The organism is Allofranklinella schreckenbergeri (assembly GCF_003703475.1).
Lineage (GTDB): Bacteria > Pseudomonadota > Gammaproteobacteria > Burkholderiales > Burkholderiaceae_C > Lampropedia > Lampropedia schreckenbergeri.
In genome coordinates, this window is the sequence record NZ_RDQM01000004.1 from 56867 (window position 1) to 220785 (window position 163919).

Below are 163919 nucleotides of genomic sequence, written 5' to 3' on the forward strand. Positions count from 1 at the left end.
GCAAATTCGTACACACAGCAAGTTTGTATTTACCCACTGGGTGCTGGTTGTACATGTTGTAAAAGGTTGTGACCTCATGCACAGCGATTTCGGGCATTTCCAGGTAAGCAGCAATTTGCGCTTCGCTCTCTTGAGAGATATATCCCTGCTCTTGCTGCACGATGGACAGGCAGGCCATGACGGCCGACTGTTTGCGATCAGCCGGATATTTGGCTACCTCACGCGCAAAACGCGCTTTGGTGGCTTCGGTAATCATCGATCAACCTCCCCAAACACAATATCCAGCGAGCCCAACACCATCACGGCATCCGAGAGCATATAGCCACGGGTAACGGCATCCATGGCGGAAAGATGGGCAAAACCTGGCGCGCGGATCTTCATGCGATAAGGCTTGTTTGCGCCATCACTGACCATGTAAATACCAAACTCCCCTTTGGGGTGTTCCACCGCAGCGTAAGTCTCACCTTCAGGCACGCGCATGCCTTCAGAAAAAAGCTTGAAGTGGTGAATCAAATCCTCCATGCCCGCTTTCATGCGCGCACGAGGCGGCGGCGCTACTTTACGGTTCTCCGTAATCACTGGCCCTGGGTTGGCTCGCAGCCAATCGACACACTGCTTCATGATGCGGTTGGCCTCACGCATTTCATGCATGCGCACCAAATAGCGGTCATAACAATCACCAGCCACACCAACGGCCACATCAAAATCCACGCGGTCGTACACATCGTAAGGCTGAGTTTTACGAAGATCCCAAGGCACACCCGAGCCACGCAACATAGGCCCTGTCATACCCAGATTCATCGCATCTTGCGCAGACACTACGCCAATGCCAACGGTACGCTGCTTCCAGATGCGGTTATCCGTCAGCAAAGTTTCGTATTCATCCACACACTTGGGGAAGCGGCGCGTAAAGTCCTCAATAAAGTCGAGCAAGCTCCCCTGCCGCGCCTCATTAATCTTGTCCAAACTACGCTGGCTGCGCACCTTGGACGGCTTTTGTTTAGGCATGGAGTCGGGCAGGTCACGGTACACCCCCCCTGGACGGAAATAGGCCGCATGCATGCGCGCACCCGAAACCGCCTCGTACATATCGAACAAATCTTCCCGCTCACGGAATGCATAAATCAGCACTGTAGAGCTGCCCGCATCGTTGGCATTCCCCCCCAGCCACATCAGGTGGTTGAGAATGCGGGTAATTTCCGAAAAAAGCACGCGGATGTACTGCGCCCGCAGAGGAACCTCAATGCCCAGCAACTTCTCGACCGCCAGGCAGTAAGCGTGCTCATTGCACATCATGGAGACGTAATCCAGCCTATCCATATAGGGCAAGGCCTGGAGAAAAGTCTTGTGCTCAGCCAGCTTTTCCGTGCCACGATGCAGCAAACCGATGTGCGGATCGGCGCGCTGCACCACTTCCCCATCAAGCTCGAGTACCAGGCGCAACACCCCGTGCGCCGCCGGATGCTGCGGCCCGAAGTTGAGCGAATAGTTCTTGATTTCAGCCATAGTCGATTACCAAACGGATCAAGACCCGATCAGCGCACACCTCCATAGTGATCTTCGCGGATGATGCGTGGCGTGATCTCGCGCGGCTCAATGGTCACAGGCTGGTAGACAACACGCCTTTGCACCTCGTCGTAACGCATCTCCACATGCCCCGACAGCGGGAAATCTTTGCGGAAGGGATGGCCGATAAAACCGTAGTCGGTCAAGATGCGACGCAAATCGTCGTGCCCTTCAAAAACAATCCCAAACAAGTCGAAGGCCTCTCGCTCAAACCAGTTGGCAGAGCGCCAAATGCCAATCAGCGATGGCAGTACGGGATAGTTGTCATCTTCCGCAAAAACACGCACGCGCACGCGCTGATTCAAGCTGACGGAAAGCAGTTGGACCACCACAGCAAAGCGAGGCCCCTCCCAAACATGGTTTCCATACTCGGAAAAATCCATGCCGCATAAATCGATCAAAACTTCAAACTGACAAGACTTCGCATCGCGCAGGCGCCGCATGGCTTCCACGTAATGGGCGGCAGCCAAGTCCACCACCACTTGATCGATGGATACCTCAACACGCTTAGCCAACTCGCCCAATTCCGCCCGCACGTTATCGCACAGCGTTTGAGGGCGAATCGCCTCGGCAGCAAAAGACATATTCATAGCATCACCTCTCAAACACGCGCAATCGTGTTGGTGCGACGCACCTTCTGCTGCAATTGAATGATGCCGTACAGCAATGCCTCCGCCGTAGGAGGACAACCGGGCACATAAACATCCACGGGCACAACCCGGTCGCAACCGCGCACCACCGAATAGCTGTAGTGGTAGTACCCACCACCATTCGCGCAAGAGCCCATGGAAATCACCCACCGTGGCTCGGCCATTTGATCGTAAACCTTGCGCAAGGCGGGCGCCATTTTGTTGCACAAAGTTCCTGCCACAATCATCAAATCAGCCTGACGCGGGCTGGCACGAAACACCTCCGCACCAAAACGCGACACGTCGTAACGGGAGGCCGCCATGTGCATCATCTCTACCGCACAGCACGCCAATCCGAACGTCATAGGCCATAAAGAGCCTGTCTTCGCCCAATTCGCTGCAGCGTCATAGGTGGTCGTCACCACCCCTTGCTTCAGGACACCTTCAATCATTGTTTGTACTCCTCAGGCGGACACGTCAAGCCCGACCGAATGCAGTCGCAACAGCACCGGGATCACTCCCAGGTCAGCGCACCTTTGGCCCACTCATAGGCAAAGCCGATCACCAGAATCGTCAGGAACACCAGCACCGCCACAAAGCCCGTCAATCCGACGTCGCGCAAAGCCACCGCCCAGGGAAACAGAAAGGCGATTTCCAAGTCGAACAGGATAAAAAGAATGGCCACCAGGTAATAGCGCACATCGAACTTCATGCGCGCATCCCCAAAGGCTTCAAAGCCGCATTCGTAAGGGGAGTTTTTGGCTGCATCAGGCCGGGTAGGCCCCAGAATCCAACCGAGCACCATCGGGACAACCCCAATAGCGGCGCCAACCAGGATGAACAGTAGAACCGGTAGATACTGATCGAGATTCATGGGTAGATGCCATCGTGCGACCCTCGCCGCTGCGTCATCGCAACCACGGGGCTTTTTATTGATGTTGCTGGTGTGCCAACAACGCTTATATCGAATATTGGCGCTGCACGGCAGCGTTCTTGCACCGAAGATTTCGCTGCGCGATGCACCAATCCAGTTGGCGGCTCAATTCTTTGACCGGCCCCAACTGCGGCGGCGATTCTAGCCCATGGTTGACACACTTTGAAAGAATTGCGCCGCCCCCACTTAGCGCTTGTTTTTCGTCGGGCGTTGCCAATGAGCCACTGTCAAGGTTTTCGCCCGTGTAACCGTCAAACTCCCGGCAGGCGTATCCCGCGTGATGGTTGAACCGGCCCCGATGGTGCCGCCCTCGCCCAGCATCACTGGCGCAACCAGCACGCTGTTGCTGCCTACATGCACATCGGCGCCGATGGTGGTGCGGTGTTTGTTGGCGCCATCGTAGTTGGCCGTGATGGCACCTGCGCCGTAATTGACGCGCTCGCCCACGCTGGCGTCGCCCAGATAGGCCAGATGGTTGGCTTTGGCCCCACGCGCCAGCGTGCTGTTTTTCACCTCAACGAAGTTGCCGATATGCACCTCATCGGCCAAATCGGCCCCGGGGCGCAAGCGGGCGAACGGGCCGATGCGCGCCTCATCGCCCACGCGCACGCCTTGGGCCTCGCCATCCACATGAGAGTACGGGTGGATTACCCCCCTCTGCCCTATCTGGGCCTGGGCGATGTGGCAGTAAGCGCCCACCTGCGTTTGCGCTCCCAAATGGACCTCACCGGCAAACACACACCCCACGTCGATATGCACATCCGGCCCGCAATGCAGCACCCCTGGCAAAGCGCTGCCTGGGCGGGCGCGCAAATCAAAACGCGCCGGATCCGCCAAGCGAACGCCCTGGGCCATCAATTGCTCCGCTTGCATGCGCTGATAGCGCCGCTCCAGCGCCGCCAATTGCGCCGGGCTGTTGACGCCCTCCACCTGCCAGGCCTGGGCCTGCGGCAAACAATGCGCCTGCACTTCCACGCCTTCGCTAACCGCCATGGCGATGACGTCCGTCAAGTAATACTCCCCTTGGGCATTGTCGTTGCGCAGCCTCTCCAGCCACGGCTTCAACAGGCGGGCGGGGAAGGCCATGATGCCGCTGTTGATCTCGCGGATGCGACGCTGCGCTTCACTGGCGTCTTTTTGTTCAACAATGCTCTGCACCTGGCCAGCGGCATCGCGCACGATACGGCCATACCCACTCGGGTCGTCCAGCTCTACGCTCAGCAAGGCCACACGCTGGTTGGCGCACAAATCCAAAACCGCCTGCAACGTCGGCGCGGTCACCAGCGGCACATCCCCTAGCAGCACCAGCACCATGTGTTCATCGGCGAGCGCGGGCGCGGCCTGCTGCATGGCATGGCCTGTGCCGCACTGGGGCGACTGGAGTACGCACGTCAGCGCCGTTTTCGGCAGCAGCGCAGCGGCGTGCTGGCTGGCGTAATCCTCCACCTGCTGCGCTTCGTGGCCCGTCACCAGCACCAATTGCGCGGGCTGCAACTGCCCGGCGGTCTGCAGCACATGCGCCAGCAGGGCGCGCCCGCCCAGGGTTTGCAGCACTTTGGGATAACGGCTTTGCATGCGCGTGCCCTTGCCGGCGGCCAGCACAACGACGCTCAAAGCGCCTGAATGGAATGGGGATGCACTCATGGATGCGCTCATCACAACTAGAAGAAAAGCATGAAGGGAGAAAAATCGGCTGCGCATTATCCCTGCCCTGCCCGCCGCCCTTTCGCCCCAAACGGCTGCTGAATCAGCGCCCAAGCCACGGGCCAGCGCCTCGGCCGCCCCAATGCCGCATGGATAATGCGCCCTTTGTTTTTCGATACCGGAGTCAACCGCCATGCAAGGGATGGATTGGGCCGCGCTCGCTGCGGCGTGTCTGGGCGCATACCTCTTGGGCTCTGTGCCCTTTGCCGTCGTCGTCAGCCGCCTCATGGGCCTGGCCGATCCGCGCTCGTTTGGCAGCGGCAACCCAGGCGCGACCAACGTGCTGCGCTCGGGCAGCAAATCCGCCGCCGCCCTGACCTTGCTGCTCGATGCCGCCAAAGGCTGGCTGCCCGTGGCCCTGGTGGGCTGGTGGGGCCCGCGCTACGGTCTGGGCGCAGGCGCGCAAGCGCTGGTGGGGCTGTGCGCCTTTGCCGGGCACGTCTGGCCCGTCTTTTTGCGCTTCAAAGGCGGCAAAGGCGTGGCCACCGCTCTGGGCGTGCTGCTGGGCATCAGCCCCTGGCTGGGGCTGCTGGTGGCTGGCGTTTGGCTGCTGGCGCTGGCAGGCTCGCGCATGTCCTCGCTCTCGTCGCTGCTGGCGGCGGCTGCGGCACCCATCATTTACTGGCTCGGCTCCGGCCTGGCCTGGGGCAGCACGCCGCAAGTGCCCTTCATGCTGGGCGTGATGGCGGTGATCTTGTTTTACCGCCACAGCGGCAACATCGCCCGCTTGCTTGCTGGCACCGAGCCGAAAGTGGGTCAAAAAAGCGCCGCACCCCACACCACCGCAGCCCCCCACGCCCCCGCGCCCCGACTGACCAAAGCGCAGCGCAAAAAGCGCAACCACTAAGCCTTCAAAAATTCCATTCAAAAGAAACAACAATAACCATTCATATTGCCAAAACAGGAAATTTTTATTTCTTTTGAATTGAAATAATCATGATTTACGGCATTGGCACCGACATCTGCGACATCCGCCGCATCGCCCAGGCGCTGGAGCGCCACGGCGAGCGCTTTGCGCAAAAAATCCTCAGCGACGCCGAACTGGCCACCTGGCAGAGCCGCGCGGCGCGCAACGCTGCGCGCGGGCACAGCTTCATCGCCACCCGCTTTGCCGCCAAGGAAGCCTTTAGCAAAGCCATCGGCCTAGGCCTGCATGCCCCCATGAACTGGCGCGACTGCGAAGTGGCCCACCACCCCAGCGGCCAGCCGCGCATCCACACCCACGGCGCCCTGCACGATTGGTGCCAGGCGCGTCGGCTGCGCTTTCACCTCACCCTCACCGATGAAAACGACTACGCCGTGGCCTTTTGCATCGCGGAAACCGACGCCGCCCCAGATCACCAAAATAATCAATCATAGGAAAATCAAATCCAATACCAAATTGCCAAAACAAGGCAATTTTGTTTCCTATTGATCGATAAAATAAATCGACAAAAAACCCACTTCATGCCACACATGCCCTTGCCCACCCTGGCCGAGATCGAGGCCGCCGCCCACATCATTTACCGCGAATTTCCACCCACACCCCAATACCGCTGGGCCTTGCTGTGCGAGCGCCTGGGCGCCGAATGCTGGCTCAAGCACGAAAACCACACCCCCGTGGGCGCGTTCAAGATTCGCGGCGGGCTGACCTACTTTGCCGCCCTGCATGCGCGCGGCGCGCTGCCGCGCGAAGTCATCAGCGCCACGCGCGGCAACCACGGCCAAAGCATTGGCTGGGCCGCCCGCGCCCACGGCGTGCCCTGCACCATCGTCGTGCCCCACGGCAACTCGGCCGAGAAAAACGCCGCCATGCGCGCCCTGGGCGTCCACCTCGTTGAATACGGCGAGGACTTCATCGCCAGCGTCGATCACGCCCAGCGCCTGGCCGCCGAGCGCGGCGCGCACATGGTGCCCAGCTTCGCGCCTGAGCTGCTCACCGGCGTAGCCACCTACTGGTGGGAATTTTTCAAAGCCGCGCCCGCGTTGGACGTGGTTTACGTCCCCATCGGCCTGGGCAGCGGCGCGTGCGCAGCCATCGCCGCCAAGCAGGCGCTGGGCCTGCCCACGCGCATCGTCGGCGTCGTCAGCCGCCACGCCACCACCTATGCCGATTCGCTGGCCGCAGGCCGCGTCGTCGAAGCGCCCGCCAGCACCCGCCTGGCCGATGGCATGGCCGTGCGCCGCGCCCACCCCGAAGGGCTGGCCATCATGCAAGCGGGGCTTGATCGCATCGTGCAAGTGAGCGACGAAGAAATCGCCGCCGCCATGCGTGCCATTTACAGCGACACCCACAACCTGGCCGAAGGCTCGGGCGCGGCCTCCTTCGCCGCCGCCATGCAAGAGCGCGACAGCCTGCGCGGCCAGCGCGTGGGCATCACCCTCACCGGCGCCAATATCGACGCAGGCGCTTTCGCCCAAGTCCTGCACGGCAGCGCTGCATGATGCATTTTTATAGCAAATAAAAATTACTTGATACCCTTCAAGCCAAAAACAGGCAATTTTATTTCCCTTGATCGATAAAACCATGCCCACCACGCACGCCCCGCTATTCATCGACATCGCCGGCACAGAGCTGCAAGCGATCGACCGCGAGCGCCTCGCGCACCCGCTGGTCGGCGGCCTCACTCTGTTCGCGCGCAACTGGCACGACCGCCGCCAGCTCACCAGGCTGTGCGCCGACATCAAAGCCGTGCGCCGCGACTTGCTCATCTGCGTCGATCAGGAAGGCGGGCGCGTGCAGCGCTTTCGCGGCGACGGCTTCACCACCCTGCCTCCCATGCGCGCGCTCGGCCAGCTCTGGCTGGAAGACAGCCCCAGCGCGCCACGGCCTGACCCAAGCAAGCGCCCCAGCGTCCCTGCCGATGAAGCCCTCCCCCCCGGCGCGCAACGCGCCATCGCCGCCGCCACCGCCTGCGGCTACGTCCTCGCCAGCGAATTGCGCGCCTGCGGTGTGGATTTGAGCTTTACCCCCGTCGTCGATCTCGACTGGGGCGGCAGCACCGTCATCGGCGACCGCGCCTTCGCCCCCGATGCCGCCACCACCGCCCGCCTGGCCCAGGCCCTCATCCACGGCCTGCGGCAAGCGGGCATGCAGCACTGCGCCAAGCACTTCCCCGGCCACGGCTACGTGCAAGCCGATTCGCACACCGACATCCCCTACGACCAGCGCCCCCTGCAAGCCATCTTGCAAGACGACGCCGCCCCCTACGCCTGGCTACAACCGGGGCTGGCCGCCGTCATGGCCGCGCACGTCGTCTATCCCCAAGTCGATGAGCGCCCCGCCGGTTTTTCCGCCCGCTGGCTCACCGACATCCTGCGCGGCCAGCTCGGCTTTGACGGCGCCATCTTCAGCGACGACCTCAGCATGGCTGGCGCTGCGGCGATGGCCGGACGCAGCCTCAGCGCCACCGAAGCCGCCATCGCTGCCCTGCACGCAGGCTGCGACTTGCTGCTGCTGTGCAACCAAAGCCTGCACGGCGGTGCCGCGCTGGACGCCTGGCTCGGCGGCATGCACACCGCCCTGCAAACCGGCCAATGGCAACCCAACCCCCAATCCGAACGCCGCCGCCAAGCCCTGCTGCCCACCACCCCCGCCCCAGGCTGGGACGCCCTCATGCAAGCGCCCGCCTACCAGCAAGCGCTGGCGCAGTTGCCATAGCCCATCCCGCGCGGCGAACGCCGTGCGCCTCAAAACCTCGCAGGCGACTCAAACGCCAGTTCTTTGCCGCTGACAGGGTGTGTAAACGCCAACTCGCGCGCGTGCAGCAGCAGGCGTGGCGCGGCGCTGAGCGCTTCGCCCTGGGCGTAGAGCGGATCGCCCAGGATGACGTGGCCCTCGCTTTGCAAATGCACGCGCAATTGGTGGGTGCGGCCTGTTACCGGCTCCAAATCCAGCCGCGTGTGGGCGATGGGGTAGGCCGTATCGTCCGGGCGGGCGGGCAGGATGCGCCAGCGCGTCTGGCTGGGCTTGCCGTTGACGGGATCGACCACATGCAGCGGGCGGCGCTCCCAATCGAGCGCCAGGGGCTTGTCGATCACGCCCCAACCCTGGGCATCGGGCTGCGCAGGCTCGGCCATCACACCCGCCACCACCGCCGTGTAGCGCTTGTGCACGCGCCGCTGGGCGAAGGCGATCGAGAGCTGGCGATGCACGTCGGGATTGCGCGCCAGCACCAACAGGCCAGAGGTGGACATATCCAGCCGGTGCACGATCAGCGCATTGCGCCAGTACTGCTGCGCCCGCCAGGCCAGCGAATCGCGCTTGTGCTCGCCGCGCCCGGGCACGCTGAGCATTTCATGCGGCTTGAAAAGCACCAGCAGGTGCTTGTCCTCATACAGCGCCTGGGGGCGGGGCAAGGCGGCGGGGAAATCGGCCAGATTCGGTTCTTCCATCGTGCGGCAAAAGCGGAGACAAGGGCGTGCAATCAAGCCAAATTATATTTCAATAGGAAAATAAATAGCCTTATTTCGGCAATTCTACATTGAAATTCAATATTCTTTGATTTGTAATTTAAAAAACACGCATCAAACAGCCCGCTATTGTGCCGCCGCTGGGCGCACGTGCAACGCAACCGACTTCGGGCGGCAGCAGGCCGCGCCCTGCACAACGCGCGCCGATAATGGCGGGCCTTTGTCTGGCCCCGCATGCGGCCGCTTTTTTGCCCCCCCTTTTTTGTCCCCTTTTTGCCCGATCGCACCGTGCCCCCAGCACCCTTATCGCCTTCCGACAACGCCTTGCACATCCTCCAGCAAGTCTTTGGCTACGACAGCTTTCGCGGCCTGCAAGCCGACATCATCACCGGGGCCATCCAGGGCGGCAGCGCGCTGGTGCTGATGCCCACCGGCGGGGGCAAATCGCTGTGCTACCAAATCCCCGCCATCGCGCGGCACCGCCAGGGGTTGGGGCTGACCGTGGTCGTCTCGCCGCTGATTGCCCTCATGCACGACCAGGTCGGCGCGCTGCATGAAGCGGGCGTGGCCGCCGATTGCCTGCACTCAGGGCTGGATTTCGAGCAAAGCCTCGCCGCCCTGGCGCGCGCGCGGCGCGGCCAAACCACGCTGCTGTACGCCGCGCCCGAGCGCATCCACACCCCGCACTTTCTGGACTTTCTCGACGATCTGGCCCAACGCGGCCAACTGGCGCTGTTCGCCATCGACGAGGCCCACTGCGTCAGCCAATGGGGGCACGACTTCCGCCCCGAATACCGCCAGCTCAGCCTGCTGCACGAGCGCTACCCGCACGTGCCGCGCATGGCACTAACCGCCACGGCCGATGCCCTCACCCGCGCCGACATCATCGAGCGCCTGCACCTGCAAAATGCGCGCCACTACGTCAGCAGCTTCGACCGCCCCAACATCTGCTACCAGGTGGTGGAGAAAACCGACGCGCGCAAGCAACTGCTGCGCTTCATCCTCGATCAGCACGAGGGCGATGCGGGCATCGTCTATTGCCAAAGCCGCAAAAAAGTCGAAGACACCGCCCAATGGCTGCTGGAGCAAGGCATCGACGCCCTGCCCTACCACGCCGGCATGACGCCCGCGCAACGCCAGCGCCACCAGGACCGCTTCCTGCGCGAGGACGGCCTGGTCATGGTCGCCACCATCGCCTTCGGCATGGGCATCGACAAGCCCGATGTGCGCTTCGTCGCCCATCTGGACATGCCCAAGAACATCGAAGGCTATTACCAGGAAACCGGCCGCGCCGGCCGCGACGGCGAGCCAGCCGACGCCTGGATGGCCTACGGCCTGGCCGACGTCGTCAACCAGCGCCGCATGATCGACGACCCCGCCAGCCCCGCCAGCGAGGCCTATCGCCAGGTCATGCGCCGCAAGCTCGATGCCCTGCTGGCCATGGCCGAAAGCACCGAATGCCGCCGCGTGCACCTGCTGGCCTACTTCGACGAAGCCTCCCAGCCCTGCGGCAACTGCGACAACTGCCTGCACCCGCCCGCCACCTGGGACGCCACCGAGGCCGCGCGCAAACTGCTCAGCTGCATCTACCGCGTGCAGCAAATGAGCGGCATCCACTTCGGCGCCGGGCACCTCATCGACATCCTGCGCGGCAAAACCACGCCCAAAGTGGAGCAATACGAGCACCAGCGCCTGAGCACCTTCGGCATCGGGCAGGAGCTCAGCGAGCGGCAATGGGGCGCCGTCATCCGCCAGCTCATCGCACGCGACGCCATCATTGCCGACGCCCAAGCCTTCAACACCCTGCGCCTGGGGCCGGGGGCCAAAGCCCTGCTCACCGGCGGCCAACGCATGCACCTGCGCCAATCGCTGCCACCCGCCGCCAGCCGCGGCCGCCTGCGCCGCGCAGCCTCTGGCGCTGCGGGCGCACCGGGCGCCACCGCCAGCCGCGACAGCCGCCTCAACGCCTTGAGCGAGCTGGCCCGGGCACGCTTTGACGCCCTCAAAGCCTGGCGGCGCGAAGTAGCCGAACAGCACGAACTACCCGCCTACATCGTCTTCAGCGACGCCACCCTCATCGCCATCGCCGCCGCTGGCCCGCGCAATGAGGACGAACTGGCCGCCATCTCTGGCGTGGGCGAGAAAAAACTCGCCGCCTACGGCGAGGAAATCCTGCGCATTTGCCGCGCCTGAAACACGCTGGCCCGGTAGAAACGCCTTGGCTTTTGAAAGCCACGCAAAGAAAAACGGCTTACCGATTTTCATCGGTAAGCCGTTTTTTGATTGGTCGGCGTGGCGGGATTCGAACTCGCGACCCCTTGCACCCCATGCAAGTGCGCTACCTGGCTGCGCTACACGCCGGAAAGCTGCGCATTGTAGCCTACAAAATGGCCTCTCCAACCAAAATGGCGCGAATTTTGAACAATTCGCTGCGCAAGGCGGCAAAGTCGATGGACGGCGGCTCGGTGCGGCCTTGCGGCGAAGCCTCATCGGCCAGCTCTGCGACGGGTTGCGCTGCAACCTCCTCGGGCTGCGCAAGGGGCGTGGCTTCGGCGCTGGCGGGCTGCGGCTCGGCGTGCCAGTCTTGCAGGCGCGAGCGCGCGCCGCTGATGGTGAAGCCCTGGCCGTAGAGCAGCTCGCGGATGCGGCGGATCATCAGCACCTCGTGGTGCTGGTAGTAGCGGCGGTTGCCACGGCGCTTCATGGGGCGTAGCTGGGTGAATTCTTGTTCCCAATAGCGCAGGACGTGGGGCTTGACGTCGCACAGCTCGGCGACTTCGCCAATGGTGAAGTAGCGTTTGGCGGGGATGGGGGGCAGGACGTTGTTCATGAACCGCAATGACGAGGGGGTCAATGGAGGAAGAAAAACCGGCGGGCCTGCGCGCCATCGTCAGCGCCGCATGCGTGTTTGAGGGCGGCGCTTGGGGAGTCGGCGCAAAGGCGCTCCCGGGCAGGCTGGGCGCAAGGCGCGGGCATGATAGCGTCAGTCGCGGCACTGGCCGGGCGGCCTCTGGTGTTTATGCGTGCCAATGCCACCCCTGCACGCGCTTTCTGTTGCAAGGCTGCCGTTTGAAAGCAACGGCTTGCTGGCCCGCCTGGGCCTGAGTTTTTTTGTTTCCCCTTTTCTTCTCTCGCATGAAAACCCGTTTCATCCTGATTCAAACCAGCCACGCCGGCAATGTGGGCGCAGTGGCGCGCGCGATGCGCACGATGGGCTTTGACGATTTGGTGCTGGTGGCGCCGCGCTGGCCCGATGTGTTGCGCATGCCGGAGGCGATCGAGCGCGCCAGCGGCGCCACGGAGGTGCTGGCGGCGGCGCGCGTGGTGCCGCGCCTGGAGGATGCGCTCGATGGCGTGCAGCACCTGTGTGCCACGGCGATGGTGGCGCGCGATTTTGGCCCGCCCACTTGCACGCCGCGCACGCATTTCACGCAGTTGATGGCGCAGGCCAGGGCGGGCGAGGCGGGCCTGCCTTCGGTGGCGTTTTTGTTTGGCAGCGAGCGCTACGGCATGCGCAATGAGGATGTGTACCGCTGCCATGTGGCGCTGCAAATCCCCAGCGATCCGGCGTTTGGCTCGCTGAACCTGGCCGCTGCGGTGCAAGTCATTGCCTACGAATGGCGGCTGTGCCTGGATGCGCTGGGCCTGGCGCCGTATGCGCCCCAGGGCGATGCGGGCGGGGTTGCAAACGCACAGTCCGACGCGGACACCCCCGCCGATGCGGCCACGGTGGCGGCGATGCTGGAGCATTGGCGCCAGGGCCTGGAGGCCATTGGCTATCTGGACCCGCAAGCGCCCAAAAAGCTGATGCCGCGTTTGCAGCAGTTGTTCAACCGCGCCCGGCCCACGCCGCAGGAGATTCACATCCTGCGCGGCATTGCCAAGTCCATGCTGTACACGGCGCAGCAGGCGCGCAAGGGGGATGGGGCGTAGGCTGGCGCTTCCTCTTCATGATTTTTACAGATCAAAAAGATAAAAAATCACCCTGTTTTGGCATGATGGGCAATGCATTGGATTTTCATTGAACTGGAATTTTGCAAGCTCATCTTTTGCCATTCAAAGGATAAAAAACACCCTTGTTTCGGCAAGCCCAGCCATCGGTCGCATTGCCTTTGAACTGCAATACGTCACAACTCCAGCCACTGCACACTGCCTTGCGTGGCGTCGTTGATGGCTTGCTGCAAAGCAGCGGCTTCGCTTTCGCGCACGCTGGCCTGCATGCGCACCCGCGCGCCGTGGGCGGTTTCGAGCAGGCTGGCCTGGCGCTGCTCCAGCAGGCGGCGCACCAGCCCTTCTTGCGCGTAATCGACGGCAAAAGCCAGCGTCACCACTGCTTGCAGCTCGATTTTTTCGGCATGCAACAGGGCCTGGGCCACGGTGTCGGTGTAGGCGCGCACCAGCCCGCCCGCGCCCAGCTTCACACCGCCGAAATAGCGCACCACGGTGGCCAGCACGCCTTCCAGATGCTGATGGCGCAACACCTCCAGCATGGGGCGACCGGCCGTACCCGCTGGCTCGCCATCGTCCACCGCCGCCGACTCGCCCCCGGCCATCAAAGCCCAGCACACATGGCGCGCCTGCGGGTGCTGCTGCCACAGCTCGGCCACGATGCTTTGCGCCTGGCTGCGACCGCTGACGGGCTGCACACAGCCAATGAAGCGGCTTTTCTTGATGACGATTTCGCTGTGAACGGGGCTTTTGAGAGTCTGGCGCATGGCGGTGGCAAGAGTTGAGAGGGCATTCCAATACAAGCAGCATGGAGGAGTCGCTCAATGCCCACGCCGCGCCGCCAACGCCCGCGTGAGGTAGCGCGCGCCCGCGCCATAGCCGCTGAGCTTGTGCGCCATGCCGGGCAAGCTGCGCGCAGGTTCGGCGTAGCCTTGTTTGCGCCAATACCCCACGGCGCTCTCTAGCGCCACCAAGGCGGCCTGGCGCAAGCCCACGGCCTGCGCGTGGGCGGCAGCGGTGCGGTACAGCGCCTGGCCCACGCCCAAACCTTGGCAGTGGGCGGCCACGGCGCAATCGTGCAAAAACCAGGTGGTCGCGGGGCTGGGCAAGGTGTGCAAAGGGGCGTTGAGCGCGGGCGGCAAGCCATCTGCCCAGGGGTAGGCAATGAGGTAGCCCAACAGGGGCGCGCTGGCGGGTGCAAAGGCGGGCGCGTTGGCGGGCCGCGCCACCCAGCAAGTGCTGGGCGAGAGGGCCAAACGGTTGCGGAAAAACGCCGCATCTTCCAGCAAATGGGCGGGGTAGGCGCTGGCTTGCACGGCCAGCACCTGGGCGATGTCGCTCAGGTGCATGGGGGTGATGGTGTAAGCGGGCTGGGGCTTCATCGGCGCGGCTCCTCTGTGCGATTGGCGGCGGCGCGCTGGCGCAGGCTGGGTGCCATGCGGCCGAAGTGCATGACCAGCATGCCCGCCACGGCCAGCGCCGCGCCGGCGGCCAGGGAGATGTGCAGGGCCTCGTCCAGCCATAGCGCGGAAAAGCCCATGCCGAAGATGGGCACCAGCGAGATATACGCCGCCGCGTTACCCGCCCCCAGCGCTTTGACGCCAGCAAAAAACCAGGCGTAAGCCAGCACGGTGGCCAGCGCCACAATCGCCAGCAGGCTGGCCCAGCCCCGCGCCGGGGCGGCCCACATGGCCGACCACGCGCCCGGGCCTTCAATCAGCCAGGCGCACAGAAGCAGCAATACCGCCCCGATCAGCGATGTGACGGTGACGGTGGCCAGGGCCTCCATGCCTTGCAGCTTGCGGCCGATCAAGGTGTAAATGGCCCAACTGGCCACACAGCCCAAGATCAGCCCCTCACCCAACCCCAGCCCGCCCGCCAGCGCCTGCATGGGATGGCCCTGGGTGATGGCCCAAATGGCGCCCACCACCGTCATGCCCATGCCCAGGGCGATCCAGAGGTTGAGCCGCTCCTTGAACAGCCAGGCCGCCAGCAGCAGCGTGGCCACGGGGTTGAGGGTGATGAGCACGACCGCCTTGCTGGCGGGGATGCGTTGCAGCCCCAGCATGAAGAACACGGCGTACATGCACACGCCCGTGGCCCCTGCGGCCAGCAGCCATAGCCACTGGCGCGCGGGCAAGCCGCGCAAACTGTGCGTGCGCCCGCTGTGGCGCAGCCAGAGAAACAGCAGCGCACTGGCGAGCAAAAACCGCAGCGCCGAGGACGTCAGCGGCGGCATGGTCTGCGTCACGATCTTGGCCCAGGGCCAGGACGCGCCCCAGACGGCGGCCATCGCCAGCAGCCGCGCATGAATGCCCCAGGGGGCGGGGGTGGTTTGCATGGGTGGGGGGTGATTCGCGCAAAGGCAAGGAATTACCGAAATTCCAATCAAAAGAAAAATAACTTCAACCCTATCATACCGAAACAAGGTGATTTTTTATCTTATTGATTTGAAATAAAAAGGCGGCAAGCCTTGGAGCTGCCGCCTTGCTGCACCGACGCGCTTACGACTGGTTATCCAGGAAGCTGCGCAACTTGTCCGAACGGCTGGGGTGCTTGAGCTTGCGCAGCGCCTTGGCCTCGATCTGGCGGATGCGCTCGCGCGTGACGTCGAACTGCTTGCCCACTTCCTCCAGCGTGTGGTCGCTGGTCATCTCGATGCCAAAGCGCATGCGCAGCACCTTGGCCTCGCGCGGGGTGAGCGAGTCGAGGATGTCTTTGACCACATCGCGCAAGCCCGCCTGCATGGCCGCATCCACGGGCGCGGTGTTGTTGGTGTCCTCGATGAAATCGCCCAGGTGGCTGTCGTCGTCGTCGCCGATGGGGGTTTCCATCGAGATCGGCTCCTTGGCGATCTTCATGATCTTGCGGATCTTGTCCTCGGGGATCTCCATCTTCTCGGCCAGCACGGAGGCATCGGGCTCATAACCATGCTCCTGCAAGTGCTGGCGCGAGATGCGGTTCATCTTGTTGATCGTCTCGATCATGTGCACCGGGATGCGGATGGTGCGCGCCTGGTCGGCGATCGAGCGCGTGATGGCCTGGCGGATCCACCAGGTGGCGTAGGTCGAGAATTTGAAGCCACGGCGGAACTCGAACTTGTCCACCGCCTTCATCAGGCCGATGTTGCCCTCCTGGATCAGGTCCAGGAACTGCAAGCCGCGGTTGGTGTATTTCTTGGCGATGGAAATCACCAGGCGCAGGTTGGCCTCGGTCATCTCCTTTTTCGCATCGCGCGAGGCTTTCTCGCCCGCCAGCATGCGCTTGTTGATGTTTTTCAGCTCCTCCAGCGGCACCACCACGCGGCTTTGCAGCTCGATCAGGCCCTGCTGGATTTCCTGCACGTTGGGGATGTTGCGGCCCAGGATGTCGCTCCAGGCATGGCCGCCCGCCGCTTCCTGCTCCACCCATTGCAGGTTGAGCAGGTTGGGCGGGAACTCGTCGATGAAGCGTTGTTGGGGCATGCCGCATTTGTCGACCACGATGGATTTGATCTTGCGCTCGGCATCGCGGATGGATTTGACCTGCTCGCGCACCATGTCGCTGAGCGTGTCGATGGTCTTGGCCGTGAAGCGGATGCACATCAGCTCGCGCGTGAGCGTGCGCTGCTGCTCGTTGTACTGCTTGGAGCCCCAGCCGTGCTTGTTGTAGATCTTATGCAGACCCTCGAACAGCTCGCGCAGGTGATCGAAGTGCTCCATGGCCTTGTTTTTCAGCTCCTCCAGGCGCTTGGTCATGGCCTTGGAGCCGCCGCTGCCGTCATCGTCGTCGTCCTCGTCGAACTCGTCGAAGTCCTCCTCGGCCACGAAGTCGTCAGCCTCGTCGGGATCGACGAAGCCATCGACGATGGTGGTAATGACGACCTTGCCCTCACGGATGTCCTCACCCATGTCGAGCACCGCCGCGATGATGGCAGGCGAGGTGCTGATGGCTTCCATCATGTCCTGCATGCCGCCTTCGATGCGCTTGGCGATCTCGATTTCGCCCTCGCGCGTGAGCAGCTCCACCGTGCCCATTTCGCGCATGTACATGCGCACGGGGTCGGTGGTGCGGCCGAATTCGCTGTCCACGTTGGAGAGGGCGGCCTCGGCTTCTTCCTCGGCTTCCTCCTCCGTCGTCACGTTCTGACCGCTGTTGGTCAGCAGCAGCGTTTCGGCATCGGGCGTTTGCTCGTACACCTCCACACCCATGTCGCTGAGCAGCTTGACAACGACTTCCAGCGTCTCGGCCTCCACCAGCTTGTCGGGCAGGTGGTCGTTGATTTCGCCGTGGGTGAGGTAGCCGCGCGTGCGGCCCATCTTGATCAGCAGCTTCAGCCGTTCGCGCCGCTCGCGGTCTTCCTCCTCAGTCAGCACGCTGTCGTCCAGGCCAAACTCCTTCATCAAGGCACGCTCTTTGGCCTTGCTGATCTTCATGCGCAAAGGCTTGGCTTTTTCGGCGCCATCCTCGCCGCTGTCCTCACTGGCGTCGGTGGCTTCGGCGTCTTCCAGCTCGTCGCCCAGGTCTTCGTCCAGATCCAGATCGCTATCCACGTCCAGATCGTCCTCATCGTCAAAGCTGGCGCTCTTGCCTTTGCCCGCCTTGGTTTTCTTGGCCGATTTTTTCGCAGCAGGCGCCTTGGCGGCTTTGGCCTTGGGCGCTTTTTCCGCTTTGGCCTTCTCTGCTTTGGCCTCTGGTGCGGGGGCCTCGTCGGCGGGGGCCGACTTGGCGGATTTAACGGATTTGGCGGCCGCCTTGCTGGCCTTGGCGGTTTTGGCCACTTGGGCGGTCGGCGCGACGACGGCCTCGTCCTCGACCTTCACAGCCGTTTTGGCCGCGGCTTTGGTTGCCGTTTTTGTCGCCGTTTTTGTCGCCGTTTTAGCGGCCGTCTTGGTGGCCTTGGCCGCTGCTTTGGCTGGCGCAGGCGCTGGCGCGGCCTCTGTCGCCAAGTCGGCTTTGGCGGCCGTCTTGCGCGCGGTGGTTTTGGTGGTGGTTTTTTTCTCTGTCACAGTTTTAGACGTAGAGGGTTTGGAGGGCGCTTTCCCCGCAGCCTTGCTCACTGGCTCGTTGGCAGTCTCTGTGGCACTGGCTTTGGCGGTGCTGGCAGCCTGGGTTTTGGAGCTGGATGCAGTGGTTTTCTTACTGGTAGCCATGGCGCAATCTCGTCAACGATCCGAACAAAAACACGCTGCACCCAACACCCATCGGGCACAGCCTATGCAGAGAAAGAAAGCAGAAGGGCCTGCGCGGACTGCATGCGGCACGCGTAAAGGCCGCTTCAAGGCGAGCCTCCCCTTGAAATCTGTGCAAGCAGGGAAGGCCAGGCGGGCAGAGGAAGGGCCTAAAAGCAAAGGCGGTGCATCGAATCTGCGCCGCCCGGATTTTCAGGTTCTACCTCTCTTGCTGAAGGCATAGGATTATACCGGCCACCCCGTTTTTCAAGGGGGGATGCCATGCCCCGGGAGGATAATTGCCGTTTTAAATCACAACCAGAAAACAGGAGGTTCCCCCCTATGGCCACACCCCGCAAATCCCGCCCTACCCCCCCAGCGGGCGAACCCACGCGCCGCGCCCGCCAAGGCGATGTGGCGCCCACCAGCAGCGTGCGCGCCACGGCAGCGCACGTTGGCAAGGTCGCCGCCCAGGCGCGGCAATCGGAGCTGACGCAAACGGTGCAAGGCATTTTGACCAGCGCCGAGCCAGCCAAGGAGCGGGCTTCGGCGCTGCGTGCGCTCATCGATGGCGCGGCGCCCGACGACCGTGAAATGCTGCGCAAAGCCCTTTTGCTCGAGCCGGCCGCATCCTGCGGGCGCGCCAACCCGGACGAGGAGCTGGCCGAAGGCTGGCGCGATGGCACCTACCCCTACAAAAACCTGCTGCGCCGCAGTGTTTACGAGAAAGAAAAGTTCAAGCTGCAAGTGGAGCTGCTCAAGCTGCAAGCCTGGGTGAAGGAGACCGGCCAACGCCTGGTCATCCTCTTTGAAGGCCGCGACGCGGCGGGCAAAGGCGGCACCATCAAGCGCTTCATGGAGCACCTCAACCCCCGTGGCGCGCGCGTGGTGGCGCTGGAAAAGCCCACGGAAACCGAGCGCGGCCAGTGGTACTTCCAGCGCTATGTACAGCACTTGCCCACGCGCGGCGAAATCGTGCTGTTTGACCGCAGTTGGTACAACCGCGCCGGGGTCGAGCGCGTGATGGGCTTTTGCTCGCCCGAGGAGTACGCCGAATTCATGCGCCAGACGCCCGAGTTCGAGCGCCACCTGGCCCACAGCGGCGTGCACCTGATCAAGTTCTGGTTCTCCGTCAGCCGCGAGGAGCAGCGCCGCCGCTTCAACGAGCGCCAGGCCCACCCGCTCAAGCAGTGGAAGCTCAGCCCCATCGACATGGCCTCGCTGGACAAGTGGGATGACTACACCCGCGCCAAGGAGGCCATGTTCTTTGAAACCGACACCGCCGATAACCCCTGGACGGTCATCAAAAGCGATTGCAAAAAGCGCGCCCGCCTGAACGCCATGCGCTACGTGCTGCACAAGCTGCCCTACGCCAACAAGGATCTGGAGCAAATCGGCAAGCTCGATCCGCTCATCGTCGGCCGCGCCCACGTGGTGTACGAGCGCGGCGAAATGCCGGGCATGGTGTTCTAAACAGAGAGAGTCTCACTGCCCTTTTCCCCATAAACAAACCAGCCCGCTTTGGCGGGCTGGTTTGTTTATGGGGAAAAGGCTTTAGCGCATCGGCCCGGCCATCTTGCGCAGCGTGTCGTCCTTGAGCCAGAAGTGGTGCACCAGCGCCATCGCCGCATGCCCCACAATCAGCGCCAGCATGGCCCAGCCCAGCAAGCCGTGCAGGCTCATATCCAGCGCATCGCGGGTGCTGTTCACCCATTGCACCCACTCGGGCTGCTTGTGCCCGGCGGGCAGCACGCTCCAGCCCAGCCAATCGAAACCGCGCCCGCTGCCATAAGCGCGCATCAGCGCCAGCGCGGGCACGGCCAGCATCAGGGCGTAGAGCAGAGCATGCCCAGCCTTGGCCGCCCAGGCGATCAGCCCTCGCCCGTGCGACGGACGGCGACGCCACTGGCTGGCCGCCCAGAGCAAGCGCAGCAGCGCCACCAGCAGCAGCGCAAACCCCATTGGCGCGTGGCTGCCCACCAGCCACGAATCGCGCGGCCCCCAGTCCAGGACGACTTTGGCGCCCATGCCTAAAAACTGCCAAAAAAAGAGCAGCACCATGCTCCAGTGCAGCAGGCGGCTGATGCGGCCGTAGCGCGCGGGGGAATCAAGCCAGGGATTGAGGGTGTTAGGGGACATCATGGATTCGGCATTCAAACATGCAAAGGCGCATCGGATTGCTTGGCGCACCAAAGGTTCCGCACGCAACAAATTTTAATTTCTCAATCAAATGTAAAAATTATTTTATTACCATCATGCCGAAATAAGGCAATTTTTTATCCCTTTGAAATAAAAAATAACCCCAACCCGCATCAGCCCCACGCATAGCCTGCCACGATGCCTGCAAACAGCGTAAAGCCCAGCCAATGGTTTTGCGTAAAGGCGCGAAAGCACCCTTGGCGCTGGCGCGGGCCAATCAAACGCCAATGCCACAACACCTGCGCCGCCGCCACGGCCAGCGCCAGCGGCCAGGGCCAGCCCAGCCCCTGGCCGCGCAAAGCCCAAGCCCAGCACAGCAAAAACAGCCCATAGGACAGCACGATGGCCGCCACATCCCAGCGGCCCAGGGTAATGGCCGAGGTGCGGATGCCCAGGTGCAAATCGTCGTCGCGGTCCACCATCGCGTACTCGGTGTCGTAGGCAATCACCCAGAACAAATTGCCCGCCAGCAGCCACCAGGCCAGCGCGGGCACGCTGCCTTGCACGGCGGCAAAAGCCATCGGGATGCCCCAGGAAAACGCCACGCCCAGCACCGCCTGCGGCATGGAGAAAAACCGCTTGGTGTAGGGATAGGCGATGGTGATGAGCAATGCAGGCACGGCCAGCGCCACGGCGGCCGCCTGCGTGGTGAGCACCAGCGCAAAGGCCAGCAACGTCAACACCAGGCCGACGGCCAGCGCCTCCTTCACCGACACGCGCCCGCAGGTAACGGGGCGCTGGGCCGTGCGTTTGACGTGGCGATCGAAACGCCGGTCGGCCACGTCGTTGATGCAGCAGCCTGCGCTGCGCATCAAAATCGTGCCCAGCGTGAAAACGGCCAGCAAATGCCAGCCGGGAAAGCCCCCTTGCGCCACCCACAGGGCGCTGAGCGTCGGCCACAGCAGCAGCAGCCAGCCCGCAGGGCGGTTCCAGCGAATCAAATCAAGATACAGCCGCAAGCGCTGGCCGTGCGAAGAAGCAGGGATGGTGGACATGGGGCGCGAGAATAGCAGGCGCAGCACGCACGCCGCACGGCGCGGCGGCCAGGCTTGGCGGTCTGCCCGGCGCGGCGGCATTGCCACTATTTCAATCAAAGGAAAAATCATTTCATAATTATCATGCCGAAACAAGGCATTTTTTGTTCCTTTGATCGATAAAAATAAGCACCCTGACTGCGTACAGGATTTCCCCCAAGGTGCAAAACATGCGGCGGGCGATATGATGCGCGCCGCACTCCGGGGTGCGCGCCTGCAAGAGCCTGTTGCCAAAACCTGCTCCCTAGGCGCGCTGAGATGGCCCAGGCCGAACCCGTCAACTTGATCCGGTTAGTACCGGCGTAAGGATGAGCTGGCAGCCGCCAACGCGGCCCATGCAGGCTTGGCCCTTGGGCCTTGCGCCGGCACTGGGCCAGGGCCTCCGGGGTGAACAACGGCTTTCCCCCAGTTTCTCCCATCTGTTTATCCCAACAGCGAGGCCCCATGAACGCACCCGAAAAACACTCATCCCTCACGCAGTTGCTGGCGCTCACGCGCGAGCCGCTGCCCGCCTCCAGCAAAGCCTATCTGCAAGGCTCGCGCGCGGACATCCGCGTGCCCGTGCGCGACATTCAACTCACCAACGGCGCGCAGGCCAGCGTGTACGACACCAGCGGCCCCTACACCGACCCGCAGGCGCAAATCGACGTGCGCCGTGGCCTGCCCGCGCTGCGCCAGGCGTGGATCGAGGAGCGCGGCGACACCGAAACCTACGCCGGCCGCCTGGCCCACATCCTGGACGACGGCGGCAAGCACGAGGGGCGCGATGCCGAGCGCATCGCCCAACTGCGGCAGGAAGCGGCCGGGCTGCAACGCCAGCCGCGCCGTGCCAAGGCTGGAGCCAACGTCACGCAAATGCACTACGCACGCCAAGGCATCATCACGCCGGAGATGGAGTACATCGCCCTGCGCGAGAACGGCCGCATGGAGTGGCTGCGCGAGCACCTGGGCGATGCCGCGCGCGAGGCGCGCCGCCGGGGCAACCCGATGGGCGCGGTGATCCCCGACGTCATCACGCCCGAGTTCGTGCGCGACGAAGTGGCGCGCGGGCGCGCCATCATCCCGGCCAACATCAACCACCCGGAGATCGAGCCGATGATCATCGGCCGCAACTTCCGCGTGAAGATCAACGCCAACATCGGCAACTCGGCCGTGACCAGCAGCATCGAGGAGGAGGTGGAAAAGCTCGTCTGGTCCATCCGCTGGGGCGGCGACACGGTGATGGATCTGTCCACCGGCAAGAACATCCACACCACGCGCGACTGGATCATCCGCAACAGCCCCGTGCCCATCGGCACCGTGCCCATTTACCAGGCGCTGGAAAAAGTGGGCGGCATCGCCGAAGACCTGACCTGGGAGATCTTCCGAGACACGCTGATCGAGCAGGCCGAGCAGGGCGTGGACTACTTCACCATCCACGCCGGCGTGCGCCTGCCCTTCATCCACCTCACGGCCAATCGGGTGACGGGCATCGTCAGCCGCGGCGGCTCCATCATGGCCAAGTGGTGCATCGCGCACCACAAGGAGAGCTTCCTCTACACCCACTTCGAGGAAATCTGCGAAATCATGAAGGCGTATGACGTCAGCTTCAGCCTGGGCGACGGCCTGCGCCCCGGCTGCGCCTCGGACGCCAACGACGAAGCCCAGTTCGCCGAGCTGCGCACCCTGGGCGAGCTGACGCAAATCGCCTGGAAGCACGACGTGCAAACCATGATCGAAGGCCCCGGCCACGTGCCCATGCACATGATCCAGGAGAACATGACCGAGCAGCTCAAGCACTGCCACGAAGCGCCGTTCTACACCCTGGGCCCGCTGACCATCGACATCGCCCCCGGCTACGACCACATCGCCTCGGCAATAGGCGCGGCCATGATCGGCTGGATGGGCACAGCCATGCTCTGCTACGTCACGCCCAAGGAGCACCTGGGCCTACCCGACCGCGATGATGTGAAGCAAGGCATCATCGCCTACAAGATCGCCGCCCACGCCGCCGACGTGGCCAAGGGCCACCCGGCCGCCCGCGCGCGCGACGACGCCATCAGCAAGGCGCGCTTCGAATTCCGCTGGGAAGACCAGTTCAACCTCGGCCTGGACCCGGACACCGCGCGCGACTTCCACGACGAAACCCTGCCCAAGGACTCAAGCAAAACCGCGCACTTTTGCAGCATGTGCGGCCCCAAGTTCTGCTCCATGAAGATCACGCAGGAAGTGCGCGACTTCGCCGCCGCCAAGGGCTTGAGCGAAGCCGAAGCCTTGAAAGCTGGCATGGATGAAAAATCCAAGGAATTCGCCGCCGGCGGCGGGGAGGTCTATATCCCGATCCAGAAGGCTTGAGCGGTCTTGGTCGGGCCTTGATCGGGCTTTGATCGAGCCTACTGACAAAGCCGCGCCCGCATGGTCATCCTCGCCACCACCCGCCAGGGCTTTGAATCGTTGCGCGCCCTGATCGACACCGGAGCGCATCCGGTGTGGGGCGGCGCCAGCGTGCTCACGGTGGGAGAAATCCAGTCCTGGCGCGCGCGGGGGCTGGATTTGACCGTATTCGACCACGACATCGACCCGCGCCACCCCGGCCAACTGGCCGCCGCGCTGGACACCGTGGCCGAGCACCACCCTGGCGAAGTGCTCTGGGTCGATGCCCGGTGAGCTGGGCCAGGAAGATAGACTTTTTCATCAATGCCGGACGGACAAACGTCCGACCTCAACCCAATTTATAAATCAAAGGAAATAAAATACCCATGTTTCGGCAACATGGTATTTAACTTCAATTTACCTTGATTGAATAAATCCAGATTGGCGCAGCCACTCACTCCACCGTCACGCTCTTGGCCAGATTGCGCGGTTTATCCACATCCGTGCCGCGCCCCAAGGCGGTGTGGTAGGCCAGCAATTGCAGCGGCACCACGTGCAGGATGGGGCTGAGCATGCCGTAGTACTCGGGCATGCGGATGGCGTGTACGCCCTCGCTGCTTTCGATCTGGGTGTGGGCGTCGGCCAGCACATACAGCACGCCGCCGCGCGCGCGCACTTCCTGCATGTTGCTTTTGAGCTTTTCCAGCAAGGCATCGCCCGGCGCGACCACGACCACGGGCATGGCGCTGGTCACCAAAGCCAACGGGCCGTGCTTGAGTTCGCCAGCGGGGTAGGCCTCGGCGTGGATGTAGCTGATCTCCTTGAGCTTGAGCGCGCCTTCCAGCGCAATGGGGTAATGCGCGCCGCGCCCGAGGAACAAGGCGTTGTCCATGCGCGTGAAGGCTTGCGCCCAGCCCATGATTTGCGGCTCCAGCGCCAGCACGGCCTGCACGGCGGCGGGGATGTGGCGCAGTTGCTGCAAATGCTCGGCCAGTTGGGCCTCGTCCAGCACTTCTTTGACTTGCGCCAGCGCCAGCGCCAGCAGATACAGCCCGGCAAGCTGGGTGGTGAAGGCTTTGGTGGAGGCCACGCCAATTTCCACCCCCGCGCGCGTGATGTAGGCCAGCTTGCATTCGCGCGCCATGGTGCTGGTGGCGACGTTGCAAATGGTCAGCGTGTGCGCGTGGCCCAGCGCCTGGGCGTGGCGCAAGGCGGCCAGGGTGTCGGCCGTCTCGCCCGATTGGCTGATAACCAGCACCAGCGCTTTGGGGTTGGGCACGGATTCGCGGTAGCGGTACTCGCTGGCGATCTCCACCTGCACGGGGATTTTCGCCAGCGCCTCAATCCAGTATTTAGCTACCAGACCACTGTAGTAACTGGTGCCGCAGGCGAGGATAAGCACGGAATCGACCTCGCGGAAGACGCGCCAAGCGCCATCGCCGAACAGCTCCGGGCTGATGGAGAGCACGTCGGTAAGGGTGTCGGCCAGCGCGCGCGGCTGCTCGAAAATCTCCTTTTGCATGTAGTGCTGGTAAGGCTCCAGCTCGGCCGCTGCGGCGAATGCCTGCACGGTTTGCACGGGCCGCTGGGCGCCATCAAGCGGTCGGCCTCGGGCATCGGCAATCCAATAACCGCCAGGCTGCAAATCCACCAGATCGCCCTCCTCCAGATAGACGATCTGGTCCGTAACCCCCGACAGCGCCATGGCATCGCTGGCCAGAAAATGCCCAGGCGCCCCGCCCTGCCCACCTGCCACCAGCCCCAACACCAGCGGCGAACCCGCACGCGCGCCCACCAGCCGTTGCGGCTCGTTGCGGTGAACCACCGCCAACGCATACGCGCCGCGCAAGCGCGCCACCGCCGCGCGCAGGGCCTCGAACAAGTCGCCTTCGTACAGGCTGTCGATCAAGTGGGCGACGACTTCGGAATCCGTCTCGCTGCTGAACACATAGCCCTTACCCGCCAGCTCCGCGCGCAAACTTTCGTAGTTTTCGATGATGCCGTTGTGCACCAGCGCCACGCGGGCATCGCTCTCTTGCAGCGGCGCGCCAGGCGCATGCGGGCCAAAGCTGAAATGCGGGTGCGCGTTATCCACCGAAGGCGCGCCGTGCGTGGCCCAGCGGGTGTGGGCGATGCCGGTACCGGCCTGCAGCCCCTCCTGCTGCGCCTGCGCTTGCAACTGCGCCACCCGCGCCGTACTGCGCGCGCGATGCAAACCCTGCCGCTGCTGCGCGCGCCCTGCCGCGCCCCCGTCCGTCTGGCCATGCACTGCCAGACCACACGAGTCGTAACCGCGGTACTCCAATCGCTGCAAGCCTTGCAGCAGCACCGGCACCACATCGGCATGCGAAACGCCACCCACAATCCCACACATAAAGAACTCCTTATCACACAGCCACATTGCCCACGCCAAAGCCACGTAGAGGCAATCGTGAAGGGATAGTAAGAAGATTGACGTGAAATTTGTATTCAAAAATCAATTGAAATTGGAATGAAAAATCACCAATTGATTCTCATGAATTTTTTATTCATAAAATCATTTTTTATGAAATTTTCCATTGACTCAACCGATCTAGCCATCCTCGCCATCGTGCAGGACGACGCCAGCCTCAGTAACCAAGCGCTGGCCGAGCGAGTAGGCGTTTCGCCCGCCACATGCTTGCGTCGCGTGCAGCGTCTGCGTGACGCTGGTGTACTGGAAAAGGAAGTGGCCATCGTCAACCCCTGGGCGCTGGCCAAAGCCACAGGGCGGCCCCCCGCCATCACCTGCATCGTCGAAGTCAGCCTGGATCGACAGGACAGCGCCGCCCAACAAGCCTTTGAAACAGCCGCACTGCAACACCCTCAAGTGCAGCAATGCTGGCGCGTAGCGGCTGGGCCCGATTTCGTGCTCATCATCAGCTGCCTGGACATGCCCGCGTGGCACACCTTCAGCCAGGCTTTATTCACCCGCGAAAACAATGTGCGCAACATCAAAGCCTATTTCGCCACCCACCGCGCCCGCTGGAACAGCGCAATACCGTTACCACATCTGAAAAGGCCGTGATGTTCGGCACCGCCATCCACGTAACTCGTGCCATCGCGACTCATCCCCGCGTGTGCGGGGAACGCTGATTTCCACGCACCGCGGCAGCGCCAATTTCTGGTTCATCCCCGCGTGTGCGGGGAACGCGCGGGAGCACCTGCTGCACGGCGGGCGAGCAACCGGTTCATCCCCGCGTGTGCGGGGAACGCTGAGGTGTTATGGGTTTATTTGTGATTCTTGCCGGTTCATCCCCGCGTGTGCGGGGAACGCGCCTGTTTTGATGGCGCGCGCGAGTTCTTCGGCGGTTCATCCCCGCGTGTGCGGGGAACGCGGTTCCTCGCCCTCAATTTCACTGTTTTTATCCGGTTCATCCCCGCGTGTGCGGGGAACGCTTGCTGCTGTCGAAGCGGCTGCCGCTGCTGCTCGGTTCATCCCCGCGTGTGCGGGGAACGCCTCGATGTTGTCAAGAACGGGTTTTTCGAAGACGGTTCATCCCCGCGTGTGCGGGGAACGCCGGCTGTCCGGATCCTCCCCCCCTGACGACTACGGTTCATCCCCGCGTGTGCGGGGAACGCAGAATCAATCCCAGCGCGGACAGCCCATCGGTCGGTTCATCCCCGCGTGTGCGGGGAACGCCGCGGTGGATACGCTGTTTTTTGTGGATCCGCCGGTTCATCCCCGCGTGTGCGGGGAACGCGTTGACGGGGACGTATTTGCCGCTGGCGGTGACGGTTCATCCCCGCGTGTGCGGGGAACGCCCCAGTGAGGCATGGAAATCCTGTGGACGACCCGGTTCATCCCCGCGTGTGCGGGGAACGCGATGCGTTGCGCCGTTCTGGTTGTACGCATATCGGTTCATCCCCGCGTGTGCGGGGAACGCTTGTTCATCGCTGCTGCGCTGTTGTAGCGCGCCGGTTCATCCCCGCGTGTGCGGGGAACGCCGTTGTGAGTGAGCGGGCCCATCAGTAAATGCCGGTTCATCCCCGCGTGTGCGGGGAACGCCACACAGGTTGGCGGGCATTCCGAATTTGTCGCGGTTCATCCCCGCGTGTGCGGGGAACGCTGCCTAACCGCATTTATGCGCGCATTGTTTTTCGGTTCATCCCCGCGTGTGCGGGGAACGCGATCACGTCTAACCCCGGTTGGTGTTGATGAACGGTTCATCCCCGCGTGTGCGGGGAACGCGGCTTTTGAGGTGTTCGAGGTCGTCGATTTCGCGGTTCATCCCCGCGTGTGCGGGGAACGCTCTTGGCGTAACTGGTTGATCTTAAAAATGAAAATCAACCCGAAAAATTCTACCGATTTTCAGCTTGTCAAAGAACAGGTGATTCGGGGTGGAAGGCGACCAGCTGCAGGCCGTCAAATTCCACTGGCAAGCGACGGTTGGGACCGAGGGTTTGGAATTCGTAACCGGACTCGTTCGGGCTGGCCCAAGCCATGACGACATTGCCATCTTCGTGACCGGCTTCGAGTTGTTGCCAGATCATTTCCCGGGTGCGGCGTGAGACATTACCGATATAGACCCCGGCACGCACTTCCAACAGCCAGATGGCCAGGCGGCCGCGCAAGCGGGGTGGGATGTTTTCGGTAACGACGGTCAAAAAGGCCATGGCGCTTATCCATCGCTACTGGCTGCGATGACCGGCATCACCCAGCGATTCGGGGTTGGGGATGGCGGGCGGCACAGCTTCGGGCGGGGCTTGTGGCGGACTGATTTCGCCAGCAGCCAGCACTTCCTCAATGGTGGGGATGATGCGCCCCAGCAGCTTGCTGCTGCGAAACAGGTCACGGCAGGCCAGCCGTACTTCGCGCTCGGGCTGCGCGGGGGACTTGGCGGCGATGCGAAAGGCCAGTGGCACGACAGTTTCAAATTTGAACAGGTCGGCAATGTCGTACACGAAAGACAGCGGCTTGCCGGTGTGGATAAAGCCCACGGCCGGGGCGTAGCCGGCTGCCAGTACGGCGGCTTCGGTGATGCCGTAGAGGCAGGCCGTAGCCGCAGACAAGCAGCGGTTGGGGATGTCGGCGGCGTCCCAGTCCTTCTGGTCGTAGTTGCGTGCGCGCCAGTTGACGCCGTATTGCCGAGACAGCAGTTTGTAGGTTTCGCGCACACGGGCGCCTTCGATGCCGCGCAATTGCTCCACACTGCGACGTTGCGGTGCGGGCTCGCCAAAGCGCAGCTCGTACATTTTGCGCACCACTTTCAGGCGCAGCTCATCATCCAATGCCAGCTTGGCCTGATACAGTAGGCGGTCGGCGCGGGCGCCGCCGGGCTGGCCACTGGCATACAGGCGTACGCCGGATTCGCCCACCCAGACCAGCAGCGTGCCAACGACGGCGGCCAGATGCGCGGCGGCGTGCGACACCCGCGTGCCCGGCTCCAGCATGATGCAGGCCACCGAGCCAACCGGGATGTGGGTGCGCACGCCGTTTTTGTCGATGACGACAAAGGCGCCATCCAGCACGTCAATCTGGCCGTACTGGATGAAAATCATCGAGATGCGGTCTTTCATCGGCAGGGGCTTGAGGGGTGGCAGCAGCGGGCTGGGCATGGTGCGTCAGGGATTTGGAACGTGTCTAGACCCGCTTGAGCAGCAGCAGGCCGCAGCCAAAGCCTTTGCCGTGACCGACGCCGCTGAGCAAGGCGGTTTTCAGTTGATCGGCATCACTGACTTCGGCCACGCCCTGGTAGTCGAGGCTGGAGAACTCGATCGCCTGGCCTTTGCGTCGCAGACGGTGCTGGGCATAGGCTTTTTGCAGCACGCTGGCCGGGTCGATGCGCAGGCCCCAGTGCGGGGCGCGTTTGAGCAGCCAGTCCAGACCGGCTTGGTACAGATGCTGCGTCAAGGCGGCCTGCTGTTCGGGCGTGGCGCTGCGTTTGGCATCCATCAGCACGTCGTGGCGCTGGGCGCGGCCATCGGGGCGACGGCGGCTGACGACCGGGTTGGCGCGCAGGTCAAAGTGCAGCGCCTCGCCAGTTTGCAGTGCGGGGGCGTAGGGTTTGGTCTGAATCTGGAACAGGCCATCGGTGTCCAGCGGCGGACGGGCGGAGACGATGTAATAGCTGCGCGCATCGTCCAAGCGGCGGAAGAGAAAGTCTCTGGGCAAGCCGTCGCCGGGGAACAGCCGCCAGATCAAGGCATGGTCGCGATAGGCCTCGCCCTGGCGAGCCAGCTCGCGCAGCCACGGGCTTTGATGCAGGCCGGGGAGCAGGCGCACCCGGGAAAAGTAATGGCTCATGCGGCGGCGCCTCCTTCTGCCAGTGCCACCCATTCCCGGCGCGGGGCGAATTGCCAGCGGCTGCGGGAAAGGGGCTGGTCCTGCCGCAGGTGGTCAAAGTCTGCGGGCATGCCTGGCGACATGCCTTCTTCCCAGTAATAGCGCAGCTGTCCCAGCCCAAAGGCATGACGATCCCGCGCCGTGGGCCAGTCTTGCCGGGGCGTTTTGTAGTCCAGCAGCGCCATCGGTGAAGGGAACTGCGCTGCGGCAAATGCCGCGTGCAAATGCTCGGCTTGCACCAATTGCGGCAGCATTGGCAAGGCCAAGGGGCAGGATTTGCGCCCCAGATACAGGACAAAACGCGGCTGACGCAGCGCTTGTGCCAGCTCGGCCAGGCTGTGCGGCGCTTGCGGCAGGGCTTCGATGGCGATGGTGGCGATGCTGTCGCAGCGGTATTCGCGCTGCGACAAAAGGGTGCCGACCTTGTCCGCTGCCAGCGATTGCCGGCGCGAGCGGAAACGCTCCTTGCGCCGCGGCTCGCCCATCTGGATGGTGTGGTAGTCGCGCAATGGCGAGCCACTGGCGAGCAGCTGGATGCCGAAACGATAGCCCTGCGCCAGTGCCGTCTGTGTCGCATCGTCACGGCGCTCGATGCCCAGCGCAGCGCCTAGCAGCCCCAGCAGCGCCGAGCGCGAGGGCTGCACCGCCGAGTGCCGCAGCTCGCCAACCGCGATCTCGCCCCAACTGGCCAGAGCACCATACAGGCGTATCAGCAAGTAGTCGGTCATGGTTTTGCCTCGTCGCCATCATCCGTTGCGATGAAGTCCAGCAAGTCCTGCATTGAGCCTGTACCAGCAAGCACGTCGAACTCGCAGCGGGCATCGGCACAGGCGCCATACACCGCATCCATGTTGTCGCGCACGCGCTGCAGGGCGGCAGTCGCTGCACTGGGGTAGTCGTCGTCCGTCACGGGTTTGACGAAGGCCAGCGACAGCGAGCGCGGCTGCTGCGCCCCTTTTTCTGCCAATGCGTAATGGGCGTAGGCACGGCTGGCATAGCTGTTTTGCTTACCGGTAGGGCCAACGGTCAGCACCGCCTGCGCCAGTGCGCGCAAGGCTTTTTGCGTCAGCGCCTCGTCACCGCCCAGGTTGCTTTTCAGCAGGTCGCGGTCGATGCAGACATACTGGTAGAACACGGCGGCGGCAAAGCCGCTTTCACCAATATGCGCAGCGCCGGGGTCGCTTTGATTGAGATCGTCCACGGCGGTGAAGTAATCGTCCTCGATCGGCGAAGCATGCACACCGATGGCGTGGGCCACTTGCACCGCCGCCTCGCCATTCATTTCTGGCTTGGCGGCCAGCATGCGGCCAAACATGGCCACGTCCACTGCCGTATGGGCGTGCAACAGCCCGTCCAGTTCATCGTCGGTAGGCGCGCGTTTTTCCTGCGCCAGTGTGGCGACCAAGGCATCCAGACTGCCGCGCTCTTCGGGCGCGATGTGCACCAGTTGTTCAATTTCCAGCGGCTTGTCCTTCTTGGCGGCGCCATAGACCTTGGCAATTTGCTCAGCCCAGGCGCGTGCCTGCTTCTCTGCAATACCTGCCTTGATCAAAGCATCAAACACTTCAACACCCAAGCGCTTGGTACGGATGCCAATGCTGCCCGCCAGCGCCTGCTGGAATAGCTCTGACGTGCGCCAGGCGCGCTTGAGGCTTTGCGAGGAAATGCGCAGCCGCTCCACCCCGCCGAGCTTGGCAGTTTTGGGGTTGCCGAGGTCGTCGCGGTTGAGGTTGGCCGGCGGATAGGAAATCAGCGTGTGCAGTTGAATGAAACGGGTCATGGATGGTTCTCCTCGGTGGATGCGGTGTCTGCGGGCAGCGCCGGAGCGGCTTCGCCTTGCTCCTTGGCGTTCAGGTAATAGTCAAAGGCCCAGTGAAAGCGAATGCGGTCGCTGGCGCGCGGCCTGCCATGTTCAAGATCGAACTGCCAGGCCAAGAGGTCATCGGCCAAGCGCGCCACGTCGGCCGCGCCATCAGCCAGCTTCACGGCACGCCGCCAATGCGTGCACAGTTCGGGCAAGGCCGTACAACGCAGCATGGCCTTGAAGCGAAGCTCGGACATGGCTTCGTGCTCGCCTCCGGCAGCCTTGCCCAAATGCCAGGCCAGACTGCGACCATCTTGCGTATCGTTCTTGATACAGGCCAGCACGGCGGCCACCCAGGCCAGGCGCTCGTACGTCAGCGGGGCATCGGCCAGACGCTCGTGGCTTCGCTCGATCAGGCCATGCGCCAGCGCGAACACGGCGGGCTGCACCAATAGCGCACCGGCCTGCCGGCAACGCCGCAACTGCGCCCGCGCCCCGCGCCCCAGCCGCGCCAATTCACCCTGCGGCGGGGCTTCGCCTTCTGCCAATGGCTGCAAGGCGCGCCACCAATCGCGCACCCAGGCGCGCTGAGATTCATTCAATCGAGGTTTGGGAGGCTTCATGCGGCAATCTCCTTGCGGCGGCTCTTGGCTTGAGCCTTTTTCTGTTGATGGTTGACGAGCGCCCAAAGCGGCTTGAGCGCCCGGCTGTTGTTCAGACTTTTTGTCAACTGGGCGCGTGCTTCCACGACACGGCGCATGTCTAGGTCTTCCTCCGGCGCGGCCAGCGCCCATTGGTCGAACAGCTCCAGCACCTGCGCATACGCCTGTTGCAACCACTGCCGGTAAATCCCGGCCAGGGCGGCGCGGCTTTCGAAGTCATGCTGCGCCAGCCGCGCCAAGCTGCGGTAGAACAGCGGCTCGCTGGCCTGCCAGAAGCTCTGCAAAACCGCCGGCTCGGCGCCGGCATCGCCCGGCCGCTTGAACCAGGCGGCCTTGACCTGTTTGTGCAAGGTCTTGGCCATTTCATCAGCGGCATCCAGCAACTGTTTGACGCTGCGGGTAAAGGGCTGGAGCAGCTCCGGCGCCAACGCATGCACCGGCAGGGTGCTGTCGTACCAGCACAGCGCCTTCATGTTGGAGGTGGCATAGCCAAAGCACCACAGCAGCACGTCGGGCTGGCGCACTTCGGTGTTGAAGTGGCTGACCACGCGTGCTGCGGCGGGCCGCTGGTCTTCCGTGCCCAGCACCAGCCCCAACCAGTCGCGGTAGCCACGACCGGCCTGGTGACCCTTGCTGGAAATCGGCGGCTTTTCGCCCTTCTTGTCCAGGTAATAGGGCGTGAGCGGGTGCTGCCATGTGCCGGTGTAATTGGTGCCGCCGTGGCGATGGCGGTAGTGCCGGATCAAGGGCACATCCTGCGCACCGCACAGCGAACAAACACCATGCGCCTGCGCCGTGCCGGGGCCGATGCGGATGCGGATGCGGCGCGGCATGCTCCACCAGGCTTGCAGCGGGTGTACGGTTTCCGGGGTCGTGTCGCATGCCGCTACGCCTTCACTGATGCGCGTGGCCTTCATCCATGGCAGCACATCGCCCAGATCGGTGACTGCGGGATAGCCCAGCGCATCCTGCGGCAGCACATTCAGCCAGAGCTTTTGCCACAGCGTGGCTGACTTGTCGGCCGGCAACAGCAACGTGGTCAGCGGCCCGCCGCCGCGCAGTGAAGTGCGGATACCGCGCCCACCCGAAGGCGCATTGATTTGCAGCGTAAACAGCGCCTGCGCAAAGCAACTTTGGCAAAAGCCGGGCGCATCCACCGGCTTGTTGAAGTACAGATTGCTGTCCGAGCCGGCATCGATCAGCAGTTCGGCTACCGAAAGCGTGTTTGCCTCTTCCACCAGGGCGAAATCCTGCATGAAGGCCGGGCCATCGCCGTGCAGCGCGAAGGCATGGGTATAAGGCGCGAAAGCCTCGGCCAGCGCCTCGCGGCTGGGCGAGTTGGCATAGCGCTCGCGCCATTGCCCGACATCACGCGGGGCATAGGCCAGTTGCAGCAGGCCGATCAGCAACTGGTAACTCGCCCCCCGGAAATCCGGGCGCAGCGCCACGATGTCCAGCAGCTCCGCATCGCCCACCTCCAAAGGCGATATCCGCCGCGCATTGCCCGTGCGGCTGCGGCACGTCAACCATGGGTCGTTCAACAGGTGCATACATGTCTCCAGAATGCGTGGCGAAAATTTATCATATCCCTATAACCCTAGAACACTTTATATAATTCAACCTGCCCTGCATAAGCGGGGATGAACCGTGTTCCAGGGTCTTTTTGCCTGACACGTTGATGATGTTCCCCGCGCCAGCGGGGATGCATTTTCCACCCCCTGCGATCTTCAAATATGATGAATATTCGCATCAATATTGATGAGGAAGAACCATGCGAACCACCGTAACCATTGATGACGCGCTGTACCAGCGCGCACTGGAAGTGGCCGACCCGGCCATGGACAAGGCCGATTTGTTCCGTGAGGCCATCCAGATGTTCGTGCGCGTGCAGGCGGCCAAGCGTCTGGCGGCGCTGGGCGGCAGCGCGGTGGACATGCCCGACATCCCGCGCCGCCAGGCACCTGGCGACCAGCCCCAATGAGTGGCGTACTGGTCGATACCTCGGTCTGGGTGGCGCATTTCCGGACAAGCCAGCCGGTGCTGGGGCAACTGCTCGCCATGGATCTGGCACTGAGCCATCCATTGGTGATCGGGGAGCTGGCCTGCGGCACCCCGCCACGCAGGCGCCAGACCTTGCAGGATCTGGCCAGCTTGCGCCAGACGCAGCAAGCCAGCATCGAGGAGGCCATGGCCTTCGTGGAACGCCATGGGCTGTATGGCAAGGGCTGCGGCCTGGTGGATATGCTGCTGCTGGCCTCGACCTTGCTAACCGATGGCGCCCGGCTGTGGACGCTGGACAAGCGGCTGGCCAGCCTGGCACGTGAGCAGGGCGTGCTGTTTGACGACAGGGCGCGCTGAGCGCCACACGCCATGCAGGCAGCCATCAGCCCCGCCCAGCCCCTCACCACTGCAAGCCCGCCTGCCGGTCGTAACGCATCAGCCGTGCATGGCCATCGTTGTCGATCACGCGGGCATGCAGCCCTTGGCCTTCGTCCAGCAAGGGCAGGATGAAGGCCGGCGATTCCAACAGACGGCATTGCTGGCGCAGCGCTTCGATGGCGCGGCCAAAGCGTTGTTGCCAGTCGGGCGCCAGCGCCTTGGCGCGATGGGCGTGGATGCGCACAGCGGATTGCTCCCAGGCATGGGGGTCGCCCGCCCGCAAGGGCTGCAAGGCGCCTGCGTGCCAGCGCGCCAGATACACGGTCAAGGTTTCGTCGCCCAGCCGGGTCGGCACTTGGTCATCCTCATACCAGCGCGCGCTGCTGTCCATGCAGTAGCCCTTGGCCAGATCCAGGGCATTGAAGCGGGCCTGGCTGTGCATGGCCAGATCCTTGCCGATTTGATCGCTGAAGGCTTTGCGCAGCGCCTCGGGGATGGCTTCGTCGGCGGCGCCATAGACGGCCTCCACCAGACTGCGCACGGCACTGGCCTGCCCCAACTCGCCCGGCGTGGTGATGCCGCCAGCCGCCTGCAGGGCGCGTGCGCCCAGCCACAGCTTGCCGCTGTCGGGATACACATGCCGAGCCTTGGGAAACAGTGCGGCATACCAGTCGGCGCTTGGCGCGTCCACCGGCTCGGGGCTGAGCAGATGCAACACCGGCGGCGGGCGTTGCTCAATGCCATCGGCGGCAAGGTCGCCGTTGGCCTGCCGAGCGTGGCGCTGCAAGCGCCCGGCGCGCTGGATGAGCAAATCGATCGGTGCCAGATCGCTGACCATCACATCCACGTCGAAATCCAGGCTTTGCTCGAGGACTTGCGTGCCGATCAGCACCCGTCCGCAGCGCTGGGCATCGCCCGATGCCTTACCGAAGCGCGCCAGCACATCGACCTCGATATCGAGCCGGTCGCCCATGGCATAGCGGCTATGGAACAGATGCAGTTTTTCCGCAGGCAGTTGCGCGCCCAGTTGCTGAAAGGCGCGGCGGGCATCGTCCACGGTGTTGCGAATCCAGGCCACACAGTACCCGGCGCGCGCCTGCTCGACGATCAAGGCCAGCACGGCTTCTTCGCTGTGGTGCAGCCGCACCTGCACATGGCGGCGCAGTTGCGGCCGGGTGGCGCAGGCCTGCACATGCAGCGCGCGTCCGGCCTGGATGGTCAGCGGATAGCGCATATCGGATACGGGCAACGGAGTCGGCAGCTTCAGCCCCCGATGCCATGCCGCCAGCAAGGCATCACGCGTACCCAGCGGCAAGGTAGCCGACAGCAAAATGGCGCTGCCACCCTGGCTGGCATGGGCGCTCAGCAGGGTTTGCAGCAGCGCCATCATGTAGGGGTCGTAGGCGTGTACTTCGTCGATCAGCAGTACCTTGCCACACAACCCCAGAAGGCGCAGCGACTGGTGCCTTGCCGGCAGCACCGCCAACAAGGCTTGATCCAGCGTGCCCACACCCACTTCGGCCAGCAGCGCCTTTTTGCGGTGGTCGGCCAGCCAAGCATTGCATTGCAGGCTAGCGCTGCGCTCATCCGGCGCATAACGGCCATCCTCGGCTTGCTCGCGCGGCTGCAGCACGCTGTGGCGAAAATCCGCCAGCAACTGCCGCGCGCCATGCGCCAGCACCAGCGAGGGCATGGCCTCTTGCGCATACAGGCGCCGATATACCTGCCCGACGCGCTGGTACATCTGGTTGGCCGTCGCCATGCTGGGCAGGGCGAAGTACAGGCCATCGGCCTGACCGGCCTGCATCAGGCGCTGCGCCAGCATCAGCGCGGCCTCGGTCTTGCCCGCGCCGGTTACATCTTCCAGCACGAACAACTGCGGCCCGTGCTGCAACGGTACGCAGGCGGCATAGTCTTGCAGCGGCGTGGGCGTGTGCAGGTAGTCAAACAGCCGCTGCGGCAGCGACCAGTGGCGCACGGCTGCTCCGGCCAATCCCGCTTCTGTCACGGCACGGGCTGCCTGCGCTTGTGCCATGTCCCAGTAATCAGCCAAGGCCAGCGGCGCGCTGCGATACGGGAAGTGATCCTGGTTGGAGCCCAGCCAGTCGGCCAGCACCGCCAGCCCGGCCAAGTGCCAGGCGTGCCGTCGCAAGATGGACAGCGCGCCCGTGGCAGGCCTGGGCAGCGCCTTGTCGGCGCCGAGAAAAAGCGGCGTGATCGCGTCGATGAACGCCAGTGCAGCGCGCCGGTCGCTGGGAAAAAAGTCATCGCCGGTATCGGCCTGCAAGAGGCCGCCGCCTGCGGTTTCCAGCGGCGGCTGGCCGTGATGACCACTGACACAGCGCATCCACACCGCCCAGAAATCCTGGTCGACCGGCGCCAGCCCGATAGGTAGACGCGAAGCTTCAGCCAACTCACGCCACAACCACCAGCCCAGCGTGTCATGCCGCCGCCGGTATGGCGGGGCATCCTCACAGTCCACCAGATCCGGTGAAAGATCGGGCCTCAGTCCCTGGAAGGAGCGCGCGAACTTGCCCAGATCATGCAGCGCCAGAAACCAGAGAAACACCGATTCGGCCTGCTGCCGCGGCCAGCCCAATTCATCAGCCAAAGATTGCAGTGAAAAATGCGGCAAGGCCAGCAAGCGCTGACCGCAAGCGGCCACATCCAGCGCATGGAAGGGCAGCAAGTGATACGCCGCATCGCCACCCGGCCTGGGCATGGCCTTGCCCCAGTAGGCAAAGTATTGCTCTTTCAGCATGTGCATCCATTCAAAAAACAAGGCAGGCATTGCCACTGTGCAATGCCTGCCTTTGCCTTTCAAGAATCTCTGAAATCCCTCAGCGCCTGTTCACGATCTCGGCGCCAGCGCGAGTAGTCAAGAGATCGTGAACCTAAGAGCCTGTTCAAAATCTTTTTGCCAATTTGTTTATGCTCTTTGCATGAGAGCGAAATACCCAAGCGACATCAGCCCAGAGCAATTTGAGCATGTGCGCCCTTTGCTGGAGAGCGCACGCAAAAGCACCCGCCCGCGCACGGTGGATCTGTATGAGGTGTTCTGCGCCGTGCTGTACCTGCTGCGCACAGGTTGCCAATGGAGAGCTCTGCCGAGTGACTTTCCCAAATGGCGCACCGTACACGCCTACTTCCAGATCTGGAGCCAGCCCAATGAACAGGGCGCCAGCTTGCTGCAGCAGGCTTTAAAAAAATCAAGTTGGCGCGGCCCGCGAGAAACAGGCGCGCAACGCATGCAGCGCCTTCTTGATCGTGGACGCACAGAGCGTCAAGGGCAGTGACACTGCCGGCCACAAAGGCTATGACGCTGGCAAGAAGGTTTCAGGCATCAAACGTCACATCGCCGTCGATACTCAAGGTCTGCCCCACGCCATTGCCGTGACGACTGCAAACATCACAGACCGCCAAGGCGCACTACAGGCACTCCAGCGCTGCCAACCTGCATGCAAGCGCGTACAAGGCCTGCTGTGTGACAGCGGCTATGTGGGCAAACCTTTTGCACAGGGTGTGCAAGCCATTTTGGGCGGGCACGTCAACGTGCAGATCGCCAAGCGCAGTCAGTTGCACACCTTCAAGGTGATGCCCAAGCGCTGGGTTGTGGAGCGCAGCTTTGCCTGGCTGGAAAAGAACAGACGCTTGTGGAAGAACTGCGAGCGCCTGCTCAATACCAGCTTGCAGTTCATCCACTTGGCTTTCCTGGCGCTCATCCTCAAAAGATTTTGAACAGGTTCTAAGGCCCGGGCATGCGAAATCCTCACGCCAGCGCCGCATTCTTGGCGCGCTTGCGCTCGTGCTCCTTGAGGAAGCGCTTGCGCAGGCGGATGGAGGTGGGGGTGATTTCCACCAGTTCGTCGTCGTCGATGAATTCCACCGCGTATTCCAGCGTCAGCTCGATGGGCGGGGTGATCTTGATGGCGTCCTCCTTGCCGCTGACGCGGAAGTTGGTCAGCTGCTTGGTGCGCGTGGCGTTGACCACCAGATCGTTGTCGCGGCTGTGGATGCCCACGATCATGCCCTCGTACACCGGGTCGCCTGCCTTGACGAACATGCGGCCGCGGTCGTCGAGCTTGCCCAGCGCGTAGGTGATGATTTCGCCGTCGTCCATGCTGATGAGCACGCCGTTCTTGCGCCCGCCGATCTCTCCGGCGTAGGGCTCGTAGCCGTCGAAGATGTTGGAGATCAGACCGCTGCCGCGCGTGAGGTTGAGGAATTCGTTGGCAAAGCCGATCAGCCCGCGTGCGGGGATGCGGTATTCCAGGCGCACGCGGCCGCGCCCGTCGGGCTCCATGTTCACCAGCTCGCCCTTGCGCTCGCCCAGTGCCTGCATGACGCCGCCCTGGTGGCCTTCCTCAATGTCGGCGGTGACCAGCTCGTAAGGCTCGCATTGCTGCCCGTCGATGTCGCGGAACACCACGCGCGGCTTGGAGACGGCCAGCTCATAGCCTTCGCGGCGCATTTCTTCGAGCAGGATGGTCAGGTGCAGTTCGCCGCGGCCGGAGACTTCGAACACGCCGTCCTCGTCCGTTTCCTTCACGCGCAGCGCGACGTTGGAGCGCAGCTCCTTTTGCAACCGATCCCAGATCTGGCGGCTGGTGACGTACTTGCCCTCGCGCCCGGCCAGCGGGCTGGTGTTGACGCAGAAATTCATGGTCAGCGTGGGCTCGTCGATCTTGAGCATGGGCAGCGGCTGGGGCTTGGCGATGTCGGTAATTGTCTCGCCGATGCCGATGTTCTCGATGCCGTTGACCAGCACGATCTCGCTGGGGCCAGCCTCAGTGGCCTGCACGCGGTCCAGCCCCTGGAAGGTCAGCACCTGATTGACGCGGCCTTTGTAGGTTTCGCCATCGGGGCCGCGCGCCACCAGAACGTCCTGGCCGGGCTTGAGCGTGCCCTGGGTGATGCGGCCTACGCCGATGCGGCCCACGAAGGTGGAGTAGTCCAGCGCGGAGATTTGCAGTTGCAGCGGCGCGCTGGCATCGCCCTGCACGGAGGGCACGTGCTTGAGGATGGTGTCGAACAGCGGCGCCATGTTCTCGCCCCATTTTTCACCCGGCTCGCCCTCCTCCAGGCTGGCCCAGCCGTTGATGCCGCTGGCGTACACCACGGGGAAGTCCAGCTGCTCGTCGGTGGCGCCCAGCTTGTCGAACAAATCAAACGCCGCGTTGATCACCTTGTCCGGGTTGGCGCCGGGCTTGTCCACCTTGTTGACCACGACGATGGGCTTGAGGCCCAGGGCCAGCGCCTTTTTCGTCACGAAGCGCGTTTGCGGCATGGGGCCTTCCTGCGCGTCGATCAGCAGCACCACGCCATCGACCATGCTCAGGGCGCGCTCGACCTCGCCGCCAAAGTCCGCGTGGCCGGGCGTGTCCAGGATGTTGATGTGCGTGCCCTGCCAGTTCACGGCGCAGTTCTTGGCCAGGATGGTGATGCCACGCTCGCGCTCGATGGCGTGGCTGTCCATCACCGTGTCCACGACTTTTTCGTGCTCGGCGAAGGTGCCCGACTGGCGCAGCAGTTGATCGACCATGGTGGTCTTGCCGTGGTCCACGTGGGCGATGATGGCGATGTTGCGGATTTCTTTGGTCATACAGGGTTTGTCAAAAGACGGATTTGAAAATGGATCTGCAGGCGCGGCTTTTGAAAAGCTTTTCAGGGCGCGCCCAGCAAGGATTGGTACAGGGCCAGATCGGCCGGGCCGAAGCAGCAAAACAGCACTTGCTCCAGCCGCGCCAGATCGGGATGGCTTTGCACAGCCACCACGGCCACGGGCGCGGCCAGCTCGGGCGGGTAGCCGTACACGCCAGTGCTGATGCAGGGAAATGCCAGGGTCTTGAGGCCGTGCTGCACGGCCAGATCCAGGCTGTTCACATAGCAGGCGCGCAGCAAATCCGCCTCGCCCTGCGCGCCGCCCTGCCAAACGGGGCCGACGGTGTGGATGACGTAGCGGCTAGGCAGGCAATAAGCCGCCGTGATCTTGGCCTGGCCCGTGGCACAGCCGCCCAGCAGGCGGCATTGGGCCAACAGCTCAGGCCCAGCAGCGCGGTGAATGGCCCCGTCCACCCCGCCGCCGCCCAGCAGGCTGTGGTTGGCCGCGTTGACGATGGCATCCACGGCCAGGGTGGTGATGTCGGCCTGGAGGGCGATGAGTCGGGTCATGGGCTCAACCTTTAACAAGACACATCCAAAGCGTTACCAGCCACCACTGCACCATTGCGACTCGCAGGGGACGCCGTCGTTGTCACTGTCCATCTTTGTGCCCGGGCAGTTGCTGATAAAAAATTTGGCCTCTTCACACGAGGTCATCTGCGAGCAATGTGTGCGGCCATCGCACCGATAGACGGACGAAGTGGCTTGCACAGGGGTGACGGGTGTACTGCTCAACATCTGGCTCAGTTCTTGCCGACGCCGCCTTTCCTGCCATTCGTTCTGCAAATGCAGGTAGGCCACAGCAACGCCAATCACCAGCAGCGCAACCCGAAACACGAGTCCAAGCCAAGACGCCGATTCTCTGGCTTTTGAATACCCTCTTCGTGCATGAAGCCGTTTTTCCGCTCTGGCATATCCAGCCTTGGGTCTATCCGGACAAAACAGGTTTTTGGCCTTCTTTTTGCCTTTTTCGTCAGTCACCACCTCAAACGACACACGCTCGCCCACCGTCGGCCGCCGCCCGTCCTTCGGGAACTCGGAGATGTGCACAAAGACTTCCTCATCATCGTTGCCAGAAGCCTTGAGAAAGCCAAAGCCTCGACCGTCGTTCCAGCGAGAAACAGCACCTTCAAATCGCATCGTGACCTCCTCGTTGTGCCAGCGTCTGCCCCACCTCCACCGGGCTGAGCAAACGCATCGGGATCAACTCCCCTGCCTTGACTTGCGCTGCGCCCAGCAGGGCGCGGGGCTGGTCGCCGAACACGGCCACTTGCGGCGCGTCGGGCCAGGGGCCGCGGCGGCGCATGCCGCTCAAGAATCGGCCTGCTTCGTCATGGCCCAGGGTGATCTGCGGCCAGCCGTGCAGCAGCGTCTCAACGGGGTGCAGAGCTTGCAGGCGCTGGCCTTCGGGCAGGGCTTCGAGCTGATCCAGCGTGATGGCATCCTGCACATGCAGACCGCCGGTGGCCACGCGGCGCAGCATGGTGAGGTGGCCGCCGCAGCCCAGGGCGTTGCCGATGTCTTCGCCCAGGGTGCGGATGTAGGTGCCCTTGCTGCATTGCACGCGCAAATGCAGGTAGGGGTAGGGATGAGCGCTCTCGCCCGTCAAGGCGAAATCCAGCAGCTCCAGGTCGTGAATGGTGACTGCGCGGGCTTCGCGCTCCACGCTTTGGCCCTCGCGGGCGTATTCGTACAGCGCCTTGCCGTCTTTTTTCAGCGCGCTGTGCATGGGCGGTACCTGGCGAATGGGGCCGGTGAAGTCGTCCAGTGTTTGCACCACCTGCCCTGCCGTGCAGCTCACGGGGCGTTGCTGCAGCACTTCGCCTTCGGCATCAGCAGTGCTGGTGTTCACGCCCAGGCGCACGATGGTTTCGTAGGTTTTGTCGGCGTCGAGTTGCAGCTGGCTGAACTTGGTGGCCGCGCCAAAGCACAGCGGCAGCACGCCGCTGGCCAGCGGATCGAGCGTGCCGGTGTGGCCGGCTTTTTCGGCGCGCAGCAACCATTTGGCTTTTTGCAAAGCCTGGTTGCTGGACAGGCCCAGCGGCTTATCGAGCAGCAGCACCCCGTGTACAGGGCGGCGCTGCACCCTGGCACGGGATGGCGGCGCGGTCATTCGGCGGGGTCTTCCTTGCCGCGCGATTCGACCGCCTTGGCGATCAAGGCGTTCATGTCGGCCGCGCGCTCGGGCGTGCGGTCGAAGATGAAGTGCAACGTGGGCACGGTGTGGATGTGCAGGCGCTTGAACAGGCCATTGCGCAAAAAGCCCGCCGCCTGGTTGAGGGCGGCCACGGATTCCTCCGGGTCGCCCACCAGCAGGCTGACATAGACCTTGGCATGGGCATAGTCGGGCGTGACTTCCACGCTTTGGATGGTGACCATGCCCACGCGCGGGTCCTTGAGCTCGCGCGCGATCAGCTCGGCCAGATCGCGCTGGATCTGGTCGGCCACGCGGTAGCCGCGGTTGGGTCGGGATGCTTGTTTTCGCATGGCATCTGGCGCGGGCATCACAGCGTGCGCGCAATCTCCTTGATGTCAAAGAATTCGAGCTGGTCGCCTTCCTTGATGTCGTTGTAGTTGCGCAGCTTGATACCGCACTCGAAGCCTTCGCGCACTTCCTTGACGTCTTCCTTGATGCGGCGCAGCGATTCGATCTCGCCGGTGTAGACCACCACGTTGTCGCGCAGCAGGCGGAAGTGCGAGCTGCGGGTGACGAAACCGCTGGTGATGTAGGAGCCAGCCACGGTGCCGATCTTGGAGGCCACGAACACGGTGCGGATCTCGGCCGTGCCGGTGACTTCCTCACGCTGCTCGGGCGCCAGCATGCCGCTCATGGCCGCCTTCAACTCGTCCACGGCGTCGTAGATGATGTTGTAGTAGCGGATGTCCACATCGTTGGTCTCGGCCAGCTTGCGCGCGCCAGCATCGGCGCGCACGTTGAAGCCGATGACGATGCCGCCCGAGGCGATGGCCAGGTTCACATCGCTTTCGCTGATGCCGCCCACGCCGGAGTACACCACCTGCACCTTGACCTCGTCGGTGCTGAGCTTGAGCAGCGACTGCGACAACGCCTCCTGCGAGCCTTGCACGTCGGCCTTGATGAGGATGGGCAGGGTCTTGACCTCGCCGGCGGTCATGTCGGCAAACATGTTCTCCAGCTTGGCCGCTTGCTGCTTGGCCAGCTTGGTGTTGCGGAACTTGCCGGCGCGGTAGGTGGCGATTTCACGCGCACGGCGCTCGTCGCTCATGACCATGAAGTCGTCGCCTGCCAGCGGCACTTCGGTCAGGCCCTGGATTTCCACCGGGATCGAGGGGCCGGCGCTTTGCACGCGCGCACCGCCTTCGTCCAGCATGGCGCGCACGCGGCCATAGGTCTGGCCGGCCAGCACCACGTCGCCCACCTTGAGCGTGCCCGACTGCACCAGCACCGTGGCCACGGGGCCGCGGCCCTTGTCGAGCTGAGCCTCAATCACCAAGCCCTTGGCCATGGCTTCAACCGGGGCCTTGAGTTCGAGCATATCCGCTTGCAGTAACACGTTTTCCAGCAAGTCATCGATGCCCATGCCGGTCTTGGAAGAGACAGCAATAAAGGGGGAGTCGCCGCCATACTCCTCGGGCACAACCTCCTCGGCCACGAGTTCGTTCTTGACCTTCTCGGGGTTGGCCTCGGGCTTGTCGGCCTTGGTGATGGCCACAACGATAGGCACTTTGGCCGCTTTGGCGTGCTTGATGGCCTCCTTGGTCTGGGGCATCACACCGTCGTCAGCGGCCACGACCAGAATGACGATGTCGGTGGCCTGCGCGCCACGGGCGCGCATGGCGGTAAAGGCTTCGTGGCCCGGCGTATCCAGGAAGGAAACAATGCCGCGCGGCGTCTCGACGTGGTAGGCGCCGATGTGCTGCGTGATGCCGCCCGCCTCGCCAGAGGCAACCTTGGTGCGGCGGATGTAGTCCAGCAGCGAGGTCTTGCCGTGGTCCACGTGGCCCATGACGGTGACCACGGGGGCGCGCGGGTGCAACTCGGCCTGGTATTGGCTGGCCTCGTCTTCGGTGAAGGCCTCGGGGTCATCGAGCTGGGCTTGCACGGCGCGGTGGCCCATTTCCTCGACCACGATCATGGCCGTATCCTGATCCAGCGGCTGGTTGATGGTGACCATCTGGCCCATCTTCATCAGCGCCTTGATGACCTCGGAGGCCTTGATGGCCATCTTGTGCGCCAGCTCGGCCACGGTGATGGTCTCGGGCACGTGCACGTCCAGCACACGGAATTCCTGCTGCACCGGCTCGGCGCGGCGATCGCGCGCATCGCGGTTGTCGCGTTTGCCTTTGGCGGACTTACCGCCAGCCTTCCAGCCGCTGGCGCCGCCGCGGCCCACGCCCCCGGTGGCATCACCTCGGGTCTTGATTTCCTTGCGGCGACCGTCTTCTGCAGACCAGCTCGAGGACAAGTCGGAAGATTTGATCTCCTTGACTTTACGCCCCGCACTGGCGCTGGATTTCTCGGTTTTTTTCTTGGCATCGCCTGTATTGGCGGGCTTGGTCAGCGTACCTTTCTTCGCATCTGCCGCGGCGCTTGGCGCTGGCTCTTCGGCCTTTTTCGCCACCAACACCTTGCGCGGTGCAGACATCATGGCGCGAATGGCCTCCGCCTCGGCCAGGGCTTTGCGCCGGCGCTCTTCCAGATCGGTGGCGCGGCGCGCCTCCTCCTGCGCACGCAGGCGCGATTCTTCTTCTGCCTTGCGGCGCTGTTCCTGCTGCTCCTTCGCGCGTTGCTGGGCTTCAAGGCGTTGCTCTTGCAGGGCCTGCTCTTTCTCAGCAGCAGCGCGGGCTTTTTTCTCCGACTCTTGCCGGGCATAAGCCGCTGCGCGCTCTTCAGCCTCACGCTCTTTGCGCTCACGCTCCTCACGGGCAGCGCGCTCGCGCTCCAACTCTGCCTCCTGCTGCTGCAAGCGCTCCGCTTCTTGGCGGGCTTCTTGCTCACGGCGGGCCAACTCGGCAGCGCTTTCTGTAGCTGCAGGGGGTTGCGCCACATCCTGCGCAGAGGCATGGACGGGGGCAGGCGACGCCTCCACCGGCGCTGCCGTTGCTTCTGTCACATCCTCCCGCTTCACAAAGGTGCGTTTTTTTCTCGTCACTACGTTAATGGTGCGTGCCTTGCCGGTGGCATCGGACTGCTTGATAGCGCTGGTTGAGCGTTTGGTCAACGTGATCTTGCGACGCTCATCGGCGTGACCTGTAACGCTTTGCAGATGCGCCAAATACTGCTGCTTATCCGCCTCGCTGAGTGTGTCATTCACCGAAGTTTTGGCAACACCGGCTTCTTTAAGTTGCTGCAGCACGGCCTGGGGCGTTTGCCGAAGTTCGGCGGCAAATTCCGTAATGGTGTTTGTCGACATAAATCTGCTCCGCCCTCCTTATACCTGTTGGGCCTGGTCGTTATCGAACCAGTGCGCACGCGCTTTGACAATCAAATCGGTCGCTTCTTTTTCGTCCAAACCACCGATCTCCATCAGTTCATCGGTAGCCAAGTCGGCCAAATCATCGCGACTGAGCACTTGGCGCTCGGCCAGTTTGACCAACAAATCGGCGCTGACGCCTTCCAGCTCGCGCAAATCCTGCGCCACTTGGGAGACGCTTTGCTCACGCGCAATTTCCAGCGTCAACAGCGCATCTTTGGCGCGTGCGCGCAGCTCGCTGACGGTTTCCTCGTCAAAGCCTTCAATCTCCAGCATTTCCTGCAAAGGCACGTAGGCGATTTCCTCCAGCGTGGTAAAGCCTTCGGCAATCAGCATGTCGGCCATTTCCTGATCGACATCGAGCTTGCCCATGAACAGCTCGCGGATCTGGCTGTCCTCATTGGCCTGCTTCTCGGCAGACTCGGCCGGATCCATGATATTGATTTTCCAACCCGTCAAATCGGATGCCAGTCGCACGTTCTGGCCGCCGCGGCCAATGGCATTGGCCAGGTTTTCCTCATCCACTACCACGTCCATGGCGTGGGTTTCTTCGTCCACGTAAATGGACTGCACCTGCGCTGGCGACAGCGCGCCGATGACGAACTCGGCCGGATCTTCCGACCACAGCACCACGTCCACTTTCTCGCCAGCGAGCTCATTGGTCACCGCATTCACGCGGGTGGCGCGAATGCCCACGCTGGTGCCAATGGGGTCTACCCGCGGATCGTGCGAAACCACGGCTATCTTGGCGCGCGAACCGGCATCCCGAGCGCAAGACTTGATTTCCACCACGCCTTGGCCGATCTCCGGCACTTCATTGCGAAACAGTTCCATCATGAACTCGGGCACAGTGCGCGACAGCAAAATGGCTGGCCCGCGCAACTCGGGGTTGACTTCCATGATCAGCGCCTTGACGCGATCGCCCGAGCGCAGGTTTTCCTTGGGGATCATGTGCGAGCGGCGCAAGCGCGCCTCAATGCGCCCGTTTTCGACGATGGCGTCACCACTTTTATCCACGCGCTTGATGGTGCCGGAAAAAATCTTTTGTCCGTGCGAAAGGAAGTTGCTCAGCAGCATGGCGCGTTCGGCTTCACGGATCTTCTGCAAGATCACCTGCTTGGCCGCCATGGCGCCAATGCGACCGATCGGGATGGACTCGATTTGCTCTTCAATGTAGTCGCCCACCTGCAATTGCGGATCGCGCTCTTGCGCGTCCATCAGCAGCTCTTCCGCATCGGGGTTTTGCAGGCCAGCCTCGTCGGGCACCACCAGCCAGCGGCGCAGCGTCTCATAGTCGCCGCTGTCGCGATCGATTGCCACGCGGATGTCCACGTCTTCCTTGTAGAGCTTTTTACTCGCCTGCGCCAAGGCCAACTCAATCGCCCCGAACACCACGTCGCGCTCAACGTTTTTCTCCAGCGAGATCGCATCGACCAACATCAGCAATTCGCGATTCATGTGCACAACTCCTGCAGCCCTTAGGGGCCTGCCATTTCCTTTAATTCGTTTTCTCTACCGGGATGAACCCGTTGAAGCGACCGCTTCAACGCCCTTTGAAGCTGACAATCGGCGCCAGGCGCACTTCCTTGGCTTCATCAAGCGTAAAGCCCAGCGCCTGCGCTGGCGGCGGCACGTATTTCTTGCTCACCTTCTGGCCGGGTTTGCGCTCGGGTTCGTCGGTCCAGACCACCTGCCACTGCCCTGGCCCATCGCCCGCCAGCAACTGGCCGCGAAAGCGTTTGCGATTGGCACTCACCACACCGCCTGCGGCCGCGCCAATAGGCTGCTTGAGCACCACGTCCACCACCTCGCCGGTGAAGCGCCGCAAGTCGCGCTCATCACGCAACAAACGGTCAATGCCTGGCGAGGAGACTTCCAGACGGGCGTAATCGACACCCTCGACCTCCAACGCGAACTGGAGCTGGCGGGTGACCGTTTCGCAGTCTTCCACGGTAATGGCACGTGGCGCGGCAGATGCGGGCAGCGCTGGCTCTTGGGCAGGCGCTTGCGGCTCGGCGCTTTCTGGCTCCTGCCAAGGCAGATCGATCGTCACGCGCAGCAAGCCGCCAGCAGAGCGCTCTACTTCCACCAGATCAAACCCCAAACCTGCGACGGTTTGTTCGATCACCTGCTGCATTGCCACGTTTGACGTCCCCTGAAAAAACAAAAAAACCCGCAGGTGGCGAAACCTCGGGTTTGCCGATGCCCTGCCCCCTATCCCTGTTGCACGGGGAGCAAAGCGCCTATCTCGCCTGCCTTGCGGCTGTGTCCAAAGTGCTGCTGCGCCCTTGCACAGCGGTCCCTTCTTTCCGTTTTCGACCATTTGAAAACAACAAGGGGCGGCTTGTTTCCGCCCCATTCAATCGCTGCATTGCTGCCTTGGTCGAATGCAAAACGGCGTAGATTGTAACCGCAATGCCCCCTTCGCACCATAGCCAGGCTGGCTGCCGCGGCCTAAACCGTTGCCGGGCGTGGCGGCGCGCATACACCACAGCCAGGATTGCGGGCCAACTGCAAGGCCTGCGGCGCGCTGCTCAGCGCGTTGAAAAGCAGCAACTGGCCGCATGCGCTCTGGCCCAGGCCCAGCAGCACCTTGAGGGCCTCGCCAGCCTGCGCCGTGCCGACCATGCCCACCAGTGGCGCAAAGACGCCAAAGACCGCGCACGCGCCATCGTCGGCGTGCCCCTCGCCAAACAAGCAGGCATAGCAGGGCGAATCGGCGCGGCGCGGGTCAAATACGCTGAGCTGGCCATCAAAACGCGTGGCCGCGCCCATGACCAATGGCGTTTGCGTGGCGATGCTGGCGCGGTTGATGGCGTGGCGCGTGGCGTAGTTGTCGCTGCAATCGAGTACCACATCGCATTCGGCCAGCAGGCGCGTCAGGCTGCTGAAGTCCAGCCGCTGCACCAAGGGGCGGATCTCCACATCGGGGTTTTGCGCCGCCATGCGCTGCGCCAGTACCTGCGCCTTGGGCTGCCCCAAATCGGCAGGCGTGAAAAACACCTGGCGTTGCAGGTTGGAGGCCTCAACCACATCGTCATCGGCAAGCCACAGCCGCCCTACGCCAGCGGCGGCCAGGTAGGCGATGGCGGCATGCCCCAGGCCGCCGCAGCCCACCACCAGCGCCGTGCTGGCCAGCAGGCGCTCTTGCCCGGCCAGGTCGATTTCGTCGAGCAAGATGTGGCGTGCGTAACGCAAAAGCTGGGCGTCATTCATGGGCGGGCAAAGGGGATCGGCAGGGTTTTGGGGGAGGGCCTGCAACAGCCAGGCCACACGGAAAGTTAACAAGAGTTACGCACGGATGCGATTCGTTGCATGAGGCTCATGTGGCCTCTACACTCTGTGCACATGAGAGGAGAGGAGGGGCACCTTGCAGGCTGTGCAATCGGACGCTCCCCCATGGGCACACCCATCGCTGCGGCTTGAAAGAGTTGGCGCGATGGGTGTTTTTTTGCCCGGAGCAATGTTTTGGCAAGACTTTTATTGCCGCACATCGTCAATGACTGGCTCGCCAAAGCCGGGCGCATCCAGACGCTGCAAGATGGCGTGGGCGGTGGCCTCGGGCGTTTGCAGTTGGCCGTTTTCCAGCAAGCTTTGAAAGCGCGGCAAATCGGGGAAGTCCTGGGCGCGGGCGCTGCGCAGGTGCTGCTGCATGTCGGTGGCGATGACGCCCGGCGCCAGCGAGACTACGCGCGCACCAGCGGGCTTGGCCGATTCTTCCAGAGCCAGGCAGCGGCTGTAGAGATCCATGCCCGCCTTGGCCGCGCAGTAAACGGCTTGCGCCGCCATGGGGCGGCGGCCCAGGCCAGAGGAGATATTGAGCACTTTGCGCCCTGCCGCCGCTCCTGGCGGCGCGGGCCAGTTTTCACTAGCGCGCAAAAAGGCGGCAGAGAGCAGCATGGCCGCCTCCAGCCCCACGCGCAGGCCCTGGGTGATGTCGGCGCTGCCAAGCTGGCTGAGCGGCGCAATGGTGGGGATCAGGCCGGCGTTATTGATCAGGCGCAGCTCGCGCCAGATGGTGGGCGCGGCCTCAGTGCGTGCGGCTTCAGCGGGCGCGGGTTGTGCGGGCGCAGCGTCAGCAGCCGATACCAAGGTGTGCTGCTGCGCCTGCTCGTGTCCGGCCAGCCATTGCTCCAGCCGCTGAGCGACGGGGGCGGCGTCGGCCAAGTCGGCCTGCCATTGCTCGAAATGCGCTGGGCTGTGCGCAGCCAGCGCTTGCAAATGGGCGCTGGGCTGGCGGGCGATGCCCAGCACGCAATCGCCCGGCCGGGCGCGCTGCAACAGCGCCGCAGCCAGCGCCTGGCCCAGCCCTCGGGAGTGGCCGGTGACGATGGTCAAGGTGGCTTGGGTCATAATTTCGGGTTTATATTACAAATCAAAAAGAAATAAAACAACCTTGTTTCGGCATGATAGGTGTAAAATAGAATTTACATTGATTTGAAATCAACGCACCAACTCGATTTCCCGGTGGCGCTTGAGCACCGTCCAATCGGCGCTGAATTGCGCGGCCAGTTGCTCCACCATGAACACCGAGCGGTGCTGCCCGCCAGTGCAACCGATGGCGACGCTGACGTAACTGCGGTGGTTGTCGGCATGGCTGGGCAGCCATTTGTGCAAAAAGCCGGCGATGTCTTGCTGCATGGCCTGCACTGGCGCCTCGCGTTGCAGGAACTCGATCACGGGCGCTTCCAGCCCGGTGCGGTGTTTGAGCTCGGGCACGTAATGGGGGTTGGGCAGCATGCGCACGTCGAAGACGTAATCGGCATCGCGCGGGATGCCGCGCTTGAAGGCAAAGGATTGGAAGATCAGCGTCAGCCGCCCCGGCGGCAGGCTGAGGATGTGCTTGAGGCGGCTTTGCAGCTCCGAGGCGCGGCTGTGGCTGGTGTCGATGACGTGGGCCATGTCGCGCAGCGGCCCCATGATGCTGCGCTCGTGCGCGATGAGCTGCACCAGCGCCGCATCGCCGTGCGCATCGCTGCTGCCTGCCAGCGGATGCTTGCGCCGGGTTTCGGAAAAGCGCCGCACCAGCGTATCGGTGGCGGCATCGAAAAACAGCACCCGCACATGCACACCCTGCCCGCGCACGGCTTCGAGCAGCCCGGGCAACAAGGGCAGCGATTGCGCGCTGCGCGCATCGATGGCAATGGCCATGTTGGCGATGTGCTGGTTGCGCTCCAGCGCCAGGCTGGCCAGCAGCAACTCCGGCGGCAGGTTGTCGATGCAGTAATAGCCCGCATCCTCCAGCGCGCCCAGCGCCACGGATTTGCCCGAGCCGGACATGCCGGTAATCAGCACCAGTTCACGCATGGGGATTTCCTTTCGCGGTTTTCTTTTTGCCAGCTTTGGCGGCTTGAGGGGTTTGCGCGGCTGCGGCTGGGGCTGTATCGGCGCCGGCCTGCAAGGCTTGCGCGGCGCGCGCCAGCATCTCCTGCGCGTGCGCCAGCGTGGTGGGGGTGAGGGCATCGCCGCCGAGCATGCGGGCGATTTCCGCCACGCGCGCCTGGCCTTCGATGGGCTGCACGGCGCTGCTCGCGCCTTGCTGCGCCACGGTTTTCTGCACCAGCAAATGCCCGTTGGCGCACGCAGCGACCTGCGGCAAATGGGTGACGGCCAGCACCTGCCTATCGCGCCCCAGGCGGCCCATGAGCAGGCCGACGCTGTGGGCCACGGCGCCGCCGATGCCGGTATCGACCTCGTCAAACACCAGCGTGCCCGCATGCCCGAGCTGGCTGGTGCACACGGCAATGGCCAGGCTGATGCGCGAGAGTTCGCCGCCAGAGGCGACCTTGGCCAGCGGCCGCGCGGCGCCGCTGTGGCTGCTGGCGATGAGAAATTCCACTTCGTCCAGCCCGTGCGCCTGGGGTTGCTCCAGCGTGTGCAGGGCGATGGCAAAGCGGCTGCCGCTCATGCCCAGGCTGTGCATCAGGGTGGTGACGGCGGCCTCCAGCGCGGGCGCGGCGGTGCGGCGCTGGGCCGAGAGGGCTTGCGCCGCCGCCTGGTATTGCGCCCGGGCGGCCTGCTCGGCTTGCATGAGGGCGGGGATGTCCGCGCCCGCATCCAGCGCAGCCAGTTGCGCGCGCCATTGCGCCCACAGCTCGGGCAGGGCCTCGGGCGGCTGGCGGTGGCGGCGCGCCAGCGCCAACCATTGGCCCATGCGTTCATCGAGCTGGGCGAATTCGGCCGGATCCCACTCCTGCGCCTGGGCGTAGTCGCGCAGCGCGCGGGCGATGTCTTGCAGCGGATCGGCCAACGCGGCCAGGGCGTTTTCCCATTCGGCAAATTGCGGCTCGATGTTGCGGTGCTCGGCCAGGATGTGGCCCGCTTGCGTCAGGGCGCGCAGCGCGCCGCCGCCTTCGTCTGCGTCCAGCGCTTGCCAGGCGTGGCTGGCGGCGCGCTGCAAATCCTGCATGTGCGCCAAGCGCGTGTGTTGTTGGTCGAGCTGCGCCCACTCGCCCGCTTGCGGCGCCAGGCGGCCGATTTCCTCCAACTGCCATTGCAGGCGCTCGCGGTCTTGCTGCATGTGCTCGGCGTTGGCCTGGGCTTGCTCCAGCGCGGCCAGCGCGTCGCGCCAGCGCTGCCAGGCTTGCCCGGTGGCCTGGGCCTGCGGCTGGGCGCTGGCGTAGCCATCGAGCAAGGCGCGCACGGTGGCCGGGCGCATCAGGCTTTGCCAGGCGTGCTGGCCGTGGATGTCCACCAGCCACTGACCCAGCTCGCCCAACTGGCCGATGGTGGCCACGCTGCCATTGATCCAGGCGCGGCTTTTGCCGTGCACATCCACCGTGCGGCGCAGCAGCAAGGTGGGGTCGGCATCGGCGGGGTCGGCCTCCCAGCCCTGCGCGTGCAGCCATTGCGCCAGGGGGGAATCGGGCGCGGTGGGGGCGTCGAATTCGGCCACGATTTCGGCGCGCTGCGCCCCGGCGCGCACCAGGCCGGATTCGGCACGCGCGCCCAGCACGAGCTGCATGGCGTCGATCAGGATGGATTTGCCCGCGCCTGTCTCACCGCTGAGCACGGTGAAGCCGCTTTGAAAATCGATCTCCAGCGCCTGCACGAGCACGAAGTCGCGCAAGGCCATGCGGCGCAGGGCCATCAGCTCCCCCCTTCGTTCCAGCCGAGCTTGCTGCGCAGCATGGCGAAGTAGCTCCAGCCCTTGGGATGCAGAAAGCGCGCGCTGTGCGGCGAGCGTTTGATGTGCAGGGCATCGCCCACCATCAAATCGGGTGAGGTGAGCATGTCGAACTTGGCGCTCATGTCGCGCCCGGCCAGGATGCGGATGGTGACGTGGCTGGCATCGGGCAGCATCAGCGGCCGGTTGGAGAGCTTGTGCGGCGCAATGGGCGCCAGCACCCAGCCTGCGGTGGCCGGGTGCACGATCGGCCCGCCCACCGAGAGTGAATACGCCGTCGAGCCTGTGGGCGTGGCCAGGATCAGCCCGTCGGCGCGCTGGTTGGAGACAAACTGCCCGTTGACCTCCACGCGCAGCTCCAGCATGCCCGCCGCCGCGCCGCGCGAAACCACCACATCGTTGAGCGCGTGGCATTCGTGGATGGTGTGGCCCTCGCGCTCGACCCGCGCGTGAATCAGCGGGCGCAAATCCTGCTCGTAAATGCCGTGCAGCATGGGGCCGAGCTGGTCCTGGTAATGGTTGAGGGGCAAATCCGTCACAAAGCCCAGCCGCCCCTGGTTGATGCCGATCAGCGGCGTGGCGTAGGGGGCCAGCTCGCGTGCAATGCCCAGCATGGTGCCGTCGCCGCCGATGGCGATGCACAAATCGCACTGCTGGCCGATCTGGGCCGGGGTGAGCAGCGGATAGCCCTCCACACCCAGGTTCAGGGCCGATTCGGCCTCCAGCGCCACCTCGCAGCCGAACTGGCCGAGAAAGCGCGCCACATCCTCCACGATGCTGCGCGCGGCCTTGCGCGCATCTTGCGAGGGCGTGACCTGGTATTTGCCCAGGATGGCGATCTTTTGAAAAGAGGTATGCATGGGTCAAAGGCCAAGAACACACGGCAAACGCCGCCACAGCAAGGGCCGCCGCGCCAGTAGCGCCAGCAGCCCCCTGCAACCGCGCGCAGTATAGCCTTGCACCACACCCCCAACGCCCCGCGCACAGCACGCATGAAGGGCACTCTATTTACACATCAAGATAAAAATAACTTTATACCTAACATGCCAAAACAAGGCTATTATTTTTCCTATTGAATGATACAAATCCCTTGTTAGGGCGCAGCAATCGCCTCCAGGGGCCAGCGTGGCAGCACGTCGAAACTCCACTGCCGCGTGGGTTGCTGCAAGCGCGCTTGCAGGCGCATGGCGGCGGCCAGGGCGATCATGGCGCCGTTGTCGGTGCACAGGTGCAGCTCGGGGTAATGCACGCGCAGGCCACGGCGCGCGCAGGCCGCGTCCAGCGTTTGGCGCAAGCGGCGGTTGGCGCCCACACCGCCTGCGACCACCAGGCGCTTCAGGCCCGTTTGCTCCAGCGCCAGCAGGGTTTTGCGCACCAGCACTTCGACGATGGCCTCCTGCGTACTGGCGGCCAAATCCCGCCGCTGGCGGCTATCGGGCGCATCCAGCGCGGCGCCCAGTTTTTGCACCTGGGTGAACACCGCCGTTTTGAGGCCCGCAAAAGAAAAATCCAGATTGCCCGCGCGCAGCAGCGGCCTGGGCAGCGCATAGGCTTGCGCATCGCCGCCTTCGGCCAGACGCGCCAGCTCCGGCCCGCCGGGGTAAGGCAGGCCCAGCAGCTTGGCGGATTTGTCGAACGCTTCGCCCGCCGCATCGTCAATCGTCTCGCCCAGCAGCTCGTAGCGCCCCACCCCATCGACGCGCATGAGCTGGGTGTGCCCGCCCGAGACCAGCAGCGCCACGAAAGGGAATTGCGGCGCATCGGCGCTCAGGAAGGGCGAGAGCAAATGCCCTTCCAGATGGTGCACGCCCAGCACGGGCTTATCCAGCGCCGCGCCCAGCGCGCAGGCCACGCCCGCGCCTACCAGCAGCGCGCCGGCCAGCCCGGGGCCTTTGGTGTAGGCGATCACATCCAGCGCCGCCAGATCGTGCCCGGCCTCGGCCAGCACCTGCTGCGCCAGCGGCAGCACACGGCGGATGTGGTCGCGGCTGGCCAGCTCGGGCACCACGCCGCCGTAGGCGCGGTGCATGTCGATCTGGCTGTGCAAGGCATGAGCCAGCAATTGCGGCACGGCCGGGCGCTGCGCGTCGCCCGAAGCGGCGGGCAGGCGCACCAGGGCCACGCCGGTTTCATCGCAGGACGATTCGATGCCCAGCACCAGGGCGCCTTCGCGCAAGGGGGATTGCATGGCCGGATTCAAGGCAAAAATAACCAATCAAAGGAAAAACGAAAAACCCGTTTTGGCATATCCAGTATCAAAAAAGTTTTTTGAAATCCATTTTTGATCTGGAAAGCCATGCACCACCCTACTCGCGCCCCGCATAGGGGTTGTCGGTGGTGCGCAATTCGATGCGCAGCGGCGTGCCTTCGAGCTTGAAGGCTTTGCGAAACCACGTCTCCAGAAAGCGCAGGTAGGACTGGCCCAGCCCGTCGAGCGAGTTGCCGTGGATGACGATCACCGGCGGATTCATGCCGCCCTGGTGGGCGTAGCGCGGTTTGGGGCGATAGCCGCCGCCTTTGCGCGGGGCCTGATATTGCACGGCCTCTTGCAGCAGGCGCGTGAGTTTGGCCGTGGGCATCTTGCAGGTGGCGGCGGCGTAGGCGGCATCGATGGCCTTCCACAGCGGCCCCAGGCCCTGGCGTTTGAGGGCGGAGATGTGCTTGACGGTGGCGAATTTCATGAACGCCAGCCGCAGCTCCAACGAGCGCTCCAACTGCTCGCGCTGGTAGCGATCCAGCGCATCCCACTTGTTGATGGCCACCACCACGGCGCGGCCCGATTCGAGGATGAAGCCGGCAATGTGCGCATCCTGATCGGTCACGCCCACGGTCGCATCGATCACCAACACCACCACCTGCGCGCCCTCAATGGCCTGCAAGGTTTTGACGACGGAGAATTTCTCGATCGCCTGAAACACCTTGCCCTTGCGGCGCAGCCCGGCCGTGTCGATCAGCTCATAGGCTTTGCCATCGCGCGTGAACGGCACGCGAATCGCATCGCGCGTGGTGCCGGGCATGTCGAACGTCACCAGCCGATCCTCGCCCAGCCAGGCGTTGATGAGCGTGGATTTGCCCGCATTGGGCCGCCCGGCCACGGCGATGCGGATGGGGCCGGCCTCGCGCTCGTCCTCCTCGCTCTCCTCGCCCTTGGCCTGGTTGGCATCGTCGTCGGCCTGCACATCGGGCAAGGCCTGGGGCAACTGCTCAGCGGCCAGCTCCAGCAAATCGCGCACGCCCTGGCCGTGGGCGGCGGAGATGGGGTAAATCTCGCCCAGCCCCAGCTCGTGGAATTCGGCCAACTGGGCGCTGCCCTTCATGCCCTCGGCCTTGTTGGCCACCAGCAGCACCGGCTTGCCCAGGCGGCGCAGATAGCGGGCGATTTCGTGGTCTTGCCCGGCCAGGCCCGCGCGCACGTCCACCATGAACATCACCAAATCGGCCTCGGCAATGGCCTGCATGGTTTGCCCGGCCATCTTCTCGAAAATCGCGCCCTCGGCGCTGTCCTCCAGGCCGCCGGTGTCCACCACAATGAACTGGCGCTTGCCCAGCTTGGCCGTGCCGTAGTGGCGATCGCGCGTCAGGCCCGCGAAATCGGCCACGATGGCATCGCGCGTGCGCGTCAAACGATTAAACAGTGTGGATTTGCCCACATTGGGCCGCCCCACCAAAGCGATCACCGACAGCATGGCCATCCCCTTCCATCAAACGCAAACCGGCGATTGTCGCACTGGCAGCGCAAGCCGGCATGGTCAGGGCTTGGAGCGTGTGATGAGCCTCCCACCCCTCCTGCGCGCTGGCAGTGCCTTGCAAAGCCCCAATTTTCCAAAATTCAAGAAACAAAATCACCCCATTTTGGCTTGACTGTATTCAGTCCCTATTTACCTTGATTTGCAATTTCCAATCAGGCCCGCAAGGGCCAGTATGATGCGCGGCTTTGCGCGCCTGCGCGCTGGCCCCACCCCTTCTCTCAACGGCTGCCACCATGTGCCAACTCCTTGGAATGAATGCGAAAAACCCCACCGATTTGGCGTTCAGCTTCACCGGGTTTTCGCAGCGCGCGGGCAAGACGGGCGACCATGTGGATGGCTGGGGCATGGCGTTTTTCGAAGACCACGGCGTGCGCCATTTCGTCGATCACCAAAGCGCCATCGCCTCGCCCATTGCCGAGCTGATCCGCCGCTATCCGATCAAAAGCACCAACGTCATCGCCCACATCCGCAAGGCCACCCAGGGCGTGGTCAGCCTGCCCAATTGCCACCCGTTTGTGCGCGAGCTGTGGGGCAATTACTGGGTGTTCGCGCACAACGGCGACCTCAAGGATTTTCGCCCGCGCCTGCACAGCCACTTCCACCCCGTGGGCACGACCGATAGCGAGCACGCCTTTTGCTGGATCATGCAAGAGCTGGCCAAGTCCCATGCGGGCGTGCCCAGCGTGCCCGAGCTGACGCTGACCCTGCGCGAGCTGGCCGAGCGCATTGCGCGCCACGGCACGTTCAACTTTCTGCTCTCCAACGGCGATGCGCTGTGGGCGCATGCCACCACGCATTTGTGCTATGTGGAGCGCGCCTACCCGTTTCACTCGCTCACGCTCAGCGATGAAGACCTCACCGTCGATTTCTCCCAGCGCAACACGCCAGACGATCGCATGGCCATCGTCGTGACCGCGCCGCTGACGCAAAACGAGCAGTGGACGCCCTTTGCACCCGGCGAGCTCAAAGTCTTTGTCGATGGCGTGTTGCAGCCCTGCTAAGGCCACCGCCGCGACGGCTGCCCCCTGCCCTGTTTGCCCATGACGCTGACCGAACTCAAATACATCATCGCCGTGGCGCGCGAGCGCCACTTTGGCCGCGCCGCCGATGCCTGCTTCGTCTCCCAGCCCACGCTCTCGGTGGCGGTGAAAAAGCTCGAAGAAGAGCTGGGGGTAAAGATTTTCGAGCGCAGCTCGGGCGAAGTCACCGTCACGCCGCTGGGCGAGCGCCTGGTCGAACAGGCGCAAAACGTGCTCGATCAAGCGCATTTGTTCAAGGAAATTGCCCAAAGCCGCACCGACCCCCTGCAAGGCCCGCTGCGCCTGGGCGTGATCTACACCATCGGGCCGTACCTGCTGCCCGAGCTGGTGCGCCAGGTCATCGCCCGCACACCGCAAATGCCCTTGGTGCTGCAAGAGAACTTCACCACACGCCTGCTGGAGATGCTGCGCGTGGGCGAGCTCGACTGCGCCATCCTGGCCGAACCCTTCCCCGAAGCCAACCTGGCCGTCGCGCCGCTGTACGACGAACCCTTCATGGCCGCCGTACCCGCCAACAGCGAGCTGGCGGCGCAAACCTCGGTGACGATGGCCCAGCTACAACAACACAACATGCTGCTGCTGGGCACAGGGCATTGCTTTCGCGACCACGTTTTGCAGGTCTGCCCGGAATTTGCACGCTTTTCGGATGGTGAGGGCATCCAGAAATCGTTTGAAGGCTCCTCGCTGGAAACCATCAAACACATGGTGGCCGCAGGCATGGGCATCACCCTGGTGCCACGCCTGGCCGTGCCCGAGCGCCTGCCCGCACCCGGCCACCAGGGCGAATACGTGCACTACCTGCCTATCCAGGATGAAGCGGGGCGCCAGCCCCCGTCGCGCCGCGTGGTGCTGGTGTGGCGGCGCAGCTTCACGCGCTACGAAGCCATCGCCGCGCTGCGCAACGCCATTTACGCCTGCGCGCTACCCGGGGTGACGCGGTTGAGTAGTGCTTAAGCAGCACTTGAGCAGAGCCCAATTTTCCAAACCAAAAAATAAAATAAAAAATCAAATTTCAATACAGAATTGCCAAAATCGTATTTTCAATTTTCCTTGGATTTGGAAATCTGCACCACCTCCGGCGACCTGCGGCTGGCCGAAGCCACGCTACCCATGGACGCGGCCATGATGCAGCCAATGGCCAGCCACTGTTGCAGGCTCAGCGCCTCGTGCAAAAACACCAGCGCCGCCAGGGCGGCCACGGCGGGCTCCAGGCTGAGCAAAATGCCAAACGTCTCGCGCGGCAGGCGCTTGAGGGCGAACATCTCCAGCGAGATCGGGATGGTGCTGGAGACAATCGCCACCCCCAGTCCCCACAGCAGCAACTGGGGATCGAACAGCGCCGCGCCCGCGTGGGCGATGCCAATGGGCACGACCACCAGCGACGCGGCCAGCAAGCCCAGCGCCACCGATTGGCCCGCGTGCAAATGCCCGGCGCGCTTGCCGAACACGATGTAGGTGCCCCAGGCCGCCGCCGCGCCCAGCGCCCACAGCACCCCTGCGGGATCGAGCGCATGCGCCTGCTGCGTCAGCGGCAGCAGCAAGCCCAGCCCCAGCACCACCAGCGCCACCCAGATGTAATCGCGCTTGCGGCGCGAGTAATACAACGCTACCGCCAGCGGGCCGGTGAACTCGATCGCCACCGCCACCCCGAAAGGGATGGTGCGAATGGCCATGTAAAACATCCAGTTCATCAGCCCCAGCGCCAGCCCGTAGCGCAGCAGCGTGCCCACATCGGGGCGCGACAGCGGCCAGCGCCAGGGCCGCCACAGCACGACCAGCACCAGCGCCGACAGCCCCACGCGCAACGCGCTCGTACCCTGCGCGCCCACCAGGGGAAAGAGCTGCTTGGCATACGAGGTGCCCAAGGCCAACGAAACCACCGAGCCGATCACAGCCAGCACAGGCCACAGCACGGGGGAGGAATGCAAAGGGGAGGTAGAGCGCATGGGGCGCGACTATAGGGGCGGCGCAATGCGTGTTTGATTTCAATCAAAAGAAAATTTACTTCAATACCATTATGCCGAAATATGCATTTTATTTTTCCTTTTGATTGATAATTCAAAAACCTTGGCAGGCGTGGGGCAACTCGCAGTGCAGCCATTTGGGCGCTGCCCGCCCGGCATGGCCTCAACGCCCAAAGCCGCCAGCCGGGCCTAGCGCCGGGCCAGGCGCTGGAGCAGGCGCAAAAACCTGCTCAAAAGGCGGGACAATGCGCCCTTCAGCGCGCCCGGCGCGCTGCTCTTTTTTTCATCCCCACACCGATCACACCGAGAGCGACACCATGAGCGAATCCTCCCAACCCTCCGCCCCCTCTTGCAGCGCCTCCTGCACGGGCGAGGGGCAAAAAATCATCCCCATCCGCCCCGCCAACGAGCGCAGCGCCCACATCACCCAGGGCAAATCGCGCGCGCCCAACCGCTCCATGTACTACGCGCTGGGCTACACCGAGAGCGATTTCGACAAGCCCATGGTCGGCATCGCCAACGGCCACTCCACCATCACGCCCTGCAACGCGGGCCTGCAACGCCTGGCCGATGCCGCCGTGGAGGGCATCCGGCAAGCGGGCGGCAACCCGCAAATCTTCGGCACGCCCACGATCTCCGACGGCATGTCCATGGGCACCGAGGGCATGAAGTACTCGCTGGTCAGCCGCGAAGTCATCGCCGATTGCATCGAGACCTGCGTGGGCGGGCAGTGGATGGACGGCGTGCTGGTCATCGGCGGCTGCGACAAGAACATGCCCGGCGGCATGATGGGCATGCTGCGCGCCAACGTGCCCGCCATCTACGTTTACGGCGGCACCATCCTGCCCGGGCGCTACAAGGGGCAGGATCTGAACATCGTCAGCGTGTTCGAGGCCGTGGGCCAGAACGCCGCCGGCAACATGAGCGATGAGGAATTGAAAGAAATCGAGCAGCGCGCCATCCCCGGCAACGGCTCGTGCGGCGGCATGTACACGGCCAACACCATGTCCAGCGCCTTCGAGGCCCTGGGCATGAGCCTGCCCTACTCCAGCACCATGGCCAACCCGCACGACGAGAAGCAAAACTCCGCCAAGGAATCGGCCAAAGTGCTGCTGCAAGCCATCCGCAACAACCTGCGCCCGCGCGACATCGTCACCCGCAAGGCGCTGGAAAACGCCGTGGCCGTCATCATGGCCACCGGCGGCTCCACCAACGCCGTGCTGCACTTTCTGGCCATCGCCCACGCCGCCGGCATCGAGGATTGGAGCATCGACGACTTCGAGCGCATCCGCAAGAAAGTGCCCGTGATCTGCGACCTCAAGCCCTCGGGCAAATACATGGCCGTCGATCTGCACCGCGCAGGCGGCATTCCGCAGGTCATGAAAATCCTGCTCAACGCCGGCCTGTTGCACGGCGACTGCATGACCATCACCGGCAAGACCATTGCCGAAACCCTGGCCGACGTGCCCGATACGCCGCGCGCCGATCAGGACGTCATCCGCCCCATCGACAAGCCCCTGTACGCCCAGGGCCACCTGGCCATCCTGCGCGGCAACCTCAGCCCCGAAGGCGCGGTGGCCAAGATCACCGGCCTGAAAAACCCCGCCATCACCGGCCCCGCGCGCGTGTTCGACGACGAACAATCGGCCCTGCAAGCCATTCTGGAGGGCAAGATCAAGGCCGGTGACGTGATGGTGCTGCGCTACCTCGGCCCCAAAGGCGGCCCCGGCATGCCCGAAATGCTCGCCCCCACCGGCGCGCTCATCGGCGCGGGCCTGGGCGAGAGCGTGGGCCTGATCACCGACGGGCGCTTCTCCGGCGGCACCTGGGGCATGGTGGTCGGCCACGTCGCCCCCGAAGCCTACGTGGGCGGCGCCATCGGCCTGGTGCGCGAAGGCGACACCATCACCATCGACGCCAAGCAACTGCTGCTGCAAGTGCACGTCAGCGACGAAGAGCTGGCCGAGCGCCGCAAGCACTGGCAGCAACCCGCGCCGCGCTACACCCGTGGCGTGCTGGCCAAATTCGCCCACAACGCCGCCAGCGCCAGCAAAGGCGCCGTGCTCGACGCCTGGAGCGATGGGGTTTGAGGCTTGCCACCCACCCAAAAAAACAAATCAAAGGAAATAAAACCATGCCATTTAGGCAATATATTCAATGAGTTGAATTCCCCTTGATTTAAAACACTCAAAGCCGCCTGCCAGCCCGCGCTGCCCGGCGGCTTTTTCATGCCCGCGCCAGCTCTGCATCCCCCCGCTGCCGCAGGGCATTTTTTTGCACGTGATGGATAACGCCTGCACAAGCTGGCTAGGCGAGCACTGGCCTGCGCTGCATGATGGCCTCGCAAGCTCGCCCCCCGCGCAGCACGGGCCAGGCGCGCTGCCACACCGCACCAGCGGGATGAACAAGCAAGGAGACAAGCAACATGAAAAACCTCAAGGACAAGGTCGCCATCGTCACCGGCGGCGCAACGCTGATTGGCGCAGGCGTGGTGCAAGCGCTGCGCGGCTACGGCGTGCGTGTGGCGGTGTTCGACATCGACGCCCAGGGCGGGCAGCGCCTGCAAGAGGCCGACGCCCAGGGCGTGTGCTTCTGGCCGATCGACATCACCGACGACGCCCAGCTCGAACAAGGCGTGGCCGAAGTCGCCAAGCACTTTGGCCGCATCGATTTTCTGGTCAACCTAGCGGCCACCTATCTGGACGAAGGCGCGCAATCGGGCCGCGCCGATTGGCTCAAGGCGCTGGACGTGAACCTGGTCAGCGCCGTCATGGCCGCGCGCGCGGTGCGCCCGCACATGCAAAAGCTGGGCAAAGGGGCCATCGTCAACTTCACCAGCATCTCCGCCTCGGTAGCGCAAACGGGGCGCTGGCTTTACCCCGTCTCCAAAGCCGCGCTGGGGCAACTGACGCGCAACATGGCGATGGACTTTGCCGCCGATGGCATCCGCGTCAACTCCGTCTCGCCGGGCTGGACGTGGTCGCGCGTGATGGATGAACTCACCGGCGGCGACCGCGCCAAGACCGACCGCGTGGCGGCCGACTTCCACCTGCTGGGCCGCGTGGGCGACCCCGCCGAAGTGGCCGACGTAGTGGCGTTTTTGCTCTCGGATCACGCCTCCTTCGTCACCGGCGCGGACTACGCCGTCGATGGCGGCTACTCGGCCATGGGGCCAGAGCAAGCCAAGCCCGCCATTCCGCGCCTGGCCGAGTAAGCCGCGCCGCATGCGGCAGCCCCTCTGCGGCGCCCCCGCGCCGCTCGGGCTGCCAGCCGCAAAGGGGCCACGAAGCCCCCAATGCGTAGGCCACTCGAATTTATCCATCAAAGTAAAATCAAAACAATAACTATCATACCCAAATATGGTTATTTTATTTCCTATTGGTATGTAATAAAAGCGCCAAAGCGGTTACCAGAACACGCGGCGCAAACCACCCACTCACAAGGAGACAAACCATGAAACGTATCGCCATCGTAGGCGCGGGCCAGGCGGGCCTGCCGCTGGCTTTCGGGCTGCTGGACAAGGGCTACGAAGTCACGGTGCTAACCAACCGCTCGCCACAACAAATCCGCGAGGGCAAGGTGCTCTCCAGCCAATGCATGTTCGACGAAGCCTTGCAGATCGAGCGCGATCTGGGCATCGACGAATGGGGCGAAGTCTGCCCGCCGGTGCAAGGCATTGGCTTTGCCGTGCCCCATCCCGATCAGCCCGGCGCCAAGGCGGTGGACTGGAGCGCGCGGCTGGACAAACCCGCCCTGTCGGTCGATCAGCGCTTGAAAATGCCCGTCTGGCTGGAGCGCTTTGCCGAGCGCGGCGGCGATTTGCGCATTGAGGACGTGGGCGTGGACGAGCTGGAGGCGCTGACGCAAAGCCACGATCTGGTCATCCTCGCCGCAGGCAAGGGCGAAGTGGTCAAGCTGTTCGAGCGCGACGCCGCCCGCTCGCCCTTTGACAAGCCCCAGCGCGCGCTGGCGCTGACCTACGTGCATGGGCTGGAGCCTACGCCGGAGTATTCACGCGTGTCCTTCAACCTCATGGCGGGCATTGGCGAGTACTTCGTCTTCCCCGCACTCACCTTGAGCGGCCCGTGCGACATCATGGTGTTCGAGGGCGTGCCCGGCGGCCCGCTGGATATGTGGCGCGACGTGAAAACACCCCAAGAGCACCTGGCAGCCAGCAAACGCTTTCTGGAAACCTACCTGCCCTGGGAGGGCGCGCGCGCAGCCAAGGTGGAACTGACCGACGCCAACGGCGTGCTGGCTGGCTCCTTCCCTCCCACAATCCGCAAGCCGGTGCTGACGCTGCCCTCGGGCCGCATGGTGCTGGGCCTGGGCGATGCCGTGGCGGTCAACGACCCCATCACCGGACAAGGCTCCAACAACGCCACCAAGGCGGCCAAGGTGTATCTGGACGCCATCCTGGAGCATGGCGAGCGCCCCTACACGCGCGAATGGATGGAGCAAACCTTCGAGCGCTTTTGGGACTACGCGCAATGGGTGGTGCGCTGGACCAACTCGCTGCTCACCCCACCGCCCGCGCATGTGGTGCAGGCGCTGGGTGCAGCCCAGGACAGCCCGGCCCTGGCCAGCCTGATGGCCAACGGCTTCAACCACCCCCCCAGCTATTTCCCCTGGTGGGATGACGCGCAAAGAACGCAGCAACTGATCGCCCAATGCCAGGCGCTGGGCCACCAGGCCGCTTGAGGAGGCGCGCGTATGAGCCAGCCAAGCACAAGCCTGCCCCCGAAAGGCCATGACGGCGGCGATGGCGCTGCCTGGGTCTGCGCCGGGGTGCAGCCCAAGGCCCTGCGCCATCTGCTGGGCAGCTACCCCACGGGCGTGGCGATTGTGACCACGCGCACGCCGCAGGGGCGCAATGTGGGGCTGACGATCAACTCGTTTGCCTCGCTGTCGCTGGAGCCGCCACTGGTGCTGTGGAGTTTGGTCAACCACTCGCCTAGCCTGGAGGCATTTCGCGACTGCACCCACTTCGCCATCAACATCCTCGCGCACGGGCACGAGGAGCTGGCGCGGCGCTTTGCCAACCCGGCGGTGCCAGACAAGTTCGCGGGCGTGGCCCTGCGCGAGGCGCCCGAAGGCATTGCCACCATCGATGGCGCCATCACCACCTTGGTCTGCGCCCACGACCACAGCCGCACCGTGGGCGACCATCTGCTGCTCATCGGCCAAGTGGTGCGCACGGCCAGCCAGCCAAGCAAGCCGCTGGTGTTTCACGCGGGCAAATTCACCTCGGTGCATGAGGGCGAAGCCCCCTGAAAGCAGCCTGGCAGGCCAGGGCCGCATGCCCCGGCCTGCCTTGACCTGCCTCTTTTGATGAATGGAGTGACGACGATGAACACCGCCAACGACGCCAACGCCGCCGACATCGTGTTCGTGGGCAGCGGCATCAACTCCCTGGCCGCAGCCGCCTTGCTGGCCGTGCGCGGCAAGCGCGTGCGCGTGCTCGAACGCAACGACCGCCTGGGCGGCTGCATCCGCACCGAGGAGCTGTTCCCCGGCTACCAGCACGAGGTTTTTTCCTCCTGGCACCCGCTGTTTGCGGGCAGCCCCGCCTACGCCGAACTCAAGCCCCACCTTGAGCGCCAAGGGCTGAAGATGGTCAGTTGCGACTACTCCACCGGCTGGGTGCATCCCGACGGCCGGGGGCTGGCGCTCAAGCAAGACCTGGCCGATGCTGCAAGGCGGCTGGACGCCTTGCAGCCTGGCGACGGCCAGGCGCTGCAAGACATGGCCACCCGCCTCTTTGGCGCCGATGCCGCCCTGACCTTCGGCCTGCTGGGCAAGCCGCTATACAGCCGCGCCATGCTGTGGCTGCTGTTCACCCAATGGCGGCAAAGAGGCCTGGATGGCCTGCTGGAATTTGCCAGCGGCGCGCTGGAGAGCTGCCGCCGCTGGTCGCAGCGCAGCTTCCAGTCCGACGCCACGCGCGCCCTCATCGCGCCCTGGACGCTGCACTCCGGCCTGGGGCCTGACGAAGCCAGCTCGGCGCTGATCGGCAAGCTCACCTTCGCCGCCGTTGTCAGCGGCGGCATGCCCGTCATCCAAGGCGGCGGCAGTCGGCTGGTGCAAGCGCTGGCGCAGGTGATCGAACAGCATGGCGGCAGCCTGCACACCCAAACCCATGTCGAGCGCATCGTGCTCGATGCCAACGGCGCACGCGCCACCGGCGTGCAATCGGCCGACGGGCAAACCTGGACGGCGCGCCAGGCCGTGGTCTGCAACGTCACCCCCAACCAGCTCTACGGCCATCTGCTGCCCGACGCGCCGCCAGCCGTGCAGCAACGCGCCCAGGCCTACCGCTTCGGGCGCGGCTGCATGCAAATTCACTTCGCCCTGCGCGCCAAGCCCCAATGGTGCGAGCCGGAGCTGCTGCATGTGCCGCTGGTGCATTTGACCGAAAGCATGGAGCAAGTGTGCCTGTCCGTCACCCAGGCCAACAACGGCCTGCTGCCCCAGCGCCCCACCCTCGCCATCGGCCAGCCCGTAGCCGTCGATGCCACGCGCGCGCCACAAGGCGGCTGGATTTTGTGGATTCAAATGCAGGAAATGCCCACCCAGCTCAAAGGCGACGCCGCAGGCGAGATCGCCACGCCCGCCGACGGGCGCTGGAACGAGGCCGTGCGCGAAGCGTTTGCCGACCGCGTGCAGGCGCGGCTGGAGGGCGTGATGCCGGGGCTGGGCGAGCTCATCGTCGGGCGGCGCGCCTATTCGCCCGCCGATCTGGAGGCGCTCAACTGCAACCTGGTGGGCGGCGACCCGTACTCGGGCATTTGCTCGCCCGACCAGTTCTTCTGGCTGCGCCCTTTTGCTGGCACGCACGGCGCGCGCGGGCACCAAACGCCGGTGGGCAACGTCTTTCACATTGGCGCGTCCACCCACCCAGGCCCCGGCCTGGGCGCAGGCTCGGGCTACGCCGTCGCCCAGCGCCTGGCAGGCAAGTGAAATACCCCGCAATTCCAATTCATGAAGAAATAAAATAACTATGCTATGGCTTTTTTATCAAGCCATAGCATTTTCTTTGGTTTGCAATAATCAACGCCTGCGCAGCGTCTCACTCGGCGTTTCGCCATAGCGCTTTTTGTACTCCTGGCTGAAGCGCCCCATGTGGGCAAAGCCCCAGCGCAAAGCCACGCCGGCCACGCTGGCCGAATCGGCGCTGCCAAGCTCATGGCGCGCACGCTCCATGCGCACATCACGCAGGTAACGCATGGGGCTGACGCCCAGAAACTCCTTGAATCCCGCATAGAGGCTGCGCACGCTCACCCCGGCTTCCTGCGCCAATTGCTCCGCGCTCAGAGGTTCGTGGGCATAGGCCTGCACAAAAGCCTGGGCGCGGCGGATATGGCGCGGCAGCACGGCGCTGCGGCGCTGCGGCTGCGCCTGCCAGTGGTTGTGGGCGTGGGTGGAAAGCAGCACCGAGGCCGCCAATTGCTCGATCTGCGCCAGCACCAGCTTGTGCTGCGTCAAATCCGGCGTCTGCTGCGCGCACTCGGTCAGGTACGACAACAGGCTGCACCACGGCGCGCATTCGCGCCAGCGAAACCCCAGCTCGAAATGCAAAGGCCGATGCAGCTTGTGGCCCAAATGGCCCACCAGCGTGCGCTCCACCAGCGAGCGCGACAGCCGCAGCATGAGCTGGTCGTTGCCGCTATGCCAGCGCATATGGCTGGCCTCTTGCGGGCTGAGCACGCTGGCCAGCTCGGGACCGGAATCGATGCTTTGCCTGCCAATGGCGATATGGGCATGGCCTGCCAGCGGCATTTGCACCAGAAAAAAATCCTCCAGCTCGCCAGGCTGAATCTGCACGGTGGCGCCATAGCGCAAGCGGCTGAGCGACAGCTCGCCCAGAGCGACGTGGTGCATGCGCGCATCCAGGCGCTCGCCCAGCGTGGTTTGCGTCAGCGCATGCGGGCGCATGACGCGCCCGACCGCAGCGCGCGTCTCCTCCAAATCGGCGGAGGCAAACAAAAGATGCTCTGGCGCGTTGAAAAAGCGTTCAATGGTGGCGATGGGAGCGCTAACCCCTCGGGCATGGGCCGTGGGGCATGGCGGCTGTGCTGGGGTCACGGGAGCTGCCTCCTCTTGTGGCTGTCGGGTAGCGGCCATCCTAGCGTTGGCACTGGCCTTTGGCGTTAGAGGGAAACCCGCGTTTTGGCCTGCAAATCATCCACTTTTGGCATGCGCTATCCGTTTTTGGCAGCTAGAGCGTTTCATGAACTTTGCATCCTTGAAGCCGCCCCAAATCCCGCCCGGCAAAGGCCGTAGGCGATACGCTCTATGATCCCCCCATGCGACTGCCCACCCTCTCCCGCCCCCCTGCCCCGGACCGGCCCCGAAGCCCGCGCGAGCGTTCGGCCCGTCTGGCCGTGTTGGGCGTGTTGTGGGGACTGCTCTCCCTCCTGGCTGCAACGCAGTTTGAATTCGACTGGCTGGCGCGCGAGATGCAGGCATGGCGCTCGCCGCCAGCGCAGCAGCCTCCACCAGCACCGCAACAGGAGCCGTTAACTGCATCTTCCATCACTTGGGCAGGGAGCTCTCACACGTACGCCGTTCGTACGCCCAGCCCCAACACACCACCGCCAACACACCCTGCCTGGAACTGGGCCGCTAAAGCTTTGGGCACGTTGGCTGTCGCATTTGCGCTGGCGGGCTTGTGGCGGCAGGAACACTGGCGCGCTGTCATGCTGGCACTCGCCTTGGGGGTGGGTGGCATCGCGTTTCACGGGGTGTACACGTTGGCCTCGGCGATCTTGCCGCTAATCGCCCTCCTGCTGCTCATCGGCGCCTTTTTGGGCATGCTGGGCTAGCACATCACGCAAAAGGAAAGGCAGGGCAGGATGCGCTTGAGCAAGAAAGTGGTGAGCCGGACAGAGGAGCTGATCCACGATGGCGATTACGCAGGCGCGCTGGCGTTGGTGGATGGTTTGCTGGCTGGCAGCCCGCAAGTGCCTGCCCTGCACTGGTACCGCAGCCGCTGCCTGATGGGCCTGCACCGCCATGATGAAGCGCGCCAATGCCTCGCCAAGGTGTTGGAGGAGCGCCCCAATTTCGTGCCTGCCTTGATGGTGCGCGTCAAGTTGGCGCGCGATACGCATGAGCGCTTTGATGTGGAGCCTTTGCTGCGGCGTGTGCTGGTGCTGGAGCCTGAGCGCGCCCGCGCGATGTATTGGCTGGCCGATACTTTGCTGATGCGCGGCGATGGCCACGAGCGCGAGGCGTTGGCGTTGCTGGACAAAAGCATTGCTCTGGCGCCCGACTTGCTCAAGGCGCGCAACCGCCGCGCGGACTTTTTGCTGGCCACCGCGCGCGAAATCGATGCCTCCAGCGAAATCGTCACCGACGATAAAGGCCAGCGCAGCGACAAGCGCAAACTGGAAGCGGCCTTGGCCGATTTCCAGTTCATCCTCCAGCACAAGCGCACGGAGCGGGCCGTGATGCGGGCGGCCAATGCGCTGCTACGCCTGGGGCGCAAGCAAGAGGCCGCGCAATTGTTCGACCAAATGCTGGAGAAAATCGGTGGCAACGACCCCAAGCGCGATACGCTGGAGCGGCTGCACCCGCAAACGCCACCGGGCCACGATGCCCAGTCCACCGCCAGCGCCTGGGGCGGCAAATTGAAAAAAGCCCTGAAAGGCACATCACCCCAAGCCACCGCTTTGCGCTTTGCCATGCAGATTTATCAAGCGGCCTTCGAGCCTGCGCCTGGGCTGCGCAAAGTGGATGCCAAACATCTGCCACCCTATCAACGCAAGTTTGCCGACCAATGCACCAAGGCGTTGCAGCCGCTGGGCTTCAAATGTCTGGACGATGCCGAAGCGGTGCACCTGAGCGAGCGCGATGGCCAACCCGCGCTGATGCGCATCTTCACCCACCCTACCCTGGGCGTTTTCATCACGCGCGCCTACCCACCCAGCCTGCGGCAGCGCCTCTGCGGCCAATTGGATACGTATGTGGAAGGCATGGCGATGTTGAGCAACGATGTGTTCGTGGGCGTCTGCCGCAGCTCACGCGATGTGCTGGACTTCGGCGGCAAAGCCTATCGGCTGAACATCGTGCCGCCGCAAGCCCCTTTGCTGGAGATGGTCAAACGCCAGCGCAAGCACTTGGGCGCTGCGTGGAAGGAGTTTCCAGGCGTGCATCTGATTGTTCCGCAGGACTTGACCGATCTGGAGGAGCAATGGGTGCGCCGCAACAGCGCCAAAAAGGCCCATCGCCAGGCTATCGACTACGTGACGGAGGAGGAGTTGCGCCGCCTGCTTGGGCCCCAGTTTGAACCGCTGCATGCGCAAGTCGATGCGCTGCTGGAGCAATTGGTGCAAGGGCGACTGCCATAAGAACTTGCTCCAAAGCCGCCAGAGGCGCTCCCGTTGGCACGCGGCAGACCTGCGACAATGCGCCCCCTTTGCAAAACACATGGAACACCCGCATGGCCTCAATCAACAAAGTTATCCTCATTGGCAACCTTGGGCGCGACCCGGAATTGCGCACTTTCCCCAGTGGCGGCCAGATTGCCACTGTCGGCTTGGCCACCTCGGAACAATGGCGCGATAAGCAATCGGGCGAGCGACGCGAACAAACCGAGTGGCACAACCTGGTCTTCAACGACCGACTGGCCGAAATCGCCTCGCAGTACCTGCGCAAAGGCTCTCAAATCTACGTAGAGGGGCGCTTGCGCACGCGCAAATGGCAAGACCAAAACGGCCAGGAGCGCTCCACCACGGAAATCCGCGTCGATGTCATGCAGATGCTGGGCGCGCGTGGCGGCAGTGGCGGCGATGGCTACGACAGCCAAGGCGGCCAAAGTGGCTATGGCGGCGGCTACAGCCGTGCGCCCGCGCAGCCATACAGCGCCCCAGCGCCTGCCCCCATGCAGCAGGCACCAGCCGCCCCGCCCGCTGCGTCCCACCAGCCCGCTCCCCAGCAAGGCTACAGCGACTTCGAAGACGACGATATCCCCTTCTGATGCCCGCCGCGCGCCAGTTCGCGCGCCGCAGTTTTTGCTGTTTTCTCCCTCTGGCGGGGCGCAATCCCCGTTCTATACTCGCGGCCTTTTGCGCAGTCGCGGTGCGGCTCTGGCTTGCCCGTGCGAGCCGCCTGCCGCAACGGCGCTTGCAGCCCTGCTTTGGAAGAATCGCTATGGTGGAATCCTTTAACTACGAACAACTGATTGCCTCCGGAGAGGGGCGGCTGTTTGGGCCCAACAGCGGCAAGCTCCCTCTGCCGCCGATGCTGATGTTCGACCGCATCACCCACATCGACGACGAAGGCGGCGCACACGGCTTGGGGCGCATCGTGGCCGAGTTGGATGTGAAACCCGATTTGTGGTTTTTCGCCTGCCACTTCAAGGACGACCCCGTCATGCCCGGCTGCCTGGGGCTGGATGCAATGTGGCAGCTCATCGGCTTTTACCTGACCTGGCTGCGCCTGCCCGGCAAAGGGCGCGCCTTGGGCGCGGGCGAGGTCAAGTTCACGGGCGAAGTCAAACCCGATGTGAAGCTGGTCACGTATGAAATCGACATCAAGCGCGTGATTCGCCGCAAGTTGAATATGGCCATTGGCGATGCCCGCCTGCTGGCCGATGGCCAGGAGATTTACACCGCGCAAGATTTGCGCGTAGGCTTATTCGAGGCGGGCAAATAAGCCCCGGCCCTCACGGCGCTTCAACGCTTGGCAGCGGCCTATGCCCGGCACTGGGCATAGGCCGCTGTTGCGTTTATCGGCGACGCGGCTGCGTTTGCGGCTGCATTTGCGTCTGGCCTGGGGCAGCCACCTACCACTGGCCTGTCTCCATATGAATGGCGACTTCGCAATCGTCAAAAATTTCCAGCTTGGCGATGCGCACGCGCACGCCGATCACGCCAGGTAGTTGCATCAGGCGGTGGGAGACTTTGCCGATCAGCGTTTCCAGCAAATTGACGTGCTCAGCCGTGCATTCATCGATGATGATCTGGCGCACTTTGCGGTAATCCAACACGCTGTGGATATCGTCATCGGCGGGCAGCAGCGGCTGGGTGCCCTGGTGCAACTGCGCATCCACCTGGATGGGCTGCGGGCGGCTGCGCTCGTGCTCGAGGATGCCCAAGTTGGCGTGAAAACGCAGGCCGGTCAGCGAGAGGGTTTGCTTGCCTTTAAGCATAGATAGGGCGAAAGAAAAGAGAAACGGCGCGCAACCCAGCCACTATGCACGCGCAGGCGCATCAACACCTGCGCGCTACGGCCGGGGCGCAACAAGCGGGGAGCGCGTACCTAGCCCCCGCCTGCCATCTTGGAAAAATCGCGTTCAAAACGCATCAGGTGCTGGCCGCCATCGACCAGCACGGTCGTGCCCGTCATGGAAGTATTGGAGAGCGCAAAGTGCACGGCGGCGGCCACATCGTCCACGGTGGAGGAGCGCCCCAGCGGGCTGAGGCGGTGCAGGCGGGCGAAGCTGGCCTCGTCGAGGAACTCGCTGGTCAGTGTCAAGCCCGGCGCCACGCCCACTACGCGCACCAGCGGCGCCAAAGCCAAGGCCAGCATGGTGCCCGCAGCCTCCAGCGCGGCTTTGGAGAGGGTGTAGCTGAGAAAGTCCGGGTTCTGGTTCCACAGCTTTTGATCCAGCAAATTCACCACCACGCCCAGCGGGCGCGCGGCATCGGCGGGTGCCTTCTCGCCCCCCGCATCGGCCCAGCGCTGTTGGCAATGTGCATGCAAGGCCTGGGCCAGCACGATGGGGGCTGCCACATTGCTGCACATATGCTGCTGCAACTGGGCGTAGGAGAAGCTGCCCGCATCGTCGAACGTAAAGCGTGAGGCGCTATTGATCACCGCATCCACCCGCCCGAAATGCGCCGCAACGGCAGGCAACAAGGCGGCTGTTTGGGCTTCATCATCAAAATCGCAGGCAAACACCGCGCTGCGCGCGCCTGCGGCCTGGCATGCCTGGGCGCTCGTCTGTGCGGCGGCGGCAGAGTGGCGGTAGTGAATGGCCACATCCCAGCCCTGGCGGGCCAAGTGCAGCGCAATGGCCGCCCCCAGGCGCAGGCCTGCGCCCGTCACCAGCGCCACGGGGCGCTGCGCCATCGGCGGGCCATCGGGCCGGCGCTCTGGCGGACACACAGACGAATGCGACAAGGGATCGGGCATAAGCAAATGGGGAGGGGCTGCGACAATCGCGGCATGCAAAACCACACCAACAGCGGCAGCGGCGCGCACCGCACGCCTTCTCACACCATCGGTCACGCCAGCGACGGCGCAAGTGTAGACCTGTCGCAGCAGCCCACAGCGCACACCCGGCCGCCCAACGCTTTGCTGGCGCGCATCCACCAGGCCATCGCCTCGGCAGGTGGCTGGCTGCCGTTTGATGCTTTCATGCAAATGGCCTTGTACGAGCCGGGCCTGGGGTATTACAGCCACAGCCGCCCGAAAATCGGCCGCATGCCTGCCGACGGCAGCGCGTCAGGCCGACAGCCGGGCAGCGATTTCGTCACCGCGCCGGAGATCTCCCCCCTCTTTGGCCAATGCATTGCCGCGCAAATCGCCCAGGCGCTCACCTACACTGGCGTGGATACGGTGTACGAATTCGGCGCGGGCAATGGCACCTTGGCGCGCGACATCCTGCGCCAGATCGGCGGACAAGTGGCGCGCTATTGCATCGTCGATGTCTCCGGCGCGCTGCGCGCACGCCAGGCAGAGACGCTGGCGGAATTTGGCGATCAGGTGCAATGGTTGAGCGAGTTGCCACCCGCCATCCACGGCGTGCTGCTGGGCAACGAGGTGCTGGATGCCATGCCCGTCAAACTGCTGGCGCGCCACGCCAATGGCTGCTGGAGCGAACGCGGCGTAAGCCTGGATGACAGCCAAACCCTGAGCTGGCAGGATCGCCCCACGGCGCTGCGCCCGCCGTGTGACCCCTGGCAGGACGATGAGGCCGACAGCGCCACCGCCCCCCCTCTTGATGCAGCAGGCGGCGATGCGGCCCAGGCTTTGAGCTACCTGACGGAAATCCACCCTTGGGCGGAAGCCTTCATCCGCACCACCTCCGAGCGCCTGCGCCAAGGCGCTGCGCTGTGGATCGATTACGGCTTTGGCGAAGCCGAGTACTACCACCCCCAGCGCCGCACGGGCACCTTGGTGTGCCACCATCAGCACCGCATGGACGACCAGCCCCTGCAACACGTAGGTGAAAAAGACATCACCAGCCACGTGGACTTCACCGCCGTGGCCGTGGCCGCCCAGCACGCTGGCCTGGAGGTGCTGGGTTACACCACGCAGGCGCACTTTCTCATCAATTGCGGCATCCAGCGCCTGCTGGAGCAAGCGACGCTGCCCGAGCGCATCATGGCCGCCAAGCTGCTGCACGAGCACGAAATGGGGGAGCTGTTCAAAGTCATCATGCTTGGCCCCGGCCCGTTCTGGGAACCCCTGGGCTTTCAGAATGGCGACCGCACCCATACACTGTGAGCGCCTGCCCCCTCCCGCAAGCGGCAGCGGGCGTCAAACGACTGGCGTCGCTGCCCAGGGGCCGCAGATGCACAGATTTTTTACCAATCAATAAGAAAAAAATAAGCCTATTTCGGCATGATAGAAATTAATCTTTATTTCCGTTGATTGACAATTCCAAGAACAGGCTTTGACGCCGCCCCTCCCGCCATGCGTTACAGCAATCCCCCCCTCTCCAGCATCGACCACGAAGCCGCCTTGCACGCCGAGCGCGGGGAATTTGCCCGCCTGCTGCTCATCGTCGCGGGCATTGTGCTGGCGCTGTTGCTGGCGCTGGACAGGCTGGCGGTCTGGGCCGCGCCACGGCTGCCCTTTGCCTGGGAAGTGGAAATCGCCCGCAGCACCGGGCTGGACACGCTCGCGCTGGGCATGAAAGACAGCCAGACCAGCATTGATGCGGCGCAGCAGCAAGCCCTCACGGCCGAGCTGCAACGCCGCCTCGACCGCATCGCCCAGGCCATCGAGCTGCCGCCCGACATCCGCCCCACCGCCCACTTTGTGGACAGCCCCACCATCAACGCCGTGGCCACCCTGGGCGGCCATGTCGCCGTGTTCGCAGGCCTGCTGCGCCAGCTTGAATACGAGGAGGAGCTGGACGCCGTGCTGGCCCACGAGCTGGGCCACATCCAGCACCGCCACATGGTGCGCCAGCTCAGCCGCGGCCTGAGCGCGGCGGCCGCTTTGGGGCTGGTCGGCATCCGCTCGCCCACCCTCAACCGCTGGCTGATTGGCGATGTGCAGCGATTGAGTCAACTGGCCTATTCGCGCCAGGCCGAGCAGGAAGCCGACGCCACCGCAGCACAGGCTTCGCTGCGGCTGTACGGCCACACCGGCGGGCTACAGCAACTGTTTCAACGCTTTCAGGCCCTGCACGCAAAGCACGGCGGCGATTACGGCGAATGGGCCAGCATGCTGCAAACCCACCCCCATCCGGCCGAGCGCCTGCGCGCCATCCCCAACTCCGGCGCGGCCCATGCGACCCTGACGCCACTGCGCGGCGCGGTCAAGCTCGGCCCCAACCCCAACAAATAAAGACCAGGCAAGGCAAGGCAAGGCAAGGCAAGCCACGCCTTGCCATGTACTCAACCCTTCATCTTCATCTGCAAGGAGCGCAAGCTATGTTGATCAGCAATATGGAATTCGTGCCAGGGCGGCGCGTGGTGGAACACCTGGGCGTCGTGCAAGGCAGCACCGTGCGCGCCAAGCACGCGGGCAAAGACTTCATGGCCGGCCTGAAAAACATCACCGGCGGCGAGCTGAAAGCCTATACCGAGCTGCTGACCGAAGCACGCCAGCAGGCCACCGACCGCATGGTGGCGCAGGCCAGCCAAGTCGGCGCCAACGCCGTGCTGAATGTGCGCTACGTCACCACGGCCGTTACCGCTGGCGCGGCGGAAATCCTCGCCTATGGCACGGCGGTCGTGCTGGAGTGATGCGCCGTGGAGCTGCTGCTCAAGCTGGGCCTGTTTCTGGTGCTGCTGGCGCTGGGCTATTGGCGCGGCCGCCGCAACGAGCGCCTGCACCTGCGCTGGCTGGCAGAAGAAGAAAAGCGCCTGGCCGATGTGCTGATCTTCGCCTCCCACTACCCGCCGCCGGGCGCGGCGGGCCTGCAACGCATGGATCCCGTGCTCGTCAGCGGTTCGGTGGTCGTGGCGGCGGATTTTTTCCGCATGCTGGTCGCCTCGCTGCGCAAGGTGATCGGGGGCAATTACGCAGCGCACGAGCGGCTGCTGGAGCGCGCCCGCCGCCACGCCACCGTCAAACTCAAGCAGCAGGCCCAGGCCCAGGGGCTGCGCATGGTCTTCAACGTGCGCTACACCACCGCACGCATCTCCGACCCGCGCGCGGGCGAGGCCATGCAGGTGGAAGTGCTGGCCTGGGGCACGGGCTTTGTGCCCGCCTGCGGCACAGTGGCGCAAAGCCGCGTACACCATCAGCCCGGCACGCACATCACCGCGCATGACGGCTTCGATCTGCTGAAAAACCCCGTCAGCCGCTGGTGGGTCATCGGCTGGTTTGCCGGTTTGGCCTATATTTTCGGCGAGCTGCTCACCGACTCGCTCTGGCTGCATTCCTGGCGCTATCTGCACGGCGCGCCCTGGCAAGGGTTTGCCGTGGCAGCCGTGGTGCTGGCCGCGCTGCTGGCCCACAACGGGCGGCGCAACCAATTGCCCTGGTCCATTGGCATCCCCTTGTCGGTACTGACAGTGCCTTTGCTGGTCTGCCTGTTTTACTTCGCGGGCCTGCGCGTCAATGGCAATTTCGCCCTGGCCTGGCAGCGCGACGCAGCGCCCACCTTGTACGAAGTGCGCGCCAACTTCGAAATGCACCCGCTGGAGCCTGGCATGCCGGTGTGGCAGCTTGACCCCGACTCCGCCTATTGGGAAACCATTTTGCGCCCCAGCCAGCAACAGCGCATCCTCGTCGTGCGCGGCCCGCTGGGCTTTTACCAGTACGATGTGCAGCCGCTGCGCGAGCGCTATCAGCAATGGCACGCCTCGCAGCAGAAAGAGAAAACAGACAAATAGCCCCCGTGATCCCTTTTTGTTCATGCCACTTCAAAGGAGCGCTGATGTCTTTCCCCAAAAATCTCTGCATGCTGGCCCTGTGCCTGACCCCTGCCGTTGCGATTCATGCGGCCAACCCGCTACCAGTCGGTCAAGCGCACATTGCGTTTTCCATTGGTGCGGGCATTACGCACCAAGCCCGCGCTGCGGCAGCGCTGGACACCCCCGTGCACATGGCGTTTGAACAGGGCGGCGATCGCGCCAAGCTCGAATACACCGTTTCCAAAGCGCCTGATCGCCAGGATGTCTACAGCGCAAAAATCAGCCTCTGGAGCTGGCAGCAAGACACATGGCAGCCCGCTGGGGACTTTCTCCTTGGCATCCGCCCTGGCGTGCCAGCCCAATTGACCTCCCGCTCAGCCACGGGAGAGCAAGTCAAGCTGAGCTTCCAATGGCAAGAAGGTGCAGAACGACGCATGGCGGTGCGTCCGTAAAAAAACCGCACTTTTCGCCCGCCCATGAAAAAAGCCCGCATGTGCGGGCTTTGACTTTGGACTTAGGGCCTTTGAAGGGCCTCAAATCACTTCAGCTTGACTTCCTTGTACTCGACGTGCTTGCGAGCCTTGGGGTCAAACTTCATGAAAGACAGCTTGTCGGGCGTTGTCTTCTTGTTTTTGGTTGTGGTGTAGAAATGACCGGTGCCGGCTGTGGATTCCAGCTTGATCTTGTCGCGACCGCCTTTGGATGCCATGGTGATTACTCCTTACAGTCAAACATCGGTATCAAGCCTGGCCGCGCGCGCGCAGGTCGGCCAGCACCGCATCGATGCCCTTCTTGTCAATCAGGCGCAAAGCCGCGCTGGAGACGCGCAGACGCACCCAGCGGTTTTCGCTTTCCACCCAGAAACGCTTGTACTGCAGGTTCGGCAGAAAGCGGCGCTTGGTTTTGTTGTTGGCGTGGGAGACGTTGTTCCCCACGGCTGGGCGCTTGCCCGTGACATCACATACGCGTGCCATTTCGATTTCCCTTGTATGCAGCAGGCCAGTTGGCGTTTTTTCGCCTGGGCGGCCTGCCTCACCTCGCCAGACTCCAGGGTGGCGGTATCCCTTGCGGCGCCCTCTGGCTATCGCTAGAGAAAGACGCCGCAGATTGCGGAAAACCGGCGATTGTACTGCATTGACTGCATGCGCCGGGCCGCTCGCCTGTGGAGGGTCAATCCACCAGGATGCGCAGCATGCGGCGCAGGGGCTCGGCCGCGCCCCAAAGCAGTTGGTCGCCAATGGTGAAGGCGCCCAGGTACTCGGGGCCCATGGCCAGTTTGCGCAGGCGACCGACGGGGATGGTGAGGGTGCCGGTGACGGCCACGGGGGTGAGGTCGGCGATGGTGGCCTCTTTGGTGTTGGGCACGACTTTGACCCAGGCGTTGTCGGCGGCGATCATGGCTTCGATGTCGGCCAGGGGCACGTCTTTCTTGAGCTTGAAGGTCAGCGCCTGGCTGTGGCAGCGCATGGCGCCGATGCGCACGCAGTAGCCGTCCACGGGGATGGCGGGGGTGCCGAAGGCTTCGCCCAGGCCGAGGATTTTGTTGGTTTCGGCCATGCCTTTCCATTCTTCGCGGCTGACGCCGTTGCCCAGGTCGGAATCGATCCAGGGAATGAGCGAGCCGCCCAGCGGCACGAGGAAGTTGGCGGTTTCCTCGGGCGTGAGGCCGCGCTGCTTGGCGATGATGCGGCGGTCGATTTCCAAAATGGCGCTTTTCGGATCGGCCAGCAGGTCTTGGACTTCGGCGTTGAGCGTGCCAAATTGCGTCAGCAGCTCGCGCATGTGCTGGGCGCCGCCGCCGGAGGCGGCCTGGTAGGTTTGCGTGCTCATCCACTCCACCAAACCGGCTTTGTAGAGTGCGCCCACGCCCATCAGCATGCAACTGACAGTGCAGTTGCCGCCCACCCAGGTTTTGCCGCCAGCGCTCAGGGCCTGCTTGATGACGGGCATGTTGACGGGGTCGAGCACGATGACGGCTTCGCCCTCCATGCGCAGGGTGGAGGCGGCGTCAATCCAGTGGCCATTCCAGCCCGCCTCGCGCAGCTTGGGGTACACGGCCTTGGTGTAGTCGCCGCCTTGGCAGGTGATGACGATCTCGCATTTTTTCAGCGCCTCGATGTCGTAGGCGTCTTGCAGACGGGTTTCGTTGCGCGCCTGGGCGGGGGCCTGACCGCCGGCGTTGGAGGTGGAGAAAAAGACGGGCTCGATGGCGTCAAAGTCGCCCTCGGCCTGCATGCGCTCGAGCAGCACGGAGCCGACCATGCCGCGCCAGCCTACGAGTCCAGTGAGTTTTGCCATGATGAAAATCCTTCCTTGAGATGCGTACAGAAAAAAATCGGTTTTTCTGCCCCGGCTCGTCTGGCCGGTTGGAAGGACGGGCACGACGATCCGGGGCGAGTGTCAGCCCTTCGTTTTTGTCGTGATGATGGCGGCGGCAATGGCCACGGCATCCGTCGTGGGGATGGGGGCAGGCATTGCGCGACCAGCGTACGCCGCCGCGCGCACGCGCGCAGCCCCGGCCGCAAGGGCGGCGTGGCGGGGGGCGGAGTGCAAGGGGGGTACAGGCATGATGGGCGCGCAGTATAGCGGGCTTTGCCGGGCTTCAAAGGCTGCGCCCGGGGGCGCTGGGCTTTCCCAAAAAATACAATTCAACGTAAAAATGATTTGATTCAAATAATGCCAAAACAAGGGAATTTTATTTCTTTTTGATTTATAAAAATCCCAAATTCAGCCACTTACTGCACAGGCTGGGCGGTGATGGCGGCGCGAAAGGCGCGCAGTTGGGCTTTGATGGCGCGGGTGTTGTCCGCGCCCATGCGCAGCAGCATTTTTTGCCCGGCGGAGAGGGCTTCGAGCTGCGGATCGACAAACTGGTAGCGCACCCAGGGCTGTTGCGAGGCAACGGTGCTGCGCACGGGCATGAGCTGCACGCGCGGCGGCGTGGCGGGTTCGGGCGTTTGCAGCAGGTGGTCGATGACGGCGACGAGGCGGTCGTTGAAGTAGCGCCCGGGGTAGCCCAGCTCCTCATAGGCTTGCTGGAACAGCGCGTAGTGCTGGCGGTATTGCCGCGCGGCCTGGGGCACGTCCAACTGGCGCACGAATTGCATGGCGGCGGCGTAGCGGGCGTGGTTGGCGGGGGCGATGTGGGCATCGGCCTCGCCGCCATCGACGAGAAAGCGCGGCGGGGTGGGGTGCACGGGCCATTGGGCGGTGGGCGCGCGCTCGGCGGTGAGGTTGTCCACGGTGGCGACGAAGCGGCGCACGAGGCGCTCGGGCCGCACCCAGGCGGCGGCGGGGCCGGATACGGCCGGGGCCAGGGCGGCGAGGGTTTCGCGCAAATGAGCGTCGGAAGCGTCCAGCGCGGGCAAGGCGGCAGCGGCGGGCTCCAGCGGTTCCAAGGCGTGCAAGGGGTGGCTTGGGCTGGCAGGCGATGCGGGGGCGGCTTCAGCGGTCGCGGCGGTTTCAGCAGCGGTTTCAGCCACTGGAACGGATGGGGGGGCGAGGGCTGCTGCATCTTCTGGCGGCGGCGGTGGCAGCGGGATGGGGTTGTCCAGCGCCGTCATCGCATCGGGTGTGGGGGCCGGTGAGGCGTCAGGGCGGACGGCGGCGGGCTGGTCTTTGGCGCCTGGCCGTTCCCCCGACAGGCCATCGAGCCAGCCGCTCCAGCGCGCGCTCAGGCTTTGCCCGGCGTGCAGCAGGCGTTGGCGCTCTTGCGGCGCTTGCCATAGCCAGACGGCGACGGCGGCTGCCAGGGCCAGCGCGGTGAGAGTTTTCCAGGGCCGACGGCGCGGGCGAGGGGCCAGGCCGTGGGCATGGGCGCGGATGCGTTGCGTCATGGCGCGATTCCTTTTTGCGATGCAATCCAATCAAAAGAAATTAGACATCAATGAATTCATGCCAGAAAAAGGCAATTTCATTTCCTTTTGATTGATAAATTTCTGCCAGGCCATGCCTTTGGCAGCGCGAAAGGGCTTTGAGATCACGCCAGCGCCTATCGGTTCCGCAGCCCTGCCCTGTTGCACGGCCACACCCAGGCGCTCGCAGGCGTTCTCGGGCGCGACCCGGGGCTTGGGTGTGCAGTTTGGTGGTTTGGCCGCCTGGCCTTTACTGCGCCCCGTAGGGCAAGGGCGCGCCTTTGGGCCAGAAGGCCCACATGTACAGGTCTTGCTTGACGCGCCCGGCAAGCTGGCCGGCCTCCTCGCCCCAGCCGGCGAAGTAGTCGGCGCGCACGGCGCCGGTGATGGCGCTGCCGGTGTCTTGCGCCAGCACCAGGCGTTTGGTGTTGAGGGTGGGGCCTGCGGTCATCAGCCACACGGGCGTGCCGTAGGGGATGCTGCGGCGGTCCACGGCGATGGAGCGCCCGGGCGTGAGGGGCACGCCTTGCGCACCGCGCGGGCCGACGTGCAAATCCTGCGCAGGCAGGGTTTCCTCGCGGAAGAAGACGTAGCGCGGGTTGCTCCAGAGCATTTCCTGCACGCGCTCGGGCGGGTTGGCATCCACCCAGGCTTTGATGCCGGGCCAACTGGCGTCTTTGATCAGGCGGCGCTCGAGCAGCCAGCGGCCGATGCTTTTGTAGGGGTGGTTGTTGGTGCCCGCAAAAGCGGCGCGCAGGTGGCGGATGTCGCCATTGGGCTCTTGCAGGATCAGCCGCCCCGAGCCTTGGATGTGCAGCACCATGGCATCCACCGGGTTTTCCAGCCAGGCGATTTCCTTGCCGCTCAAGGCGCTGGCCGCGCCGGGGTGGCCGGAGTCGATTTGGGCGCGGCTAAACCACACGCCCTGGCCGGAGTAGCCCGAGGGCAGGCGGTACAGCGGCACCTCGAAGCCGCCCCCGCGCAGGCGGCGCGCGCGCATCACCGGCTCGTAGTAGGCGGTCAGCAGGCCCAGGTCTTTGCCCTCCAGCGTGCGCACCAGATAGGGTTGCAGGCTGCGGCGCATCCAGTCGCGGCGCGTGGCGTCGTCGGCAGTTTGCAGGCCGGCGACTTCGCTGCACACCACACGCCAGGCGGGCGCCGGGCGGGCGCAACTGTGCATCCAGGCGGGCCAGGCAGCGCCGAGTTCATCTTGCTCAAAGCCGGGCACATCGGCCCAGGGCACGGGCGTCCACAGCGCCGTCGGGCCGGGCACGCTGGGGCCTAGCGGGTGGGGAGTGAGGACCGGCAGAGCGCGCGGACGCACCACAGGCTGCGCGGGCGCGGGTTGCGGCGGCTCTGGCGCGGTGGAGCAAGCCGACAGCAGCAAGGCGCTGAAAGCGACGGCAACGGCCGCCAACGGGGCCAGCACACGGCGATGCAAAGGGGTGGACATGGGGAAAAAGCAGCAGCGGGAAAAAGCGCGCCGGGCAAGCCTGCGCATACGGTTAAGGGGGCCATGGCGGACGGCGGCGGCATGGCAACGCCGCAGCGCGCCCGACCCCGGGCATGCGCGCGGCGCGTGGATTTTGAGCAAAGGCTCTTGTGGCCCAGCATGACAACCGCCACGGGGGGCAGCGCGTTAGGGGCGTTTGTTCAACCACTTCGCCCTGCCCGCGCGGCGCGCATTATCCCTACTTGCAGCGCTGCTCCAGGGCGATTTTCTGACCCAAGGAGCATGACATGAGCATCCATTCCCGCACCACAACTCGCACCACCGCCCGCACAACAGCTCGCGCCATGTTGGCCCTCACGGGCGCGCTGGCGCTGGCGCTTTCCGGCTGCGTCAGCATGAGCGAGCAGCAGCGCTATACGGCCACCAGCGTCGGCGCAGGCACAGCGGCGGGCGCGGTGATCGGCGGCATTGCCAACGACGGGCGCGGCGCGGCCATTGGCGCGGCGCTGGGCGGGCTGGGCGGCTACGTGTGGTCGCAGCGCATGGAGCGCCAGCGCGCCGAGATGGATCGCGCCATGGCAAACACCGGCGTGGTGGTGACGCAAACGCAGGACAACCGCCTCAAGCTCGACATCCCCAGCGACATCTCGTTCGACACCAATCGCGCCGACATCAAGCCGCAATTTGCGCCGCTGCTCGACCAGTTCGCCTACAGCCTGCAACACAACCCCGGCACGGACATCGTGATCGTGGGCCACACGGACAGCACGGGCAACGACGCGATCAACAACCCGCTGTCGTTCAACCGCGCCGAGAGCACGCGCCAATACCTGGTAGCACGCGGTGTGGCGCCCCAGCGCATCCAGATCGATGGCCGCGGCTCGCACGAGCCTGTGGCCAGCAACGCCACCACAGATGGCCGCGCCCGCAACCGCCGCGTGGAAATCTACGTGGGCGAGCCTGCACAGCAGCAGTGAGAAAGACGGGGGCGCAGCGCATCAAGCGTTGATCGCTTCCCCAAAAAAACAAACCCTCGCATCAGGCGAGGGTTTGTTTTTGGGGCGAGCGGGAGCATCGCACCCCACACCGAAATCCAATCAAAAGAAAATAGAGCATTTACCCATCATGCCGAAACACGGTATTTTTATTTCCTTTTGATTGGTAAAAATCCATTACTTAGGCGCACTTTTCAGCAACTGGCGCACGTCGGCGACGACTTGCTCCACCGGCGTGCCATAGCGCACGTACAGGCGCAAGCGGCCCTGGGTGTCGTACACATAGCCTGCGGCCGTATGGTTGATGGTGTAGGAGTTTTCATCCGCGCCGGGCACCTTTTGGTAGGTCACTTTGAAATCCTTGGCCATCGCGGCCACCTGCTCGGGGGTGCCGATCAGGGGCACGGCATCGGGGTCGAAGTTGCCCAGGTACTCGCGCATGATCTCCGGCGTATCGCGCTCGGGGTCCACGGTGACGAAGACGATTTGCAGCCGCTTGGCGTCTTGGCCCAACTGCTCTTTGACCTGCGCCATTTCCACCATCGTCACGGGGCACACATCGGGGCACTGCGCATAGCCGAAAAAGATGAACACCACCTTGCCCGCAAAATCGGCCAGCGTGCGCATCTGGCCGCTGGCATCGGGCATGGCCCAGCTTTGGGCGTAAGAGGCGCCCGTCAAATCCAGGCTGTTGAAACGCAGCTTTTCCTCTTTCGCGCCACAAGCGGCCAACCCCAGCGCCACGCAAGCGGCCAGCGCCGCCATGCCCAGGCGGGACGCCCGCGCCGCAGCGCGCCATGAAACAGCCTTCACAAAATACCTCCAATTCTCAGGAAATGGTCCAGCAGCAAAGCCGCGAACACGCCGCTCAAGTGCCACAAAGACCAACGAAATGTGCGACGCGCCAGCGCGTCGGAATAGTCGCGCATCAAATGCCAGCCATACAGGCAGAACACGCCGCTGAACGCCGTGGCCAGCACCGCATACAGCCAGCCGCTCATGCCGATGGCCACGGGCAGCAGGCACGCCATCAGCAGCACCACGGTGTAGATGAAGATTTGCCGGCACGTGGCCTCGCGCCCGCGCACCACGGGCATCATGGGCAGGCCCGACTGGCGGTAATCCTCCATGCGGTACAGCGCCAGCGCCCAGAAGTGCGGCGGCGTCCACAAAAAGATGATGAGGAACATCAGCCACGCCTCGGGCGCCAGATCGCCGCGCATGGCCGCCCAGCCCAGCACCGGCGGCATCGCGCCCGAGGCGCCGCCGATGACGATGTTTTGCGGCGTCAGCGGCTTGAGCACGACGGTGTAAATGACGGCATAGCCCACAAACGTCGCCAGCGTCAGCCACACCGTCAACGGATTGATGTACGTCCACAGCAGCCAGCAGCCCAGGCCGCAGAGCACGGATAAAAAGACCAGCGCCTGCCAATCGGGCAGCTCGCCGCGCGCCGTGGGCCGCCAGGCGGTGCGTTTCATGCGCGCATCGATGGCCTTTTCCACCAGGCAATTGAAAGCCGCCGCAGCCGAGGCCACCAGCCAAATGCCGGTGCAAGCCAGCGCCATGCGCCACAGTTGCGCCCCGGTGGGCAGGCCGGGGAGCGCCATCACCATGCCGATGAAGGCACAGAACACGATCAACTGCACCACGCGCGGCTTGGTGAGTACCCAAAACTGGCTCCAGCGCGAGCGTTGCACCGGCGAGGCCAAACTCATCATGCGGCCCTCCCACGCTCTGTCGATGCCCCATGCACCTGGTGCACCACATTCGATTGGGTCACCAGCGCACTGGCGGCGCTGGCGGGCAAGCGCCGCGTCATCGCCAGCGCCAGAGTCACCACCACCGCCAGCGCCGCTGCGCCGCCGGTGTGCAACACCGCTGCCACGATGGGCCAATCAAACACCACGTTCGACAAGCCTGTGAGCAATTGCAGCAGCAGCAGCCCGGCCAGCCAGCGCGCCAACTGGCGCAACGGCTCGCCCGCGCGCCACAGCCGCACCACGGCCCAGCCCGCTACCGCCAACACCACCAGCGCAAACAGGCGATGCACGTAATGGATCGCCACCAGCGCAGGCAAGGTCAACAATTGCCCATCGGCCTGGTGGCCCAGCTCGCGCCAGACGGTAAATGCCTGGTCAAACTGCATCTGTGGCCACCACTGGCCATTGCAATCGGGGAAGGTGGTGCAAGCCAGCACGGCGTAATTCGTGCTGACCCAGCCGCCCAGCGCAATTTGCACCATGACCACCGCCAGGCTCAGCCACAGCGCGGCGCGCAGCAGGCCGTCCACGCGCACTGCGCTCACGCCCTGCGTGGCGCGCCGCCACCAAACAGCTTGCACCGCCAGCAGCATCAACAACACCACGCCGCCGAGCAAATGCAAGGTGACGATGGCGGGCATGAGCTTCATGGTCACCGTCCAAGCGCCAAACGCGCCTTGCAGCAGCACCCACAGCAGCGTCAGCGTCGGCCAGACGGGATGCGGCGGGGGCTGTTGTGCGCTTTGTTCGGGCGGGCGACGACGCCAGCGCCGCCACAGCCACCAGCCCATGCCGGTCATCACCACGATCAGCGCCCCGATGGCTTTGGCGAAATAGCGGTGGATGATCTCGATCCAGGCTTTTTTCTGCGTCACCGGCCCATCGGGCATGGCCTGCTCGGCGGCGCTGATTTGGGCGTGCGCGCCAATGGGGCTGGCGCTGCCATAGCAGCCGGGCCAATCGGGGCAGCCCAGGCCGGAGTCGGTCAGCCGCGTAAAGGCGCCGAACATCACCAAATCGAAGGTCAAAATCAAGGTCGTGACCGTCAAAGCATGCATCAGCCCCCAAGGGCCGCGCTTGCGGTTGCGATGCCACACCCACGCCAGCGGCACGCTTGCAATCAGCGCGCCCACCAGCAGTAGCTGAAGCAGCGGACTCCAATCGTACAGAGCGACTTCATTCACGCGCACATACCTCTGACACCTCTGCCCGGCAGCCGCCAACAGCCCATCCAAGCAGCGAAGTCGAAAAAAACCCCGGAAAAATCCGAGGCCGGTCAAAAAAGCCCGCCATTTTGCCGCAATTGCGCGGGCGTTGAAACCCGCGCGGGCAAGGCCGCCGAGGCCGTCAGGGCAGCAAGATGGTGGAGCCGGTCGTTTGGCGCGCTTCGAGGCGACGGTGCGCTTCTTGCACATCGGCCAGCGGCAAGCGCTGGTCGATGTGGATCTGGACCTGGCCGGACTGGACGACGGCAAACAAATCGTCGGCCATGGCCTGCGTGGCCTCGCGCGAGGACAAATGGGTGAACAGCGTCTGGCGCGTCAGGTACAGCGATTGCGGCGCCAGCGCCGCCGGGGCAAAGGGCGGCACGGGGCCGGAGGCGTTGCCGAAGCTGACCATCAGCCCAAAGGTTCGCAGGCAGGCCAGCGAACCTTCCCAGGTGTCTTTGCCGATGGAGTCGTACACCACCTTCACGCCCTGGCCACCGGTGATCTCGCGCACGCGCTGGGTGAAATCTTCGCGGCGGTAGTTGATGGCGTGGGCGGCGCCGTTGGCCAGGGCCAGGGCGCATTTCTCGTCGCTGCCTGCGGTGCCAATGAGTTGCAGACCCAGGGCTTTGGCCCATTGGCAGGCGATCAGGCCCACGCCGCCTGCGGCGGCGTGCCACAGCACGAAGTCGCCCGCTTGCAGCCCTTCGACGGGGCGGCATTTTTTCAGCAGGTATTGCACAGTCAGGCCCTTGAGCATCATGGCGGCGGCTTGCTCGAAGCCGATGCCATCGGGCAGGCGGCAGACGTTTTGCGCGGGCATGACGCGCTGATCGGCATAGCTGCCGATGGGGCCGCTGGCGTAGGCCACGCGGTCGCCCACCTGCAAATGCTGCACGCCGGGGCCGACGGCTTGCACCACACCGGCGGCCTCCATGCCCAGGCCCAGCGGCAAGTCGTTGGGGTACAGGCCGGTGCGGTGGTACACGTCGATGAAGTTCACGCCAATGGCGTGGTGGGCGATCAACACCTGGCCCTGGCCCGGCTCGGGCACGGGGGCGTCGATCAGTTGCATTTCTTCGGGGCCGCCGAAGCGGCGGATCTGGACGATGCGGTTCATGGCGTTGGGGTGTTGGATGGGAGTTGCTGGCCCTGGCCCTGGCGCTCGGCGTCGAAAGCGGCATCAAAAGCGGCATCGACGGGCACTTGCAAGGCGGTGGCGAGGTGGTTGGTTTTGGCGGCCAGGCCGACGATGCGCAGCAAGTCCGCGTACTGGGCGCTGCTCATGCCCTTGGCGCGCGCGGCGGCGGCGTGCGAGTGGGCGCAGTAGTTGCAGCTATTGCTGATGGAGACGGCGATGTAGATCAGCTCCTTGGTCAGCGGATCGAGCGCCGAGGGGCTGGCCATGACGGCTTTGACTTCGGCCCAGGTTTGTTCGAGCAAATCGGCGTCGAAGGCCAGGTATTGCCACATGTTGTTGATGAAATCCGTCTGGCGCGTGGCGCGGATGTCGTCAAAGACGGCTTTGACGCGCGGATCGGCCTCGGGGTTGGCGGCTTTGGCTACGGTGGACATGGGCTGGCTCCCGGGTTTATTCCATATCTTCAAGCAAAAAATATCCCTTTTTCGGCAATGCTGTATTGAATCCATTTGACCGCATGATCTGGAAATATGAAGATCACCCATCATGCCAATCAAACGAAAAACCACTTCAATACAGTCTTGCCGAAACAGGAAGATTTATTTTCTTTTTGATTGATAAAAAACAGCTCAAACGCCTGTCACCACCACCGCTTTGCTGATCAGGTGCTCCTCCAGCGCCTCGTAGCCGCCCTCGGTGCCCAGGCCCGAATCCTTGATGCCGCCAAAAGGCACTTCGGCCGTAGGAGTGGCGGGCTGGTTGACCCACAACATGCCCGCCTGCACCTGATCGCCCAGCGTTTGCACGTTCTTGAACGAGCGCGTGAAGGCATAGGCGGCCAGGCCGTAGGGCAGGCGGTTGGCTTCGGCAATGGCATCCTCCAGCCGCTCGAAGGTGCGCAGGCCGGCGATGGGGCCAAAAGGTTCTTCGTTGAACAGCAGCGCATCGGGCGCAGGGTTGCGCACCAGCGTGGGCGCGAAGAAGTTACCCGCCTGCCCCAGGCGCTGGCCGCCGGTGACGATCTCGCCGCCCTTGGCCTGCACATCGGCCACGATGCGCTGCATGGCCTGCACGCGCCGCTCGTTGGCCAGCGGCCCCATTTTGCTGCCCGCCTCCAGCCCGTTGCCGACCTGGATGCCTTCGGAAAACGCCACGTAGGCGCGCTCGAATTCCTGCGCCAGCGCGCTGTGCACCAGAAAGCGCGTGGGCGCGATGCAGACCTGCCCGGCGTTGCGGTATTTGGCTGCAGCCACGGCTTTGACGGCCAGGGCCACGTCGGCATCCTCGGCGACGATGACCGGCGCATGGCCGCCCAGCTCCATCACCACTTTTTTCATGTGCGCCCCGGCCTTGGCCGCCAGTTGCTTGCCCACGGCGGTGGAGCCGGTGAAGGTGACCAGCCGCACGATGGGGCTGGCGATGAGGTGATCGGAAATTTGCGCCGGATCGCCATACACCAGCCCGACCACGCCCGGCGGCACGCCCGCATCGACAAAGCATTGCAAAAAGGCGGCGGGTGAGGCGGGCGTTTCCTCCGGCGCTTTGCACAGGAAGGCGCAGCCGGTGGCCAGCGCCGGGCCGATCTTGCGGCTGATCTGGTTGAGCGGGAAGTTCCACGGCGTGAAGGCCGCCACCACGCCCACGGGATGCTTGAGCACCATTTGCGTGCTGGCCAGGTTGGCGCCGGGCACGATGCGGCCATAGACGCGGCGGCCCTCGTCGGCAAACCACTCGATCATGTTGGCGCAGCCCAGCGCCTCGGCGCGCGCTTCGGCCAGGGGCTTGCCCTGCTCCATCGTCATCAGCGTGGCGATGGCGTCGGCACGCTCGCGCAACAGCGCCGCCGCCTGGCGCATGACGCGCTGGCGCTCCACGCTGGAGGTGGCGCGCCAAACTTCGAAACCGCGCTGCGCGGCGGCCAGCGCCCGCTCCAGATCGGCCACGCTGGCATGGGCGACCTGGCCTATGGCCTGCCCCGTGGCGGGGTTGAGCACGGGCAAAGTACGGCCATCGGCGGCGTCTTGCCATTGGTTGTCGATGAGCAGGCGGGTGTCGGGGTAGGTCAAAGGCATGTCGGCTCCTGATTAATGGGACTGGGGATTTTTCAGCTCAAAAATTGAGGAAGAAAATTTGATTGGCAGCTTTTATTTTCAATTCACAACCTGTTTTCCATAAAGGGTGACGGTGCTATTAGCTTCCTGTAACTGGATGGCATTCATGTCCAATTTCAGGTTTTGCAAAATTCCAATGATTCTTTCGTGATTTACCAGCGGGGCGCCCACAAGCACCTTGTTGATACGAGGCTCGATTTGCACATAGTAAATCACGAGACGCAGGCCATTTTCCTCCCGGAACCGCTCTATTTCGCTATACACCGCGTTGAGCTGTTCAATATTTCTTTCCGCCTCTACAAACTCCAGCCTGTAATCGACATGCACCCGATTTTTGGCGGCTAAATCAGTGACGGCAATCACTTGATAGGCGCGATCTTCCTCATCGTAATCCACCCAACTGCCCGCATAACTGGCCCCCAAGGATTTTCGGATGGATTCACCATTTTCCCGCATTAGATCCAAAACCTCTTTATTACCAGGCACATTCATGCGAATCTGTATTTTCTCAATCACCTCGGCGCGTTTTTCGAAATAATCATCATCTCCGCTTGCAGCCAAAGCGCAATTCGCAGCCAAAAATAAGATGCCGATGATGTATTTCATATTCCCCTCCTGATTTCACTCCACCACCAACCCCGCCAGCGCTGCATTGGCGGGCGGCAGGCGCAGGCGCATTTCGCGCAAGGTGGTGTTGAGCAGTTGGGCGATGAGCAGGTTGCGCTGGTGTTTGTGGTCGGCGGGGATGACCCACCAGGGCGCGTGGGCGGTGGAGGTCGCTTGCAGCATGGTGGCGTAGGCGCGCTGGTAGGCGTCCCACTGGGCGCGCACGGTGAGGTCTTCGGGGGCGAATTTCCAGTTTTTGGCCGGGTCGTCCAGGCGTTTTTGCAGGCGGCGGCGTTGCTCGTCCTTGCTGATGTGCAGCATGCATTTGACGAGGGTGGTGCCGGTTTCGGCCAGCAGTTGCTCGAAGTGGTTGATGTGGGCGAAGCGGCGGCGCTGCTCGGCCGCGTCGATCTGGCCTTGCACGACGGGCACGAGCACGTCTTCATAGTGGCTGCGGTTCCACACGGCCAGCTCGCCTGCGGCGGGGACGACGGCGTGGCAGCGCCAGAGGAAGTCGTGCGCCTGCTCGCGCGCGCTGGGGGCTTTGAAGGCATGCACGCGCACGCCCAGCGGCGAGGTGCGCGAGAAGACCCAGCGGATGGCGCCGTCTTTGCCGCTGGTGTCCATGCCCTGGAGGATAAGCAGCACTTTGCGCCGCCCTTCGGCGTAGAGCATGTTTTGCAGCTCATCGAGCTCGAGCGCGAGCAAATCGAGCTGGGCGCGCTCGGCTTGTTTGCCGCCCACGTCGCAGGGGCGTTGGTCGGCAGCGATGTCGGCCAGCCCTTGCCTGGCGTGGATGCGGTAGGGCTTGAAGGGGGCAAAGGCGCGGCTGGGCATGGCAGTCTCCTTTTCTTTTATTGCAAATCAATGTGAATCGAAAACAAATACCATCATGCCAAAACAAGGTGATTTATTTTCTTTTTGATTTGAAAAATAATGGCATTGAAGCAATGCTAAACCAGTACAACGTCGTAGCGGTCGGGCGCCAGAGCGGTTTCGGCCACCAGGGCAATGGGCTTGGCGATGAAGTCCGAGAGGCTGGCCAGGTATTGGCTTTCTTCGTCCAGAAACAGCTCGATGACTTCGGGCGCGGCCAGCACCTTGATTTCGCGCGGGTTGAACTGGCGCGCTTCGCGCAGGATTTCGCGCAGGATGTCGTAGCAAACGCTGCGCGCGGTTTTCACTTCGCCGGTGCCCGCGCAGGCTTCGCAGGGGCGGGTGAGGGTTTGCGCCAGCGATTCGCGCGTGCGTTTGCGCGTCATCTCCACCAGGCCCAGGGCGGAGAAATCGCACACGGTGGTGCGCACGCGGTCGCGCGCGAGCTGGCGGCGAAATTCCTGCAACACGGCGCTTTGGTGCTTTTCCTGCACCATGTCGATGAAGTCCACCACGATGATGCCGCCCAGGTTGCGCAGGCGCAGTTGGCGGGCGATGGTTTGGGCCGCTTCGAGGTTGGTTTTGAAGATGGTGTCGTCAAAGTTGCGCGCGCCGACGAAGCCGCCGGTGTTGACGTCGATGGTGGTCAGCGCCTCGGTCTGGTCGATGATGAGGTAGCCGCCCGATTTGAGCTCGACGCGCCGCCCCAGCGCGCGGGTGATTTCTTCGTCCACGGCGTAGAGGTCGAAGATGGGGCGCTCGCCCTGGTACAGCTCCAGCCGCGGCAAGGCGGCGGGCGTGAATTCGCGCGCAAAGTCTTGCAGGTGGCCAAATTGCTCGCGCGAGTCGATGGCCACGCTTTTGGTGGCCTCGCCCACCAAGTCGCGCAGCACGCGGCGCAGCAAGTCCAGATCCTGGTGCAGCAAGCTGGTGGCGGGCTGGGTGAGCGCGCCCTGGCGGATTTTTTGCCAGGTGGTGCGCAGGTAGCGGATGTCTTCGATCAGCTCGGCGTCGCTGGCGTCCTCGCCATTGGTGCGCAGGATGAAGCCGCCCCTGTTGTGCTGCGCCGGGGTGTGGGCCTGCACCAGCGCTTGCAGGCGCTGGCGCAGCGCGTCGCGCTCGGGGGCGGGGATTTTTTGCGAGACGCCGATGTGCTCATCCTGCGGCAAAAACACCAGCGAGCGCCCAGCGATGCTGATTTGCGTGGACAGGCGCGCGCCCTTGCGGCCGATGGGGTCTTTGATGACCTGCACGACGATGGATTGGCCCTGAAAAACCTGCTTTTCAATCGGCTGCACCGGCTCGATGCGGCGCACGGCGGCGGGGGCTTCGCCGTTGCCCTGGCGCTGCCAGACGTCGGCCACGTGCAAAAACGCCGCGCGCTCCAGCCCGATATCGACAAAGGCCGATTGCATGCCCGGCAGCACGCGCGTGACTTTGCCCAGGTAGACGTTGCCTACCAGGCCGCGCTCGAGCGTGCGCTCCAGGTGCAGCTCCTGCACCGCGCCGTTTTCGATCACGGCCACGCGCGTTTCCTGCGGCGCCCAGTTGATGAGGATTTCCTGCGCCGTGGGCGGGGCGTGGTGGAGCGCGGGGTGTGCAGCGGGCGGCGCTGGCGGCAGTTGGGGTTGGGGGGGGCTTTCGATCATGGTGATCTCTCCAGATTCTGGCGCTCCAGCCAAGGCCGCAGCAGTTGATGGGTTTCGTACAGCGGCAAGCCCATGATGCCCGAATAACTGCCCTCGATATGCGCCACCATGACGGCGGCCAGCCCTTGAATGCCATAGCCGCCGGCCTTGCCTTGCCATTCGCCCGAGGCGATGTAGCGCTCCAGCGTGGGCGCATCCAGCGCGGCGAACTGCACGCGCGAGACGGAGAGGGCCTGCACCACCGCCCCGCCCTGCCCCGGCCTGCCCTGTCCTGTGTGCCACGCTGGCGGCCAGGCCACGGCCACGGCGGTCAGCACCTCGTGGCTACACCCGCTCAGGGCGCTGAGCATCTGGCGCGCATCCTGCGCATCGGCAGGTTTGCCCAGAATCTGCGTGCCCAGCGCCACGGTGGTGTCGGCGCAGAGGATGGGCGCTGGCGGCAGCCCGCGCCGCTGCGCCCGCGCTTGCGCCGCTTGCAGCTTGAGCCGTGTCACGCGCTGCACATACTCGCGCGGCGCTTCGCCGGGCAGTACGGCTTCCAGCGCTTCCAATGCCTCGGGCTGGTCGTCGGGGTGGGGATCGGCGGCGTCGGGCAACAGCAGCGCGTGGGGCAGGCCGATTTGCGTCAGCAACTGGCTGCGGCGCGGGCTTTGGGAGGCGAGGTAAATCTTCCGGTCGTCGTCACGCATGGCAGTGCTTTGCTGTCGCGGTCACAAAAAATCAGCTTCACCCAATAGGGCGGCTGGTGGGGCGGCTGGCGTCGAGCCTGGGGACGGGTGGCATGGCTGGAGCGGCCGTGACGCGGCTATCACGGGCCATCACGCCGCTTTCTTGTCAGCGGCCTTCTCTGCCGCTTTTTCCGCCGCCTTTTCGATTTGCGCCACCCACTCGCGTGGGGCCATGGGGAAGCCCAGTCGCTCGCGGCTGTCGTAATAGCTGCGCGCCACGCTGCGCGCCAGGTTGCGGATGCGGCCGATGTAGGCGGCGCGCTCGGTCACGGAGATGGCGCCGCGTGCGTCCAGCAGGTTGAAGGTGTGGGCGGCCTTGAGCACTTGCTCGTAGGCGGGCAAGGCCAGTTGCTTTTCCATCAGCAGTTGCGCCTGGCGCTCGTGCGCGGCAAAGGCCTGGAACAGAAAATCCACATCGGAGTATTCGAAGTTGTAGGTCGATTGCTCCACCTCGTTTTGGTGGAACACGTCGCCATAGCTCACGCGCCCGCCGGGGCCGTCGGAATAGACCAGGTCATAGACGTTTTCCACGCCCTGCAAATACATGGCCAGGCGCTCCAGCCCGTAGGTGATTTCGCCGGTGATGGGGCGGCAGTCGATGCCGCCCACTTGCTGGAAGTAGGTGAATTGGGTGACTTCCATGCCGTTGAGCCACACCTCCCAGCCCAGGCCCCAGGCGCCCAGGGTGGGGTTTTCCCAATCGTCTTCGACGAAGCGGATGTCGTTTTTCTTCAAATCAAAGCCCAGCGCCTGCAAGCTGCCCAGGTACAAGTCGAGGATGTTGGCCGGCGCGGGCTTGAGCACGACCTGGTACTGGTAATAGTGCTGCAAGCGGTTGGGGTTGTCGCCATAGCGGCCATCCTTGGGGCGGCGGCTGGGCTGGACGTAAGCGGCGCGCCACGGCTCCGGCCCGATGGCGCGCAGGAACGTGGCGGTGTGGCTGGTGCCAGCGCCCACCTCCATGTCGTAGGGTTGCAGCAGCGTGCAGCCTTGTTGATCCCAATAGTTTTGCAGGGTGAGGATGATTTGCTGGAAGGTGAGCATGGGCAAAAAAACGCGGCGCCAGGGCCGCTGAGGCGATGTTCAAAAAGACTGGCGCACGGGCACAGACAAAGCGGGGGATTTTAGGGCGTGTCATCCAATCACCGCGCTAGAGCGCGCCCCAGGTCGGGATGGGCGGCAAGGCGCAAAGCCACGCCTTTCAAGGTTTTGCCCCCAAGCGTCAGATGGCCCGCCCCTCTCCCGCTTGCGGGAGAGGGCTAGAGCGTGTTATGCACTTTTCGCCCCCCGCGAGAGCGTCCCGGCGTGTGCAGTGCAAGGCGCCGTCCCCGCCGCAGCCTGGCGGGCTGCAAGGGGGCGGCAACGCCGCAATGCGCATGCCGGGGCGCTTCTCCCTTCGGGCTGGCCCCAAAACCATGCACTCGCCGCGTTGGCCCGCTTGCCAAGGCAGCCAGCCTTGGCGGCGCGCGCCTCCTTGCGATTACACGGTTTTGGGGCCAGCGCGGGGGTGCGCAAAGTGCATAACACGCTCTAGGGAGAGGGTGTGCGCCCGGCAGGGCGCTTGGCTTCAAAACCTGCGCATGGCACAAGCTGGCGAAGCGCGGCCAGCAGGCTTGCCCAAATCACCAAAAACCCAAATCAAAGGAAAATCAACTTCAACACCAAATTGCCAAAACAAGCAATTTTTATTTACCATTGATTTCTAAATTAGAAAGCCTCACTGCCCGCGCAAAAACAGCTTGTCCAGCTCGCCCATGCTCACTTGCCGCCAGGTGGGGCGACCGTGGTTGCATTGATCGGCGCGGGGGGTGGCTTCCATCTGGCGCAAGAGCGCGTTCATTTCTTCCACGGTGAGTTGGCGGTTGGCCCGCACCGAGCCGTGGCAGGCCATGGTCGCCAGCACTTCGTCGCGCGCGCGTTGCAGCACGGTGCTGTGCTCGTGCTGGGCCAGCTCGGCCAGCACGGCGCGCGCCAGCTCGGCCGGGTCGGCCTGGCGCAGCTCGCTGGGCACGCTGCGCACGGCCAGCTTGAGCGCGGCCAGCGGCGTGACTTCCAGCCCCAGGCGCAACAGCGTTTCGGCGTGGCGCTCGGCGGTGGCGACTTCCAGCGCCGTGGCGGCAAAGGCGGCGGGGATGAGCAGCGGCTGGCTGGGCAGGCTGGCGTGGTGCATGAGGTTTTTCAGCCGTTCATAGACGATGCGCTCATGCGCCGCGTGCATGTCCACCACCACCAGGCCGTGGCGGTTTTGCGCCAGGATGTACACGCCGTGCAATTGCGCCAGGGCGCGGCCCAGCGGCCAGTCGTCAGCGGTGGCAGGGGACTCGGCAGGCGCGGCAGCCGATGCGGGCGCAAAAGCAGGCGCAAAGGCAGCCACGTTCTCGCACGCCTGCGGCCACTCGGGCGGCTCCAGCGGCGGATAGGGCTTCTTACTGCTGGCCGCGCCGCCCTCGGGGGCGTTGGCGGCCGGGCCATCTGCGGGGGCCGCCTCCAGCGGATGGCCCCAAAGGGCTTCGAGCGTGCGGCGGGTGCGCTCCACGTCAGCGGCGAAGTGCAGGCGCTGCTGGGCGGCGCGGTTGTGCCAGTTCCCCAGCACCGCGCCGGGCGCGGGCGCGGCGCTGCCGCCGGGTGCCATAGCAGCCACCTCCCCAGCGCCTGCCTCGCCAATCGCCCCCCCTTCGCCCTGCTCCGCGCGCGAAGGGGCCAGGGCGCGCTCCAGCGCGTGGCGCACGGCGGCATGCACCAGGCGGCTGTCGCGAAAGCGCACTTCGATCTTGGTGGGGTGCACGTTCACATCCACCTGGTACGGGTCGATCTCGATGTAGAGCACATACACGGGCTGGCGCTGGCCGTGCAGCACATCCTCATAGGCCGAGCGCGCGGCGTGGGCGATGGTTTTCTCGCGCACGTAGCGGCCGTTGACAAAGCTGTACTGCGCATCGGCGCGCGTGCGCGACCAAGTGGGCATGCCCGCGCGCCCGTACACGCGCACGCCCAATTCCTCGTGCCGCACGGGCACGGAATGGGCGATGAACTCGGCCCCCATCACATCGGCAATGCGGCGCTGCCATTGCGCATCGTCCACTTCGCGAAAGCCTGCGGCGGCATCGGTTGCAGCCGCTTCGGCGACTTCGGCCGCCGCCGCGGCACTGCGCCATTGGTGGTGCAGCTTGCCGCCGTGCCAGATGGCAAAGCCCACATCGGGCCGCGCCAGCGCGTGGCGACGCACGGCCTCCACGCAGTGGGCCAGCTCGGTGGCTTCGGATTTCAAAAACTTGCGCCGCGCGGGGGTGGCGAAAAACAGCTCTTGCACGTCCACCGTCGTGCCCACGGCGCGCGCAGCCGGGCCGATTTCGCCGCTGCCCGCATCGAGCAGCAAGGCCGCTGGCGCATCGGCCGTGCGCGTGGTCAGGCGCAGCTCGGCCACCGAGGCAATAGCCGCCAGCGCCTCGCCGCGAAAGCCCATGGTGGTGACCGACTCCAGATCGTCCAGCGAGCGGATTTTGCTGGTCGCATGGCGGCGCACGGCCAGCGGCAAATCGGCCTGGGCGATGCCGCGGCCGTTGTCCTCCACCACGATTTGGCGGATGCCGCCGGCCAGCAGCCGCAACTGGATTTCGCCCGCGCCCGCGTCCAGCGCGTTATCGAGCAACTCGCGCACCACGGAGGCCGGCCGCTCCACCACCTCGCCAGCGGCAATTTGGCTGATGAGGGTGTCGGGCAGGGCCTGGATGGGCTGGGAAAAAGTCAAAGGGATTCGCACGGCCGAAATTGTAGGGCGGCCCCATCCGCCGCCCCGCCGCGCCAGCCGCGCCCTCCACGCAAGCCAGTACAATCGCGCGCTTGCCTTTCAGAAACAGGCTTGGGGGGGCGTTAGCTCAGTTGGTCAGAGCAGAGGACTCATAATCCTTTGGTCGTTGGTTCAAGTCCAACACGCCCTACCAGAAACTCCCGCGATCACAAAACACCAAGCACTTGCACCCACGGCGGGCGCAAGTGCTTTTTTACTGGGCGACACCCCCGCCCATCAAGTATTATTTCAAAACAAAGGAAAACAAATCACGCCATTTCGGCATGATGGATATGAATTTGATTTTCCCAATGATTGAAAAACCCGCCGAAAGGCGGGTTGGATTGCTTTCAGCAGACAGCTTGCGCGGCTGCGTCAAACGGTCAAAAGGTCAGAAAAAGCCCAGCTTGTTGGGGTCGTAGCTCACCAGCAGGCATTTGGTTTGCTGGTAGTTGGCCAGCGCTTTTTTGTGGGTTTCGCGGCCGATGCCCGATTGTTTGTAGCCACCAAAGGCGGCGTGGGCTGGGTAGATGTGGTAGCAGTTGGTCCACACCCGGCCGGCTTTGATGGCGCGGCCCATTTTGTAGGCGGTGGTGCCGCTGCGGCTCCATACGCCTGCGCCCAGGCCATAGACGGTGTCGTTGGCGATGGCAATGGCTTCGTCCATGTCCTTGAAGGTGGTCAGCGCGGCCACGGGGCCGAAGATTTCCTCCTGGAAGATGCGCATTTCGTTCTTGCCCTGCATGATGGTGGGCTGAATGTAAAAGCCCTGGTCCAGCTCATGGCCCAAGGCGTTGCGCTCGCCGCCGATGAGGGCGGTGGCGCCTTCTTGCTTGCCCAGCTCGATGTATTTGAGGATTTTGTCCATTTGCACCTGGGAGACTTGCGCGCCGACCATGGTGCTGACATCCAACGGGTGGCCGGTTTTGATTTTCTCCACGCGGGCGCGGGCTTTTTCGATGAAGCGCTCGGCGATCGATTCCTGCACCAGGATGCGCGAGGGGCAGGTGCAAATCTCGCCTTGATTGAGGGCGAACATGCTCAAGCCTTCCAGCGCCTTGTCGAGGAAGGCGTCGTCATGGTCCATCACATCGGCGAAGAAGATGTTGGGGCTTTTGCCGCCCAGCTCCACGGTGGAGGGGATGAGGCTGTCGGCAGCGGCGTGCAAGATGCGCTGGCCCACGGGGGTGGAGCCGGTGAAGGCGATTTTGGCGATGCGGCGGTTGGTAGCCAGCGCTTCGCCGGCCTCTTTGCCAAAGCCGTTGACGATGTTGACCACGCCCGGCGGGATCAAGTCGCCAATGGTTTCCATCAGCACCATGATGGAGGCAGGCGTTTGCTCGGCGGGCTTCATCACCACCGAGCAGCCCGCTGCCAGCGCGGGGGCGAGCTTCCAGGCGGCCATCAGCAGCGGGAAGTTCCAGGGGATGATTTGCCCGACGACGCCAATAGGCTCCTGGAAGTGATACGCGACAGTGGTTTCGTCGATTTCGGAGATGGCGCCCTCCTCGGCGCGGATGCAGCCGGCGAAGTAGCGGAAGTGGTCCACGGCCAGCGGCAAGTCGGCGGCCATGGTTTCGCGCAGGGGCTTGCCGTTGTCGATGGTTTCGGCCACGGCGAGTTTGAGCAGGTTTTGCTCAATGCGGTCGGCGATTTTGAGCAGCAGGTTGGAGCGCTCGGTGGGCGAGGTTTTGCCCCATTTTTCCTGCGCGGCGTGGGCGGCGTCCAGGGCGCGCTCGACGTCTTCGGCGTCCGATTGCGCCACTTTGGTGAACACCTGACCGGTGATGGGCGAGAGGTTTTCAAAATACCGCCCGGCCGAGGGCGCGACCCATTTGCCGCCGATGTAGTTCTCGTACTGCGGCTTGAAGGGGAAGGCCAGGTCGAGGTTGAAACGCTTGAGGTCAAAAGGCTCTGCCATGGTGTGTCTCCTTGAAATTTCCTTGAAAGAAAGGGCCTGCAAGCGCGCCCGAGCGCGCCCGTTTGCACCTGTTTGCGCCGGCTTGCAGGCCGCGCCATTGAACTGCACTTGCCTGCCAGCCACAAGCAGGGGAAACACGCACGGCGCTGCGGCACACGCACGGCGTCCCTATAATCGCCGCGCTTTTCCGAGGAGCGTTGCAGCAGGGCCTATGCCAGCACCTGCCAGGCTCGGATCTCCACTTCAGCGCCTTGTGTTTTTTGCAGGCGCGCCACTCGCAACGACGCTCATCCGCCTGCTGGTGTTCTGGGTGGGTGGGCCTGGGCCTGATGGAACTGCCCTGCCCCGTCGTTGGCTCATGCCTTGGGCCTCCCCGGCCATGCAGGCGGCTTTTGTCCAACTGCCATGAACTGGAGCTTTTTCATGAACGCCCAAACCCACCTCCCCCTGGCCGCGCACAGCGTGATTGCCGATCCATCCCTGGCCGCCTGGGGCCGCAAGGAAATCGCCATCGCCGAGACCGAAATGCCCGGCCTGATGGCCATCCGCGAGGAATACGCCGCCAGCCAGCCGCTCAAGGGCGCGCGCATCGCAGGCAGCCTGCACATGACGATCCAGACCGCCGTGCTGATCGAAACCCTGCAGGCCCTGGGCGCTGATGTGCGCTGGGCCTCGTGCAACATCTTCTCCACACAGGACCACGCCGCCGCCGCCATCGCCTGCAACAGCGCCAATGGCGGCCAGGGCACGCCGGTGTTTGCCGTCAAGGGCGAAACGCTGGAGCAGTATTGGGATTACACGCACCGCATCTTCGAGTTCGGCGACAAAGGCAGCGACGCCGAAGGCCCGAACATGATCCTGGACGACGGCGGCGACGCCACGCTGCTGATGCACCTGGGCCAGAAGGCCGAGAAAGACGCCAGCGTGCTGGCCAACCCGCAAAGCGAAGAAGAGCGCGTGCTCTTTGCCGCCATCAAAGCCAAACTGGCCCAGGACCCAAGCTGGTACACCCGCAAGAGCGCCCAAATCATCGGCGTGACCGAGGAAACCACCACCGGCGTGATGCGCCTCAAGGAAATGTCCGCCAAGGGCGAGCTGCTGTTTCGCGCCATCAACGTCAATGACAGCGTGACCAAGAGCAAGTTCGACAACCTCTACGGCTGCCGCGAATCGCTGGTCGATGGCATCAAGCGCGCCACCGACGTGATGGTGGCGGGCAAGATCGCCGTCATCTGCGGCTACGGCGACGTGGGCAAGGGCTGCGCCCAGGCCATGGCCGCGCTGCGCGCCCAGGTCTGGGTGACGGAAATCGACCCCATCTGCGCCCTGCAAGCGGCGATGGAGGGCTACAAAGTGGTGACCATGGAATACGCCGCCGACAAGGCCGACATCTTCGTGACCACCACCGGCAACAAGGACGTGATCCGCCACGAGCACATGGTGGCCATGAAAAACGAAGCCATCGTCTGCAACATCGGCCACTTCGACAACGAGATCGACGTCGCCTCGCTGGAGCAATACCAGTGGGAGGAGATCAAGCCCCAGGTCGATCACGTCATCTTCCCCACCGGCCGCCGCATCACCCTGCTGGCCAAGGGCCGCCTGGTCAACCTCGGCTGCGCCACCGGCCACCCCAGCTACGTGATGAGCAGCAGCTTCGCCAACCAGACGCTGGCGCAAATCGAGCTGTTCACCAAGCCCGAGCAATACCAAAGCGGCCAGGTTTATGTGCTGCCCAAGATCCTGGATGAACACGTCGCCCGCCTGCAACTGTCCAAACTCGGCGCACAGCTGACCGAGCTGACCGACTCGCAAGCGGCCTACATCGGCGTGAAGAAGGAAGGGCCTTACAAGCCCGATACCTACCGTTATTGACGACCGTGGCGGCCTCAGCCGGGGTTGCCCAAAACCACAAACCAAAGGAAAATTAAAATTCCAAAAAACATGCCAAAACAGGAATATTTTATTTCCTTTGATTTGTAAAATATGGAGCAAACCAGCATGCGACGCCCGCCCTCGCGCCTTATGCCGCCCCGCGACAGCAGACCCAGCCCAACAGCAGGCGAGCAACTGCGCTTCGCCTTGTCCATCGCCCTGCTGGCAGGCGCGGCACTTGCCCTGCTGTGGATCTGGCTGCAAGCGGCATGGAAGTCGCCTGTGTCCACCCTGCTCGCCACCGCCTTGCTCGCCGCCGCGTTCGCCTGGTTGTATCGCCGCGTCAATCAGGAAACCCAACAGCAGCGGCAACGCCTGCAAGCCCTGGCGCAGCGCCGCTGCGGCCAAAGCATTTGCCAATTCGCCCGCCAGGCCAACTGCCGCCAGCACGATCCGTGGGTCGTGCGCGCGGTGTACGAAGAACTGGCCCACGCCGCAGGGGCATTGAGCGGCAGCGCCCAGCCCCTGCCCCTGCCCCTGCCCGTGCATTGGGACGACAACCTGACAAAGACGCTGTACCTCGATGGCGACGCCCTGGATATGGACATCGCCCCCGAAATCGCCCGCCGCGCGGGCCGTTGCATCAAAAACACCCGGCACAACCCCTGGTACGGCAAAGTCCGCACCGCAGGCGATTTGGTGCAATTTTTCAATGCCCAGCCGCGCGTAACACGCGCCTGAAAGCGGCCTGTCCCCCACCACCTCAACACCTGTATGCAAGCCACCCTCTACCACAACCCCCGTTGCAGCACCTCGCGCAACACCCTGGCGCTGCTGCGCGAGCGCGGCATTGAGCCGCGCATCGTCCACTACCTGGAAGAGCCCCTGACGCGCGAAGCCATCGCCCAGCTCATCGCCGCCAGCGGCCTGAGCGCGCGCCAGGCCATCCGCGAAAAAGAAGAGCTGTTCCAAACCCTGGGCCTGGCCCAGGCCAGCGACGAAGCCCTGCTCGACGCCATGGCCGCACACCCACGCCTGCTCAATCGCCCCTTCGTCGTCACCGAACGCGGCGCCCGCCTGGCCAGGCCGGTGGAAAAGGTGCTGGAGATTCTCTGACTCGCCCATCCGCCGCATGCGCCGCCCCGGCAAAAGCGCCTCGCATAAGGTGAACAGGCCCTACAATCGCGCGCTTTGACGCTCGCGTCCCCCCAAGTCCCGATAGTTCAATGGATAGAACACAGACCTCCTAAGTCTGGGATACAGGTTCGATTCCTGTTCGGGGCACCAAGCGCTTTCAAAAGCCGCCAGAGGAAAACATGCCTGGCGGCTTTTTTCATGCAAATCAATAAGTGGCAAACCAAATAAGTAAAAGCCCTGTTGATGGCCCAAGCCGTGATCAGCGAGCATGTCAAAACACGCTGCCTGCGCTTTGATGCACAGGGCATCAGCGCCGAGTCAAACGATCTACAAGGAGGCTATCCATGCCACTGTCCCCCCCCTTGCCGTGGGCTGAAATGGTGGCGGTTTTTTCCGCCGTCGCGGTTGCTTACGTGATTTTTGGCATTGCAGGATTTGGCACGGCGCTGATAGCCAGTCCGATATTGGCCAATTTCATGCCTGTCTCACATATCGTGCCGCTGCTGGCTTTGCTGGATATGTTTGCGGCATTAAGCCATATTGCCAAAGATGGACGCCACGCTGATACTTCCGAATTAAAACGGCTGGTGCCCTTCATGGTGATCGGGAGTGTGATTGGCGTGGCCATTTTGCTGAAAACACGGCCGGACTTTCTTTTGTTGGCTTTAGCCGTGTTTGTGATCGGTTATGCGCTGTATGCACTCAGCGGATTTCGCGCCCGGCAGTCCTTCGCAGCTTCTGCGGCAAAACCTTTTGGCTTGATTGGAGGGGTATTCAGCGCTTTATTCGGCAGCGGTGGCTTTATTTATGCGCTTTATTTATCCGGCCGCATAGAACAGAAAGAGAAGTTTCGCGTTACCCAGTCCACCTTGATTGGCTTGAGCACCTTAACGCGGGTGGTGTTTTTCACTATTTCCGGGGTTTATATGAATACCGCGATTTGGACGATGGCCTTGATATTGGCCCCGGCCATGATTTTCGGTGTTTTTCTGGGGCGGCATATTACCTTGCGCCTCACGCGCGAGCAGTTCATGCGGGTGATTCATATGGTGGTTTTGTGCTCCGGCGTTTTCTTGCTGATTCGGTATTTCAATCTTTGATGGCACCGAGGGATGCCAGGCGCGGCCTGCGCTGCTTCGCTTCCCGCAAAGGCTCTGCCAAAAGCCATTTATTTCAATTCAATAGGAAAATAAATTGACTTGTTTCGGCATGATGGTCAATACATCAATTTTCCCCCATGATTGAAAAATAAGCCAAACCCTCAAAAATCCGCCTTCAGGAAGAAGGCCTTGGGGTAAGGGTTGTAGTAATAGGGATCGATTTCTTCAAAGCCCAAGCCTTCGTAAAGGGCGCGGGCGGCGTCCATTTCGTCGAGGGTGTCGAGCAGGATGCAGGAGTAGCCCGCCAGCTCGGCCGCTTCCATCGTGGCTTCGGCCAGCATGCGCCCCAGGCCGAAGCCGCGAAAGGGTTTGCGCACGTACAGGCGCTTCATCTCGCTGGCGTTGGGGTAGTCGCAGGCTGCCAGGGGGCGCATGGCGCAGCAGCCTGCGAGCAGGTTGTCCACAAAGGCCAGCATGACGCAGCCTGTGGGCGCGGCGTAGTCGCCAGGCAGTGCGGCCAGTTCTTGCTCAAAGTCTTGAAAGTCCAGCGAGATGGGCAGGCTTTGGGCGTATTCCGCAAACAGCTCACGCACTTGCGCGAAGTCTTGTGCGCTGTGCGCGGGGCGGATGAGGATTTCGGGGGTTGGCTCCATGGTGGGTGGCAAGAAGGGGGAAGGCGGGTTCAGGCGGGTTGCTCCAGCAGGCGCTCAATGGCGCGCTGCAACTGGGCCATATCGGGCGGGCCGATATAGCGCTGGGCAATGTGCCCTTGGCGGTTGAGCAGATAGCTGGTGGGGGTGACGTGCACCGGCCCCCAGGCGCGAGCGGCCTCGCCCGTGGCATCCAGGGCGACGGCAAAGGGCAGTTGGCGGCTGCGGGCGAAGTTGAGCACGTATTCGGGCCGGTCGTAAGGCATGGCGACGGCCAGGACGCCAAAGCCGCGCGCCTGGTAGCGGGCGTGGATTTGCGCCAGGGCAGGCATTTCGGCTACGCAGGCGGCGCAACTGGTGGCCCAGAAGTTGACGAGCAGCACTTGGCCGCGCCATTGGGCGGTGTTTTTTTGCGTGCCGTCGAGCAACAAGAATGCGGTGTTGGGCGCTGGCTCGAGCTTGCGGCCCCACCACCACAGGGCCGCGCCGCAGGCCAGCGCCACCACCAGCGCAGCCAGCAGCGCCTGGGTCGCGGCGGGCCTGCGCGGGGCGCGCGGCGATGAGGCCGGATGGGAAGAAGGCATAACGAGAAGGCTGTTGTTACGGCGTGGCGCGCGGCAAGTCCAGCACGGTCACATCCGCGTTGGGCGTTTCGCCAAAGACTTGGGGCATATACAGGGCTTCAGCGCGGGTGGGCGGCAGGCGGAACTGGCCGGGCTGGTTCAGGCGCACGGTGTAGGTGTAATGCGTCTGGCCGGGGTGCAACCCGTGGTAATAGACGCGCATGGCGTCCATCTTGCGCTCCTCCCACGCCACGCTCCAGCGGTCTTGCCGGTCTTCGCCTTGTGTCGCCAAGGCCGAGTCGCGCCCCAGGCCGCTGCCCAGGATGGCGCTGCCCGCAGGGATGGGGTCGGTCAGGGCCGTCATGCCCGTTTGGGCGCTGGCATGCACCACGAGGTGGACGCGGTAGATATCGCCTTGGCTCCACTGGCCGGGCCGCGTTTGCACGACGGGGACGATGGTTTTTTCCACCCGCAAGCCGGAGTGCACGGGCTGGGTGCTGGGCACAGCGGCCAGGGCGGAGAGCGTGATCCAGGGCTGGCCGCTGCCGATGTGCTCGACCTGCAATTGAGAGGCGGCAGCATCGCCCAGGCGCGCGATGGCATCGGGCCAGTCAAACGCCATATGCAGCTTGGCCGTGCTGGTGTTCACGGGTTTGCTGGCGGTGGTGCCCAACGCGGCGGGCTGCGCGGGCCAGGTTTGCTCCTGCACATCGGCACCCATGCGGGCGCGCAAGACGCCTGCGACCTCGGTCGCTTCATGCCATTGCGCGAAACGGCGCAAGGCCAACTGCCCCCAGAGGTTGGCGGTGGTGGTGCCCCAATGGCCGTTTTTCTGGCGCGCCATCAGGCCGCTGACCAGGCCGCCCGCATCCTGCTTCCACTCGGGCATGTCGGCGGTGATGAGCAGCAGACGGGCGGCATTGGTGTTGCCGTTTTGCATGACCCACCACCAGTCGTCGCTGCGCTCGGTGGTAAAGCCGATGTGCGTGCCCGTGTGCACGATGCGGCTGCGCAGCTCCTGCTGCACAGTACGCAGTTGCTGTGCCTGGCCGGGCAAGCCCTGGGTGTTCTTCAGAATGAGCAGCCAATCCAGCAGCGCATGGGTGGGCAGGCGCTGCGGCGCCAGTTTCAGGCTCTCCAGCATGCTGGGCGTGGCCTGGCCGTGCTGGGCCAGGGCGGCGATCACGCTCAGGCGCTCGACCGTGCGATCGTGGCGGCCAAAGGTGTTTTGACGCCCCAAGCGCCCTTCAGCAACATTCGCCAGGGCTTTGAGCAGCGCATCGCGTGCGGCAGCGTCGATGCGCAAATCGGCTTCGCCCAATTGGCCCAAGGTGGCATCGACGCTGAGCAAATGGGCGCTGAGCGCGATGTTGCCCTGCTCGCCATGCCCCCGGATGGGGAAGTACGCCGCCAGGCCGTCTGAGTCCAGGTAGCTGGGCAAATCGGCCAGCACGGCCTGGAGCATGTGCGGCTCCATCAGGCCCAGGGCTTTGCTGTGGCGTTGCTCCAAACAGGCATAGGGGTAGTTTTGCCACCAGCGGCGCAGGCCGGGCAGCGCATCGCCCGCCAGCGAGGCTTGTGCATCAAGGTGGATGCCGCCCAGGCCTTCCAGCGCGCCATCGGGCCAGGCGGTTGGCAATGTCAATGGCTCGCTGAGCTGGCGCAACGTGGCTTGCCGCACCGTCACCGGCACGGCGGCCAGCAGCTTTTGCGAAATGCGCATGGCATCGCGCTGGGCGGGGTCCTCGGCGCTTGCCTGCACTTCCCAAAGGGTTTGGGCCTCGGCTTGTGCGGCGGGCGGTTGCGGGGCCGTCACACGCCATTGCACGGTTTGCGAGGCGCCTGCGGGGATCTGCACCTGGCGCGGCTCCAGAGTCTGCGCGCCGTGGCGCGCTTGCACTTGCACGTTCATGGCCTTGGCAGTGGTGTTGCGCACGGTGATGCGGGCATCGTAGGCATCGCCCGCGCGCACCACCGGCGGCAGGCCGCTAATGAGCTGCACGTCTTGCGCCACGACGATTGAGCCGCTGCCCGAGCCGAAAAATTGCAGGCCGGCATCCGCAATGGCTTCAGCATGGAAGGTGGTGATGCTGTCGTTCAGGGGCACTTGCACCCGCGCCTTGCCTTGGGCATCGAGCTGCACTGCGGGCTGCCACAGCAGCAAGGTATCGAACAGCTCGCGCGTGGCGCCCTCCCCTTCCGAGCTGCCACCGCCGCCGCCTGCGGCGCGGGCCTTGAGGCCGTAATGGCGCCGCCCCACCACCTCCATTTGCGCGGTGGCGGTGCGCACGCCCCAGGGGCGGGTGCGCATCATGGCGCGCAGCACATCCCAACTGGGGTTGGGCGCCAACTCCAGCAGGGCCTGATCCACCACTGCCAGGGCCACCTCGGCGCCTGCAGCAGGCTGGCCGTTGGGCAGGCGCGCGGCAATCTCCAGCGTGGCTTGCTCGCCGGTGGCGTAGCGCGCTTTCTCCGGTTTGACGCTGACCTGGATGCGGTGGCCTTCGTCGCCCACGCGCACCAGCGCTACGCCCAAGCGGTAACTGGGCTTGCTCAAGTCCACCAGCGCCGTGGGCGGCACGGCTTCGCCCGTGTCGCTACGCCAGGCGTTCCACCACACGATGGGCGAGCGCCAGCCCCAGGTGAAGAAGCTGTACCACGGCACATCGCGCAGCCGCCCGCGCACGGCCAGCACGCTGACATAAACGTTTGGCCCCCAGGCTTCATCGATCTTGAGGGTAAAACTGGGGTCGGAACCTGCCAGCTCGATGACGCGCGTTTCGATGATGCCTTCGCGCTCCACCGTCACCAGCGCCTGGGCCTGGCGGTAGGGCATGCGCACCTGAAAGCGCGCGGTCTCGCTGGGCTGATAGCTGGGCTTTTCGGGCAGCACGTCCATGCGGTCGGAGGATTCGCCCGCAAACCACAGCTCACCTTCGCGCGTGACCCACACGCTGGTCGCAGAAGCAAAGCTGCGCCCGGCCGCGTCGCGGATTTCAGCCACCAGCTCGACTTCGCCACTTTCCGTCAGCTCCTTGACGCAATCAAAGCGGCCCGTTGGCCCGCTTTGGCCCTGGCACAGCACGCCCAGATCGCGCACTTCGTGATGGTGCTCGTATTTGTAAAAACCGCCCACCATGCGCTTGCGCGTGCTCAAGGTGGTGTGCTGGCGCCCGCGCACCTGCACGGCCGCGCCCGCCAAGGGCTGGCCTTGCGGCGTGAGGGCGATGGTGCGCACGCTCAGGGGTTTTTTCACCGACACCCAGTGGTCGGTGTGGATGCCCACCAGCGCTGCGGTGGGCCATAGCGCCTGCTTGTGGGTGAGGGTTTGCATTTCGCCATTGGGGTCTTCGAACGTGGCTTCGATGCGGATGTCTTTGGGGCGCTCGCCCAGCGCCTGATCCAGCCCCGGGATGGTGAAGCGGCCCTGGCCTTGCGCATCGAGTTGCAGCGGGGCTTTGTCCAGCAGCAAGCTGGCGCTGGCCGGCATCTCCGGCTGCGCTTGGCCTTCACCTGGGCTGCGGTTGACAGCTTGCGGCGCGTGGAAGGTATAGCGCTCGTATTCAGCGAAATGCAGGGGCTTGTCTTCCAGCATGGCCGAGATCTGCACCGGCCAATGGGAAGCTGCACCGCCGCTGACATAGCCCAGGTGCATGTTCATCTCCATCGCACGAGGCGCGCCGCCTTCGGCCGTGGGTTGCGCGGGGCTGGGCTGCACAGGGGTGATCGTGCCCGTCAACACGGGCAGGCGAAACTCCTCCACCCGAAATTGCGCGGTTTGCATGCCGCCATGCCGCTCGGCGCTGAAAGCCTGCATGTGCACGGCGTATTCGCCCAAAGGGGCCAGTGGCGGCAGTTCGAGCGCGGATGTAGCCGCAGCGCCCCCGCTGGCATTGCGCCGCCACGTCAAGGGCAAGCGGAACTCGCGCCCGCTGCCCAGGTGCTGCACCACCGCCGTTTGCGGCAAGTCCGCCTCCCCGGGCGCTGCGAAGCCGCCCAGCACGGGCAGGCGCGCGTAGTGCTTCATGGAGAGGGTTTCGCCCGCGCGCAGCAGGCTGCGATCCAGCACAGTGTGCAGCAGCGGGCCTTCGCCATCCAGGCCGTAGTCGTAATGCACATCAAAGCGCCAAGGTTCGATGCCCCGATTCCACTGCGTGGAGACCAAGCCCAAATCGCCGTCGTCCGTGCGGGCGCTGATGAAATAGCCACTGCCCTGCAAGCTTTCATCGGCGGAGCAGGTGGTTGGGGCGGGCAGTGCTTCAAAGCGCGCCACGCCTTGCCCATCCGTCACGCCCTGGGCCGCCACCTGCCCATCGCAACGGTTGACTTGCACGCGCGCGCCAGCCACCGGCTTGCCCGAATCCAGCGCCGTCACCCACGCCATGGCGTTTTCCGCCCCCAGCTTGAAATGCACCATCAAGTTGGTAACCAACACTGCCGTGCGCGCATGCAGCACGCGCGGCTCGCCATAAGCCTGGTCCAGCAAGGCCTTGCCCAAGGTGGGCGAGGCGATCTCCACCACCTGGAAGCCCGGCTGCAAGGCGATGCCCACCACCTCTGTTTCGCGGCGCTGGGCGTTGTCGCGGCGGGCGGGCAGGGTTTGCTCTATTACCCTGGGCGCTTGGTTGAGCAAGGACAGCCCGCGCGTCTCGATGGCGTCCTCATCGTCTGCATCGCCTTGCGATGCGGTGGCGCTGGCAGCGCGCGCAGGCACGACCACGCCCAGCTTTTGCGCGCGCGTGCGCTGGATATAGCCCCCCGGGCTGAACAACTGCACGCGCGCCAGCCACTGCATGATGTCGCGATCGTGGTCGAGCTTGAGGATCTTCACGGGCAGGGGCGCTTCCACCGCGCGCAGCGTGACCGGCAACAGCGCAGGCTCGTGGTAGCCCTCGGCAAAGCGCTCCATCACGGCGAAATCGCCCGTGGCGAATTTGGCCAGCGCGGGCAGGCCGCCTGTGGCCACTTTGAGCGGAAAGGACGCGGCATTGCGCAAGGCGCGGCCCGCTTCGTCCTGCACGTCTGCGGGCAGCACCAGCTCAAAAGCCGTGTTGGGCGGCAGCGGCGCGGCAAACCGCACCGTGTCGAAATAGCGCCCCGGCAAGGGCTTGTCCCGCCACTGCTGCACGCTCGTGCCGGCCTCGCTATCGCTGGCGTCGCCCTCCAGGGCCACTCCCTGCCAGACGCGCTCGCCCGCACGCAGTTGGATGTGCTCCAGCCAGCGCATATCCAGGGGCGCAGAAAAACGCAACTGCATGGGGCGCAGGGGCGAGCAAGGGTTGCTGGCCTTTTCGCGCTCACACTGGAACACCGCTTCAAACGGCTCGCGCACCCGGTAATAAAAGGTTTGGGCGCTTTCGCTGCTCAGCCCGCTGAGCGCGCGCACGCCTTTGCCCAACACCAGCTTCATCGCCACCCCGGCGCTCAGGCGGCGCTGGCACGCCAGGCCCACGATGGCCTGGGCAGGCCCCTGCTCGCCTCCCTCCCATTGCAGCGCCAGCAGTTGTTGGCGCTCTTGCGCATCCAGCACCCGCACGGGGATGCGCTCGCCCACATCCTCGGCCTCGCAATGCACGTGTCGGGGCAGGCTGGCGGCATCAACAGGGGCAGAGAACTGCACCAGAAAGCGCTGCTCCTCGTCCACGCCCTGCATCCAGGGGTCTTTCTCCAGTTGGTTCCAGGGCAGGTTGCTGCTGAGTTCTTCGCCCCACGGCTCAATGCGCTGCACCTGGGGGCCGCCGGTGTTGAAATGCTGCGGTGCGGCCAAGGCGATGGGGTGGCCTTGCAAATCGCGGAATGCGGCATCGGCCGTCACCGTGCATGCCACACCGGCGGGCAATGGCTGCTTGAACGCCCAGGCCCATTGGCGCGGGCTGAGCCAGCGGCCCTCGCCAGCGGCCTCGCCGCCCACGCACTGCACCTGCACGGGCGCGGCAACCTGGGGGCGGCCGAATGCCACGGCATCTTGCGCAAAAGTCACCACTACTTGCGCAGGCTCGGAGACGGAGCCGCTGGGCGTGATGCTGACAGGCTGCGCGGCATAGGCGCTGCCTCCCCAAAAACCTGCCGCCAACATGCTGAACGCAGCCGCACATGCTCCAAGGGCCGCCCGTGCGGCGGGGAGACGCCCAAAACTCCCAAAACGAAGCCAAGAACTGTCTGCAACCATTTTTTTCTGCTTCAAGAAAGTGACCGAACAGGGCCAGGATGGGCACAGCCTGCCTCGCCCCAAAGCCTGCTCAAAGTCCCGACGCAAGCGGGCGAAGTGGTGTGGGATGGGCTCTGCGTGCGCCGCAGACCGCCCCAATCCGCCTCATGGCCAGCCGCGCAGAGACTTTGCATAGGCTCTGGCAGATCATTATGGGACAAGCCCTCTGCGCACAAAGCCTTGCCAGCCCCGGCAGTGGCCACGGCCCACGCCTTTTCAAAAACCATAATTACAATTCAAAAAGAAAATTAATCACCTTGTTATGGCGTGATAGATATAAATTTTCATTTATATTGAATTGTAAAAAATCTTGATGCGGGATACCCCATCAAGGGCCGCAAGCAAAAAAGAAGGCACCTGCAAGGGTGCCTTTATAGGGTGGAAGTCTCCGGCTGTTATACGGTTATCTCGACTGCCTTGGTGAAATAGGAAGAATGGTGGCAGTGCGTTGTTTTGTCTCCTCGGCCTCTCGGCGACTGCAATGCCTGGAAGGCATCCGTCGCGAGTGGTGCGGACTATAGCGCTCTGGCCCGATTCATCCATAGGGGCTTACCCCGACTCACATCCACCAAGACAGCCAGCCCCAAGGCGTTTTCAGCCGCGCCATGCTGAACATGGTCAAAAAACACAGCAGGGCAGCCATATATGCGCCCCATTGGTGCAGCCGCCGCCTCGCGCGCAAAGCCACAAAGCCCAGCACGATATAGGCCACAAGCAGTAGCAGCTTGACCTGCAACCAGCGGGCGTGAAGCATGCCAAAGTCGTAAGCCGCCAGCAGCACAAGGGCGGAAGCCAGCAGACAAATATCGATGCCCATGCTGAGCCGGCGCATGGGCTTGGTCAGCGGCTTGCGCGAACCCAGCAGCACCGCCAGAGCGCGAGCGGCAAACAAACTGCCGCTGAGCACGACCAGGCTCATGTGCAGATGCTTCAGCCAGGGGTAGGAATCGATCAGCATGTGCGCACCCCAATACCCATCATGAATTAGCCCATCAACTTGGCAAATAGGGGTTGGCAAAACCCAGGCCGTGCAAGATGCGCACTTCTTGCGCCTCCATCGCCTGTGCGTCCTCCTCGCTGGTCTCGTGATCCCAGCCCTGGGCGTGCAAAGCGCCGTGCACCAGCAAATGCGCGTAATGGGCCTGCAAACTCTTGCCTTGCTCGGCGGCCTCGCGCGCCACCACGGGTGCGCACAGCACCAAGTCGGCCATAACCACAGGCTCCTGGGCGTAATCGAACGTCAGCACATTGGTCGCGTAATCCTTGTGGCGATAAGTGTGGTTGAGCTGGCGGCCCTCCTCCTCGCCCACGATGCGCACGCTCATTTCCGCCGGGCCAGCCAGTGCATGGCGCAGCCAGCGCACCACACGATGGCGCGGCAGCGCCGCACGGTGCAACGCGGCATCGTCCAGACGGGCAAATTGCAAAGACAAAGTGAGTTCGGGTAAGGCCATGGTGTGCTCTTGGGGTGTTGATCCGCGCGCGCCGCAGCGGCGTTCAGCTTTGCGGGGCGCTGGGGGCGTGTGCGGCGTGCCCAGGCTGAGCCGCCACCTCGCGGCACTGAGTCAGCACATCCACTTCTTGCGCCGAAACGCCAGCGGCTTTGAAGCGCAGCGCGCCCAGGCGCTCGCTCCAGCGGTAGCTGTTTTCGGCATCCACCGCCACGTATTGCCCCGGTGCATGCGGCAGCGGCTGCATGGCAATGCGCTGGCCTGCATAGGCGAGGATGGCGCGCTCGCCGAGCTGGCCCGCCTGGCCGATGTAGCTCAAGCCGATGCGCTCTCCCGTCGCGCACTGGTATTGCTTGTGCATTGCACTGGCTGCGGCCGCGCGCAGCGCTTTGCCCGCCACAGTTGCCTGCTGGGCACTTTGCACATTGGGCTCGGGGGCTGTTGCGGCCGATGGGCTGGCGCAGCCTTGCACCACCAGCGTCGCCGCAAGCGCCGCAGCAACCACCGAGCCAGCCCGCCCCCACATCCGCTGATTACTGCGCATCGCCACCCTCCTGCACTGGCGCGGGCTGCGTGCGGCCGCTCTCGCCACGGGGTTTGGAGGCCGCTTTGCCGCTCTGGGCCGCATCGTAGGCATCCACAATCCGCGCCACCAAGGGGTGACGCACCACATCGCCGCTGTCAAACTCGGTAAATGCAATGCCTTTGACGCGCTTGAGAATGCGCCGGGCATCCAGCAAGCCGCTGGTGGCCCCCTTGGGCAAATCGATCTGGCTGGCATCGCCCGTAATCACGGCTTTAGCGCCAAAGCCGATGCGGGTGAGAAACATCTTCATCTGCTCGGGCGTGGTGTTTTGCGCTTCATCCAGAATCACGAAAGCGTTGTTGAGCGTGCGCCCGCGCATGAAGGCCAGCGGGGCGATTTCCAGCGCATTGCGCTCGAACGCTTTTTGCACGCGGTCAAATCCCATGAGTTCATACAACGCGTCGTACAACGGGCGCAGGTAAGGATCGACCTTTTGCGTCAAATCGCCAGGCAAAAAGCCCAGCCGCTCGCCCGCCTCCACCGCCGGGCGCGTCAGCACAATGCGCTGCACCGCGTTGCGCTCCAGGGCATCGACCGCACAAGCCACGGCCAGATAGGTTTTACCCGTGCCCGCCGGGCCAATGCCGAAGGTGATGTCGTGCTCGGCAATGTGGCTCAGGTACACGCTTTGGTTGGGCGTGCGGGCGCGCAAATCGCTGCGGCGCGTGGACAGGCGCACCGCGCCGTGCGCATCCTCGGCCATGGGGCTGTCGCCCACCAGCATCAACTGCACGTATTCGGGGGAAATATCCCGCTGCGCCATTTCATAAAGCGCCTGCAACACCTCCAGCGCCTTTTGCGCATTGCGTTTGCTGCCTTCGATGCGGAAGGACTCCTCCCGCCGCACGATGGTGGTCTGCGTCGCCGCTTCGATGGTGCGCAAATGCGCATCCATGGGGCCAGCCAGCCGGGCCAGGCGTTGATTGTTGACGGGGATAAAAGAGTGGCGCAGCGTGTGAGACAAGGCGATCAATCCAAAATAGCCGCAGAGGAATCGGCAACAATCGGCAGGCGGCGCCCCTCAGCACAACGCCGCACAGCCACTGAAACAGAGAAAAGCCATGATAGGACAACTGCGCGGAACCCTGGCGGAAAAAAGCCCGCCGCTGATCGTCATCGATTGCCACGGCGTGGGCTACGAGGTGCAGGTCTCCATGAACACCTTTTACCACCTGCCCGCCGTGGGCGAGAGCGCCCTTTTGCTCACCCACCTGGTGGTGCGCGAGGACGCCCACATCCTCTTTGGTTTTGGCAGCGCGCGCGAACGCGCCTGCTTTCGCGAGCTGATCAAAATCTCCGGCCTGGGGCCCAAGACCGCCCTGGCCATCCTCAGCGGACTGACGGTGGACGACCTGGCCAGCGCCATCGCCCAGCAAGAGCTGGCTTTGCTCACGCGCATCCCTGGCATCGGCAAGAAAACCGCTGAGCGACTACTGCTGGAACTCAAAGGCAAACTGGGCGATGCAGGCGGCCTGTCGCCCTTGGCCAACGCACCTTCGCAACAGCGCCAGGACATCCTTCAGGCCTTGCTGGCGTTGGGCTATTCCGACAAAGAGGCACAACAATCGTTAAAAAACCTGCCTAGCGATATAAGTGTAAGTGAAGGTATCAAGTCCGCCCTAAAATCGTTGGCAAAGTGATGCGAGAAGAGTCCATCGCTTTGCGTGCATGATGGCTTTTACTAGAGAGGTACATATGAAGAAGCTGAACATCGCCATGGCAGTCATGGCCACTATGGGGCTGAGCGCTGCGCAGGCCCAGCAAGCGCAAGAATTTTTTGCTCCCTCCTACCACGCCAGCGAAGTGGCGGGTGAAGCCACGCCGCTGGCCTTTTCATCCCAATTCAGCGCCAAACTGGCCAAGAGCGCACGCGTAGCCGTCACGCCCACCGTCGTCGATCTGGGTGCGATGGATGACTACTCCCTGATCGCCAAGCGCGCCGTGGCCGAGCAGCCCAACGTGCGCATGATCGGCACGGCTCGCGCCAGCGATGCCACCAGTGCCGTCGAATCCACCCAATCCCTGCTGAAGTGGCAAAAGCTGCCCGGCGGGCGCCAGGTGGCCGCGCTGCAATACCAGTCGGGCAATGCCCACGGCATGCGCTTGGGCCTGCTCGTGCATGCTTTGCCGGATGCTGCCGTCGTGCGCGTTTATGCCCCCGGCCAAGCCGACAGCGCGCAAGAGATGACCGGCGTGCTGATCCGCGAAACGCTGGAGCGCAACGCCAGCGCCAAAGAAGCCACCTTCGAGCAAATCAACACCTTCTGGCTGCCCACCGTTGAAGGCGATGCAGCGGTGGTGGAAATCGAACTGCCCGCCTCCGCCTCGGCCAGCGACGTGCAGGTAGCCATCCCGACCGTTTCGCACATTTTTGAGTCGCTGCAAGATCTGGCTTATCAGGACATCCAGAAAAGCATCGGCGAATCCGGCGCCTGCAATTACGACGCCTCGTGTGAGCCGGCCATTGAACAGGTGCGCAAATCCGTCGCCCGCATGACCTTTGTGCGCGATGGCATCACAGGCACTTGCACCGGCACACTCATCGCCGACCAAAACCGCACCGGCACGCCCTATTTCCTGACGGCAGCACACTGTATCGACAACCAGCCCACCGCTTCCACGCTGGAAACCGACTGGCGCTTCCACACCCAGTCCTGCATGGATCCAGCGCTGTCGGCCTCCCACTTCAGGCTGACGGGGTCGGCTTCCGGTGCGCGTCTGGTCTATTCGGAAAACAAGTACGACACCACGCTGCTGGTGCTCAACAGCAAGCCTTATGGCGACGTGGTGTACGCCGGTTGGTGGACCACTCAGGAACTGCACCAAGCCGTCTATGGCATCAGCCACCCCAGCGGCGATCTGCAAAAAGTCAGCTTTGGCCGCATCTCCAACTACCACGTTTGCTCCGATTTCGATGAGGACGGCAGGACCGAATGCCGCGAGGGCCTGCGCGGCGATGACAGCGATTTCTTCAATGTGAAGTACAGCTACGGCACCACCGAAGGCGGCAGCAGCGGCTCGGGCCTGTTTGCCTGGCACCAAAACGGCGCCTACTACCTCACCGGCGTACTTAGCGCGGGCAGCGCCTCTTGCTCATGGCGCGAGGGGAGCAACGTCTATGGCCGTTTTGACCGCGCCTACCACGATGGCCTCAAATACTTCCTGGGCGAAAAAGCCACCAATTACATGAGCTTGCGCCCTGTATACCGCTTCTTCAACACGGCTTCCGGCTCGCACTTCTACACCCAAAGCGTCCAGGAGCGCGACATCGTCATCAAAAACATGCCTGCCCTTCATTACGAAGGCGAAGCCTTCTGGGCGTATGTGAATGCACATGTGCAAAACTCAGCGCATGCTCACCTCAGCCCCGTGTACCGCTTCTTCAACCAGGCCACCGGCGCACACTTCTACACCACCAGCCCCCTTGAACGCGACATTTTGAGATCTGCCGACAATGCCAACACCTTCAAGTACGAAGGCGAGGTCTGGTATGCCCGCACCATGCCTGGCGACGGCACCGATCCGGTCTATCGCTTCTACAACACCAGCAATGGCTCGCACTTCTACACCATCAGCCATCAGGAAAAACTGCTGATTGACGCCATCTTCCCCAGCCTCAAACCCGAAGGCGTGGCCTACTACGCTTGGCCCAAGACCAGCCAGTAAGCACCGGGGCAACAAAGCCGCTGTGCTCCAGCACGGCTGGCTTTGGCGCTGACACACCAAAAGGCGGGCCGCATGGCCCGCCTTTTGCTTGGCCCGTATCATCCCCGGCCCAACCCATTCCATCGCCCAATCCCTGCTTTTTGCGCTCCTTATTTCCTCATGCCCACCACCATGCACCATTTGCCCAATCCCCTGATCATCGCCACCCGCGAAAGCCGCCTGGCCCTCTGGCAAGCCACACACATCCAGGCCGAGCTGAAGCGGCTCGGGCATACCGCGCGATTGCTGGGCATGACGACGCAGGGCGATCAAATCCTCGACCGCAGCCTCAGCAAAATCGGCGGCAAAGGCCTGTTCGTCAAGGAGCTGGAAACCGCCCTGGCCGATGGGCGCGCGCACCTGGCCGTACATTCGCTCAAAGACGTGCCCATGGCCTTGCCCGAAGGCTTTGTGCTGGCCTGCGTACCGCCGCGCGGCAATCCGCACGATGCCTTCGTCTCCAACACCTATGCGCGCCTGGAAGATTTGCCTCAGGGCGCCATCGTGGGCACCTCCAGCCTGCGGCGGCAGGTGCTGCTGCACCACCTGCGGCCCGATCTGCGTATCCAGCCCCTGCGCGGCAACCTCGACACCCGCTTGCGCAAACTCGACGAAGGCCAGTTTGACGCCATCGTCCTCGCCGCCGCCGGGCTGGAGCGCCTGGGCCTGGCCGAGCGCATCCGCATGCAATTTCCCCCCGAGCAAATGCTGCCCGCTGCGGGCCAAGGCGCGCTGGGTATTGAGGTACCCGCCCGCCACGGCGCGCTGATCGCGGCGCTGCAACCGCTCTCGCACCCGCCCACCTGGCTGGCCACCGTGGCCGAGCGCACCATCAGCCTGGCCCTGGGCGGCAGTTGCTCCATGCCGCTGGCCGCGCACGCCGTGTGGGAAGGCACCGGCCAGCTATGGCTGCGCGCAGCTTGGGGCGACCCAGAAGGCCAGCGCCCGCTCACCCAAGTGCAGGCGCGCGCCCAGGTCGAAAACGCCGACCAGGCCCAAGCCCTGGGGCAGCAACTGGCCGATGCCCTGCGCAGCGCCGCCGGATTGGGTGATGCGCTGCCCTAATGCATCATTTTTTGCAAATCAAAGGAAATGAAATTGCCCTTTTTAGGCAATTCATGCAATAAATCACTTTTCCATTTGTAAACTCAACCAACGGCCATGCACCACCCCAAGCCACGCCACACCCGACGCCACTTCAGCGCGCAACTGCTGGGCCTATTGAGCCTCTGCACGCTGGGCCTGCCCCATCTTGCGCAAGCGCAAGAACAACCGGCCGCGCTCGCCCCTGCACCCACCGCTGCACCCGCGCGCCTGCTGATCGTGGGCGACTCCATCAGCGCCGAATACGGCCTCGCCCGCGGCCAAGGCTGGGTGGCCTTGCTGGAGCAACGCCTGCAAACCCAGGGCCTGCCCGTAACCCTCGTCAACGCCAGCATCAGCGGCGAAACCACTTCCGGCGCACGTGCGCGCCTGCCCGCCCTGCTCAAAGCCCACCAGCCGCGTTACGTCGTGATCGAACTGGGCGGCAACGACGCCCTGCGCGGCCTGCCCCTGCCCCACACGCGTGACAACCTGCGCGCCATGATCGACGCCGCCCACGCCGCCAGCGCCCGCACCCTGCTGCTGGGCATCCAGGTGCCGCCCAACTACGGCGCGCAATACAGCCGCGACTTCGCCGCCGTCTTCACCCAGGCGGCCGAGCAAAGCGGCGCCGCCCTGGTGCCGTTCATGCTCGAAGCCATCTCCGCCCCTGATGACGTGCAAACCTATTTCCAGCCCGACCGCATTCACCCCAACGCCGCCGCCCAGCCGCTGATCCTCGACACCGTCTGGCCCGCCGTGCTTGCATTGCTGACCGCGCCCCAATCCCAGCCTGCCCAAAATCACCAATCAAAATAAAATCAACTTTATACCCATCATGCCAAAACAAGGCAATTTTATTTCCTTTTGATTAATAAAAATTCACCCACCAGAGTCAACCTCCAGCATCACCGCCTGCACTGGCCGACGCAAAGCATGCGGCAGCGGCTTGCCATAACCGATGCGCAGCAGGATTTGCGCAAACGATGCGTTATTGAGCCATTGCGCGCGCAATACACTTTGCAATGCAGGCACCTCGCAGGGCTGATTCAAATATGCATGCGCAATCCCCGCTTGTGTCAATTGCAATAAAAACCGCTGCAAAACACGCCCTGTTTCAATCCAGGAAACCAGGTGATTGCCCACGCTGGAAATCAATACCAAATGCGATGAGGAATCGATTTTTCGCCGGTCTGTGGCATTTTGCTTTTTCTCATTGAGCATCCCTTTCACAATAGGCCGCACCAGCCACGCAGGCAAACTGGGCGCGCCCAAAGCCGCATAACTCAAACCATCGCGCGTGCGCTGGGCATGCGCGCGGTTGAAACGAATCCATGCCAGCAACTCCGCTTTGAATGCCGGATCATTCATTTGCGCAGCATTGCCCTGCATTACGCATTGGGCCAGGGCCTCGAACTCCCGGCTTGCCCGTGGCCAGAGGTGAATGCGATGGGCATGGTCGTTTTCGAAATCGCGCAAAATATGCGCCAGCACATTTTCGGCAATGCTTTTTCCAGAATAAATACCGCGATTGGTTTGGCGACGGGCAATACCCTCAAAAAGGGGATGGGCTTTTATATTCGCATCCTGAATCAATTCGATGGCAATTTGACCAGATGCAGAAACCCTGACGTTGGTGCGATATTTCCGCTCCGATGCGGCCAAACACAGATTTTCTACAGCGCACCCCAAGCTGATAAACAATTCACGGTTATCGCCATCCACTACAGGCAAACGCCTTGAAAAATCGGGGCAAATTGTGATTTCGCCCTTTTTCACCATAAAAATCCACGGCTGCGTATTGTGGCCAGAGGGCGCCAACGTGGCATTTTCAATCATGAAAAAACTGTCGGCATGCCAGTTTTGCATATACACAATCTCCGTTTTGATGGCATTCATGCAGTTGCAGGGCCACAAGCCTGTTTGCATGGGCAAGCGCAAAGTGCATAACACGCTCTAGAATGCACGCCCATGCTAGCCCAGAGAACCATTCGCACTCTCAATCAAGCCACCGGTGTTGGCTTGCACAGCGGCCGCCGCGTTGATTTGACCTTGCGGCCAGCGCCTGTCAATACAGGCATTGTTTTCACCCGCGTCGATTTGCCCCAGCCGCAGCCTGTGCGCGTCAGCGCCGATGCGGTGTTTGATACGCGCATGGCCTCCACGATTGGCAGCGAGCTGGCGCGCATCAGCACGATTGAACACATCATGTCCGCCTGCGCGGGGCTGGGCATCGATAACCTGTACATCGATTTGACGGCAGAGGAAGTGCCCATTTTCGATGGCTCGTCAGCGCCTTTTGTCTATCTGCTCCAGCAAGCGGGCATTGAGGTGCAAAGCGCGGCGCGGCGCTTTGTGCGCGTGACCAAGCCGGTGCAGGTGCGCGTGGATGGCATGGGGCAGTCCAAATGGGCGAGGCTGGAGCCTTACAACGGGTTCAAGCTGGATTTTGAAATCGACTTCAGCCACCCGGCGGTGGATTTGACGGGGCAAAGTGTGTGCTTCGACATGGGCCGGGGGCACTACGTCAAGGAAATCGCGCGCGCGCGCACTTTCGGTTTTACGCGCGATGTGGAGGCGCTGCGCGCCAATGGGCTGGCTTTGGGCGGCGGTTTGGATAACGCCATCGTGATGGACGATTACAAAATCCTCAACGAAGGCGGGCTGCGCTACGACGATGAGTTTGCGCGGCACAAGATTCTGGATGCCATTGGCGATTTGTATATCCTGGGCAGCCCGCTGCTGGCCGCCTATAGCGCGTACCGCTCGGGCCACGCGATGAACAATGAGCTGCTGCGCGCGCTGCTGGCGCAGCCCGACGCCTGGGAGGTGGCGACGTTTGATGACGAGCAACAAGCGCCCGAGGGTTTCAGGGCTGGCGCGCTGGCGTATTGAGAACGGCGAGAACGGGCGGGGGCAGGCTTTTCAAACCAGCTTTCCAATCAAAAAGCGCATCGGCTTAGCCGATGCGCTTTTTTTTACACCACTCAAATCATAAGAAAAGCCAACGCATAGCTGGCTTGCCATGGCAGGGGGACTTTGTTTCCTGATGATCTACACTCCAAAGAAAATAGAAGTGCAGATCAAGAGAAAACCAAAAATCCGCCCATCAAGCCTAAAACACTTTGTTTTATTTCTTATTGATTTGCACATCAGCCCTAACCCCCCATCAGGGCTGATGTGCTGCACGTTGGCCGATGCTCAATCGGCTTGTTTGCGCAGGAAGGCGGGGATTTCCACTTCTTCCATGCCGCCGGAGGACATGGCATCCACGCGCGCCGAAGCGCCATCGCTGCGGGGGCTGCGCCAGGTCGTGGGCACGGCCAGGTTTTCATAGCGCGGATTGCTGCGGCCAGCGGGCGCTGTGCCGCCGCGACCACCGCCGTGCAAGGGCAGGTTGTCGGTGCCGGTGCGGGGGCTGACCATCGTGATGTTGGAGCGGCGAGCGTTGGGGTCGGACAGGCCGGTGGCCACCACCGTCACGCGCAATTCGTCGCCCAGGCTGTCGTCGTAAGCTGCGCCGAAGATGACGTTGACATCGCCGCTGGCGTAAGCATTGACGGTGCTGACGGCCTGCTTGGATTCGGAGAGCTTGAGGCTGCCGCGCGCGGCGGTGACGAGCACCAGCATGCCTTTGGCGCCCGAGAGATCCACGCCTTCGAGCAGCGGGCAGGCGATGGCCTGCTCGGCGGCGATGCGGGCGCGATCCGGGCCGGAGGCGCTGGCCGTGCCCATCATGGCCTTGCCTGGCTCGCCCATGATGGTCTTCACGTCGGCGAAGTCCACGTTGATGAGGCCATACTCATTGATGATTTCGGCAATGCCACCCACTGCATTGCGCAGCACGTCGTTGATTTTGGCGAAGGCCTCTTCCTGGGTGATGTCGTCGCCATAGACGGTGAGGAGCTTTTCGTTGAGCACAACGATGAGCGAATCGACATTGCTCTCCAGCTCATCCAGACCCGCTTCGGCATTTTTCATGCGGCGCGCCTGCTCCCACTCGAAAGGCTTGGTCACCACACCCACAGTCAGCACACCCATGCTTTTGGCAATGCGCGCAATCACGGGGGCCGCGCCAGTGCCAGTGCCACCGCCCATGCCGGCGGTGATGAACAACATGTGCGCGCCTTCAATGGCCTTGCGGATTTCGTGCTCAGCCATCTCGGCCGCTTCACGGCCATGCTCGGGTTTGCCGCCCGCGCCCAGGCCATTGGCGCCCAGTTGGATGATGCGATCGGCCGGGATGCGCGCCAGCGCTTGCGCATCGGTGTTGGCGCAGATGTACTCCACGCCCTCCACGCGCTGCTCAATCATGTGATTGACGGCGTTGCCGCCGCCGCCGCCAACGCCGAACACCTTGATGCAAGTGCCTTGGCCGAAAGTGTCGTTATCCAACATATCGATGTTGATGCTCATGTTAGTGCTCCTTATGAACAGAGGGGTGGTGGGTATTAGTGAAACTGAAAGTTGCGGCCAAGCCCAAGGGCGAGACTGAAAAAGCCAGCATGCGCCCTGCCGCTCGATAGCGGCCCGGGCGCGAGCGGCATTCGCCAGCGCACGAGGTTTTGGGCGAGCCAGCGAAACGATGGACTGGAGCGGCTATGACCACGCTCGCAGTGGGCGGGGAACAGGCGGCTGCGCGACATGGCTTAGAAGTTCCCTACGATGAAGTCGCGGATGCGCGCAAAGACGTTTTTCACTGGGCTGCTTTTGCTGGTCACGCGGTAACCGCGCGAGCGCTCCAGGCGGGCTTCTTCCAGCAATCCCATGACGGTGGCGGCATGCGGCTGATCCACCATTTCCGCCAGCGGCCCTTGGTAATGCGGCGCGCCCCGGCGCACGGGTTTGAGGAAGATGTCCTCGCCCAGCTCGACCATGCCAGGCATGAGCGAAGAACCGCCTGTCAGCACCACGCCCGAGGAGAGGATTTCCTCATAGCCCGACTCGCTGATGACTTGCTGCACCAGCGAGAAGATTTCCTCCACGCGCGGCTCAATCACTCCTGCCAGGGCTTGCTTGTTGATCAGGCGCGGGCCGCGGTCGCCCAGCCCGGGGACTTCAACCTGCGCATCAGGATCGGCCAGCATGGCTTTGGCGCAACCGTTTTCGATCTTGATGTCCTCCGCATCCTTGGTCGGGGTGCGCAGCGCCATGGCGATGTCGCTGGTGATGAGATCGCCTGCAATGGGGATGACCGCGGTATGGCGAATCGCCCCGCCGGAGAAGATGGCCACATCCGTCGTGCCCGCGCCGATATCGACCAGCACCACGCCCAGCTCACGCTCGTCATCGGTGAGCACGGAGAGGCTGGAGGCCAGCGGGTTGAGCGCCAGTTGCTCCACCTCCAGGCCGCAGCGGCGCACGCATTTGATGATGTTCTCGGCCGCGCTCTGCGCGCCCGTGACGATGTGCACGTGCGCCTCCAGCCGGATGCCGCTCATGCCGATAGGCTCTTTGACTTCCTGGTTATCGATCTCGAACTCTTGCGAAGCCACCAGCAGCAGGCGCTGATCGGAGGGGATGTTGATGGTCTTGGCGGTATCCAGCACGTTGTTGATGTCCGCCTGCGAGACTTCCTTGCTCTTGATCGCCACCATGCCCCTGGAATTGAAGCTGCGGATATGGCTGCCCGTAATGCCGGTGTAAACGCTTTGGATCTTGCAATCGGCCATCAGCTCGGCCTCGCGCAGGGCCTGCTCGATGCTTTGCACCGTCGCCTCGATATTGACGACCACGCCGCGCTTCAGCCCATTGCTGGGGGAGGCGCCCAAGCCGGCGATGCGCAGCTGGCCATCCTCCTGCACTTCGGCCACGACGGCCATGACTTTGGCCGTGCCGATGTCCAGACCGACGATGACGTCCTTGTATTCCTTAGCCATTGCCTTGTTGTCCTTCAAGGCCGGGCTGCCGCCCGGCCATCTGCTTTCTGATCTTTGACGTTGCCAGCCCGCACCGCACGCACGGGCTGACCAGCGGGTTGTTGCTTGGCGTTTGCAGGCGTTGCAGCTCTTGCCGCCGGCTTGGCCGTAGCCGGTTTAGCGGCAGTCGGCTTAGCTGCAACGGCCTTGACTGGCGCACGCACCGCGCCGCCTGGCGCCAGAGCCGCCTCATCGCCCACACGAGTCGCCACGCCACGCAAGCGAATGGCATAGCCATTGCGATGGCGCAAATCGGCATATTCCAGCGCCTGCTCTTTCAGCCCCAACGGGGCCAGCACCTGTGGCAGCGTCGCCCAGAAATCCTCCAACCGCGCGCCCACTTGCAACTGCTGGCCTGTGCCCAACTCGATATGAGCGCCATTGGCCAAAAACATCTGCCAACTGCCCCGTGGCGTGAGGTACAAGGCCACGGGTTGCATGTTCTGCTGAAGAGCAGCATGCTGCTGCATCTGCCCCAACAGGTAGTGGTACATCTCCAAAACGTGGCCCGATTGCTCACGCGGGCCAGCCAGGTTCGGCAAATTCAAGTGCTCGACCTCTCCCCGGTTGGCCTCGAAAACCTCGCCATAGCGGTTCAGCATGGAGGATTCTTCCGGCCCATCCCAAAGCGCCACAGGCTCATGCTCTTGCAGGAAAACTTCCAGTGTGTTGGGAAAGCCCCTGCGTAACTCCGCCTCGCGCACCCAAGGCATTTGCTCAAAGGCCTTGCGCGCCTGCGCCAGCTCCAAAGTAAACAGATTGCCGCGCAATTGGGACAACACATTGGCTTGCAGGCTTGCAGCACTGCTGTGCTGCGGGTTGCCATGGACCGTGACTTGTGTAATGGCAAACGCAGGGTTGCGCAGCAGCCAAAACACCAGCGCCACGCAAACGAGCGTGAACACGCCGAAAAACGCCAGCGAAGCGGTGGCGTTCATCAGACGGACGTCAACGGGTGGCATGGGGCGACTCATGGCTGATGCGAAAAAGAGTTACAGCGCCTGAGCAGAGTGATCCCGCCCAGGCTGGGCATCACAGCGTGCCGCTGCCAGGATTTGCACACACAGCTCTTCATAGGACAGGCCCGCTGCACGCGCGGCCAATGGCACGAGCGAGTGGCTTGTCATACCTGGCGAGGTGTTGATTTCCAGCAGGAAGGGTTCGCCATCGCTGCGGCGCACCATGACATCTGCACGCGCCCAGCCTCGGCACCCCAGTGAGCGAAAGGCTTGCTCGCTCAAATGCCGGATGCGCTGCTCCAATTCAGCGGGCAAACCGCTAGGGCAGTGGTATTGGGTGGCCTCGCCAAAGTATTTGTTCTGGTAATCGTAGTTGCCGCCAGGCGCAACGATGCGCACCACGGGCAACGCTTGCACGGCAGCCAAAGCCTCGCCTGAATCAGAACGGCGAACTTGCAGCAATGCACAAGTGGTTTCCTCACCGTCAATGAATTGCTCGCACAGCACTTCGTCGTCGTAGCGCGCAGCCAGCGCATAGGCTTGCGCGCACTGGGTCGCATCCATGACCTTGGTCAGGCCAATGGTTGACCCCTCACGCGCGGGCTTGACAATCATGGGCGCGCCCAAGTCTTGCAGGGCCTGGGCTACGCCCTGGGACGAATCCACCAATCGCCACGCAGGCGTGGGCAAGCCGTCGGCTTGCCACAAACGTTTAGTCAGCACTTTATCCATGGCCATTGCAGAGGCCATCACGCCTGGGCCGGTGTAAGGGATGTGCAGCAGCTCCAACATGCCTTGCAGCGTGCCATCTTCGCCGCCACGACCATGCAGGGCGATAAAGCATCGATCAAAGCCTTGCGTTTTCAAATCCCACAGCGGCTGTTCGGCGGTATCAAAGGCGTGGGCGTCAACGCCTCGCGAACGCAAAGCGGCCAGCACGCCTTGACCAGACATGAGCGAAACCTCACGCTCGGCAGACGTCCCGCCCATGAGAACGGCAACTTTACCCAGCGCCTTCCCGTCCACGGGGGCTGTTTGCAGGGGGGAGTGACTGTAGTGGCTCATACGTCGATCTCTTCCAAATGGTTTTGCGCAGGCTTTAAGTGCTGTGCCCAGTCGTCGGCGGCAGCTCCGATATTGCCAGCCCCCATGTAGATAACGACGTCGCCATCCTCCAAAATGGCTTGGATGGCTGCGCCAAGCGCTTGCGCGTCTTCCACAAAAACAGGCTCTACCTGGCCAGCGACGCGCACAGCACGCGTAAGCGAACGGCCATCGGCAGCCACAATGGGGGCCTCTCCAGCGGCGTACACCTCGGTGAGGAACACGCGATCGGCGCGGCCGAGCACCCGCACGAAGTCTTCAAAACAATCGCGAGTGCGCGAATAACGGTGCGGCTGGAAAGCCACGATCAGACGCCGACCGGGGAAGGCGCCACGCGCCGCCGCCAAGGTGGCAGCCACCTCCGCTGGGTGGTGGCCATAGTCTTGAATCAGGCGAAAGCTCCCTGCCTTTGCAGGGCCTACAGCAAAATCGCCATATTGCTGGAAACGCCGCCCCACTCCCTGGAAGCTGGCCAGCCCTCGCTGAATGGCCGCATCATCGACATTCAACTCTGTCGCCACCGCAATCGCAGCCAGCGCATTGAGCACGTTGTGCGTCCCGGGCAAATTCAACTCAACGGGCAAATCCGGCAGGCTTACGCCATTACGGCGCTGAACGGTAAAGCACATACGCTCCCCCACCGCACGTACATCCACCGCGCGCACCTGCGCATCCTCTTGAAAGCCGTAGGTGGTCACAGCGTAGTTGATGCGCGGCACGATGGCGCGCGCGCCTGCATCCTCCGTGCAAAGCACCGCTGTGCCGTAAAAAGGCATGCGATGGAGAAAGTCGATAAATGCTTGGCGCAAGCGATCTTCATCGTGCCCATAGGTCTCCATGTGATCCGGCTCAATATTGGTCACAACAGCCATGACGGGAGAGAGGTTGAGAAAGGATGCATCGGATTCATCCGCCTCGACCACGATGTAATCCCCTTTACCCAGGCGCGCATTCGCACCAGCGCTTTTCAGTCGCCCGCCAATGACGAAAGTGGGATCCAACCCTGCCGCTTCCAGCACGGTGGTAATGAGACTGGTGGTGGTGGTTTTGCCGTGGGTGCCAGCTACAGCGATCCCTTGGCGGGAGCGCATCAACTCCGCCAGCATCATGGCGCGCGGCACAACGGGGATGCCACGCGCACGCGCAGCCGTGACCTCCGGGTTATCAGCCTTCACGGCCGTCGAAGTCACCACCGCATCGGCTTGCTGCACATGGCCAGCATCGTGGCCGATAGAAATATGCATGCCCAACGAGGCCAGGCGCTGCACCACAGCGCCATCCTGCAAATCAGAGCCAGAGATGGTGTAGCCCTGGCCATGCAATACCTCGGCAATCGGACTCATGCCCGCGCCGCCAATGCCGACGAAGTGGATGTGGTGTATGGCGTGTTTCATACGATCAAGCCTCTGTCTCGGTCTCTCAGCCTCACTCGACCAGCTCTTCGCAGGCCCGCACGATCAGCGGCACCGCCTCGGTCTTGGCGAGCTTGCGCGCTCGACGAGCGCGTTCAAGCAGCTCATGACGCGTGAGCGCACGCATAAAGTCCGCCAATCCTTCAGGTGTCATCAGGCTTTGCTCCATCAACCAGGCTGCGTCTTCATCAACCAAATAGCGCGCGTTCACGCTCTGATGGTCGTCCACGGCATGGGGATAAGGGACAAAGCACGCCGCCGCGCCTACGGCGGCGATTTCGGTCACGGTGCTGGCACCCGCGCGGCAAATCACCAAATCGGCATCGGCATAAGCTTTCGCTGTGTCCTTGATGAAAGGGATCAGGTCGGCACTCACTCCCGCTTGCTGGTAGTTGGCCTGCAAAGATTCAATCTGCTTTAAACCACTTTGATGCAGCACGTGGGGACGCTGTGCCTCGGGAAGCAACGCCAAGGCTTTGGGCACTATCTCATTGAGCGCCTGCGCTCCCAAGCTCCCGCCAACCACTAGCAGCTGCAATGGCCCCTCACGATCAGCGAAACGTCGGCTTGGCGCGTTTTGGCGCAGAAACTCACCTCGCAAAGGGTTGCCCACCCATTCCGCACCTTTCAACACCTTGGGGAAAGCCGTAAAAACGCGACGCGCCAAATGCGACAGCCACTGGTTGGCCATGCCCGCAACGGCATTTTGCTCATGGATGAACAGGGGGATACGCTTGCTGGCCGCAGCAAGTGCGCCCGGCACAGAAACGTAACCGCCAAAGCCCAAAACCACATCAGGTTTGATATGGGCCAAGAGCTTGCGCGCTTCCAAGACGGCATCCGGCAAAGCCAGCATGGGCCGCCATCCTTTACCGCGCACGCCGGAAAAGTTCAGGCAATGCAATTCCAAGCCATAGCCCGACACAATCTTGCCCTCCATCCCCGCATTACCGCCTATCCAGACGACATGCCAACCAGCATCCTGCAAGCCTTGCGCCACGGCAACACCAGGAAAAATATGCCCACCGGTGCCACCTGCCATGACAACAGCCGTCTTCTGCGCGCCTTTACGCTCCCTCTTCATATGCGCTCCCCCCGCATCAAACTTCTGTTTTCATAATCCACTCTCAACACAATCGCGATGGCCATCAAGCTCAGGAGCATCGCTGAGCCGCCAAAGCTCATTAAAGGCAGCGTCAAACCCTTGGTCGGCAGCGCCCCAAGAGTGACCCCAATATTGATCATGGATTGGATGCCAATCCACAAGCCAATGCCTTGGGCAACCAAGCCGGCAAAAATGCGATCCAGGGCCACGGCACGGCGACCAATCACCATGATGCGCCGCACCAGCCAGAAATACACGGCAATCAGCAACAGCACCCCGACCAAGCCCAGCTCCTCGCCAATGACCGCAAGAATGAAATCGGTATGCGGTTCAGGCAACCAGTGCAGCTTCTCCACACTGCCCCCCAGCCCTACACCAAAGATCTCGCCCCGTCCAAAAGAAATCAGTGAATGGGTGAGTTGATAGCCTTCCTTGAGGCGATAGGACTCGTGCCAAGGGTTCAAATAGGCAAAAAAGCGAGCACGCCGATAAGGCTCCAGCCAAATCATCAGCACGAAGGCGCTTAGCAGCACCAGCAGCATCAATGCAAACCCTCGGATATTGACTCCGCCCAAAAACAAAATCCCCACTGCCGTGGATGCAACCACCACAAAAGCGCCCAAATCAGGCTCCGCCAGCAGCAGCAACCCGATGAACCCAACGGCTGCGCCAATAGGGGTCACTGCACGCATGAACTTCTCACGCACGTCCATGCGACGCACCATGTAATCGGCCGCGTAAATCACCACTGCCAGCTTGGCCAATTCCGAAGGCTGAAATCGCATCACGCCCAAAGGCAACCAACGCCTGGAGCCATTCACAGAAATCCCCAGACCCGGAATGAGCACAGCCACCAACAACACCAATGTGCCCAGCAGCACCCATATGGCATTTTTGCGCCAGACTTCCATTGGCACCTGGAACACCGCCACTGCCGCTACGAAGGCCACCGCGATAGACACTACATGGCGAATCAAGAAAAACTCATTGTGCACGCCTGTCATGCGCGGGCTATCACCCATAGCAATGGAGGCCGAGTACACCATCACCACACTCCAGGCCAAAATGCCCACAAGCACGCCAAGCAGGGTTTGATCCACCCCTTCCACGACGGAAGGCTGAGCTGTAGTGCGAAGCCCCGAAGTCATACCCATGGTATGCACAGGCACATCTGGCATTTTCAGCCGCTCATCGCGACTTGTGATGCGCTGCCACCAACCGAAACGTTTATCGGCCTGCGTGCTCATGTCCAATCCCCCAATTCCTGACCGGCATCCAGAGCCAGAGCACGCACGCACGAGGTAAAAACTTCCGCGCGATGGGCATAGTCTCTAAACATATCCAGGCTCGCACACGCAGGTGAAAGCAGCACAGCATCCCCGGGCTGGGCCAAGGAAGCTGCGTGCTGCACGGCATGCTCCAGCGTAGCTGCGTGGTACAGCGGAATGCCCGTGCCTTGCAAAGCAGCTTCGATCACAGAAGCATCACGCCCAATCAGCAAAACAGCGCGCGCTGCCTGCCTCACAGGCCCGGCCAGAGGCGCAAAATCCTGCCCCTTGCCATCCCCACCAAGAATCACTACCAGCCGACGCGCGCCCCCTTCCATAATCAGGCCGTCCAACGCAGCCACGGTGGCCCCCACATTGGTGCCTTTGCTGTCATCAATGTATTCAACCTCTTGTACAAAACCCAGTGATTGCACACGATGCGGCTCGCCACGGTATTCACGCAAGCCATGCAACATATGGGCCAAACTGGCTCCCGTGGTCGAGGCTAAAGCCAGCGCTGCCAAAGCATTGCTGATGTTGTGGCGGCCACGAATGCGCAGCGCTGCGCAAGGCATGAGGCGCTGGCAAAAAGCTTCCGACATCCGCACCATCGGCTTGGCAGCACCAGCCCCACTCTGTACTCCCGGGACATCGCTGTAAACACGCGCCAGCCAAGGCATGCCCGCCTGGACTTCGACGCCCCAATCACCCGCCTGCTCAGGCACACCTAAGCCAAAACGCAAAATGGCACGACCGGTTACTACAGCGCGATGACGCCCTTTAGCGGGCTTTTCGTTAGCCTCCGCCAACTTGGGCATCAGGGCCATTGTTGTTGGATCGTCTCGATTGAGTATTGCCGTAGCTCGCTGACCATAAATACGCGCCTTTGCATGCACATAGGCCTGCATGCTGCCGTGCCAATCCAAATGGTCTTCGCTGACATTCAGAATAGTCGCTGCTGTAGGCTCAAAATGGCTGGAGTATTCAAGCTGGAAACTGGAAAGCTCTAGCACCCAAGCTTGTGGCAAAGCCAGTGCGTAAGCATCAGGCTGCACCTGTTTCGCCACTGCAGCCGCATTGCTGCAATTCGCATGCAGCCCCTCATCCTCTTCTTGCGCGACGCTAACCTCCCCAGCACTCGCAGCAGACTTTTCCTGCTCTGCGCTTTCCGCGTGCGCGCTGGCGCCCTCGCAAGCACACTGCGCCGCTTGCATGCGCGATGCCAGGGTATCCAGCAGCGAAGGGCCAATATTCCCCGCCACAGCGACGCTTAAACCCGCTCTTTCAAGTAGCTGGCCCGTTAACGACGTCACAGTGGTTTTACCGTTGGTCCCAGTAATGGCCAATACATACGGCCGGTAGCCATGTTCCTGGCGCAGCTTTGTCAGCATCTGGCTGAACAAATCCAGCTCACCACCGAAAAAGACGCCACTGTGTGCAGCCGCTGTGCGTACAGGCTCCACTTCAGCCAACGCCAATCCGGGTGAGCAATACACCGCCGAAATTTCTACATGCCCCACACGGCTGCGCAGCAGCGCAGCATCCAACGGCTGTCCCAGTACGCACTCTGCATCCGGCACTTCTTCGCGCAGATTAGCCCAATGCGGCGGTTGCGCACGCGTGTCTGCCACACGCACACGCATTCCTTGCGCGGCACACCAACGGGCCATCGCCAAGCCTGAAATGCCTAGGCCCAGAATCAGCACAAGAGGAGCAGTACTCTGTTTCATACCCTACCTCAGCTTCAAACTGGCCAGCCCCACCATGCACAGGAAAATGGTGATGATCCAAAAGCGCACAACCACCTGTGTCTCTTTCCACCCCTTTTTCTCAAAGTGATGGTGCAGAGGCGCCATCAAAAACAGGCGTCGCCCTTGGCCATAACGACGGCGCGTGTACTTGAACCAAACCACTTGCAGCATGACAGAGAGCGCTTCTGCCACGAAGATGCCGCCCATAATGGCCAGCACGAACTCCTGACGCACGATGACAGCAATGGCGCCCAACGCGCCGCCCAATGCCAGCGCGCCCACATCCCCCATGAACACTTGGGCAGGATGGGCGTTGAACCATAAAAAAGCCAAGCCCGCCCCAGCCATGGCAGCACAAAACACCAATAATTCGCCCGTTCCCGGGATATAAGGCAGGAACAGATAACGCGCGTACACGGCATGACCTGTGACGTAGGCAAAGACACCCAGCGATGCGCCCACCATGACCACAGGCATGATGGCCAGCCCATCCAACCCATCTGTAAAGTTGACGGCATTACTGGCGCCCACAATGACCAAAAAGCTCAACACCACAAAACCCAGCACGCCCAAGGGATAGGCCACCCCCTTGAAAAAGGGCACGGTCAATTGTGTGTTGAGTTCAAAGTCGGGAGAGAAGCCCGAGCGCACCCATTCGGCAAACAACACCAATACACGCCAGTTATCCACCTCGGAAATACTGAAGGCCAGATACAACGCTGCAACCAAACCGATCAGGGTTTGCAATAAGAATTTTTGGCGCGCAGGCATGCCCTCCGGATCTTTTCGCACGACCTTGCGCCAATCATCCATCCAACCGATCGCCCCAAAGCCCAGCGTGACCAGCAGCACAATCCATACAAAGCGATTGCTCAAATCGGCCCACATCAATGTCGCAATGGCGATGGCGATAAGAATAAGCGCTCCACCCATTGTGGGCGTGCCGCTTTTAACCAAATGGGTTTGCACGCCGTATTCGCGCACAGGCTGGCCGATTTTGAGCGAAACCAAATAGCGAATCACTCGCGGACCAGCTACCCAGCCAATCACCAACGCCGTCATGGCCCCCATCACGGCGCGGAAGGTCAAATACTGAAACACACGCAAAAAGCTCAGCCCATCAGGCGCTAGCGCCAACAAAATTTGCGAGAGCCAAAGCATCATGGCTGCACCCTCCCGCCTGCTTGCTGAGCAGCATGCAGGGCATGCTCGAACGCACGCTCCATTGCCATGAAACGCGAACCTTTGACAAGCAAGCTTGCCAGAGCAGGCGTTTGCACAGCCAGCGCTTGGCTCAACGTCGCCATATCCTGAAAATGCCGCGCCGCATTACCGAAGGCAGCGGCAGCATGCCCTGCTAACCTTCCCAAACTCCACAAGCCATCAATGCCACGGCTTTTGGCATAGGCTCCTATTTCCGCATGGAACTGCTCGCCACGCTCGCCCACCTCGCCCATATCGCCCAACACCAGCAGGCGCGGGGAAGGAAGGGCAGCCAATACATCAATAGCAGCCAGAACAGAATCCGGGTTGGCGTTATAGCAATCGTCCACCAGCCATTGGCGGGTGCCATCGGCGTACACCACCGCATGCAAGACCCCTCGCCCTTTCACCGGACGAAAGGCATTCAGCCCCTGAACAATGGCTTCGTGAGGTACTCCCGCCGCACTGGCAGCGGCGGCGGCGGCCACCGCATTGCAGAGGTTGTGTTGACCTAAAGCAGCCAACGTTACGGGAGCCGGTACACCATCAACGCACAAGTCCAATGCCCAACCCGCGTGCATGTCAATGTGCCATTGGGCTTGCAGGATGCGGGTGCGACCTTGCGCAACACCAAAGGTGTGAACGGTGCGTGCACCTGCCAGGCTCTGCCACAGCGCGCTGTAAGCGTCATCAGCGGGGAATACCGCCACACCATCAACAGGCAATGCCCTGATAGCGGCGCCATTTTCTTCGGCCACAGCCTGCACGCTGTGCATGAATTCTTGGTGCTCTCGCTGAGCGTTGTTTACCAACGCCACCGTGGGCTGGGCAATCCCAGCCAACAACGCAATTTCGCCAGAATGGTTCATGCCCAGTTCAAACACGGCTGCGCGGTGTGTCGAACGCAATCGCAACACCATCAGCGGCAGACCAATTTCATTATTGAAATTGCCCTGCGTTGCCAGGCAGGCATCGTCATAAGCAGCACGCAAGATCGCGGCGAGCATTTGCGTAACAGTGGTTTTACCGTTGCTCCCTGTCACCGCAATCACCGGAATCTCAAAGAGAGATCGCCACTGGCGCGCCAGTGCTTGCAAAGCAATTCGGGTATCCGCCACTTCAAGGCATGGCAGCCCTTTGATGGCTCTGCCTGCTTGCACCAATGCAGCCGCACTGCCTGCATCGCGCGCCTGAACAAGAAAATCGTGCGCATCAAAACGCTCGCCAACCAACGCTACGAACAAATCGCCCGTTTGTAAGGTGCGACTATCGCTATGCACCCGTTCCAACGCAACCGCCGCGGGGTCTGTCACACCGCACACCGTGCAGGGCACTCCGCCCTGCTCCAAAAGTTGCGCGGCCAATGCCAAGCTCATCATCATGCGCCCCTCACTTTCTGAGCTGCGCTGCGCAGTCCCAATGCCTGTTGTGCCTCTTGCATATCTGAGAATGGGTGTTTGACGCCTTTGACTTCTTGGTAATCCTCATGCCCCTTGCCTGCAATCAGCACTACATCACAAGCATTGGCTTGGGTCACCGCCTGCGCAATCGCTTGTCTGCGATCTTCCAGAATGTGTGCGGCTTGACGTTGCGCCAAAGTGAGACCTGTTAGCACTTGAGCAATGATGGCGGCGGGGTGCTCCCGGCGCGGGTTGTCACTGGTGATCCATAACGCATCAGCCCCTTGCGCTGCCGCCATGGCCATCAGCGGGCGTTTGCCCGGATCACGATCGCCCCCACAACCAAACACCACATTCAACTGCCCACCCCGCTGCTGTGCCACAGGGCGCAACGCCTGCAAGGCTGCGCGTAAGGCATCCGGGGTATGTGCGTAATCCACCACCACCAGCGGTTGCGTTGGCTGAGCTGGCACGATCTGCATACGGCCAGGAACAGCGGGTAAATTGGCACACCATGCTGCCGCTTGCGCCAACGCCACCCCCCGCGCGCGCAATACACACAAAAGCGCCAAAACGTTTTGCACGTTGTAAAGCCCTGTCACACCTGCCCGCATGCGCAGGCTTTGAACCGGGCTCGTCTGTTCATCCGGTGCGCTGTGCGGATACTCCTGCACTTCGAATATGGCGCTGCCGTCACCAAATTGCACGTCCACGCCCATCAGGCGCGCGCGCGCGACAGGCAAAGACTCAGCAGCCACAGCGTAATCCCACACATCCAGACCAGTGCGCGCGCTTGCCAGTGCACGGAGCTTGACGCCATAAGCATCTTGCGCATTGACGACAGCCACTTGCAAATCAGGCCACTCGAACAAGCGTTGTTTGGCCCGCCCATAAGCCTGCATAGTGCCGTGGTAGTCCAAATGGTCTTGCGTGAGGTTCGTAAATACCGCCACAGGAATGCGTGTGCCATTGAGACGGCCTTGCTCCAAACCGATGGAAGAAGCCTCTAAAGCACATGCAGTCGCACCTTGCTTACGCAGGCAACTCAGCTCCCATTGCAAACGCAGGGCATCTGGCGAAGTCATGCCTGTTTCCGCCACCATTGGAGGGATGCCCACGCCTAAAGTGCCGATATAACCGCATGGCGCCTCCGCACTCCCGCTGGCATGTGCCAGCCACCAAGCCAGTGTCGTCTTGCCATTGGTTCCAGTGACGGCTAGCACATCCATCTGAGCGCTAGGCTGCCCCCACCACAAGGCAGCAATTTCACCAGCCATGCGTTGCAACCCCTCGCACAAAGCAAGGCTGTGCCGCGCTTTCGTTTCGCGCGACCAAGCGGCGGAGTCTGCGTCGCACGCTTCCGCCAACACTGCCGAAGCACCCGAACGCAATGCGGCCACAACATGCTTGCGCCCATCCTGGGCGAACCCAGGCCAAGCTAAAAAAACATCACCCGACTGCAACAACCGACTATCGCTGTGCAAGCGCGCGCCTGCATGCACACGCTGGCGCAGCCAAGCCACCGCTTGCTCGGGCGTATCCAGACGTTGCAGCACGCTCATTGCAACACCTCCTCCTCATCGACCCCCGAGGCCACAATTTGCGGCTTGACATCCATATCGGGCTGTACACCCAGCAAGCGTAAGGTCTGCTGCACCACCTGACTAAACAGTGGCGCGGCAACAGCTCCGCCGTAATACTGGCCTGCGCTGGGCTCATCAATCATGACGGCAACGATGATGCGGGGATCCTCAATAGGGGCTAGCCCTACAAACCACGAACGGTATTTATTAGCCGCATAGTGCTTGCCGATTTGCTTGCGTGCCGTGCCGGACTTACCGCCCACGGAGTAGCCCACAGTCTGCGCGCGCTGACCCGAGCCGCCCGGCGCAGCGGCCATTTGCAGCATCTTCAAAACTGCCCGCGCCGTTTTGGGTGAGAACACCTGCACCCCCACCGGCGGCTGCTCGCGTCGAATCAGCGAAGCGGGCAACAAAACGCCCTCATTGGCAAACACGGTATAGGCGCGGGCCATTTGCAACAAACTGGCCGACAGCCCATAGCCATAGGACATGGTGGCCTTCTCCACGGGGCGCCAAGTCTTCCAGGGCCGCAAACTGCCGCTGGCCACCGCAGGAAAGCCGATCTGCGGCCTTTCACCAAAGCCCACTGCCGAGAGTACCTCCCACATATAGCTCGACTCCATCATCTGAGCGAGCTTGGTTGTGCCTACGTTGCTGGATTTCTGGATGATGCCTTCAACCGTCAAGTTACCGAAATTGCGCACATCCGAGAGCCTGGCTCCCGTCACCATGATGTGACCAGGATGGGTATTAATCACCGTGCGCGGATTGACCACTCCCGCTTCGAGGGCCATCGCCACAGTCAGCGGCTTCATCACCGAGCCTGGCTCGAAAACATCGGTCAAAGCACGGTTGCGCGAGCGGTGGTACAGCTCATCGCGCGTCAGCCGCGAGCGCTCGGCAGGGTCGTAATTGGGGTAGTTGGCCAGCGCCAAAATCTCCCCCGTACGCGCATCCAGCACCACCACGCTACCAGCCTTGGCTTTATGCGCCTGTACCTGCTCCAGCAATTTTCTATTGGTGAAAAACTGCACCTTGCTGTCGATGGCAAGGTGCACATCGCTGCCATCGACAGGCGCTACCTCATAGCCCTCAATCGTTTGCTCAAGGCGGTTGTTGATCTCACGACGCGAACCCGCCACGCCAGCGAGTTTGGCGTCATAGGCGGCCTCTATTCCTTCCTGGCCTTTGTCCTCTAAATTCGTAAAGCCCACGATATGGGAGACTGCCGGGCCTTCGGGATATTGACGCTTGTACCCTTTCTCCAAATAAACGCCGTGGATCCCAAGGGCCTGAATTTGTTGGCCAATTTCCCACTCCACAGGGCGGCCCACCCGCACCTGACCAAAACCGCTAATGGAAGCAAGCTTATCGTTCAGCTCCTTCAGCGTGATCCCCAGCAACTCAGCCAACCGGGTCAAATCGCTGGCTTTTGCCCCTCCCTTCCTCAACTCCGTCGGATTCGCCGATACGATGGCAAAAGGCACACTGGATGCCAAAATCAAGCCGTTGCGATCAAGCACTTTGCCGCGGTTGGCTGGCAAGTCCACGGTGCGGGCATACCGTTTCTCCCCTTCCGTCTGGAAAAACTCATTGGAGAACACCTGCACATACGCAGCGCGCACGATCAACCCCAGAAACACTAGCGCCAACATCACCAGTACAAACCGGCTACGCCAAACAGGCGCCTTGCTGGCCAGCAACGGGCTGGTGGCGTAAGCGACAGGACGCACCCTGCTCATGGCGCGCCCCCTTCAGAACCGACAGGAGCGGCCTGATCCAGCACCCGCTGCGTGCGCGTAGCTGGCTCGTGGACATACCGAGTCGTTGCGGGCGTGGCAGCGCGCATTTGCAAATCGGTGCGCGCAAATTGATCCACCCGTACCGCAGCCGCTTGCGCGCGCAGCATCACTTGCAGCGCTTCAAACTCCGTCTCCAATTGCCGCGCCAGACGAACTTCCTTGTCCAGCTCGGAATACAACCGCCGCGCATCGTATTGCACGCGCACCAAAGCCAACGCCGACGCCACCGCCAACAACAGCAGCAACAGATTCAGACGCACGACCATACTGCCTCCGTTCTCTGTGCCACGCGCATGATGGCGCTGCGCGCCCGAGGATTGGCGGCTACCTCCTGCGCGCTGGGGCGAATGCGCGCCACCGCAACCAGTGGCATGGCTTGCACCTGAGCGCTCACGATGGGCACACGACGGTCGTAGCCAGGCTCGCGCGCATGCGCATCAATAAACCGCTTGACGATGCGATCTTCCAGCGAATGAAAGCTGATCACTACCAGGCGACCACCCGGACGCAACACCCGCAACGCCGCTTCTAGCGCTTGTCGCAATTCCTCAAGCTCTGCGTTGATGAAAATCCGTAAAGCCTGAAAGGTGCGCGTCGCAGGGTTCTGCCCCGGCTCACGACTTTTGACCGCACCAGCCACGAGTGCGGCAAGTTCTGCGGTGCGGGCAATAGCCCCCCGCTCCTGTCGGCGAGCAATAATCGCCGCTGCAATGCGGCCAGCATACCGTTCTTCACCATATTCACGTATCACCTCGGCAATCTCGCCCTGTTCGGCGTGTGCTAACCACTGCGCCGCCGTTTGTCCACGCGTACTGTCCATACGCATGTCCAGCGGGCCATCCATACGAAAACTGAATCCACGGCTGGCATCGTCAAGTTGAGGCGAACTCACGCCCAAGTCCAACAACACCCCATCCACACTGGCCTCTGGCAATTGCGCCAAATGGGCAAACCCTTCGTGGCGGATTTGCATGCGCGCATCCCCCATCGCTTGTGCACAGGCAATGGCTTGCGGATCTTTATCAAAAACGATTAATTCATCGGCAACGCCCATGCGCGCCAGAATGGCTCGGCTATGGCCACCGCGCCCAAATGTGGCATCCACCCAGCGCAAAGGCGTGCCTGCCGGGCGCGTTTCAACGGCGCCAAACAATGCATCAACAGCCTCGTGAAGGAGGACGGTAGTGTGCTCAAACTGCATCTCAGCACCCCGTCAAAAAGTGAAATCTTTCAGCGCATCAGGCATGCCCTCGGCCATGGCCGCCGCTTCTTTTTCTTCGTAAATGGCCTTATCCCACAGCTCGAAGTAGCTCCCCATACCCAGCAATAGCGCCCCTTTTGTCAGCTTGGCAGCCTCGCGCAACTCAGGCGCCACCAGCAAGCGCCCTGTGGCGTCTATATCGGTGTCCAGTGCGCTGCCCACCAGGATGCGCTTAAACCATTTGGCAGATTCGGGCAGCTCCAACACCTTGGTGCGGTAGCGCTCCCAATCGGGGCGCGGAAACAACATCAAGCACCCATCGGGGCTGCGCGTGAGCGTGACCCGCCCTTCAAACTGCCCTACCAGGACGTCCCGATACCGGGTCGGCACAGAAAGCCGCCCCTTGGCATCGATAGTGACGGAGGAAATCCCCTGGAAAAGCATGATTCAACCCAAATGCAGGCCAGCCCCTATTCCACATAAAACCACATAAGGGCCTATTTCGGCACGAAGTGTCACTGTAGCAGGATTTGCTGAAGCTAATTCTGCGAGAGACAATTTTTTGCAGTCGAATCAATAAGTTAGCCGCCAGTGTCAACAAGTGACACTGGCGGCCTAGCTGTTTAAAAATAATGGGTTACACCCGATTTAGAAAGTAATGAGTGAGATAAAGATCTCTAAAACTGGCATCTCTACAAGATGTAACGCGACAAATCCTCATCGCGGCTTAGTTCGCCCAGCCTTTCATTCACATACGCGGCGTCAATCACCACCGTCTGGCCGCTCATATGGGTGGCCTGGAAGCTCACCTCGTCGAGCAAACGCTCCATGACGGTAGCCAGGCGCCGTGCACCAATGTTCTCCGTGCGCTCGTTAACGTCGTAGGCAATCTGCGCCAAGCGCTCAATACCATCTTGCTGGAATTGCAGCGTGACGCCTTCGGTCGCCAGCAGCGCCTTGTATTGCTCAACAATGGACGCATGCGTGCTGGCCAAAATGGCGACGAAATCCGCCACGGATAGCGAAGCCAGCTCGACGCGAATGGGAAAGCGCCCCTGCAACTCCGGAATCAAGTCACTGGGCTTGCTCAGGTGGAAAGCGCCAGAGGCAACGAACAGCATGTGATCCGTTTTCACCAAACCGTATTTGGTCTGCACCGTCGTGCCCTCAACCAGCGGCAGCAAATCACGTTGCACCCCCTGGCGAGAAACATCGCTGCCGGAAGTTTCGTTGCGCACAGCCACCTTGTCGATTTCATCAATAAACACAATGCCGTTTTGCTCTGCGTTAAACAGGGCACGGCTGCGAATCTCCTCCTCGTTAACCAGGCTGGCCGCTTCCTCATCCACCAGCAAGCGGCGCGCTTCGCCAATGCGCACCTTGCGCTTTTTTTTCTGAGTCTGCTGCATCTGCTCCATCCAGTCGCGCAAGCTCTCGGCAACATCCTGCATGCCCGCAGGCCCCATAATCTCCAACTGCTGTTTGGGCGCTGCCAGCTCCAGCTCAATTTCCTTGTCGTCCAATTGGCCTTCGCGCAGCTTTTTGCGAAATACCTGGCGCGTGGCGTTGTCCGCTGGCGCGGCATCACTGGAAGGCGAGCTGGGGATGGGCACCAGCACATCCAGAATGCGATCTTCCGCCGCATCCTCAGCTCGTGTGCGCAAGCGGCGCATTTCATTTTCACGCTCGAGCTTGACGGCCACCTCCACCAAATCCCGCACGATGGAGTCCACATCCTTGCCCACGTACCCCACCTCGGTGAACTTGGTTGCCTCCACCTTGATGAAGGGCGCATCGGCCAGGCGCGCCAAGCGGCGGGCAATCTCCGTCTTGCCCACGCCTGTGGGGCCAATCATGAGGATGTTTTTCGGCGTGATCTCGGCCCGCAAGCCTTCGGGCACTTGCTGGCGTCGCCAGCGGTTGCGCAGTGCGATGGCTACTGAACGCTTGGCCGCTTGCTGGCCTACCACGTGACGATCAAGCTCGGAGACGATTTCCTGGGGCGTCATGGAAGACATGGGGAGATGCAATGGATCAAAAGAAGAAGAAAAGACAGCGCCTGGCCCGCGCCGCACGCCATATCTGGCGCACGCACACAGCCTGACTCAGCCGCACGCTGCGCAAAAGGCGCCAAGACTCAATCCAGCACTTCAACGGTGTGGTTGAGATTGGTGTAGATGCACAGCTCGCCCGCGATTTTGAGCGACTGGCGCACGATGGCTTCCGCAGAGAGGTCGGAGTGTTCCAGCAACGCTTTGGCGGCCGAATGGGCATAAGCGCCGCCGGAGCCGATGGCGACGATGCCTTGCTCCGGCTCCAGCACATCGCCGTTGCCGGTGATGATGAGCGAGACGTTTTTATCCGCCACAGCCAGCATTGCCTCCAAACGACGCAACACGCGATCGGTGCGCCAATCCTTGGTCAGCTCAATCGCGGCGCGGGCCATGTGGCCCTGGTGTTTTTCCAGCTTGGCTTCAAAGCGCTCAAAAAGCGTAAAGGCATCGGCCGTGGCGCCTGCGAAGCCCGCCAGCACCTGGTTGTGGTAGAGCCTGCGGACTTTGCGCGCCGAACCTTTGACGACGATATTGCCCAGCGTGACCTGGCCGTCGCCGCCGATGGCCACTTGCATACGCCCTTGGGCATCGGGACGGCGGACGCTAAGGATGGTGGTTCCATGAAACTGTTGCATGGGCACCGAAGTAAGGGCGCTTGCGCCATCTTCAAGCCATGCGCTTGAAAAAGGCAACAGGCAGGCACGCTGTTGAGGGCTGCGGCCAGCACGGGGCGTAAGGCGCTCGCCCAAGCAGAGCCTCCAACATCGACCCCCTCATTTATTACAAATCAAAAAGAAAACAAATCACCCTATTTCGGCATGATGGTATTAAAATTGCTTTTATTAATGATTTAAAAATTAAAACCCCGCTGGGCAGACGGTCGCCCGTCTGCCCAGCGGGGTTGCGCCCCAAAGGCGATCTCAATTCTTGCGCGGCACCACGCGGGCATGCTCCTGGATACCCAACACCGAAAAGAAAATGGCGACCAGCCGATGCAGATTGCTGAACACCACCGCGCGCCCTTCACTTTGCTGCTGCGCCGCCCAGTTCAGCACCGAGCCTGCGGCGGTGAAATCCATCGCCACCAGCTTGCTGCAATCGATATCCACCGGCGCGCGCTCAGGCAAATCCGCCACCGCTTGTTCGAGCTGGCTCGTGGCGTCGTCCTCGATACGGCCTTGCAGCGTGCCTTTTTGCATCACGGGCTTGTCCGCCTCGCCCTCACCCGCCTCCTCTGGCGTTTGCTCAGGGTTGTCGCCAGCCCCGTAGCGCGCGGTCGGCGGCGCCCACGCCGGTGGGGATTCCTCGTACGTAATGGTGTAGTCCAAAGCGGCCAGCTCGAACGTTTCCGCATCGCCCATCAGCCGCAGCAGCGCCAGCCGCAGCAGCCACCAGTTGCGATCAACCGAGGAGCCACCTTCGCTCGTATGCGCCTCGATGATGCGCATCAAATTCTCCGCCCCGGAAAACTGCACCACGCCTTCCTGCGCGCTCAAATCCTGCACGAACTGGATCAAAGCCTGCAGCGCTTCGGGCTGGATGCTTTTCAGCCGCGTCCAGTTCAAGGTGTAAGGCGCGCGCGCTCTCTGCCGCAACGCCGATGCCGTCGCCACGGTTTGCACGGAAACTTCCGGCGAACTCATCCAGGAGAAAGGGCGACGATTGTCCCCACTGACCTGCGACTCGCTGCCAAGCTGCTCAGGCATGGAAAACCACACCGGCGCCGAGCGATCGAAACGCTTGGCGAAATCGATGGCCACCGCGTGAAAGCGGTCCTGGGCGCCAATAGCGCGATAAAGGTCGAACAACGTCATCCAGATATCGACCTGCTGCTCCAACGGTGCGCCCGCATGCTTGCGGATCACGTCAATCAGCACTTTCTCAGCCTCCGCCACGCGGTTGCTGGCAAACAGGATGGACGCTTCTTCCAAATCGGCCTGATGCACAAATAACTCCTCAAATCCGTAAAACGCCAACACGGCATCTATATCGCGCAGCTTGGCAACCCAGTCGGCCAATGGCGCTTGCAATGCTTGCTCCCCCTGCTCCATCGCCCGGCGCGCGGCGCGCACCTGGGCAGCAACCTCATCGGCAAAAAACAAGCTTGAGCCTGTCAGGAAAAAGCCCGAAACCGCTTCGTCCTCTACTGCCGCTGGCGGCGCAGGCGCCATCCGACTTTGCATGTCGGCCTGTTTGCTGCTGCGCCCTTGCTGCCCGCCTTGCCACCATTGCCGCGAGAGCTGCTCTTCAATCTCGTTGATTTTCTGCAGCGTGCCCTCCCGCGTGGCCTGCGGTGCCAAGGCTGGCTTGTAGTCACCCAGTTGCGATCCAGGCCGGTTGCTGGTGAGCACGGCCAGGACGCTGGGCGTCATATGGGCCTGGCGCTGCTTTTTGCGTCCGTTGATGATTTTGCGCAGGTGCGCAAACTCTGCTCGGCGGATAAAGTCATTGCGGCGTTTGCGCTCTATGCGCTCGCGCAATTGCTGGGCGTTGATTTCTTCCTCCGCATTCACCTCCGGCTGATCCAAGTCCTTCCAATCCTTGGTCGGATTGCTGACGAACTTCACCACCTTCGACAGCAGCCCGCCCACCGATGGAGGTGGCGGGCTGGTAGGGGGGGGACTCTGCGGGGGTGGGGGAGGCATAGCTCAAGCTGGGCCTTATGAATGCCCGTTTACGCGCCAAACATCTTCTGCCGAATCTCACGGCGCTGCTGCGCTTCCAGCGAAAGCGTAGCGGTCGGTCTGGCCAGCAGGCGCGGCAAACCAATCGGCTCGCCTGTCTCTTCGCAATAGCCGTAGTCGCCCGCATCGATGCTGGCGATAGATTGCTCAATTTTCTTGAGCAGCTTGCGCTCACGGTCGCGCGTGCGCAGCTCCAGCGCATGCTCTTCCTCGATCGTGGCGCGATCGGCCGGGTCAGGCACCACGGAGACTTCCTCGCGCAAATACTCCGTCGTCGCGCCTGCCTTGCGCAACATATCCTCCTTCAGCGCGACCAAGCGATGGCGAAAGAACGCCATTTGCACGTCGTTCATGTAGTCGTCCTCAGGCATGGCCAGCACATCCTGGTCCGTCAAGCTGGTCACGTCCAGGGGTTTGCTCTTGCTTGTCGCCTTGCTGGCTTTAGCCGCCGTCTTGGTCGGCGCGGCCGCACTTTTGGTTGCCATGTCTCTCAATTGCCTCTTTAGGTTGGTCGTTCATTAAAGCTTCGTGCATCGCCAGCGGCCACCGCATGCCAGCGGCCGCCCTCCAGGCGCGGGGGCGGATTGTAGCCACATTCGTTTGGCCAGCTTATACGTGCGAAAACAGTTGGAAAGCGGTTGATTTTCAAGACGTCAGCGACTGCTCCAGCCCCTGAATCAAGATATCCCGGGGCAAATCGATGCCGATGAAAACCATTTTGCTCTCTCGAACCTCGCCCTCACCCCAGACAGGCCCCAAGTCGCTGCCCATGAGCTGATGCACGCCCTGGAAAATCACCTTGCGCTGTACCCCTTTCATATGCAGCACCCCTTTGTAGCGCAGCATGCGCGGGCCGTACACGTTGACGATGGCACCCAGGAAATCCTCCAGCAACGCCGGATCAAAAGGGCGCACCGCCCGAAAGACAAAGCTTTTCACATCGTCATCATGATGATGGTGGTGGGGGTGGCTGCAATGCTCACCATGCGCGTGGTCGTGCCCGCAATGCCCGTGGTCGTGCTCGTGTTCGTGGTCGTGGTCGTGGTGATGGCCGTGCTCAGGCCCGCTCAACAAATCCGGATCGATATCGAGCTTGGCATTGAGATTAAACCCTTTCAAATCCAGCACCCGGTGCAGCGGCACCTGGCCAAAATGCGCCTCCTCCATTGCCGCGCGCGGGTTGATGTGCTTGAGGCGGTGGATCAGCGCTGCCTTCTCCTGCGGTGAGATCAAATCGGTCTTGCTCAGGAAAATCTGATCGGCAAAGCCAACTTGGCGGCGCGCCTCCTGGCGGTCGTTCAACTGCTGCTGGGCGTGCTTGACATCGACCAAGGTAATCACGCTATCGACCATGAAGTTCTCCGCCATCTCATCGTCCATGAAGAAAGTCTGGATCACTGGGCCGGGGTCGGCCAGACCTGTGGTTTCGATGATGACGCGATCAAACGCCAATTGCCCGCTGCGGCGCTTGTCCAGCAGCTCTTGCAGCGTGCTGCGCAAATCCTCGCGAATGGTGCAGCAAATGCAGCCATTGCTCATTTGCACGATTTGCTCTTGCCCCTCGCGCACCAGGATTTCGTTATCGATGTTTTCTTCGCCAAACTCGTTCTCAATGACAGCAATGCGCTGGCCATGCGACTCTTGCAGCACACGGTTCAGCAAGGTGGTTTTGCCGGCGCCCAAAAAGCCGGTCAGAATGGTCACAGGAATCAGCGCCATGCGGGTAGGTCCTCTCTCGATACAAACAAAAAACGGCCTGCGTCAGGCCAAAGATCAGTGTAGTGCGGCTGTCAAGAGCATGCGCGGGGGCGCACCAAGGACGCACACGAACGAGCCGCAACGCACACGGCGTGCAGGGAAAAGCGTATGAGCCATTGCCTACAATGCCTGCCTTTCTCGCTTCACGCATACAGAACACATGAAAAAAGCCATTGTTACAGGCATCACCGGGCAGGATGGTGCCTACCTTGCGCAGTTGTTGCTGGAAAAGGGCTACCGCGTCTTCGGCACTTTTCGCCGCACCAGCTCCGTCAATTTCTGGCGCATGGAGGAGCTGGGCATTGCCAACCATCCGAACCTGGAGCTGGTCGAATACGACTTGACCGACTTGTCGGCCAGTATCCGCCTGCTGGAGCACACCGAGGCCACCGAGGTCTATAACCTGGCTGCCCAGAGCTTCGTTGGCGTCTCCTTCGCGCAGCCCATCACCACGGCGGAGATCACCGGCATCGGCGCTGTCAACCTGCTGGAAGCCATCCGCATCGTCAATCCGAAAGTGCGCTTCTACCAAGCCTCCACATCGGAAATGTTCGGCCTGGTGCAAGCGGTGCCGCAATCGGAATCCACCCCGTTCTACCCGCGCAGCCCCTACGGCGTCGCCAAGCTGTATGCGCACTGGATGGCCGTCAATTACCGCGAAAGCTACGGCATCTTTGCCGCCAGCGGCATCTTGTTCAACCACGAAAGCCCGCTGCGCGGGCGCGAATTCGTCACCCGCAAAATCACCGACGGCGTCGCCAAAATCCGCCTGGGCCAGCTTGACGCGCTGGAGCTGGGCAACCTGGACGCCAAGCGCGACTGGGGCTTTGCCAAGGAATACGTTGACGCCATGTGGCGCATGCTGCAAGCCGATGCGGGTGACACCTTCGTCGTCGCCACCGGCCGCACTGAATCCGTGCGCGACTTTGTGCGCATGGCCTTCAAGGCCGCCGATATCGCGCTGGAATTCTCCGGCAGCGGCGAGAGCGAAATCGGCGTGGATGCCGCCACCGGCAAAACGCTGGTGCGCGTCAACCCGCGCTTTTACCGCCCGGCGGAAGTCGATTTGCTCATCGGCGATGCCAGCCGCGCCCGCGAGCTGCTTGGCTGGCAAGCCCAAACCTCGCTGGAGCAGCTCTGCCAGATGATGGTCGAGGCCGATTTGCGCCGCAACCGCGCGGGTTTTTCCTTCTGAACCGCACAGAGGGCCGTATGGAGAGCGCTGCGAGCCAACCCCGCGTGCTGGTCACTGGCGCCAGCGGTTTTACCGGCCGGTACGTGGTGCAGGAGCTGCTGGCGCACGGCTGGCAGGTTTCGGCTTTGCTGCAAAGCGCGGCCACGCCGCAAGAAAGCCTGCCCGCAGGCGTCACGCCCCTGTACGCCCATTTGCTTGATGCGCCTGCCGTGGCCGCCGCCGTGCGCGCGGCGCAGCCGCAAGCCGTCATCCACCTGGCGGCCGTGGCCTTCGTGGCGCACGGCCAGGCGCAGGACTTTTACCAAGTCAACCTCATCGGCACGCGCAACCTGCTGGCAGCGCTGGCCGAGCTGAGGCAGCAACCTGCGCGCGTGCTGCTGGCCAGCAGCGCCAATGTTTACGGCAACGCCGCTGCTGGCCGCCTGGGCGAAGATACCCCCATGCGCCCGGCCAACGACTACGCCGTCAGCAAAGCCGCCATGGAGATGATGGCCCAGCTTTGGGCGCCCGCCCTGCCCCTGCTCATCGTGCGCCCCTTCAACTACACCGGCGTGGGGCAAGGCGAGCAATACCTGGTGCCCAAGATCGTGGCCCACTTCCGCCGCCGTGCGGCGCAAATCGAGCTGGGCAATTTGCACGTCTGGCGTGATTTTTCCGACGTGCGCTACGTCGCCGCCGTCTATCGCCGCCTGCTGCAAGCGCCCATGCCCGCCAGCGGCAGCATTCTCAACATCGGCTCGGGGCAATTGCACAGCCTGGGCGAAATCATCGAGATGGCGCAAAACCTCACCGGCCATACCCTGCAAGTGCGCGTCAACCCCGCCTTTGTGCGCGCCAATGAGGTGCGCGAACTCTGCGCCGACACCACCGCGCTGCAAGCAGCGCTGGGACAACCGCCCCTGCCCCCCATCGCCTTGCGCGACACCCTAGCCTGGATGCTGCAAGAAACACCCCCGTAAATTGCAATTCAAAGTAAAATCAACTCAATTACCAAGTTGCCAAAACAAGGTATTTTTATTTCCTTTTGGTTTAGAAAAATAAAGACTTTCGGCTACCAGCGCCCACTCGCCCAGTGTGGCGCCGCACCTTGGCTTGAAATCGCCAAGGTGAATTTTGTATGATCGCCCGCTGCCCGCCCCATGCGCCGCGCGGGCCGCTTTCATTTTTTGAGGAACCCCTTTGCCATGATGGTTTTGTACTCCGGCACCACCTGCCCGTTCTCCCACCGCTGCCGTTTCGTCCTGTTTGAAAAGGGGATGGATTTTGAAATCCGCGATGTGGATCTGTTCAACAAACCCGACGACATCAACGTGATGAACCCCTACGGCCAGGTGCCCATCCTGGTCGAGCGCGACCTCATCCTCTACGAATCCAACATCATCAACGAGTACATCGACGAGCGCTTCCCCCACCCGCAACTCATGCCCGGCGACCCGGTGGATCGCGCCCGCGTGCGGCTGTTCTTGCTCAACTTCGAGAAAGAGCTGTTCGTGCACGTCTCCACGCTGGAGTCTGGCGACGCCAAGGCCAAGGAGAAAGCCCGCCAGCACATCCGCGACCGCCTCACGCAACTGGCGCCCAACTTCCTGAAAAACAAATACATGCTGGGCGAGAACTTCTCCATGCTCGACGTTGCCATCGCCCCCCTGCTCTGGCGCCTGGAGCACTACGGCATCGAACTCAGCCGCAACGCCGCCCCGCTGCTGAAATACGCCGAGCGCATGTTCTCGCGCCCCGCCTACATCGAAGCGCTCACCCCTTCCGAAAAAGTGATGCGCCGCTAAACGGCACAGCAAAGGCGGCAATGCCGCCTTTTGCATTTTCTCTGCCCTTCTCCCTTCCCCAACACCTTGCCGCAGGCCCACCATGCACGCCGACGACGACGCACTGCCCTCCACCCAACCCTATTTGCTGCGCGCTCTGCACGAATGGTGCACCGATAACGGCTTTACCCCCTATCTGGCCGTTCAAGTCGATGGCTCGGTGCAAGTGCCGCCCGAATTCGTGCGCGACGGGCAAATCGTGCTCAACCTCAGCTACGACGCCACCGACAAGCTGCAAATGGGCAACGAATACATCGAATTCCAGGCCCGCTTTGGCGGCGTGGCGCGCCAAATCATCGTCCCCGTGCACCGCGTGCTGGCCATTTACGCGCGCGAGAACAACCAGGGCATGGCCTTTACCGTCTCGGACAGCTACCTCGCGCCAGCCCCTGCCGAAAGCGCCCCGCCCAAGCCCACATTGGCTCCTTCGGCCACACCCGTGACAGAAGGCGACGAGCCGCCCGACGGCAACGGCCCTGCGCCCGCAAGCAAACGCCCCGCTTTGCGCTTGGTGAAATAAGCATGCCCACCGCCTCGCCACTGCCGCACACCATCGGCCTTGCCCTTGCTGGGCTCGCCTGGGTGCTGGCGGCCGCGCCAGCCGCCGCGCAAACGCAGCCTGCGCTGGAGCAAGCGGACATCATCGAGCTGCTGGAGATGCCCCAGATCGACACGCCCCTGATGCAACTGCCCATTGAGCAAGGCACACGCGCCCTCACAGGCCGCACCAGCGCGGCGGGCAAACGCCAGCAGCAACCCGATCCCGCGCTGGCCAGCCTCAACGCCACGCGCACGCTGTGTGATGCTGCTCTGGAAGCCATGGCTGCATCGCGCGTGGAGCACGCCTTTGCAGCGTTGGCCCCCCACTGGCCCCTGCCGCCACAAGAAATTACCCGCCTGGCCAAGGAAACCGCCGCTCAGTTCAAGCAATTGAACAAAACCTACGGCGCCACGCTGGGCTACGAATGGGTGCACACGCACAGCGCAGGCGCCAGCCTGGTGCAGCACGCCTATCTCCTCAAGCTCGAACGCCATGCGCTGCGTGTGAGCTGCATTTTTTACAAGCCCCGCGAACAGTGGCAGATCCACACCGTGTTCTGGGACGATCAACTGCAAACCTTGCTGGAGCACTGATGCTGAAAATTTTGGTGAGCAACGACGACGGCTACCTCGCCCCTGGCATCGTGGCCCTGGCCGAAGCCCTTGCGGCCCTACCCGATACGCAAGTGCAAGTCATCGCGCCTGAGTACAACAACAGCGCCAAATCCAACGCGCTAACGCTGCATGCGCCGCTGTACGTTTTTGAATCCCACAACGGCTTTCGCTACATCAACGGCACGCCTGCGGACTGCGTCCACGTGGCACTCACGGGCCTGTTGGACGAGCGCCCGGATCTGGTCGTCTCCGGCATCAACAACGGCGCAAACATGGGCGATGACACCATTTACTCCGGCACCGTTGGCGCTGCCATGGAAGGCTATTTGATGGGTGTGCCCGCCATCGCCTTCTCCTTGGTGGAAAAAGACTGGGCGCACCTGGACGCCGCCGCCATCACCGCCGCGCGCCTGGTCGCCCTGCTGCGCGCGCGCGGCCAAATCGGCGCGCGCCCCTGGCTGCTCAACGTCAACATCCCCAACCTTCCCCTGGCCAGCCTGCAAACTGCGCGCTGGTGCCGCCTGGGGCGTCGCCACGCCGCGAAAAACGTCATCCGACAGCAAAACCCGCAAGGGCGCACCATGTACTGGATCGGCCCCTCGGGCAAGGCCGCCGACGCCCGCGAAGGCACGGACTTTCACACTGTCGCCCAAGGGCATGTGGCCGTCACGCCGCTGCAAATCGACCTGACCGACCACAACGGCCTGCCCGACTGGCGCCAAGCCATGCCCTTGGCCGAGCTGGACCTCAACCACCTGGGCGAATCGGCATGAATACGCCCCGCAAACCACGCTTTCCCGCCCAGGTGCTGCCCAGCCAAACGGGGCGGCGTGGCCTGGGCGGCGCTGGCGCCGTGCCGCGCCAGCCCTTGGGGCCATCGGCGCCGCTGGTTTCGCCCGGCGCCCAACCCGCAAACGCGCCAGCCACTCCCACCCCTGCACCGATTGCCACCTACCCCCCATCCGAGCGCCCGCCGGCAACCGCCCCTGCTGCTTCATGGGGTCTGCCCGTCGATCCCCCCGGGCAGGAAAGCGCACGCATGCGCATGGTCAAGCGCCTGGCCGCCTTGCCACACCTGCACCCCGCCGTGCTGCACGCCATGCAAACCGTGCCGCGCCATGCCTTTATCGACTCGGCCTTGATGACCAAGGCGTATGAGGACAACAGCCTACCCATCGGCTTTGGCCAAACCATCTCCAAACCCTCGGTCGTCGCCCGCATGCTCTCGTTGGCCCTGCAAGCGCCTTGCGTGCCCCCAGGTGCCAGCCGCATCCCCATGCGCGTGCTGGAGATCGGCACCGGCTGCGGTTACCAAGCTGCGGTGATGAGCCACATCGCCAGCGAGGTCTATTCCATCGAACGCGTGCGCGGCCTGCACGAGCGCGCCCGCAGCCACCTGCGGCCCTTGCGCGTAAGCAACCTGCACCTGCTCTTTGGCGATGGCATGGCCGGTTACGCCGCTGGCGCGCCCTACGCCGCCATCGTCAGCGCCGCAGGCGGCGACGCCATCCCCCAAGCCTGGGTGGACCAGCTCGCCATCGGCGGGCGCATCATCGCCCCCACCTCCAATGCCAGCGGTGCCCAGCAACTGCTGGTGATCGACAAAACCGCCTCCGGCGTGCGCCAGCACGCGCTCGAGGCCGTGCACTTTGTTCCATTAAAATCCGGCGTTGATTAGCGCCAGTTTCCGGCCTATTGAGAGCCTCCTATGCGAAGGCTTGGCGCAAGCAGGCAACACCGGCTCTTGATCGCCCGGGACCGCAGCGCTGGCAGCTCCTCCAACACCCCCCTCTTTCGTCAATTACAAAGGATTCACCGATGCACTCTCCCAAACGATGGCTGGGCTTGAGCAGTTTGGTTGCGGCTTGTGTGCTGGCTGGCTGCTCCAGCGTCTCCCTCAACTCCGGCGCCCCGGTGGAAAACCGCACCGGCCCTGACGGCATGACAGGCAGCGTCGCCCCCATCGTCCCCGTGCCGCCCGGCCATTACGCCGTCAAGCCAGGCGACACCCTCATCCGCATCGGCCTGGAAACCGGCCAGAGCTGGAAAGACATCGCCGCCTGGAACCAACTCCCCAATGCCGACGTGATCGAAGTCGGGCAGATTCTGCGCGTAGTGCCCCCAAGTGCACAGCCCCGTGCAAGCGTTGCTGGCGCTGCGGCTGCCGCTACTGCCAGCCAGGCAGCCAGCAGCGGCGTGGAAGTGCGCCCCATCCAGCCCCAAGGCAGCGCCAGCACAGGCAGCGCCCAGGCCACCACGCCGAAAACGCCGCCCGTCACCACCGTCCACGCCACACCGGCCAACACCTCCGGCATCCAATTCGTCTGGCCTGCCAACGGGCCTTTGCTCTCCGGTTTTAACGAAACCAACAACAAGGGCTTTGATATTGGCGGCGCCTCGGGCGATCCGGTCATGGCCGCCGCCGATGGCCACGTGGTGTATGCCGGCGCGGGCCTGCGCGGCTACGGCAACCTCATCATCCTCAAACACAACGATGAGTACCTCACCGCCTACGCCCACAACAAAGTCTTGCTCGTCAAGGAAGACCAGCGCGTGGCGCGCGGCCAAAAAATCGCCGAGATGGGCAATACCGACGCCGACCGCGTGAAGCTGCACTTCGAAGTGCGCCGCCAAGGCAAGCCCGTCAACCCCAGCAGCTACCTGCCCAAGCGATAAGGATGACCAATCAAAGGAAAATACACCCTCCATCAAAATTGCCGAAACAATGCAATTTCATTTCCTTTGATTTGTAAAATATCAAAAAATACTACTCCAATTGCACTGCACCCCAAGGGCTGGACATCTCTCCAGCCCTTGGTTTTTTTTCATGGCGAAATACAGGGGGAAGGCATTCAAGCCGCCAGCATGCGCTGCAAGGCCTCCAAATCCTGCGCCCCTGCGGCATAAGCTTTTTCTTCAATGGCGCGATAGCGGGCGATGATTTCTTCGCCCACCGGCGTCAGCCGCGCGCCGCCGCCGTGCGCGCCGCCGGTACTGGCCTGGGTGGCGGGCGAGGTCAGGGATTTGTTCAGCTCATCGAGCAGCAGCCACGCGCGGCGATAGGACATGCCGATATGGCGCGCCGCCCCGGAAATCGAGCCCACATCGCGCACCGCCTCCAGCAGCTCAATCTTGCCTGGCCCGATGGCCACCACCTCATCGCGGTACACCCGCAGGCGAAATTTCGTCGTCACATGCATGGTCCGTTCCTCCAAAACCCATTTTTGTCGATCGCGCATTGTGCCAAAAGCGTTGTACCCAGCAATAATGAAAACGACAAAAAAACCAGTAATCTCAAATTATTAACAAACAAACCGTCTCACATAAAGCTAAAATCTTGGCAGCTCTGCCGTTCGCAGGCTGCTCCCTGCGAGTCTGTTCACGGCGCGGTCAGAATCGGCTTTCTTCTGCCCCCTTTGATAAGGAAATCCACCATGAAAATCAGCGCGCGCAATGTTTTGCCCGGCAAGGTTGTTGCCCTCACCAAAGGCCCTGTAACGACCGAAGTCGTGCTGGAAGTCGCCCCCGGCGTGCAAATCACCGCCACCATCACCACCCACTCGGCCGAGCAGCTGGGCCTGAAAGAAGGCGACAAGGCCTATGGCATGATCAAGGCCTCCAGCGTCATGGTGGGTGTGGACTGATTCAAGCCCCCCGTTACTCGCCTGCCAACGGGCCGCAACACCGCTGAACCCGCACGGGCGGCCCAGGCACTTGCCCCAAAGCGTCGATGGATCGGCTTCATCGGCGCTTTTTTCGTGGTTTTTTACCCCAAAAAAACCTGCCCCATCTACCAGGCGCCCGCCCATGCCCTCTCCCACCCCCATAGCCCCCATAGCACCAACGCCGCCCAGCACCGCCAGATCCTGGCTGGCGGTGCTGGCTTTATGCCTGTCGGCCTTTGTGTTCAACACCACCGAGTTTGCCCCTGTGGGCTTGCTGGGCAGTATCGGCGCCAGCTTTGCCATGCCTGCCGAGCAGGTGGGTTTGATGCTGACGATTTACGCCTGGCTGGTGGCCCTGGCCTCGCTGCCGCTGATGTTGGCCACGCGCCGTATCGAGCGGCGCAAGCTGCTGGCGGGCTTGTTTGCGCTGTTCATCGCCAGCCATGCCGTGTGCGCGGCAGCGCCGAACTTTGCGGTGCTGGTGGCGGGCCGTTTGGGCATTGCCTGCGCGCATGCGGTGTTTTGGTCGATTACCGCCGCGCTGGTGGTGCGCGTGGCGCCGCCTGGGCGCGCGGGGCAGGCGCTGGGGTTGCTGGCCACGGGCACCTCGCTGGCAATGGTGCTGGGCGTGCCGCTGGGGCGCGTGATTGGCGAGCACCTGGGCTGGCGCATCACCTTCGCCCTCATTGCCGTGGCGGCGGCGGGCACGCTGCTGTGCCTGCTGGCGCTGCTGCCGCGCCTGCCCAGCCAAAACAGCGGCGATTTGCGCAGCCTGCCCAAGCTGCTCAAGCGCCCGGCGCTGGTCAGCGCCTACGCGCTGATTGTGCTGGTGGTGACGGCCCACTTCACCGCCTACAGCTATATGGAGCCGTTTGTGCAGCAGGTCAGCGGCCTGGGCTGCGATGGCGTGACGCTGGCGCTGTTGCTGCTCGGCGGCGCGGGGTTGATAGGCAGCGCCCTTTTCGGCTGGCTGGGCCTGCGCCGGCCTGCGGTGTTTTTGCTCAGCTCGCAAGCGCTGCTGGTCTTGTGTTTGCTGGCCCTGCGTCCGGCGGCGGCACACCCGCTGGCCTTGCTGGGGCTGACGGTGGTGTGGGGCGCCGTCTTTCTCTGCATCGCCTTGGCTTTGCAAGCGCAGGTGCTGGGCTTGGCAGCCGATGCCCGCGATGTGGCGATGGCGCTGTTTTCCGGCCTGTTCAATGTGGGCATTGGCGGCGGGGCCTTGCTGGGCAGCCAGGTGATCGCCCAGGGGGGCCTGCCCTCTATCGGCTTGGCAGGGGCAACGCTGGCGGGTTTGGCGTTGGCGGGCGCGGGGCTGGCGCTGTGGCGCTTTCGCAGCGAATTCGAACGGGGGCGGATGGCTGCATGAGGGCTTGCAATGCAGCCAGCAATACAATTTTTTACCAATCAAAAAGAAACGAAAATACTATGTTTCGGCAACATGGTATTCAATTCAATTTTCCATTGATTGAAATTCAAACTAGGCGCCCCATCGCTTCGGCCACTTCGCAGACCACGCCATCGACTGCGTAGCGCAAATGGCCGCTGGCGCCCAGCACGGCGGCGGGGCGATGGGCCAGCGCCTCGAAAAATTGCGCCACGCTGGCAAAGCGCGGGCGGCCCAACAGTGCGTCGGTTTCCGAGAGCAGCACGCAGCCGGCCAGCTCGCCTTGGGTGACCAGCAGCCAGTGCTCGTGGTCCATGCCGCCTTGGGCAAAGCACACGGCGCTGCGCAGCCAGTCGGGCAGTGCGGCGGGCGCGTCGGGCCAGGTGCGCGTCTGCGCCCAATCGAGCATTTGCGCCTGCGCGGTAGGCCAATACTCGATGGGGTGCAGCGTCAGGCCGATGGAGGCGCCGTGGCAAAACAGCCGCGCGCCGTTGCCTTCGGCCCAGGCATCAAGCAGCGGCGCCAGCGGCTCGCCCCAGAGCAGGCGGTAGAACTCCAGCCAATCGGCTTCCAGCGCCGCGCCGCAATGGTGTTGCACCGGCAGTTGCAGCAGTCCCTGGCCCGAGGCCACGGCCAGAGGGCGCACGGCGAGCTGGCGGCGGCCCACGATGCGCGACAGGGGGTGCGGCAAGGTTTGTGACAGGCTGGAGGGCGCAGCAGCGGTTGCTGCGGCGGCCACTTCGTGATCAGCGGCCGCAGGCCCGGCCACGGCGAGCGGGCCAGCGCAATCCGCGGGCGGTGGCGGCAAAAACAGCCGGTCGCGCTCGGCCAGCAGCAGCGCGGCGATGGTGTGGGCCAGGCCTTCGCTGTGCAGTTGGATGGCTGTGTCCGTGCCCGACCAGTCCTGCCCCTGGAAGTGCTCCTGCGGCGGCGCGCCTGCCACCAGGCGCAAATCCTCCGCCCCCAGTTGGCTGAACGTCACCACCGCAGCGGGCTGGGCATGGCCTTGCAAGGCTTGGCTGAGGATGTCGGCCAGCGCGTCCTGCTGGGCCAGCGCCGCCAGGGCCTGGATGCGCTGCAGGGCTTCGCGCTCGTGGCGCAGCCAGTCGGCCACGGATTGGTGGCCCAGGCAGAAGCGGATCAAATCCCACCAGCCGCGCCAATCGGGCGGCAGTTCGGGGGCGGCGGGAACAGCGGACGCAGCCGACGCCGCAGGCGCAAAGGCCGCCTGCAAGGCGTGGTGGATTTCATGCAGCAGCCAAAACGCCGTGCGCTCTTGCTGGCGCTGGGCCAAGGTATCCAGGTGGTTGATGCGCTTGTGCATGGCCCGCTTTCAAAGCCTGTGGGCGCTTGGGCGCCTCAGCGCAAAGCCGCCTGCCCGCCCGCAGCGGCATGGCCCAGGGCGGCGGAAATTTCATCCACCGTGCGGCGCAGGCGGGCAATCCAGCCATCTTCCAGCCGCCCCGCTGGCGCGGAGATGGACAGGCCCGCCACCAGCTTGCCCTGGTCGTCGTAAATGCCTGCGGCGATGCAGTTCACGCCCAGCTCCAGCTCCTCGCGGTCCTGCGCGATGCCGCTGGCGCGCACGCGGTGCAGCTCGCGTTCGAGCACATCGAGCTTGGTGATGCTGTTGCGCGTATTGCCCGCCAGCCCCGTGCGTGCGGCGTAGCCGCGCACCCAATGCGGCTCCTGCGCGGCCAGAAACAGCTTGCCGGTGGAAGTCAAATGCAGCGGTGCGTGGCCGCCGATGGCGCGCACCACTTGCATGCCCGAGCGCTCGCTGAAGGCGCGCTCGATATACACAATCTCATCGCCTTGGTGGATGCTCAGATTCACCGCCTGCTGGGTGCTGCGGTGCAGCTCGCGCATCAGCGGCAGCGCCACCTCGCGCACGCTCAGGCGCGCCTTGACCAGATTGCCCAGCTCCAGCAGGCGCAGCCCCAGCCGGTAGCTGCCCGATTCGGGCCGCTCCACCAGCCGCCCCAGCACCAAATCGTTGAGGATACGGTGCGCCGTGGAAGGGTGCAGCCCCGTGGCCGCGCTGATTTCCTTGAGCGAGACCGCCTGCGAGTGCCCGGCCAGAAAATCCAAAATCGCGTACATGCGCTCAAAAACCTGGATGCTGGGGGTTTGCCTGGCGATTTCGTGGGAACGCATAGGGGATCTCGGTAGAGAGCGAAAAAAACAAACGCTGGGCACGCCCGCGTGCGCAGCGCCCGTGCCGATCCAGCGTTTTTTGCCAAAGTCAAGAGCGGGCAATCTTAACCCGCCCCCGCCTGCGCCACAGACGGCGCTGGGCCTATCATCGCCCGCTTGTTTTGCGCCCCATCCCCCTGCTCCCATGCCCACGCCCATGTTCACGCCCGACCGCCTGCTGTACGCGCTGGATTTATTCGGCACCGTCGTCTTTGCCATCAGCGGCTTGCTGCAAGCGCGGCGCTTGCAGTTGGATGTCTTTGGCATGCTGGTGCTGGCAGCGGTCACCGCCATCGGCGGTGGCACCATCCGCGATCTGGTGCTGGGCGTGCCCGTCTTCTGGGTGCGCCAGCCAGAGTATCTGTGGAGCATTGTGCTGACCTGCGTGGCCGCCTTGCCGCTGCTGCGCATCGTCTCGCGCCAGTGGGGCTTTTGGCTGCTGCTGCGCGCCGACGCCCTGGGGCTGGCGACCTTCACCACCATCGGCGCCAGCAAAGCCCTGGCGCTGGGCGCGCCGGCGATTGTGGCCATCAGCATGGGCGTGCTCACCGGCGTGGGCGGCGGCGTGATCCGCGACGTGTTTGCACGCGAAATCCCCATGGTGCTGCGCAAAGAGGTGTATGCCACCGCCTGCATTGCGGGCGCGGCCGCTTTCGTGCTGTTGCAAACGGCCACCGGCCACACGCCCTTGGCCATGCTGGCCGGGTTCGCCCTGACTTTGCTCGTGCGCCTGGCCGCGCTGCGCTGGAATTGGCACCTGCCCGCGCTGGGGCGAGCGCCCAGCGGGCCTGAATAACGCCAAAAATTTCAATCAAAGGAAAAAATTTCATGCCATTTCGGCATAACTGTTTTGTAATCAAAATTCCTTTGATCGATAAAAATATCTTGCCATCGGATGGCATGGGCCTATCGCCCAGCCAAGCCGCTCACGCGCGTGCGAGCGCAGCGCGGCAATTCGCGTAAAGCCCCCTCACCAGCCTTGGAACAGGCCGCCGCTGGAGTACGATCAGGCGTACTTCGTACTTTGTCACCAAGGAGAAAATCATGTTACTTACCCAAGAACAGCAAATGGTGCGCGACTCCATCCGCGCCTATGTGCAAGAGCGCGTCGCCCCCCACTCCGCGCAGTGGGATCGCGAGCACACCTTCCCCAAGGAAGCCCTGCACGGCCTAGGCGAGCTGGGCGCGCTGGGCATGACGGTGCCCGAGCAGTGGGATGGCGCGGGGCTGGACTACATGTCCCTCGTGCTCGCCATTGAAGAAATCGCCGCTGGCGACGGCGCCACCTCCACCATCGTGAGCGTGCAAAACTCGCTGGCCTGCGGCATCACCATGAAATACGGCACCGATGCGCAGAAAGAAACCTGGCTCAAGCCCCTGGCGCGCGGCGAAGTGTTTGGCTGCTTTTGCCTGACCGAGCCACACACCGGCTCGGACGCCGCCGCCATCACCACCCGCGCCGAGCGCGACGGCGATCACTTCATCCTCAACGGCACCAAGCAATTCATCACCACCGGCAAATACGCCAGCGTGGCCATTGTGTTTGCCGTCACCGACAAGGCCGCAGGCAAGAAAGGCATCTCCTGCTTCCTGGTGCCGACCGAAACGCCCGGCTACATCGTCGAGCGGCTGGAAGAAAAAATGGGCCAGCACGCCTCGGACACGGCGCAAATCCGCTTTGAAAACTGCCGCGTACCCGCCAGCGCCCTGCTGGGCGCCGAAGGCGAGGGCTACAAGATTGCGCTGTCAAACCTGGAGGCGGGCCGCATCGGCATCGCCGCGCAATCGGTAGGCATGGCCCGCGCCGCTTACGAAGCCGCGCTGCGCTACGCCAAGGAGCGCGAAACCTTCGGCGTGCCCATCATCGAGCACCAGGCCGTGGCCTTCCGCCTGGCCGACATGGCCACGCGGCTGGACGCCTCGCGCCTGATGGTCTGGCGCGCCGCCCAGCTCAAGGACGCGGGCCAGCCCTGCCTGAAGGAAGCCTCGATGGCGAAGATGTTTGCCTCCGAGCAAGCCGAGAAAATCTGCTCGGACGCCATCCAGATCCACGGCGGCTACGGCTATGTGAGCGACTTCCCCGTCGAGCGCATTTACCGCGACGTGCGCATCTCGCAAATCTACGAAGGCGCCAACGACATCCAGCGCCTGGTCATCGGCCGCGCCATCGCCGCGGAATAAGCCCATCACCAGCCAAGGCGGCCGCACCATCTCCGGGCGCGGCCGCCCAGCCAAAACAACAAATCAATAGAAACACCACCTTATACACATCATGCCGAAACAGCATGAATTTGTTTCCTATTGATTGATAATTTTTACCCATAATCCAAAGGAGTCCTCCATGAGTACCTACGCGCAGCAATACGCCCAGAAACTGTGCAGCGCCGCAGACGCCATCCGCCACGTTCGCAATGGCGACACCATCGTCGTGCCCACAGGCGTGGGCGAGCCGCCCGCGCTGCTGACCGCCCTCTCCGAGGCGCGGCGCGAGTTTGAAGGCGTGCAAGTCTCGCAAATCCTGCCCGTGCGCAAGTACGACTATCTGGACCCCGAAACCGCCCATCACGTGCGCCACCGCGCCTACTTTTTCAGCGGCGTCACCCGCCCCGGCGGCCAACAGGGCTTGATCGACTTCCTGCCCGCCTACTTCAGCGAAATTCCCCAACTCATCCGCCGCGGCCAGTTCCCCGCCGATGTGGTGTTCACCATCGCCTCGCCCATGGACGAGCACGGCTACTTCAGCCTCTCGCTGGCTCCGGACTACACCATGGCCGCCATTGAAAAAGCGCGCGCCGTCGTCATCGAAGTCAACCCCAACGTGCCCTTTGCCAACGGCGATTGCCACATCCACATCTCGCAAGTGGCCGCGCTGTGCGAAAGCAGCGACGCCATCGCCGAAGTGGGCCTGCCCGAAATCGGCCCGCTGCAAGAAGCCATCGCCGGTTACGTGGCCGAGCTCATCCCCGATGGCGCCACCTTGCAAATCGGCTACGGCGGCATCCCCGATGCCGTGGTGATGCAACTGGTGCACAAGAAAGACCTGGGCGTGCACACCGAAATGCTGGGCGACGGCATCCTCAAGCTCGTGGAAGCGGGCGCCGTCAACAACAGCCGCAAAAACATCAACAAAGGCAAGACCATCGCCACCTTCGCCCTCGGCTCGAAAAAGCTCTACCAGTTCATGCACCGCAACCCAGGGCTGGAGATGCACCCCGTCAACATCGCCAACGACCCCTACCTGGCTGGCGCCAACGACAACCTGCACGCCATCAACGCCACCATGCAGGTGGACTTTCTGGGCCAGTGCGGCTCTGAAAGCCTGGGCCACCTGCCCTACTCTGGCACCGGCGGGCAAGCCGACTTCGTGCGCGCGGCCAACCGCTCCAACGGCGGCAAAGCCATCATCGTCGTGCCCTCCACCGCCAAAGGCGACACCATCTCGCGCATCGTGCCCACGCTCACGCCCGGCACCCACGTCACCACCAGCAAAAACGATGTGGACTACATCATCACCGAGTACGGCGTAGCCCAGTTGCGCGGCAAATCCGCCCACCAGCGCTGCGCCAGCCTGATCGCCATCGCCCATCCCAACTTCCGCGACGAATTGCGCGCGCAAGCCAAGAAGATGGGGCTGGCCTAAGCCCCTCAGCAGGCTGCGCATAGGCGCGCAGCCTGCGCTGCCGCCCGCCTCCAACCAGAGGCGGGAACCCCAAAAATGTAAATCAAGGGAAAATAAAACAAGTTATTTTGGCAAATTGGACAATAACCCAATTTTCCCTTGATTGATAAATACGACTTAAGGAGACACCATGCATCAAAACTACATCAACGGCCGCTTCGTCGCCGCTGGCCAGGCCGACGAAATTGCCGTCATCAACCCCTCCAACCGCCAGACGATTTCCTCTATCCCCGACACACCCGCCGCGCAAGTCGAGGAAGCCATCGCCGCCGCGCGCGCTGCGCAACGCGCCTGGGCTCGCCGCCCCGCCATTGAGCGCGCGGGCTATCTGCGCAAGATCGCCACCGGCATCCGCGCCCGCGCCGAGGAAATCGCCCGCACCCTCTCCGAAGAGCAGGGCAAGGTGCTGCCGCTGGCGCGCGTGGAAGCGCAATTCACCGCCGATTACCTGGACTACATGGCCGAATGGGCGCGCCGCATCGAAGGCGAAATCATCCCCAGCGACCGCCCCGGCGAAACCATCATGCTGATGCGCCAGGCCATTGGCGTGGTCGGCGGCATCCTGCCGTGGAACTTCCCCTTCTTCCTCATCGCCCGCAAGATGGGCCCGGCCTTGCTGACGGGCAACACCATCGTCATCAAGCCCAGCGAGGAAACGCCCAACAACGCCGCCATCTTTGCCGACATCCTCTCGCAAGTGGATTTGCCCGCCGGCGTTTACAACCAGGTCTATGGCCGCGGCGGCAACGCCGGGCGCGTGCTGGCCAGCCATGCCGGCGTGGACATGATCAGCTTCACCGGCAGCGTGGACACCGGCTCGGCCATCATGGCCGCCGCCGCGCCCAACATCACCAAGCTCAACCTGGAGCTGGGCGGCAAGGCCCCCGCCATCGTGCTGGAAGATGCCGACCTGGACCTGGCCGCCCGCGCCATCGCCGCCTCGCGCGTCATCAACACCGGCCAAGTCTGCAACTGCGCCGAGCGCGTCTATGTGCAACGCAGCGTGGCCGAAGCCTTTACGGAAAAGCTCGTCGCCCAGGTTGCCGCCGCGCGCTGGGGCAACCCCTTGCAGGACGAAACCCTGGACATGGGCCCGCTCATCAACCAGGCCGGGCGCGACAAAGTCGCCGCCATGCTGCAACGCGCCGTCGATGCCGGCGCGCAAGTGGCCACCGGCGGCCAGGCCGATGACCGCGACGGCGGCTTCTTCTTCCAGCCCACCGTGCTGACCCACTGCCAGCACGATTGGGAAATCATGCAAAAGGAAATCTTCGGCCCCGTCGTGCCCGTGGCCGTGGTCGATTCGCTGGACGAAGCCATCGACAAGGCCAACGACACCACCTACGGCCTGACCTCCTCCATCTACACCCGCAGCCTGGACGCCGCGCTGCGCGCCAGCACCGAGCTGGAGTTTGGCGAGACCTACGTCAACCGCGAGAACTTCGAGGCCATGCAAGGCTTTCACGCCGGGGTGAAAAAATCCGGCATCGGCGGCGCCGACGGCAAACACGGCGTGTACGAATACACGCAGACGCACACCGTCTACATCCAGCGCCAGAGCTAAAGCCCGCTATACCGGGGTGACTGCATAGGCGTGCCATCTTCGGCCGCGCACGCCCGTGCAGCCCGGATCCACAATCCAACCCCACCCCATCGCGGGGCCATGCGCCCCGCATTTTTTATTTTTCAATTCAAAGGAAAATAAATATAGCCATTACGGCAAATTGGACATAATATCTACTTTCTTTGATTTAGAAAGACAGCAAAATCCAGCCCCACATGCCCGACTCCGCCCTGCCCCCAGTCCCCCACCGCACCGAGGACGACAACCTCGCCCACTTGCAAGCGCGCATCGACCAAGCCCAACGCCTATACCGCGAATGGACGCAACTGCTGCCCCGCCTGCAAGCCGCCCAGGCCGACTGGCAACGTGGCGCTGACATCATGCAAGCATTGGCGGATTTCTATTTCAACGGCGACTACATGCGCGCCTTCACCGCCCTGGAGCAAGGCGCGCGCTTCCCACTGGAAACGCCAGGCGAGCACAGCGTGATGGCCGAAGACACACTGTGGAACGCCTTTCACGAACAACAAACCCTGGCCTGGCAACGGCTGCGCAGCGCCATCAACGTGCTCGATCGCCAAGACAGCACCACATCTTCCAATCCCTCCAGCGCTCCCGCCAAGCCCCAAACACCTGTGCAAGACGCACCCTCGGCTCCCGCCCCCAACACGTGCGAGGAGACCGAGGCAATTCCAGAGCAGGAACGTAGTGAGGATTTAGACGGGGACTTGGCCAAGCTTCCGCCCCCACAACTGTTGGCCGAAGCCCGAAAACTGCGCGCTGCCATCCGTCGCCACCGCGACAGCACAGGCCATGACCTGTGCTGGTACCACCCTCACCTCTGGGCCTTGTTGCCCGAGCAGACCCATCGCTTGCCGCAAGTGCCCGACTGGCCTCAATTCATGCGCGGCTGCGTGGCCTACCGCGCCTCACTCGACACACAATGCCCGCAGGCCCCGCGCATATCCCACGAATTCACGCCTGAGAGAGAGTAGATAGCGCGCAAACGCTCCCCGCCCCCTAAACCTTTGGATCCCCTTGTAAGGCCGTGCATTTGCGCATGAGGCACAACGCCAACCTCCATGCCCGTTCGAGACCGTAGCGGCCTCATCGAAACCACTACAGACTTGAAAAGAAACGGCCCGAAGTCAAACAACCTCGTTGAAACGCTGATGGGTTACGAAAGCCAGCCGAGAACTGAAATTCAAGCCTGATGTCACAGCAGCTTTTGATGCACGGTTTGAACGCAAAAAAGGGGCCAATGGCCCCTTTGCGCAATTCGCTGATCCAGTAAAAATCAGCAAACCATGTATTGGAGCGGGAAACCGGTCTCGAACCGGCGACCTCAACCTTGGCAAGGTTGCGCTCTACCAACTGAGCTATTCCCGCAATCAAGCGAAGGCGTGACTATAACACAAAATTTTCGAGCCAATTGCTTCAAAGTAAAGATGCATTTTGTTTCGATTTTCTTGCTGCAGTGCAACATTTTTCTTGGCGCACCCCAAGAATACCTGCATAATACGCACCCATGCTGCACTGCACAAAAGAGCGATGTTGGCGCAGCTGCTTCTTGATCGCCCTGTAGCTATTTATGGAGAACTGAAATGGCATTGACTCCCGAACAAATCCTGGCAGCACACAAAGCCAATATCGAACAACTCTTTGGCCTGACGAACAAAGCCTTCGAAAGCGTTGAAAAGCTGATCGAACTGAACGTCAAGGTTTCGCGTGAAGCATTGAGCGACGCTGCCAAGCACAGCCAAGCCGTTCTTTCCGTCAAAGACGCGCAAGAGCTGGCCGCGTTGCAATCGAGCATTTTCCAACCTCTGGCCGAAAAAGTATCCAACTACAGCCGCCAGCTGTACGAAATTGCCTCCGAAAGCGGTCAAGAACTGAACAAAGTCATCGAAGAGCGTACTGCCGAAGCTCAGCAAGCCATGACGAACCTGATGGAAAGCGCAGCTAAAAACGCACCTGCCGGTACAGAAGCTTCCGTTGCAGTCGTCCGCAGCGCATTGTCGGCCGCCAACAACGCATTTGAATCGGTGCAAAAAACCGTAAAACAAGCTTCGGATGTTGCTCAAGCCAACTTCCATGCTGTAACTGAAAGTGCTGCCAATGCAGCCAAAAACACCAACGCACGTCGCCGTTGAACTGTAATTTCCGAGGTTTCGGCTTGAGCTACAGGCCGCTTCCTTTGTAACGTTGTCTCCTTGGATCCTTTCGAAATCAGTTTCATGGATCCCTTAAGCCCGGTTTCCACCGGGCTTTTTTTTCACTCCTCGAAAGCGCGCACAAGCGAGAAGTCATCAATAACCGTTGGCTTTTACGAGCTTCTCCCCCGTCCCAAACGCCATTGCTGCTACGTAGGCCACTGTATTGACCTAGAGCGTGTTATGAACTTTGAGCCAACCGAATCAACGGCATGGCATTGGGCAGCATGAGAATGGCAAAGACCACGAAGTGCAATCCCCCCAGTACGTCTGGCAATCGCTCGTAATCACGAGACAA

147 protein-coding genes, 4 tRNA genes, 1 pseudogene, 1 CRISPR repeat array and 2 riboswitches (1 of these 155 cut by a window edge) are annotated in these 163919 nt (G+C 63.0%); of the genes and pseudogenes, 57 read left to right on the forward strand and 95 right to left on the reverse strand.

The features are described 5' to 3' along the window. The 6 genes from nuoE to glmU form a co-directional block, all read right to left on the reverse strand. Nucleotides 1-256, reverse strand: partial view of an NADH-quinone oxidoreductase subunit NuoE gene (gene nuoE / locus EBQ26_RS03985; RefSeq protein WP_122237741.1) — the 5' portion only. 233 nt of this gene lie to the left of the window's left edge; 256 of the gene's 489 nt are visible here — the first part of the coding sequence; the start codon lies at nucleotides 254-256; its stop codon lies off the left edge, out of view. Then, nucleotides 253-1506 (reverse strand): NADH-quinone oxidoreductase subunit D, encoded by a 1254-nt coding sequence (locus EBQ26_RS03990; protein ID WP_122237742.1) that lies wholly within the window; start codon nucleotides 1504-1506, stop codon nucleotides 253-255. Before EBQ26_RS03990 ends, nuoE begins: the two co-directional genes overlap by 4 nt. 29 nt (nucleotides 1507-1535) lie before the next feature. Then, nucleotides 1536-2150 (reverse strand): NADH-quinone oxidoreductase subunit C, encoded by a 615-nt coding sequence (locus tag EBQ26_RS03995; RefSeq protein ID WP_122237743.1) that lies wholly within the window; start codon nucleotides 2148-2150, stop codon nucleotides 1536-1538. A gap of 17 nt (nucleotides 2151-2167) precedes the next feature. Continuing rightward, on the reverse strand, nucleotides 2168-2647 hold the full coding sequence (locus EBQ26_RS04000; protein ID WP_122237744.1) for a NuoB/complex I 20 kDa subunit family protein: 480 nt from the start codon (nucleotides 2645-2647) through the stop codon (nucleotides 2168-2170). Between the two features lie 62 nt (nucleotides 2648-2709). Further along, entirely contained in the window at nucleotides 2710-3069 is a 360-nt protein-coding gene (locus EBQ26_RS04005; protein WP_122237745.1) for an NADH-quinone oxidoreductase subunit A, read from the reverse strand. Nucleotides 3070-3315: 246 nt separating this feature from the next. Then, entirely contained in the window at nucleotides 3316-4773 is a 1458-nt protein-coding gene (gene glmU, locus EBQ26_RS04010) for a bifunctional UDP-N-acetylglucosamine diphosphorylase/glucosamine-1-phosphate N-acetyltransferase GlmU (RefSeq protein WP_122237865.1), read from the reverse strand. 202 nt (nucleotides 4774-4975) lie between these two features. Here glmU and plsY point away from each other — a divergent pair, with 202 nt between their 5' ends. From plsY to nagZ, 4 genes are all read left to right on the forward strand, one after another. Further along, nucleotides 4976-5680 carry a glycerol-3-phosphate 1-O-acyltransferase PlsY gene (gene plsY / locus EBQ26_RS04015; protein ID WP_122237866.1) on the forward strand — a complete coding sequence of 235 codons (705 nt, stop codon included), beginning with the start codon at nucleotides 4976-4978 and terminating at the stop codon, nucleotides 5678-5680. Between the two features lie 89 nt (nucleotides 5681-5769). Then, nucleotides 5770-6192, forward strand: a complete 423-nt coding sequence (gene acpS, locus EBQ26_RS04020; protein ID WP_122237746.1) for a holo-ACP synthase — start codon at nucleotides 5770-5772, stop codon at nucleotides 6190-6192. A gap of 87 nt (nucleotides 6193-6279) precedes the next feature. Then, nucleotides 6280-7257, forward strand: coding sequence for a threonine dehydratase (locus EBQ26_RS04025; protein ID WP_122237747.1), 978 nt, complete (start codon nucleotides 6280-6282; stop codon nucleotides 7255-7257). 82 nt (nucleotides 7258-7339) lie between these two features. Next, on the forward strand, nucleotides 7340-8473 hold the full coding sequence (nagZ, locus tag EBQ26_RS04030; protein WP_122237867.1) for a beta-N-acetylhexosaminidase: 1134 nt from the start codon (nucleotides 7340-7342) through the stop codon (nucleotides 8471-8473). Nucleotides 8474-8502: 29 nt separating this feature from the next. On the opposite strand, the gene EBQ26_RS04035 is transcribed toward nagZ, so the two are convergent. After that, complete coding sequence (locus EBQ26_RS04035) at nucleotides 8503-9207, reverse strand: RluA family pseudouridine synthase (protein WP_122237748.1); 705 nt, start codon at nucleotides 9205-9207, stop codon at nucleotides 8503-8505. Between the two features lie 306 nt (nucleotides 9208-9513). Between EBQ26_RS04035 and recQ the strand changes: the two genes are divergently transcribed. After that, nucleotides 9514-11418 carry a DNA helicase RecQ gene (gene recQ / locus EBQ26_RS04040; protein ID WP_238944128.1) on the forward strand — a complete coding sequence of 635 codons (1905 nt, stop codon included), beginning with the start codon at nucleotides 9514-9516 and terminating at the stop codon, nucleotides 11416-11418. A 91-nt stretch (nucleotides 11419-11509) separates the two neighbouring features. Here the strand turns inward: recQ and EBQ26_RS04045 are convergent. Next, nucleotides 11510-11586 (reverse strand) — tRNA-Pro (locus EBQ26_RS04045). A 19-nt stretch (nucleotides 11587-11605) separates the two neighbouring features. Further along, nucleotides 11606-12055: a MerR family transcriptional regulator gene (locus tag EBQ26_RS04050; protein WP_122237750.1), complete on the reverse strand. Its 450-nt coding sequence runs from the start codon at nucleotides 12053-12055 to the stop codon at nucleotides 11606-11608. A 305-nt stretch (nucleotides 12056-12360) separates the two neighbouring features. On the opposite strand from EBQ26_RS04050, the gene EBQ26_RS04055 reads away from it, so the two are divergent. Beyond that, complete coding sequence (locus EBQ26_RS04055) at nucleotides 12361-13158, forward strand: RNA methyltransferase (protein WP_122237751.1); 798 nt, start codon at nucleotides 12361-12363, stop codon at nucleotides 13156-13158. Between the two features lie 194 nt (nucleotides 13159-13352). Here EBQ26_RS04055 and EBQ26_RS04060 read toward each other — a convergent pair whose 3' ends face one another. From EBQ26_RS04060 to rpoD, 4 genes are all read right to left on the reverse strand, one after another. Further along, nucleotides 13353-13940: a YigZ family protein gene (locus EBQ26_RS04060; RefSeq protein ID WP_122237752.1), complete on the reverse strand. Its 588-nt coding sequence runs from the start codon at nucleotides 13938-13940 to the stop codon at nucleotides 13353-13355. A gap of 54 nt (nucleotides 13941-13994) precedes the next feature. Further along, on the reverse strand, nucleotides 13995-14555 hold the full coding sequence (locus EBQ26_RS04065; RefSeq protein ID WP_238944129.1) for a GNAT family N-acetyltransferase: 561 nt from the start codon (nucleotides 14553-14555) through the stop codon (nucleotides 13995-13997). Next, the gene (locus tag EBQ26_RS04070; protein ID WP_122237753.1) at nucleotides 14552-15514 is read right to left on the reverse strand and encodes a DMT family transporter; all 963 of its coding nucleotides are present in this window, start codon (nucleotides 15512-15514) and stop codon (nucleotides 14552-14554) included. The genes EBQ26_RS04065 and EBQ26_RS04070 overlap by 4 nt, the downstream gene beginning before the upstream one ends. A 163-nt stretch (nucleotides 15515-15677) precedes the next feature. Further along, on the reverse strand, nucleotides 15678-18305 hold the full coding sequence (rpoD, locus tag EBQ26_RS04075; protein ID WP_122237754.1) for an RNA polymerase sigma factor RpoD: 2628 nt from the start codon (nucleotides 18303-18305) through the stop codon (nucleotides 15678-15680). 360 nt (nucleotides 18306-18665) lie between these two features. Between rpoD and ppk2 the strand changes: the two genes are divergently transcribed. Next, nucleotides 18666-19796 (forward strand): polyphosphate kinase 2, encoded by a 1131-nt coding sequence (ppk2, locus tag EBQ26_RS04080; protein ID WP_122237755.1) that lies wholly within the window; start codon nucleotides 18666-18668, stop codon nucleotides 19794-19796. An 81-nt stretch (nucleotides 19797-19877) separates the two neighbouring features. Here ppk2 and EBQ26_RS04085 read toward each other — a convergent pair whose 3' ends face one another. Next, nucleotides 19878-20465, reverse strand: coding sequence for a cytochrome b (locus tag EBQ26_RS04085; protein WP_122237869.1), 588 nt, complete (start codon nucleotides 20463-20465; stop codon nucleotides 19878-19880). A gap of 170 nt (nucleotides 20466-20635) precedes the next feature. After that, nucleotides 20636-21517 (reverse strand): 4-hydroxybenzoate octaprenyltransferase, encoded by an 882-nt coding sequence (ubiA, locus tag EBQ26_RS04090; protein WP_122237870.1) that lies wholly within the window; start codon nucleotides 21515-21517, stop codon nucleotides 20636-20638. 231 nt (nucleotides 21518-21748) lie between these two features. Further along, a riboswitch (TPP riboswitch) is annotated at nucleotides 21749-21883 on the forward strand. Between the two features lie 117 nt (nucleotides 21884-22000). Between ubiA and thiC the strand changes: the two genes are divergently transcribed. Next, nucleotides 22001-23890 carry a phosphomethylpyrimidine synthase ThiC gene (gene thiC, locus EBQ26_RS04095; RefSeq protein WP_122237756.1) on the forward strand — a complete coding sequence of 630 codons (1890 nt, stop codon included), beginning with the start codon at nucleotides 22001-22003 and terminating at the stop codon, nucleotides 23888-23890. 60 nt (nucleotides 23891-23950) lie between these two features. Continuing rightward, nucleotides 23951-24202 carry a hypothetical protein gene (locus EBQ26_RS04100; RefSeq protein WP_122237757.1) on the forward strand — a complete coding sequence of 84 codons (252 nt, stop codon included), beginning with the start codon at nucleotides 23951-23953 and terminating at the stop codon, nucleotides 24200-24202. A 160-nt stretch (nucleotides 24203-24362) separates the two neighbouring features. Here the strand turns inward: EBQ26_RS04100 and glmS are convergent, their stop codons facing one another. Then, the gene (gene glmS, locus EBQ26_RS04105; RefSeq protein ID WP_122237871.1) at nucleotides 24363-26282 is read right to left on the reverse strand and encodes a glutamine--fructose-6-phosphate transaminase (isomerizing); all 1920 of its coding nucleotides are present in this window, start codon (nucleotides 26280-26282) and stop codon (nucleotides 24363-24365) included. A 171-nt stretch (nucleotides 26283-26453) separates the two neighbouring features. On the opposite strand from glmS, the gene EBQ26_RS04110 reads away from it, so the two are divergent. Next, nucleotides 26454-26954 (forward strand): Lrp/AsnC family transcriptional regulator, encoded by a 501-nt coding sequence (locus tag EBQ26_RS04110; RefSeq protein ID WP_122237758.1) that lies wholly within the window; start codon nucleotides 26454-26456, stop codon nucleotides 26952-26954. A 36-nt stretch (nucleotides 26955-26990) separates the two neighbouring features. Continuing rightward, nucleotides 26991-28179: a CRISPR direct-repeat array (repeat unit 29 nt; unit sequence CGGTTCATCCCCGCGTGTGCGGGGAACGC). A gap of 67 nt (nucleotides 28180-28246) precedes the next feature. Here EBQ26_RS04110 and cas2e read toward each other — a convergent pair. The 7 genes from cas2e to casA form a co-directional block, all read right to left on the reverse strand. Continuing rightward, a complete protein-coding gene (gene cas2e / locus EBQ26_RS04115; RefSeq protein WP_122237759.1) occupies nucleotides 28247-28543 on the reverse strand; it encodes a type I-E CRISPR-associated endoribonuclease Cas2e in 297 nt (98 codons plus the stop codon). Between the two features lie 15 nt (nucleotides 28544-28558). Next, entirely contained in the window at nucleotides 28559-29446 is an 888-nt protein-coding gene (gene cas1e, locus EBQ26_RS04120) for a type I-E CRISPR-associated endonuclease Cas1e (RefSeq protein ID WP_122237872.1), read from the reverse strand. Nucleotides 29447-29510: 64 nt separating this feature from the next. Further along, a complete protein-coding gene (gene cas6e, locus EBQ26_RS04125) occupies nucleotides 29511-30173 on the reverse strand; it encodes a type I-E CRISPR-associated protein Cas6/Cse3/CasE (protein ID WP_122237760.1) in 663 nt (220 codons plus the stop codon). After that, the gene (gene cas5e, locus EBQ26_RS04130) at nucleotides 30170-30940 is read right to left on the reverse strand and encodes a type I-E CRISPR-associated protein Cas5/CasD (protein ID WP_122237761.1); all 771 of its coding nucleotides are present in this window, start codon (nucleotides 30938-30940) and stop codon (nucleotides 30170-30172) included. The genes cas6e and cas5e overlap by 4 nt, the downstream gene beginning before the upstream one ends. Next, the gene (gene cas7e / locus EBQ26_RS04135; RefSeq protein WP_122237762.1) at nucleotides 30937-31992 is read right to left on the reverse strand and encodes a type I-E CRISPR-associated protein Cas7/Cse4/CasC; all 1056 of its coding nucleotides are present in this window, start codon (nucleotides 31990-31992) and stop codon (nucleotides 30937-30939) included. The genes cas5e and cas7e overlap by 4 nt, the downstream gene beginning before the upstream one ends. Beyond that, entirely contained in the window at nucleotides 31989-32639 is a 651-nt protein-coding gene (gene casB, locus EBQ26_RS04140) for a type I-E CRISPR-associated protein Cse2/CasB (protein ID WP_122237763.1), read from the reverse strand. The genes cas7e and casB overlap by 4 nt, the downstream gene beginning before the upstream one ends. Then, the gene (gene casA / locus EBQ26_RS04145) at nucleotides 32636-34228 is read right to left on the reverse strand and encodes a type I-E CRISPR-associated protein Cse1/CasA (RefSeq protein WP_122237764.1); all 1593 of its coding nucleotides are present in this window, start codon (nucleotides 34226-34228) and stop codon (nucleotides 32636-32638) included. Before casA ends, casB begins: the two co-directional genes overlap by 4 nt. A gap of 221 nt (nucleotides 34229-34449) precedes the next feature. On the opposite strand from casA, the gene EBQ26_RS04150 reads away from it, so the two are divergent. Together EBQ26_RS04150 and EBQ26_RS04155 are read left to right on the forward strand one after the other, a co-directional pair. Next, on the forward strand, nucleotides 34450-34659 hold the full coding sequence (locus EBQ26_RS04150; protein ID WP_122237765.1) for a type II toxin-antitoxin system VapB family antitoxin: 210 nt from the start codon (nucleotides 34450-34452) through the stop codon (nucleotides 34657-34659). After that, the gene (locus EBQ26_RS04155) at nucleotides 34656-35036 is read left to right on the forward strand and encodes a type II toxin-antitoxin system VapC family toxin (RefSeq protein ID WP_122237766.1); all 381 of its coding nucleotides are present in this window, start codon (nucleotides 34656-34658) and stop codon (nucleotides 35034-35036) included. Before EBQ26_RS04150 ends, EBQ26_RS04155 begins: the two co-directional genes overlap by 4 nt. Nucleotides 35037-35079: 43 nt before the next feature. On the opposite strand, the gene cas3 is transcribed toward EBQ26_RS04155, so the two are convergent. Beyond that, nucleotides 35080-37818 (reverse strand): CRISPR-associated helicase Cas3', encoded by a 2739-nt coding sequence (cas3, locus tag EBQ26_RS04160; protein ID WP_122237873.1) that lies wholly within the window; start codon nucleotides 37816-37818, stop codon nucleotides 35080-35082. 181 nt (nucleotides 37819-37999) lie between these two features. On the opposite strand from cas3, the gene EBQ26_RS04165 reads away from it, so the two are divergent. Then, nucleotides 38000-38795 (forward strand): IS5 family transposase gene (locus EBQ26_RS04165; protein WP_122237022.1). Its coding sequence is split into 2 segments (ribosomal slippage): nucleotides 38000-38262 and nucleotides 38261-38795, totalling 798 coding nucleotides; the frame shifts between segments, so codons are not numbered across the junction. Nucleotides 38796-38826: 31 nt separating this feature from the next. Here EBQ26_RS04165 and typA read toward each other — a convergent pair. The 15 genes from typA to der all read right to left on the reverse strand — a co-directional run bounded on the left by typA (nucleotide 38827) and on the right by der (nucleotide 56983). Then, on the reverse strand, nucleotides 38827-40659 hold the full coding sequence (gene typA, locus EBQ26_RS04170; RefSeq protein WP_122237767.1) for a translational GTPase TypA: 1833 nt from the start codon (nucleotides 40657-40659) through the stop codon (nucleotides 38827-38829). Between the two features lie 62 nt (nucleotides 40660-40721). Beyond that, nucleotides 40722-41228, reverse strand: coding sequence for an O-acetyl-ADP-ribose deacetylase (locus tag EBQ26_RS04175; protein WP_122237768.1), 507 nt, complete (start codon nucleotides 41226-41228; stop codon nucleotides 40722-40724). Between the two features lie 33 nt (nucleotides 41229-41261). Continuing rightward, complete coding sequence (locus EBQ26_RS04180) at nucleotides 41262-41858, reverse strand: cold shock domain-containing protein (RefSeq protein WP_122237769.1); 597 nt, start codon at nucleotides 41856-41858, stop codon at nucleotides 41262-41264. Continuing rightward, complete coding sequence (gene truB / locus EBQ26_RS04185; protein WP_122237770.1) at nucleotides 41848-42831, reverse strand: tRNA pseudouridine(55) synthase TruB; 984 nt, start codon at nucleotides 42829-42831, stop codon at nucleotides 41848-41850. Before truB ends, EBQ26_RS04180 begins: the two co-directional genes overlap by 11 nt. Further along, complete coding sequence (gene rbfA, locus EBQ26_RS04190) at nucleotides 42828-43223, reverse strand: 30S ribosome-binding factor RbfA (protein ID WP_390614163.1); 396 nt, start codon at nucleotides 43221-43223, stop codon at nucleotides 42828-42830. The genes truB and rbfA overlap by 4 nt, the downstream gene beginning before the upstream one ends. After that, nucleotides 43223-46111 carry a translation initiation factor IF-2 gene (infB, locus tag EBQ26_RS04195; protein WP_122237771.1) on the reverse strand — a complete coding sequence of 963 codons (2889 nt, stop codon included), beginning with the start codon at nucleotides 46109-46111 and terminating at the stop codon, nucleotides 43223-43225. The genes rbfA and infB overlap by 1 nt, the downstream gene beginning before the upstream one ends. An 18-nt stretch (nucleotides 46112-46129) precedes the next feature. After that, nucleotides 46130-47629, reverse strand: a complete 1500-nt coding sequence (gene nusA / locus EBQ26_RS04200; RefSeq protein WP_122237772.1) for a transcription termination factor NusA — start codon at nucleotides 47627-47629, stop codon at nucleotides 46130-46132. Nucleotides 47630-47714: 85 nt separating this feature from the next. Next, a complete protein-coding gene (gene rimP, locus EBQ26_RS04205; protein ID WP_122237773.1) occupies nucleotides 47715-48314 on the reverse strand; it encodes a ribosome maturation factor RimP in 600 nt (199 codons plus the stop codon). Nucleotides 48315-48625: 311 nt separating this feature from the next. After that, complete coding sequence (locus EBQ26_RS04210) at nucleotides 48626-49387, reverse strand: HesA/MoeB/ThiF family protein (protein ID WP_122237874.1); 762 nt, start codon at nucleotides 49385-49387, stop codon at nucleotides 48626-48628. A gap of 264 nt (nucleotides 49388-49651) precedes the next feature. Continuing rightward, a complete protein-coding gene (locus EBQ26_RS04215) occupies nucleotides 49652-50524 on the reverse strand; it encodes an SDR family NAD(P)-dependent oxidoreductase (protein ID WP_122237774.1) in 873 nt (290 codons plus the stop codon). Between the two features lie 90 nt (nucleotides 50525-50614). Next, a complete protein-coding gene (rapZ, locus tag EBQ26_RS04220; RefSeq protein ID WP_122237775.1) occupies nucleotides 50615-51478 on the reverse strand; it encodes an RNase adapter RapZ in 864 nt (287 codons plus the stop codon). Then, nucleotides 51471-53261: a DNA repair protein RecN gene (gene recN, locus EBQ26_RS04225; RefSeq protein WP_122237776.1), complete on the reverse strand. Its 1791-nt coding sequence runs from the start codon at nucleotides 53259-53261 to the stop codon at nucleotides 51471-51473. Before recN ends, rapZ begins: the two co-directional genes overlap by 8 nt. After that, the gene (locus EBQ26_RS04230) at nucleotides 53261-54157 is read right to left on the reverse strand and encodes an NAD kinase (RefSeq protein ID WP_122237777.1); all 897 of its coding nucleotides are present in this window, start codon (nucleotides 54155-54157) and stop codon (nucleotides 53261-53263) included. Before EBQ26_RS04230 ends, recN begins: the two co-directional genes overlap by 1 nt. Nucleotides 54158-54390: 233 nt before the next feature. Further along, entirely contained in the window at nucleotides 54391-55485 is a 1095-nt protein-coding gene (tsaD, locus tag EBQ26_RS04235) for a tRNA (adenosine(37)-N6)-threonylcarbamoyltransferase complex transferase subunit TsaD (RefSeq protein ID WP_122237875.1), read from the reverse strand. Between the two features lie 118 nt (nucleotides 55486-55603). Further along, a complete protein-coding gene (gene der / locus EBQ26_RS04240; protein WP_122237876.1) occupies nucleotides 55604-56983 on the reverse strand; it encodes a ribosome biogenesis GTPase Der in 1380 nt (459 codons plus the stop codon). Between the two features lie 296 nt (nucleotides 56984-57279). Here der and EBQ26_RS04245 point away from each other — a divergent pair, with 296 nt between their 5' ends. Next, nucleotides 57280-58047 carry a class II glutamine amidotransferase gene (locus EBQ26_RS04245; RefSeq protein ID WP_122237778.1) on the forward strand — a complete coding sequence of 256 codons (768 nt, stop codon included), beginning with the start codon at nucleotides 57280-57282 and terminating at the stop codon, nucleotides 58045-58047. A 39-nt stretch (nucleotides 58048-58086) separates the two neighbouring features. Further along, the gene (locus EBQ26_RS04250) at nucleotides 58087-59040 is read left to right on the forward strand and encodes a LysR substrate-binding domain-containing protein (protein ID WP_122237779.1); all 954 of its coding nucleotides are present in this window, start codon (nucleotides 58087-58089) and stop codon (nucleotides 59038-59040) included. 86 nt (nucleotides 59041-59126) lie between these two features. Here the strand turns inward: EBQ26_RS04250 and EBQ26_RS04255 are convergent, their stop codons facing one another. Next, nucleotides 59127-60032, reverse strand: coding sequence for an EamA family transporter (locus EBQ26_RS04255; protein ID WP_122237780.1), 906 nt, complete (start codon nucleotides 60030-60032; stop codon nucleotides 59127-59129). Between the two features lie 335 nt (nucleotides 60033-60367). Between EBQ26_RS04255 and ilvD the strand changes: the two genes are divergently transcribed. The 5 genes from ilvD to EBQ26_RS04280 all read left to right on the forward strand — a co-directional run bounded on the left by ilvD (nucleotide 60368) and on the right by EBQ26_RS04280 (nucleotide 67010). After that, entirely contained in the window at nucleotides 60368-62140 is a 1773-nt protein-coding gene (gene ilvD, locus EBQ26_RS04260; protein ID WP_122237781.1) for a dihydroxy-acid dehydratase, read from the forward strand. Between the two features lie 335 nt (nucleotides 62141-62475). Further along, the gene (locus EBQ26_RS04265) at nucleotides 62476-63264 is read left to right on the forward strand and encodes an SDR family oxidoreductase (protein WP_122237782.1); all 789 of its coding nucleotides are present in this window, start codon (nucleotides 62476-62478) and stop codon (nucleotides 63262-63264) included. Nucleotides 63265-63503: 239 nt separating this feature from the next. Continuing rightward, on the forward strand, nucleotides 63504-64751 hold the full coding sequence (locus EBQ26_RS04270) for a styrene monooxygenase/indole monooxygenase family protein (protein ID WP_122237783.1): 1248 nt from the start codon (nucleotides 63504-63506) through the stop codon (nucleotides 64749-64751). Between the two features lie 12 nt (nucleotides 64752-64763). Continuing rightward, nucleotides 64764-65324, forward strand: coding sequence for a flavin reductase family protein (locus tag EBQ26_RS04275; RefSeq protein WP_122237784.1), 561 nt, complete (start codon nucleotides 64764-64766; stop codon nucleotides 65322-65324). A gap of 75 nt (nucleotides 65325-65399) precedes the next feature. Next, the gene (locus EBQ26_RS04280; RefSeq protein WP_122237785.1) at nucleotides 65400-67010 is read left to right on the forward strand and encodes a phytoene desaturase family protein; all 1611 of its coding nucleotides are present in this window, start codon (nucleotides 65400-65402) and stop codon (nucleotides 67008-67010) included. A 90-nt stretch (nucleotides 67011-67100) separates the two neighbouring features. Here the strand turns inward: EBQ26_RS04280 and EBQ26_RS04285 are convergent, their stop codons facing one another. Continuing rightward, nucleotides 67101-68174 (reverse strand): AraC family transcriptional regulator, encoded by a 1074-nt coding sequence (locus EBQ26_RS04285; RefSeq protein WP_122237786.1) that lies wholly within the window; start codon nucleotides 68172-68174, stop codon nucleotides 67101-67103. Nucleotides 68175-68749: 575 nt separating this feature from the next. Here EBQ26_RS04285 and EBQ26_RS13135 point away from each other — a divergent pair. The 4 genes from EBQ26_RS13135 to fabA all read left to right on the forward strand — a co-directional run bounded on the left by EBQ26_RS13135 (nucleotide 68750) and on the right by fabA (nucleotide 71708). Further along, nucleotides 68750-68875, forward strand: a complete 126-nt coding sequence (locus EBQ26_RS13135) for a hypothetical protein (protein WP_275265342.1) — start codon at nucleotides 68750-68752, stop codon at nucleotides 68873-68875. Nucleotides 68876-68905: 30 nt separating this feature from the next. After that, entirely contained in the window at nucleotides 68906-70402 is a 1497-nt protein-coding gene (locus EBQ26_RS04295) for a tetratricopeptide repeat protein (protein ID WP_122237788.1), read from the forward strand. Nucleotides 70403-70494: 92 nt separating this feature from the next. After that, complete coding sequence (gene ssb / locus EBQ26_RS04300) at nucleotides 70495-71031, forward strand: single-stranded DNA-binding protein (RefSeq protein ID WP_122237789.1); 537 nt, start codon at nucleotides 70495-70497, stop codon at nucleotides 71029-71031. Between the two features lie 173 nt (nucleotides 71032-71204). Beyond that, nucleotides 71205-71708, forward strand: a complete 504-nt coding sequence (fabA, locus tag EBQ26_RS04305) for a bifunctional 3-hydroxydecanoyl-ACP dehydratase/trans-2-decenoyl-ACP isomerase (RefSeq protein ID WP_122237790.1) — start codon at nucleotides 71205-71207, stop codon at nucleotides 71706-71708. 130 nt (nucleotides 71709-71838) lie between these two features. Here fabA and EBQ26_RS04310 read toward each other — a convergent pair whose 3' ends face one another. Next, nucleotides 71839-72204, reverse strand: coding sequence for a dihydroneopterin aldolase (locus EBQ26_RS04310; RefSeq protein WP_122237791.1), 366 nt, complete (start codon nucleotides 72202-72204; stop codon nucleotides 71839-71841). Between the two features lie 110 nt (nucleotides 72205-72314). After that, nucleotides 72315-73190, reverse strand: a complete 876-nt coding sequence (locus EBQ26_RS04315; RefSeq protein WP_390614164.1) for an SDR family oxidoreductase — start codon at nucleotides 73188-73190, stop codon at nucleotides 72315-72317. Nucleotides 73191-73223: 33 nt separating this feature from the next. Here EBQ26_RS04315 and EBQ26_RS04320 point away from each other — a divergent pair, with 33 nt between their 5' ends. From EBQ26_RS04320 to EBQ26_RS04340, 5 genes are all read left to right on the forward strand, one after another. Continuing rightward, complete coding sequence (locus EBQ26_RS04320) at nucleotides 73224-74507, forward strand: class I SAM-dependent methyltransferase (protein WP_122237793.1); 1284 nt, start codon at nucleotides 73224-73226, stop codon at nucleotides 74505-74507. Nucleotides 74508-74696: 189 nt separating this feature from the next. Continuing rightward, a complete protein-coding gene (locus tag EBQ26_RS04325; RefSeq protein ID WP_122237794.1) occupies nucleotides 74697-75578 on the forward strand; it encodes a M48 family metallopeptidase in 882 nt (293 codons plus the stop codon). An 86-nt stretch (nucleotides 75579-75664) separates the two neighbouring features. Beyond that, nucleotides 75665-75979 (forward strand): YbjQ family protein, encoded by a 315-nt coding sequence (locus EBQ26_RS04330; RefSeq protein ID WP_122237795.1) that lies wholly within the window; start codon nucleotides 75665-75667, stop codon nucleotides 75977-75979. 6 nt (nucleotides 75980-75985) lie between these two features. Then, nucleotides 75986-77074, forward strand: coding sequence for a YbjQ family protein (locus EBQ26_RS04335; protein ID WP_122237796.1), 1089 nt, complete (start codon nucleotides 75986-75988; stop codon nucleotides 77072-77074). Between the two features lie 44 nt (nucleotides 77075-77118). Beyond that, entirely contained in the window at nucleotides 77119-77547 is a 429-nt protein-coding gene (locus EBQ26_RS04340; protein WP_122237797.1) for a hypothetical protein, read from the forward strand. Between the two features lie 86 nt (nucleotides 77548-77633). Here the strand turns inward: EBQ26_RS04340 and rpmG are convergent, their stop codons facing one another. The 6 genes from rpmG to mltA form a co-directional block, all read right to left on the reverse strand. Beyond that, complete coding sequence (rpmG, locus tag EBQ26_RS04345; RefSeq protein ID WP_095539778.1) at nucleotides 77634-77804, reverse strand: 50S ribosomal protein L33; 171 nt, start codon at nucleotides 77802-77804, stop codon at nucleotides 77634-77636. Nucleotides 77805-77835: 31 nt separating this feature from the next. Beyond that, nucleotides 77836-78069 (reverse strand): 50S ribosomal protein L28, encoded by a 234-nt coding sequence (rpmB, locus tag EBQ26_RS04350; protein WP_122237798.1) that lies wholly within the window; start codon nucleotides 78067-78069, stop codon nucleotides 77836-77838. Nucleotides 78070-78265: 196 nt separating this feature from the next. Beyond that, nucleotides 78266-79393 (reverse strand): aspartate-semialdehyde dehydrogenase, encoded by a 1128-nt coding sequence (gene asd, locus EBQ26_RS04355; RefSeq protein ID WP_122237799.1) that lies wholly within the window; start codon nucleotides 79391-79393, stop codon nucleotides 78266-78268. Between the two features lie 102 nt (nucleotides 79394-79495). After that, nucleotides 79496-79663: a hypothetical protein gene (locus tag EBQ26_RS12840; RefSeq protein WP_238944131.1), complete on the reverse strand. Its 168-nt coding sequence runs from the start codon at nucleotides 79661-79663 to the stop codon at nucleotides 79496-79498. A gap of 167 nt (nucleotides 79664-79830) precedes the next feature. After that, a complete protein-coding gene (locus EBQ26_RS04365; protein ID WP_122237801.1) occupies nucleotides 79831-80931 on the reverse strand; it encodes a DUF3014 domain-containing protein in 1101 nt (366 codons plus the stop codon). Between the two features lie 268 nt (nucleotides 80932-81199). Beyond that, nucleotides 81200-82402, reverse strand: a complete 1203-nt coding sequence (gene mltA, locus EBQ26_RS04370; RefSeq protein ID WP_122237802.1) for a murein transglycosylase A — start codon at nucleotides 82400-82402, stop codon at nucleotides 81200-81202. A 287-nt stretch (nucleotides 82403-82689) separates the two neighbouring features. On the opposite strand from mltA, the gene EBQ26_RS04375 reads away from it, so the two are divergent. Then, nucleotides 82690-83379 (forward strand): OmpA family protein, encoded by a 690-nt coding sequence (locus EBQ26_RS04375; protein WP_238944132.1) that lies wholly within the window; start codon nucleotides 82690-82692, stop codon nucleotides 83377-83379. 195 nt (nucleotides 83380-83574) lie between these two features. Here EBQ26_RS04375 and EBQ26_RS04380 read toward each other — a convergent pair whose 3' ends face one another. The 12 genes from EBQ26_RS04380 to mutL all read right to left on the reverse strand — a co-directional run bounded on the left by EBQ26_RS04380 (nucleotide 83575) and on the right by mutL (nucleotide 97239). Next, a complete protein-coding gene (locus EBQ26_RS04380) occupies nucleotides 83575-84162 on the reverse strand; it encodes an SCO family protein (RefSeq protein ID WP_122237803.1) in 588 nt (195 codons plus the stop codon). 44 nt (nucleotides 84163-84206) lie between these two features. Further along, a complete protein-coding gene (gene cyoE, locus EBQ26_RS04385) occupies nucleotides 84207-85118 on the reverse strand; it encodes a heme o synthase (RefSeq protein WP_122237804.1) in 912 nt (303 codons plus the stop codon). Continuing rightward, entirely contained in the window at nucleotides 85115-86344 is a 1230-nt protein-coding gene (locus tag EBQ26_RS04390) for a COX15/CtaA family protein (RefSeq protein ID WP_238944133.1), read from the reverse strand. Before EBQ26_RS04390 ends, cyoE begins: the two co-directional genes overlap by 4 nt. Nucleotides 86345-86507: 163 nt before the next feature. Beyond that, a complete protein-coding gene (locus EBQ26_RS04395) occupies nucleotides 86508-87488 on the reverse strand; it encodes a quinone oxidoreductase family protein (protein WP_122237806.1) in 981 nt (326 codons plus the stop codon). Next, the gene (locus EBQ26_RS04400; protein ID WP_122237807.1) at nucleotides 87485-87943 is read right to left on the reverse strand and encodes a carboxymuconolactone decarboxylase family protein; all 459 of its coding nucleotides are present in this window, start codon (nucleotides 87941-87943) and stop codon (nucleotides 87485-87487) included. The genes EBQ26_RS04395 and EBQ26_RS04400 overlap by 4 nt, the downstream gene beginning before the upstream one ends. Before the next feature lie 195 nt (nucleotides 87944-88138). Beyond that, entirely contained in the window at nucleotides 88139-89581 is a 1443-nt protein-coding gene (locus tag EBQ26_RS04405) for an NAD-dependent succinate-semialdehyde dehydrogenase (RefSeq protein ID WP_122237808.1), read from the reverse strand. A gap of 78 nt (nucleotides 89582-89659) precedes the next feature. Next, complete coding sequence (locus EBQ26_RS04410) at nucleotides 89660-90226, reverse strand: hypothetical protein (RefSeq protein ID WP_122237809.1); 567 nt, start codon at nucleotides 90224-90226, stop codon at nucleotides 89660-89662. A 15-nt stretch (nucleotides 90227-90241) separates the two neighbouring features. Continuing rightward, entirely contained in the window at nucleotides 90242-91063 is an 822-nt protein-coding gene (locus EBQ26_RS04415; RefSeq protein ID WP_122237810.1) for a PPK2 family polyphosphate kinase, read from the reverse strand. Nucleotides 91064-91179: 116 nt separating this feature from the next. Next, nucleotides 91180-92751: a ribonuclease G gene (rng, locus tag EBQ26_RS04420; protein WP_122237811.1), complete on the reverse strand. Its 1572-nt coding sequence runs from the start codon at nucleotides 92749-92751 to the stop codon at nucleotides 91180-91182. Beyond that, nucleotides 92748-93440, reverse strand: coding sequence for a Maf family protein (locus EBQ26_RS04425; protein WP_122237812.1), 693 nt, complete (start codon nucleotides 93438-93440; stop codon nucleotides 92748-92750). The genes rng and EBQ26_RS04425 overlap by 4 nt, the downstream gene beginning before the upstream one ends. Nucleotides 93441-93569: 129 nt before the next feature. After that, a complete protein-coding gene (gene glyQ / locus EBQ26_RS04430) occupies nucleotides 93570-94523 on the reverse strand; it encodes a glycine--tRNA ligase subunit alpha (RefSeq protein ID WP_122237813.1) in 954 nt (317 codons plus the stop codon). Nucleotides 94524-95196: 673 nt separating this feature from the next. Continuing rightward, on the reverse strand, nucleotides 95197-97239 hold the full coding sequence (gene mutL, locus EBQ26_RS04435; protein ID WP_238944134.1) for a DNA mismatch repair endonuclease MutL: 2043 nt from the start codon (nucleotides 97237-97239) through the stop codon (nucleotides 95197-95199). Between the two features lie 104 nt (nucleotides 97240-97343). Here mutL and EBQ26_RS04440 point away from each other — a divergent pair. Next, a tRNA-Ile gene (locus EBQ26_RS04440) sits at nucleotides 97344-97420 on the forward strand. 237 nt (nucleotides 97421-97657) lie between these two features. On the opposite strand, the gene exaC is transcribed toward EBQ26_RS04440, so the two are convergent. After that, nucleotides 97658-99187, reverse strand: a complete 1530-nt coding sequence (gene exaC / locus EBQ26_RS04445) for an acetaldehyde dehydrogenase ExaC (protein WP_122237814.1) — start codon at nucleotides 99185-99187, stop codon at nucleotides 97658-97660. Nucleotides 99188-99370: 183 nt separating this feature from the next. Then, nucleotides 99371-99483: riboswitch (S-adenosyl-L-homocysteine riboswitch) on the forward strand. A gap of 127 nt (nucleotides 99484-99610) precedes the next feature. Between exaC and ahcY the strand changes: the two genes are divergently transcribed. The 5 genes from ahcY (at nucleotide 99611) to EBQ26_RS04470 (ending at nucleotide 103299) form a co-directional block, all read left to right on the forward strand. Then, nucleotides 99611-101062 (forward strand): adenosylhomocysteinase, encoded by a 1452-nt coding sequence (gene ahcY, locus EBQ26_RS04450; protein ID WP_122237879.1) that lies wholly within the window; start codon nucleotides 99611-99613, stop codon nucleotides 101060-101062. Nucleotides 101063-101212: 150 nt separating this feature from the next. Then, nucleotides 101213-101803, forward strand: a complete 591-nt coding sequence (locus EBQ26_RS12845) for a hypothetical protein (RefSeq protein ID WP_238944135.1) — start codon at nucleotides 101213-101215, stop codon at nucleotides 101801-101803. Nucleotides 101804-101836: 33 nt separating this feature from the next. Then, entirely contained in the window at nucleotides 101837-102178 is a 342-nt protein-coding gene (arsC, locus tag EBQ26_RS04460) for an arsenate reductase (glutaredoxin) (RefSeq protein WP_122237815.1), read from the forward strand. Nucleotides 102179-102274: 96 nt separating this feature from the next. Then, nucleotides 102275-102349, forward strand: a tRNA-Arg gene (locus EBQ26_RS04465). Nucleotides 102350-102543: 194 nt separating this feature from the next. Continuing rightward, entirely contained in the window at nucleotides 102544-103299 is a 756-nt protein-coding gene (locus tag EBQ26_RS04470; RefSeq protein WP_238944136.1) for a sulfite exporter TauE/SafE family protein, read from the forward strand. A gap of 161 nt (nucleotides 103300-103460) precedes the next feature. Here EBQ26_RS04470 and EBQ26_RS04475 read toward each other — a convergent pair whose 3' ends face one another. From EBQ26_RS04475 to EBQ26_RS04505, 7 genes are all read right to left on the reverse strand, one after another. Then, the gene (locus tag EBQ26_RS04475) at nucleotides 103461-103952 is read right to left on the reverse strand and encodes a GNAT family N-acetyltransferase (protein WP_122237817.1); all 492 of its coding nucleotides are present in this window, start codon (nucleotides 103950-103952) and stop codon (nucleotides 103461-103463) included. A 29-nt stretch (nucleotides 103953-103981) separates the two neighbouring features. Next, nucleotides 103982-104533, reverse strand: a complete 552-nt coding sequence (locus EBQ26_RS04480) for a TlpA family protein disulfide reductase (protein ID WP_122237818.1) — start codon at nucleotides 104531-104533, stop codon at nucleotides 103982-103984. A 16-nt stretch (nucleotides 104534-104549) separates the two neighbouring features. Then, nucleotides 104550-110588 (reverse strand): alpha-2-macroglobulin family protein, encoded by a 6039-nt coding sequence (locus EBQ26_RS04485; RefSeq protein ID WP_238944137.1) that lies wholly within the window; start codon nucleotides 110586-110588, stop codon nucleotides 104550-104552. A gap of 691 nt (nucleotides 110589-111279) precedes the next feature. After that, nucleotides 111280-111678 carry a SirB2 family protein gene (locus tag EBQ26_RS04490; protein WP_122237820.1) on the reverse strand — a complete coding sequence of 133 codons (399 nt, stop codon included), beginning with the start codon at nucleotides 111676-111678 and terminating at the stop codon, nucleotides 111280-111282. A 34-nt stretch (nucleotides 111679-111712) separates the two neighbouring features. Next, nucleotides 111713-112174 (reverse strand): rRNA maturation RNase YbeY, encoded by a 462-nt coding sequence (gene ybeY / locus EBQ26_RS04495; RefSeq protein ID WP_122237821.1) that lies wholly within the window; start codon nucleotides 112172-112174, stop codon nucleotides 111713-111715. Between the two features lie 43 nt (nucleotides 112175-112217). Further along, nucleotides 112218-112715 (reverse strand): hypothetical protein, encoded by a 498-nt coding sequence (locus tag EBQ26_RS04500; RefSeq protein WP_147473995.1) that lies wholly within the window; start codon nucleotides 112713-112715, stop codon nucleotides 112218-112220. Next, a complete protein-coding gene (locus tag EBQ26_RS04505; protein WP_452038977.1) occupies nucleotides 112705-113730 on the reverse strand; it encodes a PhoH family protein in 1026 nt (341 codons plus the stop codon). The genes EBQ26_RS04500 and EBQ26_RS04505 overlap by 11 nt, the downstream gene beginning before the upstream one ends. An 88-nt stretch (nucleotides 113731-113818) precedes the next feature. Between EBQ26_RS04505 and ruvA the strand changes: the two genes are divergently transcribed. The 4 genes from ruvA (at nucleotide 113819) to EBQ26_RS04525 (ending at nucleotide 118364) form a co-directional block, all read left to right on the forward strand. After that, complete coding sequence (ruvA, locus tag EBQ26_RS04510; RefSeq protein WP_122237823.1) at nucleotides 113819-114397, forward strand: Holliday junction branch migration protein RuvA; 579 nt, start codon at nucleotides 113819-113821, stop codon at nucleotides 114395-114397. 55 nt (nucleotides 114398-114452) lie between these two features. Beyond that, nucleotides 114453-116423 (forward strand): trypsin-like peptidase domain-containing protein, encoded by a 1971-nt coding sequence (locus tag EBQ26_RS04515; protein WP_238944139.1) that lies wholly within the window; start codon nucleotides 114453-114455, stop codon nucleotides 116421-116423. 159 nt (nucleotides 116424-116582) lie between these two features. Further along, nucleotides 116583-117527: a hydroxymethylbilane synthase gene (hemC, locus tag EBQ26_RS04520; protein WP_238944140.1), complete on the forward strand. Its 945-nt coding sequence runs from the start codon at nucleotides 116583-116585 to the stop codon at nucleotides 117525-117527. A gap of 96 nt (nucleotides 117528-117623) precedes the next feature. Further along, a complete protein-coding gene (locus tag EBQ26_RS04525) occupies nucleotides 117624-118364 on the forward strand; it encodes an arylesterase (RefSeq protein ID WP_122237825.1) in 741 nt (246 codons plus the stop codon). A gap of 63 nt (nucleotides 118365-118427) precedes the next feature. Here the strand turns inward: EBQ26_RS04525 and EBQ26_RS04530 are convergent, their stop codons facing one another. Beyond that, a complete protein-coding gene (locus EBQ26_RS04530; protein ID WP_238944141.1) occupies nucleotides 118428-119444 on the reverse strand; it encodes an Acg family FMN-binding oxidoreductase in 1017 nt (338 codons plus the stop codon). A 72-nt stretch (nucleotides 119445-119516) separates the two neighbouring features. On the opposite strand from EBQ26_RS04530, the gene lpxC reads away from it, so the two are divergent. Next, nucleotides 119517-120440, forward strand: a complete 924-nt coding sequence (gene lpxC, locus EBQ26_RS04535) for a UDP-3-O-acyl-N-acetylglucosamine deacetylase (RefSeq protein ID WP_122237826.1) — start codon at nucleotides 119517-119519, stop codon at nucleotides 120438-120440. A 306-nt stretch (nucleotides 120441-120746) separates the two neighbouring features. Here the strand turns inward: lpxC and ftsZ are convergent, their stop codons facing one another. The 20 genes from ftsZ to EBQ26_RS04635 all read right to left on the reverse strand — a co-directional run bounded on the left by ftsZ (nucleotide 120747) and on the right by EBQ26_RS04635 (nucleotide 144708). Beyond that, a complete protein-coding gene (gene ftsZ / locus EBQ26_RS04540) occupies nucleotides 120747-121955 on the reverse strand; it encodes a cell division protein FtsZ (RefSeq protein ID WP_122237884.1) in 1209 nt (402 codons plus the stop codon). A gap of 239 nt (nucleotides 121956-122194) precedes the next feature. After that, nucleotides 122195-123424 (reverse strand): cell division protein FtsA, encoded by a 1230-nt coding sequence (gene ftsA / locus EBQ26_RS04545; RefSeq protein WP_122237827.1) that lies wholly within the window; start codon nucleotides 123422-123424, stop codon nucleotides 122195-122197. 14 nt (nucleotides 123425-123438) lie between these two features. Beyond that, the gene (locus EBQ26_RS04550; protein WP_122237828.1) at nucleotides 123439-124437 is read right to left on the reverse strand and encodes a cell division protein FtsQ/DivIB; all 999 of its coding nucleotides are present in this window, start codon (nucleotides 124435-124437) and stop codon (nucleotides 123439-123441) included. A gap of 18 nt (nucleotides 124438-124455) precedes the next feature. Beyond that, nucleotides 124456-125487: a D-alanine--D-alanine ligase gene (locus tag EBQ26_RS04555; RefSeq protein WP_122237829.1), complete on the reverse strand. Its 1032-nt coding sequence runs from the start codon at nucleotides 125485-125487 to the stop codon at nucleotides 124456-124458. Continuing rightward, nucleotides 125484-126920 carry a UDP-N-acetylmuramate--L-alanine ligase gene (gene murC / locus EBQ26_RS04560; RefSeq protein ID WP_122237830.1) on the reverse strand — a complete coding sequence of 479 codons (1437 nt, stop codon included), beginning with the start codon at nucleotides 126918-126920 and terminating at the stop codon, nucleotides 125484-125486. Before murC ends, EBQ26_RS04555 begins: the two co-directional genes overlap by 4 nt. Before the next feature lie 31 nt (nucleotides 126921-126951). Further along, nucleotides 126952-128022, reverse strand: coding sequence for an undecaprenyldiphospho-muramoylpentapeptide beta-N-acetylglucosaminyltransferase (gene murG / locus EBQ26_RS04565; protein ID WP_122237831.1), 1071 nt, complete (start codon nucleotides 128020-128022; stop codon nucleotides 126952-126954). Beyond that, on the reverse strand, nucleotides 128019-129290 hold the full coding sequence (ftsW, locus tag EBQ26_RS04570; protein ID WP_122237832.1) for a putative lipid II flippase FtsW: 1272 nt from the start codon (nucleotides 129288-129290) through the stop codon (nucleotides 128019-128021). The genes murG and ftsW overlap by 4 nt, the downstream gene beginning before the upstream one ends. After that, nucleotides 129287-131041 carry a Mur ligase family protein gene (locus EBQ26_RS04575; protein WP_238944142.1) on the reverse strand — a complete coding sequence of 585 codons (1755 nt, stop codon included), beginning with the start codon at nucleotides 131039-131041 and terminating at the stop codon, nucleotides 129287-129289. The genes ftsW and EBQ26_RS04575 overlap by 4 nt, the downstream gene beginning before the upstream one ends. Nucleotides 131042-131044: 3 nt before the next feature. After that, nucleotides 131045-132226: a phospho-N-acetylmuramoyl-pentapeptide-transferase gene (gene mraY, locus EBQ26_RS04580; RefSeq protein WP_122237833.1), complete on the reverse strand. Its 1182-nt coding sequence runs from the start codon at nucleotides 132224-132226 to the stop codon at nucleotides 131045-131047. Beyond that, nucleotides 132223-133644: a UDP-N-acetylmuramoyl-tripeptide--D-alanyl-D-alanine ligase gene (locus EBQ26_RS04585; RefSeq protein WP_122237886.1), complete on the reverse strand. Its 1422-nt coding sequence runs from the start codon at nucleotides 133642-133644 to the stop codon at nucleotides 132223-132225. The genes mraY and EBQ26_RS04585 overlap by 4 nt, the downstream gene beginning before the upstream one ends. Next, nucleotides 133644-135227: a UDP-N-acetylmuramoyl-L-alanyl-D-glutamate--2,6-diaminopimelate ligase gene (locus tag EBQ26_RS04590; RefSeq protein ID WP_122237834.1), complete on the reverse strand. Its 1584-nt coding sequence runs from the start codon at nucleotides 135225-135227 to the stop codon at nucleotides 133644-133646. The genes EBQ26_RS04585 and EBQ26_RS04590 overlap by 1 nt, the downstream gene beginning before the upstream one ends. Continuing rightward, nucleotides 135224-136990 carry a peptidoglycan D,D-transpeptidase FtsI family protein gene (locus EBQ26_RS04595; protein ID WP_122237835.1) on the reverse strand — a complete coding sequence of 589 codons (1767 nt, stop codon included), beginning with the start codon at nucleotides 136988-136990 and terminating at the stop codon, nucleotides 135224-135226. The genes EBQ26_RS04590 and EBQ26_RS04595 overlap by 4 nt, the downstream gene beginning before the upstream one ends. Continuing rightward, nucleotides 136987-137316: a cell division protein FtsL gene (gene ftsL, locus EBQ26_RS04600; protein WP_122237836.1), complete on the reverse strand. Its 330-nt coding sequence runs from the start codon at nucleotides 137314-137316 to the stop codon at nucleotides 136987-136989. The genes EBQ26_RS04595 and ftsL overlap by 4 nt, the downstream gene beginning before the upstream one ends. Beyond that, the gene (gene rsmH / locus EBQ26_RS04605; protein WP_122237837.1) at nucleotides 137301-138251 is read right to left on the reverse strand and encodes a 16S rRNA (cytosine(1402)-N(4))-methyltransferase RsmH; all 951 of its coding nucleotides are present in this window, start codon (nucleotides 138249-138251) and stop codon (nucleotides 137301-137303) included. Before rsmH ends, ftsL begins: the two co-directional genes overlap by 16 nt. A 12-nt stretch (nucleotides 138252-138263) precedes the next feature. After that, the gene (gene mraZ, locus EBQ26_RS04610; RefSeq protein ID WP_122237838.1) at nucleotides 138264-138695 is read right to left on the reverse strand and encodes a division/cell wall cluster transcriptional repressor MraZ; all 432 of its coding nucleotides are present in this window, start codon (nucleotides 138693-138695) and stop codon (nucleotides 138264-138266) included. Between the two features lie 248 nt (nucleotides 138696-138943). After that, nucleotides 138944-140269: an ATP-dependent protease ATPase subunit HslU gene (gene hslU, locus EBQ26_RS04615; protein WP_122237839.1), complete on the reverse strand. Its 1326-nt coding sequence runs from the start codon at nucleotides 140267-140269 to the stop codon at nucleotides 138944-138946. Nucleotides 140270-140388: 119 nt separating this feature from the next. Then, nucleotides 140389-140940 carry an ATP-dependent protease subunit HslV gene (gene hslV / locus EBQ26_RS04620; protein ID WP_122237840.1) on the reverse strand — a complete coding sequence of 184 codons (552 nt, stop codon included), beginning with the start codon at nucleotides 140938-140940 and terminating at the stop codon, nucleotides 140389-140391. Between the two features lie 285 nt (nucleotides 140941-141225). Next, entirely contained in the window at nucleotides 141226-142950 is a 1725-nt protein-coding gene (locus EBQ26_RS04625; protein WP_122237841.1) for an STAS domain-containing protein, read from the reverse strand. Between the two features lie 29 nt (nucleotides 142951-142979). Beyond that, nucleotides 142980-143474 (reverse strand): RNA polymerase-binding protein DksA, encoded by a 495-nt coding sequence (gene dksA / locus EBQ26_RS04630; RefSeq protein ID WP_122237842.1) that lies wholly within the window; start codon nucleotides 143472-143474, stop codon nucleotides 142980-142982. A 160-nt stretch (nucleotides 143475-143634) separates the two neighbouring features. After that, entirely contained in the window at nucleotides 143635-144708 is a 1074-nt protein-coding gene (locus tag EBQ26_RS04635; protein ID WP_122237843.1) for a CobW family GTP-binding protein, read from the reverse strand. Nucleotides 144709-144907: 199 nt separating this feature from the next. On the opposite strand from EBQ26_RS04635, the gene gmd reads away from it, so the two are divergent. From gmd to EBQ26_RS04675, 8 genes are all read left to right on the forward strand, one after another. Next, nucleotides 144908-145942 carry a GDP-mannose 4,6-dehydratase gene (gene gmd / locus EBQ26_RS04640; protein ID WP_122237844.1) on the forward strand — a complete coding sequence of 345 codons (1035 nt, stop codon included), beginning with the start codon at nucleotides 144908-144910 and terminating at the stop codon, nucleotides 145940-145942. A 17-nt stretch (nucleotides 145943-145959) separates the two neighbouring features. After that, entirely contained in the window at nucleotides 145960-146901 is a 942-nt protein-coding gene (locus EBQ26_RS04645) for a GDP-mannose 4,6-dehydratase (protein ID WP_122237845.1), read from the forward strand. 225 nt (nucleotides 146902-147126) lie between these two features. Beyond that, nucleotides 147127-147726 (forward strand): glutathione S-transferase N-terminal domain-containing protein, encoded by a 600-nt coding sequence (locus EBQ26_RS04650; RefSeq protein WP_122237887.1) that lies wholly within the window; start codon nucleotides 147127-147129, stop codon nucleotides 147724-147726. Between the two features lie 82 nt (nucleotides 147727-147808). Continuing rightward, nucleotides 147809-148285, forward strand: a complete 477-nt coding sequence (locus EBQ26_RS04655; RefSeq protein WP_122237846.1) for a ClpXP protease specificity-enhancing factor — start codon at nucleotides 147809-147811, stop codon at nucleotides 148283-148285. A gap of 2 nt (nucleotides 148286-148287) precedes the next feature. Continuing rightward, a complete protein-coding gene (locus EBQ26_RS04660; RefSeq protein WP_122237847.1) occupies nucleotides 148288-148899 on the forward strand; it encodes a hypothetical protein in 612 nt (203 codons plus the stop codon). Between the two features lie 2 nt (nucleotides 148900-148901). After that, entirely contained in the window at nucleotides 148902-149693 is a 792-nt protein-coding gene (surE, locus tag EBQ26_RS04665) for a 5'/3'-nucleotidase SurE (protein ID WP_122237888.1), read from the forward strand. Beyond that, nucleotides 149690-150598 (forward strand): protein-L-isoaspartate(D-aspartate) O-methyltransferase, encoded by a 909-nt coding sequence (locus EBQ26_RS04670; protein WP_122237848.1) that lies wholly within the window; start codon nucleotides 149690-149692, stop codon nucleotides 150596-150598. The genes surE and EBQ26_RS04670 overlap by 4 nt, the downstream gene beginning before the upstream one ends. A 140-nt stretch (nucleotides 150599-150738) precedes the next feature. Beyond that, nucleotides 150739-151596, forward strand: coding sequence for a peptidoglycan DD-metalloendopeptidase family protein (locus EBQ26_RS04675; RefSeq protein WP_122237849.1), 858 nt, complete (start codon nucleotides 150739-150741; stop codon nucleotides 151594-151596). A 176-nt stretch (nucleotides 151597-151772) separates the two neighbouring features. Here EBQ26_RS04675 and EBQ26_RS04680 read toward each other — a convergent pair whose 3' ends face one another. Beyond that, a complete protein-coding gene (locus EBQ26_RS04680; RefSeq protein ID WP_122237889.1) occupies nucleotides 151773-152120 on the reverse strand; it encodes a winged helix-turn-helix domain-containing protein in 348 nt (115 codons plus the stop codon). A 234-nt stretch (nucleotides 152121-152354) separates the two neighbouring features. Here EBQ26_RS04680 and EBQ26_RS04685 point away from each other — a divergent pair, with 234 nt between their 5' ends. Next, entirely contained in the window at nucleotides 152355-152564 is a 210-nt protein-coding gene (locus EBQ26_RS04685) for a TOBE domain-containing protein (RefSeq protein WP_122237850.1), read from the forward strand. A 163-nt stretch (nucleotides 152565-152727) separates the two neighbouring features. Next, on the forward strand, nucleotides 152728-153951 hold the full coding sequence (locus EBQ26_RS04690; protein ID WP_122237851.1) for a sugar transporter: 1224 nt from the start codon (nucleotides 152728-152730) through the stop codon (nucleotides 153949-153951). Nucleotides 153952-154057: 106 nt separating this feature from the next. Here EBQ26_RS04690 and EBQ26_RS04695 read toward each other — a convergent pair whose 3' ends face one another. Together EBQ26_RS04695 and EBQ26_RS04700 are read right to left on the reverse strand one after the other, a co-directional pair. Continuing rightward, on the reverse strand, nucleotides 154058-155293 hold the full coding sequence (locus EBQ26_RS04695; RefSeq protein ID WP_122237852.1) for a hypothetical protein: 1236 nt from the start codon (nucleotides 155291-155293) through the stop codon (nucleotides 154058-154060). A gap of 35 nt (nucleotides 155294-155328) precedes the next feature. Then, a complete protein-coding gene (locus EBQ26_RS04700) occupies nucleotides 155329-156126 on the reverse strand; it encodes an IclR family transcriptional regulator (RefSeq protein WP_122237853.1) in 798 nt (265 codons plus the stop codon). Between the two features lie 184 nt (nucleotides 156127-156310). On the opposite strand from EBQ26_RS04700, the gene EBQ26_RS04705 reads away from it, so the two are divergent. The 5 genes from EBQ26_RS04705 (at nucleotide 156311) to EBQ26_RS12850 (ending at nucleotide 162403) form a co-directional block, all read left to right on the forward strand. Next, nucleotides 156311-156961, forward strand: a complete 651-nt coding sequence (locus EBQ26_RS04705) for a trimeric intracellular cation channel family protein (RefSeq protein ID WP_238944143.1) — start codon at nucleotides 156311-156313, stop codon at nucleotides 156959-156961. 248 nt (nucleotides 156962-157209) lie between these two features. Beyond that, a complete protein-coding gene (locus EBQ26_RS04710) occupies nucleotides 157210-158346 on the forward strand; it encodes an acyl-CoA dehydrogenase family protein (protein WP_122237854.1) in 1137 nt (378 codons plus the stop codon). A gap of 160 nt (nucleotides 158347-158506) precedes the next feature. Further along, nucleotides 158507-159805 (forward strand): acetyl-CoA hydrolase/transferase family protein, encoded by a 1299-nt coding sequence (locus EBQ26_RS04715; protein ID WP_122237855.1) that lies wholly within the window; start codon nucleotides 158507-158509, stop codon nucleotides 159803-159805. A gap of 169 nt (nucleotides 159806-159974) precedes the next feature. Continuing rightward, a complete protein-coding gene (gene aldA / locus EBQ26_RS04720; protein WP_122237856.1) occupies nucleotides 159975-161408 on the forward strand; it encodes an aldehyde dehydrogenase in 1434 nt (477 codons plus the stop codon). Nucleotides 161409-161623: 215 nt separating this feature from the next. Next, nucleotides 161624-162403: a DUF4298 domain-containing protein gene (locus tag EBQ26_RS12850; protein ID WP_238944144.1), complete on the forward strand. Its 780-nt coding sequence runs from the start codon at nucleotides 161624-161626 to the stop codon at nucleotides 162401-162403. A gap of 318 nt (nucleotides 162404-162721) precedes the next feature. Here the strand turns inward: EBQ26_RS12850 and EBQ26_RS04735 are convergent. Further along, nucleotides 162722-162797 (reverse strand) — tRNA-Gly (locus EBQ26_RS04735). 215 nt (nucleotides 162798-163012) lie between these two features. Here EBQ26_RS04735 and EBQ26_RS04740 point away from each other — a divergent pair. Beyond that, on the forward strand, nucleotides 163013-163561 hold the full coding sequence (locus tag EBQ26_RS04740) for a phasin family protein (RefSeq protein WP_122237857.1): 549 nt from the start codon (nucleotides 163013-163015) through the stop codon (nucleotides 163559-163561). A 241-nt stretch (nucleotides 163562-163802) separates the two neighbouring features. Here EBQ26_RS04740 and EBQ26_RS04745 read toward each other — a convergent pair. After that, a pseudogene (locus EBQ26_RS04745) lies at nucleotides 163803-163919 on the reverse strand (IS5/IS1182 family transposase); the annotation flags it as partial.

Excerpts from the sequence above, each read along its gene's own strand:
- EBQ26_RS03990 (WP_122237742.1), bottom strand. The coding sequence starts at position 1,506 with ATGGCTGAAATCAAGAACTATTCGCTCAACTTCGGGCCGCAGCATCCG.
- EBQ26_RS03995 (WP_122237743.1), bottom strand. The coding sequence starts at position 2,150 with ATGTCTTTTGCTGCCGAGGCGATTCGCCCTCAAACGCTGTGCGATAAC.
- EBQ26_RS04000 (WP_122237744.1), bottom strand. The coding sequence starts at position 2,647 with ATGATTGAAGGTGTCCTGAAGCAAGGGGTGGTGACGACCACCTATGAC.
- EBQ26_RS04005 (WP_122237745.1), bottom strand. The coding sequence starts at position 3,069 with ATGAATCTCGATCAGTATCTACCGGTTCTACTGTTCATCCTGGTTGGC.
- glmU (WP_122237865.1), bottom strand. The coding sequence starts at position 4,773 with ATGAGTGCATCCCCATTCCATTCAGGCGCTTTGAGCGTCGTTGTGCTG.
- plsY (WP_122237866.1), top strand. The coding sequence starts at position 4,976 with ATGGATTGGGCCGCGCTCGCTGCGGCGTGTCTGGGCGCATACCTCTTG.
- acpS (WP_122237746.1), top strand. The coding sequence starts at position 5,770 with ATGATTTACGGCATTGGCACCGACATCTGCGACATCCGCCGCATCGCC.
- EBQ26_RS04025 (WP_122237747.1), top strand. The coding sequence starts at position 6,280 with ATGCCACACATGCCCTTGCCCACCCTGGCCGAGATCGAGGCCGCCGCC.
- nagZ (WP_122237867.1), top strand. The coding sequence starts at position 7,340 with ATGCCCACCACGCACGCCCCGCTATTCATCGACATCGCCGGCACAGAG.
- EBQ26_RS04035 (WP_122237748.1), bottom strand. The coding sequence starts at position 9,207 with ATGGAAGAACCGAATCTGGCCGATTTCCCCGCCGCCTTGCCCCGCCCC.
- EBQ26_RS04050 (WP_122237750.1), bottom strand. The coding sequence starts at position 12,055 with ATGAACAACGTCCTGCCCCCCATCCCCGCCAAACGCTACTTCACCATT.
- EBQ26_RS04055 (WP_122237751.1), top strand. The coding sequence starts at position 12,361 with ATGAAAACCCGTTTCATCCTGATTCAAACCAGCCACGCCGGCAATGTG.
- EBQ26_RS04060 (WP_122237752.1), bottom strand. The coding sequence starts at position 13,940 with ATGCGCCAGACTCTCAAAAGCCCCGTTCACAGCGAAATCGTCATCAAG.
- EBQ26_RS04065 (WP_238944129.1), bottom strand. The coding sequence starts at position 14,555 with ATGAAGCCCCAGCCCGCTTACACCATCACCCCCATGCACCTGAGCGAC.
- EBQ26_RS04070 (WP_122237753.1), bottom strand. The coding sequence starts at position 15,514 with ATGCAAACCACCCCCGCCCCCTGGGGCATTCATGCGCGGCTGCTGGCG.
- rpoD (WP_122237754.1), bottom strand. The coding sequence starts at position 18,305 with ATGGCTACCAGTAAGAAAACCACTGCATCCAGCTCCAAAACCCAGGCT.
- ppk2 (WP_122237755.1), top strand. The coding sequence starts at position 18,666 with ATGGCCACACCCCGCAAATCCCGCCCTACCCCCCCAGCGGGCGAACCC.
- EBQ26_RS04085 (WP_122237869.1), bottom strand. The coding sequence starts at position 20,465 with ATGATGTCCCCTAACACCCTCAATCCCTGGCTTGATTCCCCCGCGCGC.
- ubiA (WP_122237870.1), bottom strand. The coding sequence starts at position 21,517 with ATGTCCACCATCCCTGCTTCTTCGCACGGCCAGCGCTTGCGGCTGTAT.
- thiC (WP_122237756.1), top strand. The coding sequence starts at position 22,001 with ATGAACGCACCCGAAAAACACTCATCCCTCACGCAGTTGCTGGCGCTC.
- EBQ26_RS04100 (WP_122237757.1), top strand. The coding sequence starts at position 23,951 with ATGGTCATCCTCGCCACCACCCGCCAGGGCTTTGAATCGTTGCGCGCC.
- glmS (WP_122237871.1), bottom strand. The coding sequence starts at position 26,282 with ATGTGTGGGATTGTGGGTGGCGTTTCGCATGCCGATGTGGTGCCGGTG.
- EBQ26_RS04110 (WP_122237758.1), top strand. The coding sequence starts at position 26,454 with ATGAAATTTTCCATTGACTCAACCGATCTAGCCATCCTCGCCATCGTG.
- cas2e (WP_122237759.1), bottom strand. The coding sequence starts at position 28,543 with ATGGCCTTTTTGACCGTCGTTACCGAAAACATCCCACCCCGCTTGCGC.
- cas1e (WP_122237872.1), bottom strand. The coding sequence starts at position 29,446 with ATGAAAGACCGCATCTCGATGATTTTCATCCAGTACGGCCAGATTGAC.
- cas6e (WP_122237760.1), bottom strand. The coding sequence starts at position 30,173 with ATGAGCCATTACTTTTCCCGGGTGCGCCTGCTCCCCGGCCTGCATCAA.
- cas5e (WP_122237761.1), bottom strand. The coding sequence starts at position 30,940 with ATGACCGACTACTTGCTGATACGCCTGTATGGTGCTCTGGCCAGTTGG.
- cas7e (WP_122237762.1), bottom strand. The coding sequence starts at position 31,992 with ATGACCCGTTTCATTCAACTGCACACGCTGATTTCCTATCCGCCGGCC.
- casB (WP_122237763.1), bottom strand. The coding sequence starts at position 32,639 with ATGAAGCCTCCCAAACCTCGATTGAATGAATCTCAGCGCGCCTGGGTG.
- casA (WP_122237764.1), bottom strand. The coding sequence starts at position 34,228 with ATGCACCTGTTGAACGACCCATGGTTGACGTGCCGCAGCCGCACGGGC.
- EBQ26_RS04150 (WP_122237765.1), top strand. The coding sequence starts at position 34,450 with ATGCGAACCACCGTAACCATTGATGACGCGCTGTACCAGCGCGCACTG.
- EBQ26_RS04155 (WP_122237766.1), top strand. The coding sequence starts at position 34,656 with ATGAGTGGCGTACTGGTCGATACCTCGGTCTGGGTGGCGCATTTCCGG.
- cas3 (WP_122237873.1), bottom strand. The coding sequence starts at position 37,818 with ATGCTGAAAGAGCAATACTTTGCCTACTGGGGCAAGGCCATGCCCAGG.
- typA (WP_122237767.1), bottom strand. The coding sequence starts at position 40,659 with ATGACCAAAGAAATCCGCAACATCGCCATCATCGCCCACGTGGACCAC.
- EBQ26_RS04175 (WP_122237768.1), bottom strand. The coding sequence starts at position 41,228 with ATGACCCGACTCATCGCCCTCCAGGCCGACATCACCACCCTGGCCGTG.
- EBQ26_RS04180 (WP_122237769.1), bottom strand. The coding sequence starts at position 41,858 with ATGCGATTTGAAGGTGCTGTTTCTCGCTGGAACGACGGTCGAGGCTTT.
- truB (WP_122237770.1), bottom strand. The coding sequence starts at position 42,831 with ATGACCGCGCCGCCATCCCGTGCCAGGGTGCAGCGCCGCCCTGTACAC.
- rbfA (WP_390614163.1), bottom strand. The coding sequence starts at position 43,223 with ATGCCCGCGCCAGATGCCATGCGAAAACAAGCATCCCGACCCAACCGC.
- infB (WP_122237771.1), bottom strand. The coding sequence starts at position 46,111 with ATGTCGACAAACACCATTACGGAATTTGCCGCCGAACTTCGGCAAACG.
- nusA (WP_122237772.1), bottom strand. The coding sequence starts at position 47,629 with ATGAATCGCGAATTGCTGATGTTGGTCGATGCGATCTCGCTGGAGAAA.
- EBQ26_RS04210 (WP_122237874.1), bottom strand. The coding sequence starts at position 49,387 with ATGAATGACGCCCAGCTTTTGCGTTACGCACGCCACATCTTGCTCGAC.
- EBQ26_RS04215 (WP_122237774.1), bottom strand. The coding sequence starts at position 50,524 with ATGACCCAAGCCACCTTGACCATCGTCACCGGCCACTCCCGAGGGCTG.
- rapZ (WP_122237775.1), bottom strand. The coding sequence starts at position 51,478 with ATGCGTGAACTGGTGCTGATTACCGGCATGTCCGGCTCGGGCAAATCC.
- recN (WP_122237776.1), bottom strand. The coding sequence starts at position 53,261 with ATGGCCCTGCGCCGCATGGCCTTGCGCGACTTCGTGCTCGTGCAGGCG.
- EBQ26_RS04230 (WP_122237777.1), bottom strand. The coding sequence starts at position 54,157 with ATGCATACCTCTTTTCAAAAGATCGCCATCCTGGGCAAATACCAGGTC.
- tsaD (WP_122237875.1), bottom strand. The coding sequence starts at position 55,485 with ATGCAATCCCCCTTGCGCGAAGGCGCCCTGGTGCTGGGCATCGAATCG.
- der (WP_122237876.1), bottom strand. The coding sequence starts at position 56,983 with ATGCTGTCGGTGATCGCTTTGGTGGGGCGGCCCAATGTGGGCAAATCC.
- EBQ26_RS04245 (WP_122237778.1), top strand. The coding sequence starts at position 57,280 with ATGTGCCAACTCCTTGGAATGAATGCGAAAAACCCCACCGATTTGGCG.
- EBQ26_RS04250 (WP_122237779.1), top strand. The coding sequence starts at position 58,087 with ATGACGCTGACCGAACTCAAATACATCATCGCCGTGGCGCGCGAGCGC.
- EBQ26_RS04255 (WP_122237780.1), bottom strand. The coding sequence starts at position 60,032 with ATGCGCTCTACCTCCCCTTTGCATTCCTCCCCCGTGCTGTGGCCTGTG.
- ilvD (WP_122237781.1), top strand. The coding sequence starts at position 60,368 with ATGAGCGAATCCTCCCAACCCTCCGCCCCCTCTTGCAGCGCCTCCTGC.
- EBQ26_RS04265 (WP_122237782.1), top strand. The coding sequence starts at position 62,476 with ATGAAAAACCTCAAGGACAAGGTCGCCATCGTCACCGGCGGCGCAACG.
- EBQ26_RS04270 (WP_122237783.1), top strand. The coding sequence starts at position 63,504 with ATGAAACGTATCGCCATCGTAGGCGCGGGCCAGGCGGGCCTGCCGCTG.
- EBQ26_RS04275 (WP_122237784.1), top strand. The coding sequence starts at position 64,764 with ATGAGCCAGCCAAGCACAAGCCTGCCCCCGAAAGGCCATGACGGCGGC.
- EBQ26_RS04280 (WP_122237785.1), top strand. The coding sequence starts at position 65,400 with ATGAACACCGCCAACGACGCCAACGCCGCCGACATCGTGTTCGTGGGC.
- EBQ26_RS04285 (WP_122237786.1), bottom strand. The coding sequence starts at position 68,174 with ATGGCCGCTACCCGACAGCCACAAGAGGAGGCAGCTCCCGTGACCCCA.
- EBQ26_RS13135 (WP_275265342.1), top strand. The coding sequence starts at position 68,750 with ATGCTGGCACTCGCCTTGGGGGTGGGTGGCATCGCGTTTCACGGGGTG.
- EBQ26_RS04295 (WP_122237788.1), top strand. The coding sequence starts at position 68,906 with ATGCGCTTGAGCAAGAAAGTGGTGAGCCGGACAGAGGAGCTGATCCAC.
- ssb (WP_122237789.1), top strand. The coding sequence starts at position 70,495 with ATGGCCTCAATCAACAAAGTTATCCTCATTGGCAACCTTGGGCGCGAC.
- fabA (WP_122237790.1), top strand. The coding sequence starts at position 71,205 with ATGGTGGAATCCTTTAACTACGAACAACTGATTGCCTCCGGAGAGGGG.
- EBQ26_RS04310 (WP_122237791.1), bottom strand. The coding sequence starts at position 72,204 with ATGCTTAAAGGCAAGCAAACCCTCTCGCTGACCGGCCTGCGTTTTCAC.
- EBQ26_RS04315 (WP_390614164.1), bottom strand. The coding sequence starts at position 73,190 with ATGCCCGATCCCTTGTCGCATTCGTCTGTGTGTCCGCCAGAGCGCCGG.
- EBQ26_RS04320 (WP_122237793.1), top strand. The coding sequence starts at position 73,224 with ATGCAAAACCACACCAACAGCGGCAGCGGCGCGCACCGCACGCCTTCT.
- EBQ26_RS04325 (WP_122237794.1), top strand. The coding sequence starts at position 74,697 with ATGCGTTACAGCAATCCCCCCCTCTCCAGCATCGACCACGAAGCCGCC.
- EBQ26_RS04330 (WP_122237795.1), top strand. The coding sequence starts at position 75,665 with ATGTTGATCAGCAATATGGAATTCGTGCCAGGGCGGCGCGTGGTGGAA.
- EBQ26_RS04340 (WP_122237797.1), top strand. The coding sequence starts at position 77,119 with ATGTCTTTCCCCAAAAATCTCTGCATGCTGGCCCTGTGCCTGACCCCT.
- rpmG (WP_095539778.1), bottom strand. The coding sequence starts at position 77,804 with ATGGCATCCAAAGGCGGTCGCGACAAGATCAAGCTGGAATCCACAGCC.
- rpmB (WP_122237798.1), bottom strand. The coding sequence starts at position 78,069 with ATGGCACGCGTATGTGATGTCACGGGCAAGCGCCCAGCCGTGGGGAAC.
- asd (WP_122237799.1), bottom strand. The coding sequence starts at position 79,393 with ATGGCAAAACTCACTGGACTCGTAGGCTGGCGCGGCATGGTCGGCTCC.
- EBQ26_RS12840 (WP_238944131.1), bottom strand. The coding sequence starts at position 79,663 with ATGCCTGTACCCCCCTTGCACTCCGCCCCCCGCCACGCCGCCCTTGCG.
- EBQ26_RS04365 (WP_122237801.1), bottom strand. The coding sequence starts at position 80,931 with ATGACGCAACGCATCCGCGCCCATGCCCACGGCCTGGCCCCTCGCCCG.
- mltA (WP_122237802.1), bottom strand. The coding sequence starts at position 82,402 with ATGTCCACCCCTTTGCATCGCCGTGTGCTGGCCCCGTTGGCGGCCGTT.
- EBQ26_RS04375 (WP_238944132.1), top strand. The coding sequence starts at position 82,690 with ATGAGCATCCATTCCCGCACCACAACTCGCACCACCGCCCGCACAACA.
- EBQ26_RS04380 (WP_122237803.1), bottom strand. The coding sequence starts at position 84,162 with ATGGCGGCGCTGGCCGCTTGCGTGGCGCTGGGGTTGGCCGCTTGTGGC.
- cyoE (WP_122237804.1), bottom strand. The coding sequence starts at position 85,118 with ATGATGAGTTTGGCCTCGCCGGTGCAACGCTCGCGCTGGAGCCAGTTT.
- EBQ26_RS04395 (WP_122237806.1), bottom strand. The coding sequence starts at position 87,488 with ATGAACCGCATCGTCCAGATCCGCCGCTTCGGCGGCCCCGAAGAAATG.
- EBQ26_RS04400 (WP_122237807.1), bottom strand. The coding sequence starts at position 87,943 with ATGTCCACCGTAGCCAAAGCCGCCAACCCCGAGGCCGATCCGCGCGTC.
- EBQ26_RS04405 (WP_122237808.1), bottom strand. The coding sequence starts at position 89,581 with ATGCCTTTGACCTACCCCGACACCCGCCTGCTCATCGACAACCAATGG.
- EBQ26_RS04410 (WP_122237809.1), bottom strand. The coding sequence starts at position 90,226 with ATGAAATACATCATCGGCATCTTATTTTTGGCTGCGAATTGCGCTTTG.
- EBQ26_RS04415 (WP_122237810.1), bottom strand. The coding sequence starts at position 91,063 with ATGCCCAGCCGCGCCTTTGCCCCCTTCAAGCCCTACCGCATCCACGCC.
- rng (WP_122237811.1), bottom strand. The coding sequence starts at position 92,751 with ATGATCGAAAGCCCCCCCCAACCCCAACTGCCGCCAGCGCCGCCCGCT.
- EBQ26_RS04425 (WP_122237812.1), bottom strand. The coding sequence starts at position 93,440 with ATGCGTGACGACGACCGGAAGATTTACCTCGCCTCCCAAAGCCCGCGC.
- glyQ (WP_122237813.1), bottom strand. The coding sequence starts at position 94,523 with ATGCTCACCTTCCAGCAAATCATCCTCACCCTGCAAAACTATTGGGAT.
- exaC (WP_122237814.1), bottom strand. The coding sequence starts at position 99,187 with ATGGCAGAGCCTTTTGACCTCAAGCGTTTCAACCTCGACCTGGCCTTC.
- ahcY (WP_122237879.1), top strand. The coding sequence starts at position 99,611 with ATGAACGCCCAAACCCACCTCCCCCTGGCCGCGCACAGCGTGATTGCC.
- EBQ26_RS12845 (WP_238944135.1), top strand. The coding sequence starts at position 101,213 with ATGCCGCCCCGCGACAGCAGACCCAGCCCAACAGCAGGCGAGCAACTG.
- arsC (WP_122237815.1), top strand. The coding sequence starts at position 101,837 with ATGCAAGCCACCCTCTACCACAACCCCCGTTGCAGCACCTCGCGCAAC.
- EBQ26_RS04470 (WP_238944136.1), top strand. The coding sequence starts at position 102,544 with ATGCCACTGTCCCCCCCCTTGCCGTGGGCTGAAATGGTGGCGGTTTTT.
- EBQ26_RS04475 (WP_122237817.1), bottom strand. The coding sequence starts at position 103,952 with ATGGAGCCAACCCCCGAAATCCTCATCCGCCCCGCGCACAGCGCACAA.
- EBQ26_RS04480 (WP_122237818.1), bottom strand. The coding sequence starts at position 104,533 with ATGCCTTCTTCCCATCCGGCCTCATCGCCGCGCGCCCCGCGCAGGCCC.
- EBQ26_RS04485 (WP_238944137.1), bottom strand. The coding sequence starts at position 110,588 with ATGTTGGCGGCAGGTTTTTGGGGAGGCAGCGCCTATGCCGCGCAGCCT.
- EBQ26_RS04490 (WP_122237820.1), bottom strand. The coding sequence starts at position 111,678 with ATGCTGATCGATTCCTACCCCTGGCTGAAGCATCTGCACATGAGCCTG.
- ybeY (WP_122237821.1), bottom strand. The coding sequence starts at position 112,174 with ATGGCCTTACCCGAACTCACTTTGTCTTTGCAATTTGCCCGTCTGGAC.
- EBQ26_RS04500 (WP_147473995.1), bottom strand. The coding sequence starts at position 112,715 with ATGCGCAGTAATCAGCGGATGTGGGGGCGGGCTGGCTCGGTGGTTGCT.
- ruvA (WP_122237823.1), top strand. The coding sequence starts at position 113,819 with ATGATAGGACAACTGCGCGGAACCCTGGCGGAAAAAAGCCCGCCGCTG.
- EBQ26_RS04515 (WP_238944139.1), top strand. The coding sequence starts at position 114,453 with ATGAAGAAGCTGAACATCGCCATGGCAGTCATGGCCACTATGGGGCTG.
- hemC (WP_238944140.1), top strand. The coding sequence starts at position 116,583 with ATGCCCACCACCATGCACCATTTGCCCAATCCCCTGATCATCGCCACC.
- EBQ26_RS04525 (WP_122237825.1), top strand. The coding sequence starts at position 117,624 with ATGCACCACCCCAAGCCACGCCACACCCGACGCCACTTCAGCGCGCAA.
- EBQ26_RS04530 (WP_238944141.1), bottom strand. The coding sequence starts at position 119,444 with ATGAATGCCATCAAAACGGAGATTGTGTATATGCAAAACTGGCATGCC.
- lpxC (WP_122237826.1), top strand. The coding sequence starts at position 119,517 with ATGCTAGCCCAGAGAACCATTCGCACTCTCAATCAAGCCACCGGTGTT.
- ftsA (WP_122237827.1), bottom strand. The coding sequence starts at position 123,424 with ATGGCTAAGGAATACAAGGACGTCATCGTCGGTCTGGACATCGGCACG.
- EBQ26_RS04550 (WP_122237828.1), bottom strand. The coding sequence starts at position 124,437 with ATGAGTCGCCCCATGCCACCCGTTGACGTCCGTCTGATGAACGCCACC.
- EBQ26_RS04555 (WP_122237829.1), bottom strand. The coding sequence starts at position 125,487 with ATGAGCCACTACAGTCACTCCCCCCTGCAAACAGCCCCCGTGGACGGG.
- murC (WP_122237830.1), bottom strand. The coding sequence starts at position 126,920 with ATGAAACACGCCATACACCACATCCACTTCGTCGGCATTGGCGGCGCG.
- murG (WP_122237831.1), bottom strand. The coding sequence starts at position 128,022 with ATGAAGAGGGAGCGTAAAGGCGCGCAGAAGACGGCTGTTGTCATGGCA.
- ftsW (WP_122237832.1), bottom strand. The coding sequence starts at position 129,290 with ATGAGCACGCAGGCCGATAAACGTTTCGGTTGGTGGCAGCGCATCACA.
- EBQ26_RS04575 (WP_238944142.1), bottom strand. The coding sequence starts at position 131,041 with ATGAAACAGAGTACTGCTCCTCTTGTGCTGATTCTGGGCCTAGGCATT.
- mraY (WP_122237833.1), bottom strand. The coding sequence starts at position 132,226 with ATGATGCTTTGGCTCTCGCAAATTTTGTTGGCGCTAGCGCCTGATGGG.
- EBQ26_RS04585 (WP_122237886.1), bottom strand. The coding sequence starts at position 133,644 with ATGATGAGCTTGGCATTGGCCGCGCAACTTTTGGAGCAGGGCGGAGTG.
- EBQ26_RS04590 (WP_122237834.1), bottom strand. The coding sequence starts at position 135,227 with ATGAGCGTGCTGCAACGTCTGGATACGCCCGAGCAAGCGGTGGCTTGG.
- EBQ26_RS04595 (WP_122237835.1), bottom strand. The coding sequence starts at position 136,990 with ATGAGCAGGGTGCGTCCTGTCGCTTACGCCACCAGCCCGTTGCTGGCC.
- ftsL (WP_122237836.1), bottom strand. The coding sequence starts at position 137,316 with ATGGTCGTGCGTCTGAATCTGTTGCTGCTGTTGTTGGCGGTGGCGTCG.
- rsmH (WP_122237837.1), bottom strand. The coding sequence starts at position 138,251 with ATGCAGTTTGAGCACACTACCGTCCTCCTTCACGAGGCTGTTGATGCA.
- mraZ (WP_122237838.1), bottom strand. The coding sequence starts at position 138,695 with ATGCTTTTCCAGGGGATTTCCTCCGTCACTATCGATGCCAAGGGGCGG.
- hslU (WP_122237839.1), bottom strand. The coding sequence starts at position 140,269 with ATGTCTTCCATGACGCCCCAGGAAATCGTCTCCGAGCTTGATCGTCAC.
- hslV (WP_122237840.1), bottom strand. The coding sequence starts at position 140,940 with ATGCAACAGTTTCATGGAACCACCATCCTTAGCGTCCGCCGTCCCGAT.
- EBQ26_RS04625 (WP_122237841.1), bottom strand. The coding sequence starts at position 142,950 with ATGCCTCCCCCACCCCCGCAGAGTCCCCCCCCTACCAGCCCGCCACCT.
- dksA (WP_122237842.1), bottom strand. The coding sequence starts at position 143,474 with ATGGCAACCAAAAGTGCGGCCGCGCCGACCAAGACGGCGGCTAAAGCC.
- EBQ26_RS04635 (WP_122237843.1), bottom strand. The coding sequence starts at position 144,708 with ATGGCGCTGATTCCTGTGACCATTCTGACCGGCTTTTTGGGCGCCGGC.
- gmd (WP_122237844.1), top strand. The coding sequence starts at position 144,908 with ATGAAAAAAGCCATTGTTACAGGCATCACCGGGCAGGATGGTGCCTAC.
- EBQ26_RS04645 (WP_122237845.1), top strand. The coding sequence starts at position 145,960 with ATGGAGAGCGCTGCGAGCCAACCCCGCGTGCTGGTCACTGGCGCCAGC.
- EBQ26_RS04650 (WP_122237887.1), top strand. The coding sequence starts at position 147,127 with ATGATGGTTTTGTACTCCGGCACCACCTGCCCGTTCTCCCACCGCTGC.
- EBQ26_RS04655 (WP_122237846.1), top strand. The coding sequence starts at position 147,809 with ATGCACGCCGACGACGACGCACTGCCCTCCACCCAACCCTATTTGCTG.
- EBQ26_RS04660 (WP_122237847.1), top strand. The coding sequence starts at position 148,288 with ATGCCCACCGCCTCGCCACTGCCGCACACCATCGGCCTTGCCCTTGCT.
- EBQ26_RS04670 (WP_122237848.1), top strand. The coding sequence starts at position 149,690 with ATGAATACGCCCCGCAAACCACGCTTTCCCGCCCAGGTGCTGCCCAGC.
- EBQ26_RS04675 (WP_122237849.1), top strand. The coding sequence starts at position 150,739 with ATGCACTCTCCCAAACGATGGCTGGGCTTGAGCAGTTTGGTTGCGGCT.
- EBQ26_RS04680 (WP_122237889.1), bottom strand. The coding sequence starts at position 152,120 with ATGCATGTGACGACGAAATTTCGCCTGCGGGTGTACCGCGATGAGGTG.
- EBQ26_RS04685 (WP_122237850.1), top strand. The coding sequence starts at position 152,355 with ATGAAAATCAGCGCGCGCAATGTTTTGCCCGGCAAGGTTGTTGCCCTC.
- EBQ26_RS04690 (WP_122237851.1), top strand. The coding sequence starts at position 152,728 with ATGCCCTCTCCCACCCCCATAGCCCCCATAGCACCAACGCCGCCCAGC.
- EBQ26_RS04695 (WP_122237852.1), bottom strand. The coding sequence starts at position 155,293 with ATGCACAAGCGCATCAACCACCTGGATACCTTGGCCCAGCGCCAGCAA.
- EBQ26_RS04700 (WP_122237853.1), bottom strand. The coding sequence starts at position 156,126 with ATGCGTTCCCACGAAATCGCCAGGCAAACCCCCAGCATCCAGGTTTTT.
- EBQ26_RS04705 (WP_238944143.1), top strand. The coding sequence starts at position 156,311 with ATGCCCACGCCCATGTTCACGCCCGACCGCCTGCTGTACGCGCTGGAT.
- EBQ26_RS04710 (WP_122237854.1), top strand. The coding sequence starts at position 157,210 with ATGTTACTTACCCAAGAACAGCAAATGGTGCGCGACTCCATCCGCGCC.
- EBQ26_RS04715 (WP_122237855.1), top strand. The coding sequence starts at position 158,507 with ATGAGTACCTACGCGCAGCAATACGCCCAGAAACTGTGCAGCGCCGCA.
- aldA (WP_122237856.1), top strand. The coding sequence starts at position 159,975 with ATGCATCAAAACTACATCAACGGCCGCTTCGTCGCCGCTGGCCAGGCC.
- EBQ26_RS12850 (WP_238944144.1), top strand. The coding sequence starts at position 161,624 with ATGCCCGACTCCGCCCTGCCCCCAGTCCCCCACCGCACCGAGGACGAC.
- EBQ26_RS04740 (WP_122237857.1), top strand. The coding sequence starts at position 163,013 with ATGGCATTGACTCCCGAACAAATCCTGGCAGCACACAAAGCCAATATC.